The 230686-nt window shown below is 64.5% G+C and carries 200 protein-coding genes (1 of these 200 only partly in view); 107 read left to right on the top strand and 93 right to left on the bottom strand.

The window, feature by feature from the left end:
• From BMY06_RS08245 to BMY06_RS08235, 3 genes are all read right to left on the bottom strand, one after another.
• Positions 1-434, bottom strand: partial view of an RNA polymerase sigma factor gene (locus tag BMY06_RS08245; RefSeq protein ID WP_390970037.1) — the 5' portion only. The gene continues 322 nt to the left of window position 1, outside the view; only the first 434 of its 756 coding nucleotides appear in the window; the start codon lies at positions 432-434; its stop codon lies off the left edge, out of view.
• A 140-nt stretch (positions 435-574) separates the two neighbouring features.
• Positions 575-892 carry a YXWGXW repeat-containing protein gene (locus BMY06_RS08240; protein WP_080180219.1) on the bottom strand — a complete coding sequence of 106 codons (318 nt, stop codon included), beginning with the start codon at positions 890-892 and terminating at the stop codon, positions 575-577.
• 175 nt (positions 893-1067) lie between these two features.
• Positions 1068-2009, bottom strand: a complete 942-nt coding sequence (locus BMY06_RS08235; RefSeq protein WP_074982542.1) for a LysR family transcriptional regulator — start codon at positions 2007-2009, stop codon at positions 1068-1070.
• A gap of 78 nt (positions 2010-2087) precedes the next feature.
• Here BMY06_RS08235 and BMY06_RS08230 point away from each other — a divergent pair, with 78 nt between their 5' ends.
• The 4 genes from BMY06_RS08230 to BMY06_RS08215 all read left to right on the top strand — a co-directional run bounded on the left by BMY06_RS08230 (position 2088) and on the right by BMY06_RS08215 (position 7137).
• Positions 2088-3029 carry a carbon-nitrogen hydrolase family protein gene (locus BMY06_RS08230; RefSeq protein WP_065057961.1) on the top strand — a complete coding sequence of 314 codons (942 nt, stop codon included), beginning with the start codon at positions 2088-2090 and terminating at the stop codon, positions 3027-3029.
• Between the two features lie 195 nt (positions 3030-3224).
• The gene (locus BMY06_RS08225) at positions 3225-4778 is read left to right on the top strand and encodes a DHA2 family efflux MFS transporter permease subunit (RefSeq protein WP_074982540.1); all 1554 of its coding nucleotides are present in this window, start codon (positions 3225-3227) and stop codon (positions 4776-4778) included.
• Positions 4779-5318: 540 nt separating this feature from the next.
• A complete protein-coding gene (locus BMY06_RS08220; RefSeq protein WP_065057963.1) occupies positions 5319-6476 on the top strand; it encodes a porin in 1158 nt (385 codons plus the stop codon).
• Between the two features lie 265 nt (positions 6477-6741).
• On the top strand, positions 6742-7137 hold the full coding sequence (locus BMY06_RS08215) for a PPC domain-containing DNA-binding protein (protein ID WP_074982538.1): 396 nt from the start codon (positions 6742-6744) through the stop codon (positions 7135-7137).
• A 99-nt stretch (positions 7138-7236) separates the two neighbouring features.
• On the opposite strand, the gene BMY06_RS08210 is transcribed toward BMY06_RS08215, so the two are convergent.
• From BMY06_RS08210 to BMY06_RS08200, 3 genes are all read right to left on the bottom strand, one after another.
• Complete coding sequence (locus BMY06_RS08210; RefSeq protein WP_065057965.1) at positions 7237-8409, bottom strand: porin; 1173 nt, start codon at positions 8407-8409, stop codon at positions 7237-7239.
• A gap of 372 nt (positions 8410-8781) precedes the next feature.
• Positions 8782-8958, bottom strand: coding sequence for a DUF1328 domain-containing protein (locus tag BMY06_RS08205; RefSeq protein ID WP_074982537.1), 177 nt, complete (start codon positions 8956-8958; stop codon positions 8782-8784).
• 125 nt (positions 8959-9083) lie between these two features.
• Positions 9084-9995, bottom strand: coding sequence for a LysR family transcriptional regulator (locus BMY06_RS08200; RefSeq protein WP_074982535.1), 912 nt, complete (start codon positions 9993-9995; stop codon positions 9084-9086).
• 140 nt (positions 9996-10135) lie between these two features.
• Here BMY06_RS08200 and BMY06_RS08195 point away from each other — a divergent pair, with 140 nt between their 5' ends.
• The 3 genes from BMY06_RS08195 to BMY06_RS08185 all read left to right on the top strand — a co-directional run bounded on the left by BMY06_RS08195 (position 10136) and on the right by BMY06_RS08185 (position 14106).
• Entirely contained in the window at positions 10136-11395 is a 1260-nt protein-coding gene (locus BMY06_RS08195; protein WP_074982531.1) for a CaiB/BaiF CoA transferase family protein, read from the top strand.
• Positions 11388-12527: an acyl-CoA dehydrogenase family protein gene (locus BMY06_RS08190; protein WP_074982522.1), complete on the top strand. Its 1140-nt coding sequence runs from the start codon at positions 11388-11390 to the stop codon at positions 12525-12527. Before BMY06_RS08195 ends, BMY06_RS08190 begins: the two co-directional genes overlap by 8 nt.
• A 142-nt stretch (positions 12528-12669) precedes the next feature.
• Positions 12670-14106 carry a purine-cytosine permease family protein gene (locus BMY06_RS08185; protein WP_074982520.1) on the top strand — a complete coding sequence of 479 codons (1437 nt, stop codon included), beginning with the start codon at positions 12670-12672 and terminating at the stop codon, positions 14104-14106.
• Positions 14107-14208: 102 nt separating this feature from the next.
• Here the strand turns inward: BMY06_RS08185 and BMY06_RS08180 are convergent, their stop codons facing one another.
• The 8 genes from BMY06_RS08180 to BMY06_RS08145 all read right to left on the bottom strand — a co-directional run bounded on the left by BMY06_RS08180 (position 14209) and on the right by BMY06_RS08145 (position 20277).
• Positions 14209-14505, bottom strand: coding sequence for a YciI family protein (locus tag BMY06_RS08180; protein WP_065057969.1), 297 nt, complete (start codon positions 14503-14505; stop codon positions 14209-14211).
• A 16-nt stretch (positions 14506-14521) separates the two neighbouring features.
• Positions 14522-14806, bottom strand: coding sequence for a muconolactone Delta-isomerase (gene catC / locus BMY06_RS08175; protein WP_065057970.1), 285 nt, complete (start codon positions 14804-14806; stop codon positions 14522-14524).
• A gap of 55 nt (positions 14807-14861) precedes the next feature.
• Entirely contained in the window at positions 14862-16190 is a 1329-nt protein-coding gene (locus BMY06_RS08170) for a short-chain fatty acid transporter (RefSeq protein ID WP_074982519.1), read from the bottom strand.
• A 68-nt stretch (positions 16191-16258) separates the two neighbouring features.
• Entirely contained in the window at positions 16259-17269 is a 1011-nt protein-coding gene (locus tag BMY06_RS08165; protein WP_074982517.1) for a 3-hydroxyacyl-CoA dehydrogenase, read from the bottom strand.
• Positions 17270-17271: 2 nt separating this feature from the next.
• The gene (locus tag BMY06_RS08160; protein WP_065057976.1) at positions 17272-17973 is read right to left on the bottom strand and encodes an SDR family oxidoreductase; all 702 of its coding nucleotides are present in this window, start codon (positions 17971-17973) and stop codon (positions 17272-17274) included.
• A 58-nt stretch (positions 17974-18031) separates the two neighbouring features.
• Entirely contained in the window at positions 18032-19084 is a 1053-nt protein-coding gene (locus BMY06_RS08155; RefSeq protein ID WP_074982704.1) for a cyclase family protein, read from the bottom strand.
• A gap of 68 nt (positions 19085-19152) precedes the next feature.
• Positions 19153-19896 carry an IclR family transcriptional regulator gene (locus BMY06_RS08150; protein ID WP_065057973.1) on the bottom strand — a complete coding sequence of 248 codons (744 nt, stop codon included), beginning with the start codon at positions 19894-19896 and terminating at the stop codon, positions 19153-19155.
• Between the two features lie 156 nt (positions 19897-20052).
• Positions 20053-20277, bottom strand: a complete 225-nt coding sequence (locus BMY06_RS08145) for an FmdB family zinc ribbon protein (protein WP_074982515.1) — start codon at positions 20275-20277, stop codon at positions 20053-20055.
• A gap of 97 nt (positions 20278-20374) precedes the next feature.
• Between BMY06_RS08145 and BMY06_RS08140 the strand changes: the two genes are divergently transcribed.
• Positions 20375-21046 carry a GntR family transcriptional regulator gene (locus BMY06_RS08140; protein ID WP_074982513.1) on the top strand — a complete coding sequence of 224 codons (672 nt, stop codon included), beginning with the start codon at positions 20375-20377 and terminating at the stop codon, positions 21044-21046.
• A 69-nt stretch (positions 21047-21115) separates the two neighbouring features.
• Here the strand turns inward: BMY06_RS08140 and BMY06_RS08135 are convergent, their stop codons facing one another.
• From BMY06_RS08135 to BMY06_RS08115, 5 genes are all read right to left on the bottom strand, one after another.
• The gene (locus BMY06_RS08135; protein WP_074982511.1) at positions 21116-22348 is read right to left on the bottom strand and encodes an ArgE/DapE family deacylase; all 1233 of its coding nucleotides are present in this window, start codon (positions 22346-22348) and stop codon (positions 21116-21118) included.
• 51 nt (positions 22349-22399) lie between these two features.
• Positions 22400-23137 carry an amino acid ABC transporter ATP-binding protein gene (locus tag BMY06_RS08130; RefSeq protein WP_074982509.1) on the bottom strand — a complete coding sequence of 246 codons (738 nt, stop codon included), beginning with the start codon at positions 23135-23137 and terminating at the stop codon, positions 22400-22402.
• Positions 23115-23804: an amino acid ABC transporter permease gene (locus BMY06_RS08125; protein ID WP_074982506.1), complete on the bottom strand. Its 690-nt coding sequence runs from the start codon at positions 23802-23804 to the stop codon at positions 23115-23117. The genes BMY06_RS08130 and BMY06_RS08125 overlap by 23 nt, the downstream gene beginning before the upstream one ends.
• Complete coding sequence (locus tag BMY06_RS08120; RefSeq protein ID WP_065065466.1) at positions 23804-24472, bottom strand: amino acid ABC transporter permease; 669 nt, start codon at positions 24470-24472, stop codon at positions 23804-23806. The genes BMY06_RS08125 and BMY06_RS08120 overlap by 1 nt, the downstream gene beginning before the upstream one ends.
• 84 nt (positions 24473-24556) lie before the next feature.
• Entirely contained in the window at positions 24557-25384 is an 828-nt protein-coding gene (locus BMY06_RS08115; protein ID WP_065065465.1) for a transporter substrate-binding domain-containing protein, read from the bottom strand.
• A 146-nt stretch (positions 25385-25530) separates the two neighbouring features.
• Between BMY06_RS08115 and BMY06_RS08110 the strand changes: the two genes are divergently transcribed.
• The 9 genes from BMY06_RS08110 (at position 25531) to BMY06_RS08070 (ending at position 34755) form a co-directional block, all read left to right on the top strand.
• The gene (locus BMY06_RS08110) at positions 25531-25845 is read left to right on the top strand and encodes a (2Fe-2S)-binding protein (protein ID WP_231957782.1); all 315 of its coding nucleotides are present in this window, start codon (positions 25531-25533) and stop codon (positions 25843-25845) included.
• Positions 25838-27262, top strand: a complete 1425-nt coding sequence (locus tag BMY06_RS08105; protein WP_074982505.1) for an NAD(P)/FAD-dependent oxidoreductase — start codon at positions 25838-25840, stop codon at positions 27260-27262. The genes BMY06_RS08110 and BMY06_RS08105 overlap by 8 nt, the downstream gene beginning before the upstream one ends.
• Positions 27259-28467, top strand: coding sequence for an NAD(P)/FAD-dependent oxidoreductase (locus BMY06_RS08100; protein ID WP_231957781.1), 1209 nt, complete (start codon positions 27259-27261; stop codon positions 28465-28467). The genes BMY06_RS08105 and BMY06_RS08100 overlap by 4 nt, the downstream gene beginning before the upstream one ends.
• Entirely contained in the window at positions 28464-29456 is a 993-nt protein-coding gene (locus tag BMY06_RS08095; RefSeq protein WP_074982504.1) for a dihydrodipicolinate synthase family protein, read from the top strand. The genes BMY06_RS08100 and BMY06_RS08095 overlap by 4 nt, the downstream gene beginning before the upstream one ends.
• A complete protein-coding gene (hydA, locus tag BMY06_RS08090) occupies positions 29453-30877 on the top strand; it encodes a dihydropyrimidinase (protein ID WP_074982503.1) in 1425 nt (474 codons plus the stop codon). Before BMY06_RS08095 ends, hydA begins: the two co-directional genes overlap by 4 nt.
• Positions 30878-31177: 300 nt before the next feature.
• On the top strand, positions 31178-31453 hold the full coding sequence (locus BMY06_RS08085; RefSeq protein ID WP_231957780.1) for a sulfurtransferase TusA family protein: 276 nt from the start codon (positions 31178-31180) through the stop codon (positions 31451-31453).
• A gap of 66 nt (positions 31454-31519) precedes the next feature.
• A complete protein-coding gene (locus BMY06_RS08080) occupies positions 31520-31882 on the top strand; it encodes a DsrE family protein (RefSeq protein WP_065065460.1) in 363 nt (120 codons plus the stop codon).
• A 308-nt stretch (positions 31883-32190) separates the two neighbouring features.
• Positions 32191-33090, top strand: coding sequence for a transglutaminase-like domain-containing protein (locus tag BMY06_RS08075; RefSeq protein WP_161495535.1), 900 nt, complete (start codon positions 32191-32193; stop codon positions 33088-33090).
• A gap of 300 nt (positions 33091-33390) precedes the next feature.
• Positions 33391-34755, top strand: coding sequence for a cobalamin-independent methionine synthase II family protein (locus BMY06_RS08070; RefSeq protein WP_244144357.1), 1365 nt, complete (start codon positions 33391-33393; stop codon positions 34753-34755).
• 53 nt (positions 34756-34808) lie between these two features.
• Here BMY06_RS08070 and BMY06_RS08065 read toward each other — a convergent pair whose 3' ends face one another.
• Positions 34809-35735, bottom strand: a complete 927-nt coding sequence (locus BMY06_RS08065; RefSeq protein ID WP_244144358.1) for a LysR substrate-binding domain-containing protein — start codon at positions 35733-35735, stop codon at positions 34809-34811.
• A 94-nt stretch (positions 35736-35829) separates the two neighbouring features.
• Between BMY06_RS08065 and BMY06_RS08060 the strand changes: the two genes are divergently transcribed.
• Positions 35830-36465, top strand: a complete 636-nt coding sequence (locus tag BMY06_RS08060) for a LysE family translocator (protein WP_065065457.1) — start codon at positions 35830-35832, stop codon at positions 36463-36465.
• Positions 36466-36481: 16 nt separating this feature from the next.
• On the opposite strand, the gene BMY06_RS08055 is transcribed toward BMY06_RS08060, so the two are convergent.
• The 3 genes from BMY06_RS08055 to BMY06_RS08045 form a co-directional block, all read right to left on the bottom strand.
• Entirely contained in the window at positions 36482-37051 is a 570-nt protein-coding gene (locus tag BMY06_RS08055) for a GNAT family N-acetyltransferase (RefSeq protein ID WP_074982498.1), read from the bottom strand.
• A gap of 211 nt (positions 37052-37262) precedes the next feature.
• The gene (locus BMY06_RS08050) at positions 37263-37646 is read right to left on the bottom strand and encodes a nuclear transport factor 2 family protein (protein ID WP_065065456.1); all 384 of its coding nucleotides are present in this window, start codon (positions 37644-37646) and stop codon (positions 37263-37265) included.
• 291 nt (positions 37647-37937) lie between these two features.
• Positions 37938-38852, bottom strand: coding sequence for a LysR family transcriptional regulator (locus tag BMY06_RS08045; RefSeq protein WP_221224281.1), 915 nt, complete (start codon positions 38850-38852; stop codon positions 37938-37940).
• 222 nt (positions 38853-39074) lie between these two features.
• On the opposite strand from BMY06_RS08045, the gene BMY06_RS08040 reads away from it, so the two are divergent.
• The 6 genes from BMY06_RS08040 to lra1 all read left to right on the top strand — a co-directional run bounded on the left by BMY06_RS08040 (position 39075) and on the right by lra1 (position 46757).
• Positions 39075-41360, top strand: a complete 2286-nt coding sequence (locus tag BMY06_RS08040) for an NADP-dependent malic enzyme (protein ID WP_065065455.1) — start codon at positions 39075-39077, stop codon at positions 41358-41360.
• 265 nt (positions 41361-41625) lie between these two features.
• Positions 41626-42498: a fumarylacetoacetate hydrolase family protein gene (locus BMY06_RS08035; protein WP_074982496.1), complete on the top strand. Its 873-nt coding sequence runs from the start codon at positions 41626-41628 to the stop codon at positions 42496-42498.
• A gap of 12 nt (positions 42499-42510) precedes the next feature.
• The gene (locus BMY06_RS08030; RefSeq protein WP_065065453.1) at positions 42511-43263 is read left to right on the top strand and encodes an SDR family NAD(P)-dependent oxidoreductase; all 753 of its coding nucleotides are present in this window, start codon (positions 42511-42513) and stop codon (positions 43261-43263) included.
• A gap of 73 nt (positions 43264-43336) precedes the next feature.
• Positions 43337-44692, top strand: coding sequence for an MFS transporter (locus BMY06_RS08025; protein ID WP_065065485.1), 1356 nt, complete (start codon positions 43337-43339; stop codon positions 44690-44692).
• Between the two features lie 34 nt (positions 44693-44726).
• Positions 44727-45905, top strand: coding sequence for an L-rhamnonate dehydratase (gene rhmD / locus BMY06_RS08020; protein WP_074982494.1), 1179 nt, complete (start codon positions 44727-44729; stop codon positions 45903-45905).
• Between the two features lie 69 nt (positions 45906-45974).
• Complete coding sequence (gene lra1, locus BMY06_RS08015; protein WP_065065451.1) at positions 45975-46757, top strand: L-rhamnose 1-dehydrogenase Lra1; 783 nt, start codon at positions 45975-45977, stop codon at positions 46755-46757.
• Positions 46758-46767: 10 nt separating this feature from the next.
• On the opposite strand, the gene BMY06_RS08010 is transcribed toward lra1, so the two are convergent.
• Positions 46768-47787, bottom strand: a complete 1020-nt coding sequence (locus tag BMY06_RS08010) for a LysR family transcriptional regulator (protein WP_074982493.1) — start codon at positions 47785-47787, stop codon at positions 46768-46770.
• 188 nt (positions 47788-47975) lie between these two features.
• Between BMY06_RS08010 and rhaM the strand changes: the two genes are divergently transcribed.
• The 7 genes from rhaM to BMY06_RS07975 all read left to right on the top strand — a co-directional run bounded on the left by rhaM (position 47976) and on the right by BMY06_RS07975 (position 55913).
• Positions 47976-48290 carry an L-rhamnose mutarotase gene (gene rhaM / locus BMY06_RS08005; RefSeq protein ID WP_065065449.1) on the top strand — a complete coding sequence of 105 codons (315 nt, stop codon included), beginning with the start codon at positions 47976-47978 and terminating at the stop codon, positions 48288-48290.
• Positions 48291-48380: 90 nt separating this feature from the next.
• Positions 48381-49280 carry an amidohydrolase family protein gene (locus BMY06_RS08000; protein ID WP_074982491.1) on the top strand — a complete coding sequence of 300 codons (900 nt, stop codon included), beginning with the start codon at positions 48381-48383 and terminating at the stop codon, positions 49278-49280.
• A gap of 69 nt (positions 49281-49349) precedes the next feature.
• A complete protein-coding gene (locus BMY06_RS07995) occupies positions 49350-50879 on the top strand; it encodes a sugar ABC transporter ATP-binding protein (protein WP_074982490.1) in 1530 nt (509 codons plus the stop codon).
• Positions 50876-51931: an ABC transporter permease gene (locus BMY06_RS07990; RefSeq protein ID WP_074982489.1), complete on the top strand. Its 1056-nt coding sequence runs from the start codon at positions 50876-50878 to the stop codon at positions 51929-51931. The genes BMY06_RS07995 and BMY06_RS07990 overlap by 4 nt, the downstream gene beginning before the upstream one ends.
• On the top strand, positions 51924-52946 hold the full coding sequence (locus BMY06_RS07985) for an ABC transporter permease (RefSeq protein ID WP_074982487.1): 1023 nt from the start codon (positions 51924-51926) through the stop codon (positions 52944-52946). Before BMY06_RS07990 ends, BMY06_RS07985 begins: the two co-directional genes overlap by 8 nt.
• Before the next feature lie 133 nt (positions 52947-53079).
• Entirely contained in the window at positions 53080-54087 is a 1008-nt protein-coding gene (gene rhaS / locus BMY06_RS07980; protein WP_065065444.1) for a rhamnose ABC transporter substrate-binding protein, read from the top strand.
• A gap of 299 nt (positions 54088-54386) precedes the next feature.
• On the top strand, positions 54387-55913 hold the full coding sequence (locus tag BMY06_RS07975) for a methyl-accepting chemotaxis protein (protein ID WP_074982484.1): 1527 nt from the start codon (positions 54387-54389) through the stop codon (positions 55911-55913).
• 170 nt (positions 55914-56083) lie between these two features.
• On the opposite strand, the gene BMY06_RS07970 is transcribed toward BMY06_RS07975, so the two are convergent.
• A complete protein-coding gene (locus BMY06_RS07970; RefSeq protein ID WP_110326782.1) occupies positions 56084-56524 on the bottom strand; it encodes a hypothetical protein in 441 nt (146 codons plus the stop codon).
• A gap of 281 nt (positions 56525-56805) precedes the next feature.
• On the opposite strand from BMY06_RS07970, the gene BMY06_RS07965 reads away from it, so the two are divergent.
• From BMY06_RS07965 to BMY06_RS07930, 8 genes are all read left to right on the top strand, one after another.
• Entirely contained in the window at positions 56806-58017 is a 1212-nt protein-coding gene (locus BMY06_RS07965) for a sugar transporter (protein WP_065065441.1), read from the top strand.
• A gap of 122 nt (positions 58018-58139) precedes the next feature.
• A complete protein-coding gene (locus tag BMY06_RS07960) occupies positions 58140-58466 on the top strand; it encodes a hypothetical protein (RefSeq protein WP_065065440.1) in 327 nt (108 codons plus the stop codon).
• A 136-nt stretch (positions 58467-58602) separates the two neighbouring features.
• Positions 58603-59472 carry an alpha/beta hydrolase gene (locus tag BMY06_RS07955; protein ID WP_065065439.1) on the top strand — a complete coding sequence of 290 codons (870 nt, stop codon included), beginning with the start codon at positions 58603-58605 and terminating at the stop codon, positions 59470-59472.
• A gap of 260 nt (positions 59473-59732) precedes the next feature.
• Complete coding sequence (locus BMY06_RS39535) at positions 59733-60077, top strand: hypothetical protein (protein WP_156773922.1); 345 nt, start codon at positions 59733-59735, stop codon at positions 60075-60077.
• A 100-nt stretch (positions 60078-60177) separates the two neighbouring features.
• Positions 60178-60777 carry a type 1 glutamine amidotransferase domain-containing protein gene (locus BMY06_RS07945; RefSeq protein WP_074982483.1) on the top strand — a complete coding sequence of 200 codons (600 nt, stop codon included), beginning with the start codon at positions 60178-60180 and terminating at the stop codon, positions 60775-60777.
• Positions 60778-60797: 20 nt separating this feature from the next.
• Entirely contained in the window at positions 60798-61070 is a 273-nt protein-coding gene (locus BMY06_RS07940) for a DUF1488 family protein (RefSeq protein ID WP_065065436.1), read from the top strand.
• Between the two features lie 19 nt (positions 61071-61089).
• The gene (locus BMY06_RS07935) at positions 61090-61677 is read left to right on the top strand and encodes a hypothetical protein (RefSeq protein WP_065065435.1); all 588 of its coding nucleotides are present in this window, start codon (positions 61090-61092) and stop codon (positions 61675-61677) included.
• Positions 61678-61727: 50 nt separating this feature from the next.
• On the top strand, positions 61728-61892 hold the full coding sequence (locus BMY06_RS07930; protein WP_065065434.1) for a DUF1328 family protein: 165 nt from the start codon (positions 61728-61730) through the stop codon (positions 61890-61892).
• Positions 61893-61954: 62 nt separating this feature from the next.
• Here the strand turns inward: BMY06_RS07930 and BMY06_RS07925 are convergent, their stop codons facing one another.
• The gene (locus BMY06_RS07925; protein WP_065065433.1) at positions 61955-62863 is read right to left on the bottom strand and encodes a LysR family transcriptional regulator; all 909 of its coding nucleotides are present in this window, start codon (positions 62861-62863) and stop codon (positions 61955-61957) included.
• 96 nt (positions 62864-62959) lie between these two features.
• Here BMY06_RS07925 and BMY06_RS07920 point away from each other — a divergent pair, with 96 nt between their 5' ends.
• From BMY06_RS07920 to BMY06_RS07900, 5 genes are all read left to right on the top strand, one after another.
• A complete protein-coding gene (locus BMY06_RS07920) occupies positions 62960-64594 on the top strand; it encodes an ATP-dependent acyl-CoA ligase (protein WP_124263085.1) in 1635 nt (544 codons plus the stop codon).
• A gap of 270 nt (positions 64595-64864) precedes the next feature.
• A complete protein-coding gene (locus tag BMY06_RS07915; RefSeq protein WP_231957786.1) occupies positions 64865-66106 on the top strand; it encodes an MFS transporter in 1242 nt (413 codons plus the stop codon).
• Positions 66107-66132: 26 nt separating this feature from the next.
• On the top strand, positions 66133-67335 hold the full coding sequence (locus tag BMY06_RS07910; protein WP_074982480.1) for a thiolase family protein: 1203 nt from the start codon (positions 66133-66135) through the stop codon (positions 67333-67335).
• Positions 67332-67658 (top strand): Zn-ribbon domain-containing OB-fold protein, encoded by a 327-nt coding sequence (locus BMY06_RS07905; RefSeq protein WP_074982476.1) that lies wholly within the window; start codon positions 67332-67334, stop codon positions 67656-67658. Before BMY06_RS07910 ends, BMY06_RS07905 begins: the two co-directional genes overlap by 4 nt.
• Positions 67659-67713: 55 nt before the next feature.
• The gene (locus tag BMY06_RS07900; RefSeq protein WP_065065483.1) at positions 67714-68814 is read left to right on the top strand and encodes a porin; all 1101 of its coding nucleotides are present in this window, start codon (positions 67714-67716) and stop codon (positions 68812-68814) included.
• A gap of 67 nt (positions 68815-68881) precedes the next feature.
• Here the strand turns inward: BMY06_RS07900 and BMY06_RS07895 are convergent, their stop codons facing one another.
• Complete coding sequence (locus BMY06_RS07895) at positions 68882-69676, bottom strand: SDR family NAD(P)-dependent oxidoreductase (RefSeq protein WP_065065429.1); 795 nt, start codon at positions 69674-69676, stop codon at positions 68882-68884.
• A gap of 159 nt (positions 69677-69835) precedes the next feature.
• Between BMY06_RS07895 and BMY06_RS07890 the strand changes: the two genes are divergently transcribed.
• Both BMY06_RS07890 and BMY06_RS07885 read left to right on the top strand, forming a co-directional pair.
• The gene (locus BMY06_RS07890; protein ID WP_074982473.1) at positions 69836-71053 is read left to right on the top strand and encodes a YbfB/YjiJ family MFS transporter; all 1218 of its coding nucleotides are present in this window, start codon (positions 69836-69838) and stop codon (positions 71051-71053) included.
• Between the two features lie 215 nt (positions 71054-71268).
• On the top strand, positions 71269-72474 hold the full coding sequence (locus BMY06_RS07885) for an NAD(P)/FAD-dependent oxidoreductase (RefSeq protein WP_074982472.1): 1206 nt from the start codon (positions 71269-71271) through the stop codon (positions 72472-72474).
• 101 nt (positions 72475-72575) lie between these two features.
• Here BMY06_RS07885 and BMY06_RS07880 read toward each other — a convergent pair whose 3' ends face one another.
• Genes BMY06_RS07880 through BMY06_RS07870 form a run of 3 tightly spaced genes read right to left on the bottom strand, consistent with a single transcriptional unit; the run spans position 72576 to position 75976 of the window.
• Complete coding sequence (locus tag BMY06_RS07880; protein WP_065065426.1) at positions 72576-73097, bottom strand: RrF2 family transcriptional regulator; 522 nt, start codon at positions 73095-73097, stop codon at positions 72576-72578.
• A 59-nt stretch (positions 73098-73156) separates the two neighbouring features.
• On the bottom strand, positions 73157-73759 hold the full coding sequence (locus BMY06_RS07875) for a TetR/AcrR family transcriptional regulator (protein ID WP_065065425.1): 603 nt from the start codon (positions 73757-73759) through the stop codon (positions 73157-73159).
• Positions 73760-73816: 57 nt separating this feature from the next.
• Complete coding sequence (locus BMY06_RS07870) at positions 73817-75976, bottom strand: phosphocholine-specific phospholipase C (RefSeq protein WP_074982468.1); 2160 nt, start codon at positions 75974-75976, stop codon at positions 73817-73819.
• A gap of 185 nt (positions 75977-76161) precedes the next feature.
• Between BMY06_RS07870 and BMY06_RS07865 the strand changes: the two genes are divergently transcribed.
• On the top strand, positions 76162-76446 hold the full coding sequence (locus BMY06_RS07865; RefSeq protein WP_065065423.1) for a hypothetical protein: 285 nt from the start codon (positions 76162-76164) through the stop codon (positions 76444-76446).
• Between the two features lie 95 nt (positions 76447-76541).
• Here the strand turns inward: BMY06_RS07865 and BMY06_RS07860 are convergent, their stop codons facing one another.
• From BMY06_RS07860 to BMY06_RS07850, 3 genes are all read right to left on the bottom strand, one after another.
• Positions 76542-76748 carry a hypothetical protein gene (locus BMY06_RS07860; RefSeq protein ID WP_074982698.1) on the bottom strand — a complete coding sequence of 69 codons (207 nt, stop codon included), beginning with the start codon at positions 76746-76748 and terminating at the stop codon, positions 76542-76544.
• Between the two features lie 110 nt (positions 76749-76858).
• Positions 76859-77209: a response regulator gene (locus tag BMY06_RS07855; RefSeq protein ID WP_065065422.1), complete on the bottom strand. Its 351-nt coding sequence runs from the start codon at positions 77207-77209 to the stop codon at positions 76859-76861.
• A 201-nt stretch (positions 77210-77410) separates the two neighbouring features.
• Complete coding sequence (locus BMY06_RS07850) at positions 77411-77665, bottom strand: DUF2795 domain-containing protein (RefSeq protein ID WP_074982466.1); 255 nt, start codon at positions 77663-77665, stop codon at positions 77411-77413.
• Between the two features lie 220 nt (positions 77666-77885).
• On the opposite strand from BMY06_RS07850, the gene BMY06_RS07845 reads away from it, so the two are divergent.
• Together BMY06_RS07845 and cqsA are read left to right on the top strand one after the other, a co-directional pair.
• A complete protein-coding gene (locus BMY06_RS07845; RefSeq protein WP_074982464.1) occupies positions 77886-79130 on the top strand; it encodes a GGDEF domain-containing protein in 1245 nt (414 codons plus the stop codon).
• Between the two features lie 842 nt (positions 79131-79972).
• Complete coding sequence (cqsA, locus tag BMY06_RS07840; protein ID WP_074982462.1) at positions 79973-81280, top strand: alpha-hydroxyketone-type quorum-sensing autoinducer synthase; 1308 nt, start codon at positions 79973-79975, stop codon at positions 81278-81280.
• Between the two features lie 52 nt (positions 81281-81332).
• Here the strand turns inward: cqsA and BMY06_RS07835 are convergent, their stop codons facing one another.
• The 4 genes from BMY06_RS07835 to BMY06_RS07820 all read right to left on the bottom strand — a co-directional run bounded on the left by BMY06_RS07835 (position 81333) and on the right by BMY06_RS07820 (position 86500).
• The gene (locus tag BMY06_RS07835) at positions 81333-82358 is read right to left on the bottom strand and encodes a response regulator (RefSeq protein ID WP_065065418.1); all 1026 of its coding nucleotides are present in this window, start codon (positions 82356-82358) and stop codon (positions 81333-81335) included.
• A complete protein-coding gene (locus tag BMY06_RS07830; RefSeq protein WP_244144359.1) occupies positions 82355-83584 on the bottom strand; it encodes a sensor histidine kinase in 1230 nt (409 codons plus the stop codon). The genes BMY06_RS07835 and BMY06_RS07830 overlap by 4 nt, the downstream gene beginning before the upstream one ends.
• Before the next feature lie 440 nt (positions 83585-84024).
• A complete protein-coding gene (locus BMY06_RS07825) occupies positions 84025-84867 on the bottom strand; it encodes an alpha/beta fold hydrolase (RefSeq protein ID WP_074982461.1) in 843 nt (280 codons plus the stop codon).
• 4 nt (positions 84868-84871) lie between these two features.
• A complete protein-coding gene (locus BMY06_RS07820) occupies positions 84872-86500 on the bottom strand; it encodes a benzoate-CoA ligase family protein (protein WP_074982459.1) in 1629 nt (542 codons plus the stop codon).
• 339 nt (positions 86501-86839) lie between these two features.
• Here BMY06_RS07820 and BMY06_RS07815 point away from each other — a divergent pair, with 339 nt between their 5' ends.
• From BMY06_RS07815 to BMY06_RS07790, 6 genes are all read left to right on the top strand, one after another.
• On the top strand, positions 86840-87817 hold the full coding sequence (locus tag BMY06_RS07815) for a helix-turn-helix transcriptional regulator (protein WP_074982457.1): 978 nt from the start codon (positions 86840-86842) through the stop codon (positions 87815-87817).
• Positions 87818-87987: 170 nt separating this feature from the next.
• Positions 87988-89682, top strand: coding sequence for a 2,3-epoxybenzoyl-CoA dihydrolase (gene boxC / locus BMY06_RS07810; protein WP_074982455.1), 1695 nt, complete (start codon positions 87988-87990; stop codon positions 89680-89682).
• A gap of 73 nt (positions 89683-89755) precedes the next feature.
• Entirely contained in the window at positions 89756-91183 is a 1428-nt protein-coding gene (gene boxB / locus BMY06_RS07805) for a benzoyl-CoA 2,3-epoxidase subunit BoxB (RefSeq protein ID WP_074982454.1), read from the top strand.
• Between the two features lie 29 nt (positions 91184-91212).
• Positions 91213-92463, top strand: a complete 1251-nt coding sequence (gene boxA / locus BMY06_RS07800) for a benzoyl-CoA 2,3-epoxidase subunit BoxA (RefSeq protein WP_074982452.1) — start codon at positions 91213-91215, stop codon at positions 92461-92463.
• 218 nt (positions 92464-92681) lie between these two features.
• Positions 92682-93146 (top strand): PaaI family thioesterase, encoded by a 465-nt coding sequence (locus BMY06_RS07795; protein WP_065065411.1) that lies wholly within the window; start codon positions 92682-92684, stop codon positions 93144-93146.
• A 131-nt stretch (positions 93147-93277) separates the two neighbouring features.
• On the top strand, positions 93278-94501 hold the full coding sequence (locus BMY06_RS07790) for an L-dopachrome tautomerase-related protein (protein ID WP_065065410.1): 1224 nt from the start codon (positions 93278-93280) through the stop codon (positions 94499-94501).
• A gap of 31 nt (positions 94502-94532) precedes the next feature.
• On the opposite strand, the gene BMY06_RS07785 is transcribed toward BMY06_RS07790, so the two are convergent.
• Both BMY06_RS07785 and BMY06_RS07780 read right to left on the bottom strand, forming a co-directional pair.
• Positions 94533-95444, bottom strand: a complete 912-nt coding sequence (locus BMY06_RS07785; protein WP_074982449.1) for a ketopantoate reductase family protein — start codon at positions 95442-95444, stop codon at positions 94533-94535.
• 70 nt (positions 95445-95514) lie between these two features.
• Positions 95515-96363: an NADPH-dependent oxidoreductase gene (locus BMY06_RS07780; RefSeq protein WP_065065408.1), complete on the bottom strand. Its 849-nt coding sequence runs from the start codon at positions 96361-96363 to the stop codon at positions 95515-95517.
• Positions 96364-96640: 277 nt separating this feature from the next.
• Here BMY06_RS07780 and BMY06_RS07775 point away from each other — a divergent pair, with 277 nt between their 5' ends.
• On the top strand, positions 96641-97513 hold the full coding sequence (locus tag BMY06_RS07775; protein ID WP_074982448.1) for an oxidoreductase: 873 nt from the start codon (positions 96641-96643) through the stop codon (positions 97511-97513).
• Positions 97514-97595: 82 nt separating this feature from the next.
• On the opposite strand, the gene BMY06_RS07770 is transcribed toward BMY06_RS07775, so the two are convergent.
• Entirely contained in the window at positions 97596-98240 is a 645-nt protein-coding gene (locus tag BMY06_RS07770) for a hypothetical protein (RefSeq protein ID WP_074982446.1), read from the bottom strand.
• Positions 98241-98252: 12 nt separating this feature from the next.
• Positions 98253-99647, bottom strand: coding sequence for a selenium-binding family protein (locus BMY06_RS07765; protein WP_074982445.1), 1395 nt, complete (start codon positions 99645-99647; stop codon positions 98253-98255).
• A 303-nt stretch (positions 99648-99950) separates the two neighbouring features.
• Here BMY06_RS07765 and BMY06_RS07760 point away from each other — a divergent pair, with 303 nt between their 5' ends.
• A complete protein-coding gene (locus BMY06_RS07760; RefSeq protein ID WP_065065404.1) occupies positions 99951-100244 on the top strand; it encodes a DUF4148 domain-containing protein in 294 nt (97 codons plus the stop codon).
• A gap of 129 nt (positions 100245-100373) precedes the next feature.
• Here the strand turns inward: BMY06_RS07760 and BMY06_RS07755 are convergent, their stop codons facing one another.
• Positions 100374-100952 carry a TetR/AcrR family transcriptional regulator gene (locus tag BMY06_RS07755; RefSeq protein ID WP_065065403.1) on the bottom strand — a complete coding sequence of 193 codons (579 nt, stop codon included), beginning with the start codon at positions 100950-100952 and terminating at the stop codon, positions 100374-100376.
• 119 nt (positions 100953-101071) lie between these two features.
• Between BMY06_RS07755 and BMY06_RS07750 the strand changes: the two genes are divergently transcribed.
• Positions 101072-101872 carry an SDR family NAD(P)-dependent oxidoreductase gene (locus BMY06_RS07750; protein WP_065065402.1) on the top strand — a complete coding sequence of 267 codons (801 nt, stop codon included), beginning with the start codon at positions 101072-101074 and terminating at the stop codon, positions 101870-101872.
• Between the two features lie 62 nt (positions 101873-101934).
• Here the strand turns inward: BMY06_RS07750 and BMY06_RS07745 are convergent, their stop codons facing one another.
• From BMY06_RS07745 to BMY06_RS07720, 6 genes are all read right to left on the bottom strand, one after another.
• On the bottom strand, positions 101935-103425 hold the full coding sequence (locus BMY06_RS07745) for an efflux transporter outer membrane subunit (RefSeq protein WP_074982443.1): 1491 nt from the start codon (positions 103423-103425) through the stop codon (positions 101935-101937).
• Positions 103422-104381 carry an efflux RND transporter periplasmic adaptor subunit gene (locus BMY06_RS07740; RefSeq protein WP_074982694.1) on the bottom strand — a complete coding sequence of 320 codons (960 nt, stop codon included), beginning with the start codon at positions 104379-104381 and terminating at the stop codon, positions 103422-103424. Before BMY06_RS07740 ends, BMY06_RS07745 begins: the two co-directional genes overlap by 4 nt.
• A 7-nt stretch (positions 104382-104388) precedes the next feature.
• Entirely contained in the window at positions 104389-104598 is a 210-nt protein-coding gene (locus BMY06_RS07735) for a DUF1656 domain-containing protein (protein WP_027818583.1), read from the bottom strand.
• 37 nt (positions 104599-104635) lie between these two features.
• Complete coding sequence (locus BMY06_RS07730; RefSeq protein WP_074982441.1) at positions 104636-106768, bottom strand: FUSC family protein; 2133 nt, start codon at positions 106766-106768, stop codon at positions 104636-104638.
• Positions 106769-106778: 10 nt separating this feature from the next.
• Positions 106779-107240, bottom strand: coding sequence for a MarR family winged helix-turn-helix transcriptional regulator (locus tag BMY06_RS07725; RefSeq protein WP_065065398.1), 462 nt, complete (start codon positions 107238-107240; stop codon positions 106779-106781).
• A gap of 261 nt (positions 107241-107501) precedes the next feature.
• Positions 107502-108197 carry an HAD family hydrolase gene (locus tag BMY06_RS07720; protein WP_074982439.1) on the bottom strand — a complete coding sequence of 232 codons (696 nt, stop codon included), beginning with the start codon at positions 108195-108197 and terminating at the stop codon, positions 107502-107504.
• Positions 108198-108353: 156 nt separating this feature from the next.
• On the opposite strand from BMY06_RS07720, the gene BMY06_RS07715 reads away from it, so the two are divergent.
• Positions 108354-109115: a class I SAM-dependent methyltransferase gene (locus tag BMY06_RS07715; RefSeq protein WP_065065396.1), complete on the top strand. Its 762-nt coding sequence runs from the start codon at positions 108354-108356 to the stop codon at positions 109113-109115.
• Positions 109116-109163: 48 nt separating this feature from the next.
• Here the strand turns inward: BMY06_RS07715 and BMY06_RS07710 are convergent, their stop codons facing one another.
• Positions 109164-110303, bottom strand: a complete 1140-nt coding sequence (locus BMY06_RS07710) for a pyridoxal-phosphate-dependent aminotransferase family protein (protein ID WP_244144366.1) — start codon at positions 110301-110303, stop codon at positions 109164-109166.
• Positions 110304-110698: 395 nt separating this feature from the next.
• Between BMY06_RS07710 and BMY06_RS07705 the strand changes: the two genes are divergently transcribed.
• Complete coding sequence (locus tag BMY06_RS07705) at positions 110699-111094, top strand: PaaI family thioesterase (RefSeq protein WP_065065395.1); 396 nt, start codon at positions 110699-110701, stop codon at positions 111092-111094.
• Positions 111095-111211: 117 nt separating this feature from the next.
• Here BMY06_RS07705 and BMY06_RS07700 read toward each other — a convergent pair whose 3' ends face one another.
• The 3 genes from BMY06_RS07700 to BMY06_RS07690 form a co-directional block, all read right to left on the bottom strand.
• The gene (locus BMY06_RS07700) at positions 111212-112006 is read right to left on the bottom strand and encodes an ABC transporter ATP-binding protein (protein ID WP_065065394.1); all 795 of its coding nucleotides are present in this window, start codon (positions 112004-112006) and stop codon (positions 111212-111214) included.
• Positions 112007-112009: 3 nt separating this feature from the next.
• A complete protein-coding gene (locus BMY06_RS07695) occupies positions 112010-112906 on the bottom strand; it encodes an ABC transporter permease (RefSeq protein ID WP_065065393.1) in 897 nt (298 codons plus the stop codon).
• Positions 112907-113118: 212 nt separating this feature from the next.
• Positions 113119-114108 carry an ABC transporter substrate-binding protein gene (locus BMY06_RS07690; RefSeq protein WP_065065392.1) on the bottom strand — a complete coding sequence of 330 codons (990 nt, stop codon included), beginning with the start codon at positions 114106-114108 and terminating at the stop codon, positions 113119-113121.
• Positions 114109-115160: 1052 nt separating this feature from the next.
• Between BMY06_RS07690 and BMY06_RS07685 the strand changes: the two genes are divergently transcribed.
• From BMY06_RS07685 to BMY06_RS07665, 5 genes are all read left to right on the top strand, one after another.
• Positions 115161-116276 carry a branched-chain amino acid ABC transporter substrate-binding protein gene (locus BMY06_RS07685; protein WP_074982437.1) on the top strand — a complete coding sequence of 372 codons (1116 nt, stop codon included), beginning with the start codon at positions 115161-115163 and terminating at the stop codon, positions 116274-116276.
• A 142-nt stretch (positions 116277-116418) separates the two neighbouring features.
• A complete protein-coding gene (gene livH / locus BMY06_RS07680) occupies positions 116419-117345 on the top strand; it encodes a high-affinity branched-chain amino acid ABC transporter permease LivH (RefSeq protein ID WP_074982435.1) in 927 nt (308 codons plus the stop codon).
• Positions 117346-117352: 7 nt separating this feature from the next.
• Positions 117353-118633, top strand: coding sequence for a high-affinity branched-chain amino acid ABC transporter permease LivM (locus BMY06_RS07675; RefSeq protein ID WP_074982433.1), 1281 nt, complete (start codon positions 117353-117355; stop codon positions 118631-118633).
• Positions 118630-119400: a high-affinity branched-chain amino acid ABC transporter ATP-binding protein LivG gene (gene livG / locus BMY06_RS07670; RefSeq protein ID WP_065065388.1), complete on the top strand. Its 771-nt coding sequence runs from the start codon at positions 118630-118632 to the stop codon at positions 119398-119400. Before BMY06_RS07675 ends, livG begins: the two co-directional genes overlap by 4 nt.
• Positions 119400-120101 carry an ABC transporter ATP-binding protein gene (locus tag BMY06_RS07665; RefSeq protein WP_065065387.1) on the top strand — a complete coding sequence of 234 codons (702 nt, stop codon included), beginning with the start codon at positions 119400-119402 and terminating at the stop codon, positions 120099-120101. The genes livG and BMY06_RS07665 overlap by 1 nt, the downstream gene beginning before the upstream one ends.
• A gap of 119 nt (positions 120102-120220) precedes the next feature.
• Here the strand turns inward: BMY06_RS07665 and BMY06_RS07660 are convergent, their stop codons facing one another.
• The gene (locus BMY06_RS07660) at positions 120221-121393 is read right to left on the bottom strand and encodes a helix-turn-helix transcriptional regulator (RefSeq protein WP_074982431.1); all 1173 of its coding nucleotides are present in this window, start codon (positions 121391-121393) and stop codon (positions 120221-120223) included.
• A 332-nt stretch (positions 121394-121725) separates the two neighbouring features.
• On the opposite strand from BMY06_RS07660, the gene BMY06_RS07655 reads away from it, so the two are divergent.
• The gene (locus BMY06_RS07655; protein WP_074982430.1) at positions 121726-122349 is read left to right on the top strand and encodes a DUF4337 domain-containing protein; all 624 of its coding nucleotides are present in this window, start codon (positions 121726-121728) and stop codon (positions 122347-122349) included.
• Positions 122350-122441: 92 nt separating this feature from the next.
• On the opposite strand, the gene BMY06_RS07650 is transcribed toward BMY06_RS07655, so the two are convergent.
• Together BMY06_RS07650 and BMY06_RS07645 are read right to left on the bottom strand one after the other, a co-directional pair.
• On the bottom strand, positions 122442-122915 hold the full coding sequence (locus BMY06_RS07650) for a hypothetical protein (protein ID WP_110326852.1): 474 nt from the start codon (positions 122913-122915) through the stop codon (positions 122442-122444).
• A gap of 202 nt (positions 122916-123117) precedes the next feature.
• A complete protein-coding gene (locus BMY06_RS07645; protein WP_074982428.1) occupies positions 123118-123615 on the bottom strand; it encodes a DUF2501 domain-containing protein in 498 nt (165 codons plus the stop codon).
• A 739-nt stretch (positions 123616-124354) separates the two neighbouring features.
• On the opposite strand from BMY06_RS07645, the gene BMY06_RS07640 reads away from it, so the two are divergent.
• Positions 124355-125593 carry a transposase gene (locus BMY06_RS07640; RefSeq protein ID WP_074982426.1) on the top strand — a complete coding sequence of 413 codons (1239 nt, stop codon included), beginning with the start codon at positions 124355-124357 and terminating at the stop codon, positions 125591-125593.
• 417 nt (positions 125594-126010) lie between these two features.
• On the opposite strand, the gene BMY06_RS07635 is transcribed toward BMY06_RS07640, so the two are convergent.
• Positions 126011-127531 (bottom strand): mannose-1-phosphate guanylyltransferase/mannose-6-phosphate isomerase, encoded by a 1521-nt coding sequence (locus tag BMY06_RS07635; RefSeq protein WP_065065382.1) that lies wholly within the window; start codon positions 127529-127531, stop codon positions 126011-126013.
• 504 nt (positions 127532-128035) lie between these two features.
• Here BMY06_RS07635 and BMY06_RS07630 point away from each other — a divergent pair.
• From BMY06_RS07630 to BMY06_RS07585, 10 genes are all read left to right on the top strand, one after another.
• Positions 128036-129415 carry an undecaprenyl-phosphate glucose phosphotransferase gene (locus BMY06_RS07630; RefSeq protein ID WP_065065477.1) on the top strand — a complete coding sequence of 460 codons (1380 nt, stop codon included), beginning with the start codon at positions 128036-128038 and terminating at the stop codon, positions 129413-129415.
• Between the two features lie 77 nt (positions 129416-129492).
• Positions 129493-130911, top strand: a complete 1419-nt coding sequence (locus tag BMY06_RS07625; RefSeq protein WP_074982425.1) for a UDP-glucose dehydrogenase family protein — start codon at positions 129493-129495, stop codon at positions 130909-130911.
• Positions 130912-130953: 42 nt separating this feature from the next.
• Positions 130954-131403, top strand: a complete 450-nt coding sequence (locus BMY06_RS07620; protein ID WP_065065380.1) for an arsenate reductase/protein-tyrosine-phosphatase family protein — start codon at positions 130954-130956, stop codon at positions 131401-131403.
• The gene (locus BMY06_RS07615) at positions 131400-132572 is read left to right on the top strand and encodes a polysaccharide biosynthesis/export family protein (RefSeq protein WP_065065379.1); all 1173 of its coding nucleotides are present in this window, start codon (positions 131400-131402) and stop codon (positions 132570-132572) included. The genes BMY06_RS07620 and BMY06_RS07615 overlap by 4 nt, the downstream gene beginning before the upstream one ends.
• Before the next feature lie 52 nt (positions 132573-132624).
• Complete coding sequence (locus tag BMY06_RS07610; RefSeq protein ID WP_065065378.1) at positions 132625-134853, top strand: polysaccharide biosynthesis tyrosine autokinase; 2229 nt, start codon at positions 132625-132627, stop codon at positions 134851-134853.
• Positions 134854-134870: 17 nt separating this feature from the next.
• Entirely contained in the window at positions 134871-135797 is a 927-nt protein-coding gene (locus tag BMY06_RS07605; protein ID WP_065065476.1) for a glycosyltransferase family 2 protein, read from the top strand.
• A 128-nt stretch (positions 135798-135925) separates the two neighbouring features.
• Positions 135926-137083 carry a glycosyltransferase gene (locus BMY06_RS07600; RefSeq protein ID WP_074982423.1) on the top strand — a complete coding sequence of 386 codons (1158 nt, stop codon included), beginning with the start codon at positions 135926-135928 and terminating at the stop codon, positions 137081-137083.
• Positions 137084-137223: 140 nt separating this feature from the next.
• Positions 137224-138651 carry a glucose-6-phosphate isomerase gene (locus tag BMY06_RS07595; RefSeq protein ID WP_124260580.1) on the top strand — a complete coding sequence of 476 codons (1428 nt, stop codon included), beginning with the start codon at positions 137224-137226 and terminating at the stop codon, positions 138649-138651.
• Positions 138648-139871, top strand: coding sequence for a glycosyltransferase family 4 protein (locus tag BMY06_RS07590; RefSeq protein WP_074982422.1), 1224 nt, complete (start codon positions 138648-138650; stop codon positions 139869-139871). The genes BMY06_RS07595 and BMY06_RS07590 overlap by 4 nt, the downstream gene beginning before the upstream one ends.
• 54 nt (positions 139872-139925) lie before the next feature.
• On the top strand, positions 139926-141086 hold the full coding sequence (locus BMY06_RS07585) for a glycosyltransferase family 4 protein (protein ID WP_065065375.1): 1161 nt from the start codon (positions 139926-139928) through the stop codon (positions 141084-141086).
• Positions 141087-141183: 97 nt separating this feature from the next.
• On the opposite strand, the gene BMY06_RS07580 is transcribed toward BMY06_RS07585, so the two are convergent.
• From BMY06_RS07580 to BMY06_RS07570, 3 genes are read right to left on the bottom strand one after another with little or no spacing between them, the layout of a single operon-like run.
• Positions 141184-142140 carry a GDP-mannose 4,6-dehydratase gene (locus tag BMY06_RS07580; protein WP_074982420.1) on the bottom strand — a complete coding sequence of 319 codons (957 nt, stop codon included), beginning with the start codon at positions 142138-142140 and terminating at the stop codon, positions 141184-141186.
• Positions 142127-143170: a GDP-mannose 4,6-dehydratase gene (gene gmd / locus BMY06_RS07575; protein ID WP_074982419.1), complete on the bottom strand. Its 1044-nt coding sequence runs from the start codon at positions 143168-143170 to the stop codon at positions 142127-142129. The genes BMY06_RS07580 and gmd overlap by 14 nt, the downstream gene beginning before the upstream one ends.
• Before the next feature lie 44 nt (positions 143171-143214).
• Positions 143215-144303, bottom strand: coding sequence for an acyltransferase family protein (locus BMY06_RS07570; protein ID WP_074982417.1), 1089 nt, complete (start codon positions 144301-144303; stop codon positions 143215-143217).
• 379 nt (positions 144304-144682) lie between these two features.
• Between BMY06_RS07570 and BMY06_RS07565 the strand changes: the two genes are divergently transcribed.
• Genes BMY06_RS07565 through BMY06_RS07555 form a run of 3 tightly spaced genes read left to right on the top strand, consistent with a single transcriptional unit; the run spans position 144683 to position 150867 of the window.
• Positions 144683-146866, top strand: coding sequence for an NHL repeat-containing protein (locus tag BMY06_RS07565; protein WP_074982688.1), 2184 nt, complete (start codon positions 144683-144685; stop codon positions 146864-146866).
• A gap of 39 nt (positions 146867-146905) precedes the next feature.
• Positions 146906-148372 (top strand): flippase, encoded by a 1467-nt coding sequence (locus BMY06_RS07560; protein ID WP_074982416.1) that lies wholly within the window; start codon positions 146906-146908, stop codon positions 148370-148372.
• Positions 148369-150867, top strand: a complete 2499-nt coding sequence (locus BMY06_RS07555) for a glycosyltransferase family 4 protein (RefSeq protein WP_074982414.1) — start codon at positions 148369-148371, stop codon at positions 150865-150867. Before BMY06_RS07560 ends, BMY06_RS07555 begins: the two co-directional genes overlap by 4 nt.
• A gap of 148 nt (positions 150868-151015) precedes the next feature.
• On the opposite strand, the gene BMY06_RS07550 is transcribed toward BMY06_RS07555, so the two are convergent.
• On the bottom strand, positions 151016-152176 hold the full coding sequence (locus tag BMY06_RS07550) for an acyltransferase family protein (protein ID WP_074982412.1): 1161 nt from the start codon (positions 152174-152176) through the stop codon (positions 151016-151018).
• 248 nt (positions 152177-152424) lie between these two features.
• Here BMY06_RS07550 and BMY06_RS39530 point away from each other — a divergent pair, with 248 nt between their 5' ends.
• Positions 152425-152568, top strand: coding sequence for a hypothetical protein (locus BMY06_RS39530; protein ID WP_167371401.1), 144 nt, complete (start codon positions 152425-152427; stop codon positions 152566-152568).
• Positions 152569-152926: 358 nt separating this feature from the next.
• The gene (gene galU / locus BMY06_RS07545) at positions 152927-153817 is read left to right on the top strand and encodes a UTP--glucose-1-phosphate uridylyltransferase GalU (RefSeq protein ID WP_065065473.1); all 891 of its coding nucleotides are present in this window, start codon (positions 152927-152929) and stop codon (positions 153815-153817) included.
• A gap of 70 nt (positions 153818-153887) precedes the next feature.
• Here galU and BMY06_RS07540 read toward each other — a convergent pair whose 3' ends face one another.
• Both BMY06_RS07540 and BMY06_RS07535 read right to left on the bottom strand, forming a co-directional pair.
• Positions 153888-154412, bottom strand: a complete 525-nt coding sequence (locus BMY06_RS07540) for a nucleoside deaminase (RefSeq protein ID WP_074982410.1) — start codon at positions 154410-154412, stop codon at positions 153888-153890.
• Between the two features lie 74 nt (positions 154413-154486).
• Positions 154487-155587, bottom strand: a complete 1101-nt coding sequence (locus tag BMY06_RS07535) for a BMP family ABC transporter substrate-binding protein (RefSeq protein ID WP_080180213.1) — start codon at positions 155585-155587, stop codon at positions 154487-154489.
• A gap of 399 nt (positions 155588-155986) precedes the next feature.
• Here BMY06_RS07535 and BMY06_RS07530 point away from each other — a divergent pair, with 399 nt between their 5' ends.
• Together BMY06_RS07530 and BMY06_RS07525 are read left to right on the top strand one after the other, a co-directional pair.
• Positions 155987-157606, top strand: coding sequence for a S53 family peptidase (locus BMY06_RS07530; protein ID WP_074982409.1), 1620 nt, complete (start codon positions 155987-155989; stop codon positions 157604-157606).
• A 212-nt stretch (positions 157607-157818) separates the two neighbouring features.
• Positions 157819-159480 (top strand): S10 family peptidase, encoded by a 1662-nt coding sequence (locus BMY06_RS07525; RefSeq protein ID WP_080180212.1) that lies wholly within the window; start codon positions 157819-157821, stop codon positions 159478-159480.
• A 39-nt stretch (positions 159481-159519) separates the two neighbouring features.
• On the opposite strand, the gene BMY06_RS07520 is transcribed toward BMY06_RS07525, so the two are convergent.
• Both BMY06_RS07520 and BMY06_RS07515 read right to left on the bottom strand, forming a co-directional pair.
• Positions 159520-160044, bottom strand: coding sequence for a nucleoside 2-deoxyribosyltransferase (locus BMY06_RS07520; protein WP_074982407.1), 525 nt, complete (start codon positions 160042-160044; stop codon positions 159520-159522).
• A 71-nt stretch (positions 160045-160115) separates the two neighbouring features.
• Complete coding sequence (locus BMY06_RS07515) at positions 160116-160490, bottom strand: Rap1a/Tai family immunity protein (protein WP_074982405.1); 375 nt, start codon at positions 160488-160490, stop codon at positions 160116-160118.
• A gap of 349 nt (positions 160491-160839) precedes the next feature.
• Between BMY06_RS07515 and BMY06_RS07510 the strand changes: the two genes are divergently transcribed.
• From BMY06_RS07510 to recD, 5 genes are all read left to right on the top strand, one after another.
• Positions 160840-161712: a transporter substrate-binding domain-containing protein gene (locus tag BMY06_RS07510; RefSeq protein WP_074982686.1), complete on the top strand. Its 873-nt coding sequence runs from the start codon at positions 160840-160842 to the stop codon at positions 161710-161712.
• Positions 161713-161984: 272 nt separating this feature from the next.
• Positions 161985-163226, top strand: a complete 1242-nt coding sequence (locus BMY06_RS07505; RefSeq protein ID WP_065065365.1) for an NAD(P)/FAD-dependent oxidoreductase — start codon at positions 161985-161987, stop codon at positions 163224-163226.
• Between the two features lie 455 nt (positions 163227-163681).
• On the top strand, positions 163682-167269 hold the full coding sequence (gene recC, locus BMY06_RS07500) for an exodeoxyribonuclease V subunit gamma (RefSeq protein ID WP_244144360.1): 3588 nt from the start codon (positions 163682-163684) through the stop codon (positions 167267-167269).
• Positions 167266-171183 (top strand): exodeoxyribonuclease V subunit beta, encoded by a 3918-nt coding sequence (gene recB / locus BMY06_RS07495; protein ID WP_074982404.1) that lies wholly within the window; start codon positions 167266-167268, stop codon positions 171181-171183. Before recC ends, recB begins: the two co-directional genes overlap by 4 nt.
• Entirely contained in the window at positions 171180-173468 is a 2289-nt protein-coding gene (gene recD, locus BMY06_RS07490; RefSeq protein ID WP_080180210.1) for an exodeoxyribonuclease V subunit alpha, read from the top strand. Before recB ends, recD begins: the two co-directional genes overlap by 4 nt.
• 207 nt (positions 173469-173675) lie before the next feature.
• On the opposite strand, the gene BMY06_RS07485 is transcribed toward recD, so the two are convergent.
• Positions 173676-174101, bottom strand: a complete 426-nt coding sequence (locus BMY06_RS07485; RefSeq protein ID WP_065065363.1) for an organic hydroperoxide resistance protein — start codon at positions 174099-174101, stop codon at positions 173676-173678.
• A 255-nt stretch (positions 174102-174356) separates the two neighbouring features.
• Entirely contained in the window at positions 174357-174923 is a 567-nt protein-coding gene (locus tag BMY06_RS07480; protein ID WP_065065362.1) for a TetR/AcrR family transcriptional regulator, read from the bottom strand.
• A 222-nt stretch (positions 174924-175145) separates the two neighbouring features.
• Between BMY06_RS07480 and BMY06_RS07475 the strand changes: the two genes are divergently transcribed.
• Both BMY06_RS07475 and BMY06_RS07470 read left to right on the top strand, forming a co-directional pair.
• Complete coding sequence (locus BMY06_RS07475) at positions 175146-177578, top strand: TonB-dependent receptor (RefSeq protein WP_074982401.1); 2433 nt, start codon at positions 175146-175148, stop codon at positions 177576-177578.
• A gap of 57 nt (positions 177579-177635) precedes the next feature.
• The gene (locus BMY06_RS07470) at positions 177636-178316 is read left to right on the top strand and encodes a Fe2+-dependent dioxygenase (protein WP_074982399.1); all 681 of its coding nucleotides are present in this window, start codon (positions 177636-177638) and stop codon (positions 178314-178316) included.
• Between the two features lie 157 nt (positions 178317-178473).
• Here the strand turns inward: BMY06_RS07470 and BMY06_RS07465 are convergent, their stop codons facing one another.
• Positions 178474-179241, bottom strand: a complete 768-nt coding sequence (locus tag BMY06_RS07465) for a CerR family C-terminal domain-containing protein (RefSeq protein WP_065065359.1) — start codon at positions 179239-179241, stop codon at positions 178474-178476.
• A gap of 102 nt (positions 179242-179343) precedes the next feature.
• Between BMY06_RS07465 and BMY06_RS07460 the strand changes: the two genes are divergently transcribed.
• From BMY06_RS07460 to kdgT, 4 genes are all read left to right on the top strand, one after another.
• Positions 179344-180531: an HlyD family secretion protein gene (locus BMY06_RS07460; protein WP_080180209.1), complete on the top strand. Its 1188-nt coding sequence runs from the start codon at positions 179344-179346 to the stop codon at positions 180529-180531.
• The gene (locus tag BMY06_RS07455; protein ID WP_080180208.1) at positions 180461-182140 is read left to right on the top strand and encodes an MDR family MFS transporter; all 1680 of its coding nucleotides are present in this window, start codon (positions 180461-180463) and stop codon (positions 182138-182140) included. Before BMY06_RS07460 ends, BMY06_RS07455 begins: the two co-directional genes overlap by 71 nt.
• 18 nt (positions 182141-182158) lie before the next feature.
• Positions 182159-183652 (top strand): efflux transporter outer membrane subunit, encoded by a 1494-nt coding sequence (locus BMY06_RS07450; protein WP_074982398.1) that lies wholly within the window; start codon positions 182159-182161, stop codon positions 183650-183652.
• A 226-nt stretch (positions 183653-183878) separates the two neighbouring features.
• Positions 183879-184895 carry a 2-keto-3-deoxygluconate transporter gene (gene kdgT / locus BMY06_RS07445; protein WP_074982396.1) on the top strand — a complete coding sequence of 339 codons (1017 nt, stop codon included), beginning with the start codon at positions 183879-183881 and terminating at the stop codon, positions 184893-184895.
• 38 nt (positions 184896-184933) lie between these two features.
• Here kdgT and BMY06_RS07440 read toward each other — a convergent pair whose 3' ends face one another.
• Positions 184934-185476 (bottom strand): cytochrome b, encoded by a 543-nt coding sequence (locus BMY06_RS07440; protein WP_065060623.1) that lies wholly within the window; start codon positions 185474-185476, stop codon positions 184934-184936.
• Positions 185473-186534: a catalase family peroxidase gene (locus tag BMY06_RS07435; RefSeq protein ID WP_065060624.1), complete on the bottom strand. Its 1062-nt coding sequence runs from the start codon at positions 186532-186534 to the stop codon at positions 185473-185475. Before BMY06_RS07435 ends, BMY06_RS07440 begins: the two co-directional genes overlap by 4 nt.
• 192 nt (positions 186535-186726) lie before the next feature.
• Here BMY06_RS07435 and BMY06_RS07430 point away from each other — a divergent pair, with 192 nt between their 5' ends.
• Positions 186727-187131: a GFA family protein gene (locus BMY06_RS07430; protein ID WP_065060625.1), complete on the top strand. Its 405-nt coding sequence runs from the start codon at positions 186727-186729 to the stop codon at positions 187129-187131.
• A gap of 58 nt (positions 187132-187189) precedes the next feature.
• Here BMY06_RS07430 and BMY06_RS07425 read toward each other — a convergent pair whose 3' ends face one another.
• The 6 genes from BMY06_RS07425 to BMY06_RS07400 form a co-directional block, all read right to left on the bottom strand.
• Positions 187190-188632 carry an NAD-dependent succinate-semialdehyde dehydrogenase gene (locus BMY06_RS07425; protein ID WP_074982394.1) on the bottom strand — a complete coding sequence of 481 codons (1443 nt, stop codon included), beginning with the start codon at positions 188630-188632 and terminating at the stop codon, positions 187190-187192.
• Positions 188633-188879: 247 nt separating this feature from the next.
• On the bottom strand, positions 188880-191072 hold the full coding sequence (locus BMY06_RS07420) for a TonB-dependent siderophore receptor (RefSeq protein WP_244144361.1): 2193 nt from the start codon (positions 191070-191072) through the stop codon (positions 188880-188882).
• 392 nt (positions 191073-191464) lie between these two features.
• Positions 191465-193603 (bottom strand): phosphocholine-specific phospholipase C, encoded by a 2139-nt coding sequence (locus BMY06_RS07415; protein ID WP_074982390.1) that lies wholly within the window; start codon positions 193601-193603, stop codon positions 191465-191467.
• A 59-nt stretch (positions 193604-193662) separates the two neighbouring features.
• Positions 193663-194091, bottom strand: a complete 429-nt coding sequence (locus BMY06_RS07410; protein ID WP_065060629.1) for a hypothetical protein — start codon at positions 194089-194091, stop codon at positions 193663-193665.
• A 322-nt stretch (positions 194092-194413) separates the two neighbouring features.
• A complete protein-coding gene (locus BMY06_RS07405) occupies positions 194414-195562 on the bottom strand; it encodes a porin (protein ID WP_065060630.1) in 1149 nt (382 codons plus the stop codon).
• Between the two features lie 273 nt (positions 195563-195835).
• Positions 195836-196165 (bottom strand): DUF1330 domain-containing protein, encoded by a 330-nt coding sequence (locus BMY06_RS07400; protein ID WP_065060631.1) that lies wholly within the window; start codon positions 196163-196165, stop codon positions 195836-195838.
• A gap of 460 nt (positions 196166-196625) precedes the next feature.
• Here BMY06_RS07400 and BMY06_RS07395 point away from each other — a divergent pair, with 460 nt between their 5' ends.
• Positions 196626-196844: a hypothetical protein gene (locus tag BMY06_RS07395; RefSeq protein WP_065060632.1), complete on the top strand. Its 219-nt coding sequence runs from the start codon at positions 196626-196628 to the stop codon at positions 196842-196844.
• Between the two features lie 44 nt (positions 196845-196888).
• Here BMY06_RS07395 and BMY06_RS07390 read toward each other — a convergent pair whose 3' ends face one another.
• Positions 196889-199045, bottom strand: a complete 2157-nt coding sequence (locus BMY06_RS07390) for a tetratricopeptide repeat protein (RefSeq protein WP_074982676.1) — start codon at positions 199043-199045, stop codon at positions 196889-196891.
• Between the two features lie 299 nt (positions 199046-199344).
• Between BMY06_RS07390 and BMY06_RS07385 the strand changes: the two genes are divergently transcribed.
• The gene (locus tag BMY06_RS07385) at positions 199345-200349 is read left to right on the top strand and encodes an aldo/keto reductase (protein ID WP_074982386.1); all 1005 of its coding nucleotides are present in this window, start codon (positions 199345-199347) and stop codon (positions 200347-200349) included.
• Between the two features lie 98 nt (positions 200350-200447).
• On the opposite strand, the gene BMY06_RS07380 is transcribed toward BMY06_RS07385, so the two are convergent.
• Positions 200448-201500 carry an alcohol dehydrogenase gene (locus tag BMY06_RS07380; RefSeq protein WP_074982674.1) on the bottom strand — a complete coding sequence of 351 codons (1053 nt, stop codon included), beginning with the start codon at positions 201498-201500 and terminating at the stop codon, positions 200448-200450.
• A 273-nt stretch (positions 201501-201773) separates the two neighbouring features.
• On the opposite strand from BMY06_RS07380, the gene BMY06_RS07375 reads away from it, so the two are divergent.
• The 3 genes from BMY06_RS07375 to BMY06_RS07365 all read left to right on the top strand — a co-directional run bounded on the left by BMY06_RS07375 (position 201774) and on the right by BMY06_RS07365 (position 204232).
• Entirely contained in the window at positions 201774-203402 is a 1629-nt protein-coding gene (locus BMY06_RS07375) for a Na/Pi cotransporter family protein (RefSeq protein WP_074982384.1), read from the top strand.
• A 124-nt stretch (positions 203403-203526) separates the two neighbouring features.
• On the top strand, positions 203527-203943 hold the full coding sequence (locus BMY06_RS07370; RefSeq protein WP_065060636.1) for a MarR family winged helix-turn-helix transcriptional regulator: 417 nt from the start codon (positions 203527-203529) through the stop codon (positions 203941-203943).
• A gap of 109 nt (positions 203944-204052) precedes the next feature.
• Positions 204053-204232 (top strand): hypothetical protein, encoded by a 180-nt coding sequence (locus tag BMY06_RS07365; protein WP_065060637.1) that lies wholly within the window; start codon positions 204053-204055, stop codon positions 204230-204232.
• Between the two features lie 145 nt (positions 204233-204377).
• Here BMY06_RS07365 and zwf read toward each other — a convergent pair whose 3' ends face one another.
• Together zwf and BMY06_RS07355 are read right to left on the bottom strand one after the other, a co-directional pair.
• The gene (zwf, locus tag BMY06_RS07360; protein ID WP_065060638.1) at positions 204378-205853 is read right to left on the bottom strand and encodes a glucose-6-phosphate dehydrogenase; all 1476 of its coding nucleotides are present in this window, start codon (positions 205851-205853) and stop codon (positions 204378-204380) included.
• 368 nt (positions 205854-206221) lie between these two features.
• A complete protein-coding gene (locus BMY06_RS07355) occupies positions 206222-207547 on the bottom strand; it encodes an Nramp family divalent metal transporter (RefSeq protein WP_074982673.1) in 1326 nt (441 codons plus the stop codon).
• 299 nt (positions 207548-207846) lie between these two features.
• On the opposite strand from BMY06_RS07355, the gene BMY06_RS07350 reads away from it, so the two are divergent.
• The 3 genes from BMY06_RS07350 (at position 207847) to BMY06_RS07340 (ending at position 211222) form a co-directional block, all read left to right on the top strand.
• Entirely contained in the window at positions 207847-208878 is a 1032-nt protein-coding gene (locus BMY06_RS07350; RefSeq protein ID WP_065060639.1) for a YncE family protein, read from the top strand.
• Between the two features lie 15 nt (positions 208879-208893).
• The gene (locus BMY06_RS07345; RefSeq protein WP_065060640.1) at positions 208894-209901 is read left to right on the top strand and encodes a sterol desaturase family protein; all 1008 of its coding nucleotides are present in this window, start codon (positions 208894-208896) and stop codon (positions 209899-209901) included.
• 193 nt (positions 209902-210094) lie between these two features.
• A complete protein-coding gene (locus BMY06_RS07340; RefSeq protein WP_065060641.1) occupies positions 210095-211222 on the top strand; it encodes a 3-deoxy-7-phosphoheptulonate synthase in 1128 nt (375 codons plus the stop codon).
• A gap of 126 nt (positions 211223-211348) precedes the next feature.
• Here the strand turns inward: BMY06_RS07340 and BMY06_RS07335 are convergent, their stop codons facing one another.
• The 3 genes from BMY06_RS07335 to BMY06_RS07325 form a co-directional block, all read right to left on the bottom strand.
• Positions 211349-212602, bottom strand: a complete 1254-nt coding sequence (locus BMY06_RS07335) for an MFS transporter (protein ID WP_065060642.1) — start codon at positions 212600-212602, stop codon at positions 211349-211351.
• A gap of 91 nt (positions 212603-212693) precedes the next feature.
• Positions 212694-213503, bottom strand: a complete 810-nt coding sequence (locus tag BMY06_RS07330; RefSeq protein WP_074982382.1) for a siderophore-interacting protein — start codon at positions 213501-213503, stop codon at positions 212694-212696.
• 62 nt (positions 213504-213565) lie between these two features.
• Complete coding sequence (locus BMY06_RS07325; protein WP_074982380.1) at positions 213566-214429, bottom strand: PadR family transcriptional regulator; 864 nt, start codon at positions 214427-214429, stop codon at positions 213566-213568.
• Between the two features lie 256 nt (positions 214430-214685).
• Here BMY06_RS07325 and BMY06_RS07320 point away from each other — a divergent pair, with 256 nt between their 5' ends.
• Positions 214686-215465 carry a hypothetical protein gene (locus BMY06_RS07320; RefSeq protein ID WP_124260528.1) on the top strand — a complete coding sequence of 260 codons (780 nt, stop codon included), beginning with the start codon at positions 214686-214688 and terminating at the stop codon, positions 215463-215465.
• Positions 215466-216090: 625 nt separating this feature from the next.
• The gene (locus BMY06_RS07315; protein WP_065060645.1) at positions 216091-217254 is read left to right on the top strand and encodes a porin; all 1164 of its coding nucleotides are present in this window, start codon (positions 216091-216093) and stop codon (positions 217252-217254) included.
• Between the two features lie 65 nt (positions 217255-217319).
• On the opposite strand, the gene BMY06_RS07310 is transcribed toward BMY06_RS07315, so the two are convergent.
• The 6 genes from BMY06_RS07310 to BMY06_RS07285 form a co-directional block, all read right to left on the bottom strand.
• A complete protein-coding gene (locus BMY06_RS07310) occupies positions 217320-217973 on the bottom strand; it encodes a PqiC family protein (protein ID WP_074982376.1) in 654 nt (217 codons plus the stop codon).
• Positions 217970-219607, bottom strand: coding sequence for a PqiB family protein (locus BMY06_RS07305; RefSeq protein WP_074982374.1), 1638 nt, complete (start codon positions 219605-219607; stop codon positions 217970-217972). The genes BMY06_RS07310 and BMY06_RS07305 overlap by 4 nt, the downstream gene beginning before the upstream one ends.
• The gene (locus BMY06_RS07300) at positions 219600-220970 is read right to left on the bottom strand and encodes a paraquat-inducible protein A (RefSeq protein WP_074982372.1); all 1371 of its coding nucleotides are present in this window, start codon (positions 220968-220970) and stop codon (positions 219600-219602) included. Before BMY06_RS07300 ends, BMY06_RS07305 begins: the two co-directional genes overlap by 8 nt.
• A gap of 140 nt (positions 220971-221110) precedes the next feature.
• Positions 221111-222580 (bottom strand): efflux transporter outer membrane subunit, encoded by a 1470-nt coding sequence (locus tag BMY06_RS07295; RefSeq protein ID WP_074982671.1) that lies wholly within the window; start codon positions 222578-222580, stop codon positions 221111-221113.
• A 19-nt stretch (positions 222581-222599) separates the two neighbouring features.
• Entirely contained in the window at positions 222600-224207 is a 1608-nt protein-coding gene (locus BMY06_RS07290; protein ID WP_373681588.1) for an MDR family MFS transporter, read from the bottom strand.
• Entirely contained in the window at positions 224200-225336 is a 1137-nt protein-coding gene (locus BMY06_RS07285; protein ID WP_065060650.1) for an HlyD family secretion protein, read from the bottom strand. Before BMY06_RS07285 ends, BMY06_RS07290 begins: the two co-directional genes overlap by 8 nt.
• Positions 225337-225438: 102 nt before the next feature.
• Here BMY06_RS07285 and BMY06_RS07280 point away from each other — a divergent pair, with 102 nt between their 5' ends.
• On the top strand, positions 225439-226143 hold the full coding sequence (locus BMY06_RS07280; protein ID WP_065060651.1) for a CerR family C-terminal domain-containing protein: 705 nt from the start codon (positions 225439-225441) through the stop codon (positions 226141-226143).
• A gap of 112 nt (positions 226144-226255) precedes the next feature.
• Here BMY06_RS07280 and BMY06_RS07275 read toward each other — a convergent pair whose 3' ends face one another.
• The 5 genes from BMY06_RS07275 to BMY06_RS07255 all read right to left on the bottom strand — a co-directional run bounded on the left by BMY06_RS07275 (position 226256) and on the right by BMY06_RS07255 (position 230599).
• Positions 226256-227008 carry a putative quinol monooxygenase gene (locus BMY06_RS07275; RefSeq protein ID WP_065060652.1) on the bottom strand — a complete coding sequence of 251 codons (753 nt, stop codon included), beginning with the start codon at positions 227006-227008 and terminating at the stop codon, positions 226256-226258.
• A 195-nt stretch (positions 227009-227203) separates the two neighbouring features.
• Entirely contained in the window at positions 227204-228175 is a 972-nt protein-coding gene (locus BMY06_RS07270; protein ID WP_074982368.1) for an aliphatic sulfonate ABC transporter substrate-binding protein, read from the bottom strand.
• Positions 228176-228243: 68 nt separating this feature from the next.
• Positions 228244-229302, bottom strand: coding sequence for an LLM class flavin-dependent oxidoreductase (locus tag BMY06_RS07265; protein ID WP_074982669.1), 1059 nt, complete (start codon positions 229300-229302; stop codon positions 228244-228246).
• 94 nt (positions 229303-229396) lie between these two features.
• Positions 229397-229903 carry a GNAT family N-acetyltransferase gene (locus BMY06_RS07260; RefSeq protein ID WP_074982366.1) on the bottom strand — a complete coding sequence of 169 codons (507 nt, stop codon included), beginning with the start codon at positions 229901-229903 and terminating at the stop codon, positions 229397-229399.
• Positions 229904-229954: 51 nt separating this feature from the next.
• Entirely contained in the window at positions 229955-230599 is a 645-nt protein-coding gene (locus BMY06_RS07255; RefSeq protein WP_065060714.1) for a TetR/AcrR family transcriptional regulator, read from the bottom strand.
• Between the last annotated feature and the right edge of the window lie 87 nt (positions 230600-230686).

The raw sequence follows: 230686 nt of genomic DNA, 5'->3' as shown, positions 1-230686 counted from the left end.
GCGACGCGGTGCAGCCAGGTGTCGAAGCGCGCTTCGCCGCTGCGCCAGTGAGGCGCCTGTTTCCAGATGCGCACGAAGGCCTCCTGGGCGATGTCTTCGGCTTCCATGCGGTCGCCGAGCATGCGGGTGGCGAGCGCGAGCAGGCGCGGCAGCTTGCTCAGGACGAGCGTGCGCACCGCGCCGGCGTCGCGTGCGCCGACGCGCGCGACGAGTTCCGCGTCGGGGTCGCGCTCGTTCAAGGCGCGACGCCGCGGCGCGGCGGATGCGGGTGGCGCGGATGGGGCCGCTGCCGGTGCAGCAACCGCCGCCGCGGCATCGGGCGCGGTGCCGCCTGCCTGCGCCGCACGAGTCTCATCGTCGTCCCCTCCCAGGGCGTGGGCCGGTGCGCGGTGCGCCGCCGTAGCGGCGTCGGCCGGTTCGCGAACGTTCAATATACGACGACCGCGGGCCGGTAGTAGGCCGGACGGGCCGGTACCACGACGCAGCCGGTCAGGATGGCCGCCGCGAGCGTGAGCAGGATGAGGATCTTCATGATCGTGCGCCGGTTCGGTCGGAGTCATTCACCTGGACGGGTTCAGGCCCAGTGGCCCGGCACCCAGCGCCAGTTCGGACCGTGAGCGATCCAGTGGCCCGGCACCCAGTGGTAGCCCGCGCGCACCGGCTGCCAGTGACCGGGACGCCAGACGTAGTCTCCGTGCGCCCAGTGCCAGTGGCCCGGATCCCAGACGAAGCCGGGACGCGGCGGCGGTACGGTTTCGACGCGCATCGGCGGCGGCGCGTGCGGCGCGATGATGACGGTCTGCGCGAATGCGGTGACCGGCACGGCAAACGAAACGCTGGCGAGCGCCAGAACGGCGGCGCTGACGAGCGTGCGAAGCGACGGGTTCGACATGGAAACTCTCCCTCTTTCGTGACGGGCGCGGTGCTGGCGTGGCCCTTGTGCGAATTGAACGGAGTGAGGCGGAGAAATCCGTCGCGGGAGAGGTGAAAATTTTTTCGATGTGGCGTGCGGGCCGGTTTTCGGGCGCTTCGAGCGCGATCCTTGCGTTCGGTTTACGGTGCGAGCATTACGGCGCGAGCAACGCCGGCGCACACGCCGCCACGGCATCGCGCACGCGCACGATGGCCGCGTCGCGCATCGCGCTGGCGCGCCAGCCCAGTTCGATCGGATAGCCCGGCAGCGCGAGCGGGCACGCCACCATGCGCAGGCCGGTGAGCGCCGCGATGGCGCGCGCGGCGTGGCGCGGAATCGTGGCCACGGCCCGGGTGCCCGCGAGCAGATGCGGCAGCGCCGCGAAATGCGTGGTCGATGCGATCACGTTGCGCTTCAGGCCGTGCGCCGCGAGCGCTTCGTCGACGATGCCCACCACGCCGCCCGACGACACGAGAATATGGCCGCGCGCGACGAAGGCATCGAGCGTCAGGCCGTTGCTCTCACGCGTGTTCCTGTCGCCGGGCGGGCACGACGCGGCGTCCAGCAGGCACGCGTAATCGCCCTGACCGAGCGCCTGATGGCTGAGCCCGCGCGCGGAAAAGCCGCCCGCCGCGATCGCCAGATCGATTTCCTGATTGGCGAGGCTGTCGCTCACGATCTGGCTGTAGGTCTGGCGAAAGATCACACGCAGGCCCGGCGCGTGCCGCGCGAGGTGCATCATGATCGGCTGGCCGAGCGCGAGTTCGAAGTCGTCGGAGAGGCCGATGGCGACGGCGCGGCCGTGAAAGTGCGTCGCGTGCGGCGAGGCGATCGCGAGCGACTGGCGGCATTTGTCGAGCGCTTCGCTGATCAGCGGCTTCAGCTCGCGGGCGCGCGCGGTCGGCGCGAGGCCGCGTCCGGTCGGCGTGAACAGGCGGTCGGCATAGAGTTCCCGCAGACGCTTGAGCGCCGCGCTGACCGCGGGCTGCGTCATGTCGAGGCGGATCGCCGCACGGCTCGCGCCGCCTTCCTCGAAGAGTGCTTCGAAGATCTTCAGCAGATTCAGGTCGACGTCGGAGATATCACTCGCAGGCATAGCTGAAATGGACTGCGCCGGTGGGCGCGCGGTGGCGATCCCGCCATGATACGGACACGCACACATACGGAGAACATCATGTCGAAATCGAAGGTGGCGGCATTGCAGATCGGCTCGTCGGCGCAGGGCAAGGCCGCAACGCTCGAGCACATCCTGTCATTCGAGGCGGCGATCCGCGACTCGGGCGCGCAGCTCGTGGTCATGCCCGAGGCGCTGCTCGGCGGCTATCCGAAGGGCGAGATCTTCGGCACGCGGCTGGGCTACCGTCTGCCCGAGGGACGCGAGGCGTTCGCGGCCTACTACGAGAACGCCATCGACGTGCCGGGCGCGGAAACGGCCGCGCTCGCCGAATTGTCAGCGCGCTGCGGGGCGTCGATCGTGATCGGCGTGATCGAACGCGCGGGCAGCACGTTGTATTGCACGGCGCTCTTTTTCGATCCGCAGGCGGGGCTGGTCGCGAAGCACCGCAAGCTCATGCCGACCGGCACCGAACGGCTGATCTGGGGGCAGGGCGACGGATCGACGCTGCCCGTGGTGAACACGGCGGCGGGCGTGGCGGGCGCGGCGATCTGCTGGGAGAATCACATGCCGCTGCTGCGCATGGCGATGTACGCGAAAGGTGTGCAGATCTGGTGCGCGCCGACCGTCGACGAGCGCGAGATCTGGCAATGCTCGATGCGACATATTGCCCACGAGGGGCGGTGTTTCGTGATCAGCGCGTGCCAGGTGCAACCGTCGCCGTCGGCGCTCGGCATCGAGGTGCCGGGCTGGGATCCGGCGCGTCCGCTGATCAATGGCGGCAGCGTGATCGTCGGGCCGCTCGGCGAAATCCTCGCGGGACCGCTGCACGGCGAGACCGGCCTCGTGGTCGCACAGATCGACACCGACGAACTGATCCGCGCGCGCTACGACTTCGACGTGGTGGGCCATTACGCCCGTCCGGACGTGTTCGCGCTGAACGTGGACGAGCGCGCGAAGCGCAGCGTGCAGTTCACGGGCGGCGAGCCTGGCGGCCTGTGAATCGCCTGCGTCGAGTTGATTCGTATCGCTAAGTAATTTGCTGATGAAACATGCGCCGCGCGGCGCGATTCGCGCGCCGCATTGTTGCCGCCCGCGTCATTGATTGATGCGCGCGGCGACATTGATCGGCGTGCGAGGGGCCGTTAGGCTCCCGGGTGGCCCGCGAGGCGCCGCCCATCACTCCACGCACGCTCCATGTCTGCACCGCAATCCACCGCGCCGCTCAGCGGCGGCAAGCTCGCGCTCGGCACCATTGCCGTGTCGCTGGCGATGTTCATGAACGTGCTCGATTCGTCGATCGCGAACGTCGCCATCCCGACCATTTCCGGCGACCTCGGCGTGTCCGTCGACGAAGGCACGTGGGTCATCACGATCTTCGCGGCCGCCAACGCCGTTTCCATTCCGCTCACCGGCTGGCTCACGCAGCGTTTCGGCCAGGTGAAACTGTTCGTCACCTCGATCCTGTTGTTCGTGCTGGCCTCGTGGCTGTGCGGCATGGCGCCGAACCTGCCCACGCTGCTCGCCGCGCGCATTCTGCAGGGCGTGGTGGCCGGACCGCTCGCGCCGCTTTCGCAGGCGCTGCTGCTCGGCTCGTGGCCCAAACAGAAGTCGTCGACGGCGCTCGCGCTCTGGTCGATGACCGCGCTGATCGGGCCGATCGCCGGGCCGTCGCTCGGCGGCTGGATCACCTACGACTACAACTGGTCGTGGATCTTCTATATCAACGTGCCGGTGGGCCTGTTCGCCGCCGCCGTCACGTGGTTCATCTATCGCGACCGCGAGTCGGCCACGCGGCGCGTGCCGATCGACGGCGTGGGGCTGATCCTGCTCGTCGTGTGGGTGGCCTCGCTGCAGATCATGCTCGACAAGGGCAAGGATCTCGCGTGGTTCGATTCGCCGCTGATCGTGGCGCTCGCGATCGTGGCGCTGGTGGGCTTCGCGTTCTTCGTGGTGTGGGAACTGACCGAAAAGAATCCGGTGGTCGACATCCGCCTGTTTTCGCAGCGCAATTTCGCGGGCGGCACGATCTCGATCTCGGTGGCCTACGGCATGTTCTTCGGCACGCTCGTGCTGTTGCCGCAATGGATGCAGGGCTATCTCGGCTACCGTGCCGTGGATTCGGGTCTCACCACCGCGCCGCTCGGCATCTTCGCCGTGGTGCTCACGCCGATCATCGGGCGCATTCTGCCGCGTAGCGACCCACGCTACATCGCCACGCTCGCGTTCATCGGCTTCGCCGCGGTGTTCCTCATGCGCACGCAGTTCTACACCGACGTCTCGCACTGGGACCTCGTGCTGCCCACGCTGCTGCAGGGCATTCCGATGGCGATGTTCTTCGTGCCGCTTACCTCGATCATTCTTTCGGGGCTGCCGCCCGAGAAGATTCCGGCGGCCGCCGGGCTCTCGAACTTCGCGCGCACATTCTGCGGCGCGGTGGGCACCTCGCTGATCGGCAACGCCTGGAACGACCGCACGATCCTGCATCACGTGCGGCTCACGGAGCAGGCCAGCGTGACCAATCCGGCCTTCATGCAGAGCGTGGAGTCGGCGCGCCAGTCGCTGCACGTGAGCACCGACGCGGCCTATGGGCTGTTCAACTTCTCGGTGGACGCACAGGCGGCGGTAATGGGGCTGAACGACATTTTCTATATCTCGGCGTTCATATTTATCGGCATTATTCCGCTCATCTGGATTACGCGCCCTTCAAAAAGTTCCGCAGATTCTTCAAATACTGCCGGCGCCCACTGATTACGGGAACTTTTTGCGTTTAAATGAATACGGCCCGATATTTCGGGCCGTTGTTTTTTAATCGGGGATTGAAACGCACGCGAAAGCCGGGCGTAATTGACAGCGCATTGTCGCAGCGAAATCGCGACGTTTGGCCGCATGGGCCGCCAATAAAAATGGGGCGGCCCGCAGCAACGGACCACCCCACCTGTCCGTTGCAACTGTTCCGGAGTTTCTTCAGACCCGGAAATATTACCATGGCCTCAAGCCTTGAATTAACGCACTTTTGACAATAATCAAGTTCGTGATCTTGACAGTGGCGTCGCGTGATTGCCACAGCCGTGTGACAGACAGATGACGCGGGCGATTCGATTTTTCCCTTTGCGCACAAGGTTTTAAGCGTCGATTTTCGGATATTTCCAGATTTCGCAAATATCTGTTCCAGCACTTGCGTACTGCGATTTGCGCACTTTGGCACTTAAACTTCGCTGCGAGATTGCCGGGATGGCTCCAATACCCGGATCCATTCAGGTCAGTCTGAATGTCAATTTAAGGAAAGTCATGAAGAACACTCTGATTATCGCGGGCGTCCTGAGCGCCTTCGCAGTTTCGGCTCACGCACAAAGCAGCGTCACGCTGTACGGTTCGCTGGATGCGGGTATCGTCTACGCGAACAACGCAGGCGGCCATTCGCAATGGAACCAGGGCAGCGGCGCTCTGTCCGACACGTACTTCGGCCTGAAGGGCAGCGAAGACCTCGGTGGCGGTCTGCATGCGATCTTCACGTTGGAAAACGGCTTTAACCTGAACAACGGCAAGGACACGGAAAGCAACACCATGTTCAACCGTCAGGCTTACGTTGGTCTGCAAAGCGATCGCTTCGGTACGGTGACGCTGGGCCGCCAGTACGACTCGATGGTTGACTACCTGTCGCCGCTGTCGGAAGCAGGCGCTGGCTACGGCAACAACCTGGCCGCTCACCCGTTCGACAACGACAACCTCGACCACTCGTTCTCGATCAAGAACGCAGTGAAGTACACGAGCGCGAACTACGCTGGCTTCAAGGTCGGCGGCCTGTACGGCTTCAGCAACGACGCCGGCCAGTTCTCGAACAACCGCGCATGGAGCGTCGGTGCTTCGTACAACAACGGCCCGCTGAACGCAGCCGCTGCTTACCTGCAAATGAACAACTCGCGCACGAACTCGAACACGAGCGGCGCGAACTCGGCTGGCGCAGGCAACAACACGAACCTGTCGGCTGAAACGCAACGCACGTTCGGCGCTGGCGTGAACTACTCGTACGGCCCGGCAACGGTCGGCTTCGTGTGGACCCACACGCAGTACGAAGGCCTGATCGCTGGCTCGCAAGGCGGCGACACGCTGTACACGTTCGCGAACAACACGAACCTGCACCTCGACAACTTCGAACTGAATGGCCGTTACGCGCTGACCCCGGCTCTGAGCCTGGACGCGTCGTACACGTTCACGGACGGCAAGCTGAAGAACTCGGCTGGCTCGACGGATCCGAAGTGGCACACCGTTTCGCTGCAAGCTGACTACTCGCTCTCGAAGCGTACCGATGTGTACGTCGAAGGCGTCTACCAGCACGCATCGGGTTCGCTGGGCAACCAGGCAAACGTGGCTATGATCAACACGCTGTCGCCGTCGACGACGCCGAACCAGATCGCTGCTACGGTTGGTCTGCGTCACCGCTTCTAATCGAAGCCTGATGTAAGCCTTCATCGTCAGACGAAGGGCGCGCGAACCGGATCGGCCGGTCCGGTCCCGCGCTGCTCGACTGGCGATCGAACTGGCCCGTCATGCGGATCGCGCTCACAAGGCGCGTTTCGCTGGCGGGCCAGTTTGTTTTGGTGGCGCATGTTTTTGCGCCGCCCGATCGTGCGTACGAACGCATCGTCAGTTATTGCAGCGCGCACGGAACCGCTTTACCCTGTGAGTCGCCATCTCACACCGGAGTCCGCCGATGCAAGCGTTGCCCTTACGTTTGTCGCCCGGAGACGATCTGCGCGAAACACTGGCCGCCGCGCTCGCCCGGCACGGCGTGCAGGCGGCGTTCGTGGTGCAGGGCATCGGCAGCCTGAGCGCGGTGGAACTGCGCTATGCGGGCGTCGATACACCGGCGTCGCTGCGCGGCGATTTCGAAATTCTCACGCTGGCCGGTTCGTTGTCGCGCGACGGCGCCCATCTGCATGCGAGCGTGTCCGACGCACACGGCCGCGTATCGGGCGGCCACGTCGCGCACGGCTGCATCGTGCGCACAACCGCCGAAGTGCTGCTCATGCTGTTGCCCGACTACGCGTTCACGCGCGAGCACGATGCGCAAACCGGCTTCATGGAACTCGTCGTGCGCAAGGCGTAACGTGTAGCGCGGAAAACGCGGACGTGAAAAAACGGCGGACGGTCGATGACCGTGCCGCCGTTTTCTTGTCGACCAAGCCGCTATACCGCTGCGCGCGACCTAGAACTTCAGACGCATGCCCGCGGCCACCACGGCTTGCGTGTTGCTCGACGAAGCCGCGAGGTTATAGATCGACGCGTTGCCCAGCACGGCGATGCCGTTCGCGCCCGAGACGCGCTGATACGTGCCTTCAAGATACAGATCGGTGCGCTTCGACAGCGCGTAGTCGGCCTGCAGCATGAACTGGTTCCAGTGCGGCGACGCATTGCCTGCCGCGCGGCTCAGCGAACCGTCGGTGTAGGTGTACGAACCGCCCAGGCTGAATTGCGGCGTGAGCTGGTAGCGGCCGTTCACTTCGTAGTTGTTGAACGTGAGGTAGTCGGCGTCGAAGGTGTTGAGCGAGCCGCCCTGCGCGATTTCCGTCGGCGAAGCGATCATGGTGCGCGTGAACACCACGCCCACCTTGGCCGCGCCGATCGTGTAGCTGCCGCCTGCGCCGAGCGTGCGCGTACGCGCGCTGACAAACATCGGATCGTTGTCGGTGCTGCTGCCCGCGGAGAGTGCGCCGCCCGTGGTCGAGCCCGGGTTGTTGCCCTGGAAGTACGCGACCGCGAGGTTGATCGGGCCGCCGTTCCACGACGCGCCGAAGGTGTACGCGTTGTTCATCGAGAAGCCGCCGCCCTGATTGCTGAACGCGTAGGCGCCTTCGACCTGGAAGCCCGAGTAGATCGGGCTGCGGTACTTGACGGCGTTGTTCATGCGCACGTCGTTATTCAGGTTGTCGTTGTCGAACGGGTGATCGGCGATATTGCCGCCGAAACCCGAGCCCGTTGCCGACATCGGCGCGATCATGTCGACGAGCGCGTCATACTGGCGGCCCAGCGTGAGCGAGCCGTATTGATCGCTGGCGAGGCCGACCCAGGCTTGCCGGCCGAACAGATAGCCGCCGTTCGAACCCTTGCCGTTGACGACCGAGAAGCCGTTCTCGAGCTGGAAGATCGCCTTGAGGCCGCCACCGAGATCTTCGGAGCCGCGCAGACCCCAGCGGCTCGTGCTCAGGTTGCCCGACTGCACGGCCCAGGCCGTGCCGTGACCCGCCGACGACTTCTGGTTGCTGATGTAGTCGATCCCTGCGTCGACGGTACCGTACAGCGTGACGCTGCTTTGTGCGTGCGCCATCGACGACGCTGCCACGGTGGCGAGGGCGAGAGTATTCAACAACGCTTTTTTCATGTCGATTCCGTAGATGAAAAGAATTTCGCCGCGCGGACAGGAGAGCGTGTGATTAGTAGTCCGATGGGGATCTGTGGGCCCGTGCGGCGGGAACCGAGAATTTAAGGAAATGCAATTACAGGTCCGTGTCGAAAACGGCCTGAAAAATGAAACATGGTTTAAGTTGTTGATGCGGAAAATTTAGAATCGCGCACGGCAGGCGTGAACACCGCGCGGAACAGGGGAGGCGAGGTGCGCGGAGAAGCACACCGAAAGGTCTTGAAAGCGGATGCACAGGGCAGGCGAACCGCGCCACGTTGCAGAATGTGTGGCGCGGGAGCGACGCTAATTGATGCGCTGATTGACGCGCTAATCGACGAACGCGACGAACGGCTAATCGACGATCTTTTTAGCCACGAAGACACCGAGCACCAGAAACGCGATGCACAGCACGAGGAAAATGAAAAACAGAATCTTGGCGATCGCGGCCGCACCGGCGGCGACTCCCGTAAAACCAAACAAGGCCGCAACAACGGCCACAATAGCAAAGAACAATGCCATCTTGAGCATTCGTTTTCTCCTGACGAGCGTGGGCGAGCCGGACACCGCCTGATTGCTTCAGGCGCCCGGCCAAGGCCAGTTTGACCTTCCGGACAGAGAGCAAACGGTGTTCCCGGAGCGGTTTCGCCGGCGCTTCAACGCCCGGTGCGCTCGCGCATGGCCTGCGCCACGGCTTCGCGCACACATGCCGCGAGCAGATCGGACGCGTGCGTGTGCGCCGCGCGAGCAGGGCGCGCGATAACGAGCGGCTGCACGATGGTCGATTCGCGGATCGGGCGTTCGGCGATGAGCGTCGTCTGCGCCACGCCGGGGCTTTGCGTGATGAGCAGCGAAACGCCCAGCCCGCTCGCCACCATCGAGCGAACGAGTTCGATCGAGGTCGCGCGATAACGCACGTTGGGCGACAGCCCGCATTGCCAGAACGGCGCCATCAGGAAGTCGCGGCTTTGCGGCAGGTCGATCTGGATAAACGGCTCTTTCGCGAGATCGTGCAGCGATACGGCGCGCTTGCGCTTCGCGAGCGCGGAGTCGGCGGGCACCAGCGCATACGGCTTCAGTTCGGCGAGACACTCGCGTTCGATGTCGTCGGGCAGGCCCACGTCGTACATCAGCGCGAAGTCGATCTGCCGTTTGTGCAGCCAGGTGTCGAGCTGGGCGAGATCGCCCTCCACGAACCGGATCGACAGGCGCGGGAAACGCGCTTGTGCGATCTTGAGCACGCGCGGCAGATAGACCGGCGCAATCGTGCGGAACACGCCTACCTGTACGTGGCCGCCGTCTTCGTCGCCCGTGTCGTCGGTTTCGAATGCCGAGGCCGAGGCGAGCAGCGCACGCGCTTCCGTGAGTTTGCGCTCCCCGAACTGCGTGAGCGTCATGCCCGTGCCCGCGCCACGCGAAAATAGTGGCGCGCTGAAATGCGTTTCGAGTTCGCGGATGGCCACCGAGATCGACGGCTGCGAAACGTTCAGATGTTTGGCGGCGGCAGTCGTGCTGCCGGTTTCGGCGGCGGTGGCGAAGTAACGCAGCAGTCGCAGTGAAAGGCTCATTCGGCTAGCTCGGATCGGTGCGCGCGAGGCTATATAAAAAACGTATAGGCGTTAATTTATTCCAGTATTTTATCTTATGGCTGGCGCGGTGCAGAATCGGCTCACCGGTCGACTCGACCGGATGTTCAGGAGACTCCGCCGTGACTGATTCCGTGTTGCCGCTGCAAGGTATTCGTGTGATCGATTTTTCCCGCGTGTTGGCGGGGCCGCTGTGCTCCGCGCTGCTCGGCGATCTGGGCGCGGAGGTCATCAAGATCGAGCCGCCGGGCGGCGACGACTATCGCGCGATCGGCCCCTTCGCGGAAGGCGAAAGCGGCTTGTTCAGCGCGATGAACCGTAACAAGCAGAGCGTCGTGATCGACCTGAAGACCGACGCGGGGCGCGCGCTCGCGCAGTCGCTTTGCGCGCAGGCCGACGTGGTGGTCGAGAACTTTCGCCCCGGCGTGGCGACGCGGCTCGGCATTGGCTACGAGACGCTGGTGGCGCGCAATCCGGCGCTCGTCTATGCGAGCGTGTCGGGCTTCGGGCAGAGCGGGCCGGAGTCGCATCGACCCGCTTACGACATCATCCTGCAAGCGATGTGCGGGCTCATGGACGCGACCGGCGCGCCCGATGGCGAACCCACGGTCATCGGCGAATCGGTGTCCGATGTGGTGAGCGGCATCTTCGCGTCGTGGGGCGTGCTCGCCGCGCTGCTGGCTCGCGAGCGCACGGGCACAGGCACGCACGTCGATGTTGCCATGTTCGACGCCACGCTGAGCCTGACCGCCACGCTCGTCTCGCGCTATGCCACGACCGGTGCTTCGCAGCGGCGCGTGGGTAATCGCCATCCGTCCTCGGCGCCGTTCGGGGCATTCCGCGCGTGCGATGGCCACTTCGTCGTGGCCGTGCTGAATAACCGGCTGTTTGCGCGGCTGGCGCAGGCGATCGGCGCGCCGGAACTGCCCGGCGACCCGCGCTTCGAGAGCGACAGTTTGCGCTGCGAGCACGAAGCGGCGCTACGCGAGCGTATCGAAGCATGGTCGAGCGAATTGACCGTCGCACAGGTGAACGCGGCGTTGAGCGACGCCGGCATTCCTGTCGCGCCGATTCAAAGCGTGCGCGCGGCGCTCGAAAGCGAGCAGGCGCGCGAACGCGGCTTGTTGATCGACGCGCCTTCAGGCAACGGTAAGACCGTGCGTCTGCCGCGCCAGCCGGTGAAATTTTCCGCGTATCCGAACACGCGTTCGACGCGCGCGCCGCGCCTCGGCGAGCATACGTTGGCCGTGCTGTCGCAAAAGCTTGGACTCGACGACGAACAGATCGCCGCGTTGTGCGATGCCGGTGCAATCACCGCGCTACATCATCACGCGAACAAAGATTCGTATAACGAAATAAAAGAGGAGAATACGCATGCTTAAGCGACTGGGTGTGAGCGACGCCGATCTGGAGATCGCCGATGCAATCCGCCGTTACGCGCAAACCGAACTTGCGCCGCGCGCGGCACAGGTCGATCACGAGGAAATCGCCACGACGCGCTACGTGAGCGCGCTCGCCGAACTCGGCGTGATGGGCATGAATCTGCCGGAGCGATGGGGCGGCATTGGCGCGACGCCTGCCGCGATCATCCTCGCGCTTTCGGAAATCGCGGCCGCATGCGCAGCCACATCGTCGATGATCGGCGCGCATTATCTCGCCACCGACTCGCTGCTGATCGGCGCCGACGACGCATTGCGCGAGCGCTATTTGCCCGACGCGGCGGCGGGCGTCAAACTCGGCGCATTCGCGTTGACGGAACCCCAGGCTGGTTCGAATCCCGCGGGCATGAAAACCGTCGCGCTGCGCGAAGGCGACGGCTACCGGCTGCGCGGCACCAAGCATTTCATTTCAAACGCGGGCGCGGCGCACTTTATCGTGGTGTATGCGAAGACGTCGCCCGAGCAGGGCACGCGCGGCATCAGCGCATTCGTGGTGGATACGAACACGCCGGGCGTCACCATTTCAGGCGCGGAAAAGCTGATGGGCATACGCGGCGCACCGGCGCACGAAATCGCGCTCGATTGCTTTGTGCCTGAGGCGAATCGTCTGGGCGAAGAGGGCACGGGTTTTCGCACGGCGATGAAAGTGCTCGATAACAGCCGCCTCGACGTGGCGGCGACGAGTCTCGGCATTGCCGAAGCGGCGCTCTCCGACGCGGTGGAATGGGCGAAGCAACGCGAAGTGGGCGGCGAAGCGCTCGCGCGCAAGCAAGGCTTGCAGTGGGTATTCGCCGATATGAAGACGCGGCTCGAAGCCGCCTGGTTGCTCACCTTGCAGGCGGCCGCGCGGCGAGGCGCGGGCGAACCGTTCACGGATGCCGCGTCGATGGCGAAACTTTACGCCTCGGAAATGGTGGGATTCGTCACCGACGCCGCGTTGCAGATGCATGGAGGATACGGCTTTACGCGCGAGCTGCGGGTGGAGCGACTCGTGCGCGACGCGCGGATTCTGCGGATCTACGAAGGCTCATCGGAGATTCAACGCACGGTGATCGCGCGCGCCGTGCTCGCCTGAATGCTGCGGATGCCGGACGCACACAGGGTTTATCAAGTCTGGCACACACGGTTTTTGTTCATATAAATTCATCGAGCCGGTTTTTTAAGCCGTTTTATTCGCACTCTCATACCCCAGCAGTTCTGCCCACAAGGAGCGAAGCATGGTTCGCACCGCAACACGTACTGCAAAAGCCTCGTTGGTCGAGCGGCGCTCGATCGACTATATTCCCGACGCCGAACGCCACGGCAGCCTGCGCAGTCAGTTCACGCTGTGGTTCGGCGCGAATCTGCAGATCACCGCCGTGGTGGTCGGCGCGCTCGCGGTGGTATTGGGCGGCGACGTTTTCTGGTCGGTTATCGGTTTGCTCATCGGGCAATTGCTGGGCGGTGTCGTGATGGCGCTGCACGGCGCGCAGGGTCCGCAACTCGGTTTGCCGCAAATGATTTCGAGTCGCGTGCAATTCGGCGTGTACGGCGCGATTATTCCGCTCGTGCTCGTTTGCGTGATGTATGTGGGATTTTCGGCGGGCGGCACCGTGCTGGCCGGGCAGGCGATTGCTGAATTGCTCAACGTGGGCAATACCTCGGCCATCCTGATCTTCGCGGCTATCGTGATCCTGCTGGCGGGTCTCGGTTATCGCACCATACATGCGATGGGGCGTGTGGCGAGCGTGGTCGGCACGCTGGTGTTTCTGTATCTGTTCGCGAGTTTGTTGCACGGTCACGCGTGGGCGACGCTGGCGGCCAACCGGCATTTCACGCCCGCTTCGTTTCTGCTGGCGGTGTCGCTTTCGGCGTCGTGGCAAATCGCTTACGGTCCTTACGTGGCCGATTACTCGCGCTATCTACCGAAGTCGACGTCGCCGCTGAAAACCTTTTTCGCCGTGTTCAGCGGCACGGTGGTCGGCGCGCAGGTGGCGATGACCTTCGGCGTGTTCGCCGCCGCGCTGGCGGGTGACCGCTTCGCGGGCCACGAGGTGGCCTTCGTGGTCGGGCTCGGCGCAACGGGCGCGATCGCGGGCGTTCTCTATCTGACGATCGCGCTGGGCAAGCTCACGATCACCACGCTCAATGCCTACGGCAGCGTGATGTCGGTGGCGGCGATCATTACCGGCATCGGCCAGCGCCGCGAGATTTCGGGCTGCACGCGGATTGCATTCGTGATTCTCACGGTGAGCGTGTCAAGCGCGATCGCGCTCGCGGGGCAGCACGCGTTTTTGAAAGCGTTCTCGTCGTTTCTGTTGTTTCTGCTGATCTTCTTCACGCCGTGGAGCGCGATCAATCTCGTCGATTACTACTGCGTGACGCGCGAACGCTACGACGTCCCGGCGCTGTTCGACGCGAATGGCCGCTATGGACGCTGGAACGGCGTGGGCATCGCGGTGTACGTGCTGGGCGTGCTGGTGCAGTTGCCGTTTGTCGCCACGGGCTTTTATACGGGGCCCTGGGTCGATCGGCTGGGCGGCGTGGATATTTCGTGGATCGTCGGCATCGTGGCGCCGGGCGCGGTGTATTACTGCGCGACGCGGTTTGCCCGCTCGAACGTGCCCGAGCAGATGATCCTGCCGGAAGCGGCGGGCAGTATCGAAGCCCGATAAAAAACGGCCCAGACGCGCAGGAGGGGCGCACGCCGGGCCAAACAGCGGCGCCGTACAGGCACGGCGCCGTCCGAGGGTTGATGCTTTAAACGAGCGTCGTGCTCAGAGGTAGCAGGTGCCGTCCACGTAGGCTTTGCGCCAGCGCACGATGCTCACGCGCTCGAACAGATCCACTTTCCAGAACGGATCTTGGGCGATGAACTGTTCGGCCGCGTCGCGCGTTTCAACGTCGACAATATAAATGCCGCCGCCCGCGCTGCTGCCGTCGTCGTTGAGCTTGGCGCCACAGGCGAGCAGCAGCGCCTTGTTGGCTTCGAGAAACGCGAGATGCACCTCGCGCTCGCTGGCGCGTACATGCGCGTGACCGGGCTTGTCGAAGGTTTCGATCAGAAAGGGCATGGCAATCGCACTCCGCTTAATTGGGCGCAATGGCCGAAGGATGCTGCGCGAGCGGCGTGACGCTGATCTTCATGAACGGGAACAGCGGCAGCGCGGAAAGCATCGTGTGCAGTTCGTCGTTCGATTCCACGTCGAATACGCTGTAATTCGCATACTCGCCCACCACGCGCCACAGATGGCGCCATTTGCCTTCCTGCTGGAGCTTCTGCGAAAAGGCCTTTTCCTCGGCCTTCAGCGCGTCGGCGAAAGCCTTGTCGGTGTCGGCCGGGATCTGGACTTGCATATGAACGAGAAACAGCATCGTGAACTCCTGTTGATTCGAATGAGGCGAGCGAAGAAAAATGCCGGTTCGAGCGTTAGCCCCAGATGAGAATCGCCGCCGAATACACGATGCCGATCCAGATCATCATGATGACCGTGTAGCCCATGATGTCTTTGAGCTTGAGTTTCGACAGCGCGAGCGCCGGCAGAATCCAGAACGGCTGCACCAGATCGTTCCACGCGTTGCCGAGCATCACCGCCGTGGACGTATGGCCGACCGACGCGCCGAGGGTCTTGGCCGCCTCGATCATGAACGGGCCTTGAATGACCCAGTGGCCGCCGCCCGAGGGCGCGAAGAAGTTAATCACGAACGAACTGATCAAGCCCCAGAACGGCAGCGTGGCCGGCGTGGCGACTTTCACGAACGCTTCGGAAAACGTGTTGACGAGCCCCGACGACGCCATGATCGCCATAATGCCCGCATAAAACGGATATTGCAGAATGATGCCGCTGATCGTGCGAATGCCTTCGTTCAGTTTCTCCACATAGCGGATCGGCGTGCCGAGCAGCAGGATCCCGAGGAACAGAATGAAGAAGTTGATGAGATTCAGGTCGATGCTGCCGCCCTGCACGAAATGCAGCGCCACATAACCCATGCCGATCAGACCGATCACGTAGCTCAGCACGCGGCTGTTGTTCAGGCGGTTGGCGAGCGTTTTGCCGTCGTCCACGTCGATGGCGGGTGCGTCCGCCTTCGACTGCGCTTCGCGCGCGCGGTCGATTTCCTTCACGGGCTGGCCGGCCTTCGGATGCAGCCACGCATTGAGCAGCGGCAGCGTGATGATGGTCACGAGGCTCGTGATCAGCATCGTCGGCGAAAAGATTGTTTCGGACAACGGAATAACGCCCATTTGTGCTTCGAGCGGATGGCCCTTCGTCGAGATCAGTACGGGAATGCTGGCCGACAGCCCGAGGCCGTAGAGCGTGAAGCCGCTATAGGCGGAGGCGATGATGAGCGGATAATGCACGCCGTTCACGCGCATCGCGAGCTTGCGCGCGACGATGCCGCCCACCACGAGACCGAAGCCCCAGTTCAGATAACTGCCGATGCCGCCCACCAGCGTCGCGACGATGATCGCCATACGCGGCGAATTCACGTGCGAGACGAGACGATCGAGAAAGCGGTCCGTGAGCGGCGCGGTCGCGAGCACGTAACCCATTGCGAGAATCACGGCCATTTGCGTGGTGAACGCGAGCAGCGCCCAGAAGCCCTTGCCCCAGCTCGTGGTGAGCGCTGTGACGGCCTGGCCCTGGACGATCACGGCGAGCGCCATCGTGAGCAACGTCAGGCCGATGGCGAAGACAAAAGGATCGGGCAGATACCGGCGCATCAGCTCGGTGAAGAAGGCGGTGACTCTTTGCATGGCTGTGTCTCTTTCAATTCGTAGTAGTTCTTGGGTCTCTCTCGCGGTCCATGCCGCGAGCGTGTGGTTCAATCGTCGCGGCTGTTGGGCGTGTCGGCGTCCTTGTTCGAAGCGGTTTTGCGCTGACGCGCGAGTTGCATCAGTTGACGGTCGCGCCAGGCCACGCGCGCGTCCCATTGATCGAGCGGGAGCGCAGCGCGGCGCGCGGCTTCCACCTGAGCGACCAGCTCGGGCGTCCACGGATCGTGCTGGCCGCGCTCGGCGCCCATGCGTTCGTACGACGGCCCCATCTTTTGCGCGTGCGAAGCAATGCCGCCGCGCGTATTCAGATCGACCGTTTCGAACGGACCGATCACCGACCAGCGCGGCGCGAGTCCTTCGCGCATCACGGTGTCGATGTCGTCCACGGAAGCCACGCCGTCGCGCACGAGGCAATACGCTTCGCGCAGCACCGCGCCTTGCAGGCGGTTGAAGATGAAGCCGGCGACTTCCTGCTTCACGCGCACGGGCATGAGGCCCGCTTCGCCATAGAGCGCGATCGCGCGCGTGGTGGCCGCCGCCGACGTGAAGGGCGCGGGCACGATCTCGACCACCGGCACGAGATAAGGCGGATTGCCCGGATGCGCGACGAGGCAGCGCGCATGGCCCGGCAAGCTTTCGTCGACGAATTTCGACGCCGCGAGAAACGACGATGCGCTCGCGAGGATCGCCTGCGCCGGCGCGGCGCGATCGAGTTGTGCGAACAGGTCGCGCTTGAGTTCCGCGCGCTCGGGCGCGCATTCCTGCACGAGATCGGCGTCGGCGGCCGCGGCTTCGAGCGTATCGACGATCTCCACGCGCGCGGCGATTTGCGCGGCGCTTTCGTCGATCAGCGCGAAACGCGTGAGGTCGTCGAGACGCAGCGCGATTTCGGCGGGCGCGGCGGCGCGGCGTTGCGCGTCGGGATCGAACAGACGCACGCGCCAGCCCGCCCGCGCGAACACGACGGCGAAGGCCACGCCGATGCTGCCTGCGCCGACGATGCCCGCGCGGCGCGAATCTTGCGGGGAAGCGATGGTGTTCGACGAAGTCGGTGACATCGTCAGACTCCCGCGACGCCGACGGTCATCCCGCCGCACACGTACAGCACCTGGCCGGTCACGAAACCGCTGCGCGCGTCGAGCAGATACGAAACGGCGTGCGCGACGTCGTCGGGCGTGCCCACGCGCTTGACGGGCACGGCGTCGATGATCGCCTGCGTGCGCGGCGCGCCGGGCGGATTGGCGCGGTCGAAGAGTTCGGTGCGGATCGGGCCGGGACCGATGGCGTTCGCGGTCACGCCGAACGCGCCCAGTTCGAGCGCCCACACACGCGTCATGCCGATCAGCGCGGCCTTGGTCGCCGAGTACGCGGTGCGCAATTCCTTGCCGAGCGCCGCGCGCGACGACATGTTGACGATGCGCCCGAAGCCCGCCGCCTTCATGCCCGGCAGCAGCGCCTGCATGCACTGCTGCGCGCAGCGCACGTTGAGCGCCCACGCGCGTTCGAGTTCGTCGAGCGTCTGATGTTCGGCGTCGGCGGGCAGCACCACGCCCACGTTGTTGACGAGGCGCGTGATGGGGCCGCCTTGCAGCGCGCGTTCGAGCGCGGCGGCCGTCGCCTGCGTATCCGAAAGATCGGCGATGATGCCGTCGCCGATGCGATCGATCACGACCGCTTCGTAGCCGTCGGCTTCGCAGCGTGCGGCGCATGCCGCACCGATGCCGGCAGCGCCGCCGGTGATCAGAACTCGTTCTTTAGCCATGTCGGTCAATCGAAAATAGCAGGAATGCTAACTAAAAGGAATCGAATTGAAATTCGAATCACACCGTGGCGACCGGCGTGACGGGCGAGCCCATCGCGCCCGGCAGACGCAGCGGCGGCGCGGTGAGCATGAAGCGCGTGCGCCCATGCTCGCGCAGCCACAACGCGAGATCGCGCAAGTACCAAAGCTCGCCGAGCGGCAAGCCCAGCTTGAACAGGCAGTGATGATGCAGCGGCATCAGCGGATGCTCGCCCGGCGTGGCCGGTGCGCGCGCGGGATAACGCTCGACCGCGTAGTTGTCGGCGGCCAGCGCGGCGATGCCCGTGTCGGTGATCCATTGCAGCAGTTTTTCGTCGCGGCCATCGAGCGCGCTGCAATGGCTCGCAAGCACGGCCTCGTCGGGCTGACGATTCATTTCGAGCACCATTTCGGCGAAGCCCGTGCGCAGCACCAGCATGTCGCCGCGTTCGACTTCGACCTTGTCCGCTTCGATCACGCGCATCAGATCGTCATAGCCGACCGTGCGGAATTCGCGCCCGAAATGCGCGGCGAAATCGATCAGAACGCCGCGGCCCTGCATGCCTTTGACCGCGAGATTCTCGATGCCGAGCACATCCGCGTGGCTGTGTTCGCCGCCGCAGGCGTGCGGCGCGAAGTTGTTTTCCGCGCGATAGTCCATTGGCCCGACGATGTGCTCGTTCGCGCGATAGCCGTTGTAATAGACGCTTTCGGCCACGCCGTCGCCATTGGCGTCGAAGCGCGCGCCCACGTGGGCGAGTGCGTCCCATTGCGTCGAATATTGCAGCGAGAGCAGCACCTGGTCGTCGCTGACGACATCGGTCGCGCCCGCTTCGTTGCGCGCGAACGGGAAATTCACGTAGGGCAGGCCGTCGCGCATCGTGGGGCGCAGCACCGGCGGATGGCGGCGCACGTTGAGCTTGCTCTCGCCCGGAAAGTCGAGCGGCAGCGAGAGCGTGAAGCTCAGGCCCGCACGCACCTCGCGCGCGCCCTTGAGCACCTGTTCCGTGCCGATGAGGTTGGGGCGTCCCAATTGATCGTCGGGACCGAAGTCGCCCCAGTTCGAGCCGTCCGGCCGATTCTTCCAACGCATGCTGTCTTCCTCCATTCCCCGCCTTCGCGCGCGGCGCACGCGGCGCACGATATGGCGCGGCGGCGCGCTCAGATCGCGAGCAGCGACGGCGGGATTTGTGCGTACACCTCGAGCAGCGCCTGCACGGCATGCTGCTCGTTCTTCAAGAGCCGCGCCTTGGGCGCGCCGATGACGAGCGCGAACGCTTCGCCATGAATCAGGAAACCGCGCGCGAGGCCGGCCACGTCTTCCACGCTTTCGCCCGTCGAGCGATGCCAGCCGTCGATCACGCCCTGGTCGACTTCGCGCTCGAACACCGCGCGGTCGATCTCGCGGCCGTCGGTCGTGAGCAGCGGCGGCGAGCAACTGTCGAGCAGCTTGCGGCGCGCGGCGGGCGCGAGCGCGCCGAGCAGCGCCTTGCCCGCGGCGCTCGCGATCGACATGAAGCCGCCGGGCTCGTCGCTGTAGCGGATCTTCTGGCGCGACTCCATCACGTCGAGATAGACGACGCGATTGCCCGCGAGCGTGGCGAGCGCGGCGGTTTCGCCGGTCGCGTCGCGCAGCGCCGAGAGCAGCGGCTGGAACATCAGCGTCAACGGGTCCTCGCTGCAGATGTCGCGCGCGACGTGCAGCAGGCGTTGCGTGGGGTAATAGCCCGCCTTCACGCCCGGCGCGTAGAGGTAGCCCTTGGCCACCATCGTCTGCAACAGGGCATGACAGCTCGAAAGCGGGATCTCGGTTCGACGCGCAATTTCGCTGTAGATCATCGGTTGCCGGACTTCGGCAAAGAGGTTGATCACGTCGAAGACGCGGACTGCAGTTTTCACATCCATGAGAGCATTATCGACATATAGATAGTGGTCTGACAATACGCTTACGGGTAAACACCTAAAACGACCGGAGTGCCAGCTGGAAGCCGATGCGTGGGGCGACCGCAGGGCAGCGCGTGCCGATCCGGTCGCTCGCGGCGAACGCGTTGGAGTCGGCGTTCAACAGCAGGAACACGCGGCTGCGTGGCGCATGCCGTAGCGCCCTTCGGGCGGGGTCTCCTGGCTGTCCTGATCCGAGGAGCGAGCCAGTCGCGGCATCGTCACCGTCACGCGTTGCGTGGCCTCGCCGCATTCCGGACACGGCGGCGCACTGTCTCGCGTGGCCACGCTGCGCGTGCATTCAAAGACACCGCAACGCTCGCATCGATAGTCGTACAGGGGCATGTCACCTTCCTCGTTCAAATTTCAGGGCGTGGAGCGTGAGCGCTCGTCCTGCGCTCTATGCCTGATCGTATACTTACCGTATACTGAGCGCATAACATTGTCATTCGATATCGTGTCCAATCCGTCCACCTCCAGTTCAGAGAAGTTAGGCGAACTCGCCTATCAGACGCTGCGCCGCATGATTCTCGACAAGGCCCTGCGCAGCGGCGGCGCCGTCGTCGAAGGGCGGCTCGCGGAAGATCTCAAGATCTCGCGCACGCCCATGCGCGAGGCGCTTCTGCGTCTCGAAGGCGAAGGCCTGCTCGTGCGCGCAGGCGCGCGTTCCTATTCCGTGCGCTTCGTGAGCGTGCAGGAATACTTTCAGGCGATGAAAGTGCGCGAGATGCTCGAAGTCGAAGCCGTGGGTCTCGCGGTCGGCAAGATCGACAAGAAGCAGCTTCAGGCGCTCATCAAGAGAACGCGCGCCCTGAGCAGCGGCCAGCAGGAGCAGGCGCACTGGCAGGTCGACGACCAGATTCACACGCTCATGGCGCGCGCGGGCGGCAACGAAGTGCTGGCGCGCACCATCGACATCGTGCGCACGAACAGCCGCCTGTTCGAACTTGCTACGCCGTTCAACCGGATCGAAGAAGATCGCGCCGAACACGTCGCGATTCTCGAAGCCTGCCTCGCGGAGGATGCCGATCTCGCACGCAGCGCCATGCGCACGCATCTTCAGAATCTGCGCCGTTTCGTGCTCGAACGGCTTGCCGAAGGATCGGTCGGCTGAATCCGGTCGCCACGCCGCGCAGTCGCGTCACAAGAAGCGGCGCCTGCGCGCCGCTTCTTTCCCGATGGCTCAAACGCCCAGCAGATTCGTCAACGCCAGCGCCACCGTGCGCGTGGCCAGCCGCACATCCTCGACCTTGACGCGCTCATCCGCGCGATGGCCGTTCGCTTCCAGCAGCGTGCGCGGACCGGCGCCGTAGATCACCGTCGGCACGCCGGCTTCGCAATACAGCCGCGCATCGGTGTAGAGCGGCACGCCTTCCTCGGGGATGCGCGCGCCCAGCGTGACTTCCGCCGCCGCCTGCAACGCCGACGTGAGACGCTGCGCGCCGTCGATCGGACGCAGCGGCGACGTCACCAGCACTTCGCGAATCTCGACCGAGATGCCGGGCAGCGCCGCGGCCGTCTCGATCACGGCACGCAACTGCGCCAGCACGTCTTGCGCGGATTCTTCGGGCACCACGCGGCGGTCGAGCCGGAAGGTCACCTTGTCGGGCACGACGTTCGTGTTGATGCCGCCTTCGATCAGCCCGACCACGAGCGTCGGGTGCTCGATGCCGGTCGTGGCCGAGCGGATCTGGCGCAGGTCTTCGCGATGTGCGTACAGCGCGTTGAGCACGCGCACGGCGGCTTCGAGCGCGTCGTGCCCGGTGTCCGGACGGGCCGCATGCGCCGACTTGCCGCGCACGGTCACTTCGAGATGGATCGCGCCGTTGTGCGCCGTCGTGATCGCATAGGAAAACCCGGCGCAAATCGCGTAATCGGGCTTCACGATGCCTTCCTTGAGCAACCAGCCAGGACCGATCAGGCCGCCGCTTTCCTCGTCGTAGGTGAGGTGCAGTTCGACCGTGCCGGCGAGCGGCGCGCGCGCGTCGATCAGCGCCTTGAGCGCGAACGCATAGGTTGCGAAGTCGGACTTCGAGACGGCCGCGCCGCGCCCGTACATCCAGCCGTCGCGAATCTCCGCGCCATAAGGATCGGCGCTCCAGCCTTCGCCGGGCGGCACCACGTCGCCGTGCGCGTTGAGCGCGATCACCGGGCCCGCGCCGAAGCGATGCCGCACGACGAGATTCGTCGCGCTGATCATGCCCGCGCGCTCGACGACCGGCGTCGGCACGCGATGGCGTTCGACGTCGAAGCCGAGTGCGTCGAGCGCCTGCGCGGTGAGTTCGGCGTGCTCGGCGCAATAGCCGGGCGGATTGTCGGAAGGGCGGCGCACGAGGTCGGCGAGAAATGCGATCTCGTTGTCGAAGTTGTGATCGACGGCCTGGAACAATGCAGTTGTGAAGTGTGCGTCTGTCATTCGATTTGCCTTGAAAACAGGGGCGTTTGATGCAAACGCCCGAACATGCCGTTAATGGCGCAGGATCTTGCCGACGAACTCGCGCGTGCGCGTTTCTTGCGGCGCGTCGAAGATCTGCTGCGGCGTACCGGTTTCGACCACATGGCCGCCCGCCATGAACACGACCTTCGACGAAACTTCGCGCACGAAGCTCATTTCGTGCGAGACGATAAACATCGTGATGCCGTCCGAGGCCAGTTCGCGAATCGTGTCGAGCACTTCGTTCACGAGTTCGGGATCGAGCGCCGCGGTGACTTCGTCGAGAAACAAGACCTTGGGTTTGAGCGCGAGCGCGCGCGCAATGGCGACGCGCTGCTGCTGTCCGCCGGACAATTCGTCGGGATACGCTTTCAGGCGATGGCCGAGTCCCACGCGTTCGAGCAGCCGCTTCGCGTCGCGCTCGACTTCGGCGCGCGGCCAGCCCTTGATACGCGTGGGCGTGATGGTCACGTTGTCCATCACGCTCATGTTCTGGAACAGGTTGTACTGCTGGAACACGATGGCGATGTCCGAGCGCAGCGCACGCACGGCGGCCTTGCTGGCGTAATCGACTTCTTTGCCGTTCAGGCGCACCGCACCGGCTTCGGGCGGCAGGAGGCCCATCAGCACGCGCAGCAGCGTGCTTTTTCCGGAGCCGGACGGCCCGATCAGACTGACGATCTCGCCTTTGTCGACACGCAGGTTGATGCGCTCCAGCACCGTTTGCGTGCCATAGGATGCTTTGAGATCAACGATTTCGAGTTGCGGCAAAATTCTTCTCCAGGCGCTTACCAAGACGCGAGAGTGGATAGGACATGGCGAAATAGAGCACCAGTACCGTGCCGTACACCCACGTCGCGGAAAATCCCTTGTTGCTGAGCACTTTGCCCGCCGACGTCAGTTCCATGACGCCGATCTGCGAGGCCAGCGCGGTGTCCTTGATGAACATGACGAAGAACGCGAAGGTCGGCGGCAGGATTACGCGCCACGCTTGCGGCATGACGACGTGGCGCAGCGTCTGCATGAAACTGAAGTTCAGGGTTTGCGCGGCTTCCCATTGATTGCGGTGGACCGCGTCGAGACCGCTGCGCACGATTTCCCCGAGATACGCGCTTGCGATCAGGCACACGCTGCCAAGCGCCACCGTGAATGTCGAAAAATTCGCACCGAGCGATTGCGTCGCGAAGAACACCAGCATCAGCGTGACGAGAAAGGGCACGCGCCGGAACAGCATGCACCAGACGAATGCCAGCGCGCGCAACGGGGCGGCCGCGCGCGAACGCGTCGCGCGCACGACGGCAATCGCGAAGCCGCCCGCGAATCCCGCGAGGCAACCGATGGCGGAGAGCGCGAGCGTGGTGCCGAATCCCTCCAGTAGCAGCAGGAGGTTGTAATGCGAAAACAGCTGCGCGATTTCCTGAATGGTCGAATCTGCCATCACCACACCTTCACTCTGGCGCGGCACACGTATCGGCCGAAGATGGCGAGCGCGAGCGTGGCCAGCAGCGTGATGACGATATAAATCCCTGCCGTCACGGTGAATGCCTCAACGGAAAGATAGGTTTCCGAACTGATGTTGTACGTGCGCCCGGTGAGTTCTTCCACGCCGAACACCGACGCCATCGAGGTGCCGAGCGTCATCATGATGAACTGGTTCGACAAGGGGGGGAACATGACTTTGACCACATGAGGAAAGATCACGTGCTGAACGATTTGCAGCGAGGAAAAGCCCAGCACTTCGGCCGCCTCGATTTCCGTGCGATGCACGGAGGCAAACCCGGCACGCTGGATTTCGCAAAGATAGGCGCCCGCGTTGAACGTAGCGCCGATCAGCACCGCCGCGTACGGCGAGAGCGTGATGCCCGCTTGTGGCAGCGCGAAAAAGAGAAAGAATATCTGCACGAGTTGCGGCGTATTCGTCGCGAACGTCACGTACAGGCGCACGATGCGGCTCAGCCACGCCGGCCCGAAACGCTGAATCGACGCGCACGCGAGACCGATCAGCATGCCGAACGCGAAGGCCAGCACGGCGATCTGCAGACTGAGCCACGCGCCGCCGAGCAGATACGGCCATTGCTCGAGAACGGGCCCGAATTGAAGCGTCATGTCGTGGGCGCTCCCTGGAAGCGGAAATAAACAATCAAAGTGAAATGCTCGCAGGCTGCCTTGCAGCGCCCGCGAGCGTGTTGCTTACTGCGCGGCGGCGACGGTGGGCGGCGCGGCGGTCGGGTCGTACAGCATCGGGCTGCCGAACCAGGTTTTCCAGCTCGACGCGATGTAACCCGACTTCTGCATGGCCGCGATCTCCTTGTTCAGGCGTTCGGTCAGCGCCGTATTGCCTTTCTTCACGCCCACGCAGTCGTAATCGACTTCGATCGGCGTATCGACCACGCGCCACTTAACAGGATATTGCTTCGTATAACTGAGCATGAAATCAAGCACGTCGATCAGCGCGTCGGAACGGCCTTGCGCGATCGAACGCACGGCATCTGGGTAGTTGTCGAGCAGCAGCAGTTGCGCCTTCGGCAGCTTGTCCTGAATGAGCTTCACCGGGGTCGTGCCGCGCACCTGCACGAGCCGCACCGACGGGTCGTTCAGTTGCGTCCAGTCCTTGTACGGCTTGCCCGCCGTCGTCAGCACGCCGAGCACTTCGGTGTTCACCGGGTCGGTGAAATCGATCACCTTCATGCGGTCGGCGTTGCGCGTCATGCCGCCCATCACCGCGTCGATCTTGTCGGTCATCAGAAACGGCACGCGGTCGTTCGAGCCGACCGGCACGATTTCCAGCTTCACGCCAAGGCCGTCGGCGATCTTGCGCGCCACGCTGACGTCGAAGCCGTCGATGTTGTTCTTGGCGTCATAGGTGCCGAGCGGCGGCAGGTTCGGATTGATCCCGAAGACGATTTTTTTCGAGGCGAGAATTTCGTCGAGCGTGCGCGCGTGAGCGCCGGTAGAACCGAACAACGCGGCTGCCGCGACCGTCGCGGCGAGCATGCGTCCCAACATCGAAGGTTTCATCTGCTGACTCCGTGAGAAGCGTGAGGGTGGATCGAGGTGACGAACCGTCTGCGCGTGCGCCTTATTTTTGGCGATTTGTCGTATACGGTTCGTATACGATAGGATCAAAACATCGCCTAAATTCCTTGTCAAGCGAGGTGAAAAAGATGGCTTCGGACGATGGGATGCATGTGCACGGTCTGCGCGCCGCGCCGTGCGTCGAGCTGATTTACGACGGGCGGCCCGTGTCCGCGCGCGACGGCGAGAGCGTCGCGGCGGCGCTGTTCGCGGCGGGTATCCGGCGCCTGCGCACGAGTCCCCGGGCGCACGGCGCGCGCGGCATGTTTTGTCTGATGGGTTCGTGTCAGGAGTGTCTCGTGATGGTGGACGGCCGGCGCGCGTTGGCGTGTCAAACACCCGTGCGTGCGCAGATGCGCGTGGAAACCGTGGATCTGGACAAGGGCCCGGCGCGCCATGAATGAGTTCGACCTGATCGTGATCGGCGCCGGGCCGGCCGGCGTGCAAGCGGCGCTCGCCGCATCGTCGAGCGGCCTTGCTGTCGCTTTGTTCGATGAGAACGCACAGGCGGGCGGCCAGGTGTATCGCGCGCCGCATGGGGGCATCCCGGCGCACGGCGAGGCCGACCGCCAGGCCGGCGACGCGCTGCGGCACGCGTTGGCCGCGAGCCCCGTGTGTGTCTTCGCGGCGCATTCGGTCTGGGCCGTGACGGGCGACTATCGCGTCGATGCGGTCGGGCCGGACGGGCCGTTGCATTGCACCGCGCGGGCGCTGATCGTCGCAACGGGCACGACCGAGCGCGTCGTGCCGTTCGACGGCTGGACCACGCCGGGCGTCATCGGCCTCGCGGCGGCGACCATTCTCTTGAAGGCGCAGGGCGTGCTGCCAGGGCGCACGACGCTGGTGGCGGGTTGCGGTCCGTTGCTCGCGGCGGTTGCGGGCAAGACGATCGCGGGCGGCGGCGAAGTCGTGGCCATCGCCGATCTCGCGAGCAGCGCGGACTGGCTGCGCACGCTGCCCGCGCTCGTCACGCGTCCCGACTTGCTCGCGCAAGGTATTGCGTGGTGGCGCGCGATTCGCCGCGCGGGCACGCCGCGTTATGCGCGTCACACGCTCGAGCGCGTCGAACCCGTGGGCAAGCGCCTGCGCGCGACGCTCGCGCCTTGCGATGCGAGCGGGCGTCCGGTCGCCGGCGCGCGGCGCACCGTCGACGTGGACTGTGTCGCGGTGGGGCACGGCCTCGTGCCGTCGACGGAGATCACGCGGCTGCTGCGCGCGCGCCATCGATACGAACGCGCGGCGGGCGGCTGGATCGCCGATATCGACCGCGATGGCCGCACCTCGCGCGAACGCCTCTACGTCTGCGGCGACGGCGCGGGCATCGCGGGCGCGGCCGCCGCCGCCGCGCACGGCACGCTCGCCGGACTCGCATGCGCGCGCGATCTCGGCGCGAACCCGTCCGGCGTCTCCGATGCCGCGCTCGCGTCGGCGCGCGCCGCGCACGAACGCGACGCGCGTTTCGGTCGTGCGATGGCGCGTCTGATGGCGCTGCGCGAGGGACATGTGCAAGGCATCGGCCCGGACACGACCGTATGCCGATGCGAGGACGTCACGCGCGCGGACATCGAAGCCGCCTGCGAAGCCGGCGCGCAGGACGCCAATCAACTGAAGGCATGGACGCGCTGCGGCATGGGGCCGTGTCAGGGTCGCAGTTGCGGCGACGTCGCCGCTGAATTGCTGACGCATTGCGTGCCTGGAAAAACGCGCGAAGACGTGGGCGCATGGTCGGCGCGCACGCCGTTGCGTCCGGTCTCCGTCGCCGCGCTCACGGGCACCTACACCTACGACGACATTCCCATTCCGAAGGCGGCGCCGCTGTGAATACCGCAATCAATTCGAACGCAGCGACCGACGCGCAAGCAGCGCGCGACTTCGACGCCGTCGTGGTCGGCGGCGGCGTGATGGGCTGCACCACCGCGTTGTTTCTCGCGCGCGGTGGCATGCGCGTGGCGCTCGTCGAACGCGATGCGCTGTGCCGCGCGGCGTCCGGCGTGAACGCGGGCACGCTCACGCTGCATATGACGCGCGCCGCACTCGTGCCTTACGCCATGCGCGCATGGCCCATGTGGATGAACGCCGAAAGCTGGCTCGGCGCGGGCGTGGCCGCGACCGCGGCGCCAGGCCTCTCGCTGGCCTTCACGCCCGCCGAGCAGGAACTGTTGCGCGCGCGGGCCGCCGCGCGGCGCGAATACGGCGCGCAGATCGGCTTGCTCGATCCTGCCGCCGCGCTCGCTGTCGAGCCGGGCCTCAATCCCGCCATGCTCGAAGCCGCGCACTGCGAAATGGACGGTTTCGCGAGCGCGTATCTGACCGGCCGCGCCTATCGCGCGGCGTTGCGCGCGGCGAATGTCGAGATCGTCGAATACGCGGCGGTCAGCCGCATCGAGCGCGAGCGGGGCGCGTATCGCGTGCACGCCGAGCGCCGCGATGGCACGCCTGAGCGTCTCGACGGCGCGCGTCTCGTCCTCGCCGGCGGCGTGTGGCTCGAACCGATGCTCGCGATGCTGGACGTGCACGTGCCGGTGAAAACGCTCGTCAACCAGTTGATCGTCACCGAACGCCTGCCGCCCGTGATGCGGACCGTGTTGAGCATCGCCAACGGCCTGCTGTCGATGAAGCAGTTCGACAACGGCACGGTGCTGATCGGCGGCGGCTGGCAAGGCGTGGGCGACCGCGTGAACGGCCCCGTCGAAACCATTCCGCAGAATCTGCAAGGCAATCTTCGCCTCGCGCAGCACGTGATCCCCGCGCTCGCGAACGCACGCGTGGCGCGCATCTGGCTCGGCCTCGAATCGGAAACCGCCGACGCCATGCCGATGCTCGGGCCGATTCCGGGCCACGACGCCGCCTGGGTGATCGGCTGCGTGCATTCCGGCTACACGAGCGGTCCGTTCATGGGGAAGCTGCTCGCGCAGGCGATGCTCGGCAGCGAGCCCGATTTACCGCTTTTCGATCCCGCGCGGCTCGTCGTCGCGCCGGGTGCCCAGTCCACGCATTCCAGCGCTCACCGAGAACCGAAGCCATGATTCCCGCACGAGAATTTCCCTTTCATGGCGTCTACGCCGCTACGCTGTGCCCGCTCGACGCCGAGGGCCGCCACCTCGACGAAGCGGCGCTGCGCCGTCATCTCGCGCAGGTCGCGTCGGTCGATGGAATTGTCGGACTCCTGATCAATGGCCACGCCGGAGAAAACTTCGCGCTTTCGCGCGAGGAAAAGCGTCGTGTGGTGGAGATCGCACGCGAGGTGTGCGGCGCGCAGTCGATCATCGTCGCCGGTATCAATTCGGAGGACAGTTATCAGGCGCAGGCGCATGCCGACGACGCAAAAGCGGCGGACGCCGACGCGCTGCTGCTGTTTCCGCCGTATTCGTGGACGCTTTCCACCGATCTCGCGACGGTCGTCACGCACCATCGCATCACGAACGCGAACGCCCAGTTGCCGCTGATGCTCTATCAGGCCGGGGTGGGTACGGGGGCGATGGCGTACACGCCGGAGATGCTGGCGGCGCTGGTCGCGTTGCCGAACGTCGTCGCGATCAAGGAGGGCAGTTGGGAGACCGCGCGTTATGAGGCGAATCGGCGGCTGGTGCAGGCGCTCGCGCCGCACGTCGCGGTGATGGCGTCGGGCGACGAGCATCTGATGACCTGTTTCGCCGTGGGCACCGAGGGCTCGCTCGTGAGTCTCGCGGCCGTGGTGCCGGAGTTGATCGTCGAACTTTATCGCGCGATGCAGAGCAACGATCTCGTGACCGCTCGCAAGGTGCACGAGCGCGTGTATCCGCTCGCGAAAGCGATTTACGGCACCGCGCCGGGCTTTCTCGCGAATGCGCGCCTGAAGGCGTGTCTGCATCTGCTCGGCCACCTGCCGGGGGCGGCGATGCGGCCGCCCGTTGCGCCGCTCGACGCGCAGGAGATGCACGCGCTCGAAGCCGCGCTCGCGCACGCGCTGCACAAGGATTCAGCCCATTCAGCCGATCTCACCGATTCCGCAGTTTCCCACCGGAGCCATTCATGACCCAAGCGAAGCGAACCCTTATCCGCGGCGGCCGCATCGTCACCGCTGTCGACGATTATCACGGCGATATCCTGATCGAAGGCGAACGCATCGTGTGTATCGGCGCGCGGCTCGAAGCCGGGCCGGACACGCGCGTGATCGATGCGACGGGCCGGCTCGTGCTGCCTGGCGGCGTGGACGCGCACACGCATATGGAAAACACCTTCGGCCCCTCGGTCACCTGCGATACGTTCGACACGGGCACGCGCTCGGCGGCGTTCGGCGGCACGACCACCATTATCGATTTCGCGTTGCAGGAAACCGGTACGAGCCCGCTCGACGCGATCGCGCGCGCCCAGGCCAAGGCCGGGTCGGTCTCGCATATCGACTACGGTTTTCATGTGATCGTGACGCAAGTCGACGAATCGGTGCTCGGCGACATGCGCTATGCGATCCGTCACGAAGGCGTGTCGAGCTTCAAGATGTTCATGGCGTATCCGGGTACGGTCATGTCCGATGATGCCGCGATCTTTCGCGCGATGCGCATGGTCGGCCAGCACGGCGGCATGATCGCGCTGCACGCGGAAAACGGCACGGTCATCGACCTGCTGATTCGCGAGGCGCTCGAACAAGGCCACACGTCGCCGCGTTATCACGCGCTCACGCGCCCCGCGCTGATGGAAGGCGAGGCCACGCATCGCGGCATCAAGCTCGCGGAACTTGCGGAGGCGCCGGTGTATTTCGTGCATCTGTCCGCGAAGGAAGCGCTCAAGCACGTGATCGAGGCGCGCGATCTGGGGATTCCCGTGTTCGCGGAAACCTGCCCGCATTATCTTTTCTTCGACGATTCCGCCTACGCCGACGACAGCTTCGATGTTGCGCGTTACGTGATGAGCCCGCCGCTGCGCTCGATGGAGTCGCAGAACGCACTGTGGACCGCGCTCAAGACCGATGACCTGCAACTCATTTCGACCGACCATTGTCCATATTGCTTGAAGGAGGGCCATCTCGGGCGCGTGAATCAGAAGCCGCTCGGCGAGAACGACTTTTCGCGCATTCCCAATGGCGTGCCGGGCGTGGAGACGCGCATGACCGTGGTCTACGACGGCGGCGTGGGCACGGGCCGCATTTCGCTGAACCGCTTCGTGGAATTGACGTCGACTGCGCCGGCGAAGTTGTTCGGACTGTTTCCGCGCAAAGGGACGATTGCGGTGGGCAGCGACGCCGATATCGTGCTGTTCGACCCCGACGCCACGCAGACGATCAGCGCTGAAACGCAGCATGGCGCGTGTGATTTCACGCTATTCGAAGGGCGCAACGTGACGGGGCAGGTCAAGACCGTGCTGCTGCGTGGCGAATGCCTGATTGAAGATGGCGAGTGGGTGGGCCCGAGCGGCCAAGGCCAGTTTGTCGCGCGCGGAGAACTGGGCGTGCATTGGTAGGGCGTCGGGAGCCTGGCGTGCGTTTGCATCGTCGATAGCCGGTCTCGCGCCGTTCAACGCGCGGCCAATGCGGAGATCGGTTCGCGCACGATTCAAGCAAAAGAGGACACGCATTGCGGACGTCGCGTCATTTGGCGCGGCTCGCATTAAGGTCTGTGCGCTTCGGGAGCCGATATCCGGCGGAAACCGCGCCCCTGTGCCAATCCCCGCCTGTTGCCTTTCATTTCCATTGGATCGGACGCTTGAGCGCGCGAGCGGCGCGATGTGCCGTATTATGTCGCTGGGAAACGCTCTCAGCCTTTGCCGCTCACCGCCATGACAGAAACCGTGCAGCTACCGACCGGAAATTCCAGCGCGCCATTCGACGTGGAATGGGATGCGGGCGATCTGGGTTGCGGCGAACTGCTGCTCAAGCTCCGTGTGAGACTGAGGACCATGCCGGGCAAAATCATCAGACTGATCGCACGGGATCGCGGCGCGATCGAGGATATCCCTTCATACTGCCGGATTACCGGGCATCAACTGCTGCGTGCAGAACCAGAGAAAGGAATTTTTTTCATCAAAGCGAAGGGTTAATACTGGCTGTCATCGAAAAGCATTAGCCTTCGTTTATCCACAGTGCAAGAAAACCGGGAGAGTAACGTGTCTGGAAAATTCGTGGTCAGTCTGACTCGAGCCAAAGACGACACCGACAGGGCGACGGTTGCCTTTGTCGTGGCGAACGCGGCCGTTGCCAGCGAGAAAGACGTTGTCGTTTTTCTGAATATCGAAGGCACGCGTCTCTCGCAGTCCGGTTATGCGGACGATATTCACGAGTCCGGCTTTGCGCCGCTCAAGGAATTGATCACGAGCTTCGTCGAAGCCGGCGGCAAGATTTACGTCTGTTCGCCGTGCTTCAAGAAACGCTCGCTCGATGAAGACAAGCTGATTCCTGGCGCGAAGATCGTGGGTGGCGCCATGCTTGTCGAATTCATGAGTGAAGGTTGCCCCAGTCTCAGCTACTGAGGGCGCCCATGACATCTCTCCACACGCTCGCCGGCGTCGCCGGCGCCGGATCGTCACGCCTGTTCGCTTCACGGTCCGAAGCGCATTCAGAAGCGAAACGCCCCCGCTCACGCAGAACCTGGTGGCAGGTCTGCACATCGCTGGCGCTCCTTGCGTCGATTGCGCCACTCGCTGCGCGTGCGGCGGATTCCGCACCCGCCCAGCAGGCTTCGTTTCGCACGGAGAACCAGCTGGTCGTCAAGGTGCCGGCCGGTGCGAAGCAGGTCCGCATCTGGTTTCCCGTTCCTCAGCAGACGCCATGGAACGAGGTGAAGTCATTTAGCGTCGACTCGGCTTACCCCGTTGAGTATCACCGGGATTCGTGGGGCAATCGGGTTGGCTATATCGACGTCGAGCAGCCGAATGCGGCGACGATCGACATCACGGAGCATTTCGACCAGACGCTCACCGAGCGCAAGACGCGTCTCGATCCGTCGAAGACGCGTCCACTCACCGATGCGGAACGCACGGCGCTACAGCGTTATTTGTTGCCGACGAGTTATGTCATCGTCAACGACCAGATCAAGGGCCTCGCGAAACAGATTGTCGGCGACGAGCAGAATCCGATACTCGCTGCTCGCAAGCTCTACGACTGGACGCTCGATCACGTGACCTACTGGGTGGAGTATCCGGACCGTATGAAGCCCTCGGATTTCGGCAGCACGGACTTTTGCCTGCAGACGAAGAGCGGAAATTGCACGGACTTCCACTCGCTGTTTTCGTCGCTCGCGATGGCGGACGGCATTCCAACGCGGATGGTGTATGGCTCGCTGCTCAAGCCGACGCTCGACGGCGTGAAAGTCGATGCGAGCTATCACTGCTGGATCGAGTTTTACGCGCCGAATTACGGCTGGATTCCGCTCGACGTGTCGCTCGCGAATGTCTATGGCAAGGAATTTCCGCTCACGGACCAGAACCGAACGCTGGTCGAGCGGACCACTGCGACCGGCTATCACGGACTCGACAAAAGCAAGATCGACTACTACTTCGGCAATCTCGACGATCGCCGCTTTTCGTGGTCGACCGGTCGCGACCTGATGATGCAGCCGCCGCAACAGGACGGCCCGGTCAATTCGCTGGCGACGCTTTACGTCGAAGTGGACGGCAAGCGTTACACCGGCTGGACGCGCAAACTGACTTACACGCAGACGTCCGGCAAGAGCGAGTGACGCTGGCCGGTGCGCATGCGCACCGCGCGAGTACCTGTCGATAACGGTGGGACACGCTCGCCTGCGCCGAAGTCGGTGCAGGCGAGCGACTTCGAAGGATAGCGGGGCATCGGCATGATGGAATCGTCTTCACAACACGCGTATGAACCGGCCGTCAGCTTCGACGGCGGCGATCTCGATTGCGGAAACGGCCTGCTGCTGCTGATTCGCAAACATATCGACCCGCTCGAACGCGGCCAGTTGCTGGAGATCCAGTCGACGGAAACCTCGGTCGAATCGGACCTGCCCGCATGGTGCCGTATGACGGGCAACGAGCTTGTGTCGTGGACGAAAGACGGCAAGCGCCGCAGCTTTCTGGTGAGCAAGGGCGCGTTCGCGAGCGGTGCGATGCGAGCAGGGCCGATCGACGAGGCGCTTGAGCGCGAAGCGCGTCAGCGTGCGTCGATCCAGATCATGCCCGTCGCGATTCCGGCTTCCTTGCCCGCGCCGTCGCCCGCGCCGTCGATCCGTCCTTTGTCGGTCATGGGGATCGGGAGCTGGCCGCGACCGAGATGGATGCTTCAGGCGCTGCACGATCATATCGAGGGCCGGCTCGACGACGCGGCTTTTCAGGCCAGCGCAGACGACGCCGTGCAACTCGCGATCGCGGCGCAGTTGCGTGCGGGCGTCGATGTGGTCACCGACGGCGAGCAGCGGCGCGATAGCTACGCGAGCTTTGTCGGCGGCCTGCTCGACAACTGCCAGTTGATTCCGCTGACCGATCTGTTGCCCTATGTGGATGATCCTCAGGCGTTCGAGCAGGAATTGAGAGCGCTCGATGTACCGGCGGCCGACGTGCGGCATCCGGCCGTGTTCGGGCCGCTCGGGCGCAGCCAGCCACTCGCGGTGCACGAGATGAACTACGTGCGCAGCTTGACCGCGCTGCCGGTGAAAGTCGCGCTGCCCGGTCCCTATCTGCTGACGCGGACGATGTGGATGGAGTGCGTTTCCGACCGCGCCTATTCGAGCCGCGAAGCGCTCGCCGCCGATGTCGTGCGGATACTGCGGGAAGAACTGGCGGCGCTGCTCGCGCAGGGTGCCGCGCTGGTGCAGTTCGACGAGCCGGTATTGTCGGAGGTGGTGTTTTCCGGAACGACGAGTCAGCGCAGTTTCATGTGCGGTGCGCTATCGGAAAAGAGCGATCCGCAATCCGAGCTGGCGTTTGCGCGAAGCCTGCTGAATGCCGTGGTCGATGGCTTCCCGATCGATCGCGTTGCCGTCCACATGTGCCGGGGGAACTGGACGGCCGACGAAAGCAAGGCCATGACGGGGGATTATCGTCCGCTTGTCGATACGCTGGCGGCGTTGCATGTCGGCACGCTTTTCCTCGAAGTCTGCACGCCGCGCGCCGGAGAGATGGCGCTTCTCAAAGGCTTGCCCGACTGGCAGCGTATCGGCGTGGGACTCTGCAATCAGAAGCACGCGCACGTCGAACCGCTCGACGAGGTGTTGCGCAGGGCGGAGCGGGCGATCGGCCTGTTCGGCAAAGAGCGCGTGCTATTCAATCCGGACTGCGGTTTTGCGACATTCGCCGACGCGCCCGTGAGCGGCGCCCAGATTGCAGAAGCCAAACTGCGGACGCTGGCAGAGGCTGCCGCAATTCTGCGGGAACGGCATGGTGTTTGATGTCGTGAATTCGCCGCTTTCTGATATGTGGCGTGCGCGCTAAATCGACGCCACTAGCTCCTCGCTAAACGCTTGCGTTGAATCGGCGGGTCGTTTTCATCGATGCTGTCTTTCAATCGCTGGATAAGCTCAAGTATCTCCGGCCTTCGCTCCTGCTTGCTTGTGACGATGTAATTGGCGAGCGGATTCGCGACAGTACGCCTGTCCAATCGAACGAGTTGGCTTCCGTGCAGCCGGGTTGCCGCAATGGGCAGGCGGGCCAAGGCGATCCCCAAACCTGCCTCCGCTGCAGAAAGGACGAGTGTGTAATCCTCGAATCGCCGGTCGTGTTGCCGACGCTTGAGCGAGACGTTATGGCCGTCGAACCACGCACGCCATCCCGTCAAATCCGAATCGTGCAGCAGTGGGTGAGCCAGTAATCCATTGGGATCGTTTGCCTTTATTTTCGCGGCGATATCAGGATGTGCTACCGGAGTGAGCGTTTCTGGCAACAGCAATTCAGCCTGGAGCCCAGGCCAGTTTCCGCGACCATAGCGAATGGCCAGATCGGCCTCGCCGCCCGCAATATCAACGTGACGTGACCCGACGTCGAGCTGTATTTTGAGTGGATTCGCGCCAGCTTCGAGTTGAGCGAGTCGATCGAAGAGCCAAAGCTGGGCGAACGAGGATACAACGCTCACTCGCACCAGTCTTGCAACGGCGCGTGTACGCCATTGGTCGGCCGCGACATCGATGATATCGAAAGCCTGGAGCACCTGTCCGACAAAGCGTTGCCCATCTGGTGTGAGCTCGATCCCGCGCCCGTGGCGCTCGAAAAGCCGCACGCCGAGCCAATTTTCGACAGCGGCTACGCGCCGGCTGATGGCCCCATGCGTGACGCCGCTGGCGGTCGCCGCCGCACTGAAAGATCCCGCCTGAGCAACCAGGCAGACAGTCTCGAGATTGGCAAGCGGCGGACGAGCTTTGGGGATGTGTTTCAAATTCACACCTCGTTGTCGAACTGTGCGCTAGCTTATCAGAGCCGTCAGCCCACACAATATGGCCTTCGATCCTTTTCCAGTGTGTGGAGGCTCCATGAATGTCTCGTCGGCTCTCATCGCCATACTCACGGCACTTCTGCTCGGCGCGATAAGTCCGGGACCGAGCTTTATTCTCGTTGTCAGAAGTTCGCTGGGATTGTCGCGGCGTGACGGGCTTGCCACCGCCATCGGGATGGGCGTTGGGGGAGTCTGCTTCAGCGGCATCGCGCTGGCGGGCCTCTATACGCTGTTGAACAGCGTGGAATGGCTATATGGCGGACTCAAGATGGCCGGAGGCGCGTACCTGATTTACCTCGCCCTGAAAATCTGGCGAGGTTCATCGGAGTCAATTGTGATTGACCGTATTCGCACCGAGGCGGCGCAAAGTCTGGGGCGATCATTCTGGACGGGATTGACCACACAGCTGACCAATCCAAAGACCGCCATTGTCTATGGAAGTATTTTCGCGGCCTTATTGCCGCAGCATCCGCCGTTGTGGTGCTACGTTGCGCTGCCGCCGCTCGTCTTTGCCGTAGAGGCCGGATGGTACGCCACGGTGGCCGTGTGTTTTTCCGGCCACGTTCTTCGAGACCGCTACCTGAAATCCAGGGTTTGGATCGACCGTTGCGCATCGGCTGCAATCGCTGCGCTTGGACTGCGGTTGATGTTCAGTGTCTATAAACGCGCCTGACTATTGGACTATTGGACTATTGGCGAATTTTTGAATAGACCCGCGTATTGCGCAGCGTCCCGTCGGGCTCGATTCGCGAATGACGTAATATGCCTTCGAGCGCCATGCCGATTCGTTCACACAATCGCCATGCATTCGGGTTCAGGTCGTCGGTGAAAACTTCCACGCGATGGGCCGAGAGCGCGGTGAAGGCCAGATCGACGATGGCGCTAACGGCTTCGCTCACCAAGCCTTGTTTGGTCCAGGCGGTTCGGCCCCACCAGCCGGCCTCAAACGTGCCGGCTTTCCAGCGCGGGTTATGAAGCCCGCCACACCCGACCAATTCACCGGAATCACGCAGCAAAAAGAGAAAAGGAAAATCGCGACGCGCGATGAAGTTCGACGCCCCAGTCCGGCAGAAGATTTCCGAGGCTTCAACGGAAGGCTCCTCCATTGCCCAGGGCAACGACGCTGGAAATGCGCGTAACGCTTCCAGTGATTCAACCGTCGCTTCGAAGACTTGCTGACCATCACCCGGCCGAGGCGCGCGAATGATTAGTCGCTCGGTGTAAATCGTATCGGGTAGATCAATCAGGACAGGCTGCATGGAGACGGCTCCAGGTAGAAACAGAAGCGATGGCTGTTCGGTGCTGATTGTCGGCGATCGAAACGGCGATGTCGACCGGTTGAATCGGCCGCACCGTTTAATCATTCATCGTGAGCGTGATCTGGACGATGGACCGCCTCCAGCCGCTGACGATTGAACGAAACGCGTGAACGCTTTCAGTCACCAATCCAGCGCCTGCGCAGCGCGCATGTCACGACATTTTCTGCACCCATTGACTGCGCCAGGCCGGGGCGTCGAAAGGCTCGGAAAAATACTGGGTTTCGTGGACGACCTTGCCGTTTCGGAACGCCATGATGCTGACTGTCAAAGCGTCGCGGTCGTTGTACGTAATCGTGTATTCGGTAATCCACAGGTCGCCGTTGCCTTGCATACGTCTCACATCGAAGCCCGATGGCCGGGCGGGATGCGCGCCGCGTAGCGCCTGCAGATTCGCGCGCCCGAGAATGCGTTCGCCGGATTGCGGGTAGTCGCAGATTGCATCCTCGGCGTAGATCTGATGTTCCGTTTCCAGGTCGCCGGCCGCCGACGCTTGCCAGTGCGCGGTCAGGGCGTCGAGTATCGCTTGATCGTTCATGGTCTGTCTCCGAAGTGTCTGGACGTTTTGATGCAAGGGTATTTCGTTGGAAATTATGGAGAACCGGCCTCTCGTTGGAGGCGCTGTGTTGATACGTTGATGAGAATTATTCGCCACATTAAGCGGCGACGCCGACGAAATGAAAGCATGATGAAAGATTCGGTGAAAACATTCGTGCTTTCATTGTGAGTACATTTCGCTCGCCCGCAATGCAGGCGACGCCCGAAAACAAACAGGGCACGGTTCACACCGCGCCCTGTCCGCATCCAGCGAGCGAATTCAACACGCGATTCAGCGCCGCGCCCGCTCCACTTCGAGATAACGCTCGTGCAGCGCCTGCCCGAACACGGTATCGACCTCGCGCGGCACGCCCACGCGCGTGAACAGCGCGATCGGCGGCAGCGTCCAGTCGAAGGTGTAGGGCACGATCGCCACGCCCGCGATATGCACGAGTTCCTCGGCGATATCCGCGGGGACGATCGACACGGCGTCGTCGTTGGCCACGATCATTTCGCCGATCAGGCGCGACGTATAGCTTTCGACGATCGGCACCGGCGGCGAGACGCCCGCGTGCAGGAACAGGTCGTCGATCTGCTCGCGGATGGGCGTATTGGGCGCGCCCAGAATCCAGTCGAGCTCCGCGAGCTTCTGCCAGTTCGCCTTGCTGCGGCCGAGCCGCGCGGCCAGGCGGCGGCTCGCGATCAGACGCGGCGTCTGCTGATGCAGCACCTCGAAGCGCAATTGCGCGACGTCGACGGTCGCCGACGCGCGGCCAATCACGATATCGAGCGTGTGATCGCGCAGTTGCGGCAGCAGCGCGTCGCTGGTGCCTTCGTGGATCGTCATGGTCACGCGCTGCGGCAGGCGCGACTGCGCGAGCCGGATCGCCGAGGCGAGCGTGCGCCCCGAAATGAACGGAATCACGCCCACGTGCAGGCGCGCGGCGTGGCCCGAATGCACGGCCTCGATGTCGCGCGCGAGGTGGTCGAGATCGTGCAGCATGGCCTGGGCGCGCGCCAGCACGACGTTGCCGAGCGGCGTGGGCGTCATGCCGCGCGGCGAGCGGTCGAACAGCGGCGCGCCGAACATGCTCTCCATTTCGGCCAGCGCATTGGTGACGGCGGGCTGGCTCGTGGCCATGTGCTCGGCCACGCGGGTCAGCGACCCGTGCTGGCGGATCTGCAGCAGCAGCACGAGGTGACGCATTTTCAGGCGCGTATTGAGGCGCCGGGTAACTTCTTCGATGCTGAAAGACACGTTCTGCTTATCCACGGGGCTACCGGAGGGGTATCCGGGGAGGTATCAGGAAAAAATAATGGCCCCATACTAAATCAAAATGGGGAGCTGATGCCGGCTCACTAGAATCGCCTCATTCGAACATGACCGCCGCGCCGCCCGCGCGCCCGGCACACTATCAGAGTGAGGAACATGAACAAGACCGATCGTCAGGCCGCCCTCGAATATCACGAATTCCCGACGCCGGGCAAGATTTCCGTGACGGCCAGCAAGCCGCTCGTCACGCAGCGCGACCTCGCACTGGCCTATACGCCGGGCGTCGCCGTGGCCTGCGAAGAGATTGTCACCGATCCGCAGAACTCGTTCCGCTACACCGCGCGCGGCAACCTCGTTGGCGTGATCACGAACGGCACGGCCGTGCTCGGTCTGGGCAATATCGGCGCGCTGGCCTCGAAGCCGGTCATGGAAGGCAAGGCGGTGCTGTTCAAGAAGTTCGCCGGCATCGACGTGTTCGACATCGAAGTCACGGAAAGCGACCCGGACAAGCTCGTCGACATTATCGCGAGCCTCGAAGCCACCTTCGGCGGCATCAATCTGGAAGACATCAAGGCGCCGGACTGCTTCACGGTCGAGCGCAAGCTGCGCGAGCGCATGAAGATTCCGGTCTTCCACGATGATCAGCACGGCACGGCCATTACCGTTTCGGCGGCGTTCCTCAACGGTCTGAAGGTGGTCGGCAAGGATATTTCGACGGTCAAGGTCGTGACCTCGGGCGCGGGCGCGGCGGCGCTGGCCTGTCTGGACCTGATGGTCGATCTGGGCCTGCCGCTCAAGAACATCTGGGTGACGGACATTGACGGCGTGGTCTATCAAGGCCGCACGACGCTGATGGACCCGGACAAGGAGCGCTTCGCGCAGGACACCTCCGCGCGTTCGCTGAGCGAAGTGATCGACGGCGCGGACGTGTTCCTCGGCCTCTCGGCGGGCGGCGTGCTCAAGGCCGAAATGGTCAAGAAGATGGCCGACAAGCCGCTGATTCTCGCGCTGGCCAACCCCACGCCGGAAATCTTCCCCGAGATCGCGCTCGAAGCGCGTCCGGACGCGGTGCTGGCCACGGGCCGTTCGGACTTCCCGAATCAGGTCAACAACGTACTGTGCTTCCCGTACATCTTCCGCGGCGCGCTCGACGTGGGCGCGACCACCATCACGCGCAAGATGGAAATCGCGGCGGTGCACGCGATCGCCCAGCTCGCCGAAGAAGAACTGAACGACTCGGTCGCGGCCGCCTACGGCGCGTATGACCTGCGCTTCGGTCCGAAGTACCTGATTCCGAAGCCGTTCGATTCGCGCCTGATCGTGCGTATCGCGCCGGCCGTGGCGAAGGCCGCGATGGAAGACGGCGTGGCCACGCGTCCGATCGACGACTTCGCCGCCTATACGAACGAGCTGCAACAGTTCGTGTACCACTCGGGCGCCTTCATGAAGCCGATCTTCGCGGCGGCCAAGCAGTTCGTCCGTGACGGCGCGAAGTCGCGCATCGTGTTCGCGGAAGGCGAGGAAGAGCGCGTGCTGCGCGCGGTGCAGGTGATCGTCGACGAGAAACTCGCGCGTCCGATCCTGATCGGCCGCCCCGAAGTGCTGCTGGCGCGCATCGAGAAGTTCGGCCTGCGCCTGAAGCTCGGCGAAGACGTCGAAGTCACGAATCCGGAATACGACGAGCGCTTCCATCAATACTGGACCACGTATTGGGAACTGCGTTGCCGCGACGGCATTTCGAAGGAAATGGCGCGCGTGGAAATGCGCCGCCGTCTCACGCTGATCGGCGCGATGATGGTGCGCCTCGGCGACGCCGACGGCATGGTGTGCGGCACGGTGGGCGCGTATCACGACCACCTGCGTTTCGTCGACGAAGCGATCGGCATGCATCGCAACGCGAAGACGTATGCGGCGATGAATATCCTGCTGCTCGACAAGCGCACGGTCGCGATCGTCGATACGCACATCAACGACAACCCGAACGCGGAACAGATCGCCGAATTCACGCTGGCCGCCGCGCGCCAGATGGAATGGCTCAATCTGCAACCGAAGGTCGCGCTGCTGTCGCGCTCGAATTTCGGCTCGGGCAGCTCGGCGTCGGGCACGAAGATGCGCGAAGTGCTCAAGCTCGTCACGGCGCAGAATCCGGATCTGGAAATCGACGGCGAAATGCACGGCGATTGCGCACTGGACGAAGCGCTGCGCGAGCGTATCCTGCCGCATTCGAAGCTCAAGGGCGCGGCCAATCTGCTGGTGTGCCCGAACGTGGATTCGGGGAATATTGCCTATAACCTGCTGAAAACGGGTGCGGGCAGCAACGTGGCCGTGGGTCCGTTCCTGCTCGGCGTGAATGCGCCGGTGAACATTCTCACGTCCAGCTCGACGGTGCGACGCATCATCAACATGACGGCGTTGACGGTGCTGCAAGCGAATCGCGACTGATCGAGGTTGGTCTTTTAAATTCGCGGTTTCTAAAGACGGCGTGCCTGGTGAATAACCGGGCGCGCCGTTTTTTATTGGACTTCGTTCGCCTTTTTTTGCGGCGATGCAGCAACGCGCAGTATTCGGTCAATTCGTGCTGATTATTCAACTCGCATCGGCGCGATACGCTTTTGTTATTGCCCCATGCTTCATCCGGATTGTTCCGCTATCGCGGACTGCCTATATTGCTTGAGCAATGCTCAAATCCAATATCAGGAGACACCGCATGAAGCTGGTCCGCTGGGGCAGTAAGGGCAGTGAAAAGCCGGGCGCGCTCGATCGCGATGGGCGTGTGCGCGATCTCTCCAGCGTGCTGCCCGATCTCGCGGGCGCCGCGCTCTCGTCCGCTTCCCTCGCCGGACTCGGTTCACTCGATCTGCACAGCCTGCCGCTCGCGCCCGCCAACGCGCGCCTCGGTCCCTGCGTGGGACAGGTCGGCAAGATTATTTGCGTCGGCCTCAATTATTCCGATCACGCCGCCGAATCCAATTTGCCGGTGCCGAGCGAGCCCGTGCTGTTCTTCAAGGCGACGAGTTCGATTGTCGGTCCGAATGACGACGTCGTGATTCCGCCCGGCGCGCAAAAAGTCGATTGGGAAGTCGAACTCGGCGTGGTGATCGGCGAAGAAGCGCGCTACGTCTCGCGCGAGCGGGCGCTAGATTATGTGGCCGGTTATTGCGTCGTGAACGACGTCTCGGAGCGCGCGTGGCAGATCGAACGCGGCGGTCAATGGGACAAGGGCAAAAGCGCGGATACCTTCGCGCCGCTTGGCCCCTGGCTCGTCACGCGCGATGACATTCCCGATCCGCAGGCGCTCGACATGTGGCTCGACGTCGACGGCAAGCGTTATCAGCAAGGCAATACGCGCACGATGATTTTCGACGTGGCCACCGTCGTGTCCTATATCAGCCACTTCATGAGCCTGCAACCCGGCGATGTGATTTCCACCGGTACGCCGCCCGGCGTCGGCATGGGCCAGAAGCCCGCCCCGGTCTATCTGCGCGCGGGCCAGGTTATGCGCCTCGGCGTGGAAGGACTCGGCGAGCAGCAGCAGCGCACCGTGGCAAGCACGGCGCAGGCATCGGCATTCACACGATAAAGGGCGGGCGTCATGAATCAACTCGATCTGAAGAACCGCGTCATGGTGATCACCGGCGGCGCGCGCGGCATCGGTTATGCGGTGGCGCAGCGCGCCTTGCGCTCGGGCGCGGCCGTCGCGCTCTGGGATATCGATGCCGAACGGCTCGAACGTTCGCGCAAGGAATTGTCGGAATTGGGCAGCGTCTCCGCGGTGAAAGTCGAACTCACGGACGAGCATTCCGTGGAAGCCGCCGCGCAGCAAACCGTGAAAGATCACGGCGGGATTCACGCGCTCGTGAATAGCGCGGGCATTACGGGCGGCAATGGCCTGATGTGGGAATTGCCGGTCGAGGTCTGGCGGCGCGTGATCGACGTGAATCTGATCGGCAGCTATCTGACCTGCCGCGCCGTGGTGCCGCGCATGCTCGAACAGGGTTATGGGCGCATCGTCAATATTGCTTCGGTGGCGGGCAAGGAAGGCAATCCGAATGCCTCGCACTACAGCGCATCGAAAGCGGGCTTGATCGGTTTGACGAAATCGCTCGGCAAGGAACTCGCCACGAAGAATATTCTCGTGAATGCGGTTACGCCCGCGGCGGCGAAAACCGAAATCTTCGATTCGATGAAACAGGAGCATATCGACTATATGCTCGCGAAAATTCCAATGAACCGTTTCCTGATGCCCGATGAAGCCGCCGCGATGATCGTCTGGCTGTGCTCCGAAGATTGCGCGTTCAGCACCGGGTCGGTATTCGATTTGTCGGGCGGCCGCGCGACGTATTGAAGCGCTGAGCTCGCCAGCCGATGCGCCCAGTTTTTTCGGGCGCATCACCCCACCGCCGGATCAGGAGAGTTCGATGTCGAGCGAAGCATCGCAGGCGTCATTGCACGCGCAGTCCGCGATCGGCAAGGCCATGCGCAGGCTGTTGCCGTTCCTGCTCTTGATGTATGTGCTCGCCTTTCTCGATCGCGCGAACATCGGTTTCGCGCAGAAGGCGTTGCAGCACGACACCGGTTTGTCGGATGCGGCATTCGCATTCGGCGCAGGCGTGTTTTTCGCGGGCTATGCGCTGTTCGAGGTGCCGAGCAATCTGCTGTTGCATCGCATGGGCGCGCGCATCTGGATGTGCCGCATCATGGTCACGTGGGGCCTGGTTTCGGCCGCGATGGCATGGGTGCAATCGCCTGCGTCGTTCTACGCGTTGCGCTTTTTGCTGGGCGTCGCCGAAGCGGGCTTCTTTCCCGGCATCATTTATTACCTCACGCAGTGGTTTCCGCAGTCGTCGCGCGCGCGTGCAATCGGCCTGTTTTATTTCGGCGCACCGCTGGCGTTTATCTTCGGCGGACCTTTGTCGGGATTCCTGATTGATCTGCATGGCGTCGGCGGGCTGGCGGGCTGGAAGTGGCTGTTTCTCGTCGAAGGCGCGCTGGCTTCGGTCGTTGGCGTGTGGGCGTTCTGGTATCTGACCGATCGTCCCGACGACGCGCACTGGCTCGACATCGACGAACGGCGCGCGCTGGTGGCGGCGTTGCGCGTCGATGCGGGCGAGGCGATGGCGCACGGTCCGCGCGATGCGCTCGCGGCACTCGTCGACAGGCGCGTGCTCGCTTATGCCGCGATTTACGCGCTGATCCAGATGAGCGTCTACGGCGTGGTGTTTTTCCTGCCGCAGCAAGTGGCTTCGCTGGCGGGCGCGAAGGTCGGCCTGAAAGTCGGGCTGCTCGCGGCGGTGCCCTGGCTGTGCGCCGTGGCGCTCACGTGGATCGTGCCGCGCCGCGCCGATCGTTTCGGCAGCCATCGTGCGTGGACCGTGCGTCTGCTCGTACTGTCCGGGCTCGGCATTGCCGTGTCGGGCGCGGCGGGCGGCGTGGGGTCTACGGCCGGCGCCGTCGTGGCGATGGCGGCGCTCTGTTGCGCGGCAAGCGGCTTTATCGCCGCGCAGCCGCTGTTCTGGACGTTTCCCGCACGCGAACTCGCGGGCACGGCGTCGGCGAGCGGCATCGCGCTCATCAACTCGCTGGGCGGCCTGGGTGGCTTCATCGCGCCGCTGATGCGCGCCGCCGCGGACAAGCACTTCAGCTCGCACGCGGCGGGCCTCGTATTGCTGGGATTCGCGAGCCTCGCCGCGGCGGTGCTCGTACTTATCGTCGTACCTCGCGCGGGCGCACGCACCGCGGCTGCCTTCGAGCGGGCCGCCGGGCGCGCGCGCTGAACGCACGGACATCCACTTTCAGGAGCAACGTCACATGGCCATGCCAACCATCAAGCAGGTGCGCGCGTTCACCGTCCGCGGCGGCGGCGCCGATTATCACGATCAAGCCGACGGTCACTGGATCGACGATCACATTTCCACGCCGATGGCGCGTTATCCCGAGTATCGGCAGAGCCGCCGCTCGTTCGGCATCGACGTGCTCGGCACGCTCGTGGTCGAAGTGGAAGCGAGCGACGGCACCGTGGGTTTCGCGGTGACGACGGGCGGCGAGATTGGCGCGTTCATCGTCGAGAAACATCTCGCGCGCTTTCTCGAGGGCCAGCGCGTGACCGACATCGAAAAGATGTGGGATCAGATGTATTACGCGACGCTTTATTACGGCCGCAAGGGCGTCGTGCTCAATACGATTTCGGGCGTCGATCTCGCGCTGTGGGACTTGCTCGGCAAATTGCGTCAGGAACCGGTTTATCAATTGCTTGGCGGCCCGGTGCGCGACGAACTCGTGTTTTATGCAACGGGCGCGCGCCCCGATCTCGCGAAGGAAATGGGTTTTATCGGCGGCAAACTGCCTTTGCAACACGGACCGGCGGAAGGTGAGGAAGGCCTCAGAAAGAATATCGAAACGCTTGCGACGATGCGCGAGCGCGTCGGCGACGATTTTTGGCTCATGTACGATTGCTGGATGAGTCTCGACGTGCGTTACGCCACGCGTCTTGCGCAGGCCGCGCAGGAACACAAACTCAAGTGGCTCGAAGAATGCCTGCCGCCCGACGATTACTGGGGCTACGCCGAACTGCGCAAGAACGTGCCGCGCGGCATGCTGGTGACGACGGGTGAGCACGAAGCCACGCGCTGGGGCTTCCGCATGCTGCTCGAAATGGGCTGTTGCGACATCATTCAACCGGACGTGAACTGGTGCGGCGGCATGACGGAACTCATCAAGATCTCCGCGCTCGCGGACGCGCATAACGTGATGGTCGTGCCGCACGGTTCTTCGGTGTACAGCTATCACTTCGTGGTGACGCGCCACAACTCGCCCTTCGCCGAATTCCTGATGATGGCGCCGAAGGCCGACGAAGTGGTGCCGATGTTCACGCCGCTATTGCTCGACGAACCGGTGCCCGAACGCGGCCGCCTGAAAGTGCCGGAAACGCCGGGCTTCGGCGTGCGTTTGAATCCCGATTGCAAGCTGACGCGCCCTTACTCGCACTGAGCGCATTCAGGCGTCATTCAGGCGTCGTTCAAGCGCGCCTCGCTCGACATAACGAAAGGAGAATGCATCGTGCTGCTCAAGGACAAGGTGGTGATCGTCACCGGCGGTTCGCGCGGCATCGGGCGGGCCATTGCGCTCGCCAGCGCGCGCGAGGGTGCCGACGTCGCGATCAATTACTGGGGCGACAACGACGCCACATATGGCCGGCGTTCGGCGATTTCGGAAGTGCTGGACGAGATCGAGCGCCTGGGACGCCGCGCGATTGCGGTGGAAGGCAACGTGGCCGCGCCGCAAACGGGCGTCGATCTCGTGCGGCAGACGGTCGAGCAATTCGGCAAGGTCGACGTGCTCGCGAGCAATGCGGGCGTGTGCCCGTTCCATTCGTTTCTCGACTTGCCGCCCGCGGTGCTCGAACGCACCATCGGCGTGAATCTGAACGGCGCGTTCTACGTCACGCAGGCCGTGGCGCGCCAAATGAAGGAGCAGGGCACGGGCGGCGCGATTGTCGCGACGAGTTCGATCAGCGCGCTCGTGGGCGGCGGCATGCAGACGCATTACACGCCGACCAAAGCGGGCGTGCATTCGCTGATGCAGTCGTGCGCAATTGCGCTCGGGCCGTACGGCATCCGCTGCAATTCGGTCATGCCTGGCACGATCGCCACCGACCTGAATGCGGAAGATCTCGCCGATGAATCGAAGCGCGCGTACTTTGAAAAACGCATTCCGCTGGGCCGTCTCGGTGCGCCCGATGACGTGGCCGAATGCGTGGTGTTTCTGGCTTCGGATCGCGCGCGCTATGTCACGGGCGCGTCGCTATTGGTGGACGGCGGTCTGTTCGTCAATCTTCAGTAATCCGTATGAATCACGAATTGCCCGCGACGGTTGCAGATTTCGTTGATTTCGCCGATTTTGCGGCCGGCGTATCGTGAACGGGATCATCGACCTTGAACGGCTGCGAGAAACGGCGCAGCAGCCCGACAAAATGCTCGGCCGGTTCCGCGAGCGCTTCGTTCTTGCGCGTGAGCACGCCGAAGCCGGGCAGGCTTTTGCCGATTTCGAGCGGCAGCACCACGAGCAGTTTGCCCCGCACGTGATCGCGCACGACGGACTCGGGCAGCATGGCCACGGCGTCGAAACTTTCGAGCAATTGCAGCGTGGCGAAGATCGAGGCCGATTCGGTGAGATTCATCGGCGTGGCGAGACCGGCGCGCGCGAGTTCGCCTTCGAACAATTCGCGCGCGGGACTCGTGATGGGCTGGGCGACCCACGGCCAGTCCATCAGTTCGGCAAGCGTGATGTGCTCATGGCGCGCGAGCGGATGGCGCGCGCGCACGACCAGCACGAGCGTTTCGCGCGCGAGCGGCTCGAAGCTGAAATCGTTGTGCTGCAACGGCGTGGTGAGACGGCCGAGCGCGAGATCGACGTCGCGCCGATGCAGCAGTTGTACGACCTGGTCGCTCGTTTCGCCGAGGATGCGCACGTGCAGCAGCGGGCGCTCGGTCTTGAGCATGGCAACGGCATGCGCGAGCAGATCGGGCGCAGCGCCCATGATGGCGCCCACGGTCAGCTGGCCGTGACCGCCGCGCCGCTTGACGTCGAGATCTTCGGCGAAACGCGTGAGGTCGGAGAGCGCGCGGCGCGCGTAGGCGAGCGTGACGACGCCGAGCGCCGTGGGCTGCATGCCGCGTGCATTGCGTTCGAAAAGGCGAAAGCCAAAGGCTTCTTCGATGTCGCTGAGCATGCGGCTCGCGCTGGGCTGCGCCACGTTGATGACGTCGGCGGCCTGATGCACGTTGCGTGCGTCGTCGAGCGCGACGAGCAAGGCCAGATGTTTGAACTTGAGTCGGTTGACGAGCGAGACGACGGCAGTGTGATGGTTCATGGGTCCTGCGATCCGGTTTAAGTATCGCCCGATCCCAACATCGGATTGGTTGGCTATCGATGGGCGAATTATAGTCGTTCGAATCGCTGCGAAACATGGAATAAAGACGGGCCAGGGCAAACGCCAGGGCGCGCGCATAAACAGCGGAACAGCGGATCGGCGCAAGCACGCTGGACGGAGACACGATCATGGAAACAATGGCGTTTCGCATGCAGCTCAATCCCGGCAAACGGGACGAATACGAGCGGCGTCACCGCGAAATCTGGCCGGAACTCGCACAGGCGTTGCGCGACGCGGGCGTGAGCGATTACTGGATCTTTCTCGACGAAAACACGCATGCACTGTTTGCCGTGCTCAAGCGGCCCGCGGATCACGGCATGGACCGTTTGCCCGAAACGGCCATCATGCGCAAATGGTGGGATTACATGGCCGACATCATGCAGACGGGCGAGGGCAACGTGCCCGTGGCGCATCCGCTCGTGCCGGTGTTTCATCTGCCTTGAAACGGCGCGTAGCGGCTTCGCGCCTTAGCGCCGCTTACCCGTCGTGCCCATTTTCACGCTGCCGTCATGATTCGCCTTGAGGAGCATGCCATGCAGGTCGTCGATCCGCACGTCCACTTCTGGGACCTCGACACGCATCACTATCCGTGGCTCGCGAAGCCGGCCACGTCGTTCGTGTGCGATGCGCGCGAACTCAAGCATAACTATCTGCCCGCCGATCTCGTGCGCGAGGCCGGCGATATCGACGTGCTCAAAGTGGTCCACGTCGAGGCGAATCACGACCCCGCCGATCCGGTGGAGGAAACGCGCTGGCTCGAATCGCTCGCGGATGCCGACGGCAATCCCGCACGCGGTTTGCCCAACGCCATCGTGGCCGCCTGCGATCTGAGCGCCGCCAATGCGGCGGCGATTCTCGCGCAGCATGCGGTATTCAAACGCGTGCGCGGCATTCGCCAGATTCTCAACGTGCACGCGAATCCGCTTTATGACTACGTGGGTCGCCACTATATGCGCGAGGCCGCGTGGCGTGAGCATTTCGCGTTACTGGAGCAGCACGGCTTCTCGTTCGATCTGCAACTGTATCCGGCGCAGATGGAGGAAGCCGCCGCGCTCGCACGCGCGTATCCGGGCATCGCGCTCATCGTCAATCATGGCGGCATGTTCGTCGATCGCAGCAGCGTGGCGGGCTGGCGCGCGTGGCGCGACGGATTGCGCCTGCTCGCGGCGTGCCCGAACGTATCGGTGAAGATCAGCGGGCTCGCGATGTTCGATCACACGTGGAGCGTGGAAAGCCTGCGCCCTTACGTGCTCGAAGCCATCGACGCGTTCGGCGCGCAGCGCGCAATGTTCGCGTCGAATTTCCCGGTCGATCGTCTGTTCGGTAGTTACGCCGATTTGTGGCACGCCTACGCCGCGATCGTGAACGACGCCAGCGAAAGCGAAAAAGCCGCGCTGTTTCGCGGCAACGCCGAACGCATTTATCGCATCTAGCGACGCCGCGCTCGCGCACGCAAACCGGCGCGAGCGGCGAATCAGGAGACATGCGTGGAATCGAAAACCATGGCCGCCATGGCCGCAGACGTACCACGTCTCGAACTGCGCCGCGCGAGCAAATCCTTCGGGCGCGTGCGCGCGCTCGTCGACGGCTCGCTCGTGCTCAAGGCGGGCGAAGTGCATGCGCTGCTCGGCGAAAACGGCGCCGGAAAGTCGACGCTGGTGAAAATACTCGCGGGCGTGCATCGTCCCGATGGTGGCGAGTTATACGTCGACGGTGAAGTGCGCGAATTCACCTCGCCCGCGCAGGCGCGCGATGCGGGTATCGCGGTGATTTATCAGGAACCCACCTTGTTTTTCGATCTGTCGATCGCGGAAAACATTTACATGGGCCGTCAGCCCGTCGACAAGGTGGGGCGCATCGATTACGACACCATGCATCGCGAGGTCGCGGCGCTGCTCGCATCGCTCGGCGTGGATCTCAAGGCCGAGCGCCTCGTGCGCGGTCTGTCGATCGCCGATCAACAGGTAATCGAAATTGCGAAGGCGCTGTCGCTCAACGCGAACGTGCTGATCATGGACGAACCCACGGCGGCGCTTTCGCTGCCCGAAGTCGAGCGGCTCTTCACGATCGCGCGCAAGCTGCGCGAGCGCGGCGTGGCGATTCTGTTCATTACGCACCGGCTCGAAGAAGTGTTCGTGCTCACGCAGCACGTGACCATCATGCGTGACGGCGCGAAAGTGTTCGACGCGCCCACGTCCACGCTGAATACGCAGGATATCGTCGCGAAGATGGTGGGTCGAGATCTCGCGACCTTCTATCCGAAAGCCGAGGTGAAGCCCGGCGACGTGATGCTGCGCGTGCGCGGCCTCACGCGGCGCGGCGTCTTCAAGGACATCGCGTTCGATGTGCGTGCGGGCGAGATCGTCGCGCTCGCGGGACTCGTGGGCGCGGGCCGCAGCGAAGTGGCGCGCGCGATTTTCGGCATCGATCCGAGCGACGCCGGGCAGGTGCAGATCGCAGGCAAGCCGCTGAAAATGGGCATGCCGGCGGCAGCCGTGAAGGCGGGCCTCGCGCTCGTGCCCGAAGACCGGCGACAGCAGGGGCTCGCGCTCGAACTCAGCATCGCGCGCAATGCGTCGCTCACGGTGCTCGGTCGTCTGGTGCGATTTGGCCTGATTTCAGCGGGCCGCGAAGTGCAGCTCGCGGGGCAGTGGGGCACGCGGCTGCGTCTCAAGGCCAGCGATCTGAATGCGCCGGTGGGCACCTTGTCGGGCGGCAACCAGCAAAAAGTGGTGCTTGGCAAATGGCTCGCGACGGGGCCGAAAGTATTGATCATCGACGAACCTACGCGCGGTATCGACGTGGGCGCGAAAGCCGAAGTCTATGGCGCGCTCGCCGAACTCGTGCGCGAAGGAATGGCAGTGCTGATGATTTCGAGCGAGTTGCCGGAAGTGCTCGGCATGGCCGATCGCGTGCTGGTGATGCACGAAGGCCGCATCACGGCCGATATCGCGCGCGCCGACGCCAACGAGGAGCGCATCATGAGCGCGGCGCTTGGCCAGACCAACATTCATCTGGGGCATGCAGCATGATGGGTCATTCCACTTCTCCCCATCCCTTGCACGGCGGCGAGCCGCGCGCGCGGCGCAATAGTGCGTCGGCGCTGGTGCAAGCGCTCGCGAAAAGCCGCGAGACCACGCTGTTCGTGGTGCTGCTGCTGATTATCGGCGGCACCTCGCTCGCGAAACCGCAATTCCTCAATTTGCAGAATCTGCGCGACGTATTGCTCAACGTCTCCATCGTGAGCTTGCTCACGGCGGGCATGACCATCGTGATCCTGATGCGCCACATCGATCTTTCGGTGGGCTCGACGGTGGGTGTGAGCGCGTATGCGGTCGGCAGTCTGTACGTGGCGTTTCCGCATATGCCCGTAATCGTCGCGCTGCTCGCGGGGCTGGCGATCGGCGTGGTGGCGGGTTCGATCAACGCGCTGCTCGTGGCGGTGGGACGCGTGCCGTCGCTGGTCGCCACGCTCTCGACGCTGTACATCTTTCGCGGTGCGGATTATGCGTGGGTGCATGGCGGACAGATCAACGCGACGAGTCTGCCCGATGCGTTCTCGCGTCTCGCGACGGGCTCGCTGCTCGGCGTGCCGGTGCTCGCGCTGATTGCCGTCGTGCTGCTGATTGCGCTTTCGGTGTATCTCAAGCAATTCCGTCCCGGCCGCGAATATTATGCGATCGGCTCGAATCCGGAAGCCGCGCGACTCGCAGGTATCAACGTCGAACGCCGCGTGGCGATGGGCTTCATGATCAGCGGCGCGATTGCGGGACTCGCGGGCGCGCTGTGGCTCGCGCGATTCGGCACCGTGGATGCGAGCACGGCGAAGGGCATCGAATTGCAGGTCGTGGCCGCCGCCGTGGTGGGCAGCGTGGCGATCACGGGCGGCGTGGGCACGATACTGGGCGCGACGCTCGGCGCGCTGGTGCTCGGCGTCATCAGCATCGCGCTCGTCGTGCTGCACGTCTCGCCGTTCTGGGAGCAGGCCATTCAGGGCGCGCTGATCGTTGCGGCGATTACCACCGACACGCTGCTTGCCCGCTCCGTCGCCAAACGCATGATGAGGAAACGCGATCATGGCTAAACCTGCTTCCAAACCCGATTCGGCCTTGCTCACGCGTCGCGCGGGTCTGCCGCTCAGTTGGGAAACGCTGCTCGTGGCGATACTCGCGATCTCGCTGATCGCGGGGCGCGTGCTCTCGAATGTGTTTCTCACGGGCGCGAATCTGAGCAACGTGCTTGCCGATCTCACCGAAGTCGCGCTGATGGCCTTGCCGATGACGCTCATTATCGTGGCGGCCGAAGTCGATCTTTCGGTGGCGTCGGTGCTCGGCGCGTCGAGTGCGTTGCTTGGTGTGCTCTGGCACATGGGCGTGCCGATGCCGCTCGCGATGGTGCTCGTGATCGTGGCGGGCGGTCTCGCGGGCCTCTTCAACGGGCTCGTGATCGTGAAGCTGAATCTGCCTTCGCTGGCAGTGACGATCGGCACGCTCGCGCTGTTTCGCGGCCTGGCGTATGTGCTGCTCGGCGACCAGGCAATTGCCGATTTTCCGCCGGCCTATACGTTGTTCGGCATGAGCAATCTGGGCAGCACGTTTATTCCGCTGCCGTTTTTGATCGTTGCCGCATGCGCCGTGATTTTCACCTTGCTGCTGCAAGCCACCGCTTTCGGACGCAGCCTCTACGCTATCGGTGCGAACAGCACGGCCGCCTCGTTTTCAGGCATCGACGTGGCGAAAGTGAAGATTCGCCTTTTCGTGCTGTCCGGTGTGATGAGCGCGCTCGCGGGCATTGTCTATACGCTGCGTTTTACGAGTGCGCGCGGCGACAACGGTGAAGGCTTCGAGTTGTCGGTCATCGCGGCGGTGCTGTTTGGCGGCGTGAGTATTTTCGGCGGACGAGGCTCGATGTACGGCGTGCTGCTTTCGCTGCTGATTGTTGGCGTGCTGAAGAATGCGCTGACGCTCGCCGATGTGTCCAGCGAAACGCTCACTATTGTGACGGGCGCGTTGCTGCTCGCCTCGGTGCTGATTCCGAATCTGGCGGCGCGCTGGCGCACGCTGCGAGACCGTCGCGCGCTTGCGCGTCAGACTGCCTGAAACGCTGATTGCAAGCACGCATGCGTAGTTTATGAGGTTGTTGATTCAAGCAAAACCCGCTGGGAAAACACGAAGCAAAAGCGAAGCAACAAGCGCCCGAATCGCTTCGGGCATCCATCGAGGAGACACGTTCATGATGAAGCCAGTACGTCACATGTGCACGGCCCTGCTGTGCGCGACGCTGTTGGGCGCGGGATTGACCGCGCACGCCGCCGGCATCAAGGAAGGCTTGAAGATCGCCTTCGTGCCGAAGCAGATCAACAATCCGTATGAAGTGATCGCCGATAACGGCGGCATGGATGCCATCAAGGAGTTCAAGGGCGACGGCAAGGTTGTCGGCCCGTCGGATGCGGGCGCATCGTCGCAGGTCTCGTACATCAATACGCTGACCACGCAGCGTCAGGACGCCATCGTCATTGCCGCTAACGACGCCAACGCGCTCGTGCCGTATCTGAAGCGCGCGATGGCGCAAGGCATCAAGGTCGTGACCTTCGACTCCGACACGGCGCCCGAAGGCCGGCAGATCTTCGTGAATCAGGCTAACGCGGAAAGCATTGGACGCGGCCAGATTCAACTCGTCGCGAAGTTGATGAACAACGAAGGCGAATTCGCCATTCTTTCGGCCACGCCGAATGCCACGAATCAGAATACGTGGATCAAGTGGATGCAGGAAGAATTGAAGAAGCCCGAATACGCGAAGATGAAACTCGTGAAAATCGCGTACGGCAACGACGACGACCAGAAGTCCTTCGTCGAAACGCAAGGTCTGCTGCAGGCGTATCCGAATCTGAAGGCGATTGTCGCGCCGACTTCGGTGGGCATCGCGGCGGCGGCGCGTTATATCTCGTCGTCGTCGAGCAAGGGCAAGGTGGCAGTCACGGGTCTCGGCACGCCTAACCAGATGCGCGCGTTCGTGAAGAACGGCACCGTGAAGGCGTTCCAGCTCTGGGACCCGGGCGCACTCGGTTATCTCGCGGCTTATGCGGCGGCGAATCTCGCCTCGGGCACGATCACCGGCAAGGAAGGCGATACGTTCGAGGCGGGCAAACTCGGCAAGCGCACGGTCGGCAAGAGCGGCGAAGTGATTCTCGGACCGCCCACCACGTTCGACGCATCGAACATCGACAATTTCAATTTCTGAAAGATCGATTAGAGGAACACGTCGCGCGATTCAGTGCGATACAAACCGACCCGGCGATGCCGGGTCTTTTTTTCACGCCTTTTCCCCTGATTTCATGCTGCAATTGCGGCCCTTTTTATGATTGTTATCGACTGAGGAAAAGTGTTTTGTCTGACCAAAGAGAATGGCGCAAATAGTCGTCTTTTGCGCGGGCGGGTCCCTTCAGTTTTGCAAACGCCATGCCGATAGCATGGCGTGGCGTTGGCTGTCTGGCGATTCACGTCCGGCGCGCCGCACAAGGCAACTGCAAGGAATAGACGATGAAGCTCACCCTGAAGATTCCGCTCGCGTTTGCAGCGGCGCTGCTCTTGATGTTCGCGGGCGCGTTCTATGGAATCTACTCGCTGAATCAGTCGCTGACCGTTTACGGCACGACGGTGCAAAACAGCGTGGCGAACGAGCGCGCCGTGACGAACACGCTGCTCGCGTTCAAGGTGCAGGTTCAGGAATGGAAGGACACGCTGCTGCGCGGTAAGGACCCGGCGATGCTCGACAAGCATTGGTCTGCGTTTCAAACGCGCGAGCACGAAGTGGATACGCTCGCCGCACAACTCAAGGCGAGTCTGCCCGCAGGCGAAAGCCGCGATCTGATCGATCAATTCGCCAGCGCGCACGCAACGATGGGCGAGGGCTATCGCAACGGTTTCGCGGCATTCAAGGCGGCGGGTTTCGATCCCACGGCCGGCGATCATGCCGTGGCCGGCGTGGACCGCGCGCCCGCTGCGCTGCTCGATCAGGCCGCCCGCAAGATCGCCGCGGACAGCGCGCAGATTTCCGCCGATGCCGAGCAGCAGGCGCACCGCGCGACGGCGATCAGCGCGGTGCTGATGGTAGCCGCGCTGATCGTGTCGATGACGGGTAGCTGGTTATTCAGCCGCACCGTAACGAAGCCGCTCGCACGCGCGCTCGATTGTGCGAGCGCGGTCGCCGACGGCAATCTCGCGTTCGAGGTGCGGGCAAGCGGACACGATGAAACGGCGCTGCTGCTGGGCGCGCTCAAGGGTATGCAGCGCAGCCTCGTGAACGTGGTGAGCCAGGTGCGTGGACACGCGGAAGGCGTGGCGTCGGCGAGCGGGCAGATTGCGGCGGGCAATCAGGGTTTGTCGTCGCGCACGGAAGAACAGGCGGCCTCGCTCGAGGAAACGGCCGCGAGCATGGAGCAGATCACGGCCACGGTGCGCCAGAACGCGGCGAATGCGAAACAGGCGGCGCTGCTGGCCAGCGACGCGGCGGGCACGGCAGTGCGCGGCAAGGATCTGATGGCCGAAGTGGTCGAGACCATGCGCGGTATTTCGACGAGTTCGGGCGAGATCGTCGATATCATCGCGGTTATCGACGGGATCGCTTTTCAGACCAATATTCTCGCGTTGAATGCCGCGGTCGAAGCCGCGCGTGCGGGCGAGGAAGGGCGCGGATTCGCCGTGGTCGCCTCGGAAGTGCGCACGCTCGCGCAGCGCAGCGGCGCGGCGGCGAAGGAGATCAAGAAGTTGATCGAAGCGTCGGCGCAGCGCATCGAAGCCGGATCGTCGCTCGTGAACGACGCGGGCAGCGTGATCGAGGACATGGTGGGCGCCGTGCAACGCGTGACGACGATCATCGACGAAATCGCGACGGCTTCGCAGGAGCAAAGCACCGGCATCGAGCAGGTGAATGTGGCGGTCACGCAGATGGACGAAGTCACGCAACAGAATGCGGCGCTCGTGGAAGAGGCGTCGGCGGCCGCGCATGCACTGGCCGAGCAGGCGGTGGAATTGCGCGAGGCGGTGGGCGTGTTCAGACTCGCCTGATACCGCACACGTTCGGTTCGAATAAAAAAACGGCACGGCGATTCGATTCGCCTTGCCGTTTTGTATGTGTGGCGAGTGATCCGCGCATTCACGCCATTACGCAATAAGCGAATGCGATAGCGGCGGACTCACTGCATGCTCACCGCGCGCTCAATGCGGAGCGCGCGGCATCAGTCCCAATGACGATGCTTGTTGCCGTGGTGACGCTTGCCGTGATAGCCGCGCGAGTAATCGTCTGCGTACGAATTCGAGCGCGAGATATTGCCGCCGAGCGCCGAACCTGCGCCGCCGCCGAGCGCCGCGCCAACGAGGCCGCCGGTGCGGCCGCCCATGGCGTTGCCCGCCGCCGTGCCCGCGCCGCCGCCGAGTGCGCCGCCAATGATGGCGCCGGTGCGTTCGCGACGGTTCGACGTCACTGCGCCGCCCGCGCCGCCGCCCACTGCGCCGCCGATCACGGCGCCCGTGCTGCCGCCCACCGCGCCGCCCAGCGCTGCGCCGGCCACGCCGCCGAGCGCGCCACCCAGCGCATTGTTCATGTCGCCGGCCATTGCCGGAATCGAAGCCGTGGCAGCCAGCGCTGCAATCGCCATCATCGGGAAGAATTTCTTCATGAGTGAGCTCATTGGTTTTAATACGGCGCTGAGTATAACTTCCAACCTGAAAGGCCTCTGTAACGCATGCAAGGTTCGGGGGTAAGAGGTGTAACAAAATGATCGCAAACCCCCGTGCTTTCGCGATTGCGTCTTACGCAAACTGAAATAAATGAAGGCTGTTTATTGGGGCGCTATAGACCGGTAAATTTGTCCGTTTGATGGATTTTTGCGCGCTGCAACAGGTTTGCACGCGCTTTACGTGATAATTGCCGCTGTTTGCTTCTCGCCCCAGATTGATTATGTCGACGCCTGAACGGAGCGCATCCGGTTACGCCTGGTGGGGCGTGCTGGTTCTGGCGCTATCCGCGTTTATTTTCAACACGACTGAATTCGTCCCGGTGGCGCTGCTCAGCGCGATCGGCGACAGCCTTCAAATGAAGGCGACCGACGTTGGCCTCATGCTGACGATTTATGCGTGGACCGTGGCCGTGGCTTCGCTGCCGTTGATGCTGCTGACGCGCCATATCGAACGCCGCAAGTTGCTGACCGGAGTATTCGGTTTATTTATTGCCAGTCACATCCTGACCGGCGTTGCATGGAATTTTCCCGTGCTGGTCGCCGGGAGAATCGGCATTGCGTGCGCGCATGCGATTTTCTGGTCGATTTCGGTTTCGCTGGTCGTTCGGCTCGCGCCGCCCGGTCAGAAAAGTCGCGCGCTCGGCATGCTCGGCATGGGCACATCGATCGCCATGGTGGCGGGCATTCCGCTTGGCCGCGTGATTGGCGAAACGCTCGGCTGGCGCGAGACGTTTCTGGCGATTGCGGCCGCCGCCGCCGCGACGCTGCTCATGCTGCGGTTCGCGTTGCCAAAACTCGAAAGCCAGCAGACCGGTTCGTTTAAAAGCCTGCCGGTGCTGTTCAAAAAACCGATGCTGGTATCGCTTTATCTGATCACGGTGCTCGTGGTGTGCGCGCACTTTACGTCGTACACGTATATCGAGCCGTTCATTCATCATGTGGGGCGCGAGAGCAACGACCGTATTACCTATTTGCTGATTCTGTTTGGCGCTGCCGGCATTCCGGCCGCGATCGGTTTCAATCGCGTGTTTCCGCAGCGTCCCGAACAATTCCTGCGAGCGTCTGTATTCGCAATTTGCGTCTGTCTGCTCGTGCTGTTTCCGTGCGCGCTCAATATCGTGACGCTGTCCGTGCATACGGCCGTGTGGGGTGGCGCCGTCGTGTGTTTCGGGCTGGCCATGCAGGCGTGGGTGCTGCGCCTCGCGCCCGATGCCGCCGATCTCGCGGTGTCGATCTACTCCGGCCTCTATAACGTGGGCATCGGCGCGGGTGCGCTGCTGGGCAACCATATTGCCAACGACTTCGGTATTGCGTGGCTCGGCACTTTTGGCGGCGTGGCGGGCGGCCTGGGTGCGGCGGTGTGTGCGTTGGCGTTGCGCCTGTATGGAAGTCATCATCCGCCGATCGATAAGGACGCGCACGCGATGCATTAAAAGGGCGTAATGCACCCATTTCCGTGTCGTGAATAACGACTCGACGACGCTCCCAGGACGCCCCAAGCGTGTGCTAACCTGTATATATATACAGTATCTGGCGCAGGATTCCACACGCAATCATGGGACGAAATCATCGTCATTTCCCTCCGCTCACGGCAGCCGAGCTGGCCGATATTTACGACCGGCATCCGCTGCCCGTGGTGCTGCGGCTGCTCTGGGAGATTCATCGATTGCGCTCGACCGTCAGCCGCGCGAATCAGGTCCGCATGATGATCGGCACGCGCGTGGGCACGGCCAATACGCCCGCGGGTATCTGGGAGCGCTTCGAGCAGGAACTCGACGCCGAGCCCTGTTTGAACGACCCGCTCACGCCGCGTCAGAAGGGGCTGCTGCACGAAGGCGAATCACAAGGGCGCTTACGGCGTCGGCGGCGCAACGGCGATTGAGCGGGCGTGCAGGGCGCCGTGAAAAGTGCTGCGAATGTTGCCGTAGGGTTCGCCGAAATTTGGTTGTAAGTGCCGGTTGCTAGAGTCGTCGCTGAAGTCGTGCCCTTCGTGGCTATCTGAACAAGAGCGACCCCTCATGAATAAAGCCCGCGCGTTCCGGCCCCTGCGTGTGTTCTGGCTGTTTCTTGTCGTGTTCTTCAGTGCGCCTGCCTGGGCGTTCCAGACGAAAATCGTCTCGATCCCAAGCGCCGCCATGCATCGTGCGTTCGACGCCACGGTGGTCCTCCCCGCCGATTACGGTCGCGGCAACGGCACCACGCGTTATCCGGTCGTTTATGTGCTGCACGGTTCCGGCGGCAATTACGCGGACTGGACCTCGAATACACAGATCGGCAAACTCGCGGACCGCTATCACGTCATTCTCGTGATGCCCGACGGCGGTCACGAAAGCTGGTATATCGACAGTCCCTTCGATCAGGCCAGCCGCTACGAAACCTATATCGGCACCGAAGTCGTGTCGTGGATCGACACGCATTTCCGCACGATCGCCACGCGTCAAACGCGCGCGATCACGGGCCTGAGCATGGGCGGCTTTGGTGCGCTGCGTATCGCGCTCGACCGGCAGGACACCTTCGGCGCGGCGGGCAGCATTAGCGGCGCGGTCGATCCGCGTAATAGCGAAGATGAACCCGGCATCGACCGCGTGTTCGGCAACCCCGCACATCATGCGGACTTCTGGACTCGCAATGCCATCGTCGAAGACGCAAGCAATTTCGAACACGCGCACATCGCGCTCACGATCGATTGCGGTGTCAGCGACTTCTTCGTGCAATCGAATCGCACGCTGCACGAAAAACTCATTGCGTTGGGCGTGCCGCACGATTACGCGGAGCGGCCCGGGGGCCACACCTGGACCTACTGGTCGAATTCGATTCGTTATCAGGTGTTGTTCTTCGCCACCGCGTTTCATCAGAACGGCTGGCATGGGCCCGCGCATCTGGCGTGAATCGCTGAATCTGATTCGTTCGCACACTCATCCTTCCTGCTGTTAATGTGTCCTCGAACGGGCCCCGTCATGCGGGCCCGTTTTTATTTCCGCATTCAACATTCATTTTCTCCGCGAGCTTCCGGGTTGATTCGCGCGGCACATCGTTTGCGCTAGCAAAGGTGTCCGCGCGTCGCGTTGCGCAATGTCTCTGATCGGCAGGCAGCGCGTCGCATATCGGCAAACAACATCGGCAAACAACGCGTTCAAGGAGAACGATGATGAGCAAACCGACGATCAAGGCAGCAGCATGGATTCTTGCGATGGCGATTTCCGGCGCAGCCTGCGCCGCCGGCGGTTCAGGCGGGGCTGGTGTGGGTGCGGGCGGCGGCACGGCGGCGGGCGCGGCGGGCATGGCGCCGAATACCGCCACGGGCAGCACCGGCGCGAACGGCGACACCAGCGGCTACGGCTCGCCTGGCAGCACGGGCGTGGGCGGCGGCATGGGCACCGGCACGGGCTCGACGCCGAACAAGGCACCCGCGACAGCGCCGGGCAGCAAAAACGGCAACAGCGGGAACATGCAGTCGATGCCGCAAAGCACCTCGCCGAACACGACCCAGTGATCCGCGTAATGCCTCACTCAACCTCAGGCATCCGGCTTGCGCTAGTCCATCCATGATGGCGTGAGCCGATGCCCCGGCGACACCGTCGAAGGAGTGCGTGATGACGAGCGAATTGAAGCATTGCAAGGTGGCGATACTCGCCGTGGATGGATTCGAGGAAGTGGAACTCACCGAGCCGCAAAGGGCGCTGACCGAAGCGGGCGCGCGGGTCGAGGTCATATCGAGCGAGCCTGGCGAAATTCAGGGCTTTCGTCACGTCGATAAAGGTACGCGCGTGAAAGTCGATCGCACGTTTGCCCAGGCGAAGCCCGACGACTACGACGCCGTGGTGCTGCCCGGTGGCGTTATCAACGGCGACGCGATTCGTCTGATTCCCGAAGCTCAGGCGTTCGTGAAATCGGCCAATGCTGCGCACAAGCCCATCGCGGCGATCTGCCATGGCGGCTGGCTACCGGTGTCCGCGGGCATCGTGAAGGGGCACACCATGACGAGCTGGCCTTCTCTGCAAGATGATATTCGCAACGCGGGCGGCACGTGGGTCGATCAGCGCGTGGTGCGCGATGGCAATCTCGTCACCAGCCGCAAGCCGGACGATCTGCCGGCCTTCAATGCCGAATTGATCGCGTGCCTCACCGCGTCGCTCAAGAGCGAGGGCGCGCGCGGGCAAGCGGGCCGTGAAGCCGGCAAGTCGCATCGCTGATTATCGATAAGGATGCCGTTATGAATATCCACTACCGCAACGATGCGCCGCAATTCGACGGTGCGAACCTGCTGATGCATTTCGTCGCCGAAGTGGACGGCGAGCTGCTCGATTGCGCGATCACCGCCGAAGCACTCGAAGATCACTTCGGCGCGGAGTCGGCGCTCGAAGGGCCGCTGCAGGACGCCTACGCGCGCGGCCGTGCGCGAATTCGCACGGTATGCAGCGAGGCGATCGAACAGACCGGCGGCAGTGTGGTGCTGCATAGCGGACGCTTCCGCATGTCGGATTGATCGAGCAAGGAGAACGGCCATGTCTCTGATCGTTGCAAGCCGCTTTACGACGTTCAACGACGCCGAAGCGGCTATCGGACGGTTGCACAATAGCGGTTTCGTCGACGACGACGTCTCGCTGTTCTACGTGAATCCAGGCGGTCAACACGCTCGCTTTCCCGTGGGCGGCGACCGCTTTGCCGATCCCCAGTCACGCTGGGCCTCGCTTGGCGCAGGAGCGGGAGCAGGCGTAGGCGCGCTTGCAGGCGTGGTCATCGCCATCGTGCTTTCGCTCCTCTTTTTACGTTCGCTGCTCGTGCTGGCCGTCGCGGCCGGCGTGGGGGCCTATGTGGGCACGCTCGCGGGCGCGCTGCTGGAAACGCGAGGCGGCGGACGCGGTAAGCGTCCCGACATCAGTCATGACCCGGACGGCACGCCACGCGGACGCGAATCGGGCGTGCTCGTGGCCGTGCATGTGAGTGCGGAGACGCAGTGCGAAGCCGCCGACGTATTGGACGCGGCGGGCGGCGTGGAAGTCGAGCGCGCGCACGGCCGCTGGCAACAAGGCAAATGGGCCGACTTCGATCCGACTCGAACCGTCGAGCCCATGCATTCTGCGCCGCGATGATTGCGCGGCGGTGACTTTCTAAATCGCTTTATCGAAGACCGGAGGACGTCATGCTTCAATACGCAGTCATTTTCTTCATCATCGCAATCATTGCCGCCGTGTTCGGGTTCGGCGGCATTGCAGCGGGCGCGGCATCCATTGCGAAGATTCTGTTCTTCATCTTCATCGTTGTGTTTCTCGTTACGCTGGTGCTGGGTGTCGTGCGGCGCGGGTGAAGCTTTTTCGCCACTTCGTTCTAGAAAAAAGCCCGCAGAATCTGCGGGCTTTTTTCTTCGCGTCACACCTTGCGTAGCGTGGCGATCGCGAGTTCGCGAAACCAGCGATTGCCGTCGTCGTTGTCGAAGGTTTCGTGCCAGTGCACGGTGACTTCGACCTGAGGCATTTCCAGCGGCAGCGGAAAAATCGCGAACTGATCGAGTTCGTTGAAAAAACGCGCGACGCGTTGCGGCAGCGTCACCATCCAGTTCGTGCGCAGAAGAATCTGCGGTACGACGGAAAAATGCGGTACGCGCAGCGCAATCTTGCGATTGAGGCCTGCCGTACGCATCGAATCGTTGATCGTGCGGTGGCTGCTTTCGCTCGATACGACCATGATGTGCTGCATGTCGAGAAAGCGCTCGCGCGACATACGCCGCGCGGGCAGGCCGGCGCGGCGGCGCGTCATGCAGACATAGGGCTCGTCGAAGAGTAGCGCGTGACGCGTATGCGGCTTGAGCGCCGGGAGATTGCCGATGGCGAGATCGAGCTGGCCGAGGCGCAGTTGCTCGGTGACGTCGGCGACCGGCGACTGGCGCGCTTCGAGCGTCACGTTCGGCGCGACTCGCTGGAGCATTTCGCACAACGGCGGCAGAAAAAATTGCTCGCCCGCATCGGTCATCGACAAATGGAATTCGCGCGAACTGGTGCCCGGATCGAACGGTTCGGCATGCCGCAACGCTTCGCGTATCGAGGCAATCGCGCGCCCGAGCGGCAGCGCGAGTTGCTGCGCCGTGGGCGTGGGCAACATGCCATCAGGAGAGCGAACGAATAACGGATCGTCGAATAGCGCACGCAGGCGGCCCAGCGCATAACTGATGGCGGGTTGCGAAAGACCGAGACGTTCGCCCGCGCGCGTGAGACTGCGTTCCTCGAGGATCGCCTGAAACACGCGCACGAGGTTCAGATCGGCATCGTTGAAATCCGCCATATTTATGCACTTGATAATATTGATGAATTTGACAGATATCTTAGCCCAAACCTAGACTCGTCTCATCCATTTCAAGGGGACGGTCTTATGGGTTGCATGGACCAGGGTGCCGCGCTGTCGAGCGAGGCCCGGCAGTCGGCACAGCGTCTCGCGTTGCCGGCCTTGCTGCAAGCACGCGCCGCACGCGATGGCGACGCGCCGCTGTTCTCGGATCGACGCACGCGCTGGAGCGCCGCGCAGGCGCTCGAGATTGCGGCCAGGCGCGCGGGATCGCTGGCGGCGCAAGGGATTCGACGCGGCGACCGTGTCGCCCTGCTGTGCAGCAATCGCAGCGAATTCATGGAGATCGTGCTGGGATGCGGCTGGCTCGGCGCGGTGGTGGTGCCGATCAACACAGCTTCGCGCGGCATACAGTTGGAGCACATTCTCGCCAATTCGGGCGCGCGCTTGCTGGTCGCCGAAACGCAGTTAGTGAGCGCCGTGTACGCGCTCGACGCCGCGCGCATCGCGCTTGAATCGATCTGGCTGATCGACAGTCACGAAGACGGCGAAGCAGACGAAATAGCGCGACGCACCGCATCGCCGGTTCAACGACAAACGCTGCCGCCGCTCGCGAAGCCGATTGCCGCGGCCGATCTCGGGGACGGCGATCCGCTGGCGATTCTCTACACCTCGGGCACTTCGGGGCTCTCCAAGGGCGTAATTTGCCCGCACGCGCAGTTCTTCTGGTGGGCGCGTTACACGGCGGCCAATCTCGGCGTCGTACGTGGCGACGTGCTTTACACCTGCCTGCCGCTATTTCATACAAATGCGCTCAACGCTTTTTTTCAGGCGTTGACTTACGACGCCGAACTGGTTGCCGATCGTCGTTTTTCAGCGAGTGGGTTCTTCAACGCGCTCATTGAAACGAACGCGACCGTGACCTATGTGCTCGGCGCAATGGTGCCGATATTGCTGGGTCGCGCGGCGACGGCGCAGGAACGCGCGCATCGTGTGCGGATCGCGCTCGCGCCCGGCGTACCCGGGCATTTTCAGCAGGCATTCACCGACCGTTGCGGCATTGCTTTGCTCGACGGCTATGGATCGACGGAAACCAATTTTGTTCTGGGTGGCGGCATCGACGAGCAGCGCCCCGGTTTGATGGGCAAACTCGCGGCGGGTTTCGACGCTCGCGTGGTGGATGAAAACGACCATCCGCTGCCCGACGGCGTCGCGGGCGAATTAACCGTTCGCGCCGATACGCCTTTCGCTTTCGCGAGCGGGTATTTCGGCATGCCCGACAAGACCGTGGAAGCGTGGCGCAATCTCTGGTTTCATACTGGCGACCGCGTGGTGCGCGAAGCCGACGGCTACTATCGTTTCGTCGATCGCCTCAAGGATGCCATTCGCAGACGCGGTGAAAATATTTCTTCATATGAAGTGGAGCAGGTATTGCTGAGCCATCCCGCAGTGGAAACAGCGGCGGTGTTCGCGGTGCAATCCGAATTCGCCGAAGACGAGGTCATGGCGTCGCTCGTGCTGCGCGAAGGCGCGCTGCTCGAAGCGCTCGAACTGATTCGCTTTTGCGAGCCACGTCTGCCGTATTTCGCCGTGCCGCGTTTTCTCGATTTCGTCGGCGACCTGCCGCGCACGGAGAACGGCAAGATCCAGAAATACAAACTGCGCGAACGCGGTATCACCGCGACCGCATGGGATCTGGAAAAGTCGGGCTATAAATTGAAGCGCACATAACGGGCGCTAAACAGCGCATTAAACAAGCGGCGAACGTTCGCCCGTCTCGCATCGAACGAGAACGGAATCATCCCGGCGCGCGGGACATGTGCGCCCCATAAATGCAGCACCCCATCGGATGTGCCGTCACTCGGCACTGGAGGCAGCATGGCAAGCACCTCGACCTGCCGCGCGGACGCGCCCGGCGCTTCACAGACAAACGCACACGAACACGGCGTCATTCACGCCGACGCCGTCGCGCGCGATCCACGCGCGCTGCGTCGCATCGTCATGGCTTCTGTCGCGGGCAACGCGCTTGAATGGTACGACTTTTTTCTTTACAGCACGGCGGCCGCGCTGGTATTCGGCGAATTGTTCTTTCCCAAGGGCACCGATCCGCTGATCGGCACGCTCGCGGCTTTCGCGGGCTTTGCCGTGGGTTTCGCGGCGCGCCCATTCGGCGGCGTGTTGTTCGGCCATATCGGCGACCGCTATGGACGCAAGGGCGCGCTCGTCTGGACGCTTTCGCTAATGGGCGGCGCGACGTTCCTGATCGGCCTGCTGCCCACTTACGGCCAGGTCGGCATGTGGGCGCCCGCGCTGCTCGTGGTGCTGCGCGTGGTGCAGGGCGTGGCGTCGGGCGGCGAGTGGGGCGGCGGCGTGCTCATGATCAGCGAATCGGCGCCGCCGGAAAAGCGCGGCTTTTACGCGTCGTGGAGCCAGATTGGCGTGGGTGGTGGCTTCGTGTTGTCGGCGGCCGTGTTCTTCGCCGTGCAGATGTTGCCGCACGACAGCTTCATGAGCTGGGGCTGGCGCGTGCCGTTTCTGCTGTCCATCGTGATCTTCGGCGTGGGCGTCTATATTCGCTCGACGCTGCCGGAAAGCGCGGAGTTCGCGAAGTCCGAAGCCGCTGGCAAGACCTCGCATATGCCCGTGCTCGATGCGATCCGCAAGCATCCGCGCGCGATTCTGGTGGCGATGGGCCTGCGCGTTGCGGAAAACGGCGGCTCGTATATCTTTCTCGCGTTCTCGCTCGTCTATGGAAAATTCATCGGCATTCCGGGCCCGGTGATGCTGGCGGGCGTGATGGTCTCGATGACGGTCGAACTCGTCACGATGCTGCTCTGGGGACGGCTTTCGGATCGCATCGGCCGCAAGCCGGTTTATCTGATCGGCGCGGTGGGACTTATGGTGGTCGCGTTCCCGTTCTTCTGGCTGCTCGACACCCAGGTGCCCGCGCTCGTCTGGCTCGCGTTGCTGCTCGGCAATGCGGTTTGTCATGGCGCGATGATCGGCACGCAACCGAGCCTGATGGGCGAACTCTTCAGCACGGAGGTGCGTTACTCCGGTATGGCGCTCGGGCATGAAATTGCCTCGGTGTTCGCGGGCGGTCTTTCGCCGCTCGTCGCGACTGCGCTGCTCGCGAAGTATCACGCCGCCTGGCCCGTTGCGCTGATGTTGATGGCGATGGGCGCGATTACCGTCATCGCACTGATCTGCACGCGCGAAACCGTGCGCCGTGACGCGCGATGATACTAGTCGATAAGGATATCGAATCAATGCGATCGAGTGCTTATGATGGCGCGCTGTTGTGTGCGGGCGTGGAAGTGCCTTATTGCCGTCAGGCGCCGGAAGGCACGACCGGCGATCTGCTGGCGCGAGCGTTCGACGCCGCGCTCGCGCAATCGGGATTCACGGCGCGCGAGGTGGACGGCCTCGGCGTGGCGTCGTTCACGCTCGCGCCCGATCACGCGATCGACATGGCGTGGCGTCTCGGCCTGAGTCCGCGCTGGTGCATGGACGACTGTCATGGCGGGGCGAGCGCGATCAATCTGCTTCAGCATGCAATACGCGCGATCCAGAGCGGCGATGCGAATGTCATCGTGCTGTTGTCGGGCGATCGTTTCGAGCCTGCCGATTTCAAGCGCCTCGTCGAACACTACAACCTGACCACGCGCACATGGCTGCGTCCGCTCGAAAGCGGCGGCCCGAATGCGCTGTTCGCGATGCTCACGCAGCGCCACGCGCAACGACACGGCTTGTCGCGCGCCGATTACGGTGCACTTTGCGTGGCGCAGCGTGAATGGGCCGCGCGCAATCCACAGGCTGTGTATCGCACGCCGCTTTCACTGGACGACTATCTGCACGCGCCTGTCGTGGCCGAACCGTTGGGCCGCTACGACTGTGTCCCGGTCGTGTGCGGCGCGAATGCGGTCGTGGTCGCGCGCGCTGATCTCGCGAAGCCGGGTCATCATGTGGCCGTGCGCGCGTTGCAGTGCCGCTATAACACGGATCATCAGGCCGGAGACGGTTTGCAGACTTCGCTCGCGACGCTCGCGCCGGAGCTTTGGCGCGCGGCGAATGCCACGCCGAATGATATGGATCTCGCCTGTGTCTACGACGATTATCCCGTGATGACGCTGGTGCAACTCGCCGATCTCGGCTTCGCGCCCGATGGCGATCTGCGCGCGCTGATCGCACGCATTGCCACGCATGCGTTCCCCGTCAACACCTCGGGCGGCCAGTTGTCGGCGGGGCAAGCGGGTGCGGCGGGCGGCATGCACGGACTCGTGGAAGCCATCACGCAATTGCGGGGCGCGGCGGGCGAACGCCAGGTCGCGCGTGCGCGGCTGGCGCTGGTGAGCGGCTATGGCATGGTCGAATACCGCTACGGCATGTGCGCGAACGCGGTCGTGCTCGAAGCCGTGCAAGGCGAAGTGCACGGAGAAGCACAAGGAGAAGCACAAGGAGAAGCGCCATGACACTCGACGTATTTCGCTGCACGGCGTGCGGCACGACACTCTTTCCCGCGCGCTATCGGTGCCCCGCATGCGGCGGCGCGCAGTGGGCGACGCTGGCAGCGACGCGCGGCAAGGTCGTCGCGGCCACGACGGTGACGCATCGTGTCGGCGTCGCCGGAGCGGGTGAGGTTCATCTCGCGAGCGTCGAGACCGACGCCGGCCCGATGGTCATCGCCCGCCTCGACTCGGCCGCGCGCGAGGGCGACACCGTTTTGCTCGACATCGACGACGAACACCGTATCGTGGCGCGTACGCGCTCTGCATCGAACCCGCAAGTCCGCTAACCAGTTCAAAGGGGAAGTCGTGAGGAAGCCGTTCGCTTATACCATGTATTTCGGAATGCTTACGTTATCGGGAATCTCCGGAATCGCGCACGCGCAGAGCAGCGTGACGATCTACGGCATCATCGACGACGGTCTGACCTGGAGCAGCAATCAAGGTGGTCACAGTGCGGTTCAACTGCACAGCAGCATCTCGCAGGGCAATCGCTGGGGTCTGCGTGGCAACGAGGATCTGGGCGGCGGCACGAGCGCGATATTTCGGCTGGAAAACGGCTTCAACGTCAATACCGGTGCGATGAGCCAAGGCGGCCGCCTGTTCGGTCGACTCGCCTACGTGGGCCTCGCGAACGAGCACTACGGCACGCTCACGCTGGGCCGCCAGGGCGAGGCGATCGGCGACTATATCGGCACGCTGTCGGCCAACGGCAGTTTGCCGGGCGGCATTCTGTTTCCGCATCCGGGCGATCTCGACAACAACGGCATCGATTTTCACCTGAACAACGCGGTGCGCTACGTCACGCCGACGGTGGCCGGTTTCAGCGGCATGGCCACGTACAGCTTCGGCGGCGTGGCGGGCAATATGGCGCAGAACAGTGCGAAGTCGTTCGCGCTGCAATACATCAACGGCAGTCTGCAACTGGTGGGCGCGTTCACGTCGATCGATCATCCCGCGCAAGCCGTGCCGGAAGGCGTGTGGACCGCATCGAATACCGTGAGCGGCAATTACGGGCTCGCGGCGGGCAGCTACAAGGTGTTTGGACTTGGCGCGGCATATACGATCGGCTCGTTCAAACTCAGCGCGGACTGGACGCATACACAGTTCGCCGATCTCGATCCCACGCTCGGTGCGAAGATCGGCGGCCACGTGACTTTCAATATCGGCGAAATCGTCGTGAGCTATATGCTCACGCCGACTTTGCAGTTGGGCGCGGCTTATAGCTTCACGGAAGGCAATGTGTCCGCCACGGGGCAGGCGCCGCATTATCACGAAGCCGATGCCAGCGTGGATTATTACCTTTCGAAGAGTACCGATGTCTACGCGAGCGCAACCTATATGCGCGCGGGCGGTGGCGCGGTGGCGGATCTCGCGCCGGTTCTGTCCGCGTCGAGTTCGATTAATCAGGTGGCGTTGCGGCTGGGGATTCGCAAGCGGTTTTAAATGAAACCGCGCGTGGCACGACCGAAGCGAGCGTGCCACGCAATTTAATCAGGATGTCGAATCAATTTCACGCGATGGTGTCGACCACGCCGCCATCCACGCGCAGCGCCGCGCCCGTGGTGGCGGAAGCCTGCGTCGAGCACGCGTAGACGACCATGTTCGCTACTTCCTCCACGCTCGCGGCGCGGCGGATGATCGACGAAGCGCGATGCTGCTGCACGAACGCCGCCGCCACTTCTTCCACGGGTTTGCCGGTCTTCGCCACTTCGTCCTTCAGCATCGCTTCCACGCCTTCCGAAAGCGTCGGTCCGGGCAGCACCGAATTCACCGTCACGCCGGTGCCGGCGAGACGTTTGGCGAGCCCACGCGCAACGGCGAGTTGCGCGGTCTTGGTCATGCCGTAGTGAACCATGTCGGCGGGAATATTGAGTCCAGATTCCGACGAAATAAACACGATGCGCCCCCAGCCCTGCTTGGCCATCGCGCCCGCATACGCGCGCGAAAGACGCACGCCCGACATGACGTTGGTTTCGAAAAAGCGCAGCCACTCGCTATCGGGAATCTCGAAGAAGTCCTGCTGCTGAAATACGCCGAGATTGTTCACGAGGATGTCGACTTTCGGATGCGCGTTCACGAGCGCCTCGCAGCCCTGAGCATTCGAGAGGTCGCCGACGAAACCCTGCACCTGCGCGCCCGGCACCGCGGCGCGTACGGCGGCTTCGGCTTCGCTCACGTTGCCGGCGTGGCGGCTGCTCACGATCACGCTCGCGCCGCTCTCCGCGAGTCCTTTGGCGGTGGCGAGGCCGATGCCGGCCGCCGAGCCGGTTACGAGCGCGAGCTTTCCAGACAGGTCGATCTTCATCGTGGCTCCTTGCAATCGATGGGGGATGAACGGAACGGGCAGTGTACTGCGCGGATTTTTCGGCTGCGCTGAGGGCTTGCATTTTATTTCGATCGATATAGAATTCGTCGTTACTGTATCGATTGATATAAAACGGATTCATCCGAAAGGAAAGCAAACATGTCAGCCCAGCCCTCCACGCTCGGTGTCCGCGCGCCCGAGCGGCTCGACGCCGCGGCCCTGTTCGCAACGCTTGCGGGCCTGTGTGGCAGTTTCGTCGCCATCGGTCTCGCGCGTTTCGCGTACACGCCGCTGATTCCGCCATTGATCCAGGCGCACTGGTTCACGGCTTCGCAGGCCGTCACGCTCGGCGCGGCCAACTTCGCCGGGTATTTGCTGGGCGCGTTGCTCGGGCGGCCCATCGCGCACGCGCTCACGAACCGGCACGCGCTGCGCGTGCTCATGGCGACCGCCACGATCGCGTTTTTCGCGTGCGCGTTCCCGCTGTCCGTGGCGTGGTTTTTTGCGTGGCGACTCGCGTCCGGCGTGGCGGGCGGCGCGATCATGGTGCTGGTGGCCACGTCGATTCTTCCGCACGTGCCGCCCGCGCGCCGCGGCTTCGTGAGCGGGATGATCTTTCTCGGGCTCGGTTTGGGTATCGCCGCCTCGGGCACGCTCATTCCTTCGTTGCTGCACTATGGTTTGCGCGCGGCGTGGTTCGGGCTGGGTGTGCTCGCGTTGCTGCTCACGGCGATCAGCTGGTTCGGCTGGCCGCGCACCGACGCGCCGGTTGCTGCCGCGTCCGCGCCGGCGCATCGTGCCGCGTTGCCGGCGCAAGCAGCGTTGCGCGTGCTGTACGCGCAGTACGCGGCCAATGCGCTCGGCCTCGTGCCGGCCATGGTGCTGCTCGTCGATTATGTGGCGCGCGGGCTCGGGCGCGGTGCGTCGACGGGCGCGCATATCTGGGTGCTGTATGGCATGGCGGCCATCGCGGGGCCGATTGTTTGCGGACAACTCGCCGATCGCATCGGCTTCAAACTCGCGTGGCGTTTCGCGTTGGCGATTCAGACGTTTGCTGTCGCGTTGCTCGCCATGTCGAATCACACAGCGGCGATTTTTGTAGCCACGCTGATCCTCGGTGCGTTGACGCCGGGCGTGGTGCCGCTCGCGCTCGGCCGCATTCACGAACTGGTGCCGCACGATCATCTCGAGCAACGAGCCGCATGGAGCCGCGCCACGACGGCATTCGCACTCTTTCAGGCGCTGGGCGGCTACGGTTATTCCTTCGTCTTTTCGCACACGCACGAAAACTACGCACTGATATTCGCGTGCGGCGCGGCGGCGCTTGCACTTGCTTTTATGGCGGATCTGGCGACCCATCGTTTATCCAGACGATGATGCGCGAATAACTGCGCCGTCGATTCCATGCGCCCGCATGCTTTGAAGCATGCGGGCGTTTTTACGTGTGATTGATCGGATGAATGTGCGTGGACTTGTTTTCGCTCAGCCCGGACAACAGTGTGTTTCGTTAACGTGCATTGTCGGGTTAAACTACGACTCATAGAATCCGAGTTACACGTTGCGACGGTGCAACGATCCACAGGAGCAGCAGCATGTCCAAGCGTATTTTGATTATCGGGGCCGGTTTCGCCGGCATGTGGAGCGCACTGAGCGCGGCGCGTTTGATCGACGAAGCGGGTCGCTCGGATGTCGAAGTCGCGCTGATCGCGCCGGAGCCGCATCTGCACGTGCGTCCGCGTCTGTATGAAGAAGGGCCGGAAAACATGAAGGCGCCGCTCACGGACATCTTCCGCGAAGCGGGCGTGAAGTTCGTGCAGGGCAGTGTGGCGCGCATCGATCTCGCGGCTCATGCCGTGCATGGCGCCGGCGCGAATCAGCGCGCCTTCACGATGTCCTATGACCGGCTCGTGCTCGCCACGGGCAGCAAGCTGTTCCGCCCGGCCATCGCGGGCCTTGCGGAGCACGCGTTCAGCGTCGATCAGATCGACGAGGCGGCGGTGCTCGAAGCGCATATCCGCAACCTGGCGCAGCAGCCCGACACGCCCGCGCGCAACACGGTCGTAGTAGCGGGCGGCGGCTTTACCGGTATCGAAACGGCCGCGGAAATGCCGGCGCGTTTGCGCGCCGCGTTAGGCGAGCAGGCCAACGTGCGCGTGGTCGTCGTGGAGCGCAACGAGGCGATCGGTCCGGATCTCGGCCCGGGTCCGCGTCCGGTGATCGAGCAGGCGCTGAGCGAACTCGGTGTGCAGTGGAAACTGGGGCAAGGCGTGAGCGCGGTCGACGCACAGGGCGTGACCCTGGCCGATGGCGAGCGCATCGCGTCGAATACGGTGATCTGGACGGCGGGCGTCCGCGCGAGCGCATTGACCGAGCAGATTCCCGCGCGTCGCGACGCGGCGGGCCGCCTGTATGTGGATCGCCATCTCGCGGTCGAGGGCGTGCCGGGCGTGTATGCAACGGGCGACGTCGCGAGCGCGGCCACCGACGACGAAGGCAACCGCACGCTCATGTCGTGTCAGCACGCGATGAATCTCGGCCGCTCGGCGGGGCATAATGCCGCCGCCGATCTGCTCGGTCTCGACGCGCTGCCGTACAGCCAGCCGAAATACGTGACCTGTCTCGATCTCGGCCCGTGGGGCGCGGTCTATACGGAAGGCTGGGAGCGCGAAGTGAAGATGAGCGGCCAGGAAGCGAAGGCGCTCAAGCATCGCATCAACACGGAATGGATCTATCCGCCGCGTGCGGAGCGTGAAGAGGTGTTTGCGTCCGCCGATCCGCGCCGGATCGTGGTGGCCTGAGCCTGCTGCGCTGAATATAGGAAACGAAAAAGGCCCTTGAAAAAGGGCCTTTTTCATGATTTCCGCCAACGCGAAAATTAACGCGCGAGTGAGGTATGTATTTAAGCCCGATCGCTGCGGCGATTGGCGGCGCGGTCGGTGAACCACTCGACGACGTGATGCGCGTGGCTCGCGGGCGCCTTGGAATGCGCGCGGGAAGCGAGATCGGCTAGCGTGTGCTTTTCGAGTTCCGCGCGCATGCTGCGCTCGGCGGCCTGCATGACGGCGTGGATCGAGCAGGTTCCGCGCGTGGCCCAGGCGGGCGCCTCGCCCTCGAACAGCGCGCATTGGGAGCGTATTTCGCGGCAGTCGAACAGACGTTTGTCGCCGTCGATGGCGTCGACCACGTCTTGCACCGTGATGTGTTCCGGCGCACGCGCCAGCGCGAAGCCGCCGCGCACACCTTCCGTGGCCGAGACGATGCCCGCCTTCGACAGACGCGTGAACAGTTTGGCCGCGTAATCGACCGAGACGCCCTGCATCTCGGCGAGATCGCGCACGCTCGCCTCGCGCACGCCCGAAGGGTTGGCGAGATAGAGCAGGCAATGCAAACCGTATTCGACACCGGTGCTGATAAAAGACATGACGATACCGCGACTGACTGAATCGGAGTTACAAGATTAACACAGGCGAGCGGCGCGCGTCAGGCAGTCTTGCCAGGCAATAAACCCAGCAGCGTGAGCGCGGGCGCGACGGCATTCACGAGCCAGTCGCGCTCCGGTCGAATTCGCGCGATCACGCGCAGGCCCAGCAAGACGGCCAGCAGATGTTGTGCGGCCTCTTGCGCGCCGACTGTCTGCGCGATTTCGCCGCTGGCCTGACCGGCTTGCACGCAGCGCAGGAAGAAATCGCGGATCTGCACAATTTCGGCGGCGAGCGCGTCGCGCAGTTCTTCGTCGTCGGGCGTGGCTTCGAGGACGGAATTGACCATCAGGCAGCCGCGTTTGCCCGGATCGTCGAGCGAGCGCTGCACGGTTTCCGCGAAAAAACCGGCAATGGCGGTGCCCGGCGTGCCCGCGGCTTCGTGGCGCGCGATGCGCTCGCGCAGCGACTGCTGCAAATAGTGATCGAGCACGCGTAAAAACAGGGCGCGCTTGTCGCCGAACGCGTTATAGAGGCTCGGCTGCGTGAGTCCGGTGGCCTTGACGAGATCGCGCGTGGAAGTGGCTTCGTAGCCGCGCGACCAGAAGGCGTCGCACGCGGCGTTCAGCACGTCGGTTTCGTCGAATTCGCGAGGGCGGCCCATCGATGGCTCCGTGGCGGGGAAGCCATCATTTTAGATCAATCGATATGAAACGGGGGCTCAGCTTGGCGTGCCCATTTCCGGATCGCTGATGCTGTCCCGACCGGTTTCCACGCGGCCCGCGAAACGGCGCACGGTGGCCTCCGCGCCATTCGCGGCGCTCAGCGTGAAGTCGTACCAGCCGCCCGACGCGTCGAGCGGCCAGTTCTGCGCGACGCGCGCGCCGGGCGCGACGGTGAAAACCCACGGTCCGTCGTGCCGATAGGCGTTCGAGATCACGTTGCAGGTGGCGGGCTCGCGGCCTGCGTTGGCGATCGCGATGCCGATGCCCGTTCCGCCGCCGTTCGTCGCCACGTCATAGCTCACCTGAATTTCCACGCTCGCATCGTGTTGCGTGCGATCGACGTTGCCCGCGAAGCTGCGATGAAAGCCGTTGGGGCCGAGCACCCAGAGGTCGTAGGCGCCCGCGTCGGTGGAAACGGGCGTCCAGGTATCGGCGAGATGCTTGCCCGCTTCGACGGTATAGCGTCGCGGCGCGCGGTCGAGATGACGCTTGTCGTAGACGTGAAAGACCGCGCCCGCGCTGCCTTCGTTGCTGAAGACGAGATGCACTTCGCGATGTTTCGCATCGACGCTCGCATGCGTATGCAGCCGATACGGCAGCGCGCGCGACGGGCGGACGACGCGCGCCTGATGCGGCATCGTCTGTTCGCTTTCGGCGGGCGCGCGCACGGTTTTGAGCGCGCTTTGCTGGGCGTTGAGCGCATCGGCGGCGGCGCGCGTGGGCGCGGGAAACGTCGTGGCGGGTTGCTCGTTGGGCGTACGGAAATTGAAGGCGGAGGTCAGGTCGCCGCAAACGGCGCGCCGCCATGCGCTGATGTTCGGCTCCTGCACGCCGAAGCGCTGCTCGATGAAACGCAGCACCGACGTGTGATCGAACACCTGCGAATTGACGTAGCCGCCCGTGCTCCACGGCGAGATCACGAACATCGGCACGCGCGGGCCGGGGCCGTAGGGCTGGCCGTCGGGCGGCAGCGGCTGTTTGTCGCCGGGCGGATTCGGCACGGTGAAATAGTCGTGCTCGGTGCTGACCGTCGACTTGCCCGCATAGCCGCCGCCTTCGAGCGGCGAGGGCACGGCGGGCGGCGGCATGTGATCGAAGAAACAGTCGTTCTCGTCGTAGTTCACGAACAGCACGGTCTTGCTCCAGACCTCGGGATTCGCGGTGAGCGCGTCGAGGATCTGCTGGATGTACCACGCGCCCTGGCCCGGCGTGGAGATCGCCGGATGCTCGCAATAGGCTTGCGGCGAGACGATCCAGCTGACTTGCGGCAGCCGGTTCGCCTTGACGTCGTCCTTGAGCGCCTGCAGGAAGCCGCCGTCGGGCATCGTGTTGCCGATGCCTTTGTAGAGCGGCGATTGCGCTTCGATCTCCGGCGTCCACGGCCGGTTCGGCGAGCCTTCGATCGACTCGTGCACCTTGCGGTACGCCGCGAATCCCGCGAGCGGATTGTCGTTGTAGTTGTCGGGCTTGTTTTCGTAGACCTTCCAGCTCACGCCGGCCTGTTGCAGACGCTCGGGGTAGGTGGTCCAGGACAGGCCCTTCGCGGATTTATCGAGCCAGTCCCAGTCATTGTTGTTGACCACCGCATAAGGCGCGCCGCCGGGGCCGTTCGTGCCGGTCCACAGGAAGAGTCGATTCGAATTGGTGCCGCCGTGCAGCGAGCAATGGTAGGCGTCGCAGATCGTGAAGGCATTCGCGAGCGCGAAATGAAACGGCAGGTCGGCGGCCTGCAGATAGCCCATCGACACGTTGCCCTTCGCGCGCGGCCAGTGCGTCATGCGGCCCGCGTCCCACGCGGCGTGCGCGTCGAGCCATTCGTGCGCGCCGCCCGCGAGCAGCGCGTTGCCCTTGTTCCTGTCGAGGTAGAACGGCAGCAGCGTGCGTTCCCCGTCGCTCTGCTGCCAGACGCTCGCGTCCTGCGGCTGCGGAATCGTGATGCGGTCGCCAAAGCCGCGTACGCCAGGCAGCGTGCCGAGGTAGTGATCGAACGAGCGGTTTTCCTGCATGAAGATCACGACGTGCTCGACGTCGCGAATCGTGCCGGTAGCGTTGTGCGCGGGGATGGCGAGCGCGCGCCGGATCGCGGGCGGAAACAGGCTCAGTGCGGCGCCGGCCGCGGCGCTGCGCAGAAAGTGACGGCGGTCCTTCGAGGTCATGGTGCGGCGTGTGGTGATCGTGATGGGCGTGTGCGGGACGTGTCGCGCCTGGTTTAGCCGCCGACATCGCAAGTTTAAGCCACCGGACGGCCGACGCGGCATGCAAGCTGCTGCTAATCGGGCAGACGCGCCATCGACACGAAGGACATGAAGGACACGAAGCGCGCCATGACTGGAGGTGTGCCATGAACGATCGTTGCAAGCGTACTGAGGAACGGGCGCGCGAGGCATCGCAGCCCGCGACGCCTGAATCGCAGGAGGAGGCGCAGAGCGTGAAGCATCCGCGTCACGAAGGAGGCGAGCCGGTGGGCAGCCGCCATCCGCATGAGCCGCGTTCCGTGGGCGTGCAGGGGCATCGCGACCTCGAACGCGGTCTGGAGGATACGGACCGGAGGGGCGGCGATGCGTATCAGTCGCGCACGCAAAACGACGCGCAGGCGAACCGCAATGCGAAACCCAGGCGCGGCTGAATGCGCGTAAAAGAACCGGACGGGAGTGAAAGCGAAGACGACGCGTGCGGCAATGCGCGGCACGCGTCGTCTTCACAATCGTCAGCGTTATGTAATCAGCCGGACTTGCCGCCGCCGTCGAGCCCCGCGCCCTTGCGCCAGACTTCCTTGCCTTGCTCGGAAAGTTCGCCGCTACTGTGCGTGGCATCCGGTTGGGTGCCGTGAACGGCCATATCGCCGCCGGGCGGCTCCTGGGAAGGCTGCTTGTGCTGCTTGCGTTGCGCGACCCGGTCGTCCTGCGAGCGTCCTGCGTAGTCGGTCATGATGGCCTCCTGAGTGGCGTCGTCATGCTTCGTCATGGCGCAATGCGCGTGCCCCGCATCTCATCTGAAATCGATCAGGATGGCGAAATAACGAGGGTCAAGGCGAGGGCTCAAGGCGAGGCCACGCGGCGCAGGATATCGAGCAACTGGGATACCGCGAAGGGCTTGCGCAGGAAGCCGACCACATCGGCGTCGGCGGGCGGCGTGACGAGCGCGGAGACGAGCACGAGTGGCACGGCCGCGAGCTTGTGGTTGCGGCGCATCGCGCGCATCAACTCGAGCCCGTCCATGCGGGGCATCATGCAGTCGGAAATCACCACGTCGGGTGGGTCGGCGAGCGCGCTCTTGAGCGCGTCCGAGCCGTCGGCCGCGGTTCTGACCCGATAGCCTTCCTGCCCGACCAGCTCCTTGAGCGCATCCAGTGCGTTGCTGTCGTCGTCGACGAGTAATACGGTTGCCATACGTCGTTTACCTGTGCTGCGCGCTGCGACCGCGTCGGCGGTTCTCACATCGCGCACGCCCTTGTTGTTGCCGTGGCTGCGCCCCTGCTCCGGGCGGCCCGTTGCCGGTGACTGTCCGGCACGCCCGGCGGGCCCAGCAAGATTCGTTCCCGGTTGGCTCGAAGGTGTCGTGGTCTGTCCGCGCATAGGCTTTCTCCGCGCTCAACCGGCGCTCAGCGCGCGCGGACGGGCCTGCCGGTCATGCGAGGCGACGATCGATGCCGTCACCTCCGAAAAGCTGCCGAAGGCTTCGTCCGGCAACGCGCGCAATGCGTCGATTACGTCAGCGCGCGCGCCCGAGTGTTCGGCGCAGTCGAGCAGCGTGCCGGGATGGGCGGGAAAGGTCACGGCGTCGAGCGCGCGCTCGACGCGCAAGATCAGCGCCTCGCGAGCGACGTCCGGAATCGATGCGGGCATGGCAGTCTCCCTCAAGTTCATTTGCGCTTATTCCAGCAGACGGCGTTCCCGTCGATCCGTGCAGGCGCATCGAATTGCGGCGGGTCATGCCGAATAAAAGCTTGTCCGCGTTGAATATTGACGGCGGCGACTAAAAACCATGCAAGCTTTATGCAATTCGTGCCCTAAACTGACGTGTCCCTTTATCGATCAACACGCCAGTAGCGGCCGCGCGCAGTCCATGCTCAATCCGGTCAATATTCTTCTCGTCACGGTGCTTTCGAGCATTATGAGTCTCGCGATTCTCGGTTCGCTGCGGCCCGCGGGCATTCCGGGCGTGAGCCGCTGGATCGGCGCGTATGTGATGGCGAGCATCGCGATCGTGCTCGCGGGCATGCAGCGCATGGGCATGCCGTTCCTCACGGTGCTCGTATCGAACACGCTGCTCGCGATTGCCGTCACGCGTGCGCTCGAAGGCTGCCGCGAGTTTTTCGGCCTTGCGCCGCGCGTGCCGCTCGCGTGGGCGGGATGTGCGGCCGTGGCGGCGGGCATCGCGTGGTGGTACTGGGTGGAACCGGATCTCGGCGCGCGCATTGCGCTCATATCGATGTTTCATGCGTCGATTTATGGCGCGATCGGCTGGCTCGCGCTGCACGGCCGGCCGTCGGGACGGCCGCGCTACAGCTATCGCTTTGTTACGTGGTCGGCATGGCTGGGCGCGCTGGCGCATGGCATGCGCGGCATCATCTACGGCTGCGGATTCGTGCATCAGACCACGCTGCTCGATTCCACGCCGTTCAACGTCGCGTATCTGGCGCTCGGCATTCTGGTGTTGCCCGCGTTGTCGATCGGCATGGTGCTGCTCGCGCACGACCGCATGGCGGAGCGGCTTGAACGGCTCGCCAATCGCGACGAACTGACCGGCGCGCTCACGCGCCGCGCCTTCGTGACGCAAGCCGACGCCTTGCTCGGCGCCGCGCGCGCGGCCCGCGTGCCGCTCGCGCTCGCGATCATCGACATCGATCACTTCAAGGCCGTCAACGATCTGTATGGTCACGCAGCGGGCGACCGCGTGCTGGCGCATTTCGGGCGCGTGATGGCGGCGGGTGTGCGCGAAACCGATTTATTCGGACGGCTCGGCGGCGAGGAATTCGCGCTGCTGTTTCCGGCGACGGTGCGCGAACACGCCGCCGCGCGCGTCGACGCGCTGCGCGTGGCCGCGCTTTCGGTCCGCCGCACGGCGGATCATGCCGCGCCGGTTCACAACATGCCCGGTGTCGACGCCGTGCAACCGGTGCACGACGGTTTGACGTTCAGCGCGGGCGTGGACGCGCTTGATGACGGCGACACCTTGACTTCGCTGATGGCGCGCGCCGACGCGGCGCTCTACGAAGCGAAAATGCGCGGACGCAACCAGGTCGTGAGCGCACGCGCCGCCGTGCCGCGCGACGCCATTTCCGCCGCCGACGACACGAAAATTTCATAACGGCATCGGCAAGATTATTTTTTGCCGTATCGCCCATGCCTGCGTCCCGAATGACGAATTATTTCGTCACTGCGTTTTTCTTTTTCTTTCCCCCATTCGATTGTTGCAGTTTTTTATCTGCCGACAGCAGGTAATTCATGCCGCCCGCATGAAATTTTTGCTGTCGAGATGATGTTTCGACGATGGCAAAACCATTTCGGAATGCAAAGCGCATCGAAGCCCGTGAAATGCATCACACCGCTGTTTTTAAAGGATAATTATCGAAGGTGCGATAAACGTTCCTCGCAACGTTTGTTCCAGCTTGCGGTGCGCCATCGTGCGCGCGCCGTGCGGAACGGCACCCCATTCATCGGGCGAGCGTCTTTTCAATGAACCCGTGGCGGTCGCGCGTAGCGTCCGTCGCGCGGGTGTCGGGACGCTCGTTCAAGGCGTAAAGCGCCCGTATCCGCCTTTCAATTCGCAGCCGTTTGCGCGCGTCCGGGGGGATGCGTGGCGCGTCGACGGGAGGTCGCGCCACGGGGAGATCAGCGCACCATCGCAGCGCGCCGCGTGCACGTTTGCCCGTGCCTGCCCGCGGCTGCTCGTGTCCGTTTTGCGTGCATGAGGCGCAGCCGCCACGCGCTGTCCGTGCGCACACGTTTGCGCCCGCCGCGCGCCCTCGTCGCCACGCGCGCGCCAGCCTTCTTATTCGCCATTCATTACCAGCCTGTTGCCTGGATGTCTCGCCATGCCGTTGTGCGCGTGGTGTCCAGGCTCGGGTGTATCACCGGCCAGCTATCGCAGTCGATCTCGACCGAGAAGTCGTTCGCGGGGGGCGGCCATCCACCACCAAGGAGCCTGAGATGAAAGCAGTGAATAACACGAATAACAACTGGCGTGACGCACACAACAACGACGCGGGCCTGCCCGCGTTTCTCGCGGCGCGCGTCGACCGCTATTACGAGGCGCGCGTGCAGCAGACGTGGGCGGGCGGCCACATCATGATGGGCCGCGAGCCGGACGCGCAGGCGCTGCATCTGTCGAGCAACGACTATCTGTCGATCGCGCGCCATCCGGAGATTCTCGACGCGATGTGCACAAGCATCCGTTCGGACGGTAACGGTCTGCTGATGTCGGGCATTTTTCTGCACGGCGACGCGTGCCCGCAATTGCTGCTCGAAGACCGTTTCGCGCGCTATATGGGTACGGAAGCGAGCGTGCTGTGTCAGTCCGGCTTCGCGGCGAATACGGGGCTGATCCAGTCGATCGCCAATGCGCAGACGCCGGTGTACGTCGACATGATGGCGCATATGTCGCTGTGGGAAGGCATTCGCAGCGCGGGCGCGAAGCCGATCAGCTTCATGCATAACGACGCCGAGCATCTGGAGCAGCGCATTCGCCGTTACGGGCCGGGGATTGTGATGGTCGATTCCGTGTACAGCACGAACGGCAGTGTCTGTCCGTTGCAGGCTTTCGCCGACGTATGCGCCACGCACGATTGCGTGTTCGTGGTCGACGAGTCGCATTCGCTCGGCACGCACGGGCCGCATGGCGCGGGCCTCGTGGCGGAACTGGGTCTCGGCGATCGCGTGCATTTTCGCACCGCGAGTCTGGCGAAAGCGTTTGCGGGGCGCGCCGGCATCATCAGTTGCTCGCGGCGCTTTCAGGAGTATTTCAAGTTCGAGGCGCTGCCGGCCATTTTCAGCTCGACCCTGCTGCCGCACGAAACCGCGGGTCTTGCCGCCACGCTCGACGTCATCGAGCGCGACGACTGGCGCCGCACGCGTCTCGCGTCGAATGCGGCTTACGTGCGGTCGAGTCTGGCCGGCTTCGGCTACAACCTCAACGGCAGCGAAACGCAGATCGTCGCGCTCGAAGCGGGGCCGGAAACGCAGACCATCGTGCTGCGCGATGCGCTGGAGGCGCGCGGTATTTTCGGCTCGGTGTTTTGCGCGCCCGCCACGGCGCAGAATCGCTCGCTGATTCGCCTGTCGATCAACGCGGCCATGAGCGATGCGGATCTCGAACGGCTCGTGGAGGCGTGCAAGGCGATACGCGACGAAGTGCAGATGTGGAACTGGCCGTCGACGCGGCGTCTGCTGGAGCGTGGCGAAGGCCGTTCGCGCACGCGTCAGGCTCCCGCGCTGATCGAGTTGCCGGAAGCGGCGTGATGCAGCCGCAGGCGCGTTAGGGATCTACCGCGTTAAAACCGGCGTGGGGCGTTCAGTGCGTGCCCCACGCCGCCTGGATTTCGCGGTCGAGGCGCTGTAGATAGCCGTCGTACGGCGCGATGCCGTCGAGCGTGAGCCCGGGCGGCTGCTTGACGATGGAATAGACGTAGCGGCGCTCGCCTTCGAATACCGATGCGGGATGCATGTAGAGCCGCCAGTCCGCGCATTGCGCCGGATAGTAGCCTTCGGTGCGCCAGAAGTAGGGCACGCTGCCGTGGCTGTCGAGTTCGGCGAGGAAATTGGCGGGCGCGCTTTGTTCGACGGCGATCTCGCGCACGCCGCGCAGCGATTCCTCGGTATGGATGATGAGCAGATAGGCCGTGCCTTCCGCGTCGAACATCAGGAGGCCGTGCGGCTGCCATGAAAGATAATGCTCGACAATGCCGAGCGAATGAAAAATGCCTTGTACATGCGTGGCGAGCGCGCCGTCCTTGAGAAACGCATATTCCGACACCGCGAGCGCATCGAGCACGCTGCCGCTGGTTTTATCGAAATGCGCGAGCTGCATGTCGTGAATCGCCTGATTCAGAGTTTCTACTGCATCGGCTTCATGCTTGCGAATAAAGCGATCAATCAGCCCTTCGTTGAAACTTTTCACCGCCACGTGTTCGTCGGCCTTGCCCGTGAGCATGATTTTCTTGATCGCGGGATTCGTGAGGCGGCGGCAGAATTCAATACCGTTGAGTTCAGGCATATCGTAATCCACCACCACGACCGAAATGGATTCGAAACGCGCCGGCCGGTTCACGAGGCTGCGAATGGCGTCCACGCGCATGGCGATTACCTGATGCGCATCGTTTTCCTCGGTGCGGTCGAGATAGGGGCTGAAGATGGGCGAGACGGGATGATCCTGCGCCGCGCGCGCGTTGAGATACTTCAGGCCCTCGCCGGGCGAGCTGAACATCCGGAACGCCAGCTCCGGGTCGAGTTGCAGGCTCAGATTCGAAAGGAATGCCGCACTGTCGTCGACGAAGGCGACCGTGGTTGGCCAGGAAAATGGCTGAATGGCTTTCGTCATGGCGTTGGGAATGTCAAAACGAACTCGGTATATTGGCCTTTGACTGAAGAGCAGGTAATCGCTCCCCCCATCGCTTGCATGACATCGCGGCAAAATGCCAGGCCGATTCCCGCGCCGAGCGATACGTCATCGGTGATGGTGCTTGAAGTATAAAAGCGGGTAAAGATGTGCGGCAAGGCTTCGGATGAAATACCCGTTCCGGTATCGCTGAAAATCAAGCGGTTGGCACGTTTTCCTGATTCAAGACGAATAGAAATATGCGCGCCTTCGATACTGCCCATATGGCGGAAGGCGTTCTTGATCAGATTGAACAGCACGTGTACGGTGAGCATTTCCGATCCGGTGAATTCGAAATCGAGCCGCAGATTGCAATGCACGCGCGCGCGGTCGCCTTCGCGAAACGGATAGCGCGCCAATGCCGTTTCCACGCAATGCGCGATCGAACACGGACTTGCGTTTTGCATCGGTCCGCCGGTAAAGCGCGCGGTGGCCAGCAGCATGTCGATGATGGCGTTCGAATGCAGCGCTTCCTGCTCGATGCGGCCGACCACGCCTTGCATCGAATGTAGATGCGCGACGCGTATTTTGGGCACCGGCAGACTGTTGCGCTGGGCCAGCAGATAGGTGTCGAGCAGTGCGGGCAAATAGCGCATGAGGCCGGCCGCGCCCACGCGAATGGCGACGAGCGGCGTGCGCAACTCGTGCGCGACGCTGCCTGCCGTGGCCAGCATGGCGCGCTCCTGTTCGATCTGGATGCGGTCCTGATCGTAATTGGCAATCGCGCCGATCGCCACGGCGAACGAGAAAATCGCCAGATGGGTGAGGTAAATGCCGCTCAGCGAGAAGCTGTCGCTCGTGACCGTATAGGCGAGCAGCGCCAGCCCGATGCCGACGAGAAACTGCAGCACGAGCATCAGCCAGTCGAGCAGCAGCACCATGACGAAGGCGGCGATCAACGCGCTTTCCACCCACACTTCATTACCGTTGTTCTTGAACAGCATGAAAGTGAAGAAGAACGGCAATCCGTAGAGGGTGCAGAAATACCAGTACCACGGCAGGTATTTCTTTATCGCGGCGGGCCAGCGATCCGGAAACAGAAATGGCGCGAACAGTGCGGAACCAATCAGACGCAGCGTAAGATTTTCATACGGCTGCGGAAACAGGACTTTCCAGACATAGTAATAAAGCGGGAAGCCGAGGGTGGCGACCACGGCGAACGGCCGCATGCGCCGCTTCACGTATTGCATGTTGCGCAGCGCGGGTGCGAAGGCGTGCGCCATGAACGCCCTCAGCGCAGCCCATTCGCGCCGCGCGCGCAGCGAGATTCTCGATACGTTCATCAGGGTGGAGTCGCTCATCGTTGGGTACCGGACCGCCGGCTGCGCGGCTGTGCGTGTGCACACGTTGCGGCGTGTTGCAGCGCCGCGCGCCGTGCCCCGCGTCCCCGTGGCGGTCAGGCGGCGCTCGCGGCCAGAGCAAACGATACCATCATTGCGATGCGCCGTTCTGGCTGTGCGGGGTCCGAACAGTTGGCGTTCAACGGATGGCTTTGCGCGGTGTAAGCATTCGATGCTGGGCGCATCGTTTTGCAGCGCCGTGGTGCATGAATAGCCGGCCGCAGCCGTGCGATGAGATTGAGCGCGTTGTTCAGCTGTTATTCAGCGTGTTATTCAGCGCCCATGTGGATACGCACGAAGCGCTCGATGGCGTCGTCGAGCGTGGCGCGGGCATCGCGATGAGGAGAATGGCCGCCCGAGTCGAGTGTCAGCACCTCGGCGTGCGCTACGGCCTCGCCAATCGCTTCGATTTGTGCGAGCGTGCCGTACTGATCGTCGCGCGCCTGTATGGCGAGCAATGGCACGGTGATGGATGCGATGGTCTCGACGATATTCCACGTGCGAAATGCCGGATCGAGCCAGATGTCATTCCAGCCATAGAACGCCGAATCCACATCGTCGTGATAGCGCGCGAGCTTCGCACGCAGAGTCGATTGTGAATCGGTCGCTTCGTAGGCACGTTTCGTTTCGGCGATGCTCGTGACCGAAATCGTTTCCACGAATACATGCGGAGCGATCACGACCGCGCCTGCGAGCGCACGCGGATAACACGCCGCGTAGAGCAGCGCGATCGAGGCCCCGTCGCTGTGCCCGATGAGCCACATTCGCGCGCGTTCGGCTTCGCTCACGCCAAGCGTGTCGAGCAGTGCGGGCAACACGTCCCGCGCCTGCTCCGACATGAAATCGACGGGCCATTTTTCTGCGGGCGCGCGCGGCGTGGAGCGGCCATAACCGGGTCGCGAATACAGCAGCCCGCGCAGACCGAGACGTTCGCAGAGTTCGTGTGGCCAGTCTTTCCACATCGCGATCGAGCCGAGTCCTTCGTGCAGAAACACGGCGAGCGGCGCATGCGGATCGCGCACGCCGACCCGGCGATATTCGATGGTCAGCGTGCCGCGTCGGGCGGCAAGGTTGGCGCTGGCGGGCAAGACGGCGAATTCGCTGCTGTTCATGAGTTCAAGGCGGAGCGTGAAATTGTTCGCGCAGACGGAAGCGCTGGATTTTACCGGTCGCGGTCTTCGGCAAATCGTCGACGAAGAGAATATCGCGCGGCGTTTTATGGGGCGCCAGACGTGTTTTCACGAAGGCCTTGAGCGTCGCGGTCATGGCTTCGGTTTCGGCGCATTCCGCGCGCCGCCCGCGTTTGAGTACGATGAAGGCGCAGGTTTTCACGAGCCCGTTCTGTTCGACGCCGATCACCGCCGCTTCGAGCACCGCTTCGTGCTGCACGAGTACCATTTCCACTTCGATCGGCGAAACGTATTGACCGCTGACCTTGAGCATGTCGTCGCTGCGGCCCGCGTAGACGTAGCAGCCGCCCGGCAGGCGCCGGTATTTGTCGCCGCTGCGGACCCAGTCGCCGAGAAAGGTCGCGCGGGTTTTCTCGCGATTGTTCCAGTACATCAGCGCGGCGCTCGGGCCGCGAATATAAAGGTCGCCGATTTCGCCATCGGCGACGAGCTGGCCGGTTTCGTCGCGCAACTCGATGTCGTAGCCGGGTACAGGGCGGCCCGTGGTGCCGTATTCGACTTCGCCGGGACGATTCGACAGAAAGATATGCAGCATTTCCGTGGAGCCCAGTCCGTCGAGAATATCGCTGCCGAAATGCTGGTGAAAAAGCTCGCCGATTTCGCGTGGCAACGCTTCGCCGGCCGACGTGCAGATACGCAGCGCGACCTCCGCGCGTGCGGGCAAACCGGGCGAGGCCATCATGCTGGCGTAGAGCGTGGGCACGCCGTAAAAGACCGTGGGGCGATGCTGCACGAGACGTGCGAAGACCGCGTCGGCGGTCGGGCGCTCGGCCATCAACACGGTGGTCGCGCCGACCGAAAGCGGAAATGAAAGGCCATTGCCGAGTCCATACGCGAAAAAGAGTTTGGCTGCTGAAAATACAATATCGGTTTCGCGGATGCCGAGTATCGGCTTTGCGTAGGTTTCAACGGTCCAGTAAAGATTCGCGTGCGTATGGACGGTGCCTTTCGGTTTGCCGGTCGAGCCCGACGAATAGAGCCAGAAAGCGATATCGTCGGCGTGGGTGGGTGCGATGCGAGTGAGCGGTGGCGAGGCGTCGATGAGCGCGTTCAGTGCATGATCGACGTGCTGATCCGTGAGCGGATGCGAAACGATCAGCGTGCAATCCGTGCAGCCCGCCTGTTCGAGTGCGGTCGTCACGGCGGGCAGCACCGCACCCGATGCGATCACGACACGCGCGCGGCTATGCGTGAGCATATAGGCGTAGTCGGCGGCAGTGAGCAGCGTGTTGACGATCACGGGCACCACGCCCGCAAGCAGTGCGCCGAGAAAGGCCACGGGCAATTCCACGGTGTCGAGCATCACGAGCAGGATGCGTTGCTCGGCATGCGCGCCCAGCGTGCGCAACGCGCCAGCGAAGCGGCGCGCGCGTGTTTCGAGTTCACCGTAAGCGAGCGTGGCGTCGTCGTCGATATAAGCGGTTTTATTGGCGCGCGAGGCATTCAATGCGAAGAGATGCGCGGCGAAATTGAATTGCGTGGGCGGGGGAACGATCGATGCGGTTGCCCGTGCCGGTGACGCGGCGCTTTCGAATGACGCTGCCTGAGTGTCCACGATGCTGTCTCCGCTCTGTCCGGCTCGATTGCGCGTCGCCGCTGGCCGGTGGTGCTATCGGTCGTTATATTGGTGTGGATTGCTAACTATTGCTTTGGCTTCCGTGCGGATTTTTCGTGTGTCGGCCGTTTCGATGCTGCCGCTCGCATCGTTCCGCACGTTGCTCGGTCGGTCAACTCGATGTGCATAATTTTGCATGAAATCGCGCTGACGCTCGCCCGGGACGATCTGTCCGAGCCACCAGACTATCGCCGCGGAGCCATTTGGCGGAAAATTAGCCGGTAGCAAAGTCTGTGTCAAGCACTATAGTACATAAAATCGCGCTGAGAGGTTCTGAAGATGAAGCAAACATACGTTGCCGAACCGCAGGCGGACGAGGCCGCCGAGGTTGCCGAGGCGCAGGAGGGCGCGCGCGGCGAACGGGCGGAACGCGATCCGTTTCTCACGGCGATGGGCGAGCGCGTGCGCATGCTGCGCGCGCGCCGTGGCATGACGCGCAAGGCGCTGGCGGCGGAAACCGGCTTGTCCGAGCGTCACCTCGCGAATCTGGAGTCGGGCGTGGGCAACGCCTCCGTGCTGGTGCTGCGCCAGATCGCGCTCACGCTCAATTGCTCGCTCGCCGAAGTGACCGGCGACGTCACCACGTCGTCGGCGGAATGGCTTTTGATTCGCGAACTGCTGCAAGGACGCGACCCGGCCGCGCTGCATCGCGCGCGCGTCGCGCTCGCGGAGATGTTTGCGCAGGCGCCCGCCGACCCGCATCGCAATGAACGTATCGCGCTGATCGGCCTGCGCGGCGCGGGCAAATCCACGCTCGGCCGCATGCTCGCGCAGGAGCGCAAGGTGCCGTTCGTCGAACTCACGCGCGTGATCGAGCAGATGGCGGGCTGCCCGCCGTCGGAAATCCATTCGCTCTATGGCGCGAGTGCGTACCGACGTTACGAGCAGCGCGCGCTCGAGGCGGTGATCGCGGAGCATCCGCGCGCGGTGATCGCTTCGCCCGGCGGCCTCGTTTCCGAGCCCGCGACTTTCAACGCGTTGCTCGCGCATTGCTTCACGGTCTGGCTGCAGGCCGCGCCCGAGGACCACATGCGTCGCGTGGTGGCGCAAGGCGACCTGCGTCCGATGTCGGGCCACGCGGGTAACAACGAGGCGATGGACGATCTCAAGCGTATTCTCGCGGGCCGCGCCGAGTTGTATGGACGCGCGGACATGAGCTTCGACACCAGCGAACGCACGCTGGCCGATGCCTATCTGCAACTGCGCGACCGGTTGGCGGCGCGGTTGGGTGCGGAGTTGCCGGTGCGCGTCGATTGAAGGATTGAGTGGCGCTGTCGCGCGGCGCGCACGAGCTGCGTATTCATCCTGCATTGTAGTTCATGGTTTACCCATCGTGGCGTCTTAATATGCAGTAAAGTGCTTTACTTGGGTGGGGTGTTGCACTATCGTTCATTGAAACGATGAGGCAAATACCCCAGGAGACGCCCATGGCTGCCGCCGAAACCGTCCTCGCCCCGCAAGACGCCGCGCTCCCTGCGCGAGTCGATTACCGGACCGATCCCTCGCAGTATCGACACTGGACGCTCACATTCGACGGCGCGATTGCCACGCTCGGCCTTGATATTGCCGAAGACGGCGGCATTCGCGACGGCTACAAGCTCAAACTCAATTCCTATGATCTGGGTGTCGATATCGAATTGCACGACGCGCTCCAGCGCATCCGTTTCGAGCATCCCGAAGTGCGTACGGTGGTGCTCACAAGCCTGAAAGAGCGCGTGTTCTGCTCGGGCGCGAATATCTTCATGCTCGGCCTTTCATCGCATGCGTGGAAGGTCAACTTCTGCAAGTTCACGAACGAAACGCGCAACGGCATGGAAGATGCGTCGCGCCATTCGGGCCTTAAATTCATTGCGGCGGTGAATGGCGCGTGTGCGGGCGGTGGTTATGAACTCGCGCTCGCCTGCGACGAGATCCTGCTCGTGGATGATCGCTCGTCGACGGTCGCGCTGCCTGAGGTGCCGCTGCTGGGCGTGCTGCCCGGCACGGGCGGCCTCACGCGTCTCACCGACAAGCGCAAGGTGCGCCATGATCGCGCGGATATCTTCTGCACGGTGGTGGAAGGCATTCGCGGCGAGCGTGCGAAAGCGTGGCGTCTCGTCGACGATGTCGTGAAGCCGAACCAGTTTCGCCAGGCCGTGCAGGCGCGCGCGCTCGAACTGGCCGCAACGAGTGATCGTCCCGTGGATGCCGAGGGCGTCGCGCTGACGCGTGTGGCGCGCGTCGAGCACGAGAACGGCTTGAGTTATGCCTGTCTCGACGTGACGATCGATCGCGCGAAACGCACGGCGACCTTCACGGCGAAAGCGCCGGTTGAGCCGCTGCCAGAAGGCATCGATGCGATCGTGGCGGCCGGTGCGGCCTGGTGGCCGCTTCAATTCGCGCGCGAACTGGACGACGCAATCCTGTCGATGCGTAGCAACGAACTCGACGTCGGCACGTGGCTGCTCAAGACCGAAGGCGATGCGCGCGCCGTGCTGGCCGCCGACGCCGCGCTGCTGGCCCATCGCGATCATTGGTTCGTGCGCGAAACCATCGGCATGTTGCGCAGAACGCTGGCGCGCCTCGACGTGTCGTCGCGTTCGCTGTTCGCGCTGATCGAACCGGGATCGTGTTTCGCGGGCACCTTCGCGGAATTCGCTTTTGCCGCCGACCGGACCTATATGGCGGCGCTGCCGTCGAACGAAGACGAAGAGCCAGTTATTACGGTATCCGAAACAAATTTCGGACTCTATCCGATGATTACGCATGAGTCGCGGCTCGCGCGGCGTTTCTACGGCGAAGCGGAATCGCTCGATGCGGTGCGCGAAAAGATCGGCCAACCGGTCAATCCCGCGGACGCCGAGCGGCTCGGGATTGTGACCGCCGCGCCGGACGATATCGACTGGGCCGACGAAATTCGTATCGCACTGGAAGAACGCGCGGCGATGTCGCCCGATGCGCTCACGGGACTCGAAGCCAATCTGCGCTTCAACGGACCGGAGACGATGGAAACACGCATCTTTGGCCGCCTCTCCGCATGGCAGAACTGGATCTTCAATCGCCCGAATGCGGTGGGCGAAAAGGGCGCGCTCAAGGTGTACGGCAAGGGCAGCAAGGCGCAGTTCGATGCGTCGCGCGTTTGATTCGTGTTTGACATGCGCGTGATTCGTCTTCTATTCACGCCCGATTCGAAACAGATCGCCGCAAGGAACCGATATGTCCACCATTAACTACAGCGAAAAGATTCCGAACAATGTCAATCTCGCCGACGACCGCACGCTTCGGCGCGCGCTCGAACAATGGCAGCCGAATTTTCTTTCGTGGTGGGGCGACATGGGGCCGGACGGGTCACACGGTTTCGACGTGTATCTGCGCACGGCCGTGAGTGTGGATGCGGGCGGCTGGGCGCATTTCGATCATGTGAAAATGCCCGATTATCGTTGGGGTATTTTTCTCACGCCGGGCGAAGCGGATCGCAAGATTCATTTCGGCGCGCACAAGGGCGAGCCCGCGTGGCAGGAGGTGCCGGGCGAGCATCGCGCGAACCTGCGCCGCATTATCGTCACGCAGGGCGATACGGAGCCGGCTTCGGTCGAGCAGCAGCGTCATCTGGGCCTGACTGCGCCGTCGATGTACGACCTGCGGAACCTGTTTCAGGTGAACGTGGAGGAAGGACGGCATCTGTGGGCGATGGTGTATCTGCTGCATCGCTACTTTGGTCGCGATGGTCGTGAGGAAGCCGAAGCATTGCTGGAGCGCCGTTCGGGCGACGACGACAATCCGCGCATTCTGGGCGCATTCAATGAGCGAACGCCCGACTGGCTGGCGTTTTTCATGTTCACGTATTTCACTGACCGCGACGGTAAATTCCAGCTTTCCGCACTCGCGGAATCGGGATTCGATCCGCTCGCGCGCACCACGAAATTCATGCTGACCGAAGAAGCGCATCACATGTTCGTCGGCGAATCGGGCGTGTCGCGCGTGGTGCAGCGCACGGCGCAGGCAATCAACGAACTGGGCACCGACGACGCGGCGCGTCTGCGAGCGGCGGGTGTGATCGACCTCGATACGATCCAGCGGTATCTGAACTTCCATTATTCGGTGACGATCGACCTGTTCGGCGCCGATCATTCGTCGAATGCCGCGACGTTCTACAGCTCCGGTCTCAAGGGCCGCTACGAGGAAACGAAGCGCGACGACGATCACCGTCTCGAAGGCCAGCATTATCGTCTGCTCGAGGTTCAGGAGGGAAAGCTCGTCGAGCGCGAGGTGCCGATGCTCAACGCCATGAATGAAGTGCTGCGCGACGATTACATCAAGGACTCGGTGGCGGGCGTGAATCGCTGGAACAAGGTGCTGGAAAAGGCGGGTATCGGCTTTCGCCTGAGCGTGCCGCACAAAGCGTTCAATCGGCAGATCGGCACATTCGCTGGCTTGCGCGTGGCGCCCGACGGCCGCGTGATCGACGAGGCGCAATGGGCGGCGAACGAGGCGAACTGGCTGCCCACGGCGGAGGATCGCGCGTATGTGGCTTCGTTGATGGGCCGCGTGGTGGAGCCCGGCAAATTCGCTAACTGGATCGCGCCGCCTGCAATGGGCATCAATCGACAGCCCGTCGATTTCGAGTACGTGCGCTTCAACTGAAAGATGGCGTGGCAGGCAGGGAGACAATCATGAACGGACCGGTTCCCGTGGACATCGTCAGGCAGCATCTGATCGATCCCGAGATCTGCATTCGCTGCAATACCTGCGAAGAAACCTGTCCGATCGATGCGATTACGCACGACGGTACGAATTACGTGGTGAAGGCCGAGGTCTGTAACGGCTGCATGGCGTGCGTGCCGCCGTGCCCGACGGGCGCAATCGATAATTGGCGCAACGTGTTCAAGGCGAACGCGTATACCGTCGACGAGCAATATTCGTGGGACGAATTGCCTGCGCAGAATCCCACGGTCAGCGCGTCCGCGTCGGCGTCGCCGGACCATGCGGCACGAGACCTTGTGGATGAAGCATCCGCGGCGCTGCCTGCCAGTTCGGATTTCGTGCGCGGTTCGACCGTGCCGCCGTGGTCGGCGGCGCGTCCTTATGTAAATCTCTACACGCACAAGGCGCCGACGACCGCGACCGTGGTCGGCAACTATCGTCTCACCGACGACTCCACGCCGGGCGATATTCATCACATCGTGCTCGATTTCGGCGCGCTGCCGTTTCCGGTGCTCGAAGGCCAGTCGATCGGCATTCTGCCGCCCGGTTCGAACGCCGATGGCCGCGCGCATCACGCGCGCCAGTATTCGATCGCAAGTCCGCGCGACGGCGAGCGGCCCGGCTACAACAACGTCTCGCTCACCGTGAAGCGCGTGACGCACGATCACGCTGGAAATGCCGCGCGCGGCGTGTGCTCGAATTATCTCTGCGATTTGAAAAAGGGCGAGGTGGTGAGCGTCATCGGGCCATTCGGCAATACCTTCCTGATGCCGAATCATCCTAACTCGCATTTGCTGATGATTTGTACCGGCACCGGTTCTGCGCCGATGCGCGCGATGACGGAGTATCGCCGCCGCGGCCGGCTCAAGGGCGCGACCGGAAAACTGATGCTGTTCTTCGGCGCGCGCACCCAGGCGGAATTGCCTTACTTCGGCCCGCTGATGAATTTGCCGAAGGATTTCATCGATACGAATCTGGCTTTTTCGCGCACGCCTGGCCAACCGAGACGCTATGTGCAGGACGCCATGCGCGAACGGGCGACCGACGTCGCGCCGCTGCTCGCGGACGGCAATACGCATGTTTATGTCTGCGGACTCAAGGGCATGGAAGACGGCGTGTTGCAGGCGCTCGCCGAGATCGCGGAGGCGCATGGCATCGGTTGGGAGCGTTTGTGGGAGCGGCTCAAGCGGGAAGGGCGGCTGCACCTCGAAACGTATTGACGGATTGGAGGGCGGTTGCCGCCTGGAATGGAGCATCGGTTCAGGTCGAAAACGATTTGTGCACGATCGTTCGCAACGCGGTAGGATGTCGGGACGGCGGCGTGCGCATCGCATTGCGCAATGAATGCAATACGTCAGGCGCGCGCCGTCCACTTTTTTGGGCACATCTGTGCATACGCACGCATAAGCTCGCGCAACCCGACGGAGACCGGACTGCCATGAACCTCGTTGCTGAATTGCCCGCCGACCTGAGCGGCCTCGAACAACTCCAGCGCATGCTCGCGAGCGGGCGCAGCGCGCCCATCGGTGAAACGCTCGGCTTCAGGCTTGTCGAAGTCGACGAAGGCCGCGTGGTGTTCGAAGGCGTGCCGGGACTGCACGCGTACAACCCCATCGGCACGGTGCACGGCGGCTACGCGGCCACGCTGCTCGATTCCGCTTGCGGTTGCGCGGCGCATTCGCGCCTCGCGCCGAATCAGGGCTATACCACGCTCGAACTCAAGGTGGCGTACCACCGCCCCATGACCGCAAACACAGGCCCGGTGCGCGCGGAAGGGCGCGTGCTGAGCATCGGCCGCCGCGCGGCCTTCGCGGAGGCGTCGATTACCGATGCGGCCGGCAAGCTCTACGCATCGGCGACCTCGACGCTGCTTGTTTTCGAACGTGAAACGCCGAAGGACTGATGTCACGCGGATAAAGACGGGCACGGCATTCGCTCATTGCGGATTTCAAGGGAACCAACACGGCCTCGCGGCTGCCACATGATCAGCGAGGGCCGTGCAGGCGCACGGTTTCCCAACCGCGAGGAGACAGCATGGACGCCGTGCATTCCTTCCTGCGTTCGCGCAGACGCTTTGTCGCCGGGCTGGGCGCCGCGGTTTATAGCGCGGCTTTCCCCGCTTTGCTGTCCGCCAATGCGGCGCACGCAGCAAGCGCTGCGAATCCGGCGGATGCAAAACAGCCCGCGCCCACTGGTGCGAAACTCGAAACAGTCGCGACCTTCGGTGACGATTTTCGTCTCGTCGGTATTGGTGTGTCGAAAGCGGGGCGCGTCTTTGCGACTGCGCCGTCCTCGGTGCATCGCTCGCGTTTCAGTGTTGTCGAAGTCGATCTGCGCAGCGGCAGTCTGCTGCCGTTTCCCGACACGCGCTGGAACACGTACCAGCCGAATCGCCCGGGTGAGCGTCAGTGGATTTCCGCGCAGGCGCTCTGGGTGGATGAGCGCGATCGCCTGTGGGTGCTCGATTCGTCGCTGCCCTCGGTCGATCAGCGCCTGCAACCGCCCAAACTCGTGCAGTTCGATATCGGCAAGGCCACGCCTGTGCGCACGTATACGTTCGAGTCGGCCATCACGCCCGCCGATTCGATCAACGACGTGCGCATCGATCTGCAGCATGGCTACGCGTTCATCAGCAACGCGGGCAATCGCGGCGGCGTGGTGGTTGCGCGATTGAGCGATGGACGCGCGCGCCTCGTGCTCGCGGGCGACCGGTCCAGCGTGTCCGATCCGCAGCAGCATCTGATGTTCGGCGACCGCGTGGCGCGCAAGCTCGACGGCCAGGTGCTCGTGCTGCAAACCGACGGCATCGCGCTGTCGCCGCAGCGCGACTGGCTCTATTACCGCCCGCTCACCGATCATCACTATTGGCGCGCGCCGATTGAAGCGCTCATCGACGAATCGCTCTCGCCGCAAGCGCTCGCGAAGCGCGTGCAATATCTCGGCGATTACGCGCTCACCGGTGGTCTGCTAATGGGCGCGGACGGCACGCTCTACGGCGGCGACCTCGAAAAGCGCACGGTGGTGGCGCTCACGCTCGTCGCGCGCAACGGCAAGCCGGCCTTTACTCAACGCACGCTCGTCGATGAACCCGGCAAGGTGTCATGGGCCGATGGATTCGCACTTCAGAACGATTATCTGTATTTCGCGGATTCACATCTGCACGAATTGAACTTTTCGAATGGCTATCCGCGCAAAGGGCGCTTCGCGATTTTTCGCGTGAAGCTGCCGCCGCAGCCGCCTGGCTTGTTCGCAGGCTGATGCGGCCGCGCAGAGGACGTGAGCGGGACACTCAAAGCGCGCCGTGCGCCTTGTCCTCGATAAGTTTGACGAGCGTGTGAAGCAGGCGGTTCGCGGGCGTGGCCACGCCGAGCGCCGTGCCGCGCCGCACGATCAGACCGTTCAGATGATCGATCTCGCTGCGCTTGCCGCGCGCAAGATCCTGCGCGGTGGAGGAGAACTGGCCCGGCATGGTTTCGGCGATGCGGCGCACCGCGGCTTCCACATCGGGCGGCAGCGTCACGCCATCGGCATGCGCCACGGCCTTGCATTCTTCGACGACGTCGTGCATCGCGTCGCGCACGCCCGTGCCTTCCACGAGGCGTCCATACGGCAATTGCGTGATCGCCGAGAGCGCGTTGTACGCGCAATTCAGAATCAGCTTCGCCCAGAGCGCGCCGCGTACGTTCGCCGAGATTTCGGTGGGGACGTCGGCGGCGATCAACGTTTGCGCGATGGCTTCGCTGCTGCGCGAAGGCTCGATCACGAGTTCGCCGCGGCCATGATGGCGCACATGGCCGGGGCCGGCCATTTCGGTCGCCACATACACGACGGCGGCGGCGACGTCCTGCGCGATCACCGTGCGCAAACGCTCGGCGTTATCGACGCCGTTCTGCAGCGTGAGCACCAGCGTGTCCGCGCCGAGATGCGGTTTGATCGACTCGCCCGCGCTTTCCGTATCGGGCGACTTCACGCAGAACAGTACGAGTTGCGCGCCCGCCACCGCATCGGCGCGCGTGCTGGCGCGCAGATGCGGCGCGCCGATGCGCTCGTCGAAGGTCTGTGTTTCCAGATGCAAACCTTCGCGCGCGATCACTTCGACGTGCTGCTCGCGGCCGATCAGCACGACGTCGTGTCCCGCGCGCGCAAGCATGCCGCCGTAATAGCAGCCGACCGCGCCCGCACCCATGATGGCGACTTTCATCTTCCTGGCTCCTTCATTCAAATGCTTCGGTATGCTGATGATTTCAGCACGGTCGTCCGCGCAGCGCGGCTTAACGCAGTTCGAAGCCGAGCGCCTGGAGGGCGTCGCGCAGACGGTCGCGGCCATGCAACGACTCGCGGCTACGCCAGCGCGCGAGCGAACGCGAGGTCCAGCCGGCAGCGCTGAGGCCTTGCGCGGTCTGGAACGCGCCCATCACTTCATCGTATTGCGCGATGCCTTCGGTTTGCGTCGGCGCGTCGTATTGCTCGCGATGCAGCACCACGCTTTGCGGCAGACGCGGCTTGACCTGCGCCGGGCGCGACTCGTCCGCGTAGCCCACACAGAGGCCGAACACGGGCATCACGCGCGGCGGCAAACCGAGTTCGGCGGCGACCTGTTCGGGCTGATTGCGGATCGCACCGATATACACCGAGCTCAGGCCGAGCGATTCGAGCGCGACCACGGCGTTCTGCGCGGCGAGGGCGGCATCGATCACGCCGACCAGCAGCGTTTCCATATAGTGCAGACCTTCGGCGCTCGCGGACGTGCGTTGCGCGGCGGCTTCCAGACGGTTGAGGTCGGCGAGCCAGACGAGAAAGAGCGGCGCTTCGCGGACCTGCGACTGGTCGGCGGCGAGCTTCGACAGACGCGCCTTGCGTTCCGGGTCCTCGACAGCGACGACGCTCCACGTTTGCAGATTCGATGACGTGGAGGCCGACTGCGCTGCGGCGATCAGCGTTTCCAGCGTGCCTTCGGGCAGCGGCTTTTGGGCGTAATTGCGGACTGAACGATGCGCGAGCAGCGTGTCGAGCGTGGCGTTCCAGGCGGGCAGCGGCGCGTTCCAGGGCGTGCCGTAACGCGCGTCGAGTGCTTCGGTGGCGTTCTGGGCGGCGGTCTCGGGCGTGCTGAGGGTGGACATCGGTTTGACTCCGGCGAATACGTTGAATGCAGACGGGTTAAGCGGGGCGCGTGGGCGCGAGCGCCGTATGGTACATGGCCTCGCGATTTGGCGCTGGGGGGCGAGTGGGTGGCATGCGCGCTGCGCTCTGCACAGTCGGCGCGTTGCCGTTATCATCATTGCGCGCACGCGCCGCGGCATTCGACCTTCCGCCCGGCCGCGCACGCCTTCCGATTGCCTTTCGCGCGCTGAGCTGGCGCGCGTTCACGTGCAGTGTCAACGTCTGCGAGGCTCTGTTATGTCGGCGAATTCTTCGAATGCTTTCCCGAACGCAACACCCGTCTGGTTCATCACCGGCTGCTCGATCGGCTTCGGCCGCGAGTTCGCGCGCGCCGTGCTCGCGCGCGGCTGGCGCTGCATCGCGACCGCACGCAACAAGGCCGCGCTCGACGATCTCGCGCCCGAGGCGGGCGAGCGTTTGCTGTGTGTCTCGCTGGACGTGACCGATCCGGCGCAGATTGCTGCTGCCGTTGCGCAGGCGCGAGAACGTTTTGGCGCGATCGACGTGCTCGTGAATAACGCGGGTTATGGTTATCAAAGCTCGATTGAAGAAGGTGAAGAGACTCAGATTCGCGCGCAATTCGATGCAAATGTGTTCGGTCTGTTTGCGCTGACGCGCGCGGTGCTGCCGGTCATGCGCGAGCAGAAACGCGGGCACGTGATCAACATTACGTCGGTGGCGGGGCTCGCGGGCTTTCCGGGGTCGGGCTATTACGCGGCCAGCAAGCACGCCGTAGAGGGCTTCTCCGACGCCTTGCTCGCGGAGGCGGAGCCGCTCGGCATCAAGGTGACCTGCGTGGAGCCGGGACCGTTCCGCACCGAATGGGCGGGGCGCTCGCTCGTGCAGACGCCGAATCGAATTGCCGATTACGCGGAAACCGCGGGCGCGCGCATGCAGCGCACGGCCGAAGGCAGCGGCCATCAGCCGGGCGATCCGGCGCGCGCCGCGCAGGCGATTATCCGCATCGCGGAAGTGGAGTCGCCGCCGCGTCACTTCGTGCTCGGCGCGTTCGGCGTGGACGCGGTGGCGGCGCGTTTGCGCGCCGCGCTCGCCGATATCGAAACGTGGCGCGAGGCGGGACTGGCGACGGATTTTCCGGCGGGGGAATGAAGGTGGGATGTTTGCGCCATAAGGGTGCTGCAAAAATTGGTGAGGCATGCTTCGGGGCATCCTTCGCTGCATTCCCATTCGCTCATCCCGTCGCCATCACCAACGTCCCTGTCGCGACCAGTGCGCCGCGCCATAACCAGTCGAAGTTAATCCAGCCGCGCTTTAGTATTCCCAGCCCCACGTATTCATAAGCGACGAGTGCGATGACCGCCGTCGTCGCGAGCGTGACGAGCGTATGCAGCGCGGTGAAGCCAAACGACACGGCCAACGGATTGACGCCGCCCGCGCCACACAACGGCAACATCGCGGGCATGAGCATGAGACCCGCGCCGTGCAGCGTCGCCATCAACGCGGACCATGCCGCGAGGCCGAGAAATCTCACGGTCATGCCCACGCGCGCGCGATGCCGATGCCCGTACATATGCTGCCAGATCGCCCAGCCGATCAGCAGCGCGCCCAGCACCCAATGCAGGCCGCCTTGCGCGAGACGCGGCACCCACGCGCCGAGCAGCGCAATCGAACTCGTGAACAGCAGCACGGAAGCCGCATGCCCGAGCGCGATCGGCGGGAGCGCCATCAACAGCGCGCCGCGATTGCGCCGTTGCAGGCCCAGCGCCGTCGCGAACAGCCAGCCCATCGCCGGATTCGCGCCGTGAAAGACGCCGCTGCCCACCACGGCGCTCCACGCCGCCCAGTGCGCGTCAAAGCCGCCGAAGATGCCGTTCATCGCACCGCACGCTCACGGGTAGCAATACGAGTCCGACGAACAATCGCCGCCTTCCAGCCGGATCTGATGCGGTCGATGCGTCTTGGGCCATTGCACGAAAAAGCGCTCGTCGAAGGCGAGGCCGCCGTCCGGACCGGCGTCGAGCTTCACCATCCATCCGTCGATTCCCTCGGGATAAAACTGGCCGTCAATCGCGCCATACAGCGAATTGGTGAAATAGACGCGCCGCCCGTCGCGGCTCACTTCGACCATCTGCGGGCCGCCGTTTAGCGCACGTCCGCCCGCGAGCGGATGCGTCGCGCGCGAAACGATGCCGCCGATCCGCACGCTGCCAGTCAGTTTGGGATGTTCGGGGTCCGAAACATCGTATTGCCGCAGATCGCCGGTTCCCCAGCACGCCACGTAGAGAAAGCGGTCGTCGAGCGACAGCGCGATATCGGTCACGAGCGGCGGCACGGCGGCGAAGCCCTTGAGCATCGGCGGCAGCAGTTCCGGATCGGCGGGCTCGGCAGGAATCTCGATGATTTTGCGCGCCGCCCATTGATCGCCGTCGAGATACCACTGCCAGATCGAGGCCGAAAGATCCTTCAGGCTGATCACGGAATTGACGAAGCCATACGGGCGCGTGGGATCGTGCGCGGGCCGCAGTTCGAAGACGAGCTGATTCTCCGCGCCGAAGTCGAGCGTCTGCTTGTGCCGCCGCGTGTGCAGGTCCCAGAAGTGCAGGCGGTGACCGTATTGACCGCCCAGCAACACTTCGGGCACGAGGCCGTTTTCGAAGTTCGCGGGCAGACCCCATTCGCTCGTCACGACCGTGTCGAAGCCCAGATGCCACCAGCCGTCGTACGCCAGTTCCTGCGGGCCGCGTTCGATTTCCCACTGGCCGAGAATGTCGAAGCTCTCGTGATCCATCAGGAAGATGCCGCCGGGCGCTTCGCCGTGAGCATTGGCGAGCGCGGTGACATAAATGCCATCCGGCCCGCAATGCACCGTATGAGGGCGCGTGTAGCCCGCACGTTGCGCGACGCTCTCCGGCTCGTGAACGCGCACGATATGCGGCCGACGCGGATCGGGTTTCGTATCGACAATATGAATACGCGACGATCGCAATCCCGGCACGACGAGATAACGGCGCTCCGTATGCGCGTGCGGCGCGTTCGGGCACAGGCACGAACTGCACGCATTCCAGCCGAAGTGATGTAGCTCGTCGCCGGTATGGGGCATCGCGAGACGATGGACGATGCGGCCGAATTCCGCCGAAGCAGGATCGAGATCGACCACGTCGAGCGAGTCCGGCACCGCGCCAGTAGGGTCGAAACTCGCGACCCACGCGAGCTTTTCGGGGGCCGCGTCGGCGGCAAGACGGGCCGAAGGGTAAAACGTCGGGTCCGGTTTCCACGTTGCCATCGCTGTCTCCTCCTTGCACTTCGACGAGTCGGAGTGGCTATGATGCACCAGAGCCGACTCGCGTGGGTGAGCGATGATTGCCCGCCGCGCCTTATTCCATAAGGGAAAAAGCTTATGTCTTAACAAACGAAGCGCATTCCCATCATGCGAACAGGGATAAAAATCGGCGCGCGATTATACGAGTCACGAAAACAGTGAATTCGTTTGGCTGACATTTATCTTGGAGCCCGGACTTTCTAGACTTGTCAATAACGGTTCGCAGCGAGCGCTGCACCGACAAGTCAAGTTACCGGAGGTTATGTCATGAAGTCGCTTCTCAAGGCTGTTGCGCTGGCCGCCGTGCTGGCGGTGCCCGCTGTGTCGTTCGCCCAATCGCAGCCGGAAAACGGCCCCGTCACGCGCGCACAGGTGCGCAATGAGCTGAAACAGCTGGAATCGGTGGGTTGGAGACCGAACGTCGTGTCTCCTTACTATCCTGAAGATTACCGCGCCGCGCAGGCCCGCCTCGCCGCACGCAGCGGCTACGGTCCTTCGACCGATGGCACCTCGCAAAGCGGTTCGGCCAGCTCGTATTCGCCGCCGGTCATCATGAAGTGAGCGTGATACAACGTAATGGAATGCGAAAACGCGGTGCGTCCCGATGGGGCGCACCGCGTTTTCGTGTTCTGAATAATTCAATACGATCGCGGTGAAAGCGCTTTCACTGCGGCGTATTCGCTGGACGCGTTAAATGTTTTGAATTGAATCGCGATCCCGGTCGTCGATCCATGCGTGCGTCTCGTCGAGAATTTCGTTCGAGAGCGCGGGATCGTCGATCAGGCGCGCAAGAATCACGGCGCCCACCATCGCCGACCAGCTGCCGATGGCCGCGCGCCGCGCGTGTGCCGCCGTGGAAGCGTCTCCACTTGCCGCCTTCGCGGCACTCAATCGCTCGATCTGCTTCTTGAGGCCCGCCGCCATCACGGCGCGCGCTTCGGGCGTTTGACGCACCGTTTCCGCGCCCAGCGCCGCGGTCGGACAACCGCCGGCGAGATTGTCGCGATGCGCGCGCGACAGATAGCGCGCCGCGTAACGCGCCACATCCGTTTCGCCGACCTCGCCCTGCGCAAACACGTGCGAGAGCGTTTCCGCAATCAGATCGTCCTTCGACTTGAAATAGCCATAAAAGCCGCCGTGCGTGAGGCCGGCGGCGCTCATGACCTCGGCGACCGTAACGGCGTCGTAGCCGCGCTCGCGGAACAAGCGGCTGGCCGCTTCCAGAATTTTCTGACGATTGATCGCCACCTGCTCACGACTGACTCGCATCGCGTTCTCCACGGACTCCGATTTTCTGCTTGACATTATACATGATGCTCATCATGATTCGATTCAAATACATGACTGTCATCATGTATAAACCGATCGATACACAAAGGAGTGTCACCATGTCAGCAAAACCCGTTGTTCTGATCACCGGCGCGTCAGCAGGAATTGGCGCGGTCTATGCCGATCGTTTCGCGCAGCGCGGTCACGATCTCGTGCTCGTCGCGCGCGATCAGCCGCGGCTCGAAGCGCTGGCTGCACGGCTGCGCGAGCGAGATGGCGTGAATGTCGAGATTCTGCGCGCCGACCTGACGCAGCAAGCAGACCTCGAACAAGTGGAAGCGCGCCTCGCGAACGATGCGGGCATCGGCGTGCTGGTGAACAACGCGGGCACCGCGGCGGCGGGCACGTTCGTCGAGCAAGGCGCCGAGGTCGTGAGCAAGCTGATCGCGCTGAACGCCACGGCGGTCGCGCGGCTCGCCGCCGCCGTCGCGCCGCGTTTCGCGCGCGAAGGGCAGGGCGCGATCGTCAATGTGGCGTCGGTGCTGGGTCTCGTGCCCGAATATCATGCGACGCTCTACGGCGCGACCAAGGCGTTCGTGCTGTTCCTCTCGCAAGGGTTGCACGTCGAACTCGGGCCGAAGGGCGTCTACGTGCAGGCGGTGCTGCCGGGCGCGACGCGCACGGATATCTGGTCGCACGCGGGCAAGGACGTGAACGAACTGAATGGCGTGATGGAAGTCGACGATCTCGTCGATGCGGCGCTCGCGGGCTACGATCTGCGTGAGACGGTCACCATTCCGCCGTTGCCCGACGATCAGCAGTGGAAGACGTTCGAGGCCGCGCGTCAGGCGATGGCGGCGAACTTCGGTCAATCGAAGCCAGCGGCGCGCTATCGCGCGACGGCGACCGAAGCGAAGTAAGCAAACGTGAAGTGTCGAAGCCGGGCGCGCGAGTCTGCTTGCGCGCCCGGGCTACGTTGACGTTATTGCGCGGGCGCGGCGGCCTGCGTGCCCGAAGCCGCATCGGCGGGCGCGGGCTTTTCCTGATCGGGCTGCCAGCCGCCGCCGAGCGCGAGGAACAGCTTGACCTGATCGAGCGCGACCTGGCCTTCGGCTGCGGCCACTTGCGAGTGCGCCGCCGTGAGCGTGCGCGTGGCGTCGAGATCGGAGAGGAACGATTCGCGGCCCGCCGAATACAGGCGATGCGTTTCGTCGGCGGACTGCTGCGCCGAGCCATACGCGGTGCGCAGCGAATCGGCGCGTTGCGTATCGGCGGCGTAGGTAGCGAGGCTCGACTGCGTTTCGCGCAGCGCGTTGAGCACGACGCCGTCGAAATGCGCAAGCGCGCCGGCCGTTGCCGCTTGCGCGCCGCGCACGCGGGCGCGCTGGCCGTTCGCCGGGAACGTCCAGTTAATCAGGGGTCCGAATGACCAGCTATTGGTGATCGGCGAGAACAGATCGCTCGCGATACCGACCGAGCCGACGCTTGCGCCGATGCTGATATCCGGATACATCTCCGCCATCGCCACGCCGATCTTCGCCGTCGCGGACGCAAGCTGGCGTTCGGCTTCGCGCACGTCCGGGCGGCGGCGCAGCAGCGCGGCGCCGTCGCCGACCGGAATCGGCTGCGAGAGCTTCGGCAGGCGGTTGCAGCTGAGCACGGCCGGCGGCAGTGCCGACGGCGGCTGTGCGAGCAGCATCGCGAGCTGATATTGCGCGATGCGCTGGCGTCCCTGGAAGCGCGGAATGTCGGCGGCGAGCGTCTGGACTTGCGTCACGCCGCGCGTCACGTCGGGCTGGTTGCCGCGGCCCGCGTCGCGCAGACGTTTGGTGAGCGCCACGCGCTGCTGTTGCAGCTTCAGCGATTCCTGCGCAATGGCGAGTTCCTCGCCCGCCGAGCACGATTCGACATAGGCCTGCACGACGTCGGCGACCACGGTGATGCGCGCGAGATCGGCGGCGGCCAGCACGGCTTCGTCTTCGGCCTGCGCCGATTCCACGCCACGGCGCAGCTTGCCGAACAGATCGAGTTCATACGATACGTTCACGCCGAGCGAGCCGAGGTTTTCCACCGGCAGCTTGCTGAACAGCAGGTATTGTTCCGCCGATTCCTGGGCGCGCTGGAAGCCCACGGTCGCGCCGCCCGAGAAGCCGCCTTGCGCGTTGGCCACATCGAGCGCCGCGCGCGAACGCGCGAGATTCGCGGCGGCCACGCGCAGGCTCGCGTTCGATTGCAGCGCATCCTGCACGAGCTGATCGAGCGTGGGATCGTCGTAAAGACGCCACCAGTCGTTGGGCACGTCGCCCTGCGAGACCGGCGCTTTATCCGCGCCCGCGATCGGCCCTTGCGCGAGCGGCGCGTTGACGAGCGCTTCGTTCGGCAACTTGTAGTTCGGGCCCAGATTCATGCACGCGCCGAGCGCGAGCGTGAGCGGCGCAAGTGCAGACGAGCGCCAGAGGCGGCGGCGCGTCATTGCGAGGCTCCGCTCGCGGCCGTTGCTGCGCTTGCGCCGCTTGCACTGCTGGCGCCATTGGCGTTGTCCTTCGCGCGCTGCTTGTCGCTGGCGTCCGCGCGCACGGCGACGGTCGCGGTGCGGCCCGCGATCATGCGGAAGTCGTCGGGCACTTCGTCGAGCGCGACGCGCACCGGAATGCGCTGCGCAAGACGCACCCAGCTGAACGCCGGGTTCACGTTCGGCAGCAGGTTCGGGCTCGCCTGACGATCGCGGTCCTCGATGGCCGCGACGATGCTCTGCACGTGACCGCGCAGCGGACGCGTTTCGCCCATCACCGTGATCTCGACCGGCTGGCCGATATGAATGCCGTGCAGACGCGTTTCCTCGAAATAGCCGTCGACGCGGAACGAATGCATGTCCACCACGGACAGCACCGCGCGGCCCGCCGACACGTACTCGCCCACGCGCGGCGCGCGGTCGTTCAGATAACCGTCAACCGGACTCACGATGGTCGTGCGTTCGAGATTGAGCTTCGCGGTGTCCACCTGCACCTGGGCGTCGGCCGCGGCGGCTTCGCCCTGCTCGACGCGCGTGCGGCTCTCTTCGAGCGTTTCGCTCGCCACCAGGTTGCCGAGTGTGATGTTGCGCGCGAATTCGCGTTTGGCCTGCGCGAGCGTGGCCTTGCGCTGTTCGAGCGCGGCCTGCGCGAGACGCAGCGCGAGCGTATAGCGCGCCTGGTCGATCACGAACAGCACCTGGCCTTTCTTGACCTGCTCGTTGTCGACCACATCGACATTCGTAATGAGGCCGCCGACATCGGGCGCGACCTGGATCACGTCGGCGCGCACGTGGCCGTCACGCGTCCACGGCGAGAACATGTAGTAGTTGACGATGCGCCACAGCACGAGCGCGGCGACGACGACGACGATGAGCGTCAGCAGGATTTGGCCTGCGGAGAACCAGGTTTTTTTCACGTTCACGTTAGTTCACGAAGCGATGCGACACGATGATGACGGCAGCCAGGACGAATACATAAATGCCGAGATCGAAAATGGAGCGATGCCAGACGAGCCGGTAAAAACCGACCCGCGTGAGCACCTTGCCGATCACGACATTGATGAGGTACGCGATCAGCATCAGCACGAGCACGGCCGGCACGAACACGCCGAAGATATCGATTTCGCCGATCATGGTGCGGGTTTTACAAAGACAGAAAATGGTTGTGCGCTCACGCTTTGCCTCCCGAGGTATCGCCGCTCGGACGCTGGGCGACCAGCGTCGGGTACAGCGAGAGACGCAGCCCGACCAGCGCGTGCAGCGTGTCGCGCAGCCAGCGCTGCGAGACGCGCATGCGCAGCGGCGCGGCGTTTTCGGTCTGCGCGTTGCCGAGACCTTGCGCGATGCCGCGCGTGGCCACGCGGTGCAGCGCGTCGTCGATGGTGGCGAGCAGCGCGGGCGGCGCATCCTGGCGCGCGCTTGCCTGCGCGCAGCGCGCGTAATGATCGCTGACGCCGGCGAGCACGCGGTCGATGGCGGCGGGCACGTCGCCGTCGAGCTTGCGGCGCGAGCGGCGCAGATCGAGCGCATTGAGCGCGATGCGCAGATCGCGGAAGCTCTCGATCGACGGATGGCGGTGCTCGTCGGAAGCCGCGAGACGCGGCAGCAACTGCATCAGGCGGTCGAGCATGCGCGAGGCCAGATTGCGCTGATCGCCGAGCGGCGCGACCGAGGCCGAGAGCGCCACGTCGGACCAGCTCGAACGCAGCAGTCGGCGCGCGGCGAGTTCGGCGCCGAACGGGCGCGTCACGCGCGTCCACACATAAGCGAACAGCAGGCCCGCGACGCCCGCGATATTACTGTTCAGGAACACGAGGAAGTCGGCCTCGTAGGCGCTCTGGATGCTGATGAAGGTGGCGGTGTTCACGGCCACGAGCATCGTCACCATATTGAACTGCGGACGCGGTATCAAGGTGCCGATCAGGATGAACGGTCCCGCGAACAGCAGCACGAGCATCGGGAAATCGTGCACCTTGGGCAGCACCACGAACAGATAGAGGCCCGCGAACACCACGCTCGCGGCGGTCGCGGCGAAAAAGCGGAACACCATCGGCGCGGGCTCGTCGAGCGCGGCGAAGAAGCAGCAGGCCACGGCCGCGAGCGTCACCGCGCCCGCGCCGTCGTGCCAGCCCGAACTGACCCAGAGCCAGCAGGCCACGAGAATCGCGCTCACCGGCACGGCGCATGAAATCAGCATCATGCCGCGATCGTAGAAGCGCTCGGTGCCGCCCAGGCGCCAATGGCGATAGCGCGGCCGCCACGAACCCGCTTCGTGTGCGATCAGCGCACGCAGCGAGCGGCAGTCCTGCCACACGTCGATCACCTGGCCCAGCCGCCAGAGCGCGTTCGAGAGCAACGCGCCTTCCCAGCTCGTGAGCGCGTCGTGGCCGGGCTGCAGCGCGACGATGCGCGCGCGCAGGCTGTCGGCGACGGGGTCGCCGGAGTCGTCGTGCATCTCGGCGGCGCGCGTGGGCAGCGGCGCGTCGAACCATTGGGCGGCGTCGGCAAGCAGCTTGTCGAGGCCTTCGGGCCACGTGTGCAGGTCGCGGCGCAAGGCCAGCAGCGGGTCGGCGAGCGCCGAAATCATCGGCAGAAACAGTTGCATGCGGCCGCGCAGATTCTCCGCGCGCGCGAGCACTTCGGGATGAGTATGGTCGTAGCTCAATTGGCTGAGCAGGAATTCGAGCTGATTGACCGTGGCCGCGAGACGCTGGCGGCAAGCCGAAAGCGCCTTGCCGGTGATGTGGCCCGAGAGCGTTTCGCGGCCGTAGAAGGCGGCGTCGCGAAACCAGGCGTCGGCGCGCTCGATCAGCGTGGGCGCGAGGCGGCTCGGCAGGATGTTGCTCCCCACGACGCTCGCGCAGATGATGCCCAGCGTGATTTCCTCGGTCCGCGCGATGGCCACGTCGAACACGGTGCCCGGATCGGTCACGGTGGGCAGCGCGATCAGCGGCATCGTGTAACCCGCGAGCATGAACACATAGCTGCGCGCCGTGCGGTCCATGATCGCGAGATAGAGCAGCGTGCCGGTCCAGGTCGCCACGATCACGCTGAACAGCAGCGGCGTTTCGACGAAAGGCGGCACGAGCGCGATCGCGGCGGCCGCGCCGAGCGCAGTGCCGAGCGCGCGATAGAGCGCCTTCGAGCGCGTCGCGCCGACAAACGGATTCGAGACGATATAGACGCTCGCCATCGCCCAGTACGGACGCGGCAACTGGAAGATCAGCGCGATATAGAGCGCGAGCATCGACGCGGCGAACGTCTTGACCGAGAACAGCCAGTCGCGGAGGGTCGGGTAGGTCATGAGGCCGCTTTCAGCTTTCGGTCCGGGGCGCGCCCTCGGCCGGGTCCGGGGCGTTGAACGCGGTGAGCACGCGCAGCGTGGCTTCGAGATCCGCCCGGCTCACGCCTTTGAGCACGCGCGCGCGCAGATCGCGCAGATCGGCTTCGATGCGCGCGGTGACGGCGCGGCCTTCGTCGGTCAGTGAAATCGTTTTCGCGCGGCGGTCGTCCGGGTCTTCGTCGCGGCGGGCGAGGCCGGCGGCGCAGAGCTGATCGAGCAGACGCACGAGCGACGGGCCTTCGATGCCCACGTGTTCGGCGAGCGTGACCTGGCGCACGCCTTCGCCCAGGCGGCCGGCGATCAGCAGCGGCGAGGCGCAGGCTTCGGAGACGTTATAGGCCGTGAGCGCGCCATGCGTCGTGCGGCGCCATTTGCGGGCGGCGAGGACGAGCGAACTGCTGACGGCCAGTCGTAAGGTGTGAAGATTCGACATCGGCGGGATGATAGCCCAAAGCGATTTGGTAGCAAACTATCTTTTTCCGGCTGACGACGCCATCCTCGGATAGTAATCGAGCCGGCGTTCGCGTGGCGGCCGCGCGCCCTTCGTGTGACGCCCGCACCACGCCGGGCGGCTGCCGGAGCCCGGCGGGTGCAGATTGTCACACACGCTTACTTGCTTTGCAGCGAAGCGCCAGGCGCGGACACGTCGACACGCCAATACAGATAGCGACGAGCGATGACGCGCGGCGCGGTCTCAGCGCGCGGACCAGCCTTGCAGCACGGCCGGCAGCGCGGCCATATCGGTGATCACGTCGGCGACGCCTTCGGCCCGCAGCGCCTCGGCGCTGCTGTGGCCCGGTTCGGCGGGGCTGTAGCCGAACACCGTCGCGCCCGCCGCGAGGCCCGCGCGCGCGCCGGTCACGGTGTCTTCGATCACGGCGCAGCGGCGCGGGTCCACGCCGAGCCCGGCCGCCGCCGCCAGATAGACGTCGGGATGCGGCTTGCTGCGCGGCGTTTCGTGGCCGCTATAAATATGTCCGTCGAAACACGCGAGCAGGCCGACCTTGCGCAGTTGCAGTTCGACCTTGCGGCGATCGGCGCCCGACGCCACGGCGATTCGTCCGCCAAAGGCCGTATGCACGGCGCGCACGGCGTGGGGCGCGCCCGGAATTTCCACGAGGTCGCGCGCGAGCGCCTCGTTGCGGCGCGCGCGAAAACCCGTCAGCCAGTCTTCGGTGATGCGATAGCCGGTGTGCGCCTCGATGCGATCGGCCTCGTCCTTCACCATCTTGCCGACGAAGATGCGCATGGCATCGTCGACGCTGAGCGTCCAGCCCAGTTCGCCGAGCATTTCGACCAGCACGACATGCGTGATGCGTTCGGAATCGACCAGCACGCCGTCGCAATCGAACAGCACGGCGTCGAAGGGGAGAGCGGAAAGTGCGGACATCGTCGAATGAGCGTGGGAAAAGTGAAAGCAGATTGAAATCATGGGCGGGCGCGAGCCGCGCGGCAAGAGCGCGATGATACCGGCACGCGGCGCGCACTGGAGTCGAAGGCACGAAACACGGGACAATGGCGGTTTCGCTTTTCCGTTCACGCCAGCATGCACAACGACTCCGCCGCCGACAAGACCGACGCCGCCCCCGAACTGCCGGGCCGCGCCAGCTACACGCAGTTCGCCGACCGCTACGCGCAAATGGCGCCCGAAAAGCCGCACAACGCGCTCTACGAGCGCCCGGCGACCGAAGCGCTGCTCGGCGACGTGGCGGGCCTCGCGGTGCTCGACGCGGGGTGCGGCCCCGGTATCGTCAGCGCCGAACTCGCGGGCAAGGGCGCGCGCGTGCAGGCTTTCGACGTCACGCCGGCGATGGTCGAACTCGCCCGCGTGCGTTGCGCGGACATGGCGGTCGAGGTCGCGCAAGGCGATCTCGGCCAGCCGCTCCACTGGCTCGCAGACGCGCAGTTCGACCGCATCGTCTGCTCGCTCGCACTCGACTATGTCGAGCATCTCGCGGACACCTTCGCGGAGTTTCATCGCGTGGCGCGGCCCGGCGCGCAACTGGTGTTCTCGATGGCGCACCCGATGCGCGACTGGATCGACACGCGCACGCGCGGCGGCCGCACGTACTTCGAGACCACGCGCTTCGGCCTGCACTGGGGCGGCTTCGGCGAACCGAAGCCGTATGTGGAGGCGTATCGCCGCCCGCTCGCCGATATCGTCAACGCGTTGATCGACACGGGCTGGAGCATCGATCGCGTCAGCGAGCCGAAGCCTTTGCCCGAGATGAAGGCCGTCGCGCCCGCGCTCTACGCGGAGTTGATGATCGCGCCCGCGTTTATCTGCGTGCGGGCGCGTCGCGTGTGATTTGACGCGCCGCGAAGCGCGGCGAACGTCCGTTAGTGCAGCGGGCGATCAGCGCCGCGCGCTCGCCGCCGACAGCGACTCTTCGAGCGCGGCCACCCCCGCGGGCAGATCGACGTTCGCGCCCAGATCGCGCATCGTGCGGCCGAGCGCATGCACGGTGCGGAACAGATGGTGCTCGCGGCATTGCTCGCCCATCTGTCCGATACGAATGATTGGAAGTCCGAACGATCCAGCGATTTCCACCTGATACTGCTGCGAGATGTGATTGCACACGTCGCGCGGCGTGATGCCGTTGGGCAACTCGATGCCGACCACGGAATTCAGGCGGCAAAGCTCGGGCGTGTACAGCGCGAGGCCGAGCGCCGCCACGCCGCTTTGCAGCGCGAGCGAGCAGCGCTGATGGCGCGCGAAGCGCTTTTCCAGCGTTTCCGTGCAGACGAGCCGCAGCGCTTCGTGCAGCGCGAGCACGCCCGACACCGGCGCGGTGTAGTGATAGCCCGCCTTGTGCCAGAAGTTTTCGGCGAGCACGGCGTCGAGACACCAGTGCGTGTTCGGCGCGGTGCGCGTGCGCACGCGTTCCCAGGCGGCGTCGGAGAACGCGATCAGCGAGACGCCCGGAATCGACGAGAGACCTTTCTGGCCGCCCGTAATCACCGTGTCGATGCCCCAGGCGTCCATTTCCAGCGGCATGGTGCTCAGCGTGCAGACGGCGTCCACCACCACGAGCGCGCCCGCTGCCTTGGCGATCTGCACGATGTCCTTGAGCTGGCGGTTCCAGACCGTGTTCGAGGTTTCGCCGTGCACGATGGTGACGATGGCCGGGCGCGTGCGTTCGATGGCCTGCGCGACGGCTTCGAGCGACGCGATCTCGCGGTCGGGCACGTCGAGCGTGGTGACGTCGGCGCCGATGCGGCGCGCCATCTCCGCCATGCGGCCGCTGAAGAAGCCGTTGACGATGGAGAGCACGCGCGTGCCGGGCCAGGCGAGGTTGCAGATCGCCATTTCCATGGCCGCCGAGCCGGGGCCGGCCACGCCGAGCACCCAGTTCGAACGCGTCTGGAACACGTAGCGCGCCATGGTTTTCACCTGGTCGATGACGCGCGCCATGGTGTCGCCGAGGTGATTGATGACGACCGAGTTGGCCTTCGCGACGGCGTCCGGAATCGGCACCGGGCCCGCGCCCATCATGAGCAGCGGCTCGTCGGGCAGGATGTCGGTGAGCGGATCGACGCCGGGGCACGGGACCGGCAACGCGGCGGCGGCCGCCGCTGCCGCCCGTTGCAGGGTGAGGGAGTCGGTGGGTCGCGTGTTGTCGGTCATGATGATTCCTTTTCGGACAGTGGAGAAATGCGCGCGCTCGGGCGGCAAGGGAAACGTACAGTGTTCTCCGGCTCGCCGCGCAATACCATGTACAGTTGTGCGCTTTTCGCCTGAACAGTCGGGATGCGGCGCTGCGACGCGCGGCGCGGGGTTCTATAATCGGCTGCGCGGCGCGGCTTTGCAACGATGCTTCGAACGACGTTTCAAACGACGTTTCAAACGCGGCGCCCGCATTCATCGACAACACCGAGGGGACAGCACGCATGACGCAATTCGCCGTCGACAATCCGTTTCTCGAAACGCTCGGCGTGAGCGTCGCGGCCTGGCGCGAAGGCTACGCCGAACTGCTGATGCCGATCGACGCATCGAAGCTCAATCGCCAGGGCGTGCTGCAAGGCGGCGCGATCGCCACGCTGCTCGACGCCGCCGCGGGCTATGCGGGCCTGTTCGCCGAACTGGACGCGCCCAAGCGGCACGGCTTCACGCTCTCGCTCACCACCAATTATCTCGACAAGGGTCTGGGCCAGTTCGTCCGCGCGAAGGGTTTTCTCGAACGCGGCGGCCGTTCGATTTTCTTCGCGCGCGCGGAAGCCTGGGTGGACGACACGCTGCTGATCGCGAGCGCGCAAGGCACGTTCAAGTACGCGAAATCGGCTTGATTGCCGGGATTGCTGGTTGATTCGGGATCCGAATTAATCGGTCAGGCGTAAAAAAGCCCGCTTCCGGAGGGAAGCGGGCTTTTTATCTTGCCGATGGCGTTGAGTCGCGTCGGAAAATCAGCCCAGCAGCAAAGCGTCGTCGTCGAGTTGCTCGTGGCGATTCTGCTCGAACATGCGCAGCAGGTCGGGCACGTCGAGGCCGCGGCGCTGCTCGCCGGACACGTCGAGCACCACCTGGCCCTGATGCAGCATCACGGTGCGCTGACCGTAATCGAGCGCCTGGCGCATGCTGTGCGTGACCATCATCGTCGTGAGTTTCGCTTCTTCGACGATGCGCGCCGTGAGTTCGAGCACGAACGCGGCGGTCTTCGGATCGAGCGCGGCCGTGTGCTCGTCGAGCAGCAGAATGCGCGACGGTTGCAGCGACGCCATCAGCAGACTCACGGCCTGGCGCTGGCCGCCCGAGAGCAGCCCGATGCGGTCGGTCAGACGATTTTCCAGGCCCAGATTCAGCAGCCGCAGCTTGTCGCGAAACAGCTCGCGATCCTGTTTTTTCAGTGCCGAACCGAAGCCGCGCCGCTTGCCGCGCGCCATCGCGAGCGCCATGTTCTCCTCGATCGTGAGCGCCTCGCAGGTGCCCGCCATCGGGTCCTGAAACACGCGTGCGACCAGATGCGCGCGGTCCCAGGCCTGCTTCTTCGTGACGTCCTGGCCGTCGATCGTGATCGTGCCTTCGTCGACCATCTGGTCGCCGCTGATCGCGTTGAGGAAGGTCGATTTGCCTGCGCCGTTCGAGCCGATCACAGCCACGAACTGGCCGGTCGGAATCTCGAGCGTGAGCCCGCGCAGCGCGCGCGTCTCGATCGGCGTGCCGGGATTGAAAGTGAGTCGAAGGTCTTGTGCGCTGAGCATGGCTTAGCCTCTCCCGTTCTTGCGGCCAAACAGCTTCTTGCGCGTCGCGGGCAGCACGAGCGCGATCGTCACGAGCACGGCGGTCACGAGATTCAGATCCTGCGCCTTGAGGCCGATGAAGTCGCTGTTGAGCGCGAGCGCAATGAAGAAGCGATAGAGAATCGCGCCGAGCACGGCGGCGAGCGTCGTGAGCACGAGACGGCGCGCAGGCAGAATGCTTTCACCGATGATCACCGCCGCGAGGCCGATCACGATGGTGCCGATGCCCATCGAAATATCCGAGCCGCCCTGGGTCTGCGCGAACAGCGAACCGGCGAGTGCGACGAGCGCGTTCGACAGCGCCATGCCCGCGAGCGTGGCGCGGCCGGTGGCGATGCCCTGCGCGCGCGCCATGCGCGGATTCGCGCCGGTCGCGCGCAACGCGAGACCGTATTCGGACGAGAAGAACCAGTCCACGCCGAACTTCGCCACGCACACGACGACGAGCAGCGCGAGCGGGCGCAGCACGTAGTCGGGCAGCCACGCGGGCTGGATCATCGTGAAGACGGTGGCTTCGGAAATGAGCGGCACGTTGGGCGCGCCCATCACGCGCAGATTGATCGAGTAGAGCGCGATCATCATCAGGATGCTGGCGAGCAAATCCATGATTTTCAGGCGTACGTTGAGCCAACCCGTGACGAAACCGGCGGCGGCGCCCGCGAGCATCGCGCAGACGGTGGCGAGAAACGGATCGTGGCCGCTGGCGATCAGCGTTGCCGCGACGGCGCCGCCGAGCGGAAAGCTGCCGTCGACGGTCAGGTCGGGGAAGTTGAGGATGCGAAACGAGATCAGCACCCCGAGGGCGACGAGACTGAAGATCAGGCCGATCTCCAGCGCGCCCAGCAGCGAATAGAGGGACATGGGGAATCCTGTTGCGGTCTCCGGCGCGTCGATTGTGGCGACGTCGCCGGATCGGTCGCCGCAGCGGCGTGCGGCCCGGGTGAGGCCGCACGCCGGCGCGTGCGAGGGTGCCCTGGCGGGCCTTGCGGAATCGACGGCGGGCGGCCGTTTCCGATGGGAAACGCGGCGCGCGCTACCTGCTCGGCTGTCGATCCTTCATGCGCGCGCGGGCCTTACTTCACGACCGAAGTCGCGTCCTTGAGCAGATCGGCCGACAGCGTCACGCCTTGCTTCTGCGCGGCGGCCGGATTCACGAACAGTTGCAGCTTGTTGCTGGTTTCCGAAGCGATCGAACCGGGCTTTTCGCCCTTCAGTATGCGCACGACGACCTTGCCGGTCTGATGGCCGAGGTCGCTGTAGTCGATGCCGAGCGCCGCGATCGCGCCGCGCTTCACGCTGTCCGTGTCGGACGCGACGAGCGGGATCTTCGCGTCGTTGGCGACTTTCACGAGCGCTTCGTAGGCCGAGACGACGTTGTTGTCGGTGTTCGTATAGATCACGTCGACCTTGCCGATCAGGCTCTTGGCGGCCGAGCCGATGTCCACGGTGCGCGGCGCGGCGGCTTCCTTGAGCGTCATGCCTTGCTGCGCGAGCAGTGCCTTCAGTTCCTTCACGACCACGACCGAGTTTGCTTCGCCGGGGTTGTAGACCATGCCCACCGTCTTCGCGTTCGGCACGACGCGCTTGATCAGCGCGACCTGCTTGTCGAGCGGCAGCTTGTCGGACACGCCGGTCACGTTGGTGCCGCTCGCCGTCCACGTCTTGACGAGCTGCGCGGCGACCGGATCGGTCACGCCCGAATAGACCACGGGCACCGACTTCGTTGCGGCCACCACGGCCTGCGCCGACGGCGTCGCGATGGCGACGATCGCGCTCGGGTTATCGCCGACGAACTTGCGCGCGATCTGCGCGGCGGTGCCGGTGTTGCCCTGCGCGCTCTGGTATTCCCACTTGAGGTTCTTGCCGGCGTCGTAGCCGGCGGCCTTCAGCTCGTCGCGCACGCCGTCGCGGATCGCGTCGAGCGCCGGATGTTCGACGATCGAGAGCACTTCGACGGTGGCGGTCTCGGCTGCGTGCGCGGCGCCGCAGGCGAGCGAGAGCGCGGCGGCGCTGGCGATCAGGGTAAGGGTGGCGGCGCGGGCGGCCAGTTTGACGGTCTTCATTCTCTTTGATCTCCCCCGAATGTTCGGTTCTGGACGGGTGTGGGCCGCTGTGTGCGGCTTCGCCGCAGCGCGGCGCGCGGCGCCCGTGGTGCCCCGGAAGTTGGCCCGCAAAGGTGCCCCGGTCATGCCCGCACGCCGTGCGCCGCGTTGGTGCATAAGACCGGCGGCGAGGCAGCGAGCATACACCGGAGTTCGCGCGTCTGGAACGACGCTGCGGCGCAGTGGTGCGGTAATGCGACGGTATGTCCGCTGATTTTCATCAACGTCGTTGGCCCATTTTTTAGAAAAATACGTAGGCGCCCGAAAATTTTCCTGGTTTCCAAATGGAAATATCCGCAGCGTGTGTGTGCGGCGATTTTCTCGGAGTCTCCATCCGACTCCGCGAGTCGATTGAAATGTTTGTGTAAGTTTTGTGAATCGAATCAACGACTTGGCGCGTTCTGCATTTAGGGTTTTCCTGTATGCGCATGTGCGAATTGTATTGATATTGCTTGATGTGAATGACGTAAGTTTCCGATCGGATAAATAGTTTCGATTCGGAAATCACGGCGGTTTCCGAAAGGAAAAAACCGCGCCATTTATTTCGGATCGGAAAATGAAATCCGTCGTGCCACGCCAGCCGGGCCTCAGCGCGTGAACGGCCGATGTCGCGTCGCGGCCACCGGTCATTTTCCAAATGTTTTCAAGCGGTTCCTAATGATTTTCGTCAATTGACTCAAGTCAATACCCCTGTAGGTATCGGAAAAAACCCTTGCTTGCGAGTGGGAGGGTTTATTGATAGCATCCGCGGGTCGCTGATTGAGCCCGGACCACCTTCCCGGCGCGAAATGCAGTGAACGGGGCAGGCGGATCGCTTGCGCAACAGAGACACGTATCCACGTGATCTCTCCGAACTCAACCGCAACAAAGCGGGTGATATATGCCGGGCCCCGTTGCGTCTTTCTTTTCTGGCCCGTCGTTGTCGTTCTCCAATGCTCGCCATTGGGGTGCTGTTCGTTTGCGCAGGTCAATCCGTCTGACCGGTTGACCCGAAAACAATCGAGGAGCTCCTGATGACGTTGTCCCGCCTCACCGCAGTTTCCCTGGCTGCCGCGCTGCTCGCCTTTGGTGCATCCGCGCAAGCCGATACCGTGAAGATCGCCATTGCCGGTCCGTTCAGCGGCCCGGTCGCCCAGTACGGCGACATGGTCAAGGCGGGTGCCCTGACCGCGATCGAACAGATCAATGCCGCTGGCGGCGTGAACGGCAACAAGCTCGAAGCCGTCCTGATGGACGACGCCTGCGAGCCGAAGCAAGCCGTCGCCGTCGCGAACAAGATCGTCTCGCAGCACATCCAGTACGTGGTCGGCCACGTCTGCTCGGGCTCGACGATCCCCGCTTCCGACATCTACGAGAACGAAGGCGTCGTGATGGTCACGCCGTCGGCGACCGCGCCGCAGCTGACCGAAGGCAAGAAGCGCCAGTTCATCTTCCGCACCATCGGCCGCGACGACCAGCAAGGTCCGGCAGCCGCTGCGTACATCATCAACAAGGTCAAGCCGAAGAAGGTCGCGATCCTGCACGACAAGCAGTCGTACGGTCAGGGCATCGCGACGTCGGTGAAGGCCGCGCTCGACAAGGCGCACATTCCGGTCGTCGTGTTCGAAGGCATCAATGCCGGTGATTCGGACTACTCGGCAGTCGTCACGAAGCTCAAGTCGCAGGGCGTGGACTTCGTCTACTTCGGCGGCTACCACCCGGAAATGGGCCTGCTCATGCGCCAGTCGCGTGAACAGGGCGTGAAGGCGACGTTCATGGGTCCGGAAGGCGTGGGCAACAAGGACGTGACGGCGATCGCCGGCCCGGCTTCGGAAGGCATGCTCGTGACGCTGCCGGCCGACTTCGCCGCCGACCCGGCCAACGCGAAGCTCGTGAAGGCCTTCGCCGACGGCAAGCGCGACGCGAACGGTCCGTTCCAGATGCCGGCCTACGCAGCGGTCGAAGTGATCGCCGACGGCATCAAGGGCGCGAAGAGCACGGACCCGACCAAGGTCGCGGCCTACCTGCACGCCAACGCGTTCAACACGCCGATCGGCAAGGTGGAATACGACAAGCAGGGCGACCTGAAGTCGTTCCGTTTCGTCGTCTACACGTGGCACAAGGACGCCACGAAGACCGCCGCGAACTGATTCTCGCCGCGCATCGCAACGCCCCGTTCGCCGTCGCGGCGGGCGGGGCGTTTTCCAACGATGCGCAACAGCGGACGGATCGTCACGGTTTCAAGAGTTTCTCCAAGGTCTCTCATCGGCTTCATGGCCGCGGGGCTTACGCATGAATGATTTTCTTCCTCAGTTCACCCAGCAGCTCGTCAACGGGCTCACGCTGGGTGCGATCTATGCGCTGATCGCCATCGGCTACACGATGGTCTACGGCATCATCGGCATGATCAACTTCGCTCACGGCGAGATCTACATGATCGGCGCCTATGTGGGCCTCGTCACGCTCACGGCCATCGGCACCTCGGCGGGTTATCCGCTGCCGTTCGTGCTGGGCGCGGCGCTCATCGTCTCGGTGCTGGTCACCGGGCTCTACGGTTTCGCGGTCGAGCGCGTGGCGTATCGGCCGTTGCGCGGCGGGCCGCGTCTCGTGCCGCTGATCTCCGCGATCGGCATGTCGATCTTCCTGCAGAACTACGTGCAGATCGGGCAGGGCGCGCGCGACGTGTCGGTGCCGGAACTCATTTCCGGCGCGCTCGATTTCAACATGGGCGGCAACTTCGAAGTGACGATCCCGTACGCGCGCATGCTGATCGTCGGCGTGACGCTCGTGCTGATGATCGCGCTCACGCTGTTCATCTCGCGTTCGCGCATGGGTCGCGCGTGCCGCGCCTGCGCGGAAGACATGAAGATGGCCAACCTGCTCGGCATCGACACGAACCGCGTGATCTCGTTCACGTTCGTGCTCGGCGCGATGCTCGCGGCGGTGGGCGGCGTGCTGATCGGTCTGACGATCGGCAAGCTCAATCCGTATATCGGGTTCATCGCGGGCATCAAGGCGTTCACGGCGGCGGTGCTCGGCGGTATCGGCAGCATTCCGGGCGCGATGCTCGGCGGCGTGCTGCTCGGTCTCGCGGAAACCTTCGCGGCGGGCTACATGCCGTCGGAGTACAAGGACGTGGTGGCTTTCGGCCTGCTCGTGCTCGTGCTGCTGTTCCGTCCCACCGGTTTGCTCGGCAAGCCGGACGTCGAAAAAGTGTGAGGTCGATATGAGCCAATCTGTTCCGGTTCGCGCGGCCGACACTCGCGCGCACGGCCAGTCGTCGGCGCAGACGGTGAAGGGCGCGTTCGCCGCCGCCGTCGCGACCATCATCCTGACCGCGCCGATTCTCGGCCTGCAACTGACGCTCGACGGCTATCAGGTCGTGCTGCAGCAACACTGGCGTCCGGTGTGGATCGCCGCCGCCGTGGTGTTCGTGTTCCAGCTCGTCAAGCCGCTGTTCCAGCGCGCGACGAGCGGCCTGAAGCTGCCCTCGGCGCCCGCGCTCGGCGCGCGTCAGCAGCGCGTGGCGATCTGGGTGCTGCTCGCGTTCGGCGCGCTGTTCCCGTTCATGGGCTCGCGCGGCTCGATCGACGTCGCGACGCTCGCGCTCATCTACGTGATCCTCGGCCTCGGCCTGAATATCGTGGTGGGTTTCGCGGGTCTGCTCGACCTCGGTTACGTGGGCTTTTACGCGGTGGGCGGCTATACGTACGCGCTGCTCAACCAGTACTTCGGCTTCACGTTCTGGGAATGCCTGCCGCTCGCGGCGCTGGCCTCGGCCACGTTCGGTTTCGTGCTGGGCTTTCCGGTGCTGCGTCTGCGCGGCGACTATCTCGCGATCGTCACGCTCGGTTTCGGCGAAATCATCCGCCTGCTGCTCAATAACCTCACGAGCATCACGGGCGGCCCGGACGGCATCTCGGGGATTCCGAAGCCCACCGTGTTCGGTTTCGAACTCGCGCGCCACGCGAGCGTCGATGGCGCGAAGACCTTCAACGATCTGATCGGTATCGAGTACAGCGGCGAGCACATGGTGATCTTCCTGTACCTGCTCGCGCTGGTGCTGGTCGCGTTCACGCTGTTCGTCACGAGCCGCCTGCTGCGCATGCCGATGGGCCGCGCCTGGGAAGCGCTGCGCGAAGATGAAATCGCGTGCCGCTCGCTCGGTCTGAATCCCACGCGCATCAAGCTCTCGGCGTTCACGCTGGGTGCGTCGTTCGCGGGTCTCGCGGGCGCGTTCTTCGCGGCGCGCCAGGGCCTCGTCACACCCGAGTCGTTCACCTTCATCGAGTCGGCGCTGATTCTCGCCGTGGTCGTGCTGGGCGGAATGGGCTCGCAGCTCGGCGTGGTGCTCGCGGCGATCCTGCTGACGGCGCTGCCGGAAGTGGCGCGCGGCTTCGCCGAATATCGCATGCTGATTTTCGGTCTGGTGATGGTGCTGATGATGATGTGGCGTCCGCAGGGTCTGTTGCCTGCCAGCCGTCCGCATGTGGAGTTGCCGCAATGAGCGCACAAAACCTGTTGAAAGTAGCGGGCTTGCAGATGCGCTTCGGCGGTCTGCTGGCCGTCGACGGCATCGACTTCGATGTGCGTCCGAACGAAGTGTTCGCCATCATCGGGCCGAACGGCGCGGGCAAGACCACGGTGTTCAACTGCGTGGGCGGCTTCTACAAGCCCACCGCGGGCGACATCGTGCTCGACGGCCATGCGATCACGGGCCAGCCGAGCCACATGGTGGCGCGCCGCGGCCTCGTGCGCACGTTCCAGAACATTCGCCTCTTCAAGCAGTTGACGGTGCTCGAAAACCTGATGGTCGCGCAGCACCTGAAGGTCAACCGCAACATGCTGAGCGGCCTGTTCGCCACGCCCGGCTATCGTCGCGCCGAACGCGCCGCGCTCGAACGCGCCGCGTACTGGCTCGATCGCGTGGGCCTGAAAAACGTGGCCAATCGCGAAGCGGGCACGCTCTCGTACGGTCATCAGCGACGCCTCGAAATCGCGCGCTGCATGATTACCGATCCGCGTCTGCTGATGCTCGATGAACCGGCTGCCGGTCTCAATCCGCAGGAAAAGATCGAGCTGCAGCAGATGGTCGACGGCTTGCGCAATGAGTTCGGAATCTCCGTACTCCTGATCGAACACGACATGAGCCTCGTGATGGGCGTGTCGGATCGCATTCTGGTGATGGAGCACGGCAAACCGATCATGATCGGCAAACCCGATGAAGTGCGCAACGACCCGCGCGTGATCAAGGCGTATCTCGGAGAGGACTGATGCTGAAGCTGGAACAGGTCCATACCCACTATGGCGCGGTGGAAGCGCTGGCGGGCGTGTCGATCGAAGTGAACAAGGGCGAGATCGTCACGCTGATCGGCAGCAACGGCGCCGGCAAGACCACGCTGATGATGACCGTGTGCGGCACGCCGCGCGCCTCGTCGGGCCGCGTGACGTTCGAAGGCGAGGACATCACGCGTCTGCCCACGCATGAAATCATGCGCAAGGGCATGGCGATTTCGCCGGAAGGCCGTCGCGTGTTTCCGAGCCTCACGGTGCTCGAAAACCTGCAAATGGGCGGTTTTTTCGCCTCGCAGCACGAGATCGAAGCGGGCATCGAGCACGTCTTCAAGCTGTTTCCGCGCCTGAATCAGCGTGCGAAGCAGCGTGCGGGCACGATGTCGGGCGGCGAGCAGCAGATGCTCGCGATCGGCCGCGCGCTGATGAGCAAGCCGCGTCTGCTGCTGCTCGACGAACCCACGCTCGGCCTCGCGCCGCTCGTGATCGCGCAGATCTTCGACATCATCCGCGCGATTCGCGAGGAAGGCGTGACGGTGTTCCTCGTCGAGCAGAACGCGAACAAGGCGCTGCATGTGGCCGATCGCGGCTACGTGCTCGAAACGGGCCGCGTCGTGCTGGCGGACAGCGCCGACAACCTGCTCGCCAACGACGATATCAAGCGCGCTTATCTGGGCGGTTGATCACGCGGATTCGAGTCGATTTCGCCGTATCACGGCCCGCGCAATGTGCTGCTTTCGAGCGGCGATTGCGCGGGCCGGTTTCATTTTTACGCCGCTTTTTTTAGGGTCGATCGCGCTATTCAATCGCCGCGCGTCAGCGCGATCTGTTCGAGCAGACGCATGAGATCGCCCTGACGGCGCGTGGCCGTTTTCGCAAAGACGTGATGCAGATGCGTGCGCACGGTCGACGGCATGATCTGCAAGGTCGCGGCGATGTCACGCGGCTCATGACCTTTGCCGACTTCGCCTGCCACGCGCGCCTCGGCGGGCGTGAGTCCGAACAGGGCGATCAGACGCTGCTCCACGCCGCGCCGCGCGGCCTGCGGATCGGTTATCACCAGCATGGCCGTGCCGCGCCGCGAGACGGCCGTGGCGCCCTCGATGACGCGATGCGTACCCAGCGGCGCGACCAGCACCTGCAGCGGCGCGTCGTGCGCCGCGCGTTCAATCAGCATCGCGCCGCCCGCGCGTGTGCCCGACTCGCTGGACGACGCGCGCGCGATCATCGCGCGCAAGCGCTGCGTGGCATCGAGCGTCGGCGCGCATAGCCCCTGGCGTTCTTCGCGCAGGCCGCGCGCCTGCGCGAGCAGCGCGCTCGCCGCACGGTTGGCGAATACCACGTGCGCGTCGCGGTCGGCGATCAGCACGCATTGGGCAAGGCTGTCGAGCGCATCGAAGGCGTCGAGCGCCGCGAGCGGATCGGCTGGCGGGTGTGACGTGCTCTGCAGGCTCTGCGTCACGCGACGTTGCACGCGGACGGCGTTGCGCAGATGCGGCAGCAGCGCGCGCAGTACGTCGAGTTCATCGTCGGCGTAGAAACGCGGCGTATGACGCAGCGCGCCGAGCACGGCCGTCACGCCGTCCTCGCGCATCACGCTGGCGAACGCGACCGTGTGAATGCGCTGCGGGCGTACCCAGTCCTGCACGAATTCGCTGCTGGCATGCGCGGTTTGCGGACGGATCATCGTGTCCGTCACGAGCGTGCCCGCCGGCCAGCGGCGCACCTGCGGCACGAGCGGATCGAGCGCGCCGTAATGCTGCGCGTAACGGCGGGCAAAGCCGCTTTCGATACCGTTCCAGTCGGCGAGCGGCAGCGCCTCGTCCGGTGCGAGCACGCTCAGGTTCACGTACGTCGCGCCGATACGCCGGGCGAGGCGCGCAAGCAGGGCCGGCCAGCGGCGCGCGTCGAGCCCCGCGTCGTAGATCGCGTCGATCAGGCTGCCGAGCGAATCGGCGGCGTCGTCTGCCGGCATGGCGTGCTCCGGGCGCGCGGCGAGGCCGCTGCGCCCAACGCAATCCAGAGCGTGATAAGGATGTGGCGGCGCGGAAAAAAATGCCTCAACGCAACGCGCCAGCTTCGTTAGCAAACGGCGTACATAATGAATGCGCCGCAGCATGCTAAACGCATCGTCTATTGATAGACGATTGATCTTGCGAATAGCTTTCGAAATGATGCGTTTCTCTTTCTTGTATCGACATGCATTTCGAATACTGGACAACGGCCGCGCGCTCACGATAATTGAGCCTCCGGCGCGCGCAAGCGCGTCAGAAAAACATGCAGCCAGTCACACCGGAGAGTCGTTGGATGTCTGAAGAGTATGAAGTGCATGGACCGCACGATCACGCGGTCGAGCATGCGGCCGCCGGTCATGGGCACGGCGGCCACGAAAGCCACGGCGACGGCGGCCGCGATCCGTTCCCGAGCCGCATGGCGGTCATGACCGCAATTCTCGCCTCGATCGGCGCGATTCTCGCGTATCAGAGCGGCAACAGCGAAAACCTCGCGCTCTATTACAAGAACGAAGCGGCGATTCACAAAACCGAAGCGGCGAATCAATGGGCGTATTACCAGGCGAAGGGCGAAAAGCAGAATCTCGCTGAACTCGGCGCGTCGCTGTCCGCGCTCGCGCCGAATGCGGGCGATGCGCAGCGTCGTTTCGCCGCTGACGCGGATCGTTATCGTCAGCAAAAGGAACCGATTCGCGCGAAAGCCGAAGCGCTGGAAAAGCAGGTCGAAGAAGACGATGTGCGCAGCGAAAAACTCCTGCACGGCCATCATCGCTGGGCGCAGGCCACCACGCTGATTCAGATTTCCATCGCGTTGACGGCGATTACGCTGCTCACGCGCAGCAAATGGCTGCTGCGCGGCTCGCTCGGCGTGGGCGCGGTGGGCGTGGTGCTCGGCGCGCTGGCGTTCTTTTCAGGCTGATTGAATTGAGCTCAATGCCAAAACGCGCGCGAGCCGCGCGGTTTGGCCCGGCCGTTTCGCGTGCATTCCTTTCACGCAAGAAAGATTGTTATTCAACCGCCGCACACGATGGCAGTGAGCAGTAGCGGCACGACCGAATGCACGGTGGCGTCGCTATCGGCTTCGCGTAGTCGCGTGCGTACCGATTCCGCCGGCGCCGACACTACGACGCCATAGAGCGGCGCAGGGATTTCCTTTCCGGCGCCGCGGCGGAATAAATCATCGTCCTGCGCATAACCGATCACGACATAAACCGGAAAGCCGAACGCGCTCAAACGGCTGCCGTGCACGGGTCGGAACGCATTCACCGAATTGGCTTCCACGCGGCTGGGCTGCGCTTCGATCGACTTTTCTTCAATCAGCGATGCAATAAATGCGTGGGGATTCGACTTGCAGTCGAAATGCTCGTCCTGCGGCTGCGCTTTGACGGAAAGCGGAACCAGCAGTGCGGCCAGCCCCGCGCACAAGGCGCAGACGAAGGCGAACCACGACAGCAAAGGGGCGAGGCGGGCGAGGCGCGGATTCATGGCATGAGCTCAGGACGCTTGAAAACCGTACAACTCATTCGACACCCAAACCGGGCCGGTGTTCAAGCGTTTCAAACCGTCGCGGCATACTAATTGCGCACTTCTGCGCCGCGCCGCACATTCTTGCAAAGAAGGTCCTGCGGCGCAGGCGGCCGCGTTCGTGCGTGCACATGAGCGCGGCCGTCCGGCGTACGAGCGTCGATCAGAGCATCGACTTGGCCTGACTCAGGATCTTGTCGCAAACCTGCTTCGTGGCGGCGTCCTTGAGGCCGCCGCCGGACAGGTCGAGCTTCTGACCGCTGCCTGTCGTGAGAATGCCGTTGCTGCCCTGCTGATAGCCGCTATCGCTGGTGGATGCGCCGCCGGGCAGTTTGCTGAGCAGCGAGTCTTTGACGTTGCTCGCGGCGTCGGCATTCAGGTAATTGTTCTTGATGCAGTATTGCAGCACACCCGTGACGTTGCCGAGACTGCCCGAGGTGACCGACGATCCCGAGAGGGAACTGCCGAGGCCGCCGAGGTTGCCGAGCGCGCCCGAAGTCGAACCGCTGTTGCCGCCCTGGTTGAGCAGATTGCCGAGCTGCGCCTGGGCGGCGCTCCACGGCGCGAGCAGCGCGGCGACGGCCACGCCGGCGGGTATCAGCAGTCGATGCAGTCGAAGCGGCCGGTGCGAGCCGGCGTTGCGCGGTGCTGATGTTTGCATACCCAGTTCTCCATGATGTTCGTGGCCTTCGTACTATAGACGGATTCGTTTCGCGGCTTTTCGAGCGTGGCCGCATGATTCCGGCGCGTCGAATTGCTTCCGGATTGCATCCGGATGCATGTCACCGCGTTCGCATCAGGGTGATGGGTGCCGTGTTTCAATCTGTGCGGCATGATGTGCGCAGGTGCAACCCATCAAGCGCGGCGGTTTCATCGCCATGTCATTTGTTGCGAGCACAACATCGAAAAGAGAAAAGCGGGTGATGATGCAATTCGATTCGATTTAATTCGAATTCATTGAATTCGATTCAATTCGAATTAATGCATTGGCACACGAAGCGAGTCGTGAAAGAATCCGGTCGACGGGGCTGCCACGCGATGCGCGGATGAGGCGCTAAATTGCGTGCGATGGCAGAAAAACAGGGCGTTTTTAGCGAGCGGTAAGGCTGCAATTTGCCGCACAAAGCGATACTTTGTTTCTAACCGTAACACTTATTACGGGCCTCCTCATCGGCTGGTTTCAGGTGGTATGCTTCCTGCACAAATTCTCCCTTGCACGAGTGAGACCACGTTCTTTGCGTCAATACCGTGAACACGCGCACTGCCTTCGTGCAGTCGGTGACGCAAACGGACATGACATATAAACATATGGTGCAACCGAGCACGTCAACGCGAACAGCAAAGATTCGCGAGCGACGTCTCAGTCACTGCAGCCCCGGTCCGGCTGCGTGGAGAAAAGCATGAATTTCGATGAACTGAGCGACGACGAGTGGATGTTGGTGTCCTCGCTCGTATCCGATGAACCGCCTATTCGGCTCAACCGGCGCGGCCGCCCCCGCGCCGAGCCGCGTGTGGTCGCCAACGCCGTACTGTGGATTCTCACGACAGGTGAGTCCTGGTCGCGGCTGCCCGCGCGTTATCCGTCCGGACCGACATGCCGCCGCCGTTTCGAGGAATGGCACGTGACCGGCACGCTGGGCGAACTGGTCGCACTGCTTGCGCAGCGCGGGCGTAACTTCGTCTATGTGCCCGAGCCCGTGCCGGCCCAGCCGGTCGTGCAGGAGGCCCAGGCCGTTCAGGCCGTGGCCGTTGCGGTCGAGGAAGCTGTCGAGGACGACGGCCTGCCGGCCGTCTACTGGAAGAGCCCCGAGGCCTGGCAGGCGCCGGCTTCGATCGCCGAGACGCCGCTGGCCAATCCGATCGAGTGCATGACGCGCCAGCTCGCGCGTCTGGACGAAGCGATCACGAGTGCGCAGACGCACGCCACAACACGCAGCCAGCAGGCGCGTGCGGCGCAGCCTGCGCCAACGCGTCCGCGCGTGCCTGGCGCGGGCCTCGTGCCGCCCCAGGCAGACTCGAGCGCCACGGCCACGCGCGTGAGCATGCCGCTCGCGCAGAGCGCCGTTCGGACAGCTAACCAGGCCGCCATGCCCGTCGAAGCCCGCTTCGAAGAGGGTCTCGACGTCGACGCCGGTCCGCTCTGGACCAACGCCATCGTCGAAGCCACGCAGATCGTGGAATGGGACGGCTACGCCATGCACCTGAGCGTGGAAACGTCGCGCAACAATATGTACCGCGCGGCCGTGGAAATCCTCAAGGATGGCAAGCGTCTCGAACGTTCGGGGTTGATCGGGCCGCCGTTCGAAGACGCCGATAGCGCGCGCAATTTCGCATTCGACTGGGCCCGTCAATGGGTCGAGCGCGAAGGCGAAATCGAACCGGAGGCGGCCACGTCCGCGGCTGAACCGGGCAGCAGCGTCGCATCGGAAGCGGCTAGCGAAGCGGGCGCGCAAACCACGGCGCTGAGCACGACGCGAAGCACGAATGGCGTGATCACGCGCAGCGCGGCCGGCAGTGTGCGGCTGGCGCCCATGCAGCGTTTCACCGCGAGCACGCCCTTGCGTGCGAGCGTCGATCCCTGCGATTCCAGCGCCGAGCGCCGCGTGCACGTCTCGCGTTACCGCACGCATCTGGGCTAGTACCGTGTCAGACAGGCGCCGGCGCGCGTTCGACCGCGCGCCAGCCGCCACCGCGGAGCGATCCGCGCGTTCGCCTGGCTTCATTGCTGTAATCGCCGCTGCAATCGACGCTGCTATCAACTCAGTCATCGACGCCGCAATGGAATGCGTCGCGCGTGTCGTAGCACACTGCGTTGCGTACATGTCTCGCATCACCGTCTTTGGCAAAACGCCGTAGCAGCACGACCGTTCGTGATTCCGTTCGTTGGGCTGCTACAGCGTTTCGTCGTGTCTCCGCCATGGCAGGGCGTTCGGTTGTTGCCGACGCCCCGTCCTCGTTGCTGCCGCTGTTGCTTCTGTCACTTCTGTTGCTGCTGTCGCTATCCTGACCGCATGCCGCATGGCCGGTGCTTCAGCAGCACCGGCCATGCATGAGCATCACTGGCGTCCGTACACGTCTTCGAGACGCACGATGTCGTCTTCGCCGAGGTAGGAGCCCGACTGCACCTCGATGATTTCGAGCGGCATCTTGCCCGGATTCTCAAGTCGATGCGATACGCCGAGCGGAATGTACGCCGATTCGTTCTCCGAAACGATGAAGCGTTCCTCGCCGCGCGTGACGAGCGCCGTGCCGCGCACGACGACCCAATGTTCGGCGCGATGATGGTGCATCTGCAGTGACAGACGCGCGCCCGGCTCGACGACGATGCGCTTCACCTGGAAGCGTTCGCCGCTGTCGACGCTGTCGTAATGACCCCACGGACGATGCACGAGGCGGTGCGCCACGGCTTCGCTGCGGCGTTGCGTCTTCAGGCGCTGGACGATCTTCTTCACGTCCTGCGCGCGCGAACGGTCGGCCACGAGCACAGCGTCGGCGGTTTCGATCACCACCAGATTCTCGGTGCCCAGACACGCGATCAGGCGGCCGTCCGAATGCGCGAACGTGTCGTTGGCGCCTTCGAACATCACTTCGCCTTGCGCCACGTTGCCCGCGTCGTCCTTGTCGGAGACTTGCCAGACGGTGTCCCACGAACCGAGATCGGTCCAGCCCGCCGTGAGCGGCACGACCACGCCGCTCGCCACGCTCGGATCGCCCGAGAGCGGCTCCATCACCGCGTAGTCGATCGAATTCGCCGGCGAACGCTCGAAGGCTTCGCGGTCCACGCGGAAGAAGTCGCCATCGGACTTGCCGTGCTCGACGGCCGCCGTGCACGCTTCGTGAATCGCGGGGTGGAAGTGGCGAATGGCCTTGAGCCACGTGCTCGCGCGCACGATGAAGATGCCGCTGTTCCACCAATAGCGTTGCGACGAGACGTACTGCTGCGCCAGTTCGAAATAGGGCTTTTCGACGAAGCCGTTCAGGCGTCGCGCGCCTTGCTCTTCGCCGTTCGCGACCGGCTCGCCCACGTGAATGTAGCCGTAGCCCGTTTCGGGGCGCGTGGGCACGATGCCCATCGTCACGATCTGGCCGCTGGCCGCGTGGCGCACGCCGTCGGCGACCGCGGCCTGGAACGCATCGAGGTCGGCTAGCGCATGGTCGGCGGGCATCACGACGAGAATGCCGTCCTGCTGCTCGGCCACCACGGACAGCGCCGCGATGGTGAGCGCCGGCGCGGTGTCGCGCGCGAGCGGTTCGAGAATCAGCTTCGCTTCCTTGCCGGCCGCGCGCACCTGCTCGGCGGTCGTGAAGCGATGCTCCTCGTTGCACACGATCATCAACTTGTCGGCGAGCGTGACGCGCTCAGCGAGCGCATCGAGGCGGCTCGCGGTATTCGCGAGCAGCGACTGTTCGCCGACGAGGTTGATCATCTGCTTCGGGTACTGCTCGCGCGACAGCGGCCACAACCGCGAACCCGAGCCGCCCGCAAGCACCACGGGGCAGACTTGCAGCGCACTGCGTACCGCATTCTGCGGTTGATCCGCTCGCACCGTTGCCGTTGCGGAACCCGTATCCGTCATCTCGATCTCCTGAAAGGGGTTTCGGTTCTGCGATTTGTAGCATGCTTAAAATCAACAGAAATCACGCCGTAAAGAAGAAAATTAAAAATATTCGGATTAAATTAAAAGTCGGCTATTCGTCATAAATCGCTGCGCACAAAAATTCGAATAAAAAGAGGCGATATGCGCGTTGCACAGAAAAATAAATCGACGCAAAAGACGCGCGGAGCGGCAAATTTTGCCGCGAATTCGACCCCTCAACGGCCCGTCCGGCGTGGCTATCCGGCAATCGTTGCCGAAAAAATGCGCCAAAAATCCTATCGTTAGCAACGAAACATTTGGAGATACTTTTGTACCTTGCGCGCGGAATTTTTATCGCGCTTTATTAGGGTTTATTCGGATCCGTTTCATCGACGCCGGGGTAATCTGGCGTGAAATTCCCTGATTCCCGTCGTGCAGCCCGCAGTGCGCTATGGCGCAGAACGCGTGGCTGTCGTTTATTTTTTTCAACCCGAGGTGCCGGACATGCTGAGCGTTCTAGCGAGAATCATCGACGTTGCCGCCATCGCCGCAGGCGCGCTGCTGGCGGCTGCCTTGCACCACGGAAGGCTTGCGCCGCTGTCTGACCCGGAGAGCGTGGCGCTGGCGTTCAACTGCGTGCTGGCGATCTGGATGTTCCCCGCCTTCGGCATCTACCAGTCGTGGCGCGGCAAGTCGCTCTACGTGCTGTTCGCGCGTGTGTGCGCCGCGTGGGTCGCGGTGGAGTGCACGGGCATTCTGCTGAGCTTCAGCGTCCACCGTGCCGATTCGCTCTCGCGCATCTGGCTCGCATACTGGGTGGTCGCGTCGGTGGCGTTCCTGATCGTCTCGAAGGCGCTCGTGCATATGGTGCTGCGCGGTCTGCGCCGCGAAGGCTACAACCACAAGGCGGTGGCCGTGGTGGGCAGCCCGCGGTATGCGCGCTTTCTCGTCGAGCAGATGAAGAGCCGTCCCGAGGCGGGCTTTCATCCGGCGCTGGTGTTCGATGAGGACAGCGACGCGGACGGCGAAGCGTTCCTCGACGGCGTGCCGGTCGCGCGCGACCTGCAGTCGGTGATCGAGTTCGTACGCGAACACGACGTGCGCGAAATGTGGCTCGCGCTGCCCATCACCAAGGAGCGCACGATTCATCGCATCACGATGGCCTTGCGCAACGACTTCGTGAACATCCGCTTCATTCCGGACGTGCGCAGTCTCTCGTTCTTCAGCCAGCCGGTGGTCGATCTGCTCGGCGTGCCGGCGATCAATCTCGCGGCCTCGCCGGTCACGGATCTGCGCGTGATGCCCAAGCGCGTGTTCGACTTCCTGTTCGCGGGCTGCGTGCTGATCGCGCTCGCGCCGCTGTTCGCGGTGGTCGGCCTCGCGGTGAAGCTGACTTCGCGCGGTCCGGTGTTCTTCAAGCAGCGCCGCAAGGGGCTCGACGGCAACGAGTTCGAGATCTACAAGTTCCGCTCGATGAAGGTGCATGCGGAAGTCGCGGGCCAGGTCACGCAGGCGCGCCGCGGCGATCCGCGCGTGACGCGCGTGGGCGCCTTCCTGCGTCGCACGAGCCTCGACGAACTGCCGCAATTCATCAACGTGCTCAAGGGCGAGATGTCGGTGGTCGGTCCGCGTCCGCACGCACTCGCGCACGACGACATCTACAAGGACCTCGTGCGCGGCTACATGGCGCGCTATCGCATCAAGCCGGGCATCACGGGCTGGGCGCAGGTCAACGGCTATCGCGGCGAAACCGACCGCGTGGAAAAAATGCGCGACCGCGTGCGCTTCGACCTGCATTACATGCAGCACTGGAGCTTCGCGCTCGATCTGCGCATCGTCGCCATGACCATGTGGAAAGGCTTCGCAGGACAGAACGCATATTGACGCGCGGCGGGCGCGCGGCGTGCTCATGACGCCGCGGCTCTCGCGAACACCAACAGGCAATTACATTTGAGGTGGGCATGAATCTGACGATCATTGGCAGCGGTTATGTGGGTCTCGTGACGGGCGCGTGTCTCGCCGACATCGGCAACGACGTGTTCTGTCTCGACGTGGACCAGCGCAAGATCGACCTGCTCAATCAGGGCGTCGTGCCGATTCACGAGCCGGGCCTTCAGGAAATCATCGAGCGCAATCGTCGCGCGCGCCGTCTGACGTTTTCGACCGATGTCGAAGCGGCTGTCGCGCACGGCGACGTGCAGTTCATCGCCGTCGGCACGCCGCCCGACGAAGACGGCTCTGCGGATCTGCAATATGTGCTGCAGGCGGCGCGCAACATCGGCCGCTCGATGACGGGCTTCAAGGTGATCGTCGACAAGTCGACGGTGCCGGTCGGCACCGCGGCGCTGGTGCGCGACGCGATCGCGTCCGAGCTGCGCAAGCGTGGCGAAAACCACATGTTCTCGGTGGTCTCGAACCCCGAGTTCCTGAAGGAAGGCGCGGCCGTGGAAGACTTCGCGCGCCCCGACCGCATCGTGCTGGGCTGCGACGAAGACGTGCCCGGCGAACGCGCGCGCGAACTCATGAAGCGCCTGTACGCGCCGTTCAACCGCAATCACGAACGCACGCTCTACATGGACGTGCATTCGGCGGAGTTCACGAAGTACGCGGCCAACGCCATGCTCGCCACGCGCATCTCGTTCATGAACGAACTGGCGAATCTCGCCGATCGCGTGGGCGCGGACATCGAAGCGGTGCGTCGCGGCATCGGTTCCGATCCGCGTATCGGTTACGACTTCCTGTACGCGGGCTGCGGTTACGGCGGCTCGTGCTTCCCGAAGGACGTCAAGGCGCTGATGCGCACCGCTGAAGATTTCGGCGAGCCGCTGCAGATCCTGCGCGCGGTCGAGAACGTCAACGAAGGGCAGAAACAGGTGCTCGCGCAGAAGATCGTCACGCGCTTCGGCTCCGATCTCACGGGCCGCACGTTCGGTCTCTGGGGCCTCGCTTTCAAGCCGAACACCGACGACATGCGCGAAGCGCCGAGCCGCACGCTGATCGCCGAATTGCTCGCGCGCGGCGCGCGCGTGGTCGCGTACGACCCGGTCGCGATCAAGGAAGCGCAGCGCGTGATCGAACTCGACTTCGCGAAGACGCCCGAGCAGCTCGAACGCCTGAGCTATGCGCAGGATGCGATGGAAGCCGCCAACGGCGCGGACGCGCTGGTGGTCGCGACCGAATGGAAGGTCTTCAAGGCGCCCGATTTCGAAACGCTGAAGTCGCAGCTGAAAACGCCGATCGTGTTCGACGGCCGCAATCTGTACGACCCGCCCGCGCTGCAGGAACTCGGTTTCGAGTATCACGCGGTGGGTCGCGCGAGTGCCACGCAGGCAAGCCGCGCGCGTGCCGAAGCCGTCACGCAGACGCGTGTCACGGCCTGATCGCCGGCACGCGCACAAGCAGCAACAAGGAGCCATACGGCCATGTTCAACGACGTATTGATCGTCTGCCACGCGAACGTCTGCCGCTCACCGGCGGCGGAGCAGCTGTTTCGCGCGGGCCTTCGCGAGCACGCGAAAGCGCATGCAGGCGCGTTTCACTCGGCTGGCCTGCGGGCGCTCGACGGCGAGGACATGGATCCGGTGATGCAGCGACTGCTCGCGGAGCGCGGCGTGGATGTGGGCGAACACCGCTCGCGCCGCCTCACGAGCCAGCTCGTGCGCGCCGCCGATCTCGTGCTCGTCACGGAGCGCCGCCAGGTGGCGGCCGTGGAGCGCATCGAGCCGACCGCGCGCGGGAAGGTGTTCGCGCTGGGCAATTGGGAGAACTCGGACGTTTCCGATCCGCACGGCCTCGACGAAGCCGCGTATCGCGAGAGTCTCGAATTGATGGATCGTCTGGTTAAGGGGTGGCTAAGCCGAATATGCCAATGAAGAAACTCAATCTGATGACCGTGCTGGCGTTGAGCGCCTTCGTTTCCGCGTGCGCGACCGCACCGGGCAATTATCTCGACACGTCGAGCCTGAAAGAGCAGCCGAACAATCAGCCGCAACAGCAGTACGACGTGCATCTGATCACCTCGCAGCTCGTCCTGCAGCAGGCCCAGGCCGCCGCGGGCGTGCAGGTCGATCTGCCGCCCGCGAAGTACGCCAATGCCGCCGATTACACGTATCACATCGCGCCGCAGGACATTCTCGGCGTGACGGTCTACGACCACCCGGAAATCTCGACGCCGCAAGGCTCGACGTTCTCGCAGGGCGGCAACACCACGCAGACCGTGGGGCAGACGCTCACGCAGCCGTACACCAACGCGCTGTCCGGCGAGTCCGATCCGTACGGTCAGACCGTGGCGAAGGACGGCACGATCTACTTCCCGTTCGTCGGCCGCGTGATGGCGGCGGGCAAGACGCCGGGCCAGTTGCGCGATCGCCTCGCGTCGGGTCTCGGTCCGTATATCAAGAATCCGCAGGTGGACGTGCGCGTGCTCGCCTACCGCAGCCAGAAAATCCAGGTGACCGGCGACGTGAAGACGCCGGGCCCGCTCGCCATGAGCGACGTGCCGCTGTCGCTCGTCGACGCGATCACGCGCTCGGGCGGCACCACCGACAACGCCGACATCAACCGCGTGCGCCTCACGCGCAACGGCAAGCTCTATGTGCTCGACGCGAACCGCATGCTCGATTCGGGCGACGCGACGCAGAACGTGATGCTCCAGGACGGTGACATCATCAACGTGCCGGACCGTTCGGACAGCCGCATATTCGTGATGGGCGAAGTGAAGACGCCGATCCAGACCGGCATGATTCGCGGCAAGCTGACGATCGCCGACGCGCTCACGTCCGCCGGCGGCATTCTCGACACCGACGCGAATCCGCGCCAGATCTTCGTGATGCGCGGCATGAAGGACAACCCGACGCAGCCCGAGATCTATCGTCTCGACATGACGAAGCCGGACGCGATCATGCTGTCGTCGCAATTCCAGCTCAAGCCGATGGATGTCGTGTACGTCGGTACGGCGGCCTCGACGACCTTCAACCGCTTGCTGCAGCAGGTCCTGCCAACGGTCCAGACGGTCTTCTACCTGAAGCAGATCACGCGCTAAGGGCGTGAGGTCTTTCCTCCCACGCAACACGATTTAAAACGGGATCGAAAACGTGAGCATTCAAGCCAACAGTCAGGCGGCCCCGGCGGCCCGCACAGAGGAAGAGGACGTCGTCCTCGGCCAGTTGCTGCGCGTCATCATCGACGACATCGGCTGGCTCATCGCGATCGCGGCCGTGGTGGTCGGCTGCGCCGTGTTCTACTGCTACGTGGCCAAACCGGTCTACACCGCGGACACGCAAGTGCGCGTGGAGCAGGCCGATTACACGTCGCAGGCGCTCACGCAAACGCAGTCGGGCGCCAACATCACCAACGGCCAGCAGGGCTCGCTGCCGACGGACGCTGAAATCCAGATGATCCAGAGCCGCAGCGTGCTCGAGCCGGTGGTGCAGCAGTTCAAGCTGAACTACTCGGTCTCGCCGGTCACGCTGCCGGTGATCGGCAGTCTCGCCGCGCGTCTCGCGACGCCGGGCAACCCCGCGCGTCCGTGGTTCGGTCTGACGAGCTACGCATGGGGCGGCGAAGTGGCGACTGTCGATTCGATCGACGTCGCGCCCGAACTCGAAGGCAAGAAGCTCACGTTGACGGCGCTCGACGACAACCGCTTCGTGATTTCCGGTCCCGACGGCGGCCGTCTCGTCGAAGGCACGGTCGGCCAGCAGGTGCAGGGCGGCGGCGTGACGATGCTCGTGAGCGCGCTGAAGGCGCGTCCCGGCACGCGCTTCACGGTCGTGCGCATGAACGATCTGGACGCCGTCACGGCCTTCCAGAACGCCATCAAGGTGCAGGAGCAGGGTAAGCAGACGGGCGTGATCGACATCTCGCTCGAAGACAACGATCCGGAGCACGCCGCCGCCGTGGCGAACGCGGTTGCGCAGTCGTATCTGCGCGAGCACGTGGCCACCAAGCAGGCCGACGCGAGCAAGATGCTCGACTTCCTGCGCAGCGAGCAGCCGCGCCTGAAGTCCGATCTGGAAAACGCCGAAGCCGCGCTGACCGCGTATCAAAGCAAGTCGGGTTCGATCAACGCCAGCGACGAAGCGAAGATCTATCTCGATGGCAGCGTGCAGTACGAGCAGCAGATTTCCGCGCTGCAATTGCAGATCGCTTCGCTGCAACAGCGTTTCGGCGACCAGCATCCGGTGCTGATCGCGGCGCGCCAGCAGCTCGCGCAACTGCAGGGCGAGCGCGCCAAGTACGACACCAAGTTCCGCGATCTGCCCGCGACCGAAGTGAAGGCCGTGCAGCTCCAGCGCGACGCCAAGGTGGCGGAAGACATCTACGTGCTGCTGCTGAACCGCATTCAGGAACTCTCGGTGCAGCGCGTGGGCACGGGCGGCAACGTGCATATCGTCGATCCGGCGATGCGTCCGGGCAAGCCGTCGAAGCCCAAGAAGCTGCTGATCGTTTCGGCGGCCGCGATGCTCGGCCTGATCCTCGGCACCGGCTTCGTGCTGATGCGCCGGAACATGTTCAAGGGCATCGTCGATCCGGACGTGATCGAACGCACGTTCCAGCTTCCCGTCTACGGTCTCGTGCCGCTCTCGGCCGAACAGACGGCGCTCGAAAAGCGCGCGCCGGTGCGCGGCGGCACGCGTCTGCGCGAAGTGCTCGCGAGCGCCGCGCCGAAGGATCTCACGGTCGAAAGCCTGCGTTCGCTGCGCACCTCGCTGCAGTTCAGCGTGATGGACGCGCGCAATCGCGTGGTCGTGCTCACGGGTTCGGTGCCGGGCGTCGGCAAGAGCTTCATGACCGCCAACCTTGCTGTGCTGCTCGCGCATTCGGGCAAGCGCGTGCTGATGATCGACGGTGACATGCGCCGCGGCGCGCTTGAGCGCTATCTCGGCGGCCCGCAGGACAACGGTTTCTCCGAACTGCTCTCGGGTCAGATCTCGCTCGACGAAGCGATTCGCGCGACCGAAGTGGACAACCTGCACTTCATCTCGTGCGGCCGCCGTCCGCCGAATCCGTCCGAGCTGCTGATGTCGCCGCGTCTGGGCCAGTATCTCGACGGCCTCGCGAAGCGCTACGACATTCTGCTCGTCGATACGCCGCCGGTGCTGGCCGTGACCGATGCCGCGATCATCAGCGGTCACGCGGGGTCGACCTTCCTCGTGCTGCGTTCGGGCATGCATACCGAAGGCGAGATCGCCGATACGCTCAAGCGTCTGCGCACCGCGGGCGTGCATGTGACGGGCGGCGTCTTCAACGGCGTGCCGGCGCGCGCGCGCGGCAGCTACGGCTATGGCTACAGCGCCGTGCAGGAATATCTGAGCGCCTGATGAAAGGGGAACACGCGATGAAAGTGACCGTGCTCGTACCGACGTACAGGCGTCCTGAAGATCTCTCGCGCTGCCTCTCGGCGTTGTTGCGCCAGGAACGCGCGCCCGATCAGATCGTGGTGGTGGCGCGCGCCGACGATGCCGCGACGCACGCGTGCCTCGCCGAACATGTGACGCCGCGCGTGCTCAACGTCGACGTGGCGAGCGTCGAGGAACCGGGCCAGGTGGCCGCGCTCAATCGCGGTCTCGAAGCGGCCACGGGCGACGTGATCGCGATCACCGACGACGACGCCGCGCCGCACGCCGACTGGGTCGCGCGCATCGCCGCGCATTTCGAGGCCGATGCGAAGCTCGGCGCGCTCGGCGGCCGCGACTGGGTTCACGAAGAAGGCCGCGTGCTCGACGGCGAGCGCCCGCTGGTGGGCCGCGTGCAACGCTCGGGCCGCATCGTCGGCAATCATCATCTGGGCGTGGGCGAGGCGCGCGAAGTCGATCTGCTCAAGGGCGCGAACATGAGCTACCGGCGCGCGGCGATCGGCGGACTGCGTTTCGACCGCCGTCTGCGCGGCACGGGCGCGCAGACGCACAACGACATGGCGTTCAGCATGGGCGTGAAGCGCGCGGGCTGGAAGCTCGTCTACGACCCGCGCGTGGCTGTCGACCATTATCCGGCGCCGCGTCCGGGCGAGGATCCGCGCAATGCGCAGACGCTCGCGTCGATCCGCAATGCCGCGTTCAATTTCCATCTGATTTTGCGCAGCCATCTGCCGCCGCTGCATCGCGAGACGGCGTGGTGGTGGTGGACGCTGGTCGGCACGCGTGTCTATCCTGGGCTGCTGCATACGGGCCTGAGCGCGTTGCGCGCGGGCTCGCCCGGCGTCGCGTTCGCGCGCTGGCGCGCCGTGCGCGGCGGCGCGCGCGAGGCGCGTCGCGCGCCGGTCTGAACGACACGACACGCACCGAACGCTAAACGCGCAGACGGAACGCGCTACGCGGCGCGCGGCAGACATGCATCGGCATCGAAGCGCCGATTCGCCCGCGCGCCTGCAATCGAATTTACGGAGGACCTCGAATGAGCGGTACCCAAGTCCACGTGCACCTGTTTTACGGCGCCGATCCGCGCCGTTACCGAAAGGGCGAGAATATCGGTTGCCTGTACGGCTACCATCACGCGGAATCCGCGGAATTCGCTCTCAATTACGCCGAAGACGCGCGCGAAGGCACGCCGGTGCGTTTCGCGCGCCGCGCGCTGAAAGCGGCGCTCGGCTTCGATCTGATTCACGCGTGGCGCAATCGCCGCGCGATTCTCGACGCGGACGTGATCTGGACGCATACCGAGCAGGAGCATCTGGCCGTGGCCGCCGTGCTGCTGATGCATGCGAAGAAGGGCGGCGCGCGTCCGCTGCTGCTCGCGCAAAGCGTCTGGCTGCTCGACCGCTGGCCCGGTTACGGCGCGCTGCGTCGCGCCGCGTACCAGCGTCTGCTCAAGCGTGCCGATCTGCTGACCACGCTCGCGAGCGAGAACGCCGCGCTGTGCGGCGACTTCTTCGGCCGCGACGCGCGCCATGTGCTGTACGGCCTCAATACGCAGGACTTTCCGCTGCGTCCGCCGTCGCACTGGAAGCCGAATACGCCCGTGCGTATCGCGGGCATCGGCAACGATCGCGACCGCGACTGGACCACGCTCGCCGCCGCGCTCGGCAACGACGCGCGCTACCATGTGCGTATCGCCACGCGCCGCCGCATTCCCGCCGAAGTGCGCGCGCCGAACGTCGAAGTCGTGCGCGTCTCGGGCCTTCAGCAGCAGCACGCGCTCTATGAGTGGGCCGATATCATCGTCGTGCCGCTGCGTCCGAACACGCACGCCTCGGGCATCACGGTGATGCTCGAAGCCGCCGCGCTCGGCAAGCCAATGATCGTGACAAAAGTGGGCGCACTCGAAGATTATTTCGACGAGAAGGCCGCGTATTACGTCGAGCCCTTCAACACGCAGCAGTTGCGCGACGCCGTGAACGCGCTCGTGGACGATCCGGCCCGCACGCTGGCGCAGGCGCGCGAGGCCTGCGAGCAATTGCAGACGCGCGACCTGACGACCGAGAACTTCGCCCGTCAACATGCGCAACTCACGCGCGACATGCTGCGCGAGCGCGATCCGCGCGTTGCGCCGGCGAGCCGCGCGGATGGGGTGAGCAGTGCTCATGCGGCCGGCCAGATGCCGCGCGGGATGTAAGCATGCGTGTGCCTTCGTATCCGGCGCCGCGCTCGCCGCATCTGCCGCCGAACCGGCCGCCCAATGTTCCGCCGAACCTGCCTGGCGCGTCCGCGCGCGCACCGGCGGAACCGGCGCGCCGTTCGGGCCTGCGCCGCGCGATGGGCCGCGACACGCTGCCCGTCATCGCGCTGTGGACCTTCACCGCGCTGCTGATCCTCGCGCATCAGGGCTCGGTGCTCACGCTCGCGTTTCCGGTGCTCGCCATCGGCGTGGGTTTCTGGCTCTATTTCGTGAATCCGGTGCGCTATATCGGCTTCATGTGGTGGCTGTGGTTCCTGAGCCCCGAAGTGCGCCGTCTCGCCGACTACGGCAAAGGCGGCTTCACGCCCACGAGCCTGATTCAGGTCGCGCCGCTCGCCGTCACCATGATCAGCGGCATTTCGCTGATCCGCTATTACCCTATCCTCGCGCAACGACGCGGTTTGCCGCTGCTGCTGGCGCTGCTCGGCATCGCCTATGGGTTCGCGGTGGGCGTGGTTGCGAGCGGCCCCGCAGCGGCTGTCTACGACCTCGCGAACTGGGTCTATCCGCTGCTGATCGGCTTTCACATCATGGTGCTCACGCGCCAGTATCCCGAAGCGCGCGACACCATCATCAACACCTTCATCTACGGCATGTTCGTGATGGGCGCGTACGGTCTCGTGCAGTTCTTCATCATGCCGCCGTGGGACGCGATGTGGATGATCGGCTCGGACATGAATTCGCAGGGCGACCCCGTGCCGCTCGGCGTGCGCGTGTTCAGCACGATGAATTCGTCGGGTCCGTTCGCATTCGCGATGATGGGCGCGATGGTGCTCGTGATGGCCGCGAAGCATCGCGTGCGCTGGGTCGCGGCGGCCTTCGGCTTCTTTTCGTTCGCGCTGTCGCTGGTGCGATCGACGTGGGGCGGCTGGGCGATCGCGATGGTGATCCAGCTGATGAAGTCGAGCAACAAGGTGCGCATCCGCATCATCGTGAGCGCATTCGTGCTCGCGGGCGTGTGCGTGCCGTTGCTCACCTTCGGCCCGGTCGCGGACCGCATGCAGCAGCGCCTGAACACGCTCGTCAATCTCAGCGACGATCAGAGCTACGAAGCGCGCAACCAGTTCTACGCCGACTTCGCGAAGAAGGCCTTTACCGACGTGTCGGGCGAAGGCTTCGGCTCGACCGGCGCATCGACGAAGCTGTCGAGCAGCAACGGCCAGCTCGGCCAGTACGGCAGCTTCGACAGCGGCGTGATGAACATTCCGTTCGTGCTCGGCTGGCCCGGCACGCTGCTCTACATGTCGGGCGTGATCTGGCTGATGGCGCGCGCGCTGCGCATCGCGCTGCGGCTCTCCGAAGACCGCTACGTGTGCGCGTGCATGAGCCTGATGATCTCGATCTTCGCGATGCTGGTGTTCACCAACTCGCTGGTCGGCACGGGCGGTCTGCTGCTGTTTTCCAGCGTGTTTTCCATTCTCAGCGCGGGGCACTGGACCCGGATGAACCGGCTGGCCTCGCGCGCCACTCCCGTTGTTACCCCTGTTACGGAGATCTCCGATTGAGAGTCGCAATCGTCACGCACGTAGTGCGCCATAACGACGGCCAGGGGCGCGTCAACCATGAAATCGCGCGCGCGGCGCTCGACGAGGGCTTCGAGGTCACGCTGGTGGCCCGGCACGTCGCGCCCGAACTGCTCGAACATCCGCGGGTGAAGTGGGTGCCCGTGCAGCCCTCGCGCCTGTGGCCGACCAACTTGCTGCGCCAGCAGGTGTTCGCGCTGAAAAGCGCGTGGTGGCTGCGCCGCCATCGCCGCGACTACGACGTGCTGCACGTCAACGGCTTCATCACGTGGGCGCATGCCGACGTGAACACCGCGCACTTCGTGCACGGCGGCTGGGCGCGCAGCAAGTACTACCCGTTCGGCCTCACGCGCGGCGCGTGGTCGGCGTATCAGTTCGTCTATACGCGCGTGAACGCAGTGCTCGAACGCTGGGCGTACCGCCGCTCGCGCGTGATCGCCGCCGTTTCGCGCAAGGTCGCCGATGAAATCCGCGCGTGCGGCGGTGATCCCGTCGAGCGACTCGACGTGATCTACAACGGCGTCGATACGCGCGGCTTCTCGGGCGCGAGCGCGGACCGCTCGCACTTCAAGCTGCCCGTGGACAAATTCCTGCTGCTGTTTGTCGGCGATCTGCGCACGCCGCGCAAGAACCTCGGCACCGTGCTCGAAGCGCTCAAGCAATTGCCCGAGCACGTGCATCTCGCGGTCGCCGGTTATCTGCCGGGCAGTCCGTATCCGGAGATGGCGCGCCAGCTTGGCATCGAGTCGCGCGTGCATTTTCTCGGCCTCGTGCGCGAAATGCCGATGCTGATGCGCAGCGTCGACGCCTACGTGTTCCCGTCGCGCTACGAAGCCATGTCGCTCTCGCTGCTCGAAGCGATGGCGGCGGGGCTGCCGGTGGTGACGGCGCGCACGGCGGGCGGCGCGGAAATCATCACGCCCGAATGCGGCATCGTGCTCGAAGATCCCGACGACGCGGCCGCGCTCGCCAACGCGATCCAGCAACTCGACGACGACACGCCGCGCCGCCTCGCGATGGGCGAAGCCGCGGCGGAACTGGCGTGCAGCTTCGGCTGGGCGCGCATGGCGGCACAGTACATCGCGCTCTACCGGCAACTGGCCGGCGACGCCAACGAAGCCGCGCGCGGCGGCGAACGAGCCTTCGCGGCGGCGGCGACGCTGCCGGGCGGCCAGACGCTGCAGCGCGCGGATACTCCCTGAAATAACGACTCAACGCCAATTCAACGGCACAGACGGCCATAACAAGGACATGCGATGACGAAACATTCCATCCATTCGCTACAGATCGGCATGCACTGGTTTCCGGAGCGTGCGGGCGGCCTCGACCGCATGTATTACTCGCTCGTGGGCGCGCTGCCCGGCGCGGGCGTGAAGGTGCGCGGCGTGGTGGCCGGCTCGCCCAAGGTGGCCGAAGACAGCGGCGGCGCGATCCAGGGCTTCGGCTCGGCCGCGCGCGCCTTGCCGTTCCGTCTGATGGACGCGCGCCGCGCGCTGCGCCGCGAAGTGCGCCGCGAACGCCCGGACGTGATCTCCTCGCACTTCGCGCTCTACACGTTCCCCGGCCTCGACGTCACGCGCGGCATTCCGCAGGTCTCGCATTTTCAGGGACCGTGGGCCGACGAGAGCTTCGTCGAAGGCGCGGCATCGCTGAGCCAGCGCATCAAGCATTCGCTGGAGCAGTCGGTATATGAGCGCTCGTCGCGTCTGATCGTGCTGTCGAAAGCGTTCGGCGACATCCTCACGAAGCGTTACGCGATCTCGCCCGAACGCGTGCGTATCGTGCCGGGCTGCGTGGATACCGCGCATTTCGATCCGGCCTGCTCGCAAGGCGAAGCGCGTTTGCGCCTGCAACTGCCGCAGAATCGCCCGATCGTGCTGGCCGTGCGCCGCCTCGTGCGCCGCATGGGTCTCGAAGATCTGATCGACGCGATCAAGCAGGTGAAGCAGCGTCATCCCGACGTGTTGCTGTTGATCGCAGGCCGTGGCCGTCTGGAATCCGAACTCCAGCAGCGTATCGACGCAGCGGGTCTCACCGACAACGTGAAGCTGCTCGGCTTCGTGCCCGACGCGCATCTGCCGTCGCTCTATCGCGCCGCGACGCTGAGCGTGGTGCCGACGGTCGCGCTCGAAGGCTTCGGCCTCATCACGGTGGAATCGCTGTCCGCAGGCACGCCTGTGCTGGTGACGCCGGTCGGCGGTCTGCCCGAAGCGGTGGCAGGACTTTCGCAGGATCTCGTGCTGCCTTCGACGGGCGCGGGCGCGATTGCCGAAGGGATCGACGGCGCGCTGTCCGGCCGCATCAAGATGCCCGACGAGCACGCATGCAAGGCCTACGCGCGCGAGCATTTCGACAATGCGGTGATCGCAAAGCGCGTGGCGGATGTCTACGCCGAGGCGATCGCGGCGGCGCATTGAGCGTCACGCGTATCGAAGCCGGAAAATCGAAGCCGGAAAATGAAACTGCCGCTCGAAAGAGCGGCAGTTTTTTGCAGCGGAAGAAACAAGCGTCGCCTCATCGCGTATCGAGACACACCTGGCGTGCTTCTTCGTACATCCAGCGCAGCGTGTCTTCGAGCGGCTTGCGCGCGCTGTCGCCGACAATGCCGCGCAGCTTCGCATTCGAGCCGATCAACTGACGCACTTCGTTGGCGCGCACGAAACGCGGATCGACTTTCACGTCGATGCTGTAGCCCGCGATACGCGAGAGCGCGTCGAGCAATGCGCCGAGCGTGTGGCCCGTGCCCGAGCACACATTGACGGTCGCGCCGCGCGGCGCCGCTTCGATCAGTTTCGCGTAGGCGTTCACCACGTCGCGCACATCGGAGAAGTCGCGCGCGACGTGCAGATTGCCGAGCGAAATCGTTTTCTCGCCGCGTGCGTAGTGATCGACGATCTTCGGAATCAGGAAGTCCGCCGACTGACCCACGCCCGTGTAGTTGAACGGCCGCGCGACGATGATCGGCAATTGCGCGTCCCAGCGTTTCGCGACGTACTCCATCGCGAGCTTGCTCACGGCGTAGTCGTTCGCGGGCTGGGGCGCGACGGTTTCGTCGATCACGCCGTTGGTGGCGTTGCCGTAGATGTTCGCGCTGCTCGCGAGCAGCACCGCGCGCGGCACGTGGCGCTGATGCGCGAGCGCGTCGAGCAGGTTGCGCGTGCCCACGACGTTGACCACGTAGGTGCGCGCGACATCGCTGTCGGCCACGTGCGCCACGGCGGCGAGATGCACGACCACGTCCGGCTGCACCGTTTCGACCGCGTGCGCGAGCGCGCCGCGGTCGAGCAGATCGGCGGCGAGCGGCGTGACGATGTCGGCGAGTTGCGTGTCGGCGAGCGTTTCGCCGGGGCGCACCGTGCCCCAGACGCGATAGCCGCTCGACGCGAGCCGCGCCGCCATGTAGCGGCCGGTGAAGCCGCCCACGCCGGTGATCAGCGCGCGCGGGGCGCGCGTGTCGTCAGAACGTGTCATGTCGTTCGTTGCGGGTGAGGTCGGCCGTGACCATCATCTGGCAGAGCTGCTCCAGCGACGTTTGCGGCTCCCAGCCGAGCTTGGTGCGCGCCTTGTCCGAGTTGCCGATCAGCAGATCGACTTCGGCGGGACGATAGAAACGCGGACTCACGCGCACGAGCGTGCGGCCGTTCGAAATGTCGATGCCGGTTTCGCGTTCGCCGCGGCTCGACCATTCGAGCTGAAAGCCGGCCGCCGCGAAGGCCATCGTCACGAAGTCGCGCACGGTTTCGGTGCGGCCCGTCGCGAGCACATAGGTGTCCGGTTCTTCGGCCTGCAGCATGCGCCACATGCCTTCGACGTATTCGGAGGCGTAACCCCAGTCGCGCTTGGCGTCGAGATTGCCGAGTTCGAGCACGCTCTGTTTGCCGAGCTTGATCTTCGCGACGGCGTCCGTGATCTTGCGCGTCACGAATTCGCGGCCGCGCAGCGGCGATTCGTGATTGAAGAGAATGCCGCTGGTCGCGAAGATGTCATAGGACTCGCGGTAATTCACGGTCGACCAGTGCGCGAACAGCTTGGCGATGCCATACGGGCTGCGCGGATAGAAGGGCGTGTCTTCGCGTTGCGGCACGGCCTGGACCTTGCCGAACATTTCGGACGTCGACGCCTGGTAGTAGCGCGTGCGCGGATTCACCACGCGAATCGCTTCGAGCAGATTGAGCGCGCCGATGCCGGTGACTTCGGCGGTCGTGACCGGCTGATCGAACGACACGCCCACGAAGCTCTGCGCCGCGAGATTGTAGATCTCGCCCGCCTGCGAGCGTTCGAGCAGACGCATGGTCGAGCCCGCATCGGTGAGATCGTGCTCGACGAGTTCGAGCGAAGGATGATCGGTGACGCCGAGTTCGTTCATGCGCCAGAAATTGACCGAACTGGTGCGCCGGTAAGTGCCGACCACCTGATAGCCCTTGTCGAGCAGCAGTTTGGTCAGATACGCGCCGTCCTGGCCGGATACGCCGGTGATGATCGCTTTGCGTCGTTCGTTCATGTGTGTACCTTTGAAGTAGCGAACGTGGAAACGGAAACTGCCTTTCAGGACTGCGAGCTGGACGCGCTCACGCCGCGCACCGTGGCGCTCGCGCCAACCGGCGTCGAGCGGCGCGACGGTCCGCGCGTGAGGCGTTTTTCGAACAGGAACCAGCTGGCGCTTGCGTAGGCGAGCGTGATGGCGAGCGCGATGGCCGCGCTCACCGGGCGGCTGTAGTGGTGCTCCCACACCGCATAGAGAATCGTGAGGTGAATCAGGTAAATCGTGTAGCTGATGGTGCCCACATAGACGAGCACCGGATTGCAGAGCAGACGCTTGACGATGCCCTTCGATTGCAGCGCGACCACGACCGCCGAGGTGCAGAGCACGAGCGACACGCTATAGAGGAGCGCATTCGACAGCGGCGTGTTCATGCCGCGAAAACGCGGGTAATGCAGATGCAGCCACGCGAGCACCGCGAGCGCCGCGAAGAAGAAAATCGCCGCGGGCACCTTGAACGGATCGAGCGCATTGCGGTCGCGGCGCACCATCACGGCGAGCAGCGAACCGGCGGCGAGCAGGTCCATGCGGAACGGCGTGAGGTAGTAGATCGGCCAGTAGCTGTCGAACCACGGCGTTGCGATGGCGCGCAGCACGGGCACGATCAGCACGAGCGCGACGGCCACCACGGCGAGCAGGCGGCGCGGCAGCAACAGCACCACGAAGGGCCAGAAGATGTAGAACTGCTCTTCGACGGCGAGCGACCAGAGAATGTTGAGACTGTCGTGGCCGCTCTGGCCGAGCGCATCGCCGATATTGGTCGCGAAGAACGCATACCACGGCCAGTAGCGCGCCCAGCCGAGGCCGAACAGCAGCGACGAAACGATCATCAGCAGGATGTACGGCGGCAGGATGCGGCGCACGCGTCGCGCGTAGAAGTAGCTGAAGTACGACTGCCCGCGCGCCTTGCGTTCGAGCAGGATGCCCGTGATCAGAAAGCCGCTCAGCACGAAGAACAGATCCACGCCCATCCATAGCGGCGCCTTGAGCGCGTGCTGTGCGAAAACGGCGAGCACGGCGATGGCGCGCAGGCCGTCGAGCTGGACGATGCGGTGGGCGTGTTGCGGCGGGCTGGCGAGGCTGTTAACGGTCATCGGTTATCCGGTGGGTTCATACGTGCACAGTCCGGATCATTCTAGAAAGAATTAAATGGTCAAAAAGCCGAAATATATCGGTGGCCTGATTTTTAAAATGAAAGCCGATTTAGATCGGTAAATATGAATGGGCGCACACGGAAGTCGTGATTGCGAAATCGGGAAAATCTTGCTGATCGCCCATGTGGCAGGGCTTTGCGCGCGGCGCGGGTATTTATTTCGCAAACACCGCGCGGGTACGGGTTTCGATTGAATTTTTTTGAATTATTTTCGCTTTTTGTGGGGTGATTTTTCACCGTGAATGTACGGCATGATCCAGCGGAATCGCCGTATTCTGACCGGAGGAATTGCCTTGCCGTTTCCGATTCCCGACCGCCGCATGCGCAGGGCGCTGGCGCTGGCCGCTTTGAGCGCGTTCGTCTGTACCTCGTCGGTGCAGACGCTTGCCGCGCCCCCACTGAACGTCACGACGTCGTGGATCGGCAATACCTTTGGTTATGGCCAGGGGACGTGGACGCAGATCAATATCACCGCGATCGCGGTCACGCCCGACGGCAAGGTCTTCACGAACGCGCCGTGGGATGAAAGCGGCGGCGAGATCAGCGCCTACCAGGACGGCAAATCGCTCGGCTTCGCGGGCGGCACGCATGGTTGGGGCGGGCAGGGCGGCAACGCCGTGGCGCTCAACCACCGCTATCTGTACGCGGCCGTGGGCGTGGGCAACGAGAAGGGGCATCTGGTGGGCGGCGGCGTGTGGCCCGACAAGGGCCGCCAGTGGTTTGGCATCACGCGTCGTCCGCTCGACGAACCCAAACGCGCCGCCGCGTTCCAGGCCTCGCCGCAGCCGCTCAATCCGCATGCGCAGCTCGCCAGCGCCTTCCTGAAGATCGCTGATGTGCCCACAGGTCAGCACGCCGATGTAGGCGGCCTCGCGGCCACTGACACGCTGCTTTACGTGAGCAACACGTCGATGAACCGCATCGAGGTCTACGACGCGAACTCGATGCAGCGTAAATCGCAATTCGACGTGCACGAGCCGGGCCGCATTGCACTCGCCGCCGACGGGTCGCTGTGGGTGCTGACCGGCACCGTGAACGACCGCGCGCCGCGCGTCGCGCATTATTCGCCGGACGGCAAACTGATCGGCGACACGCTCGAACTGCCCGCCGATACCCAGGCCGTCGATCTCGCCGTGGACCCCTCGCAACGCATTCTGGTCGCCGACAACGGCCCGCGCCAGCAGATCCTGATCTACGCGCGCAACGGCAAGAGCTACGCCGCAAGCGGCACGCTCGGCGAGCGCGGCGGCATTTTCTCGGGCGTTGCCGGACGCCCCGGCCCGGGTCGCTTCAACGGACTCACGGGCGTGGGCACGGATGCGAAGGGCAACATCTACGTCTCGACCAACGGTATCGGCCCGAAGCACGACACGATCGGCGCGGGTCTCGGCGCGACGCTCGAAAGCTACGCGCCCGACGGCAAGCGCCAGTGGATCGTGGAAGGGCTGCTGTTCGTCGATGGTGCCTGGATGGACCCGGCGCGGCCTAACAGCGTCTACACCGGCAACAAGCGTTTCGAACTCGATCTGTCGAAGCCGCCGGGGCAGGATTCGAAATATGTAGGGTTCCTGTCTAATCGATTCAAGTATCCCGACGACCCGGTATTTCACACGGATCAGTGGCCCGGCCTGCCGACGGCGCGCCAGCTCAACGGCCACACGTTCCTGTATCTCACCGACATGTACGCGGATCACCTGAAGATCTATCGCTTCGATCCGCAACGCGACGGCGAGACCGCGATTCCTTCGGGCTTTATCGCGGGCCGCGAGCGTCCCGTGCTGCACGTGCCGAACGCGCCGCCCGGCGGCGACTGGATCTGGCGCGACGTCAACGGCAACGGCGCATTCGATACCGACGAATACACGCGCAATCCGGGCCGCGAAAAACTCGGCGGCGGCTGGGGCTGGTGGATCGACACGCGCGGCGACATCTGGCGCGCGCGCGACGAGAAGGGCATCTGGCGCTTCCGTTTCGGCGGCCTCGATGCAAAGGGCAATCCTATCTACTCGTACGACAAGCTCGATAAGTACGCGATTCCCGCGCCGTTCACCGAAGTGCATCGCGCGATCTACGAACCCGAAACAGACACGCTCTACGTGACCGGCTATACCGCCGACGCGCCGCACGATCCGGGCTTCTGGAAAGAAGCGGGCCGCGTGCTGGTGCGCTACGACAAATGGTCGAGCGGTCATCCCGAACAGCGCTACGTGTTGCGCCTGCCGTGGGACCCGAAGGCGAAGCCGCCGGTTACGCCCGCGGGCCTCACTGTGGAAGGGCAATACCTCTTCGTGGTCGAGCCCGCGGGCAACGTCCACGTGTTCGACAAGACGAGCGCGAAGGAGATCGGCACCTTCGGCCCCGGCGCGGAAGTGGGCAATGCGTCGGGCTGGGTCGACGTGCCCTTCGGCATCACGGCGCATCGTCAGCCCAATGGCGAATACCTGATCTTCGTGGAAGAGGATGCACGCGGCAAGGTGCTCATGTACCGCTGGAAACCGGCTTGATGCGCGCGTCCGCCGCCTCGCCACGCTACTGGACAATCTATGGATAAAGGCATTCTGCGCAACGTTGCGATCAACCTGTTCGGGCTCATACTGCCGACCTTCGTGTCGCTCGTCACGGTGCCCTCGTACATCAAGATGCTGGGCGTCGAACGCTACGGCGTGATTGCGCTGGTGTGGACGCTGATCGGCTATTTCAGCGTGCTCGATCTGGGCATGAGCATGGCCGCGCAGAACCAGATCTCGAAGGCGTATGCGTCGAAAGACGCCGACGCCTGCGAGCGCGTGTTCTGGAGCGCCTTCTGGCTCAACTTCATTACGGGCGCGATTGGCGGCCTGCTGATCTATTCGGGCGGCGCGTTCTACACCGCGTACTTCACGCACGTGACGCCCGAGCTGCGCCACGAGGTCTATCTCGCGCTGCCGTGGCTCGCGGTGGCGATTCCGATTGCGAACGTTTCGTGGGTGTTCGCGGGCGCGATCAACGGCGCGGAACGCTTCGGCATCTACAACACGAACCAGACGCTCGGGACCTTTCTGTTCCAGCTCTTGCCGCTGGGCGCGGCCTGGGTCATCGCGCCGAATCTGCAGACCGTGCTCGCCGCCGCCGTGATGGCGCGTCTCTTCGCGGGCCTGCTGCTCGGCCGCTCCGCGTTGCGTGTGCTCGGCATTCGCCGCGTGCTCGGTCCGCGTCTGGACACCTCGAAGGCGCTGTTCAATTTCGGCGGCTGGATGCTGGTCGCGAGCATCACGACGATGGTCGCTGACTCGCTCGACCGCATGATGCTCGGCGCGGGGCTCGGCGCGCGTTTCGTCACGTATTACACGGTGCCGCAGAACCTCGTCACGCGTCTGAACATGGTGCCGAACGCACTGGTGCGCACGCTGTTTCCGCGTCTTTCCGCCTTGCGCCGCGAACACGCCGACGAGATCGCCGCGCAGTCGCTGCAATTTCTCAACGCGATTTTCACGCCCGTTGCGATTGGCGCGATCGTCGTGCTCGAACCCTTCCTGCGCGTGTGGGTGGGGCCGGTCATCGCCGGACATGGCGCGCCCGTGGGCCGTTTCCTGATCGTCGCCGTGTGGCTGATCGGGCAGGCGGGCGTCACGCGCATCCTGATCCAGTCGCAGAACAACCCGGCGGTGGCCGCGCGCGTCGGTCTGATCGAATTGCCGCTGTTTGCGGGGCTGCTGTGGCTCGGCATCGACCGTTTCGGTCTGCCCGGCGCGGCGGCGGCCGTGCTGTTCCGCTCGCTGTTCGATTACGTCGTGCTGCTGTGGCTGTCACGCATTCATAGCCGCGCGATCGTCGTCGATATGTGTGCACACCTGAGTTTTCTCGCCGCCGCGCTCGGAATCGCGTGGTGGGTGCCGGACGCGCTCGTCGCGACCGGCGCGGGCGTGGTGCTGGCGCTGGCCAACTGCGCGTGGTCGGTGATCACGACGCCGTTGCTGCGCGGCTACGTCCGTTCCCTCTTGTTTCGTCTCAACTCCCGGAAAAGCGCATGAGTCATGAACTGATCGACGAAGCGGCGTCGTCCGAACGCGCCGCCGCGCCTGTCCAACGGCGCGACGCTTCTTCTTCCTCGCGCGGCGAATCGCGCACGGTCACCGAGTTGCGGCCCGCGCACGAAGGACGTGCCGCGCGCCGCCGCCCGCGCGTGGCCATCGTGCACGACTGGCTCGTCACCTATGCGGGCGCCGAGCGCGTGCTCGAACAGATCATCGACTGTTTCCCCGACGCGGATCTGTTTTCCGTGGTCGATTTCGTCGAGGACAAGGATCGCGGCTTCCTGCGCGGCAAGCGCGCGACGACGTCGTTTGTGCAGCGTCTGCCGAAAGCGCGCACGAAGTATCGCGCCTATCTGCCGTTCATGCCGCTCGCGATCGAGCAGCTCGACGTCTCCGATTACGACGTGGTGATTTCGAGCTCGCACGCGGTCGCCAAGGGCGTGCTGACCGGGCCGGACCAGTTTCACATCAGCTACGTGCATTCGCCGATTCGTTATGCGTGGGATTTGCAGCATCAGTATCTGCAGGAATCGAAGCTCACGCGCGGACCGAAGTCGATGCTTGCACGGCTGATTCTTCACTACATCCGCAATTGGGATGTGCGCACGGCGAATTCCGTCGACCAGTTCGTGGCCAATTCGGAATTCATCGCGCGGCGCATTCACAAGGTGTATCAGCGTGAAGCGGAGGTGGTGTATCCGCCCGTCGATGTCGATGCGTTCGAGCTGGAAACGAAGAAGGAAGATTTTTATCTGACCGCTTCGCGACTCGTGCCGTACAAGAAGATCGATCTGATCGTCGAGGCGTTTGCGCGGATGCCGGACAAGAAACTCGTCGTGATCGGCGATGGTCCGGATATGCAGAAGGTCCGCGCGAAAGCGGGACCGAATGTGGAAGTGATGGGGTACCAGCCGTTCGCGGTGCTGCACGATCGCATGCGCCGCGCGAAGGCGTTCGTGTTCGCGGCGGAAGAAGACTTCGGCATTTCGGTGGTGGAAGCGCAGGCGTGCGGCACGCCGGTCATTGCGTATGGCAAGGGCGGCGCGCTCGAAACCGTGCGCGATACCGGCTCGCATCCGACTGGCTTGTTCTTCGACGAGCAGCGTGCGGAAGCGATCATCGCGGCGGTGGCGTCGTTCGAGCGCGATCCCGGACGATTCCGCGCCGAGGCGTGCCGTGCGAACGCGGAGCAGTTTTCGGCGCAGCATTTCCGCGAACAGTTTTTCGCGCGCGTGGCGCGGGCCGTGCCCGCGATCGCCGAAGCGGGACTGGCGCGCGCGCCCGTTGCGCCGCCGCCCGATACGCGGGGCGATGCGGCCTCAAGCAACGCACCGCGCGTGTTGGCGATCGATCAGAGCGGCGTGCTGGGCGGCGCCGAATTGTCCTTGCTCGAAGTGGTGAAGGGCTTGCGTTCGCGCATCGAAGTGCTGCTGTTCAACGACGGGCCGTTCCGCGAAGCGCTCGACGCCGCGGGCGCGCGCGTCGACGTGCTCGATTCGGGCGCGTTGCAAAACGTGCGGCGCGACGGCGGCGCTGCGCCGAAGCTGGGCGTGCTGGCCGGCATCGCTTCGCTGGTGCGCGAAACGCGCCGCCGCGCGCGCGAAGCTGACGTGCTCTATGCCAACACGCAGCGCGCGATGGTGATCGGCGTGCTGGCGGGCAAACTTGCGCGCAAGCCGGTCGTCTGGCATCTGCGCGATATCGTCAGCGATGAGCATTTCGGGCGCGTGCAGCGTACGGTCATCAAGGGCTGCGCGAAGCTCGGCCTCGCGCACGTGATCGCGAATTCGCATGCGTCGGCGCAGGTGTTCGCCGATCTCACGCGCTTCGACGCGCGTCGTATCGACGTCGTGCATAACGGTGTCGACGAATCGCCGTTCCGCGCGCTCGCGCGGGTGCCGCAAGCGCAGTTGCGCGCGCAGATCGGCTTGCCGCAGGACGCGTTTCTGGTCGGTGCGTTCAGCCGTCTCGCGCGCTGGAAAGGCCAGCATGTGCTGCTCGAAGCGTTGTTGCTCGAACCGCGCGCGCATGCCGTGTTCGTCGGCGCGCCGCTGTTTGGCGAAGATGCCTACGCGCAGGAACTGCATGACTTCGTGAAGGCGAACGGTCTGGAATCGCGCGTGCATTTCCTCGGTTTCCGCCACGATATCGCGGCCTGCATGCGCGCGATGGATGTGATCGCGCATACGTCGATCACGGCCGAGCCGTTCGGACGCGTGGTGGTTGAAGGCATGTTCGCGCAGCGGCCCGTGGTGGCGTCGCGCGACGGCGGTGTGACCGAGATCGTCACGCACGGCAAGAGCGGGCTGCTCTGCACGCCGGGCGACGCGCGCGAACTCGCAACGACGCTGGGCGCGCTCTACGACGACGAAAATCTGCGCGAGCGGCTCGCGCAGGACGGCCTGGCAGTGGCGCGCGAGCGCTTCGGCAAGGAACAGTATGTGGAGGCCGTCGAGCGCGTACTGGACGGCGTGGCGGCCCGCGCGCGTTAAGCAGACGCAGCGGACATAGCCGGCGCATCGACCGGAAGACGGCACGCAGATTCAGGGAGGACGCTTCGGCCTGCACAGGTGGGAGGAGCAAAAGAAAGGGGCCGCCTATGCGGCCCCTTGCTTCATGGCGAGATGTGAAGCGCTTGAATCACACCGCGCGCTTGCGCAGCCGCGCCGCCACATTGAGCGCGGGGCGTTCGAAGAGTCGATAAAACACCCACGCGACCGGCAGCACCGCGAGCGTGAAGCCGAACGACGGCCAGATCGACGTTTGCAGTTCCGAGCGGAACAGCAGCGAGCCGAGCAGCACGAACAGCGGCAGGTGTATCAGATACAGCGAATAGCTGAATTCGCCGAGCTTCGAGAACAGCGGTAGCAGCACGCCGCCGCTCGCCAGCGGGCGCGCGAGCGCCTTGACGAGATAGCAGGCGAACGCGCAGGCCCAGAGCTGAAACGCGCCGTACTGGCCGAAGTGGAACGCGGCGCAGCCCGCGACCGCGAACACGGCGGCAGCGGGCCAGGCGAAGCGAAAACCCTCGGAGCCGCGCAAACGCGCTTCGGCGATCCACGCGCCGAGCATCCACGAGAACCAGTAGGACGTGAAGAACACGATGTCGTGCGGCGCGAGCGTGAGCGCCGACATCACGTTGATGGCGGCGACCGCGGCGAGCACCGCATTGAAGCCGAAGCGGCGGCGCGCGGCGAACAGCAACGGGTAGAGCAGATAGAACTGCACTTCGAGCGAGAGCGTCCAGAGCGCGCCATTCGAGCCGTAGGTCTTGCCCGCCACGCCTTGCAGCGAGAACAGATTGACGAGAAAGGCCTGCGGGCCGATGTCAAGAATCTTGTGGCTCACGGGCGTCATCGTCAGGCTGATCGAATCGGCGACGAAGGTGAGCGCGAGCGCCGCGAGCAGCACCGGATAGATCCGCACGAAACGGCGCAGCCAGAATTGCTTCGCATCGAGCTGGAAGCCGGGATTCGCGAGCAGGCGCGCGGCGCCGCTGCGGTGAATGCAATAGCCGCTGATGACGAAGAAGATCGGCACGCCCGCCGATCCCCACGCCACCGGCAGCGTGAGCCACGCGGCGATCGTGCCGGGGCTCGCGAGGCTCGCGTGGGTCTGGTGGAATGCGCCCATGCCGATCCAGGTGACCTGGCGGCAGTGGAAATAGGCCACGAGCAGGGCGGCGAAGCCGCGCAGCGCGTCGATCAGATGATCGCCGGCGACGACGGCGGCTGCGGGCCGCGCGGCGGCGGGCATGGCGGATGCTGGCGGCAGAACGGTTTCGAGTGCGGGATCGCTCATCGTATGCACAGGGAGTCCAGGGTACTTCGCGATCTTAGGCGGCCCGCGCGACGAAATTATGCAAAAGTTTTTCGAAAAGTATTCCTGGCGTATTCCTGGAAATTGGGAGAAATGAGGGAAAGCGGACGGTGAATTAATGCCGGTTGCGTCGAAATCAGGAAATAAAACCTTGTAACCTTAAAGCGATTTATTTGCGCAATTTGAAATGCTAGCGTGAAGGGGATCGCCTATGGTCGCTGGAGATTTCGATGAACCTGCATTTACTGGCCGGCATTGCCGTGCTGTTGATACTCGTCGCGGTGTCGGCGTATCGGGAGGCGCTGCGCAATGAGCCTATCCGGCGCTCGCGCACGCAATCGGCACGATTGCCGCCCGCCGACGAAGCGGAGTAAACTGCGCGGGCATCGTTGTGCCATTCGTGCCATTTCGTGTCATTGCGCCACGCTTCGCGCAGTCGCTCTGGCACAGCGCCACTCGCCGATAAGCCGATCCGGAAATTCATGCCGGTTATTCGCATCGCATGGTAATAATTTCCGCGAAACCGCGGTAAATCGGCGATAAGCCGACGATAAGTCGGCAGCATTGAGTCCGCGTCAGATTTAATTCGGATTTTTGTCTTTTTATTTTTCCGCAAAAAAGACGGGCCGATATCTTTCAATATAAAAAAGTTGCTGTGACAGAACACTCGGGGATGCCGGCTTGCCTTGCTGCGAGACCGTTACTCAAACGATCGAACTGGGAATGGACATCATGCTGAAAGTTACCAAAGCGGTATTTCCTGTTGCGGGCCTCGGTACGCGCTTCTTGCCTGCCACCAAGGCCAGCCCGAAGGAAATGCTGCCGATCGTCGACAAGCCGCTCATTCAATATGCGGTGGAAGAGGCGATCGCTGCGGGAATCACCGAGATGATTTTCGTGACCGGGCGCAGCAAGCGCGCAATCGAGGATCACTTCGACAAATCGTACGAGATCGAGGCTGAACTCGAAGCCCGCAACAAACAAAAGCTGCTCGATCTTGTTCGCAGCATCAAACCCAGTAACGTGGACTGCTTTTACGTGCGTCAGGCCGAAGCGCTCGGTCTCGGCCACGCGGTGCTGTGCGCCGAAAAGCTCGTGGGTGGCAGCCCGTTTGCGGTGATTCTCGCCGACGACCTGCTGTACAGCCCCACGCCGGTGATGAAGCAGCTCGTCAACACCTTCAACCACTATCACAGCTCGGTGGTCGGCGTGGAAGCCATTCCGCGCGAGCACACCGCGCAATATGGCGTGGTCGACGGCCGCGAGTGGGAAGAGGACGTGTTCAAGCTCTCGGGCATCGTCGAAAAGCCGGCGCCGGAAGTCGCGCCGTCGAATCTCGGCGTGGTGGGCCGCTACGTGCTGATGCCGACGATCTTCGATCATCTGCGTGCGCTCAAGCCGGGCGCGGGCGGCGAACTGCAACTCACCGACGGTCTGCAATCGCTGCTGACCGAGGAGCAGGTGCTCGCGTACCGCTATATGGGCACGCGTTTCGATTGCGGCAGCAAGCTCGGTTATCTGAAGGCCACGGTGGAATTCGCGCTGCGTCACCCTGAGGTGAAGGACGAATTCGAGGCCTATTTGCAGAACCATCTGCCGCAAGCGCTGGCTGCGGCGGCGTAATCCGGCAATCGGTTCAGAAAACGCATGGCGCGTGAGGCGTGCCATGCGTTTTCACGCTGGATTCGCCCATTCAGGCGCGCGCCTGCCAGAACGCGCGCTGCACACGCATCACGTCGTCCTCCACATCGGCTACGGGGCCGATCAGTTCGACGGGCTTCTGGCAGTGATCGAACACATAGCGCGACGCGACGCTCATCGTCGGATTCTCGGCGTGATTGCCGGTCGCCTCCAGCAAACGCGCTTCGGTCATGCCGAACACCACGCGGCCGATATTGGCCCAGTAGGCCGTGCCCGCGCACATGCAGCACGGTTCGACCGAGGTGTAGAGCGTGCACGCCCATAAATACTCGCCGCTGAAATTCATCGCGGCAATGCGCGCGAGCACGGATTCCGCGTGATTCACGGTGTCGACGTTGCCTTGCTCGATCAGCACGGTTTCGTGATCGGGGCCGACGAGGATCGCGCCGAACGGATGGTGGCCGAACGACGCGGCCCGTTCGCCCACGGCCGCCGAACGCCGCAGATGGCGCACGATCTGTTCGTGCGTCGGCGCGGTGCGTGGCGGCGCAGTGGACGATTGATGGATCGGGTTCATCGCTGCGTGTCTCCGTCTTGATTGCAGAAAAGGCCTGATTTTCAGGCCTTTTCTGCATTTTATAAATTGCGCGCTTACTTCGGCACCGTGCCGTCCACGCCTTCCACGAACCAGTTCAGGCGCAGCAGATCGGTGTCCGACAGCGCCTTGCCCGCGGCCACGCGAATCGCGCCCGACTGGTCCTTGATCGGACCGGCGAACGGATCGAATTTACCCGCGACGATCGCATCGCGCTTCTCGGCCAGCGCCTTTTGCGCGGTCGGCGAAACGGCCTGCGTGTTGATATCGGCGAGATCGATGGCCTTTTCCTTGAGGCCCCACCAGACCGGCGCGTTGGTCCACGTACCCGACATCACCTGCTGGATCAGATGCGAGTAATAGACGCCCCAGTAGCTCACGCACGCGCCGAGCTGGGCGTTCGGGCCGAACTTCTTCATGTCCGAATCCCAGCCGAATGCGTGCACTTTCTTCTGCTCGGCGGTTTGCATCGTTGCCGTGGAGTCGGTGTTCTGGATCAGCACGTCGGCGCCCTGGCCGATCAGCGTTTCGGCGGCCTGCTTTTCCTTGCCCGGATCGAACCAGCTATTGATCCAGATAACCTTGGTGCGAACCTTCGGGTTCACCGAACGCGCGCCCATCGTGAATGCGTCGATATTGCGCACGACTTCGGGCACCGGCACCGAGCCGACGAAACCGAGCGTGTTGGACTTCGTCGTGTAGCCCGCCACCACGCCCGCGAGGTACGCGCTCTGATACGTGCGCACGTCATAGGTCGCGAAGTTCGGCGCTTTCTTGTAGCCCGTCGCGTGCATGAACACGGTGTCGGGATAGTCCTTCGCCACTTTGAGCTCGAAGTCCTGGAAGCCGAAACTCGAGCCGACGATGATCTTGTTGCCTTTCGCGGCGAGGTCGCGGAACACGCGCTCGGAGTCGGCCGATTCGGGCACGTCTTCGACGCGCGTCACCTTGATCTTGTCGCCGTACTGCGCTTCGACGGCTTTCACGCCCTGTTCGTGCGCGTAGGTCCAGCCTGCATCGCCGGGGTTGCCGAGGTAGACGAAGGCCACGCCCATCGGCGCGGTGGCGGCGTGTCCGATGCCGCTCGTGAGGGCGGCGAACAGGGCGGCAAGGAGCGGTGCGCAAACGCGGCGCGCGCGGGGCAGGCGGACTTTCATGAATTCTCCGGTGAAGGGCAAGTCGTGTTTGCACCATGTTCGCGAGCCAAATATAAGGGAAATATTTGTGTCCCTTATTGCGGGTATAACGGAATGGATATGAAAGGCCGGGGGCGGCAAAGTGGAGACCGGGCGCGTGGGCATGCCGAATGCGCTCGCCGAGCGGCCTGGCTCAGCGTGGCTTCGTGCGTGCGGCTGACGTCGATTCGCAAAGATTCGCCCGCGCGTCGGATGACGCCAGGCGAGTGCATGCTCGTCGAATACGTGCGTATTCATGCGCGATGAATGAAGGCGCGCGACGCGCCGCTGTTGCGCGGAACCCGATCACCCGGCCATGGGTCTTTCATAGCGTGGAGAGACGCACGACCGAGATTCACGACGAAAACAGGAGAGCCGTTCATGACCCGTCATCCCGTGGCAGGCAGCGATCATCCGGCGCCGACCGGCGCGCAATGCGTCGGCGCTTGCGATCCCGCGGAGCATTTCGACATCGTCCTCATCTTGCGGCGCCAGGCGCAGGCCGCGTTCACCGAACTGGTCGACAAGATCGCTTCGGGCGCGGCGGGCGCGCAGCCCGTTTCGCGCGCGGACTACGAGAAGCGCTTCGGCGCGTCGCAGGCCGATATTCAAAGCGTCGAGACCTTCGCGAAGGCGCATGGCCTGAGTGTCGTGAGCGCCGACGCGGGCGCGCGGCGCGTGGTGCTCTCGGGCACCGTGCAGCAATACAACGCGGCGTTCGGCGTCGATTTGCAGCGCTTCGAGCATCAGGTCGGCACGCTCAAGCAGCACTATCGCCAACCGAACGGCCCGGTGCATCTGCCCGACGACATGCACGAGATCGTCACCGCCGTGGTCGGGCTCGACAATCGCGCGAAGGTGCGGCCGCACTTTCGCATCGATTCGACGCAAGGCGGCCAGAACGATAACCCGATCCACGCGCCCATCCGCGCCGCGCGCGCCGTGAATCGCTCGTTCACGCCGCTCGAACTCGCGAGCCTCTACGATTTCCCCGCCGGCGACGGCAAAGGCCAGTGCGTCGCGCTGATCGAAATGGGCGGCGGCTACACGGAGTCCGACCTCAAGGCCTATTTCAGCGCGCTCGGCGTGGCCATGCCGAAGGTGGAAGCGGTGTCCGTCGATCAGGCGAAGAACGCGCCGACCGGCGACGCGAACGGCCCGGACGGCGAAGTGACGCTCGACGTCGAGATCGTGGGCGCGCTCGCGCCGGCCGCGCTGATCGCGGTGTACTTCGCGCCCAACAGCGAAGCCGGTTTCGTCGACGCGGTGAGCGCGGCGCTGCACGACAGCCAGCGCAAGCCCACGGTCATTTCGATCAGCTGGGGCGCGCCCGAATCGGCGTGGTCGCAGCAGACGCTCAGCGCGCTGAACGACGCGCTGCAAACCGCCGTCGCGCTGGGCGTGACGGTGTGCGCGGCATCGGGCGACAGCGGCTCGTCGGATGGCCTGACCGACGGCGCCGATCACGTCGATTTCCCGGCGTCGAGCCCGTACGCGCTCGGCTGCGGCGGCACGCACGTCACGGCCGCAAACGGCCAGATCACGCGCGAGTCCGTCTGGGGCAGCGCCGCCGCGCAGGGCGACGGCGCGACCGGCGGCGGCGTCAGCGCCACCTTCGCGCTGCCCGCTTGGCAGAAGGGTTTGCGCGTCGTGCGCAGCGGCGGCGGCGCGGGCGCGCTGGTGCGGCGCGGCGTGCCCGACGTGGCCGGCGACGCCGATCCGGCCAGCGGTTATGCCGTGCACATCGGCGGCGCGGATACGGTGGTGGGCGGCACGAGCGCGGTCGCGCCGCTGTGGGCCGCGCTGATCGCGCGCATCAACGCGACCAACGGCAAGGCGGCGGGTTTCGTCAATGCGAAGCTCTACGCGCAGCCCGGCGCGTTCAACGACATCACGAGCGGCAACAACGGCGATTACACCGCCGGGCCGGGCTGGGACGCCTGCACGGGACTCGGCACGCCGGTGGGCGGCAAGGTGGCGGCGGCGCTCGGCTCGGCGTAGCATCGAGTGCCTGCGCGCTCCGCCCGGTTCGGCTCGATGCGGGGCGTACACAAAAGTTTTCCTGGTTTCCGAAGCGAAACCGCGTGCCATCCGCGCCGTGTCGATCGTGACGCGGCGCCCCGGCACGCGGTGCGTCACCGTTGCAGCCCCCGCGCCCGTCGCCAGGCGCGGCGCTGAACGACCCACCGGCGTACCACGAGCAAGGAGACGACATGAACGAAGAGGCTCAGTCCAGCAACGGTCAAGAACACGGTCCGGCCGGCAGCAACGGCAAGCACCGCAGCCCCGCCGACCAGCCGTGCTTCGATCCCACCGCCTACGGCAACGGTCCCGACGACTTCGTCACCGACATGACCGAGAACGCCGCCATCACGCATCACGCGATCCAGATCGGCAAGGAGGTGATCGCCTACACCGCGACCGCGGGCCACCTCGTCACCGTCGATCCGAGCAGCTCGCAGCCCAACGCGAAGATCTTCTACGTGGCGTTCACGAAGGACGGCGTGCAGGCGCAGGACCGTCCGGTCACGTTCTTCTACAACGGCGGGCCGGGTTCGTCGTCGGTGTTCGTGCTGCTCGGCTCGTTCGCGCCGCGGCGCATCAAGACGTCGATGCCGGGCTTCACGCCGCCCGCGCCGTATACGCTCGAAGACAATCCCGACAGCCTGCTCGACAAGAGCGATCTCATCTTCGTCAATCCGGTGGGCACGGGGTATTCGGCGGCCATCGCGCCGCACCACAACCGCGACTTCTGGGGCGTCGATCAGGACGCGGACTCGCTCAAGCAGTTCATCAAGCGCTATCTGAGCGCGAACGATCGCTGGAATTCGCCGAAGTTTCTGTACGGCGAATCGTATGGCACGGCGCGCAGCTGCGTGCTCGCATACCGGCTGCACGAAGACGGCGTGGACCTGAACGGCATCACGCTGCAATCGTCGATACTCGATTACACGCAGAGCGGCAATCCCATCGGCGCCTTGCCGACGGCCGCCGCCGACGCGTGGTTCCACAAGCGGCTCGGCGTGAAGCCCGCGCCGAAGGATCTGCAGAGTTTCGTCGCGCAGGTCGCGCAATTCGCGCGCACCGATTATCGCGAGGCGCTGGCGAAATTTCCCGATCCGAAAGACTCGTCGATTCCCGCCACGCTCAAGACGCTCTCGCAATACACGGGCATCGACACGCAAACGCTGCAAGCCTGGAATCTCGATGTCGCCGGTTACGACAGCCGCGGCAATTCGCTCTTTCTCACCACGCTGCTCAAGGACAAGGGCGTGGCGCTCGGTTCGTACGACGGGCGCGTGACGGCGATCGACACGGGCATTGCGGGCAATGTCGATCCGAACGCGGGCGGCAACGATCCGACCATGACGGCGGTCAGCGGCGTTTATACGGCGATGTGGAACAGCTATCTGAACGAGACGCTCAAGTTCCGCACCAATTCGTCGTTCACGGACCTCAACGATCAGGCGTTCAAGAACTGGAATTTCGGCCATATCGATCCGACCGGCGCGCAGAAGGGCGTCGACGCGCAAGGCAATATCGTGCTCTACACGGCCGGCGATCTGGCGGCGGTGATGGCCTTGAATCCGGATCTACGCGTGCTGTCCGCGAACGGCTATTACGACTTCGTCACGCCGTTCTATCAGACCGTGATCGATCTGCAGAAGATGCCGCTCGCCGACCAGAAAGTGCGCGACAACCTCAGCGCGCGCTTCTATCCCTCGGGGCATATGGTGTATCTCGACGGCGCGTCGCGCACGGCGCTCAAGGCCGATCTCGCGAAGCTCTACCAGAGCGCGGTCGCCGACCGTCCGGCCGTGGCGCGCATCCGCGCGTTGCAGCGCATGAGCACGATGAGCGCGCTGCATCACTGAGCGCGATGGCCGGCCGCGCGTGAAGCGCGAGGGCGTGCGTCAGAGCGTGCGCCCTTGCGCCATCGCGGCGAGGCACGCGCGCGCGTCGCCTTGCACGATGCGCGCCGAGCACGCGATCATGAGGTTCTTCGAGAGCCCGAAATCTTCGACCAGGAAGCCGCGTTCGCAGACGCGTCCGCGCGGATCGGCGCGCGAGGGCACGCGTTCGGCCAGCGTGCCGTCGTCCGTCGTGTAGGCCCAGATCTCCTTGCCGAGCGCGGCGGCGAAGCCGATCTCGAACGCCGTGCCGGAGTCGGGCTCGCCGGGGCCGCGAAAGTCGTCGACATTCGCCATGACGATGTCGGCGGTGCGGATCGATTCGATGTTCGCGTGGTAGATCCAGGCGGCCTGGCGCGGGCCGTCGAGGTCGGCGGGCGCCTGGGCGTCGAGCGGATAGACGCCTTCGAAGCCGAACTCCGCACACGCGGCAACGAGTCGCGCGCCGTGCTCGATCGCATCGAGACGAAAAACGTCGAAGCCCGCGAGATAGACGCGCGGGCGGCGGGGCGAGGCGGCGAGGGTCATGGCGGGGCGTCTCCAGTCGGGGCCTTGGGGCGTGTGCCGATTCTAGCCCCGTTGCCCGCGCCCGCGCAGGTTCAGCGCTTCGCCTGGCAGGGGTACGCGGCGATCAGCGCCTTGTAGACGACCGCGCCCGTGGGCTCGAGCATATTTTCCAGATGGCCCTTCATATACGCGAGCACCGCGCCGAGTTGCTGCGGACGCGTGGCCGTCGGCGGCAGGCAGTAGCGCGGCTGCTGGCGGTCGAGCAGCGCCTGCACGAGCGCGCCGTTGGCGTAGCCGGCCATGTACAGCAGGCAGGCGTCGCGGTTCTCGGGCTTCTGGCAGGCGGCGTAGAACACATCGGACTGATCGATGGAGGGCGCGGCTTGCGCGGGCGCCGGTTGCGCCGATGCGCTGCCGGCGGTGAATGCGGCAGCAAGCGCCAGCGCGGTGAGGGTTGCCTTGATCATATTGCTTCCGAAGGAGGGAGTGCGAACGAATACAGCGCGAATGCGGAATGCGCGAGCGCGGCGTGCCGGCGAGGCCGATGCGCGCGGCGGCCCGTGCGAGCCGGGCGCAAGGATAGCCGCGCCGCTTTATCTCAGGCTTGCCGTCCGTCAAGGGGAAGCGATGGCCGTGGCATGATGCAGGGCGGCATCGGATTTCGGGATGCGCGCAAGGTTTGCTGCCGTTCGCCCGTCAACAAGGAGAGAGACTGTTATGAGCCGATTGAGGCGCCCGCCGTCAGGTCTGCGTGCCGCCGCCGGCACCGCGCTCGTCAGGTCCGTCGTGTCCGTCACGTTCGTCGCGTTCGTTGCGATGGCGGCGGCTGCCGTGGCGTGGCCGGGGCTGGCGCGCGCGCAGGTCGCGCAGCCCACGCTCGACAAGATCCGCGACGCCAACGCGATCGCGATCGGCTACAGCGAGACCTCGGTGCCGTTTTCGTCCGTCGATGCGAACGGCAAGGTCGTCGGCTTTTCGCAGGACATATGCGACCGCGTGATCGCGGCGGTCAAGGCGCGCACGCAGCGGCCGGGGCTGGGCGTGCGCTTTATCGCCGTCACGTCGCAGAATCTCATGCCGCTCGTGCAGAACGGCAGCGTCGATCTAGTCTGCGGCGTCACGACCAATACCCGCGCGCGCCAGCGCCAGGTGCAGTTCTCCGACACGTTTTTCATCGCCGATACGCGCTTGCTCACGCGCCGCAACTCGGGCATTCACGATTTTCCGGACCTCGCGGGCAAGACCGTGGTCACGAATCAGGGCACGACGTCCGAACGCATGTTGCGCCGCATGAATCTCGATCGCCACATGAACATGCAGGTGCTCAGCGCGCACGACTACGGCGAGGGACGGCGCATGCTCGAATCGGGCCGCGCCGTGGCTTACATGATGGACGACGTCCTGCTCGCGGGCACGCGCGCCCACATGGCGAAGCCGGCGGACTGGGTGATCGTCGGCACGCCGCAGTCGTCCGAGGCGTATGCGTTCGTGATGCGCAACGGCGACCCGGCCTTCCGTCAGGTCGTCGACGACGCGATGAGCGCGCTCATGAGGAGCGGCGAAATGGGCAAGCTCTACACGAAGTGGTTCGAGCAGCCGACGCCCGGCAGCGGCGCGGACTGGCGGTTTCCGATGAGCGACGCGCTGCGCAAGCTCTACGCCGCGCCGAACGACCGCGCGCTCGATTGAGCGGCGATACCGATCCCCGCGCCGAACGGGGACTTTTGCGGGGCAGCCGGCGCGATCGTGAGATGATCTCGGTCCCGGCCAGCGGCGCGAGCGCGCGTTGCCGATCGGAAACACGGCGCAAGCGGGCGCAAGCAGGCGCAAGCAAGACACAAGCCGCGTGTTTCCGATGCGAAAATGGCGGGCTTAAGCGTGCCTGAACGAAACAGGCGACGCGGATACGAAACACGAACACGGCGCGCGGGCCGCGCGCACGCAGACCTCAGGGAGCGGACATGCAGGAACAGGGCAGCACGGTGGTGATCGTCGGGGCAGGGCACGCGGGTGGCAACGCCGCGGCGCTGCTGCGTCAATACGGTTTTGAAGGGCGCATCGTGCTGGTGGGCGAGGAGCCCGTGCCGCCGTATCATCGTCCGCCGCTCAGCAAGGCGTATCTGAAGGGCGAGACCGACGTCGAGCGCCTCTGGCTCAAGCCGCGCCAGTTCTACGAAGACAACCGTATCGAGCTGAAGCTCGGCGTGAGCGCGCAGTCGCTCGACCGCGCGGGCCATACGCTCACGCTCGGCGACGGCAGCAGCCTGCACTACGACAAGCTGATTCTCGCGACCGGTTCGCTGCCGCGCGCGCTGACGGTGCCGGGCCACGACCTCTCGGGCGTGGTCGCGCTGCGCACGCTCGCCGACGCCGACGTGCTGCGCGAACGCGTTCAGCCTGGCGAAAAGCTCGTCGTGATCGGCGCGGGCTATATCGGCCTGGAAGCCGCCGCCGCCGCGCGTCAGCTCGGCCACGACGTGACCGTGCTGGAAGCCGCGCCGCGCGTGCTGGGCCGCGTGACGGGCGAAATCGTGTCGACGTTCTACGCCGACCTGCATCGCGCGCAGGGCGTCGATCTGCGCCTGAACGCGAAGATCGAGGCGCTGGTCGGCGAAAACGGCAAGCTCACGGGCGTGCAGCTCGCGGGCGGCGAAGTCGTGCCGGCCACGCTGGCGCTGATCGGCATCGGCATCGTGCCGAACGTGGGGCTGGCCGAGACGGCGGGCATCGTCTGCGTCAACGGCATTCAGGTCGACGACGATTCGCGCACCTCCGACGCGGACGTATTCGCCATCGGCGACTGCGCGAGCCGTCCGCTTTCGCACTACAGCCGCACGGGCCGCCTCGAAAGCGTGCACAACGCGGTCGAACAGGCGAAGCTCGCGGCGGCGGCGATCGTCGGCAAGCCGCGTCCGGCCTGCGACGCACCGTGGTTCTGGTCCGATCAGTACGAACTGAAGCTGCAGACCGTCGGCCTGCTCGAAGGCTACGACGAGACCGTCGTGCGCGGCGATCCGGCGGCGCGTCGCTTTGCCGTCTACTACCTGAAAAACGGCACGCTGCTGGCGGTCGATGCGGTCAGTTCGATGCCCGATTTCCTGTGCGGCAAGAAGCTGGTCGGTTCGGGCAAGACGCTCGACGTGGCGGCGCTGCGCGATCCGGCGACGGATATCGGCAAGTTCGCGGCGGCCACGCTGGCCTGAGCGCGGCGGCTGCGCCAGCCGGACGAGAACGAAGCGCGCGGTCGAATTCAAGCGCGGATTCGACCGCGGATTCGACCGCGACTTCGCGACCATCACTTCAGCGCATGTTCGCGCCAAACGCGCGCGACACCGCGCGATCCGCGCACGAAAGCCTTCATGCGGTCCACGTCATCCTCGACGTGGACGCCATGCCGATCCGGACGTATGCGCGGCCTGAATCGGCCTGAGCCGTCGCCGGCCGCGCCGCAAAGCCGGCCATCGTTGAGCACGCCAATGTCGTAAACTATCGCATCGGGCCGCGGGCTTCCTCGGGGCAGCATGAACCACCCCCCGCCACCTCGCGCCCGAGTTTCCTATCGGCAACATTTGCGACATTTACGACCAGGCGACATGGCCGCATTCCACCCGCACGATCTTCTTTCCCGGCCCGCCCGCGCGCCGCAACGGAGCCGCATGTGAACGCGCGCGCCTTGCCTCCGGGCCTGATGCTCGTTCACGGCAACGAGCCTGAACGGCTGCGCGACCTGATCGTTCAGTGGATCGGTCAGCATCCCATCGCGCCGCTCGAAAAGGAAATGCTGCTGGTGCAGAGTAACGGCATCGCGCAGTGGCTCAAGCTCGCGTTCGCCGCCGATCCCGAGGACGGCGGGTGTGGCATCGCAGCGGCGCTCGAAATGTCGCTGCCGTCGCGTTTTCTCTGGCAGGTGTATCGCGCGGTGCTGGGCGAGGACGCGGTGCCGGCCGTCTCGCCGTTCGATAAATCGCGCCTCGTCTGGCGGCTGATGCGCATGCTGCCCGCGCTGCTCGACGAGCCGGGCTACGAGCCGCTCAAGCGCTTCATGGCCAACGACGAGGAACAGCGCAAGTGTTTTCAGCTCGCGCAACGCGTGGCCGACCTGTTCGACCAGTACCAGGTGTATCGCGCCGACTGGCTCGCTGCGTGGGCCGATCACGACGACGTGCTGATCGACGCGCGCAACAACCGCGTGCCGCTCGCCGACGACGCGCGCTGGCAAGCCGCGCTCTGGCGCGCGCTGCTCGCCGACGTGAGCGAGCGCGCGCCTGCGGGTAGCGCACTCGCGCAAACCGGCCGCGCCGCCGTGCACGATCTCTTCATGCGCCGCGCGCAGGCGTGGCAGGAAGGCGAGCCGAGGCCGCGTGGCCTGCCGCGCCGCCTCGTGGTGTTCGGCATTTCGAGTCTGCCGCGCCAGTCACTCGAAGTGCTTGCGGCGCTCGCGCGCTGGAGCCAGGTGCTGCTCTGCGTGCACAACCCGTGCATGCACTACTGGGCCGATATCGTCGCCGACCAGGATCTGCTGCGCGCGCGTCACGCGCGTCAGCGCCGCCGCGCGGGCGCGCCCGCCGTGCTCGACGAATCGCAACTGCATCTGCACGCGCAACCCTTGCTGGCGGCGTGGGGCAAGCAGGGGCGCGACTTCATCGGCCTGCTCGACGAATACGACAGCGACGAAGCGCGCGAAACCTACACGCCGCATTTCACGCGCATCGGTCAGCGTATCGATCTGTTCGACGGCGCCGACGCGCACACGCTGCTGCAGGAGTTGCAGGACGATATTCGCGATCTGCGTCCGCTGCCGGAGACGCGCGAGCATTGGCCCGCCGTCGATCCGCAGACCGACGAGTCGATCCGCTTTCACGTTGCGCACAGCGCGCAGCGCGAAGTGGAGATCCTGCACGACCGTCTGCTCGCGGCGTTCGCGGCCGACCCCGCGATGCGGCCGCGCGACGTGATCGTGATGGTGCCCGACATCGAGATTTACACGCCGCATATTCAAGCCGTGTTCGGTCTTGTCGATAGCGACGATCCGCGCTATATCCCGTTCAGCGTCGCGGACCGCGCGCAGCGCGCATTCGATCCGTTGATCGGCGCGCTCGAAATGCTGCTCGCGCTGCCGCACGGACGCGTCACCGTGAGCGACGTGCTCGATCTGCTCGAAGTGCCCGCCGTGCGCACGCGCTTCGAGATCGACGCGGAGGATGTGCCGACGCTGCGCAACTGGATCGATGGCGCGAATATCCGCTGGGGTTTGCATGCCGAACAGCGCGCGAGCCTCGGCCTGCCGCGTGGCGAAAGCGGCGCGCCGAACAGTTGGGCTTTCGGGCTGCGCCGGATGCTGCTCGGTTATGCGGCCGGAGATCGTGCGAGCGCGTGGCGCGGAATCGAGCCGTATGCGGAAATCGGCGGGCTCGACGCGGCCTTGCTTGGCCCGCTTACACGCCTGATCGACGCACTCGACCACGCATGGCGCACGCTGCGCGAACCGGCGAGCGTGGACGTCTGGTGCGAGCGTCTGCGCGCGTTGAAGGCCACCTTCTTCGCCACCGACGAAGGCGAGGACGCGTACACGCTCGAACGCCTCGACAGCGCGCTCGAAACGTGGCGCGACGCGTGCAGCGAAGCCGAACTCACGGACGCGCTGCCGCTCGCCATCGTCGCCGAAAACTGGCTCGGCCAGCTCGACGGCGGCGGCCTTTCGCAGCGCTTTTTCGCAGGCGCGGTGACCTTCGCCACGCTCATGCCGATGCGCGCGATTCCGTTTCGCTACGTCTGTCTGCTCGGGATGAACGACGGCGATTATCCGCGCAGCCGCACGCCGCTCGACTTCGACCTGATGCGGCGCGACTATCGTCCCGGCGACCGTTCGCGCCGCGAGGACGACCGCTATCTGTTTCTCGAAGCGCTGCTGTCCGCACGCGAGCATCTGCATATCTCGTGGATCGGCCGCAGCGTGACCGACAACACACCGCGTCCGCCTTCGGTGCTGGTCGGGCAGTTGCGCGATCACATCAAGGCGGGCTGGCGGCTCGACAGCGAAGACGGCAAGCCCGACGCGCTACTCGACGCGCTCACGATCGAACATCGGTTGCAGCCGTTCAGCGCCGACTACTTTCCGGCCGATCCGCGTCACGCGCCGCTGTACACCTATGCGCACGAATGGAGCCGTCCCGCGCCGCTGGCGAGCGGCGCAGCCGACGCGCCTACGCTGCCCGCGCCCGAGCGCGACGAGCCGCTTTCGGTGCGTGAACTCGCGGAGTTTCTCCGCGATCCGGTGCGCAGCTTTTTTCGTCAGCGTCTGCGCGTCGCGCTCGAAATGCAGGACGAAGCGAGCGAGAACCACGAGCCGTTCGAAGTGGATGCATTGCAGGCGTGGCAGTTGCAGGGCGAACTGATTCGCGCGCAGGTGGCGGCGATGGAGCGCGGCGAAACCGATCTCGAACCGGTCGCGCGCGAGCGGCTCGAACGCATGCATCGCAGCGGCGATCTCGCGAGCGGCGGCTTCGGCGAAGTGATCGGCGAGGAACTGCTCGCGCCGATGGAAGAACTGTTCATCGAATATCGCAAGGCGCTCGCGCGCTGGCCGCGTCTGCGTACCGATCAATATGAAATTCGTCTGGATCTCGCGCGCGAAGGTCGCACGATCGACGTGCAGGATTGGCTCGACGATATTCGCGAAGGCGAGGACGGCACGCTCGGGCGCGTGATTCTCGAACCCGGCACGCTCGTGAAGGACAACAAGTATCGCGGCGAACGGCTCGTCGCATACTGGGTCGCGCACGTTGCAGCGCAACTCGCGGTGGGCGAAGTGACCACGGTCGTGGTGAGTAAGGTGGGCGTGGCGGAGTTCGCGCCGCTCGCGCGCGAGACCGCGCGCGCGTGGCTGCTCGCGCTGCTGGCGGCGTGGGACGAAGGCGCGCGGCGGCCGTTGCCGCTCGCGGTGAAAACGGCTTTCGCCTGGCTGCGCAAATTGCCGGCGGACTACGACGCGGCGTCGGGCGCGGTGCCCGCCGAAGCGTGGGAAGCGGCGCGCACGGCCTTCGAGGGCGCGGCGCGCATGGCGGGCGAGTGCGAGACGAATCCGTACGTGCGCCGCGCATTTCCCGACTTCGACACGCTGATCGCGAACGACGAATTCGCGACGCTCGCGGCCACGTTATTGCTGCCGGTGCAGCGCGCGCCGCTCGCTTCATCGAAGAAGAAAAGCGGCGCCGCGTCTGCCGACAACGCAGGAGACGCCGCATGACCCCGGCCGACGACATGATCGCCAACGAATTGAAGCCGCTCTCGTTTCCGCTTTACGGCAGCCGCCTGATCGAAGCGAGCGCGGGCACGGGCAAGACTTTCACGATCGCGATGCTTTACGTGCGGCTCGTGCTCGGTCATGCGGGCACGCGTGACGCTCAGGAGCGCGACGAATTCGACTTCGACGACGAGTTCGACGAATTCGACGAATTCGACGAATCCCACGAAGACGAAGAAGCACTCGCGCACAGCGAAACCGCTGCCGATGCACAGCCCGCGATGCGTCCGCTCACGCCGCCGGAAATTCTCGTCGTGACCTTCACGGACGCAGCCACGAAGGAGCTGCGCGAGCGGATCCGCGCGCGTCTGATCGAAGCGGCCGAGTATTTCCGCGCCGAGCCCGACGAGGATTCGCAGCGCGCGACGGGCACCGATCTGCTGCACGATCTGCGTGCGGAATATCCCGAAGCGCAATGGCCCGCGTGCGCGCGCCGTCTGCAACTCGCTGCCGAATGGATGGACGAAGCCGCGGTCTCGACGATTCACGGCTGGTGCAATCGCATGCTGAGCGAGCACGCATTCGACAGCGACAGCCTGTTTTCGCAGACGCTCGAAGCCGATCAGACCGAGTTGCGCGCCGAAGTCGTGCGCGATTACTGGCGCACGTTTCTCGCGCCGCTCGATGCGCAAGACGCCGCGCAGGTCCGCGCGTGGTTCGCGAGTCCCGATGCCTTGCACGGTGCGATTCGCAGCCTGCTCGGTCACGCCGAACTGCTGCCCGACGCCGACGTGCCCGAAGCCGCGCTGAGCGAAGCCCGCAAGCAGGCGCACGACGCGCTCGAACTGCTGAAAGCGCCGTGGCGCACGGGCATTGACGAAGCGGAAGGGCTGATTGCGGCCGCGCGCGAGAAAAAGCTGTTCGACGCGAAGAAACTGAATACGCGCAATTGCGAAACGTGGTTCAGCAAGCTGCGCCAATGGGCCAACGATCCCGAGAGTCTGCATCCCGGTTTCAAGGACGATGCTGCCGTGTGGACGCGTCTTACGCCCGCCGGCCTCGCGGAAATCTGGAAGGACGGTCCGCCGCCCGCGCTCGATTGCTTCGTGGCGATGGAGGCGTTGCGGGAGGCGCTGGCCGCGCGGCCCACGGCCAAGCTGCCGATTCTTTGCCACGCGGCGCGCTGGATCGCGCGGCGCTTCGAAGAGGAAGAGACGCGACGCTCGCAGATGGGTTTCGACGAACTGCTCACGCGTCTGCTCGACGCGCTGAAGAAGCCTAATGGGCCGCGTCTCGCCGACATCATCCGCAAGCAGTATCCGGTGGCCTTGATCGACGAGTTCCAGGACACCGATCCAGTGCAGTACCGGATCTTCGATGCGGTCTACGATATCCAGGCGAACCGCAATGAGACGGCTATCGTCTTGATTGGCGATCCTAAGCAAGCGATCTACGCGTTCCGTGGCGCGGATATCTACACGTATCTGCGCGCGCGCGAGGCGTGTGCGGGTCGGCTCTATACGCTCAAGAAAAATTTCCGCTCGACGCGTGCGATGGTCGATGCGGTCAATCGCTGTTTCGAGGCGGCGGAGCAGCGGCCCGAAGGCAGCGGCGCATTCCTGTTTCGCGGCGCGCCAGGCGAAGCCAATGCGTTGCCTTTCGTCGCGGCGGATGCAGCCGGGCGTCCCGACTCGCTGGTCGCGCCTGGCGGCGACGTGCCCGCGCTGAACGTCTGGTGGTTGCCCGCTTCGGCCGACGGCAAACCCTTGAGCAAGACCGCGTATTTCGCGAGCATGGCGGCGAGTTGCGCGACCGAGATGGCGCGCCTGCTGAATCTCGGCCAGGCGGGCACGGCGGGCTTCGAAGGCGAGCACGGCATGCGGCCCCTGCAACCGGCCGACATGGCGGTGCTCGTGAACAATCGCGACGAAGCGCGCGCGATTCGCGAAGCGCTGGCGGCGCGTGGCGTGCGCAGCGTTTATCTGTCCGATCGCGATTCCGTGTATCAAACGCCGCAAGCGGAAGAATTGCGCTACTGGCTCGGCGCGTGCGCCGAACCCGACGACGGCCGCCTCGTGCGCAGCGCGCTCGCAACGGGATCGCTCGGCCTCGGCTGGGATGAACTCGATGCGCTCGGTCGCGACGAAATCGCATGGGAAGCGCGCGTGCTGCAATTTCGCGGCTATCGCGAAGTGTGGCGCAAGAAGGGCGTGCTGCCGATGCTGCGTCGTCTGCTCAACGACTTCCATGTGCCGCAGCGGCTGCTCGGCGCGAGCGCGGCGGCGGGTCTGAACGGCGAGCGCGCGCTCACGAATCTGCTGCACCTGGCCGAACTGTTGCAGCAGGCGAGCACGCAGCTCGATGGCGAACACGCATTGATCCGCTATCTCGACGAACAGCGTGAAGACGAGAGCGCGGGCGGCGGTGGCGACGCGCGCCAGTTGCGCCTCGAAAGCGACGCGGGGCTCGTCCAGGTGGTGACGATCCACAAGTCGAAAGGCCTCGAATATCCGCTCGTATTTCTGCCGTTCGCGTGCGCGCATCGCGCGGTGAAGGCCGACGACGTGCCGTTCAAATGGCACGACGAGGCGGGCAATCTGCGCGTCACGCTCGAAGCGGATAGGCAGGTGCTGGCGCAGGCCGATCGCGAACGGCTCGGCGAGGATCTGCGCAAGCTTTACGTCGCGCTCACGCGCGCGCGTTACGCGACGTGGATCGGTTATGCGCCGGTGCAGAACGTCGAAGGCAGCGCATTCGGTTATCTGGTGAGCGGCGGCGCGCCGTTGCCGGCGGAGCAGAGCGCGACGCTGCTCGGCGAGTTGCGTGGCGCATGCGCGGATATCGCGGTGGCGGAAGCGCCTGTGCCCACGCACGAAACCTTCGCGCTGCGCGGGCCGGGCGTCGTGCGCGGTCACGCGCGCATGTTCCCGCGGCGTGGGCGCGAACCGTGGTGGATCGCGAGCTATTCGAGCCTGAAAACCGTGGAGGGCACGCAACTCGCCTACGCGGCGCAGATGGCGCAGGAAGAACACATCGCGCCCGACACGCGCAGTGAAGACGTGTTTCGCGAACTGCTCGACGCGCGCGTGATCGACGATATCGACGCGGACGATGGGCTGCCCGTATCGGCGGAACTCGCGCCCGAGGGCGCGCCGATGCACGGCTTCGAGCGCGGCGCGGACGCGGGCAGCTTCCTGCACGAACTCATCGAGTGGGTGGCGAACGAGGGCTTTGCGGAAGTCGCGCGCGACGCCACGAAACTGCGCGACATGATCGCGCGGCGCTGCAACGTGCGCGGCTGGTCGCAATGGATCGATACGCTCACCTCGTGGATGCTGGCGTGGCTCAGCACGCCGCTGCGCCTGCCGTCGATCGATGGCGAAGCGGTGGCGCCGCTTACGCTCGCGAAGCTCGACAGCGCGTCGTATATGGCGGAAATGGAATTCTGGGTCGCGGCGCACAAGGTGAATACGCTCGAACTCGATGCGCTCGTCACCGAACTCACGCTCGACGGCGCGCCGCGTCCGCCGCTCGACGCGACGCGTTTGAACGGCATGCTCAAGGGTTTTATCGATCTGCTTTTCGAGCACGAGGGCCGCTATTACGTCGCCGATTACAAATCGAACTGGCTCGGAGCCGACGATGATTCGTACACCGAATCGAGAATGAGCGCGCAGATTCTGCACTCGCGCTATGAGTTGCAGTACGCGCTTTATCTGTTCGCGCTGCACCGCTTGCTGAAGGCGCGCTTGCCCGATTACGACTACGACCTGCATGTGGGCGGCGCCGTTTATATGTTCCTGCGCGGCGGCCGTGCGCCGAGCCAGGGCCTGCATTGCGAGCGCCCGCCGCGCGAGTTGATCGAAGGACTCGATGCGCTGTTCGCGCATCACGACGCGCTTGAGGATGCAGCATGAGCCCGCGACGCAACACGCGCAACGATTTGCCGAAAGGCGCGATCGGCACGACCGGCGATCTGTTCGATACGTTCTTGCCTGAAGAGATCGAGGAGGAGGCGAAGCCTGCGCCTGTCGAAGCGGCCGAGTCCATCGCGCAGCGTCCCAACGTCAGCGAGTCGGCGGCGCAGATGCTCGCGACGCTCGATCGCTGGGTGGAGCGCGGCTGGCTGCGCACGCTCGACGGCGCGTTCGCGCGCTTTCTGCTCGACGAGACGCCCGATGCGCCGCCGCTGTTGCTGCTCGCCGCCGCGCTCGCGAGTCATCAGTTGGGGCGCGGCCATGTGTGTCTCGACTTGCAGGCGACGCTCGACGATCCCGCCTTCGCGCTCTCGTTGCCGCCCGACGGTCCGCAAACGCCCACGGCCGAGCCGCCGCAGCCGCCCGCCGAAGTGCTCGCGGGGGTGACGCTCGAGCGCTGGCGCGCGGCGCTCGACGCGCCGGAACTGGTCGGGCACGCGCAAGCCGATGTGCACGACAGCACGCAAGCCAGCACGCAAGCCAGCGCGCAAGACAGCACGCCGCTCGTGCTGGCCGGCAATCGTTTCTATCTGCGCCGGTACTGGCAGTACGAGCAGGACGTGCGCGCGGGTATCGAAGCGCGGCTTGCGCGCGGACCGCGTCTCGAAGCGGCGCTGCCCGCCGCGGCGGCGCGCGCAGCGCTCGACGCCTTGTTCGCGCCGCGTTCGGCATCGGCAAAAGGCGCGGACTGGCAGAAACTCGCGTGCGCGCTCGCGGCGCGCAGCGCGTTCAGCATCATCACGGGCGGACCCGGCACGGGCAAGACGACCACCGTCGTCAAATTGCTGGCGCTGCTGCAAACGCTGGCGCTCGATCCGGACGGCACAGGCGGACGCCCGCTGCGCATTCGCCTCGCCGCGCCGACGGGCAAGGCCGCCGCGCGCCTGAACGAATCGATCGCGGGTGCCGTCGAACGATTGCCGTTCGACGCGCTCGCGCAGCGCGTCGATCCGGCTGCGCTGCGCAGCGCGATTCCGACTGTCGTGACCACGCTGCATCGCGTGCTCGGCACGCGGCCCGGCAGCCGGCGTTTTCGTCACGATGCGGGCAATCCGCTGCCCGTCGACGTACTCGTGATCGACGAAGCGTCGATGGTCGATCTGGAGATGATGGCCGCGGTGCTCGATGCGTTGCCGTCGAATGCGCGTCTGATCCTGCTCGGCGACAAGGACCAGCTGGCCTCGGTCGAAGCGGGCGCGGTGCTCGGCGAACTTTGCGAGCGCGCGCGCGACGGCCACTACACGGAGGCGACGCGCGCATGGCTCGAAGCGGCCACGGGCGAGCGCATCGACGCCGCCATGCTCGATACGCACGGCACGCCGCTCGATCAGGCCGTGGCGATGCTGCGCGAGAGCCATCGTTTCGCATCGGAAAGCGGGATTGGCGCGCTGGCCGAACTCGTCAACGCGGGCGATGCCACGGGCGTGGCGAAGATCTGGACGCGCGGCTATGCGGATCTCGCGCGCCTCATCTGTCCGGCGGGCGACGACGCGCCGTTGCGCGCGCTGATCACCGACGGCGTGGTGAACGAAGAAGCGGGCGGCGGCAGCAGCGCGCCCGCCACGCAGCGCCGGGGCTATCGGCATTATCTGCACACCATGCGTGCGTTGCGTCCGGAAGCGGGCGCGTCGCCGGAAGCGCTGGCGAAGTGGGCATCGGCGGTTTTGCAGGCGCATACGCAGTTTCAGTTGCTGTGCGCGTTGCGACGCGGCACGTGGGGCGTGGAGGGGCTTAATCGGCGCGTCGCGCGGTTGCTGCAGGAAGACGGTCTGATCGATCCGCTCGGCGACTGGTATGCGGGGCGGCCCGTGCTCGTCACGCATAACGACTACGAGCTTGGGCTGATGAACGGCGATATCGGCATTGCGCTCGATCTGCCCGTGGAAGCGGGCGCGCCGCCGGTGCTGCGCGTGGCGTTCCCGTCGGGCGATGGCGCGGGCGGCGTGAAGTGGGTGTCGCCGAGCCGCCTGCAAGGCGTCGAGACCGTGTTCGCGCTGACCGTGCACAAGTCGCAGGGTTCGGAATTCACGCACGCGGCGCTCGTGCTGCCCGATACGTACAGTCCGATTCTCACGCGCGAACTCGTCTACACGGGCATCACGCGCGCGCGCACGTGGTTCACGCTGGCCGTGCCGGAAGGGCGCTCGGTGCTGGAGCGCGCGGTTTGCGCCCGCGTGCAGCGCGCGAGCGGCTTGATGGCGGCGCTATTCGACGAAGCGCGCTGAAACCCGGCATTGCGATGTTGTTGCATGCGATCGCCGCGCGCGTTTCCCATCGGAAATCGAGAAAACATCTGAACCCATGACGAAACAAACGGGCCGCCCCGGATCATGCAGATGATCCGGCGCGGCCCGTTATTTTCCGATCGGAAATCGGGAAAACTTTGGGTTGCCCTTTGTTTTCCCGATCCCGTTTCCGGTCGTCGTGCGGCCTTAAACGATCGTCAGCGTGACGTCGATGTTGCCGCGCGTGGCGTTCGAGTACGGGCACACGATGTGAGCCTTGTCGACCAGCGCCTGAGCGGCTTCGCGGTCGAGGCCCGGCAGCGAGACGCGCAGTTCCACTTCGATGCCGAAGCCGTTCGGAATCTGGCCGATGCCGACGCGGCCCGTAACCGAGACGTCCGCCGGAATGGCGATCTTGTCGCGCGCCGCGACGAACTTCATCGCGCCGATGAAACACGCGCTGTAACCGGCTGCGAACAGTTGCTCCGGGTTCGTGCCGGCGCCGCCTGCACCGCCCAGTTCGCGCGGCGTCGTGAGCTTGAGGTCGAGGTTGCTCTCGGGCACGACGGCGCGGCCGTCACGGCCTCCGGTTGCGGTGGCTTCGGCGGTGTAGAGGACTTTTTCGATCGACATGACTGACTCTCCAGTGTGAGTAACGATAGGTCAAGCAACAAGGTTGATTCGTTAGTCGTCCAGATCGAAGGGATCTTCGCGACCGGTTGTGCCACTGTTGTGCAACGACGATAACGGTCATTCGTGGCGTACGCGTGATCGTCATCGTGATTCTCGTAATCCTATCTATCACTAGATAGACAACGGGGTCCAACAATGGGGCGGTGAACCGCCCCGGTACTGCAATCCTTGCCTGTGGCCGCGTTGCTATGCCCCTCAGGCCGCGACTCGCCACATGGCTTCCACGTCTTCCAGACGCGACTTCGTGTGAAACAGCCGGCTCGCGATCACGCTGCCTTGCAGCGCCGCGAACAGCGTGCGCGCCGCGCTTTCCGGCTTGCCTTTCGCGACCAGCGTGCCTTCCTCGACGCCTTGCGCCAGCACCTTGGCCAGCCAGGCTTCGTTGGTGCGGAAGAAGGCCTGCACCGCTTCACGCACGGTTTCGGGCAGCGTCTCGATGTCGGCGGCGAGCATGCCGCACAGACAGATCTGGTTGCCGTCGCCCAAGGTCTTGCCGAAGAAGCGCGTGTACAGGCTGAGCTTTTCGTTCGCCGGCAACGCCGGGTCGATCGACTGCAATGCCCGCACGACTTCTTCGCTGTACTGCTTGACCGCTTCGAGCACCAGGTCGTCCTTCGACGGGAAGTAGTAGTGGATGCTCGATGTTTTCACGCCGACCAGTTCCGACAGGTCGCGATAGCTGAAGCCGTTGTAACCCCGCAGCATCATCAACGTGATGGCGTGATCCAGAAGCTGCTCGCGTACGGTTGATTGCGTGTCCATGGGTGTTAATTTATCTACTGGAAGATAGATTGTCAAGTTTCCGAAGCGAAATATTTTTTCGCACCGGAAAGCCCTTGTTTCTGCACGGTTTCCGATCGGAAATCGGGTCTTAACGTTTTCTTGATGCCTGCATTCTTACCATTGCAAATCGCAATCATTCGTATTTGTGATGGCGATGCCGGCAGGCAATCCAGCAAAACAGGAAACTGGGGTGAATACAACATGCAGTTGAATCGGGGAACGCGAGGCCGTCCGTCGGGCTTGCTGATCAATCTGTTCGGCGCGACGTTCGGTTGCGTCGCGCTGACGGCGGCGCACGCGCAAACGTCGGCGCAAACCGCGCAGACGACGCAACCGGCACAAGCCGCACAAGCCGCACAAGCCGCGAATACAACCGACGCAACCGGCGCCACGCAAACCGCTGGCGCCACGCTGCCCGCCGTGAACGTCAGCGGCAGGAACTCGCCATATCAGACGAAATACGTGGAGTCGGATCAGTTCACGGCGCCGCTGCTCGACATCGCGCAGAGCATCGCGATCGTGCCCAAGCGCGTGCTCGATGAACAGCAGGCGCAAAGTCTCCAGGACATTCTCAAGAACGTGCCGGGCATCACGTTCACGTCGGGCGAGGGTAATCTCGGCTGGGGCGACATGTTCACGATTCGCGGCTTTTCGGGCGAGCAGAGCATCACGATCGACGGCCTGCGCGACGCGGGCCTCGCGAGCCGCTCGGACACCTTCGACGTCGATCGCGTGGAAGTGTTCAAGGGCACCGGCACGATCGAATCGGGCGTGGCCGCGCCGGGCGGCAGCGTCAATCTCGTCACGAAGGAAGCGCATCTCGACGACGCGTATCACCTCGCGACCACACTCGGCTCGGCGCGCTATCGCCGCGTGAGCGCCGACCTCAACAAGCAGATCGGCGAGCACTCGGCGCTGCGTCTGAATCTCATGCGCCACACGCAGGACGTGGACGGTCGCGCCAACGTGCACGACGACCGCTGGGGCGTGGCCGGTTCGCTCGCGATGGGGCTCGGCACGCCCACGCGCGTGACGCTCGACTATTTCCATCAGCAGGACAACAACGTGCCGGACACCGGCGTGCCGATCGAGCGCGGCACGGGCGGCCAGCGCATGCCCGGCGTGCCGCGCAATGGCTGGTATGGCGACCCGAATCTCTACAAGGATCACTCGACCACCAACCGCGCGAGCGTGAAGATCGAGCACGACTTCAACGACAACCTGCGCATCTCGAACATGACGCGCTGGGAGCAGACCGATCGCACCACCGTGCTCGCGCCCGCGCGTTTCAATTCGACGAGCGGCACGTCGTACGGCTACGTGGGCACCGGCTCGCTCGTGACGAGCGCCTCGGGCGTACTCTCGTACAGCGGCGTGTCGGCGGACCCTAATCTCTCGCCGCTCGCGGTGCTGCGCGGCAACAACTACGGCACGTCGAAGCGCTACGACATTCTCGCCAACGAGACCAACGTGAACACGTCGTTCGATACGGCGGGGCTGCATCACGATGTCGTCGTCGGCGCGGAGTTCTATCACGAGCGTTATGGCGATCTGCCGCGCAGCGTGGTCGCGCCATCGACGAATCCGGTGATGGACCTCACGAACGCGTATGGCACGAGCATGGGCGGCGTGAACGCGATGGAAGGCACGACCGGCGACTACGCGGCGGTCAACGATGCGGGCGTGTATATCCGCGATACCGTGACGATCACGCCGAAGTGGATCGTTGAAGGCGCGGCGCGCTACGACCGTTTCTGGGTCAAGCAGGTGAGCGGCGCGGCCAACGCGCACTCGGTGCTGACGACGAGCGACGGCGCGTTCAGCGGCCGTATCGGCATCACGTACAAGCCGCTGCCGTTCGGCAGCCTCTACGCGACCTACGGGCGTGCGGCGCAGCCTTCGGCGGTGGGCGCGACGACCAACAACACGATTTACGGCGCGACCTCGGCGGCCACGGCGAGCCTCAAACCGGCCGTGGCGCAGACCTGGGAGCTGGGTACCAAGTGGGATCTGCTCGACCGGCGTCTGTCGATCACGAGCGCACTGTTCCGCACCGAACTCAGCGATTCGTGGGACTACGGCGACACGACGTCGAGCGTCGTGCGCGAGTTGCCGCCCAAACGCGTTGATGGCATCGAACTGGGCGTGTCGGGCAACATCACCGAAAAGTGGTCGGCGTTCGCGGGCTTCGCGGCGATGCGCGGGCGCATCACGAAGGGCATCAACGAAGGCCAGCGACCGGCCAACGTGCCGAACGCGACCGTCAATCTCTGGACCTCGTATGCGGTCACGCCGAAGTTCTCGGTGAGCTATGGCGTGCAGTACGTCGGCACGCGCCGTTATACCGACAACGAATACGTCGGCGGCCAGAACAACAACAGCAGCACGGTGAGCGGCGCGAGCGGCAATCATCCGGCCTATGTGTACGACGCGGAAAAAGCGCCGGCATTCTGGCTGCATTCGCTCGCGGCGCGCTATGAGGTCAACAAGAATCTCGCGCTGAGCCTCAACGTGCAGAACCTGTTCAACACGTTCTACTACTCGGCGGTGGGGGCGTCGCTCGACGGCTTCCAGTTGTATGGCGTGCCGGGTGCCGGACGCACCGTGCTGCTGTCGGCGGACGTGCGTTTCTAGCGGTTTTCGCGAGCGGCGCCGCCGCTCGCCCATTCAGACGATGCACAGAGTGAAACGATGATCGTGGAAATTCCGGGCGTATTCAGCCCGCAGGAATCGAAGGTGCGGGTCGAGCGGTTGCGCGCGGCGCAATGGATCGACGGCAAGGCGACGGCGGGCGCGCAATCGCAGCGCGTCAAACACAATCGCCAACTCGGTGGCGACGATCCGCTCGCACGCGAGATCGGCGACGAGATTATCGACCGTCTCGCGAAGGATGCGGTGTTCATGTCGGCGGCGCTGCCGAAGCGTATTTATCCGCCGCTGTTCAACAGTTATGGAATTGGAGAATCATTCGGATTCCATATCGATAACGCAGTGCGCGGTATTCGCGCGTCACGTGAGCGGGTGCGAACCGATCTGTCCGCCACGTTGTTTCTCGCCGATCCGGCGAGCTACGATGGCGGCGAACTCGTGATTCGCGACACCTATGGCGAGCAGCGCGTGAAGCTGCCCGCAGGGCACATAATCCTGTATCCGGGGTCGAGCGTGCACAAAGTCGAGCCGGTCACGCGCGGCGAGCGCATCGCGTCGTTCTTCTGGATCGAAAGCCTCGTGCGCGAGGACGCGCAGCGCGCGCTGCTGCTCGATATGGACGTCGCGATCCAGCGGCTCACGATGCAGAACGCCAGCGACGAATCGCTCGTGCAGCTCACCGGCTGTTATCACAATCTGCTGCGCATGTGGGCCGATTGCTGATTGTGGATTGCTGAGCGCCGGGCGCCGGGCGCCGGGCGCGCGTAGCGCGTTGGCTGTGTCGGATCGGAAACCGGGAAAACTCGCGCATGCACGCGAGTTTCCGATACGCGTCGCATCGTCGTTCGCGTTTCCGTGAGGAAACGCGAAGCGCGATCGCTCAGCGCGTGGCGGTTTTCGCGGGCGTCGAATCCGTTTTCTCGGCGACGCGCTTTTCGCCGTCCGTGCCGCCCTGGCGGCTCCAGTGCTCGAGCAGCACGCGGGTTTGATCGGCGATATTCGCTTTCAGAAACTCGGCTCTTTCGGCGTCGATATCGTCCCATTTCAGCGTCGACAGCGTCACGCGGCGCGCGATGTAGAACAGCAGAAACTGGCCGTAGAGGCTGAGCATCCGCATGACGGTGAGCGGATCGTCAGCGCTCATGCCGCTGATGCGGGCGAGCAGCGTGATGTTCACCTCGTTGAGCGGCGCGCGTACGCGCTGGCGCAGGACTTCGGAGCCCGATTCCGGTTCGCCGCCGCCTTGCTCGCGCGCGAAAAAGAGCCGCTGGTCGGGGTCGCTGCGCTTGACGAAGGTGCGATCGGCGACGGCGCGCTGAATGTCGAGAAACGCGTCGATCAGCTCGGCGGTGTCGCCGTTGCGTTCGAGCACGGCGCGTGCGCGCAGCACGGCGGGCTCGAAGGATTGCCATGACTCGTCGGCGAGCGATTCGGCGCACGCGCAGTACAGCCCTTCCTTACTCTCAAAGTAGTACTGCAGGGCCGGCGCATTGACGCCCGCGCGCGCGGCGATATCCCGGGTGGAGGCGCCTTCGAAACCGTGCTTGCCAAACAGGCTGATGGCCGCTTCGATAATCTTGCGGCGCGTTTCGTCGCCGCGCGCGTAGCCGCCCGCTTTGGGACGCCGTAGCGGTTTCGTGTCGTTCATGTGATTCGGGTAGCGATCGGATTTCTCGAAATATATCACTTGACACAATTTTTCCGGATGGAATAATTTTGCCAACTGGAATAAATTGAGACTGATAAGAACATGTCAACGACCGCAGGTGCGCCCGGACGAGATGCGTCGAGCGACACCCATTCACCCGATAAGCGCGATATTCAAACCGCCGATAACAAGACCGGCGACAAGACCGGCAACAAGTCGGGCAAGAAGCGCATCGTCCTGATCGGCCTCTGCATCGTGGCGCTGCTCGCGGGCGCGACGTGGCTCGGTCACTGGTGGCGGGTCGGCCGCTTCATCGAGAGCACCGACGACGCCTATCTTCAGGCCGACAGCGTCACCGTCGCGCCGAAAGTCAGCGGCTATATCACCGACGTCTTCGTCGCCGACAACCAGGCCGTGAAGGCCGGCGATCCGCTGGTGAAACTCGACGCGCGCCAGTATCAAGTCGCGCTCGATCAGGCCAACGCCACCGTCGATGCGCGCCAGGCCGACATTCAGCACGCCGAGGCGCAACTCGTTCAGCAGCGCGCGAACATCGCGCAGACCCAGGCGCAGCAGGACGTGGCGCGCGTGAGCTTGCGGCACGCGCAGGACGAAGTCGCGCGTTACGCGCCGCTGGCGGCCACGGGCGCGGAAACGGTCGAGCGTCTCACCGAACTCAAGAGCACGCGCGATCAGGCACAGGCGACGCTGGCGGCGGATTCGGCGTCGGTCGAGGCGGCGCGTTCGCAGATTGCCGCGCTCACGGCGCAACTCGCGCAGGCGCGCGCCCAGCTCGAAGCGGCGCGCGCGAGCGCGGCGCAATCGCAGCTCGATCTCGACAACACCGTCGTGAAGGCGGCGCTGTCCGGCCGCGTCGGCGATCGCACCGTGCGCGTGGGCCAGTACGTGCAGCCGGGCACGCGCATGCTGACTGTGGTGCCGGTCCAGCAGACCTATCTCACGGCGAACTTCAAGGAAACGCAGATCGGCCGCATGCGCGTGGGGCAACCGGTGGAAATGCGCGTCGACGCCTTGTCGGGTCACACGCTGCATGGCGTGGTCGACAGCTTTGCGCCGGGCACGGGCGCGCAGTTCGCGCTGCTGCCGCCGGAAAACGCCACCGGCAACTTCACGAAGATCGTGCAGCGCGTGCCGGTGCGCATTCGTCTCGACGTCGGGCCGGAAACGCGCTCGGTGCTGCTGCCCGGCATGTCCGTGAATGTCGACGTCGATACGCGTTCGGCGCGCGACGACGATCGCCGCATCGACGCAGAGAACCATCGTGGCTGACGTACCCAACGTCCCACCCAACGCCGCGCAAGCACCCGCCGCGCCGCAGCCGCACGGCGAGCAGCGCGCGGGCGTCGCCGACTGGATCGCGGTGGCCGCCGGCGCGCTGGGCGCGTTGATGGCCACGCTCGACATCTCCATCACGAACTCGGCGCTGCCGCAGATCCAGGGCGAAATCGGCGCGACCGGCACCGAAGGCACGTGGATTTCCACGGGCTATCTGATGTCCGAGATCGTGATGATTCCGCTCGCCGCGTGGCTCACGCGTGTGTTCGGACTCCGAAACTTTCTGCTGGCGAATGCCGCGCTCTTTATCGGCTTCTCGATGATGTGCGGCTGGTCGAGCACGCTCGCCGTGATGATCGCGGGCCGCATCGGCCAGGGCTTCACCGGCGGCGCGATGATCCCCACGGCGCAGACCATCATCCGCACGCGGCTGCCGCTTTCGCAGCTACCTGTGGGCATGACGGTGTTCGGGCTCATCGTGCTGCTCGGGCCGTTGCTCGGGCCCGTGGTGGGCGGTTGGCTCGCGGAGAACATCAGCTGGAGCTGGTGCTTCTTCATCAACCTGCCCGTGTGTATCGCGCTGATTACGCTGCTGATCGTGGGCCTGCCCGCCGACCGTCCGCACTGGGAGGCTTTTTTCAAGGCCGACTGGCTGGGCATCGTCGGTCTCGCGGTCGGCCTGAGCACGCTCACGGTCGTGCTCGAAGAGGGTCAACGCGAGCGCTGGTTCGAATCGAGCATGATCGTCACGCTGAGCTGCGTGTCGCTCGCGGGCATGGTGCTGATCGCGATCTCGCAGTTCGTCGCGAAGAAGCCCATCTTGCGGCTCTCGCTCATGCGCAACCCGCGCTACGCGAGCGTGATCGTCATCGTGTCGGCGGTGGGCGCGGGCCTCTATGGCATTTCGTATCTGCTGCCGCAGTTTTTGAGCCTCGTCGCTGGATACAACGCGGAGCAATCGGGCGCGATCATGCTGCTGTCCGGGCTGCCGGCCTTCCTCGTGATGCCGATTCTGCCGCGTCTGCTCGCGAAGGTCGATTTCCGCGTGCTGGTGGTGAGCGGCCTGCTGCTGTTCACGCTGAACTGCATGCTCGATATTTCGCTGACCGCGCAGAGCGTGGGCCACGATTTCGTGTGGTCGCAGCTGATTCGCGGCGTGGCGCAGATGCTCGCGATGATGCCGCTGAATCAGGCCTCGATGGCGGCGGTCGCGCGCGAGGATTCCGGCGATGCGGCGGGTCTCTACAACATGGCGCGCAATCTCGGCGGCTCGGTGGGGCTCGCGATCATCGGCACGCTGATCGATCGGCGCGAGACCTTCCACACGGCCATGTTGCGCGAGTCGATCAGCGCGAATTCGCTGATCGGTCAGGAGCGACTCGCGAACGGCGCGGCCAGCTGGTTTGCGCAGAACGGCGACATGGCCTATTCGAAGATGATCTCGCTTGCCCAGATCGCTTCGCAGATCCAGCAGCAATCGATGGTGATGACGTACTCCGAAACATTCTGGGTGCTCGGTATTGCGCTCGCGGCGTGCGTGCCGCTCGCGCTCATGCTCAAGAAACCGCAGCCCGGCGCGAAGCCGCCGTCCGCCGGCCACTGACGCTTCAATATTCGACTCATGACGGCCATTCGTTCTTACCGCTTTCCTCGGGCAAAGCCCTTCACGCGCCTCACGCTGCTCGCCGGTGCATGCGTGCTGTCGGCCTGCACCGTGGGCCCCGACTATCACGGCGCGCCCGCGGTCGCGCCCGAAGCCGCGAGCGCCGCGAACTTCGTGCGTACGCCCGCGCAGGGCGTGACGACGGCGCGCGCGCCGAGCGACTGGTGGACCGCGCTCGACGATCCGCATCTGAACGCGCTGATCGCGGCGGCGCTCGAACACAATCCCGATGTGCGCGTCGCGCAGGCGCGGCTGCGCGAATCGCGTGCGCAACTGCAGCAACAGCGCGCGGCCGAATTGCCGAAGGTGTCGGCCGCGGTCGCCGCGCCGCGCATGCGCGAACCCGATCTCAGTACGCTCTCGCAGTCGTCGGGGAGTTCGGGTTCGGGACGCGGGCCGCTGCAGTTCTATACGGCGGGCTTCGACGCGTCGTGGGAAATCGACCTGTTCGGCGGCACGCGCCGCGCGGTGGAAGCGGCCACCGACGAAGCCGACGCCGTATCCGCCGATCTCGCCGACACGCAGGTGTCGCTCGCGGCCGAAGTGGCGCAGGCCTATATCGATCTGCGCGACGAGCAGCAGCGTTTCGCGCTTGCGCAGCGCACGGCGGAGATTCAGCAGCAGTCGCTTACGCTGACCGAGCAGCGCCGCGCGGGCGGCACGGCCGCCGAGGTGGACGTCGAGCGTCTGACCACGCAGGTCGAAAACACGCGCTCGACGCTTGCGCCGCTCGCCGCGCAAGTGGAGATGTCGCTCGATCAGCTCGCGGTGCTCACGGGCAAGGCGCCCGGCGCGCTCGACGCGGAACTGGCCGCGCCGAGCCCGTTGCCGACGTTGCCCGCCACCGTCACGGTCAGCGATCCCGCAACCGTGCTCGCGCAGCGCCCCGACATTCGCGCTGCCGAGCGCAGGCTTGCGTCGAGCAATGCGCAGATTGGCCAGCACGTGGCCGACTATTTTCCGAAGCTCACGCTGTTCGGCGACCTTGGCTTCACCGCCGCCGATCCGGGCCATCTGATGCGCAAGCGCAATTTCAGCTGGGTGGGCGCGCCGTATCTGCAATGGAATCTGTTTGATTTCGGCCGCACGGCCGGTGCCGTGCGTGGCGCAGAAGCCTCGCGCGACGAAGCCGAAGTGCGTTACGAAAAAACGGTGCTCGCCGCGTTGCAGGACGCCAATGGCGCGCTCTCGCGCTATGGCTATCAGCGCGAGCACGTGGTGACGCTGCAGAAAGTGCAGGCGTCGGCGGAACGCTCGGCCACGCTGATGCGTCAGCGTTATCGTGCGGGTGCGTCGAGCCTCGTCGATCTGCTCGATACGCAGCGCGCCGAGTTTGCAGCGCAACAGGACGTGGTGTCCGCGCAGGCGCAGTTGCTCAAGGACTTCGTCTCCTTGCAGAAGAGTCTGGGTCTGGGCTGGCACAGCGCTTCGCAAAGTCCGCTCAAAAGCTGAACCGGGCGGCGCGCTCGCGCCGCGAAAATATCCACGTCACATCAAACCCCAGATAGTGGGAAATCGCCCTCAATTTGCGGGGTAAACGATGAGCGGGCAACGATTAAAAATCGAATTCGCTCGCCTTTCAGGCTGCTATATTTTTTCGTCAGGGAGTCGCGACTAGAACCCGGACGCCATGCGCGTGCGTGCCGATCCGGCGTGGATGAGACATCCAGGAGGAGGCATGAAGCTGAAGAAGGCCATCGACCGCGTGCCTGGCGGCCTGATGCTGGTGCCCTTGCTGCTCGGCGCCTGCGTGCACACGTTCGCGCCCGGCGCGGGCAAGTACTTCGGTTCGTTTACCAACGGGCTGATCGCCGGGACCGTGCCGATCCTCGCGGTCTGGTTCTTCTGCATGGGCGCGACCATCGATCTGCGCGCGACCGGCGCGGTGCTGCGCAAATCCGGCACCTTGCTCGCGACGAAAACCGCGGTTGCGTGGATTGCCACGCTGGTCGCGGCGCGCTATCTGCCCGCCGACGGCGTCAAGGCCGGCCTGTTCGCGGGGCTTTCGGTGCTCGCCATCACCACCTCGATGGACATGACCAACGGCGGCCTCTACGCCGCCGTCATGCAGCAATACGGCACGAAGGAAGAGGCGGGCGCGTTCGTGCTGATGTCGATCGAATCGGGGCCGCTCGTCAGCATGCTCATTCTGGGCGCGACGGGCGTGGCCTTCTTCGAGCCGCGTCTGTTCGCGGGCGCGGTGCTGCCGTTTCTCGTCGGCTTCGTGCTCGGCAATCTCGATCACGATCTGCGCGATCTGTTCGGACGCTGCGTGCATCCGCTGATTCCGTTTTTCGGCTTCGCGCTCGGCAACGGCATCGACCTTGGCGTGATCGTCAACAGCGGGTTCGCGGGCGTGATGCTGGGGCTCGGCGTGATCGTCGTGACCGGCATTCCGCTGATTCTCGCGGATCGTCTGCTCGCGGGCGGCAATGGCGCGGCGGGACTCGCGGCGTCGTCGACGGCGGGCGCGGCGGTGGCGAACCCCGCGATCATCGGCGAGATGATTCCGCGCTTCAAGCCGCTCGTGCCGGCCGCGACCGCGATGGTCGCCACGTCGTGCCTCGTCACGGCGATCCTCGTGCCGATCCTCACGGCGCTGTGGGTGCGCAGGAAAAGCGCGCGCGACGCTTTGCGCGAAGAGTTCATGGGGCCGCCCGTGCAGCCGGTTGCGAGCCAGGACGTGCACGTTTGATTCGCGCCTTGAATTCCGCCTGATCCGCGCGCGTCGCGTCAGTTTCGTGCGGCGCCGCGCGCCATGCTCGCGAGCACGCCGTCGCGGCGGATCAGCGCATGGAATAGCGCGGCCGCGAGATGCATCAACACCGTCGCGAACAGCGCGAACGCGAGCCACGTATGCGCCGCGCGCAACCACGCATAGAGCGTGACGTTGTGCGGCACGATCGGCGGCAACTGCACGCCGCTTGCGAGCACGACCGGATAGCCGCCCGCCGACAACATCGACCAGCCGATCAGCGGCATCGCGATCATCAACGCATACAGCACGAGATGCGAGGCGTGCGCCGCGCTGCGCTGCCACGCGGGAATATCGGCGGGCAGGGCGGGCGCGCCGCGCGAGAGGCGCACGGCCACGCGCACGATCACGAGCAGCAACAGCGCGATGCCGAGCGGCCGATGCAGCGCGATCAGCGTCTCGTGCAGGCGCGAAACGGTCGCGACCATGCCGACGCCCACGAACAGCATCGCGATGATCAACACGGCCATCGACCAGTGAATCAGCCGCGCGAGACCGCTGAAATGGGTGCCGGTTTTCATGGCTGAGTGTCTCCGTGCGGTTCGTGCGATTGCGCGGCTTCTTCGCGCGTGCGGCGGTTGAACGAAACGGCATAGGCGGCCGAGCGCGCCGCGAGCAGCGGATCGTCGGACGGTTTCAGGCCGTCGGGCAGAATCGTCGGGTCGTAGTTCACGTCGCGGCAAGCGCCTTCGCGCTGCGGCGTCGCGCGGCGCAGCACCAGCGTGCCCGCGTCGATCTGCTCGCGGTCGGCGGGCCATTGCTGCGTGGCGTCGTTGGTCGGGTCGCCGGGCTGGCCGACCGTCAGCACGAGACGCCAAAGCAGCGGACCTTGCGCGAGGCGTGCTTCGAGATCGTCGGCGAGAAAATCCGGATCGTTCTTCTGCGCGGCGCTTTGCGGCGCGTAGGCGATCTCGGGCACGGTCTGCCAGCGGATCGCACGCGTGTTGTCCTCGGCATCCGTGGCGAGGAACGCGTTGATGCCGTAGAAGCCGGTGTTGGCGAAACTCGACGAAGGCGGATGCGACTTCAACCATTGCCGGAACGGCAGCGTTTCCGGATTCGCGTCAAAAAACGCGTTGAGTTTCGCGGGATCGGGCTTGCCGGTAGCCGGGTCGGGTTTCGAGGCCACCAGTTGCTGATAAAACTGCTTCGGTGTCCGAACCACAAAAACGGGCGTCGAATTCATGCCGGTGCGCCATTGCTCGCCGTCCTTCAACTGGAACAGCAGCGCCATGCTGCGTACCGGCGTGCTGGCGTCGGGCGCGGACGGATTGCTGCCCGGAATGGCGAAGCGGCCGATCACCGGCGTCTCGCCCGGCGCGAACACAGCCGCGCGCGAGACGCGTGCGCCGTTGCCGTTGCTTTCGAACTCGCCTTCGAGGCAGAGGCCCTTGGCGTGATTGCGCCGGAAGCCCGCATGCACGCCGTAATTCGACTCGAAGGTGTTGATGATGTGCGGCGCGTTCACGCGTTTGGGCGTGAGCCAGCCGGCGGTCCAGGCGAACGCGCCGGCGGCGCCGACGACAACCGCCGCGATGGCCGCGAGCCGGCACGGCATGCAGATGGCGTTCTGGCTCATGGCGCGCTCCTGCGCCGCGTGGAGGTACGATGAGGCATGATCGGTCCTGTCGATGGCCAATAAGGGCTGTTACTGGCGTCAACACGGCGGGCACGCGGTCTATTCCACCCGATGCAGAAGTTTTTTTGCGGGTTTTTTTGCGGCGATCGAGCGGCGCCGGTGTCAGGCGAACGAAACCAACAGGAGCGAACGATGCTGAAGCTGACGGGCGGGTGTCTATGCGGGAAGATCCGCTACGAGATCGCGGGCGAGGCGATCGGCAACACGGCGTGCCATTGCGTGGATTGCCGCCGTGCTTCGGGCGCGCCCTTCGTGGCGTGGCTGAGCGTGGCGCGCACGGCGTTTCGCGTGACGGCGGGCAATCTGAAGCGCTACGCGTCGAGCCCCAACGTCGAGCGCGGCTTTTGCGCCGACTGCGGCACGCCGATCACCTACCACAGCGCCGCCTTCGCAGACGAGATCGACGTAGCGACCGGCACGCTCGATCAGCCCGATGCCGCGCCGCCCGAGCGGCACTCGTGGGTGTCGCAGCAGCTTGCGTGGGTGAAGCTGGCGGACGGCCTTCCGCGCCATCCGCGAAGTTCTACGGAATCCTGAATAACCAGCCGATAAAAAACGCCGCGGCGCATTGACAGCGCCGCGGCGTTTCGCTCGATCAACGATGTTCGGTGACGAACTTCGTGACCAGATACGCTTCCATCGCTTCCGTACCGCCTTCCGAACCGTAGCCCGAATCCTTCACGCCGCCGAACGGCACTTCGGGCAGCGCGAGGCCGTGGTGATTGATCGACAGCATGCCGGTTTCCACGTCTTCGGAGAGCGCCGCCGAGGTCGCGCTCGAACGCGTGTAGGCATACGCGGCGAGACCGTACGGCAGACGATTCGCTTCGGCGATCGCGTCTTCGTAACGCGAGAAGCGCGTGATCGGCGCGAGCGGGCCGAACGGCTCTTCGTTCATGATGCGCGCGGAGAGCGGCACGTCGGTCAGCACGGTCGGCGCGAAGAAGTAGCCTTCGCGGCCCACGCGTTCGCCGCCCGTGAGCACCTTCGCGCCGTGTTCGCGCGCGTCGGCCACGAGTCGCTCCATGGCGGCGAGGCGGCGGTCGTTGGCGAGCGGGCCCATTTGCACGCCTTCCTGCAGGCCGTTGCCGACCTTCACGGTCTTGATGGCGGCCACGAAGTGCTCGACGAACTCATCGTATGCGGCGTCTTCCACCATGAAGCGCGTGGGCGAAATGCAGACCTGACCCGCGTTGCGGATCTTCGCGCCCGCGAGCAGCTTGGCGGCGCGCGGCACGTCGGCGTCGGCGAACACGATGGCGGGGGCGTGGCCGCCGAGTTCCATCGTCGCGCGCTTCATGTGCTCGCCGGCCTTCGAGGCCAGCAGCTTGCCGACCGGCGTCGAGCCCGTGAACGAGATCTTGCGGATCGCCGGATGCGCGATCAGATACGACGACACCTCCGAGGGCACGCCGAAGACCAGATTCAGCGCGCCTTGCGGCAGACCCGCGTCGATGAACACCTGCACGAGCGCCGCGCAGCTGGCCGGCGTTTCTTCCGGTCCCTTGAGCACGACGGTACAACCCGAAGCGAGCGCGGCCGAAACCTTGCGCACGGCTTGATTGAGCGGGAAATTCCAGGGCGTGAAGCAGGCGACCGGGCCAACCGGTTCGCGCGTGACGATCTGGCGGACGGCGTCGGTGCGCGAGGGCACCACGCGGCCATAAGTGCGGCGGCCTTCTTCGGCGAACCAGTCGATCACGTCGGCGCCCGCGAGCGTTTCAGCCTTGGCTTCGCCGAGCGGCTTGCCTTGCTCGCGCGTCATGATCGCGGCGATGTCGCCTGCGCGTTCGCGCAGCAGGTCGGCGGCACGGCGCATGAGCTTGCTGCGCTCGAGCGGCGAGACCTTGCGCCATGCGTTGAACGCGCGCGCCGAGGCGTCGGCTGCGTCCGAAAGGTCCTGCTCGCTCGCGAGGCTCAGGCGGCCGATTTCCGCTTCGGTGGCCGGGTCGATCACGGCGATCGTCTTTGCGCCGGCGCGCCACGCGCCGTCGACGTAGATCTGGGTATCCGGATAGGGCTTCACGCTGGAACTCATGATGGGGCGATCCTTTGCAACGATGCAACGGTGAGAGGAGCCGGCGACGCGCTCGGCAACGCGCGTCGCGTGGGCCGCGGGACCGCTCATTGTGCCACCGCTTCGCGAGGCTTGCAGGCGGCCTCCGGAGTGCCTTCATGTGGCACAAAAGCACAAAGCCCTTCGGCAAATGCGAAGGGCCTTGTGGATAGCCCCGTGTTTCAGGGGCTGAAGCGCATTGCGCCGGCGCGCGTTTATACGTCCCGCATCAGAATTCGAGCGTGGCGTTCGCAACGAAGGTGCGTGTGGCCGACGGCATCACGTAATAGCCCCACGCGGCGGTCCAGTAGCGGCGGTTGAACAGATTGTTCACGCCCGCGCGCAGCGTCACGTCCTTGCCCGCGACCTGGGTTGCGTATTTCGCGCTCAGGTCCCACGTGGTGTACGCCGGCACGAACTGCGTGTTGGCCGCATCGACCGCCATGTTGCCGACATACTTGCCGCCGAACGCGACCGTCAGCGCGCGCAGATACGACGGGTTGTATTCCACGCGGCCCGTGACCGTGAAGCGCGGCGCGCCGTAGATGCGCTTGCCGTCCACGCTTGCATCGTCGACATCGACGGCCTTCGCGTTCAGCCACATCACGCCGCCCATCAGACGCCAGTCGGCGGCGAGCTGCAGCCAGCCGCTCGCATCGATGCCCTGATAACGCTTCGTGCCGCTCTGCGTAAACACGTTCGCCGAGTTGGTGTACTCGTAACCCTGATCGATGCGGAACAGCGCGAGATTCGCGCCCCAGTTGCGATGATCGGCCTTGAGGCCCACTTCGTATTGCTTGCTCTTGAGCGGCCCGAAGGTCTGCGGATAGTTCACGTTCGTGTTGCTCGACGCGCCGCCTTGCTGCAGCGCTTCCACGTAGCTCGCGTAGACCGTGGTGTCGGGATCGAGCTTGAACATCAGCGCGCCGGTGGGCGTGACGGGATTCGCGCTGTAATCGGCCTGCACCGACTGATCGACGTTATAGACGCGGTCGCGGAACTGCGTATAACGCAGGCCGAGCAGCGCCGAAAGACGCGGCGTGATCTGCACCGTGTCGCTCGCGTAGAGCGCGGTCTGCGTGGTGCGTTCGTGGCGGAACAGATTTTCGCCGATATGCACCGCGTCGTTCGTGAGCAGCGTGCTCTGGTACAGATTGCCGGTGCCGAGGCTATAGCCGTCGTTCCAGCCTTCGCTGTCGTCGTATTCGCTTTGCTGGGTCTGGTAGCTCGCGCCGATCACCACGTCGTGCTTGAACGGTCCCGTGTTGAACTTGCCTTGCACCATCGCGTCGACGTTCTGATAGAAATAGCGCGTCAACGCCGCATACAGCGTGTTCTGATAATCGCCCGCCGCGTTGTAGACGTAGAGCAGGCTGTCCGAGTTGGTGCGGTTTTCCTTCGCGAAGCGGTATTTCAGGCTCGCGCGCCACGTGTCGGAAATGCGATAGTCGAGGCCCGTGCCGAACGAAGCGATCTCGGTCTCGTAGAAGTTCTGCGGCTGTGTGAGATCGCGCGTGACCTTGCCCGCGTCGGGAATGCCGAGGCCGCCGCCCACGTAGATGCCGAACAGCGTGCCGTTGGTCTTGCGCTTCTGGTAGAACGCGTCGGCGGTCCAGGTGAGATCGGGCGTGATGCGCAAGTCGAGCGCGAGCGACGCCACCTGGCGGCGCACGTGGCCGTTCGCTTCGGCGGTGTTGCCGTCTTCGTTGACGAGATTCAGGCGATAACCGAAGCGCTTGTCGTTGCCGAAACGCCCGCCCAGATCGATCTTTTCGCTGAACACGCCCGCCGATTGATAGCCGATCGAGAAGCTGCGGTACGGGTCGTCGGTGGGGCGCTTGAGCACGTAATTGACGATGCCGCCGGGCGTGCTGAAGCCGTACATGAAGCCGGAGAGACCCTTGAGCACTTCCACCTGCTCGAACTGTTCGAGCGATAGTTCGGTGTCCCAGGAAGGGAAATTCTGGCCGTCGACTTTCACGCCGTTGAGCATGTCGACCGCGAGGCCGCGAATCGCGAAGGCGGAGTTCTCGCCGGTCGCGTTGTCGCCGACGATCGTCACCGCCGGATCGTATTTGAAGAGATCGTTGGCCGTGTTGGCGAGCAGATCCTTGCCGCGTTCCGTCGTCACCACATCGGTCGAGAACGGCGTGTCCACCTGGCGGCGATTGCCGAGCGCGCCGGCCGTCACGCGCTTGGGCGAGGCCGTTTCGCTGTCGCGCGCGGCGTTCACCTTGACGGTGGGCAGCGCCTTGCCGTCGGCGGCGGCGCTAGTTGCCGCGTCGCCGGTGTTATCGCTTTGGGTTGCCGGTTTGGTCTCCGTTTGCGCGATCGCCTGGGCCCAGCCGGCCGTCGACAGCGTGGAGAGCGTCACGCCCGCGCTGACGAGCAGCGCGGCGCTCAGCGAAGTGCGGGCGCCCATGACGGGGCGGGACGCGAAGGCAGGGCCGGATCGGCGCGCGGCAGCAGTATTCTTCATATTATTCTGATGAGTCGGATGACCGGGCGCCCCCGGTTGGACGGTGTACGCGTGTCATCGCATGCAAGTGCGATGAAAGTGCAGTGAAAGAATCGGCCAGATCGTAATGGAAATGATTCGCATCTACAACAAAATGCATAAAGGTGTCTGAAAGGTGTTGAATTGGGCGGGAGCGGCTTGCCTGGGCTGCGCTTTTGTGCACATGACGGCGGCGCGCAATGCGGGATCGATGGCGGCGCGGACGCACCAAAGCACACGGCGCCCGAAGGCGCCGTGCGAGGAGAGCGGGGCAGAGAAGAGAAGCGGGCGGGTGAAGGCCCGCTGCGAGGCGGGGTTTAGCTGATCTGCGTGATCGGCGCGACGGCGGCCGGGTCGCTGATGCTCGGCTTGCCGGTTTCGACGTGACCGGCGTAGCGGCGCGCGAAGCTGGTGTCGTCGCGATTCGTGACCGTGAGGTCGTACCAGTGATGGCTCGACGCCAGCACCCACGGTTCTTCGATGCGCGCGCCCGCGGGGACCACGATCAGGCGCTCGCGCGCGCCGTAGGCGTTGTCGGTGACCGTGAGGCGCGCGAGGCCGCCGCCCGTGTTCGTGAACTTGAGGAACAGGTTGCCGTTGGCCACGTCGTATTGCGCCGTGACTTCGGGTTGCGGCGTGCCGCCGTGCTTGCCCTGTTGCGACGTCTGCGTGGCCGCGACCGTGCCCGAGAAGCGGCGCACGAAGCCGTTCGGACCGTGAACTTCGAACCCGTAGACGCCGTCGGTCGAGCCCAGATCCCAGGTGTCGTCGATCGACTTGCCCGCTTCCACCGTGTAGCGCCACGGACCGTCCGTGCGGTTCGTGCCGTACACATAGAAGTGCGCGCCCTGGCGGCCCTTGTTCGCGAACGTGATCGAGAGCGCGTTCTTCGTCGGGTCGACGTGTGCGTTCACGTGCAACTCGTAGGGCAGCGCGCGCGCGTAACGCACGCCGGGTTCCTGCGCATCGATCGGGCCGGGCGTGGCGGGCACCGTGGGCGCGGCGTTGGCCGAGCACTGGTTGTCGGCCATCGACATGTAATTGCTGGTGTCGGGCAGCGCGGGCATCGATGCATCGGGCGTGCGGAAATCGAACGCCGTGGTGAGGTCGCCGCAAACAGCGCGACGCCATGCCGTGATGTTCGGCTCCTGCACGCCAAAGCGTTCTTCGATGAAGCGAATGACCGAAGTGTGATCGAACACCTGCGAGCAGACGAAGCCGCCCTTGCTCCACGGCGAGACGATGGTCATCGGCACGCGCGGTCCGAGGCCGTAGGGCAGGCCGTCGGCGGTGTACGAGCCGCCGCGCGCCGGATTGACGACGTTATGGATTTCGCCTTCGACGCTGACCGTCGATTTGCCCTGCGACGACGTCGTGGGCGGCTGCGGCGGCACGACGTGATCGAAGAAGCCGTCGTTCTCGTCGTACATGATAAAGAGGACGGTCTTGCTCCACACTTCGGGATTCGAGGTCAGCGCGTCGAGAATCTGCGAGGTGTATTCCGCGCCGTAGGCGGGCGTGTATTTCGGATGCTCCGAGAACGCGGCGGGCGGCAGCAGCCACGACACTTGCGGCAACTTGTTCGCCAGCACGTCCTGCTTGAGATCGGCGATCGTGCGCGCGGTCTGCGCGCGCTGATAGAGCGCCGAGCCCGGCTGCGCGTTGATGAAGTTCGCGAAGTTCTGCAGGATGTTGGTGCCGTAGTTGCCGTTCAGCGGATCGCTGCCGTTCGTGCCTTGCTGATAGATCTGCCACGAAACGCCGGCGGCCTGCAGGCGCTCGGGATAGGTCGTCCACGAGAGCAGTTGATACGCGGGCGGCACGTCGCCATCCACGTAATCGTTGTTGTCGAGCAGCGGGCCGCCCATCGTGCCGGTGGGATCGACCATGCCGGTCATCAGATAGGAACGGTTCGGGTGCGTCGGGCCGGGCAGCGAGCAGAAGTAGTTGTCGCAGACGGTGAACGCATCGGCCAGCGCGTAGTGGAACGGAATGTCCGCGCGCATGTAATAGCCCATCGTCATGTCGGTCTTGTACTGCGGCCACTGATTGTGCCGACCGTTGTTGATCGCGTATTGCGTCGGGTACCACGAGTGATCGAGGTCGCCCACGCATTGCGCGCTGGTGGTCTGCGTGTTGAGGTGGAACGGCAGCACCGGCTTCGTGGCGTCTTCCTTCGACGGCTGATACCAGACCGGCAGGCCGCCCGGCAACGGAATCGGCAGGCGGTCGTTATAGCCGCGCACGCCGCGCAGATGGCCGAAGTAGTGGTCGAACGAGCGGTTCTCCTGCATGAACACGACGATGTGCTCGACGTCGCGGATCGAACCCGTGCGCGAGAACGCGGGAATCGCGAGCGCGTTACGGATCGATTCGGGAAGCACGGTCATCGCGGCGGCGGCTGCGCCCGATGAAGCGACGGTTTGCAGGAAACGGCGACGGCTGGTTGACGTCATTGTTGTTCACCTTTCTGCTTGCGGATGGAATTAAGTGTGCATAGGCACACAACGGTGTATTACTGGCTCGTCGTTACGGTGCTGCGGGATTCGTTGCCGGTGCTGGAGTTGGCGTCGGCGTTGATGGCGCTGTTCGTTTGGGGCGGCTCGTCGCCGGGCGCGTAGCTCATGACGGGCGCGATCTGCTCGCTGTCCGCCGCGAGACTCGCTTGCACGCTTTGCACGGGATCGCTCGCATAAACGGCGGGCGCGGCGGCGAGCGTGTCGCTGGCAGCGTTGGTGGCATTGCCTGCATTCCCGGCGTTGGCGTATGCGGCGGTATCCGCGGCATTTGCGGCATTCGCGGCATTCGCGGTGAGATTCGGCGCACTCTGCTGCGGCGCCGATGACGACGCGTTATCGCCCGGCCCGCAGGCAGCGAGCGCCATGGTTGCGAGCACAACGGAAATCGCGGTCGCCGGCGTGACGGCGAGAGAGCGTCGAGTCATGTGCGCTTGCACTCCCGTGAATGGATCGGCGCACAGTTTCCGGTAAGGAGAAGAAAGAATTGTGAAACGGGTGAAAACGTTTGCGCGCGATGATTTTTCTTTTGCAAACGGGATTGATCGAATGCGGAATGCGTAAAAGATGCGTGCCGTGCGAGTTAATTCTTTCTAATCGCCGACAAAACTTTCTCGATGCTTTCGAAGGGTTTAATTGCACCGGATGCAAAACGCAGGACGAAAAAAAGCCCGTCCGGAGACGGGCTTTTCGTATCGCCGATTCGCGCGAAACGGCTTGCGCGAATCAGATTGCGCGAATCGGCGCGCTTTAGAAGCGCGTCAGCATGCCGACCGCGCCCATGACCTGATTGCCCGTCGACGACGAGCCGCCCGCGTTGTACATCACCGCGACGTTCTTGTTGCCCGTGGCGTGCTGGAACATCGCTTCGGCGTACAGTTCGGTGCGCTTGGACAGCGAGTAACGCGCGATCGCGTTCACCTGGTTCCACTTCGGATCGGCGCCATACGAGGTTGCGCCGCTCAGATGCGCGTCGGTGTACGCATACGACAGACCGGCCTTGAAGGCGGGCGTGAAGTTGTACATGCCGTTGACTTCGTAGTTGTCGAAGCGCACCGAGCCGTTGCTCAGGCCGAATGCGCTGGTGCCTTGATACTGGCTGTGCGAGTAGACGAAGCCCACGACGGCCGGGCCGAAGCCGTAGTTCAGGCCGGCGGCCACGGTGCGCTGCACGTCGGACGTCAGGCTGCCCTTGACTTCGGCCTGATCGACCGCGCCGGCGGTATTCGTGAACGCGCTGGTCGTGCCCGACACCGTCTTCGCGCCCGAACCGTTGGTCTGCAGGTAGCCCGCGGCGGCCGTCAACGAACCGAACGTGTAGCTGGCGGCGGCGCTGTATGCGCGGCTGACGGCGAAGTCCGTGTTGTTGCTGAACGCGTACATGCCGCCGAACTTGAAGCCGCCGTAGTTCAGGCTGGTGTACTTGACCGAGTTGTTGAAGCGGACGCTGTGCTGGAGATTGTCGTTGTCGTACGGATGCGCGAAGCCCGAGTCGCCGAACGTGCCGGCCGTGGCCGAGAGCGGCGCAACGAAGTCGACGACGTCGTCGTACTGGCGACCCATCGTGAGCGTACCGAACGTGTTGCTGCTCAGGCCGACATACGCCTGGCGACCGAACAGGCGGCTGTTCTGGCCGAGCTGGCCGTTGTTGACGCTGAAACCGTTTTCGAGCAGGAAGATCGCCTTCAGACCGCCGCCGAGATCTTCGGCGCCCTTGAGGCCGAAGCGGCTGCCGCTGATGTTGCCGCTCGCGAGCGCCACGCGGCCGCTGCCGCCGACATTGTTCGTGTAGGCGATGCCGGCATCGACGAGGCCGTAAAGGGTAACCGAGCTTTGAGCGTGGGCGGACGCTGCGGCGAATGCGGTAACGCACGCGGCGGCGATAGAGATTTTTTTCACTGTGGGACTCCAGTCCTGTAGAAACGCCGGGTTGAGACGGGAGCGAGTATAGGAAGCGACCTTGGATGAAAGGTGACGGGCAGTCCGCAAGGACTATTCCGTAATATGGAAGAATAGTTTCAAAAAATTGAAATAAATCGGCGCAAGTCATGCACCGTCAATACTTGCGCCGCGCATGACACGCCGATATGACTGATTGCGCGGTCCATTGAGTCGCATTTGCACAACAAGTGGAATTCATGCGGCGCGGCGCGTGATGCAGGCTATGCGTGGTTATCCGCGTTTCGCCAGCACATCGGTGGCGCGATGCGGCTGCGCGACCTGATCGATCAGCAGCACGTCGCCGCTCGCGTGTTGCGTGCGCAACGGCAGGATCGCCTGATAAGCCGGCGAACGATACCAGGCGCGGGCACGCTCGCGATCGTCGAATTCGATCATGATGAGGTCGCCCTTGAATGCGCCTTCGAGCCGCTCGACGCGTCCGCCGTGAATGAGGAACCGGCCGCCGAACGGCGCGAGCGTGGCGTCGATCTTCTCCAGATACTCGACGATCTCCGCGCAAGCTTCGCAGCGGTGCAGATGGGCAATGGCGTAAGCGGTCATGGCGATCCTCGCGGTGTGTGCTCAGTGGTGCATTCAGTGAAGCGATGCAAGCGAGGATAGGGCGCGCGCGGCGGCGTGGCGATTACGTGGCAGGTAATGCAAACCTGTGACAATAACGTTAAATAACGTCTGAATTAAACGAAAGCTGAATCGGCAGAAAATTATTGAAATGCCCAAAAAAACGCTTGCAAAGTTTAGGGGAAAACCCTATAGTTGAACCGTCTCCTCCATGTCTCCTCCTGATATGGATTCAGCCCGCCAACTTAGGTGGGCTTTTTCTTTTGGTGCGCTGGTTTTGCGCGGGTGTTCTTCGAGCATCGCATGCGCTTATTGCGTCCGCGCATTACGCCTGTAATGCCCGCTTTCCCGCGCATCGCTTGCCGCTTCCGTTGCGGCGATCCATCGAGAGTAAAATAAGCTAATCGGCGTCCAGTCGGGACGCTCCGAACTCCCAAGCCCGATGAAACCGTCTTCCGCGCAGGAACCCAGGCGCAAGCGCCCGCCGACCTGGCTGCTCAATACGCTGACCGCGCTCGTCGGCGTGCTCACGCTGGCGATCGGCGTGGGCTGGCTGATCCGCAGCTGGATCGTCGATATGGAAATTCCGTACTTCGCGATCCCGCTCGTGATGTGCGTGCCGGTGATCGTCGCCGTCGCGTTCCGTAATTTCTGGGACTAGCGCGGACCGTCGTCCGCGCTTTGCGATCGGGTCGCTTTGATCGTTTATTTCACCGCTTCTTCTTCGACCTGACCGGCGAACGCCAACGCGCACGCCTCGCGCACGCGCTCGATGACCGCGCCCCACGTTTCGTAATTGCCTTGCCGGAACAGCCGCACGTTCTGCGGATACCACGGCGAATCCTCGCGCTCGTACAACCAGCGCCAGTCCAGGTCGCGACGCGGCAGCATGATCCAGCACGGCTTGCCGAGCGAGGCGGCCAGATGCGCCGTCGACGTATCCACGCAGATCACGAGATCGAGCTGCGCGATGATCGCGGCCGTATCGACGAAATCCGTGACTTCGCTGCCCAGCGGCAGAATCGGCTGATGCAGCGGCGCGCGCAGCGCTTCGTCTTCGCCCGCGCCTTTTTGCAGGCTCACGAAGCGCAGACCCGGCACGCGCCAGAGCGGCGCGAGCGCGGCCAGCGACCGGATCGAGCGATGATGATCGTTGTGATGTTTCGGGTTGCCGCGCCACACGAGACCCACGCGCGTGCCCGGCGCCAGCGTGTCGAGGCGCGCGGCCCAGTGTTCTAGGAGCGCCGCGTCGGTCGGGAAATGCGTGGGTGCAGGCGTGGTCTCCAGCGTCGTGCCCAGATGCATCGGCAAGCTCAGCGGGCTGACCCAGTAGTCGAATTGCGACGCGCGCGAAACGGCCTCGGGATGATCGATCACCATGTCGACGCCTTCCACGCCCGCGAGCACGCGATGCAGCGTGTTCACGCACGCGAACGTCACGTGCGCCGCGCCTTGCGCCTTCAGCAGCCGCGCGTAACGCGCGAATTGCAGCATGTCGCCGAGCCCGTCTTCCTGCCACAGCAGCAGCGTCTTGCCCGCGATCGGCTCGCCTTGCCAGTGCAGGCAGTCGAGCATGTCGCGCGAGTGATAGTGCACGAAACCCGTGTTGTCGTAGCGTCGTTCGTAGAGGCGCCAGCCTTCCTCGTAACGTCCCATCGCGATGAGCAGCGTGGCGAGGCGGAACTGCGCGTCGCCATACGCGGGATTCAGCGCGAATGCGCGACGGTAGGCCGCTTCCGCTTCGTCGAGTGCGCCGAGTTCCTTGTGCGTACTGCCGAGATTGAAATGCGTGAGCGCGAAGTCGGGATTGCAGACGAGCGCTTCCTGGAAGATCGCGAGCGCTTCCTGCAGCCGGTCGAGCGCGACGAGCACGCCGCCGAGATTGTTGAGCGTTTCCGTATGCGTCGGCGCGAGGCGCAGCGCCTGGCGATAGGCGGTTTCGGCTTCGGGATAGCGTTCGAGCTGCCGCAGCACGACGCCGAGGTTGTAATGCGCCTCCGCGTGATCGGGGCGTAGCGCGAGCGCTTGCCGGAACAGTTGTTCGGCGTCGGGCAGACGCTTGAGGTCGACGAGCACGCAGCCGAGGTTGATGACCGCCTCGACGTAATCGGGACGAATCTGCACCGCGCGGCGGCAGACCATTTCCGCTTCGCCGAGCCGGCCGAGCGTCTTGAGCAGCGCGCCGTAGTTGTTGAGCGCCTCGGGATACTGCGGTTGCACGAGCAGCGCCTGGCGAAACGCTTCTTCTGCATCGGCGAGACGTCCGCACTCGCGCAGCAGATTGCCGAGATTGTTATGCGCGCGCGCGCCTTGCGGATTGGCCGCCACCGCCGCGCGATAGGCCGCTTCGGCTTCGTCGAGACGTCCCGTCGTGTGCAGCGCGAGGCCGAGGTTGTAATGCGCGTCGGCGTGCGCGGGGTTGTGCGCGAGCGCCGCGCGGTAGGCCGCTTCGGCTTCCGGCTGGCGTCCGAGCCGATGCAGCACGGTGCCGAGATTGCTCCAGGCGTCGGCGTGCGCGGGCGTCAGGGCGAGCAGCTTGCGCCAGACCGCTTCCGCGGCGGGCAGCTTGCCGAGCGCCGTGAGCATTGCGGCGAGCCCGTTGTAGGCCTCGACGTGTTGCGGCTGGGCGTCGATACAGCGCTGCCACAGCGCTTCGGCGGCGTTGGCCTGGCCCGATCCCATCGCGCAGAGCGCGGCGAAATTGAGCACGTCGACGCGCGCGGCGTCGTCGGCGCACGGCTGCATGCCGACGAAGGGCCCGATCACGGTATAGGCATCCCCGAAACGGCCTTGCGCGCACAGGGCGCTTGCCTCTTGCAGGCAATCGGGGCGAAGAGGCGCGGCGGTCGTCGTCGTGGTCACGGTGGTGCTGGGCGAAATCAAGGACCGTATGAGCTTAAGCTATCTGCGGCCCGCGCAACGTCGCGATAAGAGCGCACAGACTGCGGTTTTTCGGGCGATCGGACCTTCACGGCGGTTACGGCCCGCGTGCGCGCCGCATCCCTGCGAAAGCCCGGGAAGGAATGGAAAAATCCGGCAAGGTCGCTTGCAGGTTCGTAAGGCGTCGAGGGCGTCTTCAGCGCCCGCTGCAAAGCCGCGCTATGCTCTTCGGGATCGCGCGCACATTTGCCGCTTGCGCGCCGCTTCCACAGGAGACATCGATGCAATACCGCCGTTTCGGCCAGACCGGCCTCACCGTTTCGCGTCTTTGCCTCGGGACCATGACCTTCGGTTTGCAGACCGAAGAGGACGTGTCCCGCCGCATTCTCGACAAGGCCGCCGACGCGGGCATCAATTTCATCGACACCGCCGACGTCTACCCGCTGGGCGGCGGCGAATCGCGCGCGGGCCGCACTGAGGAGATCGTCGGGCGCTGGCTCAACGCGGAGAAGGGACGCCGCGAGCGCTTCATCCTCGCGACCAAGGCGGTCGGCAAGGTCGGGCCGTCGCCGTGGGATCAGGGCGCGTCGCGCAAGCATCTGCTCGATGCCATCGACGCCTCGCTGCGCCGCCTCGGCACCGATTACGTCGATCTCTACCAGCTCCACTCCGACGACGCGAACACGCCACTCGACGAAACGATCGAAGCGCTCGACACGATCGTGCGCTCGGGCAAGGCGCGCTATATCGGCGTGTCGAATTTTCTGGCGTATCGCCTCGCACGCGCGCTCGGCCGCGCCGATTTCCTGCGCTGCGCGCGCTTCGTGTCGGTGCAGCCGCGCTACAACCTGCTGTTCCGCCAGATCGAGCGCGAACTGCTGCCGCTCGCGAACGAAGAAGGGCTCGCGGTGATTCCGTATAACCCGCTGGCGGGCGGCCTGCTGACCGGCAAGTACCAGCAGGGCAGTGCGCCGTCGGAAGGCCGCTTCACGCAGAGCGTGGGCGTGGCCGGTTCGATGTATCAGGACCGCTACTGGCACGAGCGCGAGTTCGCGAGCATCGAGAAACTGCGCGCGATCGTGGAGCAGGGCGGCCAGTCGCTCACGATGGCGTCCGTCGCGTGGGTGCTGGCGAATCCGCAGGTGACGTCGGCGCTGATCGGCGCGAGCCGGCCCGAGCAACTGGATGCGTCGATTGCCGCCGCCGATCTCGTGCTCGATCCCGCGCTCAAACAGCAGCTCGACGAAGCGAGCCACGAGTACCGCATGGGCGACGCGGCGCGTTGATCAGGCATCCGAAGTAATTGACGGGGTGTGAAAAAGGCGAGCGTGTTGCGCTCGCCTTTTTTATCGTCGATCGAAATGCAGACGCCTTAAGACACCGTCTAAGGCACGAGCACCTGACGACCCACCACCTTGCCGTGCGCGAGTGCCTGGAGTGCGTCGTTCACTTCGCCGAGCGGACGCGGCGACACCGCCGACGGCTGCATCTTGCCGTCGCGCATGAGCGTGACGAGTTCGCGCAATTCGGGCAGCGTGCCCACATAGCTGCCTTCGATCTTGAGCGGGCGCATCGGAATGATCGGCAGCGAGAGCGTGATGTCGCCGCCCATCAGGCCGACCACCACCACATGCCCGCCGCGTGCGCACGAATCGAGCGCGAGCTTCACCGTGGGCGTCGCGCCGACGAGATCGAGCACGGCGCGCGCGCCGCCGCCCGTGGCTTCGATGATCTGCTGCGCGGCGTCGGGCGCGCGTGCGTCGATGGCGGCCAGCGCGCCCGCCTTGAGCGCGGCGTCGCGCTTGGCGGCGTCCACGTCGACGACGATCGCGCCTTTCGCGCCGAGCGCCTTGAGCACCTCGATCGCCATCATGCCGAGGCCGCCCGCGCCGATGATCACGACCGCGTCGTCGTGAATGCGCTCGCCGAACTTCTTCACCGCCGAATACGTGGTCACGCCCGCGCAGGCGAGCGGCGCGGCCTTCACGGGATCGAGGCCGCCGAGATCGACCAGATAGCGCGGATGCGGCACGATCACGTAGTCGGCGAAACCGCCGTCGCGCATCACGCCAAGCGATTGCGGCTTCGTGCAGATATTTTCCTCGCCGCGCTGGCAGGCCGCGCAGACGCCGCAGCCGATCCACGGATGCACCACGGCCACCGTGCCGGTCTTCACGTCGCCGGCATCGGGGCCCGCCGCGACGATTTCGCCGCAGATTTCATGGCTGAGCGTGAGCGGCAGCTTGATGCCGCGATCGGCGAGCGACAGCTTCTTGCCGCCGCCGAGGTCGTAGTAGCCCTCCCAGATATGCAGGTCGGAATGGCACAGACCGGCGGCTTTCACGCGCACGAGCACTTCCGTGCCTTTGGGTTGCGGCGTGTCGCGCTGGACGAGTTCGAGCGGTTGACCGTGACCGGTCACGCAATAACAACGCATCTGCATCGATGTCTCCGTGTGTGTTGTGTCAAGCAGGCGGGCGATGTCGAATCCTCTGCATCATAACGGATTGCGGATAAATTCGTCCGGTCGTTCGTTTTTATGGGGCGATAACCGGAATGCAGGCGTGGCGTGCGCATGAGCGTTCACTTTGCGGTCATGCTTGAAGCGGGTCGCGTACCATGAGCCGGTCCACTCCGTGCAAAGCGCAAAGGCTCTCATGCGTTGCCTCCTGTTCGCTATCGGATCGCGCGGGCGCGCAGGCGCGCGCGCATGAGCGGCCTCGTCGAATCGCTGGGCGTGCTGATCGGCGGCATCGGCCTGTTTCTGCTCGGCATCACGATGATGACCAACGGCCTGAAGCTCGCGGCCGGGCCCGCGCTCGAATTGATCCTGAGCCGCGCGACGCGCACGCCCGCGGCGGGCCTCGCGTCGGGCGTGCTGGTCACGGCGCTGGTGCAGTCGTCGAGCGCGGTGACGGTTGCGGTGATCGGCTTCGTGAACGCGGGCCTGCTCGATCTCGGCGGCGCGCTCTGGGTGCTGTTCGGCGCCAATCTCGGCATGACGACCACCGGCTGGATCGTCTCGCTGCTCGGCCTGAAGATGAAGATCGACGCGCTCGCGCTGCCGCTCGTCGGCATCGGCATCGCGCTGCGGCTGACGGGCGTGGGGCAGCGGCGCGGCGCGCTCGGCGATGCGCTGGCGGGCTTCGGCATTCTGTTCATCGGCATCGCCACGTTGCAGGGCGCGTTCACCGGCCTCGTCGCGCAGTACCGGTTGCCGCAGGGCGAAGGGCTCGTCGAAGTGCTGATGCAGGTGTTCGCGGGCCTTGTCATCACGTTGCTCGTGCAGTCGTCGTCGGCGACCATGACCATCACGCTCGCCGCCGCGCAAGGCGGCATGCTGAGCACGCAGGGCGGCGCGGCCGTGATCATCGGCGCGAACATCGGCACCACGGCCACGGCGCTGCTGGCGGCCGTGGGCGCGACGCCCAACGCGCGGCGCGCGGCGGTCGCGCAGGTGATCTTCAACGTGGTGACGGGGCTCGTCGCCACCGCGCTGCTGCCGTGGATGATCGGCTTCATCGTGCGCGTGGGCGACTGGCTGCATCTGCCGCACGATCCTGCCATCGCGCTCGCGCTCTTTCACACGGCGTTCAACGTGCTGGGTCTCGTCATCATGGTGCCGTTGGCGGGGCGGCTCACGCGCTGGCTGCAGAGCCGTTTTCGCGCGCGCGAGGGCGACGAGGGCGCGCCGCAATTTCTCGACGACACCGTGGCCGTGGTGCCCGAACTCGCCGCCGACGCGCTGCGCCTCGAAGTCAGGCGCATCGGCGCGATCGTGCGACGCATGGTGCGCATGACGCTCGCGGGCGCCGACGCTCACGCGCTGGCGCATGAGCAGAGCGCGACCACGCGGCTGTTCAACGCGGCGCAGAAGTTCGTACAGCGAATGAATCGCCAGGAGATGGTGCCGGCCACGGCGGCGGCGCTTGCTGAGTCGCTGCGCGAGCTGCGTTATCACGAAAGCGCGGCGGAGCAGGCCATGCAGGCCGCGGCGCTCGCGAACGTGCTGCCCGATGCGGGCGTCGCCGCGAGTTACGCGCAGTTCGAGCGCCGCTCGCTCGCGTTGCTCGATGCGATCGAGGCCGTCGATCACGCCAGTCGGGAGAACGAAAGTCGTCTGCGATCGCCCGGCGAGGACAGCGCGCTGATCGAAAATCTCTCGCAGGCGATGGAGGGCGCGTATGGCGCGCTCAAGGCGCAACTGCTCGGCGAGGGTGCGGCGGGCACGGTGTCGATTGCGCTGATGGAAGAGTTGTTGCGTCGTCACAGTGCGTTGCGGCGCGCGTTGCAACAGGTCGCGAAGGCGCATTCGCGCGCGCTTTCTTTCGCGGATTGAAGCCGATCCAGGCACGCGAAAAGCTCATCGAAACCTTGTCGGACCAATTCGAAAGTGCCTTAAAAAAGGCCCGGATCGCAGGCGATTGATTGCATGGCTAACGACAAACGGTTATCCTGTGGCCATGTTCGATCAGTGTCTTTACTTCAACACGTCGGCGCTGGCACGCCGCCTCGAACGCGAGTGGTCCGAAGCTTTCGAGCCTTTCGGCCTCACGCCGCCCCAGGGTTTCATGCTGCGCGCGGTGCTGGAACGGCCCGGTTCTTTGCAGCACGAGCTTTCGGACATGCTCTCGATCGCACGGCCCACGGCCACGCGCGTCATCGACGGTCTGGAGGCGCGCGGCTATGTCGAGCGCCAGCGCACCGAAGGCGATCAGCGCGAAGTGGCCATCGTGCCCACGGCGCAGGCGCAGGCCATTCGCGAGGCGCTGCATCACGCGAGCGCAACGGTCACGGGGCGCATCAAGCGCACGCTGGGCGGCGAGGCGTTCGTCGACACCGTGAGCCGTCTGCGCACCGCGCGCGCGACGCTCGGCTAGCCGCCATCGATCAACACAGGCAATCGCAAACAACAGCAGGAAACTGCAGCACGCGCGCGTTCTCGCGATTCAGGGCGAACGCCGCGCGGGTAGTGAATGGAGTGGCATCATGCGGCGCATTGGCGCTTTTTGTATTTCGACGTGGCTGGCCGCGTTGATTCTCTTTCTGGGGCGCCATTCGGTGCCGATGATGGCGCTGAGCGGCGTAGTGGTGTTCGCCGGTCTTGATCTGTTTCATCCCGAGCGCGCGGGCGCGGAGAATGCGTCGCCGGGCGACGATCGTCGCTGATCGTTCGCGCGAGTCGTTGCCTGGGTTGCCTGCCTTGCCGCGTTGAATGTATCGGCGCCAGAGCGGATACATCGGCAAACACCAACAAAAACGCCGCGCATGAAGCGCGGCGTTTTTTCATGCTTCGAATCTCAGCACGAAATCATCAAGCCTCTTCGGCCCACGACATGTTCTCGCGCGCGAGCAGCGCCGACGAAGCCGCCGGGCCGAACGTGCCCGCCGTGTACGTGCGCGGGCGGTCGTTCAGTTCCTTCCAGCCGTCGAGAATCGGCTCGACCCACGTCCATGCGGCTTCGAGTTCGTCGCGGCGCATGAAGTGCGTGAGACGGCCGCGAATCACGTCGATCAGCAGACGCTCGTACGCTTCCGCGCGGCGCTCCGGAATTGCCTGCTGCAAATCCAGATTCAGATTCACCGGCAGCATGTTCATGCCGCTGCCCGGTTCCTTCGCGAGCATCTGCAACTGGATCGATTCTTCCGGCTGCAACTGGATCACGAGTCGATTGCCGTAATTGCGCGGGCCGCTCGGGAAGATCGAGAACGGCAGGTCCGCGAATTCGATCACGATTTCCGACTGGCGCTTTTGCAGGCGCTTGCCCGTGCGCAGGAAGAACGGCACGTTGGCCCAGCGCCAGTTGTTGATGTGCGCGCGGATCGCCACGAAGGTTTCGGCCTTGCTGTCGGCCGGCACGTTGTCTTCTTCCAGATAGCCCTTCACCGGCTGTCCGTCGACGGCGCCCGCCGCGTACTGGCCGCGCACCGTGTCGCGCGCGATATCGGCGAGCGACATCGGGCGCAGCGAGCGCAGCACCTTGAGCTTTTCGTCGCGCACCGCGTCCGGATCGAGCGAAACGGGCGGCTCCATCGCCACGATGCACAGCAGTTGCAGCAGGTGGTTCTGCACCATGTCGCGCAGCGCGCCCGTGTGATCGTAGAAGCCCGCGCGGCTGCCCACGCCCACGGTTTCCGCCACCGTGATCTGCACGCTGCGGATATACGGCGCTTGCCACAGCGGTCCGAAGATCGGATTGCCGAAGCGCAGCACCATCAGGTTCTGCACCGTTTCCTTGCCGAGATAATGGTCGATGCGGTAGATCTGCGATTCCGCGAAGTGACGGCCCACCGACTCGTTGATCTCCTGCGCCGAAGCGAGGTCGTGGCCGAGCGGCTTTTCGAGCACGACGCGCGACTGGCTGTCGAGCAGACCGCCGGCCGACAGGTTGTCGCAGATCGTCGTGAAGAGTTCGGGCGACGTCGAAAGATAGAACACGCGCAGCGCGTGCTCGCGCGAAGCCTGCTTCAGATGCGCGTAATCGGCGGGATCGTTCACGTCGATGATCACGTACTGGAACAGGCTCAGATAACGGTCCCACGCTTGCGGGTCGAAGGCCTTGGCGTCGATGAACGGACGCGACTGCTCTTCCATGAACTTGCGATAGTCGTCGATGGTCCAGTTCTTGCGGCCGACGGCGATGATGCGCGTCTCGGCGGGCAGGTTGCCGTGCAGGTGCGCCATGTAGAGCGCGGGGAGCAGTTTGCGCGCGGCCAGGTCGCCTCCGCCGCCGAAGATGATCATGTCGACGGGCTGTTCGGGCGCGGCTTGGGCAGGCTGATTCGTCATGGCAGGTCGCTCGCTTGTGGCGATGTGTGGCGCTAGGTTGCGAAGTGTGCAGCCGGCGCGGGGGCCGGAGCGTTGAAAACGGTAATGGTGCATGGTTTTGCGCGAGTTTGCACGCGTCACGCCGATTCACTGCGATTCGTCTCTGCCGACGCGAACGGGCCGATGAACGGTTCGCGCACGTCCACGCGCGATCTTGCGCGAATCGATCGCGAATCGATGGGATGGCGCACCCTGCGTTGCTCGCTTCGCGCTGAAGCGTTGCTAACGTTGTTTAGCGCTCGCTCGCGGGCGGCGGCGTTTGCTGCATTTAGCCCCGCATCGCGCAGGGTTTTTATGGCGCGGCCCGCAGCGCGGCTCATGGCGCAGCATCAACCGAGCCCAGGCACGCTCACGCCCAGCGCCTGCACGAGCAGCAGCGCGTTGAGCGCGAGCACGGTCAGCGCGCCCAGCACCGCGAGCCACGCCACCCACGCGCTATTCGCGTACGCGCCCATGACGTCGCGCCGGCACGTGAACACCACCAGCACGGCCATCGGAAACGGCAGCGCGAGACTCAGCACGACCTGGCTTGCGACCAGCGCATCGGTGGCGTTCACGCCGAGGCCCACGACCGCGAAGCTCGGCGCCATCGTCACGAGGCGGCGCAGCCAGAGCGGAATCTGGAAGCCGACGAAGCCCTGCATGATCATCTGTCCCGCGAGCGTGCCGACCACCGAACTCGAAATGCCCGAGGCGATCAGCGAAGCCAGAAAGATGCCCGCCGCGGCCACGCCGAACAGCGGCGCGAGCGTGTGCCAGGCGGTCCCGATTTCGGCGACATCGGCATGGCCCTGATGAAACGACGCCGACGCCATGATCACCATCGCCATGTTGATGAGGCCCGCGAACGCCAGCGCGATGACCACTTCGACGTTCGAAAAGCGCAGCAGACGTGCGCGTTCGGCGTCGTTGCGCGGCTGCACGCGCGCCTGGGTGAGCCCGGAATGCAGGAAGAGGGCGTGCGGCATGACCGTCGCGCCGACGATGCCGACCGCGATCGTGACCGCCTGCGCATCGGGCAGGCGCGGCGAGAAGGTGCCGCGCAGCACGCCCGTCCACGCAACCGGCACGATGAAGAGTTCGAGCAGATAGCAGAGCCCGATCAGGCCGACGAGCGCGCCGATCACGAGTTCGAGCGGCCGGAAACCCGCGCGCTCGAAGAACAGCAGCCCGTAGGTGACGAGCGCCGTGACGGCCATGCCCGCGATCAGCGGCAGATGGAACAGCAGCGCGAGGCCGATCGCGCCGCCGAGGAATTCGGCGAGATCGGTGGCCATGGCGGCGATCTCGCTCACGATCCACATGCACCAGACGAGCGGCGCGGGCAGGCGTTCGCGGCACAGCTCGGCGAGATTGCGGCCGGTGACGATGCCGAGTTTCGCCGACAAGGCCTGGAACAGCATCGCCACGCCGTTGGCGAGCAGCACGACCCACAGCAGCGCGTAACCGTAGCGCGCGCCCGCCTGGATGTTGGTCGCGAAGTTGCCGGGGTCCATGTACGCGACCGAGACGATCACGGCCGGGCCCGCGAGCGGCAGCAGCAGCGCGGCGCCGCGCCGGCGCCCTTCGAGCGCTTCGCGTACCTTGCGCACCGTGCCCGCGGAGAGACCGTCGGGCACGTCGCGCACATCGTCGTCGCGGGTGCGATGCTGCATGGGCGCCTCGTCGCGGTTGCGGGGCCGGAACACACGCGCCTCGCGCACGCCGCGGCTCACAATTTGTCGGAAATCAGCAGAAAAGCGCGTCAGAATGTGCCACGCGCGTCATCGGAATGCATCGCTCACGCGTTAAGCAGATGATCCGCGGCGCGCGATTCGCTGCCCGGTTTCATTGAGGTTTCATCTGGCTTTCGACCGCGTTGCGGCGCACCAGCAACTATCTCAGCACAAACCGGCCCCGCGCGCTTTCCCCGGCCGCTTTTCCCGGCAATTCCCCGGCCTCACGCCCTTACGAAATGTCCCATTTCCCGATTTTCTCCCTGACCCGCAAACGCGCCGCAGCGGCGCTCCTCGCGGGCGGTCTCGCTTGCAGCGCGCTGGCCCACGCCGACGCCAACGTCAATCCGAACGACAAGGTCATCGTGCTCGACTCCGGCGAGGCGCAGCTTTCGCTGATCGACGAAGCGAGCCGCACCGTCGTGGGCACGGAGCCCACCGGCAAGGAACCGCATCACCTGATGATCACGCCCGACGGCCAGTCGCTGATCGTCGCCGATTCCGTCTCGAACGACCTGCTGTTCCTCGACCCGCACAGCGGCAAGGTGCAGCGCCGCGTCGAAGGGATCGAAGATCCGTACCAGCTCGGCTTCTCGCCCGACCACAAGTGGTTCGTGACGGCCGGCCTGCGTCTGGATCGCGTGGACATCTACAGCTACAACGGCCATGATGTCACGCTCGTCAAGCGCATCCCGCTCGCGAAGACGCCGAGCCACATCACCTTCGCGTCGGACAACAAGACCGCGTTCGTGACGCTTCAGGACACCGGCGAAGTGGCGGCCATCGACCTGCCGACGCAGACCGTGCTCTGGAAGCTGCATATCGGCAACACGCCCGCGGGCCTGTGGATGACGCCCGGCGACAAGTACCTGCTGGTCGGCATGACGGGCGAGGACGACGTGGCCGTGGTGGACTGGCACAACCGCACGCTGGTGAAAAAGATCCAGACCGGGCGCGGCGCGCACAACTTCCGCAATCTCGACGACGGCAAGCACATCGCCGTGTCGAATCGCGTGGAAAGCACCATCAGCATTCTCGATTACACGACGCTCACCAAGGTCGCCGACATCACGGGCCTGCGCCCCGGTCCCGACGACATGGAACTTTCCGCCGACAAACGCTATCTGTGGGTTACGTTCCGCTTCGCGAAGCACGTGGGCATCATCGATCTCACGACGCGCAAGCTGATCGATACGATCGCCGTGGGCCGCTCGCCGCACGGCATCTATTTCGCCAACAGCGCGCCGTTTTACGCGCCGAATCCGGATTGACGAGCGGGAGTCCCGATGCTTGACACGCTGCTTTCGCAGGCCGACAACCTCGTTTCGTGGCTGCAGACGCTCGTCTACGTCGACGTCGTGCAGCCGATCTTCTACAAGGTCGGCCTGATGGGCTACGACGAGGACACCTACGACGCGCTCTATTGGGTGATCGTCGGCGTGCTCGAAATCGCGCTGACTTACGTGCTGCTGCGCCCGCTCGAAGCGCTGCGCCCGGCCGAATCGTGGCAGGACCGCAAGGCGCTGCGCGCCGACGTCTGGTACACGTGGATCGCGAAGCTCGGCATTCTGAACATGGCGTTCTTCTTCATGCTCACACCGCTGTTCAACCATCTGCAAAGCGAGATGGCGATCCACAACATTCCGAACATCGACGTGGACAGCCTGTGGCCCGGCGTCACCGACAAGCCGTACGTCTCGTTCCTGGTCTATCTGGTCGTGCTCGATTTCGCGGGCTACTGGTATCACCGCTGGCAGCATCGTTTCGGCGTGTGGTGGGAATTGCACGCGGTGCACCATAGCCAGCAGCAGATGTCGCTCTGGTGCGACGACCGCAATCACTTCCTCGACGACATCGTGCAGGCGGCGTTTTTCGCGGCGATTTCGCTGTTTATCGGCGTGCCGCCCGCGCAGTTCGTCGTGTTGATCGCGGTGAGCAACTTCCTGCAGGCCGTGCAGCACGTGAACGCGCGGCTCGACTACGGCCGGGTGCTGGAGCGCATTCTCGTGAGCCCGGCGTTTCATCGCCGCCATCACGCGATCGGCTACGGCCACGAAGGCACGCGCTACGGCTGCAACTTCGGCGTGCTGTTTCCGTGGTGGGACGTGATGTTCCGCACCGCGTCCTGGAACAAGGCGCCGGAACCCACGGGCATCCGCGACCAGTTGCCCGCGCCGCACGGCAAGGGCGTGAACTACGGTGACGGCCTGATCGCCCAGCAGTGGCTCGCGCTCGTGCGCATCGCGAAGCGGCTGGCGGGCAAGGGCTATCCGATGGGCGGCACGGCGAACTGAGCCGGCGCTCGCGCGTCGGCGTGACGCACATCCACCACGAGGCGGCCGCGAGCCGCCTCGTTTCGTTGACGGCCAAGGTGCGGCAGATGCGATAATCCCGGCTTGTCCCCCGCGAGACGCGTGCGCCGCGTCCGCATCATCTGCATGAAATCTGCATAAAAAGCGCAGGCGTTGCATGAGACTGGAGAGCACCTTGAGCCGTATCGACAACCCGCAGCACGACCAGGAAGTCGGCTTTGCCGACGCCACCCAGGACACCACCCGCATCGACGACGTGCGCATCGGCGCCGTGCGTCCGCTCATCTCGCCCGCGCTGCTGCTCGACGAGCTGCCGGTGCCGCAGGACACGCAGACGCTCGTCGAAACGAGCCGCGCGCAGATTGCCGAGGTGCTCGCGCAGCGCGACGACCGCCTCGTGATCGTGGTCGGGCCGTGCTCGATCCACGACCACGACCAGGCGATCGAATACGCGAAGCTGCTCAAGGCGAAGGCTGACACGCTGAGCGACGACCTGCTGATCGTGATGCGCGTCTACTTCGAGAAGCCGCGCACGACGGTGGGCTGGAAGGGCTATATCAACGATCCGCGTCTCGACGGCAGCTTCCGCATCAACGAAGGGCTGCGCAAGGCGCGCGAGCTGCTGCTCGACATCAACGCGCTCGGCCTGCCGACCGGCACCGAATTCCTCGATCTGCTGAGCCCGCAATACATCGCCGATCTGGTGGCGTGGGGCGCGATCGGCGCGCGCACGACCGAGAGCCAGAGCCATCGGCAACTGGCGTCGGGGCTGTCGTGCCCGATCGGCTTCAAGAACGGCACGGACGGCGGCGTGCAGGTCGCGGCGGACGCGATCGTGGCCGCGAGCGCGAGCCACGCGTTCATGGGCATGACGAAGATGGGCATGGCCGCGATCTTCGAAACGCGCGGCAACGACGCCTGCCACGTGATTCTGCGCGGCGGCAAGAGCGGGCCGAATTACGACGCGGCGTCGGTGGCCGCGTGCTGCGCGTCGCTCGCGAAGGCGGGGCTGCGCGAGCAGGTGATGATCGACTGCTCGCACGCGAATTCGAGCAAGCAGCATCAGCGTCAGATCGACGTGGCGCGCGATATCGGCGAGCAGTTGAAGGGCGGCGATGCGCGCATCGTCGGCGTGATGATCGAGAGCCATCTGGAAGAAGGGCGTCAGGACCAGCAGCCGGGCGTGCCGCTCAAGCGCGGCGTGTCGATCACCGACGCGTGCATCAGCTGGGCGCAGACCGAGCCCGTGCTCGACGCGCTGGCGCAAGCGGTGCGTGCGCGCCGGACGACGCGCGCGGGTTGAGGGGCGGGTTTGCGGGCGCTTTCATCGGCGCCTTGTTCGGGACGTAAAAAAACGCGCGGCGGACTCCGAGTCCGGCGCGCGTTTTTTATGCGTCTCTCGCGTCTCTCGCGTGTTGAAAAGACCCGATCAGGCTTTGGCCGCCGCGCCCGCGTCCGGAACACGATTCGCGACTTCGTCGCCGAAACCGCGCACCTGGCCGACCCACAGCACGGCCACCACGGCGAGCGCCGCCGCGAGCCAGCCGTTGTAGCCGAAGCCGACGATCGTCCCATGCGGACCGTTTTGCAGCAGCAGTCCGCCGACCCACGCGCCGATGCCCGTGCCCAGCGCCTGCACCGCGTTGTTCGCGCTCAGGAACGCACCGCGCCGTGCGGGCTCGGGAATCGTCGTGAGCAGCGCCTGCATCGGCACCATGCGGCTCGACAGCGCGATCATGAACACCGCGAAGAAGCCGACCATCGCGATGAACGGCAGCACCGGCAGATGCGTGACGAACAGCACCGGCGCGATCGACACGAGCGCCATGATGCGGAACACGCGGCGCTTGCCGTAACGATCCGCGAGACGGCCCACCGCGCGCGCGGTCAGGAAGGTCGACGCGCCGCCCGCCACGTAGAGCCACGAAAGCTGCTCGGGCGCGACGCCGTAGTTGGCGACCAGCATCGGCGAAATGAACGGGATCACCAGCATGTGCGCGCACATCATCGTGAAGGTAAGCGCGAACGCCTTCATGTGACGCGGCAGCGTGAGCAGTTGCCACAGCCGCGGCACGATGTCGGCGAGCGGCGTGTCGCGGTCGACGTGCTCGGTGAGCGGCGGAATCACGCGCGAGCCCGCCACCCAGATCACGGCGGAGAGCGCGACGAGCAGCAGGAACGGCGCGCTCCAGCCGAAGTGCGCGCCGAGCACGATGCCCGCCGGCACGCCCGCGATCGCGGCCATCGAGAAGCCCGTCATGATGACGCCGGTCGCAGCGCCGCGGCGCTGGATGGGAATCACGTCGCTGACGATCGCCATCACGATCGAGCCGAGCACGCCGCCCGTGAGACCGGCGAATGCGCGCGCGAACAGCAGCAGATGGAAGTTGGTCGCGAACGCACAGGCCAGATTCGACAGCGCGAACAGCGCATAGGCGACCTGCAGCAGACGACGCCGGTCGAAGCGGTCGATATAGGTGGCCGCGAGCAGCCCGGACAAACCGGAACACAGCGAGTACGCGGACACGGCCGTCGCGAACATCGCGGGCGTGATCGCGAACGCGTGCATGATCTGCGGGCCGAGCGGCATCATCACCATGAAGTCCATGATGACGGTGAACTGCGTGAGCGCCAGCAGCCAGAGCAGCGTGCGTTCGCGCAGCGGATTGAGTGTGAGGGTCATTCGGGACCTTGTTCAAGCACATACGGCCCCGCGAAAAGGCGGAGCCGTATGTGCGGGTTTCAGCGATCGCCGACCGCCGATCGAGGCTGAATCAATCGTCGATCGTTTCGTGCGCGGCCTGCGCGCCGCGGCGCCAGTACGCCGACGCACGAATGCGCTTCTTGTCGACGCCGCGCTCGTTGCACAGCTTCGCGCGCACGGCGCGAATCACCGAGGCTTCGCCGGCTGCCCATACGAAGCCGTCGCCGGGCGGCAGCCAGACTTCGTCGACGGCGTCGACGAGCGGGTTTTCCAATTCGGATTCCTCGCGGTAGCACCAGATCGCGTAGAGATCGGCGGCGGTCGGCAGCTCGATGCGCGCCGCGCGGTTCGCCACTTCGGCGACCACGGCCACGCGCGCGCCGGCGGGCAGCTCGCTCAGGCGGCGCTGGATCGCGGGCAGCGCGGTTTCATCGCCGATCAGCAAGTGCCAGTCGAAGCCCGTGGGGATCACCATCGAACCGCGCGGGCCGCCCACGCCGAGATACTGGCCGGGCTGCGCCTGCGCCGCCCACGCCGTGGCAGGACCGGCTTCGTGCAGGGCGAACTCGATATCGAGTTCATTGGCGACGGGGTCGAAACGGCGCGGCGTGTAATCGCGCGCGGCGGGACGCTCGACGCCTTCGGGAAACACGATGCCGTCCGGGCCGAGGCTCGGCAGGACCGGCTGGCTCGCGCCCTCGGGCGGGAAGAACACCTTCACGTGATCGTCGAACGACGCCGACACGAAGTCGCTGAGATCGCCCGTGAGCGTGACGCGCACGAGCGCGGACGACAGCGCCTCGACGCGCACGACGCGCAGCAGGCGGAACTTGAGCGGATGTCGCACGCGGACGACGTCGAGCTTGCTTTGATTCTGCATCTTTGACTCCGATAGGGGGGGGGCGGTCGATCGACGAGGGATGAAGGGCACTGCGCCGGTGATCAGGCGCCGCTGTTCTCTCCACCGCCGTTGCTGCCGCCTTCGATTTCCTGGGTGGCGCGCGCGAGGATGGCCGCGATGCGGCGCTGCTCGTCGGGCGCGACGTCCGTGCGGCGCAGCAACGCGCGCTTGAGCGCGCGGCGCGCGTCGATCAGCTCGCGCACCCAGCCGGTGCCGTCCGACGGGTCTTCGCCCGCGAGCGCGCGGCGCATGACTTCCATCTTGCGGCCGAAGTGCGTGAGCTTGGCGAGGATCAGGTCGGCGCGTTCGCGATTGGCGTCCAGATACTGACGACCTTCGTCGGACAGCTCGTAACGCTTGCGATTGCCTTCGAGCGTCACGCTGACGTAGCCGAGTTCTTCCAGATACGTGAGCGCCGGATAGACCATGCCGGGGCTCGGGCTGTAGAAGCCGTTCGAGCGCGCGTCGAGCGCCTTGATCAGCTCGTAGCCGTGGCTCGGGCGTTCGGCGAGCAGCACGAGCAGCATCAGTTGCAGGTCTTCCGAGCTGAACTTGCGGCCGCGGCCGAAACCGTCGCCGTCGCCGAAGTTGCCGAAACCGCCGCCGCGGCCAAAACCTTCGCTGAAATCGCCTGGGCCTTCGCCGCCGCGATGGCGGCCCATGGCGTGGCGCAGCGCGTGCAGAGGGTGGCGCATCGCGAAGCGGGCGGTGTGCATGTCGCCGCGGCCGAAGCCGAAAGCGAAGGCGCGCTCGCTGCGTTGTTCGTGGCGTTCGCTACGTTCATGACGTTCGGCAGGGCCGAAACCGTCCTGGCGGCGGTCGGCGAAATCGCGCTCCGGCTGGCCGTGACGGCCTCGACGGCCGTGGTGTCCGTGATGACCGGACAGGTGATGGTGGTGGCGCATAGGGCCTCCTTAACATTTGAGTGTCTTAAAACATGTCTTAAGATATATATCGTAAGAGCGTTTGTCAAAGAGAATTTTGGGGGTGCGATCGCAGCCATCGAGCACGAAGTCGCGCTCCGACCACCGATAACGCCGCTGCATCGCGCAAGGCCGGCAAGCGCGCCGTGCCGGGAAATCAGCCTGCTTGGTGCGCATCCGCACTTAACGCCTTACAGTTTGCGATCACGATCTCCCGACTGGTCAGCAGGGGAAGTCGATGACTGCAACGAACGAGTGGGCGGCCTCCGAAGGATTTGCAGCAGTGAGTCCCGCGAGTGCGCAAGCGCTGGCCAGATCAATGGATGACTATGGGGTCGGCGTCCTTCACGAGATTGTCCCGGCCGCGATCCTCGCGAAACTGCGAAGTTTCATCGAGCAGCAGATCGAGCAACACGGCGGGCAGTACTTCAGCTTCGAAGGCAAATCATGGATCACCGGCACCTGCCTGCAGCCCTTATTCGAGGATGCGGGTCTGCAGGGTCTGCTGCGATCCCTCTATGAAAGGAAGATGCGCGCATCGCCGCCGAGCAGGCGGATCTTCCCGGTTCTGCGTGTGCTGACCGGTACGCACGGATTGCGGCATGCGCTCAATTTTCACTACGACTCGTATGTCGTGACGGTGCTGATCCCCATTCTGATTCCCCATGCGCCGGGTGAGCCGCCGGGGCATCTGGTGATGTTTCCGAATTTGCGCAATGCGAGGCGTTTTGCGGTGGTGAATATTCTCGAAAAGCTTCTGGTCGAGAAACTGCTGAAACGGTTATGGCGCAATGAGGGCGTGCAGCAACGCATGTCGGCAAAACTGATACCGCTGACGCCGGGGAATCTCTACTTCTTCTGGGGCATGCGCTCTCTGCACGCGAATCAGGCGTGTTTGCCGACGAGCGTGCGAAGCACGGTGTTGCTGCATTTCGGCGATCCTCATGAGGACAGCGTGTTTAAAGGTCTTTCCCAGCACATGCACGCAAGGCGGTTGCGACGCATGGCGAGAGATTGAATAGCGGAGCAAGTGCGGGCTTACGCGGGTTATTCAAATTATTAGGGCGCTCTTTCGTGGTTCGCTGCATGCAGCAATGCCGCGGGTTTTCCGCTATTCAGTAAAAAGAAATAGATACTTTGAATAGCTGAAATTAACGGCGAGCCCTCGCCACAACGCGGCGCGTAGCGGCCTCGCTCATCTGGCGCCTCCATCAAGCAACCTTCTCCCAGCAGATCGACGCGATCGGCAGGCACGCGCATGCGTGCCGCTTCGAATCATCGCGCCGGATTGTTCAGAATCGCCTCAAGGTAATGTGTATGTAATGATCTAAAAATACAAAAAATATCGATGATGTATTCGTAGTGTTTCGGCGTGATCGCGATGGAGTGCCTAGGTGAATATTGATTTCTTCTTGACGACCTTTTTTAGCATTTGTATAAATCAACACAAATAAAGCAAAACATCGCTTTTTTCCTCGTGGGCCGCTATGACACGACGCTTCGTGTCTGGCATGCGGGTCTGCGATCTTCGCCAACGGATTTCGACCGGATTGAAGGTGTATCGGGCAGGCCTGCTGTTCCGGTCGGATCCGCGATTGGATCCGGTTCTCCACTCATCTATCACGTATCGATTAGTAACCCTTATGAAAAAAACACCACGCCTGCTGCTGGCCAGCCTCATCTTCGGGCTGATCGGCGTCGGCACGGCTCACGCGCAAAGCAGCGTCACGATGTACGGCATTCTCGACGCGGGGCTCAGCTATCTGAAGACCAGCGACGGCAATCGCTATACCTTGCAGAACGGCACGATCTACGGCAATCGCTGGGGCTTGAGAGGCAGCGAGGATCTCGGCGGCGGCCTTCGGGCGATCTTCCAGGTCGAGTCCGGTTTCCAGATCGGCACCGGCAAGTCGTCGCAAGGTAGCCGGCTGTTCGGGCGTCAATCGTTCGTCGGGCTGTCCAGCTCGCGTTGGGGCACGGTCGATGCCGGCCGCATGTATGAGCCGATCGTCGATCTCGTCCATCCGCTGACGGCGGACGGCTCATACGGTAGCGTTGTGTTCGCGACGCCGGGCGACGTCGACAACAACGACTTCAGCTCGCGCGTATCGAACGCGATCAAGTACGTTTCGCCAATCATCAACGGCCTGAAATTCGAGGCGCTGGTCGCGCCGGGCGGCGTCGCGGGATCGCTGGGGCAGGGTTATACGTGGTCGACGGCGGCGGTCTACAGCACCGGTCCGTTCAAGATCGCGGCCGGTTATCACGACTCCGTCAACGCGAATTCGACCAATGGCGGGCTGCGTACCGGCTGGACCAGCAGTACCGACGACGGCCAGTTCGAAGGCGGATCGATCAACTCCGCCTACGAAACCGCACACGTGCTGGGCATCGGCCAGGCCGCGGTGCAATACGATAGCGGCCCGTGGCAGATCGGCGTGGGCTACAGCAACGCCCGCTATACCGCCGACGGCGAATCGACGTTCGCGAACACGGAAACGTACAACACGGGTCGCGCGTACGCCTTCTACCGGATCACGCCTTCGGCCACTGTCGGCATGGGCTATATCTACACGTCGGCGAAGGGCGATGCATCGGCGCATTACAACGACGTGAGCGCGGGCGCGTTCTATTCCGTGTCGAAGCTGACCGAGTTGTACGCAGTCGCCACCTTCCAGCGCGCGAGCGGCGTGCAGCGCACCGCGGACGGCGGCCTGCAGGCGGCGCGTGCGGACATCTCGTCGTACGGGATCGACGGCACGGGTACGCAGACGATCGTGGTCGTCGGCATGTACCACTCGTTCTGATCTATCGCGCCTCGCGCCAACGGACGCCCGGCCGTGTCTTGGCCGGGGGTTCCGTGTTCAACGCATCACGGCGATACCGGACAGCTCACCGGCTTGCCCTTGCCGTGCTCGCCCTGAAGCGCGCGAACGCCACCGGCGATGGCCTGCGAGAGCGCATCGACGGCGCGGCGATGACCGGCCACCAGCGCCTGATAGCCGTCGCCGACCGGTTCATTGAGCACGCTGCGGCAGGTCATGACGGTCTGCGAGTCGAGCGAGCGCACGCTCCAGACCGCGTCGATCAGCGCGTGCGAAGCGGGCCACGATTCGAAGCGCTGCACGTTCACGCTGACGCGATAGACCGGCACGCCTGCGGGATGCGGCGAGCCGTACACGTCGATCGTATTCAACTGCTGCGTGAGATCGCCCGACAGCGCGCGGCGAATCTCGTCGCCGGGCATCGACGCCCAGCGTTCCTGTTCGAGCACGCGCACCTGGTTCGCGTCGGTCTGCACGACGAACTGCGCCTTCGCGACTTGCGGCGGCACGTCGACGGGCGCGAGTTCGATCAACGACGCCGGATTGCCGTCCTTCGGAGCGGCAGCGGGCCGAGTGCGCGCCGCGTCGTCGCTCGGGCTCAGCGTATAAAAGTGGCTGACGGGCGAGGCGCAGCCCGCGAGCGCCGCCGCGAGCGCGAGTGCCGGGACGGTGGCCCGAAGCGACAGAAACCGGAACGTCATGGTTTGTCTCCTGATTTGCCGCGCAGCAGCGACTCCGGATGGCGCTCGAGGTAATCCGAGAGCGAGTTCAGCGATTGCAGCGTGCGCGTCAGTTCCTGCAGCGCCTGGTGCACGTCCGACTGCAGTGGCGAATCCTGCTGCAGCGTGGACTGAGCGGCGCTGAAGGTTTTCTGCGCTTCGGCGAGTGTGCCCTGCATCTGGGGCAGCAGCTCATTGTTAACCTGACCGAACATCTGATTCGCGCTTTTGAGCGACTCATTGAGGTTGTTCCCGATCTTGTCGAACGGAATCTGATTGAGTTTCTTCGTGATATCGGCGACCTGCTGCTGGAGTTCGTCGAGCGAATTCGGCACGGTCGGCAATTGCATCGGATCGTGGTCGAGATCGGCCTTCGCGGGCGCCGCCTTCGGGAACATGTCGAGCGCGACGTAGAGCTGCCCCGTCAGCAGATTGCCGTTGCGCAACTGTCCGCGCAGGCCGTGTTGCACGAGGCGCTCGATCAGCGCGTGGCTCTGCGGCGAATCCGGTGGCGGCGTCGGACTGCCGCGCGAGCGGCGCACAAGGCGCAGCGGATAAAGATTCATCGTCACGGGCATCGTGAAATTGCCGCTCTTCGCGTCATAGTCGATGCCGATATCGGTCACCTGGCCGAGCACGATGCCGCGGAAATCCACGGGCGCGCCGACCGACAGCCCGCGCAACGACTGGTTGAAGTTCATCACCACGCGAACGGGTTTGCCGTCGGGTTCGTGCATCGCTTCGCTTTCGTCGGACGCGAGCGTGAAGCCCGCGTTCGCCGGCGCCTGAGCGCCGGCCGCTTCGCCCGGCGGCGTTTCGAACGCGAGGCCGCCCGCCATGACGGTGGCCAGCGACTGCGTGTTGACCTTGAAGCCGCTCGAATCGAGCTGCACGTTCACACCGCTCGCATGCCACCAGCGCGTATTGACGCCCACGTACTGATCGTAGGGCGCGCGCACGAACACCTGCACGGTCACGCCCGAGCCGTCCTTGTCGAGCGAATAATTGATCACCTGACCGACCTGCATGCGGCGATAGAAGATCGGCGTGCCGATATCGAGCGAGCCCAGATCCTTGCTGTGCAGCGCGTATTGATGCCCCTTCTCGTCGATGGTGACGGCAGGCGGCGTTTCGAGGCCCGTGAAGTCGTGCGCGGTTTCCGCCGAGCGGCCCGCGTCGGCGCCGATGTAGGCACCGGAGAGCAGCGTGCCGAGACCCGACACGCCGCCCGCGCCCACACGCGGACGCACCACCCAGAAGCGGCTGTCCTTCGTCGCGAAGCTGCCGGCGTCCTTCGTCAGCTCGACCGTCGCGAGCACGTGCGAGAGGTTCGGCGAGAGCTTGACCGCACGCACCGAGCCGATATCGACATTCTTGTACTTGACCTTGGTTTTGCCGGGTTCGAGCCCTTCGGCGCTCAGAAAGCTGATGGTGATGGTGGGGCCGCGCATGGCGACCGATTTCGCCACGAGGCCGATGCCGATCAGCGCGGCAACGAGCGGCACGATCCAGATGAGCGACGGCAGCCAGCGTCGCGGCTCGACGATATCCGGGTCGTTTGCATCGGGCGGTGCAGCGTCGCCGGAAGGTGGCCGGATGCCTTTCGGACTAGTCATTCGAGTGTTCCTTTGTGTGTTGCGGGCGTTCCTGCGTGGCGCCGGGAACCGGATCCCAGATGAGCCGCGGATCGAACTGCATCGACGCGAGCATCGTCAGGATCACGACGGAACCGAAGGCGATCGCGCCGGGTCCGGCAGTGACGACGCCGAACGAGCCAAAGCGCACCAGCGAAACGGTGAGCGCGATGACGAAGATGTCGAGCATCGACCAGCGGCCGATGAATTCAACGATGCGATAAAGCGTGGTGCGTTCCGCCGAGCGCCAGGTGGAACGGCGCTGCGAGGTCAGCGCGAGCAGCCCGAGCGCCGAGAGCTTGAGCAGCGGCACCATGATGCTGGCGATGAAGACGATGGCCGCAATCAGCCACTCGCCCGTCAGCCAGAAGTGAACGATGCCGCTCAGGATGGTGTCGCCGCGATCGTGTGCGAGCGTCGCCGTGTTCATGATGGGCAGCACGTTCGCCGGGATATAGAGAATCGCCGCGGCGGACAGCAGCGCCCACGTGCGGCGCAGCGCATCGGGCCGGCGGGTGTGCAGCGGCGTATCGCAGCGCGTGCAGCGCCGGTCGTGCGCGTGCGGCTGCCGCGCTTCCAGTTGTCCGCAGACGTGGCAGCAATCGAGGCCCGCTTCGCGCGCGGTCGTGGGGCTGGGCGTTTCGCGTCCTTCGCTGTGCTGACGGTGCTGATGGTGCTGATGGTGCTGATGGTGCTGATGGTGCTGATGTCGCGGCGACGGCGAACGGTCCGCTCCGCGAGCGCGCAACCCATCGACGACATCCCAGAGCCCGCGCGGATCGAACGCCGCGATGACAGCCAGCATGAGCGTCAGGGCGGCGAATGCGAACAGGGCCGTTTCCGGAATCACGCGCGCGATGCTCACCAGTTTGACGATCGCAACGAGTATCCCGACCATGAAGACTTCGAGCATGCCCCAGGGCCGCACGAAGCGAAGCGCCTTCATCATGAGGTTGAAGCCCGGCGCGACGATGCCGCGGCGCAGTGGCAGCAGCACGTAAAGCAGCGCGACCATCTCGATCAGCGGGAACAGAAAAGTCGCGCAGAACACCATCGACGCAACGGACTGCATGCCCTCGCGCCACAGCACCACGAGCGCGCCGAGCAGGCTCGACTGCGAGGTGATGCCGTTGGCGTCGAGTTCGATGATGGGAAACGACTGCGCGATGAGGAAGGTGACGAGCGCCGCGACCGTGATCGCGCCGATGCGGTCGAGTTGCGCCGCGTTTTCGCGGTAGAGCGCGGTGCTGCAACGCGAGCAGCGCGCGGACTGGCGACGCTGCAGGCGCGGCTTGCGGTAAAGCGCATCACAGTGGCGACACGCGACGAGTGTGGGGTAGGGCATCCGGGACTATGTGGGGAAAAACTTGTATAACGATCCGCCTGGATTTGCCGCGTTTTCAGCTGGCAGCGCGCGATCCCGCTGGAAGGAGCGATCGCCTTGTGCGGCGATCGCCCCCACGTTCGCGGGCCGGCGCCCGGCGATCAGGTCTGCGGCGGCTGCCAGCCCAGGCCTAGACTCTTTTGCAGCGAGACGTAATCCTTGAGCAACTCCGCCTGGCCCGCGACCACGTCCTGCTGCGCCGAAAATTCAGCACGTTGCGTATCCAGCAGATCGACGAGGCTGACCGTGCCTGCGCGATAGCGCTGACGCGTCAGGTCCGCCGAACGCAGCGCCGACTTCTGCACTTTCTCCAGCGTCGCCAGATGTTCTCGCTGATAGCCGAAACGCGAGAGGCCGTCGTTGGCGTCCTTGAGCGCGCCGAGCACGGTCTTTTCGTAGTTCGCGATAGCTTCGTCACGCGAGGCTTCCGCGCCGTGCACCGCGCCGAGCGTGCGGCCGAAATCGAACAGGTTCCACGAGAGATAGGGCGCACCGAGCCACGTGGCGTTGGACTTGCGGAACAGATGGCCGGGGTCGGCGGCCGAATAGCTCAGATCGCCGTACAGCGTGACCTTCGGGAAGAAGTCGGCGATATGTTCGCCAATCTGCGCGTTGCTCGACGCGAGGCGGCGCTCGGCGGCGCGAATATCCGGGCGTTGCTCGAGCATCTTCGCCGGATCGCCCACGGGCACCGTGGCCGGCAGCGCGGGCAACGCACGCGGCTGCGCCAGTTCGGCGTCGAGCGCGCCCGGCGCCTTGCCGGTGAGCACCGCGAGTTGATCGAGCGAGATTTCCACTTGCGCCGCGAGCGGCGTGAGCGTCGAGCGGGTGTTTTCGACCTGGGTCGTCAGGCGCTCGACATCGACGTCGGCGGCCGTGCCGCCCGCGCGCCGCTGCTCGGTGAGCGTGAGACTCTGCTGCTGAAGCTCGGCGGTGCGTTGCGCGATGAGCAGGCGCTGCTGCTGATCGCGCAGATCGATATAGGCCTGCGCGACTTCGGCGGCCATCGAGACCTGTGCATCGGCGAGGTCCGCGTTGACGGCCTGGGACTGCGCGTCCGCGGCTTCGATTGCACGGCGCGTGCCGCCGAACAGATCGATTTCCCACGAGGCGTCGAAGCCGGCGGTGTAGAGCGAGAGCGGGCCGCGTCCCGACGAACCCGCGCTGGAGTCCGCCGACGACAGCGCGCTCAGATCGGGCTCGCGCATGCGGACCGCGGCGGCGTCGGCGCTGAGCTTGGGCATTTCGGCCGCGCGCTGCTGCTGCAATTGCGCGCGCGATTCGCGCAGCCGCGCCTGCGCCGCGCGCAGGTCGGGGTTATGCGCGAAGGCGGCGGCGATCAGCGTATTCAGTTGCGGGTCGTTCAGCGCCAGCCACCACTGGTTGGGAGCGGGCGCGGTCGCGACGATGCCCTTCGCGGGCGTGCGCACGAAGCTGTCCGCGCTGGCCGCCTCGGGCGCCACGGCGGGCGCGCCGTGGTAGTCCGGACCCACCGTGCAGGCGGCCAGCAGGCTGGCGGCACAGGCCACGGCGAGTGCGCCCGCACGAGGGCGGAGGGTAAAGGTTGTCATCATGTTCGATTCTTTAGCTTCAATGACCGGCGGAAGGAGCGGCGCCAGGGCGCGGATTCTTGAGCAGCGCGGCAAGCGGAATGCACGCGAGCAAGGCAATACCGAGCACCCAGAACGTCTCCGAATAGGTGATGACGGTCGACTGCGTCTGGATCTGGGCGGCCAGTTGCCCCAGCGCCTGCATCTTTGCGTAGGCCATGTCGCCGGTCTGCGCGAAGAAACTCGCCGCGCTCGCGGCGATATGCGCCTGTCCGTTGACCGAATTGTTCGTGACGGCCTCGCGAAGCACGGCCGTATGGAAGGTTTCGCGCCGGTCGATCAGCGTGCCGATAATCGCGAGGCCCACCGAGCCGCCGAGATTGCGCGCCATGTTGTAGATGCCCGCCGCGTCGCCGGATTCTTCCCGCGTGACCGTGGCCATCGCCGCCTGATTGAGCGGCATCATCGAGAGGATCTGGCCGACGCCGCGCAGCAGCTGCGACCACGTGAAATCGTGCCCGACGCTCTGCGCCGTGAGCGTGGTGTCGAGCATGCAACTCCACGCGAACAGCAGCAGACCCGTGATCACCAGCATGCGGATATCCACCTTGCCCAGCAGACGCGGCAGGAACGGCATCGTCAACATGGCCGGGATGCCGGAGAGCAGCATCACCATGCCCGACTGCTCGGCGTTATAACCGGCGACCTGGCTCAGAAACTGCGGCAGCAGATACGAAATGCCGTACAGCCCCGCGCCGACCATGAAGACGATCACGTTGACGCTGGCGAAGCGCAGGTTGCGCATCAGCGAAAGACGCAAAATGGGCTTTTTGGCGACGAACTGGGAAACGGCGATCAGCAGCATCCCGAACAGCGAAACGAAGGTGAGCGTCACGATCATCTGCGATTCGAACCAGCGTTCGCGTTGTCCCTCTTCGAGCACCACGGTCAGCGAACTGAGGCCGATAGCGAGCCCCATGATGCCGATCCAGTCGGCCTTCAAAAAGGCTTCCCAATGCGGACGATCGGGACCGAGCCCGTAAAGCAGCAGCGTGATCAGCGCGAGACACACGGGCAGGTTGACGAAGAAACACCAGCTCCAGCTGATGTTTTCCGCGAGCCAGCCGCCGACCACCGGACCCAGCAACGGCCCGAGCAGCGCGGTCAGCCCGAATATCGTCATGCCGATCGGCAACTGCGACGGGGGCAGGCGGGTGCGAATGATGGTCTGCGCGGTCGGGATCATCGCGCCGCCCGTGAAACCCTGGCCGATACGTCCGGCGATCATGATGGCGAGCGAGCCCGACCAGCCGCACATCATCGAAAAGCCGATGAACAGTGTGGCGTTGACGAGCAGGAAATTGCGCAGGCCGAACACGCGCGTGAGCCACGCCGCGAGCGGAATCATGACGATTTCCGACATCAGATAGCCCGTGGAAATCCACGTACCCTCGGTGCCGGTCGCGCCGATTTCGCCCTGAATCTGTGGCAGCGCCGAGTTCGTGATCGAAATGTCGAGCGTGGCGATGAGCGCGCCGAGCGCGCCCGCCGCGACGGCGATCCAGTCCGACGTGCTTGCGCGCTCGCCGTGAGCATGCGGGGCGTGCCCCGTCATGCCGGCGGGACTGGTGGAGCTGGCATTACTCACGATGGTTCTCGGCGTCGATGCGTCGATCGTCGTCGCGCGAGCTTCGCGTATCGACCTCGGCGGTCACCGACATGCCGGGCAGCAGCACCTTGCGCGTTTGCGGACCGGTTTCGAGGCGGATGCGCACCGGCACGCGCTGCACGATCTTCGTGAAGTTGCCGGTTGCGTTCTCCGCCGGCAGCAGCGCGAATTGCGCGCCGGTGCCCGGCGAGAAGCTGTCGACGACGCCGTGAAGCTTGTGTCCGGAAAGCGCGTCGACGGAAATTTCCACCGGCTGACCGATGCGCATGCGCCCGATCTGCGTTTCCTTGAAGTTGGCGGTCAGATAGGTGTCCTGAACCGGGACGATCGAGAGCATGCGCGTGCCGGGCTGCACGTACTGTCCCACGCGCACCGTGCGGTCGCCGACGCGGCCCGAAATGGAACTCGTGACGACCGTATGGTTGAGGTCAAGCTGCGATTGCGCCGCGCTCGCCTTGGCCGCTTCGAGTTGCGCGCGGGCCTGGCCGAGCTGGGCCGTCAGCGCGCCCACCTGCGAGCGCGCCGATTCGACGGCCGCGTGATCGGCGGCCAGCGTGGCCTGCGCCTGATCGCGCGAGCTCTTGAGTTCCGAAAGCTTCTCGGCCGTTTCCGCACCCGACGCCGCGAGCGGCGTGTAGCGCGCCACTTCGTCCTGCGCATGGCGCAGGCTCACGCGCGCCACGTCTTCCTCAGCCGCGGCCTGCGCGATCTTCGCGCGCTGCTGCGTGAGCTGCGCTTCGGCCTGCTGGATATCGGCATTGCGCGCATCGACCGTGGCGCTGGCCTGGTCGAGTGCAGCCTGATACTGGCGCGTGTCAAGGCGCACGAGCGGGTCGCCGGCCTTGACGGCCTGATTGTCCGCCACGAAAACGTCGGTGATATAGCCGCTCACCTTGGGCGCAATGGTCACGCTATCGGCCTGGAGATAGGCATCGTCGGTGCTTTCGATAAAGCGCCCGACGAGCCACCAGTGGCCCGCCCAGCCCGCTGCGGCGGCGAGCGCCAGCAGTGCGCCGCCGATCACCATGCCGCGCCGGGAACCGCGTGCGGGCGCGTTGGGAGTGGTTTCCTGATCAGCGCGCCCAGGCGCTCCAGCAGTCGTCGACATGGTTAACAAACCTTAATTTATTCCAGATGGACGAATTATTCCACTCGGAAGATATCTGTCAAGTGTTATATTTTGGAAGTTTTCATTGACGTTTCTTTTTGTATGAACGAACCACGACGACCCCGTCACCCCGGCGAGGGCGGCTACGCACGCGGCGAAGAGACTCGCCGAAAGCTGATCGACGCAGCCATTTCCCTGTTCGGGCAGCATGGTTTCGCGGGCGCGTCGACGCGTGATATCGCGGCGCGCGCGGGCGTCAATGCGCCGGCGTTGCAGTACTACTTCGAAAACAAGGAAGGCGTGTACCGGGCGTGCGCGGAGGCGATCGTCGACGACGCGCTTCAGGTGCTCGAACCGGCGCTTTTACGCGCTCAAGCGACCTTGAAGGACGAGAACGCCTCGCAGGAGGCGCTGATCGAAGCGTTCGTCGCACTGCAATGCACGATCGCCGATCTGATGTTCAAGAAGGGGCGCGAGACCGATCGCCGGCTCTTTTTTGCCCGCGAGCAGGGCGGCGGCGAGCCGGAAATCGGCACGCAGGTGCTGCGTGAACGCTTGCGTGCGCCGATGAACAAGGTCAACGCGGCACTCGTGGCGCGCATCACGGGACGTGCGGAAAACGACCCGCTGACCATCGTGCGAATGATCAGCATGTGGGGGCAATATTTCGCGTTTCACGTCGCGCGCGAGTCGACGCTTTCGATGCTCGGCTGGGGCGATATCGACGGGGAAAACGCGGAGTTCGTGAAGACCGTCGTCAGCGCGCAAACACGGCTGTTGCTGAATTCGTGGCGCAACGAGGCATGAAGTTTCGACGTGGCCGCCTGCGGCTTCATCATCATCATTTTTCTTCGTGCCGCCGCGCGAATGTTGATGCGCCTGCCGCGGACGGCAGGCCAAAGCGCGGCGCGAGCGCGGTTTAATCGTCCGTCACGTCCTTGAGCAGCACGCGTCCGTCGAGCATCGGCTTGGCCAGCGTGACGGCGTAGCCGCTGCGAATCTGCTGGATCACGGGGCGTTTCAGATTGTCCTGATGCGTCGACTCGCTGGTCCAGCGTTCGAGTTGAACCATTTCGTTCTTGTCGTCGGCGTTCTGATACACCTCGAACGAAACGTTGCCGGGCGCGGCGCGAAACGTCGGCGAAACGGCCGCGACATCTGCGTGGAATTGCGCCGATTCAGCGGGTTTCACCGAAAGAAACACCAGCACGTTGCTGGTCTGATTGCCTTGCGCAATCTGCTTCGGCTGAATGCCGGCGTCCGGCGTGGCCGGAATAATGCGCATGTGCGCAATGCCGCCATCCAGATCGGCCTTCGCGGCCTGGTGCATTTCAAGCAGCGCCGGCTGCTTCATATGCGCCTCGTAGGCCGCCTGATCTTTCCATTGTTCGAGCACGTACAGCGTAGTCGGCGAAGTCGTCGACTGAAACACGGTGAACGACAGATTGCCCGCTTCCTCGCGCGCATTGGCGGCGTTGTGGCGCAGCGCTCGCAGGAAAGGCTGCAATTGCGCCGCTTTAACATGCAAGGTCGAAAGATTCGAATAGGGCAGCGCGTTCGACGAAGCGTCTGGCGCGGCAGCGAAGGCCGAGGCGGCGATCAGCGCGGAACTTGCGAGCACAACGAGTTTGCCGGTGCGATTGCGGAGTGTGGCGAAGCAGGAATGGCGCATGAGTAAAGGCAACTCGCTCAAAAGGGAAGGTGGCCGATGGTGCCAGATCCCGCGCAATCAAACATGAAGAATCCTTTAGGTCACGGCGATTACGGCGATCACGGCGCGCCTGAAGGCGCCTGCGCTGTTCGGCCAACACGCTGAGCGATGCGGGAGTCGTGGGGGCGCCCAACGTTCGGGCGTCCCCACGGCGTCTTACACGAAGACCTCCGGATACACGAATCGCGCGACATCGACGCGTTCCTTGATGAGCCCGAGCCCATGGAACGTATCGACGATATCCTGCTGTTCCTTGACGATGTCGGGCGTCACGGCAACGGTCGTGTAGTGACGGCGTTCGGTCGATAGCAGCAACACGCCTGGCGGCACGCCCAGTTGCGGCGCGAGCAGGCTCGCCGTTTCCTGCGGATGGCTTTGCGTCCAGGTGTTCGCGTTGCGCAGTTCGCGAAAGAGCACGCGAATCACGTCCGGATTGGCCTTCACGAATTCCGGGCGCGCGAGATGGAAGGTCCGGTTATTCGAGAGGCCGGTGCCGTCGCGCAGCACGCGCGGCGACGTGGCGAGTTGCTGGCTGGCGAGGAACGGATCCCAGAGGCCCGCGGCATCGACATTGCCGGACAGATAGGTGGCGCTCACATCCGCTGCGCTCGTGAGATAGACGGGCTCGATATCCGTGTATTGCAGGCCGGCTTCGTTGAGCGCCCGCACCAGCAGATATTGCACGTTCCAGCCGCGGCCGATCGCCACTTTCTTGCCGCGCAATTCGCGGATCGAGCGTATCGGCGAGTTGGCCGGCACGAAGATCCCGATTCCCTTCGGATACGGTTGCTCGGCGCCGAGATAGACCGCGTTCACGCCCGCGGCATTGGCAAAGGCCGACGGCGTATCCGCCGCATGACCGAAGTCGAGCGCGCCCGCATTGAGCGCTTCCGTGAGTTGCGGCCCGGCCGTGAACTCGGCCCAGCGCACGTTCCAGCCCAGCGGTTCGAGCGCGCGTTCGAGATGGCCGGTGCCCTTGAGGATATTGAGCGTGTTGAACTTCTGATAACCGATGCGCAGCGTGCGCGTCTCGGCGGCGCGCGCGATCGACATGAAGGCGGGCGCGGCGACGGTGCCCAGCGTGGCGGCCGTCAGCGTGTTGATGAAACGTCGACGTTGGATATCCATAGGATGACTGATCAAAGTGGAAATATCGAAGCCGCGATCGACCGGGATCAGTCGCGGCTTGCGTTGAATTAGCTCAGCAGCGCCTTCACGCGCGGGACGACGTGCTGCGCGAACGTGCGCATATCCGCCTCGAAGGGCTGGAATTGCAGCATGAACAGTTCGACGCCGGCGCGATGAAAGTCGGCGATGCGCTGCGCGACCGTGTCGTAGCTGCCCACGAGTTGCGCGGCCGTGCCGCCGTTCGATCCCACGCGCGCCGACTGTGCGAAGGTCTGGAACATGACGGCCTTCGGGTCGATGTTCGCCTGCTGGCGCTCGCGCAGCGGACGGTCTTTTTCCGCGAGCGCGAACAGGTGCGCGTGATGCTCGTGCGCTAGCGCGTCGGTCTCGCGCGCGATCACGAAAGCCGAGAGGCCGTAGCGCAGCGCGGGAAGGCCTTGCGGTCGTGCACGCGCGGCAACGTCGCCGATCAGACGCTGCACGTCGTCGAGCGGCTGGCCGTTGATGAACCACACGTCGCCTTTATCCGCCACCAGTTGACGCGCCGGTTCGGATTCGCCGCCCACGTAGATGCGCGGACGTTCGCGGTAAGGATCGGCGGGGCGCAGTGCGTAGTCGTCGACGCGAAAATGTTCGCCGTCGAACGACGTGCGTTCGCCGCGCAACAGCGAATCGACCACCGTGATCCATTCGCGGCCGTAGGCATAGCGCGCGTCGTGTTCCGCGAAGCCGATGCCGGCGCGCTCCAGTTCGGGACGGTTCCACGCGTTGACGAGATTGATCGCGAAACGGCCGCCGCTGATGTGTTCGATCTGCTGCGCCATCTTGGCGAGCACGACGGGATGGTAAAGATAAGGCTTGATCGCCGCGATGATCTCGATGCGCTCGGTGAGCGCCGCGAGCGCGGCCGAGGCGGTCCACGCTTCGAGCTGGTCGAGTTGCGGATCGTGCGGATTGATCGTGTGCTGAGCGACGAGAACCGAGTCGTAGCCGAGGCGTTCGGCCTCCAGCACGAGGGCCTTGTTGCGAGCCCACGACGCGTCGTAGGGCTCGGCGGGATCTTGCAGGGCGGCGCGGCTGCCGTGGACCAGAGCCCAGACACCGAAACGGGGCAGCGGGTGAGACATGAGCATCATCTAGGTTGACGGAACGATCCGCCATGATGCGCTTTTGGTTGCTCTTGCGAGCGAAGCATTTTTTCTATCGATGTTCCTGGAACGGCTAACGCGCGGCGGCCCGAACCATCACCAGATCCCGATGGAGATCGTCGCCGCATTCAAACGTGGTTTCGCCGACCGTCGCGAATCCATTGCGCTCGTAAAAGCGGATGCCGCGCGCGTTCTGATCGTTGACGGTGAGTCGGACCGCGCCATTCAATGCGGCGAGCGTGGCCGTCACCAGCTTTTGCGCCGCGCCGGTGCCGTGATACGCCGGCAGTACATAGCACCGGGTCAATTCCGCGATGCCGTCTGCGAGCGGCATGTCCAGCACGTCAGGACGATGAGTCAGCACGCTGAAACCGACGACATTCCCGCCATCGTCCACGACGCGCACATCGAAGTTGCCGTCCGCGAGAATCGATTCGAAGCGCGACGGCGTGAGATTCTCGTCGATATATTTTCGAAGCTCGAATTCGGGCGTATTCGCGGGACAGGCGAGTGCGAATGTCTGGATCGCCACTGCGCTGATGGCGTGTGCGTCGGTTTTCGAAGCTGTACGAATGTGCATGGTTTAAACCCGTCAATTACGCCGATGGTGTGAATCACTCGTTTATGCGATCTATGCGATCACGGAAGCGGGCCGCGGACGCGCCGCGAGTGCCGTGGCCGCCTCGATACCGATGCCGGTCATGCAGAGCAGGCGCACGACGATCTCGTCCTTGACGCTGCCCGAGATCCGGCCCGTGGTGATGGCGAGGCTGGCGCCGACAATCGCGTGCGCGCTCAGGTGCCAGACAAGATCGGGATCGGAGACGCTGAACAGTCCCGCCTCGACGGCGCGGCGCAAATCGCGAATCGCGAACGGCCCCATGCGCCGGAACAGCGCGTCGGCGATCACCTCCGAGCGGAACAGCATTTCCTTCCAGCGGATATCCGTCGTGGCCGCTTCGAGCACCGTGCGAATGCCGAACGCGTAGACCTCGGCCGGATCGGACAGGCCGGCGGTCGCGCGTTCGATGCGCAGCGCCAGCTCGTGCATCATGTCCTCCAGCACCGCGATCGCGAGTTCGTCCTTCGATTTGAAGTAGTTGTAGACCGTTCCCGCGCCGACGTCGGCGAGATCGGCGATCTCCAGCATCGTCGCGGCGTCGATGCCTTTCTCGCTCATGATCGTGCCGGCGGCCTTGATCAGCGCCTCGCGGTTACGGCGCTGCCGCCGCGCCACGCGTCCTTCCTTTTCGCTTTCCTGGGCCGAAGCGCTCATCGAAATCCATCCAGAGTCATTGTTGACGATCATTCTAATCCGAATGGGCACCCGCCAGGCTGCGTGGCGGTGCGTTCCATGGGGACA

Source organism: Paraburkholderia tropica (assembly GCF_900109265.1).
GTDB lineage: Bacteria > Pseudomonadota > Gammaproteobacteria > Burkholderiales > Burkholderiaceae > Paraburkholderia > Paraburkholderia tropica.
Note: the sequence above shows the minus strand (reverse complement) of the source record. Positions and strands in the feature narration are given on the sequence as shown.

Excerpts from the sequence above, each read along its gene's own strand:
- BMY06_RS07790 (WP_065065410.1), top strand. The coding sequence starts at position 93,278 with ATGGACGCCGTGCATTCCTTCCTGCGTTCGCGCAGACGCTTTGTCGCC.
- BMY06_RS08120 (WP_065065466.1), bottom strand. The coding sequence starts at position 24,472 with ATGACGCTTCAATTCGGGCCCGTTCTCGAGCAATGGCCGTATCTGCTC.
- BMY06_RS07385 (WP_074982386.1), top strand. The coding sequence starts at position 199,345 with ATGCAATACCGCCGTTTCGGCCAGACCGGCCTCACCGTTTCGCGTCTT.
- BMY06_RS07910 (WP_074982480.1), top strand. The coding sequence starts at position 66,133 with ATGCGATCGAGTGCTTATGATGGCGCGCTGTTGTGTGCGGGCGTGGAA.
- BMY06_RS08220 (WP_065057963.1), top strand. The coding sequence starts at position 5,319 with ATGAAGAACACTCTGATTATCGCGGGCGTCCTGAGCGCCTTCGCAGTT.
- BMY06_RS07370 (WP_065060636.1), top strand. The coding sequence starts at position 203,527 with ATGTTCGATCAGTGTCTTTACTTCAACACGTCGGCGCTGGCACGCCGC.
- BMY06_RS07905 (WP_074982476.1), top strand. The coding sequence starts at position 67,332 with ATGACACTCGACGTATTTCGCTGCACGGCGTGCGGCACGACACTCTTT.
- BMY06_RS07945 (WP_074982483.1), top strand. The coding sequence starts at position 60,178 with ATGACGAGCGAATTGAAGCATTGCAAGGTGGCGATACTCGCCGTGGAT.
- BMY06_RS07375 (WP_074982384.1), top strand. The coding sequence starts at position 201,774 with ATGAGCGGCCTCGTCGAATCGCTGGGCGTGCTGATCGGCGGCATCGGC.
- BMY06_RS07990 (WP_074982489.1), top strand. The coding sequence starts at position 50,876 with ATGATGGGTCATTCCACTTCTCCCCATCCCTTGCACGGCGGCGAGCCG.
- BMY06_RS07930 (WP_065065434.1), top strand. The coding sequence starts at position 61,728 with ATGCTTCAATACGCAGTCATTTTCTTCATCATCGCAATCATTGCCGCC.
- BMY06_RS07550 (WP_074982412.1), bottom strand. The coding sequence starts at position 152,176 with ATGAGCGATCCCGCACTCGAAACCGTTCTGCCGCCAGCATCCGCCATG.
- BMY06_RS07435 (WP_065060624.1), bottom strand. The coding sequence starts at position 186,534 with ATGAGCCAGAACGCCATCTGCATGCCGTGCCGGCTCGCGGCCATCGCG.
- cqsA (WP_074982462.1), top strand. The coding sequence starts at position 79,973 with ATGAAAGCAGTGAATAACACGAATAACAACTGGCGTGACGCACACAAC.
- BMY06_RS07285 (WP_065060650.1), bottom strand. The coding sequence starts at position 225,336 with ATGTCGACGACTGCTGGAGCGCCTGGGCGCGCTGATCAGGAAACCACT.
- BMY06_RS39535 (WP_156773922.1), top strand. The coding sequence starts at position 59,733 with ATGAGCAAACCGACGATCAAGGCAGCAGCATGGATTCTTGCGATGGCG.
- BMY06_RS07900 (WP_065065483.1), top strand. The coding sequence starts at position 67,714 with ATGCTTACGTTATCGGGAATCTCCGGAATCGCGCACGCGCAGAGCAGC.
- BMY06_RS07705 (WP_065065395.1), top strand. The coding sequence starts at position 110,699 with ATGACGCAATTCGCCGTCGACAATCCGTTTCTCGAAACGCTCGGCGTG.
- BMY06_RS07570 (WP_074982417.1), bottom strand. The coding sequence starts at position 144,303 with ATGACCGTTAACAGCCTCGCCAGCCCGCCGCAACACGCCCACCGCATC.
- zwf (WP_065060638.1), bottom strand. The coding sequence starts at position 205,853 with ATGACGAATCAGCCTGCCCAAGCCGCGCCCGAACAGCCCGTCGACATG.
- BMY06_RS07515 (WP_074982405.1), bottom strand. The coding sequence starts at position 160,490 with ATGATCAAGGCAACCCTCACCGCGCTGGCGCTTGCTGCCGCATTCACC.
- BMY06_RS07255 (WP_065060714.1), bottom strand. The coding sequence starts at position 230,599 with ATGAGCGCTTCGGCCCAGGAAAGCGAAAAGGAAGGACGCGTGGCGCGG.
- BMY06_RS07885 (WP_074982472.1), top strand. The coding sequence starts at position 71,269 with ATGTCCAAGCGTATTTTGATTATCGGGGCCGGTTTCGCCGGCATGTGG.
- BMY06_RS07505 (WP_065065365.1), top strand. The coding sequence starts at position 161,985 with ATGCAGGAACAGGGCAGCACGGTGGTGATCGTCGGGGCAGGGCACGCG.
- BMY06_RS08190 (WP_074982522.1), top strand. The coding sequence starts at position 11,388 with ATGCTTAAGCGACTGGGTGTGAGCGACGCCGATCTGGAGATCGCCGAT.
- BMY06_RS07855 (WP_065065422.1), bottom strand. The coding sequence starts at position 77,209 with ATGGCAACCGTATTACTCGTCGACGACGACAGCAACGCACTGGATGCG.
- BMY06_RS08215 (WP_074982538.1), top strand. The coding sequence starts at position 6,742 with ATGCAAGCGTTGCCCTTACGTTTGTCGCCCGGAGACGATCTGCGCGAA.
- BMY06_RS07655 (WP_074982430.1), top strand. The coding sequence starts at position 121,726 with ATGTCTGAAGAGTATGAAGTGCATGGACCGCACGATCACGCGGTCGAG.
- BMY06_RS08210 (WP_065057965.1), bottom strand. The coding sequence starts at position 8,409 with ATGAAAAAAGCGTTGTTGAATACTCTCGCCCTCGCCACCGTGGCAGCG.
- BMY06_RS07315 (WP_065060645.1), top strand. The coding sequence starts at position 216,091 with ATGAAAAAAACACCACGCCTGCTGCTGGCCAGCCTCATCTTCGGGCTG.
- BMY06_RS08040 (WP_065065455.1), top strand. The coding sequence starts at position 39,075 with ATGAACAAGACCGATCGTCAGGCCGCCCTCGAATATCACGAATTCCCG.
- catC (WP_065057970.1), bottom strand. The coding sequence starts at position 14,806 with ATGCTGTTTCTCGTTCATATGCAAGTCCAGATCCCGGCCGACACCGAC.
- BMY06_RS08170 (WP_074982519.1), bottom strand. The coding sequence starts at position 16,190 with ATGCAAAGAGTCACCGCCTTCTTCACCGAGCTGATGCGCCGGTATCTG.
- BMY06_RS07835 (WP_065065418.1), bottom strand. The coding sequence starts at position 82,358 with ATGACGAAAGCCATTCAGCCATTTTCCTGGCCAACCACGGTCGCCTTC.
- BMY06_RS07625 (WP_074982425.1), top strand. The coding sequence starts at position 129,493 with ATGAATCTGACGATCATTGGCAGCGGTTATGTGGGTCTCGTGACGGGC.
- BMY06_RS08110 (WP_231957782.1), top strand. The coding sequence starts at position 25,531 with ATGGCTTCGGACGATGGGATGCATGTGCACGGTCTGCGCGCCGCGCCG.
- BMY06_RS07470 (WP_074982399.1), top strand. The coding sequence starts at position 177,636 with ATGATCGTGGAAATTCCGGGCGTATTCAGCCCGCAGGAATCGAAGGTG.
- BMY06_RS39530 (WP_167371401.1), top strand. The coding sequence starts at position 152,425 with ATGAACCTGCATTTACTGGCCGGCATTGCCGTGCTGTTGATACTCGTC.
- BMY06_RS07600 (WP_074982423.1), top strand. The coding sequence starts at position 135,926 with ATGAGCGGTACCCAAGTCCACGTGCACCTGTTTTACGGCGCCGATCCG.
- BMY06_RS07430 (WP_065060625.1), top strand. The coding sequence starts at position 186,727 with ATGCTGAAGCTGACGGGCGGGTGTCTATGCGGGAAGATCCGCTACGAG.
- BMY06_RS08095 (WP_074982504.1), top strand. The coding sequence starts at position 28,464 with ATGATTCCCGCACGAGAATTTCCCTTTCATGGCGTCTACGCCGCTACG.
- BMY06_RS07815 (WP_074982457.1), top strand. The coding sequence starts at position 86,840 with ATGAAGCAAACATACGTTGCCGAACCGCAGGCGGACGAGGCCGCCGAG.
- BMY06_RS07440 (WP_065060623.1), bottom strand. The coding sequence starts at position 185,476 with ATGAAAACCGGCACCCATTTCAGCGGTCTCGCGCGGCTGATTCACTGG.
- BMY06_RS07750 (WP_065065402.1), top strand. The coding sequence starts at position 101,072 with ATGTCAGCAAAACCCGTTGTTCTGATCACCGGCGCGTCAGCAGGAATT.
- BMY06_RS07350 (WP_065060639.1), top strand. The coding sequence starts at position 207,847 with ATGTCCCATTTCCCGATTTTCTCCCTGACCCGCAAACGCGCCGCAGCG.
- BMY06_RS07475 (WP_074982401.1), top strand. The coding sequence starts at position 175,146 with ATGCAGTTGAATCGGGGAACGCGAGGCCGTCCGTCGGGCTTGCTGATC.
- BMY06_RS07650 (WP_110326852.1), bottom strand. The coding sequence starts at position 122,915 with ATGAATCCGCGCCTCGCCCGCCTCGCCCCTTTGCTGTCGTGGTTCGCC.
- BMY06_RS07915 (WP_231957786.1), top strand. The coding sequence starts at position 64,865 with ATGGCTTCTGTCGCGGGCAACGCGCTTGAATGGTACGACTTTTTTCTT.
- BMY06_RS07895 (WP_065065429.1), bottom strand. The coding sequence starts at position 69,676 with ATGAAGATCGACCTGTCTGGAAAGCTCGCGCTCGTAACCGGCTCGGCG.
- BMY06_RS07630 (WP_065065477.1), top strand. The coding sequence starts at position 128,036 with ATGCTGAGCGTTCTAGCGAGAATCATCGACGTTGCCGCCATCGCCGCA.
- BMY06_RS07345 (WP_065060640.1), top strand. The coding sequence starts at position 208,894 with ATGCTTGACACGCTGCTTTCGCAGGCCGACAACCTCGTTTCGTGGCTG.
- BMY06_RS07785 (WP_074982449.1), bottom strand. The coding sequence starts at position 95,444 with ATGAAAGTCGCCATCATGGGTGCGGGCGCGGTCGGCTGCTATTACGGC.
- BMY06_RS07685 (WP_074982437.1), top strand. The coding sequence starts at position 115,161 with ATGACGTTGTCCCGCCTCACCGCAGTTTCCCTGGCTGCCGCGCTGCTC.
- BMY06_RS07645 (WP_074982428.1), bottom strand. The coding sequence starts at position 123,615 with ATGCAAACATCAGCACCGCGCAACGCCGGCTCGCACCGGCCGCTTCGA.
- BMY06_RS07455 (WP_080180208.1), top strand. The coding sequence starts at position 180,461 with ATGTCGACGTCGATACGCGTTCGGCGCGCGACGACGATCGCCGCATCG.
- BMY06_RS08105 (WP_074982505.1), top strand. The coding sequence starts at position 25,838 with ATGAATGAGTTCGACCTGATCGTGATCGGCGCCGGGCCGGCCGGCGTG.
- BMY06_RS07410 (WP_065060629.1), bottom strand. The coding sequence starts at position 194,091 with ATGACTCGACGCTCTCTCGCCGTCACGCCGGCGACCGCGATTTCCGTT.
- BMY06_RS08055 (WP_074982498.1), bottom strand. The coding sequence starts at position 37,051 with ATGCAGCCTGTCCTGATTGATCTACCCGATACGATTTACACCGAGCGA.
- BMY06_RS08235 (WP_074982542.1), bottom strand. The coding sequence starts at position 2,009 with ATGCCTGCGAGTGATATCTCCGACGTCGACCTGAATCTGCTGAAGATC.
- BMY06_RS07605 (WP_065065476.1), top strand. The coding sequence starts at position 134,871 with ATGAAAGTGACCGTGCTCGTACCGACGTACAGGCGTCCTGAAGATCTC.
- gmd (WP_074982419.1), bottom strand. The coding sequence starts at position 143,170 with ATGAACGAACGACGCAAAGCGATCATCACCGGCGTATCCGGCCAGGAC.
- BMY06_RS08115 (WP_065065465.1), bottom strand. The coding sequence starts at position 25,384 with ATGAAACCTTCGATGTTGGGACGCATGCTCGCCGCGACGGTCGCGGCA.
- BMY06_RS08225 (WP_074982540.1), top strand. The coding sequence starts at position 3,225 with ATGTCTGCACCGCAATCCACCGCGCCGCTCAGCGGCGGCAAGCTCGCG.
- BMY06_RS08145 (WP_074982515.1), bottom strand. The coding sequence starts at position 20,277 with ATGCCCCTGTACGACTATCGATGCGAGCGTTGCGGTGTCTTTGAATGC.
- BMY06_RS07555 (WP_074982414.1), top strand. The coding sequence starts at position 148,369 with ATGAGTCATGAACTGATCGACGAAGCGGCGTCGTCCGAACGCGCCGCC.
- BMY06_RS08180 (WP_065057969.1), bottom strand. The coding sequence starts at position 14,505 with ATGCCCTTTCTGATCGAAACCTTCGACAAGCCCGGTCACGCGCATGTA.
- rhaM (WP_065065449.1), top strand. The coding sequence starts at position 47,976 with ATGGAAACAATGGCGTTTCGCATGCAGCTCAATCCCGGCAAACGGGAC.
- BMY06_RS07955 (WP_065065439.1), top strand. The coding sequence starts at position 58,603 with ATGAATAAAGCCCGCGCGTTCCGGCCCCTGCGTGTGTTCTGGCTGTTT.
- BMY06_RS08030 (WP_065065453.1), top strand. The coding sequence starts at position 42,511 with ATGAATCAACTCGATCTGAAGAACCGCGTCATGGTGATCACCGGCGGC.
- BMY06_RS07525 (WP_080180212.1), top strand. The coding sequence starts at position 157,819 with ATGAACGAAGAGGCTCAGTCCAGCAACGGTCAAGAACACGGTCCGGCC.
- BMY06_RS07710 (WP_244144366.1), bottom strand. The coding sequence starts at position 110,303 with ATGATGGGCGCGGGCCCGGTGCCGATTCCGGACGCCGTCGCGAAGGCC.
- BMY06_RS07640 (WP_074982426.1), top strand. The coding sequence starts at position 124,355 with ATGAATTTCGATGAACTGAGCGACGACGAGTGGATGTTGGTGTCCTCG.
- BMY06_RS07520 (WP_074982407.1), bottom strand. The coding sequence starts at position 160,044 with ATGACCCTCGCCGCCTCGCCCCGCCGCCCGCGCGTCTATCTCGCGGGC.
- BMY06_RS07325 (WP_074982380.1), bottom strand. The coding sequence starts at position 214,429 with ATGCGCCACCACCATCACCTGTCCGGTCATCACGGACACCACGGCCGT.
- BMY06_RS08010 (WP_074982493.1), bottom strand. The coding sequence starts at position 47,787 with ATGAACCATCACACTGCCGTCGTCTCGCTCGTCAACCGACTCAAGTTC.
- BMY06_RS07960 (WP_065065440.1), top strand. The coding sequence starts at position 58,140 with ATGGGACGAAATCATCGTCATTTCCCTCCGCTCACGGCAGCCGAGCTG.
- BMY06_RS07280 (WP_065060651.1), top strand. The coding sequence starts at position 225,439 with ATGAACGAACCACGACGACCCCGTCACCCCGGCGAGGGCGGCTACGCA.
- BMY06_RS07330 (WP_074982382.1), bottom strand. The coding sequence starts at position 213,503 with ATGCAGAATCAAAGCAAGCTCGACGTCGTCCGCGTGCGACATCCGCTC.
- BMY06_RS07295 (WP_074982671.1), bottom strand. The coding sequence starts at position 222,580 with ATGACAACCTTTACCCTCCGCCCTCGTGCGGGCGCACTCGCCGTGGCC.
- BMY06_RS07300 (WP_074982372.1), bottom strand. The coding sequence starts at position 220,970 with ATGCCCTACCCCACACTCGTCGCGTGTCGCCACTGTGATGCGCTTTAC.
- hydA (WP_074982503.1), top strand. The coding sequence starts at position 29,453 with ATGACCCAAGCGAAGCGAACCCTTATCCGCGGCGGCCGCATCGTCACC.
- boxC (WP_074982455.1), top strand. The coding sequence starts at position 87,988 with ATGGCTGCCGCCGAAACCGTCCTCGCCCCGCAAGACGCCGCGCTCCCT.
- BMY06_RS07985 (WP_074982487.1), top strand. The coding sequence starts at position 51,924 with ATGGCTAAACCTGCTTCCAAACCCGATTCGGCCTTGCTCACGCGTCGC.
- BMY06_RS08155 (WP_074982704.1), bottom strand. The coding sequence starts at position 19,084 with ATGCGTTGGAAGAATCGGCCGGACGGCTCGAACTGGGGCGACTTCGGT.
- BMY06_RS07775 (WP_074982448.1), top strand. The coding sequence starts at position 96,641 with ATGTCGGCGAATTCTTCGAATGCTTTCCCGAACGCAACACCCGTCTGG.
- BMY06_RS07730 (WP_074982441.1), bottom strand. The coding sequence starts at position 106,768 with ATGACCTACCCGACCCTCCGCGACTGGCTGTTCTCGGTCAAGACGTTC.
- BMY06_RS08230 (WP_065057961.1), top strand. The coding sequence starts at position 2,088 with ATGTCGAAATCGAAGGTGGCGGCATTGCAGATCGGCTCGTCGGCGCAG.
- BMY06_RS07580 (WP_074982420.1), bottom strand. The coding sequence starts at position 142,140 with ATGACACGTTCTGACGACACGCGCGCCCCGCGCGCGCTGATCACCGGC.
- BMY06_RS07870 (WP_074982468.1), bottom strand. The coding sequence starts at position 75,976 with ATGACCTCGAAGGACCGCCGTCACTTTCTGCGCAGCGCCGCGGCCGGC.
- BMY06_RS07420 (WP_244144361.1), bottom strand. The coding sequence starts at position 191,072 with ATGGGCGCCCGCACTTCGCTGAGCGCCGCGCTGCTCGTCAGCGCGGGC.
- BMY06_RS07765 (WP_074982445.1), bottom strand. The coding sequence starts at position 99,647 with ATGGCAACGTGGAAACCGGACCCGACGTTTTACCCTTCGGCCCGTCTT.
- BMY06_RS07665 (WP_065065387.1), top strand. The coding sequence starts at position 119,400 with ATGCTGAAGCTGGAACAGGTCCATACCCACTATGGCGCGGTGGAAGCG.
- BMY06_RS07305 (WP_074982374.1), bottom strand. The coding sequence starts at position 219,607 with ATGACTAGTCCGAAAGGCATCCGGCCACCTTCCGGCGACGCTGCACCG.
- BMY06_RS07465 (WP_065065359.1), bottom strand. The coding sequence starts at position 179,241 with ATGAACGACACGAAACCGCTACGGCGTCCCAAAGCGGGCGGCTACGCG.
- BMY06_RS07830 (WP_244144359.1), bottom strand. The coding sequence starts at position 83,584 with ATGCGGCCGTTCGCCGTGGTCGCCACCCTCGGCTTCCCGCTTTATTAC.
- BMY06_RS07450 (WP_074982398.1), top strand. The coding sequence starts at position 182,159 with ATGACGGCCATTCGTTCTTACCGCTTTCCTCGGGCAAAGCCCTTCACG.
- livH (WP_074982435.1), top strand. The coding sequence starts at position 116,419 with ATGAATGATTTTCTTCCTCAGTTCACCCAGCAGCTCGTCAACGGGCTC.
- BMY06_RS07845 (WP_074982464.1), top strand. The coding sequence starts at position 77,886 with ATGCTCAATCCGGTCAATATTCTTCTCGTCACGGTGCTTTCGAGCATT.
- BMY06_RS07565 (WP_074982688.1), top strand. The coding sequence starts at position 144,683 with ATGCGCAGGGCGCTGGCGCTGGCCGCTTTGAGCGCGTTCGTCTGTACC.
- BMY06_RS07380 (WP_074982674.1), bottom strand. The coding sequence starts at position 201,500 with ATGCGTTGTTATTGCGTGACCGGTCACGGTCAACCGCTCGAACTCGTC.
- BMY06_RS08060 (WP_065065457.1), top strand. The coding sequence starts at position 35,830 with ATGAATGTCTCGTCGGCTCTCATCGCCATACTCACGGCACTTCTGCTC.
- BMY06_RS07690 (WP_065065392.1), bottom strand. The coding sequence starts at position 114,108 with ATGAAGACCGTCAAACTGGCCGCCCGCGCCGCCACCCTTACCCTGATC.
- BMY06_RS07975 (WP_074982484.1), top strand. The coding sequence starts at position 54,387 with ATGAAGCTCACCCTGAAGATTCCGCTCGCGTTTGCAGCGGCGCTGCTC.
- BMY06_RS08240 (WP_080180219.1), bottom strand. The coding sequence starts at position 892 with ATGTCGAACCCGTCGCTTCGCACGCTCGTCAGCGCCGCCGTTCTGGCG.
- BMY06_RS07965 (WP_065065441.1), top strand. The coding sequence starts at position 56,806 with ATGTCGACGCCTGAACGGAGCGCATCCGGTTACGCCTGGTGGGGCGTG.
- BMY06_RS07620 (WP_065065380.1), top strand. The coding sequence starts at position 130,954 with ATGTTCAACGACGTATTGATCGTCTGCCACGCGAACGTCTGCCGCTCA.
- BMY06_RS07995 (WP_074982490.1), top strand. The coding sequence starts at position 49,350 with ATGGCCGCCATGGCCGCAGACGTACCACGTCTCGAACTGCGCCGCGCG.
- BMY06_RS08200 (WP_074982535.1), bottom strand. The coding sequence starts at position 9,995 with ATGAGCCTTTCACTGCGACTGCTGCGTTACTTCGCCACCGCCGCCGAA.
- BMY06_RS07395 (WP_065060632.1), top strand. The coding sequence starts at position 196,626 with ATGAAACCGTCTTCCGCGCAGGAACCCAGGCGCAAGCGCCCGCCGACC.
- BMY06_RS07660 (WP_074982431.1), bottom strand. The coding sequence starts at position 121,393 with ATGCCGGCAGACGACGCCGCCGATTCGCTCGGCAGCCTGATCGACGCG.
- BMY06_RS07595 (WP_124260580.1), top strand. The coding sequence starts at position 137,224 with ATGGGCCGCGACACGCTGCCCGTCATCGCGCTGTGGACCTTCACCGCG.
- BMY06_RS08035 (WP_074982496.1), top strand. The coding sequence starts at position 41,626 with ATGAAGCTGGTCCGCTGGGGCAGTAAGGGCAGTGAAAAGCCGGGCGCG.
- BMY06_RS08150 (WP_065057973.1), bottom strand. The coding sequence starts at position 19,896 with ATGGATGTGAAAACTGCAGTCCGCGTCTTCGACGTGATCAACCTCTTT.
- BMY06_RS07480 (WP_065065362.1), bottom strand. The coding sequence starts at position 174,923 with ATGGACACGCAATCAACCGTACGCGAGCAGCTTCTGGATCACGCCATC.
- BMY06_RS07735 (WP_027818583.1), bottom strand. The coding sequence starts at position 104,598 with ATGATCGGCGAAATCGATATCTTCGGCGTGTTCGTGCCGGCCGTGCTC.
- BMY06_RS07780 (WP_065065408.1), bottom strand. The coding sequence starts at position 96,363 with ATGTCCACCCTCAGCACGCCCGAGACCGCCGCCCAGAACGCCACCGAA.
- BMY06_RS07865 (WP_065065423.1), top strand. The coding sequence starts at position 76,162 with ATGAACGATCGTTGCAAGCGTACTGAGGAACGGGCGCGCGAGGCATCG.
- BMY06_RS08000 (WP_074982491.1), top strand. The coding sequence starts at position 48,381 with ATGCAGGTCGTCGATCCGCACGTCCACTTCTGGGACCTCGACACGCAT.
- BMY06_RS07510 (WP_074982686.1), top strand. The coding sequence starts at position 160,840 with ATGGCGGCGGCTGCCGTGGCGTGGCCGGGGCTGGCGCGCGCGCAGGTC.
- BMY06_RS07540 (WP_074982410.1), bottom strand. The coding sequence starts at position 154,412 with ATGAACCCGATCCATCAATCGTCCACTGCGCCGCCACGCACCGCGCCG.
- BMY06_RS07760 (WP_065065404.1), top strand. The coding sequence starts at position 99,951 with ATGAAGTCGCTTCTCAAGGCTGTTGCGCTGGCCGCCGTGCTGGCGGTG.
- kdgT (WP_074982396.1), top strand. The coding sequence starts at position 183,879 with ATGAAGCTGAAGAAGGCCATCGACCGCGTGCCTGGCGGCCTGATGCTG.
- BMY06_RS07675 (WP_074982433.1), top strand. The coding sequence starts at position 117,353 with ATGAGCCAATCTGTTCCGGTTCGCGCGGCCGACACTCGCGCGCACGGC.
- BMY06_RS07700 (WP_065065394.1), bottom strand. The coding sequence starts at position 112,006 with ATGCTCAGCGCACAAGACCTTCGACTCACTTTCAATCCCGGCACGCCG.
- galU (WP_065065473.1), top strand. The coding sequence starts at position 152,927 with ATGCTGAAAGTTACCAAAGCGGTATTTCCTGTTGCGGGCCTCGGTACG.
- boxB (WP_074982454.1), top strand. The coding sequence starts at position 89,756 with ATGTCCACCATTAACTACAGCGAAAAGATTCCGAACAATGTCAATCTC.
- BMY06_RS07415 (WP_074982390.1), bottom strand. The coding sequence starts at position 193,603 with ATGACGTCAACCAGCCGTCGCCGTTTCCTGCAAACCGTCGCTTCATCG.
- recB (WP_074982404.1), top strand. The coding sequence starts at position 167,266 with ATGACCCCGGCCGACGACATGATCGCCAACGAATTGAAGCCGCTCTCG.
- BMY06_RS07560 (WP_074982416.1), top strand. The coding sequence starts at position 146,906 with ATGGATAAAGGCATTCTGCGCAACGTTGCGATCAACCTGTTCGGGCTC.
- BMY06_RS07875 (WP_065065425.1), bottom strand. The coding sequence starts at position 73,759 with ATGGGCCGCCCTCGCGAATTCGACGAAACCGACGTGCTGAACGCCGCG.
- BMY06_RS07635 (WP_065065382.1), bottom strand. The coding sequence starts at position 127,531 with ATGACGGATACGGGTTCCGCAACGGCAACGGTGCGAGCGGATCAACCG.
- BMY06_RS07795 (WP_065065411.1), top strand. The coding sequence starts at position 92,682 with ATGAACCTCGTTGCTGAATTGCCCGCCGACCTGAGCGGCCTCGAACAA.
- BMY06_RS07940 (WP_065065436.1), top strand. The coding sequence starts at position 60,798 with ATGAATATCCACTACCGCAACGATGCGCCGCAATTCGACGGTGCGAAC.
- BMY06_RS08125 (WP_074982506.1), bottom strand. The coding sequence starts at position 23,804 with ATGGCAGATTCGACCATTCAGGAAATCGCGCAGCTGTTTTCGCATTAC.
- rhaS (WP_065065444.1), top strand. The coding sequence starts at position 53,080 with ATGATGAAGCCAGTACGTCACATGTGCACGGCCCTGCTGTGCGCGACG.
- BMY06_RS07890 (WP_074982473.1), top strand. The coding sequence starts at position 69,836 with ATGTCAGCCCAGCCCTCCACGCTCGGTGTCCGCGCGCCCGAGCGGCTC.
- BMY06_RS07745 (WP_074982443.1), bottom strand. The coding sequence starts at position 103,425 with ATGACGCGCCGCCGCCTCTGGCGCTCGTCTGCACTTGCGCCGCTCACG.
- BMY06_RS08205 (WP_074982537.1), bottom strand. The coding sequence starts at position 8,958 with ATGCTCAAGATGGCATTGTTCTTTGCTATTGTGGCCGTTGTTGCGGCC.
- BMY06_RS07880 (WP_065065426.1), bottom strand. The coding sequence starts at position 73,097 with ATGTCTTTTATCAGCACCGGTGTCGAATACGGTTTGCATTGCCTGCTC.
- BMY06_RS07400 (WP_065060631.1), bottom strand. The coding sequence starts at position 196,165 with ATGACCGCTTACGCCATTGCCCATCTGCACCGCTGCGAAGCTTGCGCG.
- BMY06_RS07310 (WP_074982376.1), bottom strand. The coding sequence starts at position 217,973 with ATGACGTTCCGGTTTCTGTCGCTTCGGGCCACCGTCCCGGCACTCGCG.
- BMY06_RS07365 (WP_065060637.1), top strand. The coding sequence starts at position 204,053 with ATGCGGCGCATTGGCGCTTTTTGTATTTCGACGTGGCTGGCCGCGTTG.
- BMY06_RS07715 (WP_065065396.1), top strand. The coding sequence starts at position 108,354 with ATGCACAACGACTCCGCCGCCGACAAGACCGACGCCGCCCCCGAACTG.
- BMY06_RS08050 (WP_065065456.1), bottom strand. The coding sequence starts at position 37,646 with ATGAACGATCAAGCGATACTCGACGCCCTGACCGCGCACTGGCAAGCG.
- BMY06_RS08160 (WP_065057976.1), bottom strand. The coding sequence starts at position 17,973 with ATGGCTAAAGAACGAGTTCTGATCACCGGCGGCGCTGCCGGCATCGGT.
- BMY06_RS08135 (WP_074982511.1), bottom strand. The coding sequence starts at position 22,348 with ATGACAGACGCACACTTCACAACTGCATTGTTCCAGGCCGTCGATCAC.
- BMY06_RS08045 (WP_221224281.1), bottom strand. The coding sequence starts at position 38,852 with ATGCGTCACCTCGTGCTGCTGCTGCAGATCCGCCAGCACGGGTCGCTG.
- recD (WP_080180210.1), top strand. The coding sequence starts at position 171,180 with ATGAGCCCGCGACGCAACACGCGCAACGATTTGCCGAAAGGCGCGATC.
- BMY06_RS08165 (WP_074982517.1), bottom strand. The coding sequence starts at position 17,269 with ATGTCACCGACTTCGTCGAACACCATCGCTTCCCCGCAAGATTCGCGC.
- BMY06_RS08185 (WP_074982520.1), top strand. The coding sequence starts at position 12,670 with ATGGTTCGCACCGCAACACGTACTGCAAAAGCCTCGTTGGTCGAGCGG.
- BMY06_RS07320 (WP_124260528.1), top strand. The coding sequence starts at position 214,686 with ATGACTGCAACGAACGAGTGGGCGGCCTCCGAAGGATTTGCAGCAGTG.
- BMY06_RS07920 (WP_124263085.1), top strand. The coding sequence starts at position 62,960 with ATGGACCAGGGTGCCGCGCTGTCGAGCGAGGCCCGGCAGTCGGCACAG.
- BMY06_RS07850 (WP_074982466.1), bottom strand. The coding sequence starts at position 77,665 with ATGCCCGCATCGATTCCGGACGTCGCTCGCGAGGCGCTGATCTTGCGC.
- BMY06_RS08025 (WP_065065485.1), top strand. The coding sequence starts at position 43,337 with ATGTCGAGCGAAGCATCGCAGGCGTCATTGCACGCGCAGTCCGCGATC.
- BMY06_RS08070 (WP_244144357.1), top strand. The coding sequence starts at position 33,391 with ATGACGGGCAACGAGCTTGTGTCGTGGACGAAAGACGGCAAGCGCCGC.
- boxA (WP_074982452.1), top strand. The coding sequence starts at position 91,213 with ATGAACGGACCGGTTCCCGTGGACATCGTCAGGCAGCATCTGATCGAT.
- BMY06_RS07425 (WP_074982394.1), bottom strand. The coding sequence starts at position 188,632 with ATGAGTTCCAGCGTGAAGCCCTATCCGGATACCCAGATCTACGTCGAC.
- BMY06_RS07935 (WP_065065435.1), top strand. The coding sequence starts at position 61,090 with ATGTCTCTGATCGTTGCAAGCCGCTTTACGACGTTCAACGACGCCGAA.
- BMY06_RS07275 (WP_065060652.1), bottom strand. The coding sequence starts at position 227,008 with ATGCGCCATTCCTGCTTCGCCACACTCCGCAATCGCACCGGCAAACTC.
- BMY06_RS07535 (WP_080180213.1), bottom strand. The coding sequence starts at position 155,587 with ATGAAAGTCCGCCTGCCCCGCGCGCGCCGCGTTTGCGCACCGCTCCTT.
- BMY06_RS07270 (WP_074982368.1), bottom strand. The coding sequence starts at position 228,175 with ATGGATATCCAACGTCGACGTTTCATCAACACGCTGACGGCCGCCACG.
- BMY06_RS07925 (WP_065065433.1), bottom strand. The coding sequence starts at position 62,863 with ATGGCGGATTTCAACGATGCCGATCTGAACCTCGTGCGCGTGTTTCAG.
- BMY06_RS07585 (WP_065065375.1), top strand. The coding sequence starts at position 139,926 with ATGACGAAACATTCCATCCATTCGCTACAGATCGGCATGCACTGGTTT.
- BMY06_RS07615 (WP_065065379.1), top strand. The coding sequence starts at position 131,400 with ATGAAGAAACTCAATCTGATGACCGTGCTGGCGTTGAGCGCCTTCGTT.
- BMY06_RS07530 (WP_074982409.1), top strand. The coding sequence starts at position 155,987 with ATGACCCGTCATCCCGTGGCAGGCAGCGATCATCCGGCGCCGACCGGC.
- BMY06_RS07825 (WP_074982461.1), bottom strand. The coding sequence starts at position 84,867 with ATGAACAGCAGCGAATTCGCCGTCTTGCCCGCCAGCGCCAACCTTGCC.
- rhmD (WP_074982494.1), top strand. The coding sequence starts at position 44,727 with ATGGCCATGCCAACCATCAAGCAGGTGCGCGCGTTCACCGTCCGCGGC.
- BMY06_RS07860 (WP_074982698.1), bottom strand. The coding sequence starts at position 76,748 with ATGACCGACTACGCAGGACGCTCGCAGGACGACCGGGTCGCGCAACGC.
- BMY06_RS07485 (WP_065065363.1), bottom strand. The coding sequence starts at position 174,101 with ATGTCGATCGAAAAAGTCCTCTACACCGCCGAAGCCACCGCAACCGGA.
- BMY06_RS07755 (WP_065065403.1), bottom strand. The coding sequence starts at position 100,952 with ATGCGAGTCAGTCGTGAGCAGGTGGCGATCAATCGTCAGAAAATTCTG.
- BMY06_RS07355 (WP_074982673.1), bottom strand. The coding sequence starts at position 207,547 with ATGCAGCATCGCACCCGCGACGACGATGTGCGCGACGTGCCCGACGGT.
- BMY06_RS07260 (WP_074982366.1), bottom strand. The coding sequence starts at position 229,903 with ATGCACATTCGTACAGCTTCGAAAACCGACGCACACGCCATCAGCGCA.
- BMY06_RS07335 (WP_065060642.1), bottom strand. The coding sequence starts at position 212,602 with ATGACCCTCACACTCAATCCGCTGCGCGAACGCACGCTGCTCTGGCTG.
- BMY06_RS07265 (WP_074982669.1), bottom strand. The coding sequence starts at position 229,302 with ATGTCTCACCCGCTGCCCCGTTTCGGTGTCTGGGCTCTGGTCCACGGC.
- BMY06_RS07720 (WP_074982439.1), bottom strand. The coding sequence starts at position 108,197 with ATGTCCGCACTTTCCGCTCTCCCCTTCGACGCCGTGCTGTTCGATTGC.
- BMY06_RS07770 (WP_074982446.1), bottom strand. The coding sequence starts at position 98,240 with ATGAACGGCATCTTCGGCGGCTTTGACGCGCACTGGGCGGCGTGGAGC.
- livG (WP_065065388.1), top strand. The coding sequence starts at position 118,630 with ATGAGCGCACAAAACCTGTTGAAAGTAGCGGGCTTGCAGATGCGCTTC.
- BMY06_RS07695 (WP_065065393.1), bottom strand. The coding sequence starts at position 112,906 with ATGTCCCTCTATTCGCTGCTGGGCGCGCTGGAGATCGGCCTGATCTTC.
- BMY06_RS07970 (WP_110326782.1), bottom strand. The coding sequence starts at position 56,524 with ATGAAGAAATTCTTCCCGATGATGGCGATTGCAGCGCTGGCTGCCACG.
- BMY06_RS07460 (WP_080180209.1), top strand. The coding sequence starts at position 179,344 with ATGTCAACGACCGCAGGTGCGCCCGGACGAGATGCGTCGAGCGACACC.
- BMY06_RS07725 (WP_065065398.1), bottom strand. The coding sequence starts at position 107,240 with ATGTCGAATCTTCACACCTTACGACTGGCCGTCAGCAGTTCGCTCGTC.